The 186,619-nt window shown below is 61.8% G+C and carries 173 protein-coding genes and 10 pseudogenes; 72 read left to right on the top strand and 111 right to left on the bottom strand.

Translation table 11 applies throughout. The annotated features are described in order from the left end of the window. Together HHL24_RS13600 and HHL24_RS43970 are read left to right on the top strand one after the other, a co-directional pair. On the top strand, window positions 1-332 hold a 332-nt coding region (locus HHL24_RS13600), incomplete at its 5' end, for an electron transfer flavoprotein subunit alpha/FixB family protein (protein WP_206002846.1). 428 nt (window positions 333-760) lie between these two features. Further along, window positions 761-862, top strand: a pseudogene (locus tag HHL24_RS43970) (LysR family transcriptional regulator); the annotation flags it as partial. 146 nt (window positions 863-1,008) lie between these two features. Here HHL24_RS43970 and HHL24_RS13590 read toward each other — a convergent pair. The 6 genes and pseudogenes from HHL24_RS13590 to HHL24_RS13570 all read right to left on the bottom strand — a co-directional run bounded on the left by HHL24_RS13590 (window position 1,009) and on the right by HHL24_RS13570 (window position 6,473). Beyond that, window positions 1,009-1,335, bottom strand: a complete 327-nt coding sequence (locus tag HHL24_RS13590) for a DUF4148 domain-containing protein (RefSeq protein WP_169485971.1) — start codon at window positions 1,333-1,335, stop codon at window positions 1,009-1,011. Window positions 1,336-1,555: 220 nt separating this feature from the next. Continuing rightward, window positions 1,556-2,647 carry a DmpA family aminopeptidase gene (locus HHL24_RS13585; protein ID WP_169485970.1) on the bottom strand — a complete coding sequence of 364 codons (1,092 nt, stop codon included), beginning with the start codon at window positions 2,645-2,647 and terminating at the stop codon, window positions 1,556-1,558. Between the two features lie 135 nt (window positions 2,648-2,782). After that, entirely contained in the window at window positions 2,783-3,883 is a 1,101-nt protein-coding gene (locus HHL24_RS13580) for a polyamine ABC transporter substrate-binding protein (RefSeq protein WP_169485969.1), read from the bottom strand. Window positions 3,884-3,931: 48 nt separating this feature from the next. Continuing rightward, on the bottom strand, window positions 3,932-5,059 hold the full coding sequence (locus HHL24_RS13575) for a DmpA family aminopeptidase (protein ID WP_169485968.1): 1,128 nt from the start codon (window positions 5,057-5,059) through the stop codon (window positions 3,932-3,934). 332 nt (window positions 5,060-5,391) lie between these two features. After that, window positions 5,392-5,490 (bottom strand): annotated as a pseudogene (locus HHL24_RS43620) (IS6 family transposase); the annotation flags it as partial. Then, window positions 5,466-6,473: a GlxA family transcriptional regulator gene (locus tag HHL24_RS13570; protein WP_169485967.1), complete on the bottom strand. Its 1,008-nt coding sequence runs from the start codon at window positions 6,471-6,473 to the stop codon at window positions 5,466-5,468. The pseudogene HHL24_RS43620 and the gene HHL24_RS13570, both read right to left, overlap by 25 nt. Before the next feature lie 339 nt (window positions 6,474-6,812). Between HHL24_RS13570 and HHL24_RS13565 the strand changes: the two genes are divergently transcribed. The 5 genes from HHL24_RS13565 to HHL24_RS13545 all read left to right on the top strand — a co-directional run bounded on the left by HHL24_RS13565 (window position 6,813) and on the right by HHL24_RS13545 (window position 11,487). Continuing rightward, window positions 6,813-7,766, top strand: coding sequence for a choline ABC transporter substrate-binding protein (locus HHL24_RS13565; RefSeq protein WP_169485966.1), 954 nt, complete (start codon window positions 6,813-6,815; stop codon window positions 7,764-7,766). A gap of 145 nt (window positions 7,767-7,911) precedes the next feature. Then, window positions 7,912-8,841: a BKACE family enzyme gene (locus HHL24_RS13560; protein WP_169485965.1), complete on the top strand. Its 930-nt coding sequence runs from the start codon at window positions 7,912-7,914 to the stop codon at window positions 8,839-8,841. A 76-nt stretch (window positions 8,842-8,917) separates the two neighbouring features. Next, window positions 8,918-9,883: an L-carnitine dehydrogenase gene (locus tag HHL24_RS13555; protein ID WP_169485964.1), complete on the top strand. Its 966-nt coding sequence runs from the start codon at window positions 8,918-8,920 to the stop codon at window positions 9,881-9,883. A 106-nt stretch (window positions 9,884-9,989) separates the two neighbouring features. Then, the gene (locus HHL24_RS13550) at window positions 9,990-10,508 is read left to right on the top strand and encodes a thioesterase family protein (protein ID WP_169485963.1); all 519 of its coding nucleotides are present in this window, start codon (window positions 9,990-9,992) and stop codon (window positions 10,506-10,508) included. After that, window positions 10,501-11,487, top strand: coding sequence for an alpha/beta hydrolase (locus tag HHL24_RS13545; RefSeq protein ID WP_169485987.1), 987 nt, complete (start codon window positions 10,501-10,503; stop codon window positions 11,485-11,487). Before HHL24_RS13550 ends, HHL24_RS13545 begins: the two co-directional genes overlap by 8 nt. On the opposite strand, the gene HHL24_RS13540 is transcribed toward HHL24_RS13545, so the two are convergent. After that, entirely contained in the window at window positions 11,452-12,294 is an 843-nt protein-coding gene (locus HHL24_RS13540) for an alpha/beta hydrolase (protein WP_169485962.1), read from the bottom strand. The genes HHL24_RS13545 and HHL24_RS13540 overlap by 36 nt on opposite strands. A 222-nt stretch (window positions 12,295-12,516) precedes the next feature. After that, window positions 12,517-13,293 (bottom strand): NAD(P)H-dependent oxidoreductase, encoded by a 777-nt coding sequence (locus HHL24_RS13535; protein WP_169485961.1) that lies wholly within the window; start codon window positions 13,291-13,293, stop codon window positions 12,517-12,519. Between the two features lie 71 nt (window positions 13,294-13,364). Here HHL24_RS13535 and HHL24_RS13530 point away from each other — a divergent pair, with 71 nt between their 5' ends. Next, a complete protein-coding gene (locus HHL24_RS13530) occupies window positions 13,365-14,279 on the top strand; it encodes a LysR family transcriptional regulator (protein ID WP_169485960.1) in 915 nt (304 codons plus the stop codon). 49 nt (window positions 14,280-14,328) lie between these two features. On the opposite strand, the gene HHL24_RS13525 is transcribed toward HHL24_RS13530, so the two are convergent. Then, on the bottom strand, window positions 14,329-15,210 hold the full coding sequence (locus HHL24_RS13525) for an aldo/keto reductase family oxidoreductase (RefSeq protein ID WP_169485959.1): 882 nt from the start codon (window positions 15,208-15,210) through the stop codon (window positions 14,329-14,331). Between the two features lie 106 nt (window positions 15,211-15,316). Here HHL24_RS13525 and HHL24_RS13520 point away from each other — a divergent pair, with 106 nt between their 5' ends. Beyond that, entirely contained in the window at window positions 15,317-16,243 is a 927-nt protein-coding gene (locus tag HHL24_RS13520; protein WP_169485958.1) for a LysR family transcriptional regulator, read from the top strand. Between the two features lie 97 nt (window positions 16,244-16,340). Here the strand turns inward: HHL24_RS13520 and HHL24_RS13515 are convergent, their stop codons facing one another. Both HHL24_RS13515 and HHL24_RS13510 read right to left on the bottom strand, forming a co-directional pair. Next, entirely contained in the window at window positions 16,341-17,501 is a 1,161-nt protein-coding gene (locus HHL24_RS13515) for a porin (RefSeq protein WP_169485957.1), read from the bottom strand. Window positions 17,502-17,712: 211 nt separating this feature from the next. Next, complete coding sequence (locus HHL24_RS13510) at window positions 17,713-17,949, bottom strand: hypothetical protein (RefSeq protein ID WP_169485956.1); 237 nt, start codon at window positions 17,947-17,949, stop codon at window positions 17,713-17,715. A gap of 82 nt (window positions 17,950-18,031) precedes the next feature. Between HHL24_RS13510 and HHL24_RS13505 the strand changes: the two genes are divergently transcribed. After that, the gene (locus tag HHL24_RS13505; protein ID WP_169485955.1) at window positions 18,032-19,249 is read left to right on the top strand and encodes a sensor histidine kinase; all 1,218 of its coding nucleotides are present in this window, start codon (window positions 18,032-18,034) and stop codon (window positions 19,247-19,249) included. Window positions 19,250-19,304: 55 nt separating this feature from the next. Beyond that, window positions 19,305-19,793: a GNAT family N-acetyltransferase gene (locus tag HHL24_RS13500; protein ID WP_169485954.1), complete on the top strand. Its 489-nt coding sequence runs from the start codon at window positions 19,305-19,307 to the stop codon at window positions 19,791-19,793. A gap of 78 nt (window positions 19,794-19,871) precedes the next feature. Here HHL24_RS13500 and HHL24_RS13495 read toward each other — a convergent pair whose 3' ends face one another. Together HHL24_RS13495 and HHL24_RS13490 are read right to left on the bottom strand one after the other, a co-directional pair. Next, window positions 19,872-20,267: a hypothetical protein gene (locus HHL24_RS13495; protein ID WP_230417435.1), complete on the bottom strand. Its 396-nt coding sequence runs from the start codon at window positions 20,265-20,267 to the stop codon at window positions 19,872-19,874. Continuing rightward, entirely contained in the window at window positions 20,264-21,211 is a 948-nt protein-coding gene (locus HHL24_RS13490) for a hypothetical protein (protein ID WP_169485953.1), read from the bottom strand. Before HHL24_RS13490 ends, HHL24_RS13495 begins: the two co-directional genes overlap by 4 nt. 692 nt (window positions 21,212-21,903) lie before the next feature. Here HHL24_RS13490 and HHL24_RS13485 point away from each other — a divergent pair. Beyond that, the gene (locus HHL24_RS13485; RefSeq protein ID WP_169485952.1) at window positions 21,904-22,284 is read left to right on the top strand and encodes a DUF2917 domain-containing protein; all 381 of its coding nucleotides are present in this window, start codon (window positions 21,904-21,906) and stop codon (window positions 22,282-22,284) included. A 255-nt stretch (window positions 22,285-22,539) separates the two neighbouring features. Here HHL24_RS13485 and HHL24_RS13480 read toward each other — a convergent pair whose 3' ends face one another. The 8 genes from HHL24_RS13480 to HHL24_RS13445 form a co-directional block, all read right to left on the bottom strand. Next, window positions 22,540-23,112 (bottom strand): hypothetical protein, encoded by a 573-nt coding sequence (locus HHL24_RS13480; protein ID WP_169485951.1) that lies wholly within the window; start codon window positions 23,110-23,112, stop codon window positions 22,540-22,542. A gap of 568 nt (window positions 23,113-23,680) precedes the next feature. Then, entirely contained in the window at window positions 23,681-24,883 is a 1,203-nt protein-coding gene (gene pcaF, locus HHL24_RS13475; RefSeq protein ID WP_169485950.1) for a 3-oxoadipyl-CoA thiolase, read from the bottom strand. Window positions 24,884-25,344: 461 nt separating this feature from the next. Continuing rightward, on the bottom strand, window positions 25,345-26,325 hold the full coding sequence (denD, locus tag HHL24_RS13470; RefSeq protein ID WP_169485949.1) for a D-erythronate dehydrogenase: 981 nt from the start codon (window positions 26,323-26,325) through the stop codon (window positions 25,345-25,347). 28 nt (window positions 26,326-26,353) lie between these two features. After that, window positions 26,354-27,142: a 2-oxo-tetronate isomerase gene (gene otnI, locus HHL24_RS13465; RefSeq protein ID WP_169485948.1), complete on the bottom strand. Its 789-nt coding sequence runs from the start codon at window positions 27,140-27,142 to the stop codon at window positions 26,354-26,356. Window positions 27,143-27,339: 197 nt separating this feature from the next. Then, on the bottom strand, window positions 27,340-28,002 hold the full coding sequence (otnC, locus tag HHL24_RS13460; protein ID WP_169485947.1) for a 3-oxo-tetronate 4-phosphate decarboxylase: 663 nt from the start codon (window positions 28,000-28,002) through the stop codon (window positions 27,340-27,342). Next, a complete protein-coding gene (gene otnK / locus HHL24_RS13455; protein WP_169485946.1) occupies window positions 27,999-29,309 on the bottom strand; it encodes a 3-oxo-tetronate kinase in 1,311 nt (436 codons plus the stop codon). Before otnK ends, otnC begins: the two co-directional genes overlap by 4 nt. Before the next feature lie 14 nt (window positions 29,310-29,323). Further along, window positions 29,324-30,214, bottom strand: a complete 891-nt coding sequence (ltnD, locus tag HHL24_RS13450; RefSeq protein WP_169485945.1) for an L-threonate dehydrogenase — start codon at window positions 30,212-30,214, stop codon at window positions 29,324-29,326. Between the two features lie 79 nt (window positions 30,215-30,293). Continuing rightward, a complete protein-coding gene (locus HHL24_RS13445) occupies window positions 30,294-30,998 on the bottom strand; it encodes a FadR/GntR family transcriptional regulator (RefSeq protein ID WP_169485944.1) in 705 nt (234 codons plus the stop codon). 203 nt (window positions 30,999-31,201) lie between these two features. On the opposite strand from HHL24_RS13445, the gene HHL24_RS13440 reads away from it, so the two are divergent. Next, entirely contained in the window at window positions 31,202-32,026 is an 825-nt protein-coding gene (locus tag HHL24_RS13440) for an IclR family transcriptional regulator (RefSeq protein WP_169485943.1), read from the top strand. A gap of 64 nt (window positions 32,027-32,090) precedes the next feature. On the opposite strand, the pseudogene HHL24_RS13435 reads toward HHL24_RS13440, so the two are convergent. Both HHL24_RS13435 and HHL24_RS13430 read right to left on the bottom strand, forming a co-directional pair. After that, a pseudogene (locus HHL24_RS13435) lies at window positions 32,091-32,222 on the bottom strand (MFS transporter); the annotation flags it as partial. An 84-nt stretch (window positions 32,223-32,306) separates the two neighbouring features. Beyond that, window positions 32,307-33,497, bottom strand: coding sequence for a M20 aminoacylase family protein (locus tag HHL24_RS13430; RefSeq protein ID WP_169485942.1), 1,191 nt, complete (start codon window positions 33,495-33,497; stop codon window positions 32,307-32,309). 130 nt (window positions 33,498-33,627) lie between these two features. On the opposite strand from HHL24_RS13430, the gene HHL24_RS13425 reads away from it, so the two are divergent. Continuing rightward, window positions 33,628-34,536 (top strand): LysR family transcriptional regulator, encoded by a 909-nt coding sequence (locus HHL24_RS13425; RefSeq protein WP_169485941.1) that lies wholly within the window; start codon window positions 33,628-33,630, stop codon window positions 34,534-34,536. Between the two features lie 6 nt (window positions 34,537-34,542). On the opposite strand, the gene phnN is transcribed toward HHL24_RS13425, so the two are convergent. From phnN to phnF, 3 genes are read right to left on the bottom strand one after another with little or no spacing between them, the layout of a single operon-like run. Further along, window positions 34,543-35,106 (bottom strand): phosphonate metabolism protein/1,5-bisphosphokinase (PRPP-forming) PhnN, encoded by a 564-nt coding sequence (gene phnN / locus HHL24_RS13420; RefSeq protein ID WP_169485940.1) that lies wholly within the window; start codon window positions 35,104-35,106, stop codon window positions 34,543-34,545. A 2-nt stretch (window positions 35,107-35,108) separates the two neighbouring features. Continuing rightward, the gene (locus HHL24_RS13415; RefSeq protein ID WP_169485939.1) at window positions 35,109-35,855 is read right to left on the bottom strand and encodes a DUF1045 domain-containing protein; all 747 of its coding nucleotides are present in this window, start codon (window positions 35,853-35,855) and stop codon (window positions 35,109-35,111) included. Further along, on the bottom strand, window positions 35,852-36,610 hold the full coding sequence (phnF, locus tag HHL24_RS13410) for a phosphonate metabolism transcriptional regulator PhnF (RefSeq protein ID WP_169485938.1): 759 nt from the start codon (window positions 36,608-36,610) through the stop codon (window positions 35,852-35,854). Before phnF ends, HHL24_RS13415 begins: the two co-directional genes overlap by 4 nt. Before the next feature lie 181 nt (window positions 36,611-36,791). Here phnF and phnG point away from each other — a divergent pair, with 181 nt between their 5' ends. The 7 genes from phnG to HHL24_RS13375 all read left to right on the top strand — a co-directional run bounded on the left by phnG (window position 36,792) and on the right by HHL24_RS13375 (window position 42,787). Further along, window positions 36,792-37,277, top strand: coding sequence for a phosphonate C-P lyase system protein PhnG (gene phnG / locus HHL24_RS13405; protein WP_169485937.1), 486 nt, complete (start codon window positions 36,792-36,794; stop codon window positions 37,275-37,277). Continuing rightward, the gene (gene phnH / locus HHL24_RS13400) at window positions 37,277-37,912 is read left to right on the top strand and encodes a phosphonate C-P lyase system protein PhnH (protein ID WP_169485936.1); all 636 of its coding nucleotides are present in this window, start codon (window positions 37,277-37,279) and stop codon (window positions 37,910-37,912) included. Before phnG ends, phnH begins: the two co-directional genes overlap by 1 nt. Further along, window positions 37,912-39,069: a carbon-phosphorus lyase complex subunit PhnI gene (locus tag HHL24_RS13395; RefSeq protein WP_169485935.1), complete on the top strand. Its 1,158-nt coding sequence runs from the start codon at window positions 37,912-37,914 to the stop codon at window positions 39,067-39,069. Before phnH ends, HHL24_RS13395 begins: the two co-directional genes overlap by 1 nt. Next, window positions 39,066-39,989 carry an alpha-D-ribose 1-methylphosphonate 5-phosphate C-P-lyase PhnJ gene (locus HHL24_RS13390; protein ID WP_169485934.1) on the top strand — a complete coding sequence of 308 codons (924 nt, stop codon included), beginning with the start codon at window positions 39,066-39,068 and terminating at the stop codon, window positions 39,987-39,989. Before HHL24_RS13395 ends, HHL24_RS13390 begins: the two co-directional genes overlap by 4 nt. Continuing rightward, complete coding sequence (gene phnK / locus HHL24_RS13385) at window positions 39,986-40,756, top strand: phosphonate C-P lyase system protein PhnK (protein WP_169485933.1); 771 nt, start codon at window positions 39,986-39,988, stop codon at window positions 40,754-40,756. The genes HHL24_RS13390 and phnK overlap by 4 nt, the downstream gene beginning before the upstream one ends. A gap of 8 nt (window positions 40,757-40,764) precedes the next feature. After that, on the top strand, window positions 40,765-41,532 hold the full coding sequence (gene phnL / locus HHL24_RS13380) for a phosphonate C-P lyase system protein PhnL (protein WP_169485932.1): 768 nt from the start codon (window positions 40,765-40,767) through the stop codon (window positions 41,530-41,532). Between the two features lie 121 nt (window positions 41,533-41,653). Beyond that, window positions 41,654-42,787: an alpha-D-ribose 1-methylphosphonate 5-triphosphate diphosphatase gene (locus HHL24_RS13375; RefSeq protein ID WP_169485931.1), complete on the top strand. Its 1,134-nt coding sequence runs from the start codon at window positions 41,654-41,656 to the stop codon at window positions 42,785-42,787. Between the two features lie 9 nt (window positions 42,788-42,796). On the opposite strand, the gene HHL24_RS13370 is transcribed toward HHL24_RS13375, so the two are convergent. The 7 genes from HHL24_RS13370 to HHL24_RS43615 form a co-directional block, all read right to left on the bottom strand. Further along, entirely contained in the window at window positions 42,797-43,087 is a 291-nt protein-coding gene (locus HHL24_RS13370; RefSeq protein ID WP_169485930.1) for a hypothetical protein, read from the bottom strand. Window positions 43,088-43,296: 209 nt separating this feature from the next. Further along, complete coding sequence (locus tag HHL24_RS13365; protein ID WP_169485985.1) at window positions 43,297-43,716, bottom strand: lytic transglycosylase domain-containing protein; 420 nt, start codon at window positions 43,714-43,716, stop codon at window positions 43,297-43,299. A 100-nt stretch (window positions 43,717-43,816) separates the two neighbouring features. Further along, window positions 43,817-44,167 (bottom strand): hypothetical protein, encoded by a 351-nt coding sequence (locus HHL24_RS13360; RefSeq protein WP_169485929.1) that lies wholly within the window; start codon window positions 44,165-44,167, stop codon window positions 43,817-43,819. Window positions 44,168-44,181: 14 nt separating this feature from the next. Then, complete coding sequence (locus HHL24_RS13355; protein ID WP_230417434.1) at window positions 44,182-44,490, bottom strand: hypothetical protein; 309 nt, start codon at window positions 44,488-44,490, stop codon at window positions 44,182-44,184. Between the two features lie 382 nt (window positions 44,491-44,872). Beyond that, complete coding sequence (locus tag HHL24_RS13350) at window positions 44,873-46,678, bottom strand: GGDEF domain-containing protein (protein ID WP_169485928.1); 1,806 nt, start codon at window positions 46,676-46,678, stop codon at window positions 44,873-44,875. After that, on the bottom strand, window positions 46,678-47,811 hold the full coding sequence (locus HHL24_RS13345; protein WP_407947500.1) for an extracellular solute-binding protein: 1,134 nt from the start codon (window positions 47,809-47,811) through the stop codon (window positions 46,678-46,680). Before HHL24_RS13345 ends, HHL24_RS13350 begins: the two co-directional genes overlap by 1 nt. Window positions 47,812-47,882: 71 nt before the next feature. Continuing rightward, window positions 47,883-48,053: a hypothetical protein gene (locus HHL24_RS43615; RefSeq protein WP_206002845.1), complete on the bottom strand. Its 171-nt coding sequence runs from the start codon at window positions 48,051-48,053 to the stop codon at window positions 47,883-47,885. Window positions 48,054-48,514: 461 nt separating this feature from the next. On the opposite strand from HHL24_RS43615, the gene HHL24_RS13340 reads away from it, so the two are divergent. Together HHL24_RS13340 and HHL24_RS13335 are read left to right on the top strand one after the other, a co-directional pair. After that, window positions 48,515-49,297 (top strand): ABC transporter substrate-binding protein, encoded by a 783-nt coding sequence (locus HHL24_RS13340; protein WP_169485926.1) that lies wholly within the window; start codon window positions 48,515-48,517, stop codon window positions 49,295-49,297. A gap of 313 nt (window positions 49,298-49,610) precedes the next feature. Further along, entirely contained in the window at window positions 49,611-50,726 is a 1,116-nt protein-coding gene (locus tag HHL24_RS13335; RefSeq protein ID WP_169485925.1) for a succinylglutamate desuccinylase/aspartoacylase family protein, read from the top strand. Window positions 50,727-50,905: 179 nt separating this feature from the next. Here the strand turns inward: HHL24_RS13335 and HHL24_RS13330 are convergent, their stop codons facing one another. Continuing rightward, entirely contained in the window at window positions 50,906-51,712 is an 807-nt protein-coding gene (locus HHL24_RS13330; protein WP_169485924.1) for a MetQ/NlpA family ABC transporter substrate-binding protein, read from the bottom strand. Window positions 51,713-52,010: 298 nt separating this feature from the next. On the opposite strand from HHL24_RS13330, the gene HHL24_RS13325 reads away from it, so the two are divergent. From HHL24_RS13325 to HHL24_RS13310, 4 genes are all read left to right on the top strand, one after another. After that, complete coding sequence (locus tag HHL24_RS13325; RefSeq protein WP_169485923.1) at window positions 52,011-53,171, top strand: porin; 1,161 nt, start codon at window positions 52,011-52,013, stop codon at window positions 53,169-53,171. A gap of 203 nt (window positions 53,172-53,374) precedes the next feature. Next, window positions 53,375-53,764, top strand: coding sequence for a DUF6232 family protein (locus HHL24_RS13320; protein WP_169485922.1), 390 nt, complete (start codon window positions 53,375-53,377; stop codon window positions 53,762-53,764). A 146-nt stretch (window positions 53,765-53,910) separates the two neighbouring features. Next, window positions 53,911-54,255 (top strand): hypothetical protein, encoded by a 345-nt coding sequence (locus tag HHL24_RS13315; protein ID WP_169485921.1) that lies wholly within the window; start codon window positions 53,911-53,913, stop codon window positions 54,253-54,255. A gap of 262 nt (window positions 54,256-54,517) precedes the next feature. After that, a complete protein-coding gene (locus tag HHL24_RS13310; protein WP_169485920.1) occupies window positions 54,518-55,609 on the top strand; it encodes a hypothetical protein in 1,092 nt (363 codons plus the stop codon). An 89-nt stretch (window positions 55,610-55,698) separates the two neighbouring features. Here HHL24_RS13310 and HHL24_RS13305 read toward each other — a convergent pair whose 3' ends face one another. Further along, window positions 55,699-58,152, bottom strand: coding sequence for a glycogen/starch/alpha-glucan phosphorylase (locus tag HHL24_RS13305; RefSeq protein ID WP_169485919.1), 2,454 nt, complete (start codon window positions 58,150-58,152; stop codon window positions 55,699-55,701). A gap of 257 nt (window positions 58,153-58,409) precedes the next feature. Between HHL24_RS13305 and HHL24_RS13300 the strand changes: the two genes are divergently transcribed. Further along, the gene (locus HHL24_RS13300) at window positions 58,410-58,601 is read left to right on the top strand and encodes a hypothetical protein (protein WP_169485918.1); all 192 of its coding nucleotides are present in this window, start codon (window positions 58,410-58,412) and stop codon (window positions 58,599-58,601) included. A gap of 287 nt (window positions 58,602-58,888) precedes the next feature. Then, window positions 58,889-60,256 carry an MFS transporter gene (locus HHL24_RS13295; protein ID WP_206002850.1) on the top strand — a complete coding sequence of 456 codons (1,368 nt, stop codon included), beginning with the start codon at window positions 58,889-58,891 and terminating at the stop codon, window positions 60,254-60,256. 128 nt (window positions 60,257-60,384) lie between these two features. Here the strand turns inward: HHL24_RS13295 and ltaE are convergent, their stop codons facing one another. The 3 genes from ltaE to HHL24_RS13280 all read right to left on the bottom strand — a co-directional run bounded on the left by ltaE (window position 60,385) and on the right by HHL24_RS13280 (window position 62,809). Then, a complete protein-coding gene (gene ltaE, locus HHL24_RS13290; RefSeq protein ID WP_169485916.1) occupies window positions 60,385-61,392 on the bottom strand; it encodes a low-specificity L-threonine aldolase in 1,008 nt (335 codons plus the stop codon). 162 nt (window positions 61,393-61,554) lie between these two features. Continuing rightward, window positions 61,555-62,328: a peptidoglycan DD-metalloendopeptidase family protein gene (locus HHL24_RS13285; RefSeq protein WP_169485915.1), complete on the bottom strand. Its 774-nt coding sequence runs from the start codon at window positions 62,326-62,328 to the stop codon at window positions 61,555-61,557. Window positions 62,329-62,497: 169 nt separating this feature from the next. Then, window positions 62,498-62,809, bottom strand: coding sequence for a cupin domain-containing protein (locus tag HHL24_RS13280; RefSeq protein WP_169485914.1), 312 nt, complete (start codon window positions 62,807-62,809; stop codon window positions 62,498-62,500). Window positions 62,810-63,058: 249 nt separating this feature from the next. Between HHL24_RS13280 and HHL24_RS13275 the strand changes: the two genes are divergently transcribed. After that, the gene (locus tag HHL24_RS13275) at window positions 63,059-63,379 is read left to right on the top strand and encodes a hypothetical protein (protein ID WP_054041885.1); all 321 of its coding nucleotides are present in this window, start codon (window positions 63,059-63,061) and stop codon (window positions 63,377-63,379) included. A gap of 168 nt (window positions 63,380-63,547) precedes the next feature. Then, window positions 63,548-64,324 carry a DUF2968 domain-containing protein gene (locus HHL24_RS13270; RefSeq protein WP_169485913.1) on the top strand — a complete coding sequence of 259 codons (777 nt, stop codon included), beginning with the start codon at window positions 63,548-63,550 and terminating at the stop codon, window positions 64,322-64,324. A 134-nt stretch (window positions 64,325-64,458) separates the two neighbouring features. Here HHL24_RS13270 and HHL24_RS13265 read toward each other — a convergent pair whose 3' ends face one another. The 7 genes from HHL24_RS13265 to HHL24_RS13235 form a co-directional block, all read right to left on the bottom strand. Next, the gene (locus HHL24_RS13265) at window positions 64,459-64,776 is read right to left on the bottom strand and encodes a DUF4148 domain-containing protein (protein ID WP_169485912.1); all 318 of its coding nucleotides are present in this window, start codon (window positions 64,774-64,776) and stop codon (window positions 64,459-64,461) included. 265 nt (window positions 64,777-65,041) lie between these two features. Further along, window positions 65,042-66,451, bottom strand: coding sequence for an NADP-dependent phosphogluconate dehydrogenase (gene gndA / locus HHL24_RS13260; RefSeq protein WP_169485911.1), 1,410 nt, complete (start codon window positions 66,449-66,451; stop codon window positions 65,042-65,044). 252 nt (window positions 66,452-66,703) lie between these two features. After that, window positions 66,704-67,354, bottom strand: a complete 651-nt coding sequence (locus HHL24_RS13255; RefSeq protein WP_169485910.1) for a DUF938 domain-containing protein — start codon at window positions 67,352-67,354, stop codon at window positions 66,704-66,706. Window positions 67,355-67,366: 12 nt separating this feature from the next. Then, the gene (locus HHL24_RS13250; protein WP_169485909.1) at window positions 67,367-67,972 is read right to left on the bottom strand and encodes a pyridoxamine 5'-phosphate oxidase family protein; all 606 of its coding nucleotides are present in this window, start codon (window positions 67,970-67,972) and stop codon (window positions 67,367-67,369) included. 113 nt (window positions 67,973-68,085) lie between these two features. Further along, window positions 68,086-68,955, bottom strand: coding sequence for an NAD-dependent protein deacetylase (locus HHL24_RS13245; RefSeq protein ID WP_169485908.1), 870 nt, complete (start codon window positions 68,953-68,955; stop codon window positions 68,086-68,088). 50 nt (window positions 68,956-69,005) lie between these two features. Continuing rightward, on the bottom strand, window positions 69,006-69,227 hold the full coding sequence (locus HHL24_RS13240; RefSeq protein ID WP_169485907.1) for an oxidoreductase-like domain-containing protein: 222 nt from the start codon (window positions 69,225-69,227) through the stop codon (window positions 69,006-69,008). Window positions 69,228-69,378: 151 nt separating this feature from the next. Continuing rightward, window positions 69,379-70,143 (bottom strand): SDR family oxidoreductase, encoded by a 765-nt coding sequence (locus HHL24_RS13235; protein WP_169485906.1) that lies wholly within the window; start codon window positions 70,141-70,143, stop codon window positions 69,379-69,381. Between the two features lie 238 nt (window positions 70,144-70,381). Here HHL24_RS13235 and HHL24_RS13230 point away from each other — a divergent pair, with 238 nt between their 5' ends. Then, window positions 70,382-71,239, top strand: coding sequence for a polysaccharide deacetylase family protein (locus tag HHL24_RS13230; RefSeq protein ID WP_169485905.1), 858 nt, complete (start codon window positions 70,382-70,384; stop codon window positions 71,237-71,239). Between the two features lie 62 nt (window positions 71,240-71,301). Here HHL24_RS13230 and HHL24_RS13225 read toward each other — a convergent pair whose 3' ends face one another. Both HHL24_RS13225 and HHL24_RS13220 read right to left on the bottom strand, forming a co-directional pair. Then, window positions 71,302-72,714, bottom strand: a complete 1,413-nt coding sequence (locus HHL24_RS13225) for a DUF2252 domain-containing protein (RefSeq protein ID WP_169485904.1) — start codon at window positions 72,712-72,714, stop codon at window positions 71,302-71,304. 156 nt (window positions 72,715-72,870) lie between these two features. Continuing rightward, window positions 72,871-73,884 (bottom strand): hypothetical protein, encoded by a 1,014-nt coding sequence (locus HHL24_RS13220; RefSeq protein WP_169485903.1) that lies wholly within the window; start codon window positions 73,882-73,884, stop codon window positions 72,871-72,873. 444 nt (window positions 73,885-74,328) lie between these two features. Here HHL24_RS13220 and HHL24_RS13215 point away from each other — a divergent pair, with 444 nt between their 5' ends. Both HHL24_RS13215 and HHL24_RS13210 read left to right on the top strand, forming a co-directional pair. Further along, entirely contained in the window at window positions 74,329-75,012 is a 684-nt protein-coding gene (locus HHL24_RS13215; RefSeq protein WP_169485983.1) for a Pr6Pr family membrane protein, read from the top strand. A 209-nt stretch (window positions 75,013-75,221) separates the two neighbouring features. Further along, entirely contained in the window at window positions 75,222-75,497 is a 276-nt protein-coding gene (locus HHL24_RS13210; protein ID WP_169485902.1) for a CsbD family protein, read from the top strand. A 233-nt stretch (window positions 75,498-75,730) separates the two neighbouring features. Here the strand turns inward: HHL24_RS13210 and HHL24_RS13205 are convergent, their stop codons facing one another. The 3 genes from HHL24_RS13205 to HHL24_RS13195 form a co-directional block, all read right to left on the bottom strand. Then, on the bottom strand, window positions 75,731-75,949 hold the full coding sequence (locus HHL24_RS13205) for a hypothetical protein (RefSeq protein WP_169485901.1): 219 nt from the start codon (window positions 75,947-75,949) through the stop codon (window positions 75,731-75,733). A gap of 220 nt (window positions 75,950-76,169) precedes the next feature. Next, window positions 76,170-77,651 (bottom strand): monocarboxylate uptake permease MctP, encoded by a 1,482-nt coding sequence (gene mctP, locus HHL24_RS13200; protein ID WP_169485900.1) that lies wholly within the window; start codon window positions 77,649-77,651, stop codon window positions 76,170-76,172. After that, window positions 77,648-77,845, bottom strand: coding sequence for a DUF3311 domain-containing protein (locus HHL24_RS13195; protein WP_169485899.1), 198 nt, complete (start codon window positions 77,843-77,845; stop codon window positions 77,648-77,650). The genes mctP and HHL24_RS13195 overlap by 4 nt, the downstream gene beginning before the upstream one ends. Before the next feature lie 483 nt (window positions 77,846-78,328). Here HHL24_RS13195 and HHL24_RS13190 point away from each other — a divergent pair, with 483 nt between their 5' ends. The 3 genes from HHL24_RS13190 (at window position 78,329) to HHL24_RS13180 (ending at window position 81,027) form a co-directional block, all read left to right on the top strand. Then, window positions 78,329-79,744, top strand: coding sequence for a cache domain-containing protein (locus HHL24_RS13190; RefSeq protein ID WP_169485898.1), 1,416 nt, complete (start codon window positions 78,329-78,331; stop codon window positions 79,742-79,744). After that, the gene (locus tag HHL24_RS13185) at window positions 79,741-80,388 is read left to right on the top strand and encodes a response regulator (RefSeq protein ID WP_169485897.1); all 648 of its coding nucleotides are present in this window, start codon (window positions 79,741-79,743) and stop codon (window positions 80,386-80,388) included. The genes HHL24_RS13190 and HHL24_RS13185 overlap by 4 nt, the downstream gene beginning before the upstream one ends. A 96-nt stretch (window positions 80,389-80,484) precedes the next feature. After that, window positions 80,485-81,027: a hypothetical protein gene (locus HHL24_RS13180; protein WP_169485896.1), complete on the top strand. Its 543-nt coding sequence runs from the start codon at window positions 80,485-80,487 to the stop codon at window positions 81,025-81,027. Between the two features lie 31 nt (window positions 81,028-81,058). On the opposite strand, the gene HHL24_RS13175 is transcribed toward HHL24_RS13180, so the two are convergent. The 11 genes and pseudogenes from HHL24_RS13175 to HHL24_RS13125 all read right to left on the bottom strand — a co-directional run bounded on the left by HHL24_RS13175 (window position 81,059) and on the right by HHL24_RS13125 (window position 93,242). Further along, a complete protein-coding gene (locus HHL24_RS13175) occupies window positions 81,059-82,297 on the bottom strand; it encodes an HlyD family secretion protein (protein ID WP_169485895.1) in 1,239 nt (412 codons plus the stop codon). Continuing rightward, window positions 82,298-83,830 (bottom strand): efflux transporter outer membrane subunit, encoded by a 1,533-nt coding sequence (locus HHL24_RS13170; protein WP_230417433.1) that lies wholly within the window; start codon window positions 83,828-83,830, stop codon window positions 82,298-82,300. Between the two features lie 134 nt (window positions 83,831-83,964). Beyond that, window positions 83,965-84,861 (bottom strand): annotated as a pseudogene (locus tag HHL24_RS13165) (glycosyltransferase family 2 protein); the annotation flags it as partial. 10 nt (window positions 84,862-84,871) lie between these two features. Further along, complete coding sequence (locus tag HHL24_RS13160; RefSeq protein WP_169485892.1) at window positions 84,872-86,488, bottom strand: DHA2 family efflux MFS transporter permease subunit; 1,617 nt, start codon at window positions 86,486-86,488, stop codon at window positions 84,872-84,874. Beyond that, window positions 86,485-87,825: a glycosyltransferase gene (locus HHL24_RS13155; RefSeq protein WP_169485891.1), complete on the bottom strand. Its 1,341-nt coding sequence runs from the start codon at window positions 87,823-87,825 to the stop codon at window positions 86,485-86,487. The genes HHL24_RS13160 and HHL24_RS13155 overlap by 4 nt, the downstream gene beginning before the upstream one ends. A gap of 9 nt (window positions 87,826-87,834) precedes the next feature. Continuing rightward, window positions 87,835-88,404, bottom strand: coding sequence for a methyltransferase family protein (locus HHL24_RS13150; RefSeq protein WP_169485890.1), 570 nt, complete (start codon window positions 88,402-88,404; stop codon window positions 87,835-87,837). A gap of 137 nt (window positions 88,405-88,541) precedes the next feature. Then, window positions 88,542-89,381 (bottom strand): annotated as a pseudogene (locus HHL24_RS13145) (alpha/beta fold hydrolase); the annotation flags it as partial. Window positions 89,382-89,860: 479 nt separating this feature from the next. Continuing rightward, the gene (gene cls, locus HHL24_RS13140) at window positions 89,861-91,123 is read right to left on the bottom strand and encodes a cardiolipin synthase (protein ID WP_169485888.1); all 1,263 of its coding nucleotides are present in this window, start codon (window positions 91,121-91,123) and stop codon (window positions 89,861-89,863) included. A 283-nt stretch (window positions 91,124-91,406) separates the two neighbouring features. Beyond that, window positions 91,407-91,892, bottom strand: a complete 486-nt coding sequence (locus tag HHL24_RS13135) for a hypothetical protein (RefSeq protein ID WP_169485887.1) — start codon at window positions 91,890-91,892, stop codon at window positions 91,407-91,409. Between the two features lie 22 nt (window positions 91,893-91,914). Continuing rightward, window positions 91,915-92,724, bottom strand: a complete 810-nt coding sequence (locus HHL24_RS13130; RefSeq protein WP_169485886.1) for an H-NS family nucleoid-associated regulatory protein — start codon at window positions 92,722-92,724, stop codon at window positions 91,915-91,917. 179 nt (window positions 92,725-92,903) lie between these two features. Continuing rightward, window positions 92,904-93,242, bottom strand: a complete 339-nt coding sequence (locus HHL24_RS13125) for a hypothetical protein (RefSeq protein WP_169485885.1) — start codon at window positions 93,240-93,242, stop codon at window positions 92,904-92,906. A 303-nt stretch (window positions 93,243-93,545) separates the two neighbouring features. Between HHL24_RS13125 and HHL24_RS13120 the strand changes: the two genes are divergently transcribed. After that, window positions 93,546-93,782 carry a hypothetical protein gene (locus HHL24_RS13120; RefSeq protein WP_169485884.1) on the top strand — a complete coding sequence of 79 codons (237 nt, stop codon included), beginning with the start codon at window positions 93,546-93,548 and terminating at the stop codon, window positions 93,780-93,782. 10 nt (window positions 93,783-93,792) lie between these two features. On the opposite strand, the gene HHL24_RS13115 is transcribed toward HHL24_RS13120, so the two are convergent. After that, window positions 93,793-94,866, bottom strand: coding sequence for a DUF6765 family protein (locus HHL24_RS13115; RefSeq protein WP_169485883.1), 1,074 nt, complete (start codon window positions 94,864-94,866; stop codon window positions 93,793-93,795). Between the two features lie 135 nt (window positions 94,867-95,001). Beyond that, entirely contained in the window at window positions 95,002-95,820 is an 819-nt protein-coding gene (locus HHL24_RS13110; protein WP_329606634.1) for a MipA/OmpV family protein, read from the bottom strand. Window positions 95,821-95,948: 128 nt separating this feature from the next. On the opposite strand from HHL24_RS13110, the gene HHL24_RS13105 reads away from it, so the two are divergent. After that, window positions 95,949-96,179: a DUF2964 family protein gene (locus tag HHL24_RS13105; RefSeq protein ID WP_169485882.1), complete on the top strand. Its 231-nt coding sequence runs from the start codon at window positions 95,949-95,951 to the stop codon at window positions 96,177-96,179. A 184-nt stretch (window positions 96,180-96,363) separates the two neighbouring features. Here the strand turns inward: HHL24_RS13105 and HHL24_RS13100 are convergent, their stop codons facing one another. After that, window positions 96,364-96,711 carry an FKBP-type peptidyl-prolyl cis-trans isomerase gene (locus HHL24_RS13100; protein WP_087753251.1) on the bottom strand — a complete coding sequence of 116 codons (348 nt, stop codon included), beginning with the start codon at window positions 96,709-96,711 and terminating at the stop codon, window positions 96,364-96,366. Between the two features lie 270 nt (window positions 96,712-96,981). Between HHL24_RS13100 and HHL24_RS13095 the strand changes: the two genes are divergently transcribed. Continuing rightward, complete coding sequence (locus tag HHL24_RS13095; RefSeq protein ID WP_169485880.1) at window positions 96,982-98,271, top strand: NRAMP family divalent metal transporter; 1,290 nt, start codon at window positions 96,982-96,984, stop codon at window positions 98,269-98,271. 14 nt (window positions 98,272-98,285) lie between these two features. Here the strand turns inward: HHL24_RS13095 and HHL24_RS13090 are convergent, their stop codons facing one another. Continuing rightward, the gene (locus HHL24_RS13090; RefSeq protein WP_329606632.1) at window positions 98,286-98,816 is read right to left on the bottom strand and encodes a MarR family winged helix-turn-helix transcriptional regulator; all 531 of its coding nucleotides are present in this window, start codon (window positions 98,814-98,816) and stop codon (window positions 98,286-98,288) included. A gap of 183 nt (window positions 98,817-98,999) precedes the next feature. Between HHL24_RS13090 and HHL24_RS13085 the strand changes: the two genes are divergently transcribed. Continuing rightward, complete coding sequence (locus HHL24_RS13085; protein ID WP_169485879.1) at window positions 99,000-100,571, top strand: sulfatase-like hydrolase/transferase; 1,572 nt, start codon at window positions 99,000-99,002, stop codon at window positions 100,569-100,571. A gap of 149 nt (window positions 100,572-100,720) precedes the next feature. Further along, window positions 100,721-102,055 (top strand): MFS transporter, encoded by a 1,335-nt coding sequence (locus tag HHL24_RS13080; protein WP_169485878.1) that lies wholly within the window; start codon window positions 100,721-100,723, stop codon window positions 102,053-102,055. Window positions 102,056-102,075: 20 nt separating this feature from the next. Here the strand turns inward: HHL24_RS13080 and HHL24_RS13075 are convergent, their stop codons facing one another. Beyond that, window positions 102,076-102,942, bottom strand: coding sequence for a carbon-nitrogen hydrolase family protein (locus HHL24_RS13075; RefSeq protein WP_169485877.1), 867 nt, complete (start codon window positions 102,940-102,942; stop codon window positions 102,076-102,078). A gap of 299 nt (window positions 102,943-103,241) precedes the next feature. Here HHL24_RS13075 and HHL24_RS44560 point away from each other — a divergent pair, with 299 nt between their 5' ends. Together HHL24_RS44560 and HHL24_RS13065 are read left to right on the top strand one after the other, a co-directional pair. Continuing rightward, the gene (locus HHL24_RS44560; protein WP_169485876.1) at window positions 103,242-105,245 is read left to right on the top strand and encodes a hypothetical protein; all 2,004 of its coding nucleotides are present in this window, start codon (window positions 103,242-103,244) and stop codon (window positions 105,243-105,245) included. A gap of 1,042 nt (window positions 105,246-106,287) precedes the next feature. Then, window positions 106,288-106,434: pseudogene (locus HHL24_RS13065) on the top strand (SDR family oxidoreductase); the annotation flags it as partial. Window positions 106,435-106,472: 38 nt separating this feature from the next. Here HHL24_RS13065 and HHL24_RS13060 read toward each other — a convergent pair. Then, window positions 106,473-107,459, bottom strand: coding sequence for a zinc-dependent alcohol dehydrogenase family protein (locus tag HHL24_RS13060; RefSeq protein ID WP_169485875.1), 987 nt, complete (start codon window positions 107,457-107,459; stop codon window positions 106,473-106,475). Window positions 107,460-107,915: 456 nt separating this feature from the next. On the opposite strand from HHL24_RS13060, the gene HHL24_RS13055 reads away from it, so the two are divergent. After that, window positions 107,916-109,304 (top strand): FAD-binding oxidoreductase, encoded by a 1,389-nt coding sequence (locus tag HHL24_RS13055; RefSeq protein ID WP_169485874.1) that lies wholly within the window; start codon window positions 107,916-107,918, stop codon window positions 109,302-109,304. A gap of 192 nt (window positions 109,305-109,496) precedes the next feature. After that, a complete protein-coding gene (locus HHL24_RS13050) occupies window positions 109,497-110,087 on the top strand; it encodes a BPSL1445 family SYLF domain-containing lipoprotein (protein ID WP_169485873.1) in 591 nt (196 codons plus the stop codon). 237 nt (window positions 110,088-110,324) lie between these two features. Here HHL24_RS13050 and HHL24_RS13045 read toward each other — a convergent pair whose 3' ends face one another. Continuing rightward, a complete protein-coding gene (locus HHL24_RS13045; RefSeq protein WP_169485872.1) occupies window positions 110,325-111,884 on the bottom strand; it encodes a methyl-accepting chemotaxis protein in 1,560 nt (519 codons plus the stop codon). Between the two features lie 185 nt (window positions 111,885-112,069). Further along, complete coding sequence (locus HHL24_RS13040; protein WP_169485980.1) at window positions 112,070-112,609, bottom strand: YbaK/EbsC family protein; 540 nt, start codon at window positions 112,607-112,609, stop codon at window positions 112,070-112,072. Between the two features lie 198 nt (window positions 112,610-112,807). On the opposite strand from HHL24_RS13040, the gene HHL24_RS13035 reads away from it, so the two are divergent. After that, entirely contained in the window at window positions 112,808-114,133 is a 1,326-nt protein-coding gene (locus HHL24_RS13035; RefSeq protein WP_169485871.1) for a YihY/virulence factor BrkB family protein, read from the top strand. 499 nt (window positions 114,134-114,632) lie between these two features. Then, window positions 114,633-115,799, top strand: a complete 1,167-nt coding sequence (locus HHL24_RS13030; RefSeq protein ID WP_169485870.1) for a porin — start codon at window positions 114,633-114,635, stop codon at window positions 115,797-115,799. Window positions 115,800-116,086: 287 nt separating this feature from the next. On the opposite strand, the gene HHL24_RS13025 is transcribed toward HHL24_RS13030, so the two are convergent. From HHL24_RS13025 to pdxR, 7 genes are all read right to left on the bottom strand, one after another. Then, on the bottom strand, window positions 116,087-116,959 hold the full coding sequence (locus tag HHL24_RS13025; RefSeq protein ID WP_169485869.1) for a proteasome-type protease: 873 nt from the start codon (window positions 116,957-116,959) through the stop codon (window positions 116,087-116,089). 191 nt (window positions 116,960-117,150) lie between these two features. Next, complete coding sequence (locus tag HHL24_RS13020) at window positions 117,151-117,978, bottom strand: transglutaminase family protein (RefSeq protein ID WP_169485868.1); 828 nt, start codon at window positions 117,976-117,978, stop codon at window positions 117,151-117,153. A 13-nt stretch (window positions 117,979-117,991) separates the two neighbouring features. Next, window positions 117,992-118,942 carry an alpha-E domain-containing protein gene (locus tag HHL24_RS13015; protein WP_169485867.1) on the bottom strand — a complete coding sequence of 317 codons (951 nt, stop codon included), beginning with the start codon at window positions 118,940-118,942 and terminating at the stop codon, window positions 117,992-117,994. 200 nt (window positions 118,943-119,142) lie between these two features. Beyond that, window positions 119,143-120,552 carry a circularly permuted type 2 ATP-grasp protein gene (locus tag HHL24_RS13010; protein WP_169485979.1) on the bottom strand — a complete coding sequence of 470 codons (1,410 nt, stop codon included), beginning with the start codon at window positions 120,550-120,552 and terminating at the stop codon, window positions 119,143-119,145. Window positions 120,553-121,025: 473 nt separating this feature from the next. Next, complete coding sequence (locus tag HHL24_RS13005) at window positions 121,026-121,478, bottom strand: HU family DNA-binding protein (protein WP_007177969.1); 453 nt, start codon at window positions 121,476-121,478, stop codon at window positions 121,026-121,028. 466 nt (window positions 121,479-121,944) lie between these two features. Continuing rightward, window positions 121,945-122,100 (bottom strand): hypothetical protein, encoded by a 156-nt coding sequence (locus HHL24_RS13000; RefSeq protein ID WP_169485866.1) that lies wholly within the window; start codon window positions 122,098-122,100, stop codon window positions 121,945-121,947. Between the two features lie 9 nt (window positions 122,101-122,109). Next, a complete protein-coding gene (gene pdxR, locus HHL24_RS12995) occupies window positions 122,110-123,588 on the bottom strand; it encodes a MocR-like pyridoxine biosynthesis transcription factor PdxR (protein WP_169485865.1) in 1,479 nt (492 codons plus the stop codon). A gap of 106 nt (window positions 123,589-123,694) precedes the next feature. Between pdxR and HHL24_RS43610 the strand changes: the two are divergent. After that, window positions 123,695-123,808, top strand: a pseudogene (locus tag HHL24_RS43610) (carboxymuconolactone decarboxylase family protein); the annotation flags it as partial. A gap of 258 nt (window positions 123,809-124,066) precedes the next feature. Here HHL24_RS43610 and HHL24_RS12990 read toward each other — a convergent pair. Next, a complete protein-coding gene (locus HHL24_RS12990; protein ID WP_169485978.1) occupies window positions 124,067-125,608 on the bottom strand; it encodes a peptide MFS transporter in 1,542 nt (513 codons plus the stop codon). 1,029 nt (window positions 125,609-126,637) lie between these two features. On the opposite strand from HHL24_RS12990, the gene HHL24_RS12985 reads away from it, so the two are divergent. From HHL24_RS12985 to HHL24_RS12955, 7 genes are all read left to right on the top strand, one after another. Then, window positions 126,638-127,210, top strand: coding sequence for a cupin domain-containing protein (locus HHL24_RS12985; RefSeq protein ID WP_169485864.1), 573 nt, complete (start codon window positions 126,638-126,640; stop codon window positions 127,208-127,210). 181 nt (window positions 127,211-127,391) lie between these two features. Next, window positions 127,392-129,008, top strand: coding sequence for a peptide ABC transporter substrate-binding protein (locus tag HHL24_RS12980; RefSeq protein ID WP_169485863.1), 1,617 nt, complete (start codon window positions 127,392-127,394; stop codon window positions 129,006-129,008). Window positions 129,009-129,024: 16 nt separating this feature from the next. Then, window positions 129,025-129,963, top strand: coding sequence for an ABC transporter permease subunit (locus tag HHL24_RS12975; protein ID WP_169485862.1), 939 nt, complete (start codon window positions 129,025-129,027; stop codon window positions 129,961-129,963). Between the two features lie 3 nt (window positions 129,964-129,966). Then, window positions 129,967-130,881: an ABC transporter permease gene (locus tag HHL24_RS12970; protein ID WP_169485861.1), complete on the top strand. Its 915-nt coding sequence runs from the start codon at window positions 129,967-129,969 to the stop codon at window positions 130,879-130,881. A gap of 1 nt (window position 130,882) precedes the next feature. Further along, window positions 130,883-131,878 (top strand): ABC transporter ATP-binding protein, encoded by a 996-nt coding sequence (locus HHL24_RS12965; RefSeq protein ID WP_169485860.1) that lies wholly within the window; start codon window positions 130,883-130,885, stop codon window positions 131,876-131,878. Further along, the gene (locus HHL24_RS12960; RefSeq protein WP_230417432.1) at window positions 131,875-132,933 is read left to right on the top strand and encodes an ABC transporter ATP-binding protein; all 1,059 of its coding nucleotides are present in this window, start codon (window positions 131,875-131,877) and stop codon (window positions 132,931-132,933) included. Before HHL24_RS12965 ends, HHL24_RS12960 begins: the two co-directional genes overlap by 4 nt. Before the next feature lie 229 nt (window positions 132,934-133,162). Next, window positions 133,163-134,752, top strand: a complete 1,590-nt coding sequence (locus HHL24_RS12955) for an OprD family outer membrane porin (protein ID WP_169485859.1) — start codon at window positions 133,163-133,165, stop codon at window positions 134,750-134,752. A gap of 168 nt (window positions 134,753-134,920) precedes the next feature. On the opposite strand, the gene HHL24_RS12950 is transcribed toward HHL24_RS12955, so the two are convergent. Continuing rightward, window positions 134,921-135,799 (bottom strand): IclR family transcriptional regulator, encoded by an 879-nt coding sequence (locus HHL24_RS12950; protein WP_169485858.1) that lies wholly within the window; start codon window positions 135,797-135,799, stop codon window positions 134,921-134,923. Between the two features lie 303 nt (window positions 135,800-136,102). Between HHL24_RS12950 and HHL24_RS12945 the strand changes: the two genes are divergently transcribed. From HHL24_RS12945 to HHL24_RS12915, 7 genes are all read left to right on the top strand, one after another. After that, window positions 136,103-137,194: an ABC transporter ATP-binding protein gene (locus HHL24_RS12945; RefSeq protein WP_169485857.1), complete on the top strand. Its 1,092-nt coding sequence runs from the start codon at window positions 136,103-136,105 to the stop codon at window positions 137,192-137,194. Continuing rightward, window positions 137,187-138,101, top strand: a complete 915-nt coding sequence (locus HHL24_RS12940; RefSeq protein ID WP_169485856.1) for an ABC transporter permease — start codon at window positions 137,187-137,189, stop codon at window positions 138,099-138,101. Before HHL24_RS12945 ends, HHL24_RS12940 begins: the two co-directional genes overlap by 8 nt. Before the next feature lie 63 nt (window positions 138,102-138,164). Further along, window positions 138,165-138,959, top strand: a complete 795-nt coding sequence (locus HHL24_RS12935) for an ABC transporter permease (RefSeq protein ID WP_169485855.1) — start codon at window positions 138,165-138,167, stop codon at window positions 138,957-138,959. A 23-nt stretch (window positions 138,960-138,982) separates the two neighbouring features. Then, on the top strand, window positions 138,983-139,420 hold the full coding sequence (locus HHL24_RS12930; protein ID WP_169485976.1) for a (2Fe-2S)-binding protein: 438 nt from the start codon (window positions 138,983-138,985) through the stop codon (window positions 139,418-139,420). Further along, entirely contained in the window at window positions 139,417-140,850 is a 1,434-nt protein-coding gene (locus tag HHL24_RS12925; protein ID WP_169485854.1) for an FAD/NAD(P)-dependent oxidoreductase, read from the top strand. The genes HHL24_RS12930 and HHL24_RS12925 overlap by 4 nt, the downstream gene beginning before the upstream one ends. Continuing rightward, complete coding sequence (locus HHL24_RS12920) at window positions 140,843-141,970, top strand: NAD(P)/FAD-dependent oxidoreductase (protein WP_169485853.1); 1,128 nt, start codon at window positions 140,843-140,845, stop codon at window positions 141,968-141,970. Before HHL24_RS12925 ends, HHL24_RS12920 begins: the two co-directional genes overlap by 8 nt. A gap of 89 nt (window positions 141,971-142,059) precedes the next feature. Continuing rightward, the gene (locus HHL24_RS12915; protein ID WP_169485852.1) at window positions 142,060-143,106 is read left to right on the top strand and encodes an ABC transporter substrate-binding protein; all 1,047 of its coding nucleotides are present in this window, start codon (window positions 142,060-142,062) and stop codon (window positions 143,104-143,106) included. Between the two features lie 121 nt (window positions 143,107-143,227). On the opposite strand, the gene HHL24_RS12910 is transcribed toward HHL24_RS12915, so the two are convergent. The 5 genes from HHL24_RS12910 to HHL24_RS12890 form a co-directional block, all read right to left on the bottom strand. Further along, window positions 143,228-143,527 carry a hypothetical protein gene (locus tag HHL24_RS12910; RefSeq protein WP_169485851.1) on the bottom strand — a complete coding sequence of 100 codons (300 nt, stop codon included), beginning with the start codon at window positions 143,525-143,527 and terminating at the stop codon, window positions 143,228-143,230. A 59-nt stretch (window positions 143,528-143,586) separates the two neighbouring features. Beyond that, the gene (gene panE / locus HHL24_RS12905) at window positions 143,587-144,522 is read right to left on the bottom strand and encodes a 2-dehydropantoate 2-reductase (protein WP_169485850.1); all 936 of its coding nucleotides are present in this window, start codon (window positions 144,520-144,522) and stop codon (window positions 143,587-143,589) included. Between the two features lie 344 nt (window positions 144,523-144,866). After that, the gene (locus HHL24_RS12900; RefSeq protein WP_169485849.1) at window positions 144,867-145,832 is read right to left on the bottom strand and encodes a nucleoside hydrolase; all 966 of its coding nucleotides are present in this window, start codon (window positions 145,830-145,832) and stop codon (window positions 144,867-144,869) included. Further along, window positions 145,829-146,218: a cytidine deaminase gene (locus HHL24_RS12895; RefSeq protein WP_169485848.1), complete on the bottom strand. Its 390-nt coding sequence runs from the start codon at window positions 146,216-146,218 to the stop codon at window positions 145,829-145,831. The genes HHL24_RS12900 and HHL24_RS12895 overlap by 4 nt, the downstream gene beginning before the upstream one ends. Before the next feature lie 15 nt (window positions 146,219-146,233). Beyond that, window positions 146,234-147,511: a NupC/NupG family nucleoside CNT transporter gene (locus HHL24_RS12890; protein WP_169485847.1), complete on the bottom strand. Its 1,278-nt coding sequence runs from the start codon at window positions 147,509-147,511 to the stop codon at window positions 146,234-146,236. Window positions 147,512-147,766: 255 nt separating this feature from the next. Here HHL24_RS12890 and gltS point away from each other — a divergent pair, with 255 nt between their 5' ends. After that, entirely contained in the window at window positions 147,767-148,993 is a 1,227-nt protein-coding gene (gene gltS, locus HHL24_RS12885) for a sodium/glutamate symporter (RefSeq protein WP_169485846.1), read from the top strand. Here gltS and HHL24_RS12880 read toward each other — a convergent pair. The 6 genes from HHL24_RS12880 to HHL24_RS12855 form a co-directional block, all read right to left on the bottom strand. Beyond that, entirely contained in the window at window positions 148,959-150,425 is a 1,467-nt protein-coding gene (locus HHL24_RS12880) for an efflux transporter outer membrane subunit (protein ID WP_169485845.1), read from the bottom strand. The two genes, gltS and HHL24_RS12880, sit on opposite strands and share 35 nt — an antisense overlap. Before the next feature lie 10 nt (window positions 150,426-150,435). Further along, complete coding sequence (locus HHL24_RS12875) at window positions 150,436-152,016, bottom strand: DHA2 family efflux MFS transporter permease subunit (RefSeq protein ID WP_169485844.1); 1,581 nt, start codon at window positions 152,014-152,016, stop codon at window positions 150,436-150,438. 7 nt (window positions 152,017-152,023) lie between these two features. After that, on the bottom strand, window positions 152,024-153,124 hold the full coding sequence (locus tag HHL24_RS12870; protein WP_206002842.1) for an HlyD family secretion protein: 1,101 nt from the start codon (window positions 153,122-153,124) through the stop codon (window positions 152,024-152,026). A gap of 88 nt (window positions 153,125-153,212) precedes the next feature. Further along, window positions 153,213-153,635, bottom strand: coding sequence for a MarR family winged helix-turn-helix transcriptional regulator (locus HHL24_RS12865; RefSeq protein ID WP_169485843.1), 423 nt, complete (start codon window positions 153,633-153,635; stop codon window positions 153,213-153,215). A gap of 81 nt (window positions 153,636-153,716) precedes the next feature. Continuing rightward, complete coding sequence (locus tag HHL24_RS12860; RefSeq protein WP_169485842.1) at window positions 153,717-154,139, bottom strand: MarR family winged helix-turn-helix transcriptional regulator; 423 nt, start codon at window positions 154,137-154,139, stop codon at window positions 153,717-153,719. A gap of 465 nt (window positions 154,140-154,604) precedes the next feature. Continuing rightward, window positions 154,605-156,359 carry a ShlB/FhaC/HecB family hemolysin secretion/activation protein gene (locus HHL24_RS12855; protein ID WP_169485841.1) on the bottom strand — a complete coding sequence of 585 codons (1,755 nt, stop codon included), beginning with the start codon at window positions 156,357-156,359 and terminating at the stop codon, window positions 154,605-154,607. A 487-nt stretch (window positions 156,360-156,846) separates the two neighbouring features. On the opposite strand from HHL24_RS12855, the gene HHL24_RS12850 reads away from it, so the two are divergent. Both HHL24_RS12850 and HHL24_RS12845 read left to right on the top strand, forming a co-directional pair. Continuing rightward, window positions 156,847-157,182, top strand: a complete 336-nt coding sequence (locus tag HHL24_RS12850) for a helix-turn-helix domain-containing protein (protein WP_169485840.1) — start codon at window positions 156,847-156,849, stop codon at window positions 157,180-157,182. Window positions 157,183-157,300: 118 nt separating this feature from the next. Then, entirely contained in the window at window positions 157,301-157,663 is a 363-nt protein-coding gene (locus HHL24_RS12845) for a SymE family type I addiction module toxin (protein WP_169485839.1), read from the top strand. Between the two features lie 353 nt (window positions 157,664-158,016). Here HHL24_RS12845 and HHL24_RS12840 read toward each other — a convergent pair whose 3' ends face one another. The 16 genes and pseudogenes from HHL24_RS12840 to HHL24_RS12775 form a co-directional block, all read right to left on the bottom strand. Then, window positions 158,017-158,649: a hypothetical protein gene (locus HHL24_RS12840; RefSeq protein ID WP_169485838.1), complete on the bottom strand. Its 633-nt coding sequence runs from the start codon at window positions 158,647-158,649 to the stop codon at window positions 158,017-158,019. Then, window positions 158,649-158,918, bottom strand: a complete 270-nt coding sequence (locus HHL24_RS12835; protein WP_169485818.1) for a hypothetical protein — start codon at window positions 158,916-158,918, stop codon at window positions 158,649-158,651. The genes HHL24_RS12840 and HHL24_RS12835 overlap by 1 nt, the downstream gene beginning before the upstream one ends. Before the next feature lie 5 nt (window positions 158,919-158,923). After that, on the bottom strand, window positions 158,924-159,427 hold the full coding sequence (locus tag HHL24_RS12830; RefSeq protein WP_169485837.1) for a hypothetical protein: 504 nt from the start codon (window positions 159,425-159,427) through the stop codon (window positions 158,924-158,926). Further along, on the bottom strand, window positions 159,424-159,696 hold the full coding sequence (locus HHL24_RS12825) for a hypothetical protein (RefSeq protein ID WP_169485836.1): 273 nt from the start codon (window positions 159,694-159,696) through the stop codon (window positions 159,424-159,426). Before HHL24_RS12825 ends, HHL24_RS12830 begins: the two co-directional genes overlap by 4 nt. After that, complete coding sequence (locus tag HHL24_RS12820; protein WP_169485835.1) at window positions 159,693-160,028, bottom strand: hypothetical protein; 336 nt, start codon at window positions 160,026-160,028, stop codon at window positions 159,693-159,695. The genes HHL24_RS12825 and HHL24_RS12820 overlap by 4 nt, the downstream gene beginning before the upstream one ends. 71 nt (window positions 160,029-160,099) lie before the next feature. Beyond that, window positions 160,100-160,351, bottom strand: coding sequence for a hypothetical protein (locus HHL24_RS43940; RefSeq protein WP_230417445.1), 252 nt, complete (start codon window positions 160,349-160,351; stop codon window positions 160,100-160,102). Window positions 160,352-160,396: 45 nt separating this feature from the next. Then, window positions 160,397-160,666, bottom strand: a pseudogene (locus tag HHL24_RS44770) (hemagglutinin repeat-containing protein); the annotation flags it as partial. Further along, a pseudogene (locus HHL24_RS12815) lies at window positions 160,638-161,864 on the bottom strand (two-partner secretion domain-containing protein); the annotation flags it as partial. The pseudogenes HHL24_RS44770 and HHL24_RS12815, both read right to left, overlap by 29 nt. 309 nt (window positions 161,865-162,173) lie before the next feature. Further along, window positions 162,174-163,256, bottom strand: a complete 1,083-nt coding sequence (locus HHL24_RS12810; protein WP_169485834.1) for a formimidoylglutamase — start codon at window positions 163,254-163,256, stop codon at window positions 162,174-162,176. Then, window positions 163,253-164,029 carry an amino acid ABC transporter ATP-binding protein gene (locus HHL24_RS12805; RefSeq protein ID WP_169485833.1) on the bottom strand — a complete coding sequence of 259 codons (777 nt, stop codon included), beginning with the start codon at window positions 164,027-164,029 and terminating at the stop codon, window positions 163,253-163,255. Before HHL24_RS12805 ends, HHL24_RS12810 begins: the two co-directional genes overlap by 4 nt. Beyond that, window positions 164,026-164,694, bottom strand: coding sequence for an amino acid ABC transporter permease (locus HHL24_RS12800; RefSeq protein WP_169485832.1), 669 nt, complete (start codon window positions 164,692-164,694; stop codon window positions 164,026-164,028). The genes HHL24_RS12805 and HHL24_RS12800 overlap by 4 nt, the downstream gene beginning before the upstream one ends. Before the next feature lie 17 nt (window positions 164,695-164,711). After that, complete coding sequence (locus HHL24_RS12795; protein ID WP_169485831.1) at window positions 164,712-165,467, bottom strand: transporter substrate-binding domain-containing protein; 756 nt, start codon at window positions 165,465-165,467, stop codon at window positions 164,712-164,714. Window positions 165,468-165,549: 82 nt separating this feature from the next. Continuing rightward, window positions 165,550-166,299, bottom strand: coding sequence for an IclR family transcriptional regulator (locus HHL24_RS12790; protein WP_169485830.1), 750 nt, complete (start codon window positions 166,297-166,299; stop codon window positions 165,550-165,552). A gap of 213 nt (window positions 166,300-166,512) precedes the next feature. Beyond that, the gene (locus tag HHL24_RS12785; RefSeq protein WP_169485829.1) at window positions 166,513-167,403 is read right to left on the bottom strand and encodes a transglutaminase family protein; all 891 of its coding nucleotides are present in this window, start codon (window positions 167,401-167,403) and stop codon (window positions 166,513-166,515) included. Further along, window positions 167,400-170,078, bottom strand: coding sequence for a circularly permuted type 2 ATP-grasp protein (locus HHL24_RS12780; RefSeq protein WP_169485828.1), 2,679 nt, complete (start codon window positions 170,076-170,078; stop codon window positions 167,400-167,402). Before HHL24_RS12780 ends, HHL24_RS12785 begins: the two co-directional genes overlap by 4 nt. A gap of 47 nt (window positions 170,079-170,125) precedes the next feature. Then, window positions 170,126-173,608, bottom strand: coding sequence for a transglutaminase family protein (locus HHL24_RS12775; protein WP_169485827.1), 3,483 nt, complete (start codon window positions 173,606-173,608; stop codon window positions 170,126-170,128). A gap of 390 nt (window positions 173,609-173,998) precedes the next feature. Here HHL24_RS12775 and HHL24_RS12770 point away from each other — a divergent pair, with 390 nt between their 5' ends. Continuing rightward, window positions 173,999-175,216: a zinc-binding metallopeptidase family protein gene (locus HHL24_RS12770; RefSeq protein ID WP_230417431.1), complete on the top strand. Its 1,218-nt coding sequence runs from the start codon at window positions 173,999-174,001 to the stop codon at window positions 175,214-175,216. 59 nt (window positions 175,217-175,275) lie between these two features. On the opposite strand, the gene HHL24_RS12765 is transcribed toward HHL24_RS12770, so the two are convergent. The 3 genes from HHL24_RS12765 to phaP all read right to left on the bottom strand — a co-directional run bounded on the left by HHL24_RS12765 (window position 175,276) and on the right by phaP (window position 178,067). Next, window positions 175,276-176,553, bottom strand: coding sequence for a DUF3443 domain-containing protein (locus tag HHL24_RS12765; RefSeq protein WP_169485826.1), 1,278 nt, complete (start codon window positions 176,551-176,553; stop codon window positions 175,276-175,278). A gap of 11 nt (window positions 176,554-176,564) precedes the next feature. Then, window positions 176,565-177,014 carry a DUF2844 domain-containing protein gene (locus tag HHL24_RS12760; protein WP_169485974.1) on the bottom strand — a complete coding sequence of 150 codons (450 nt, stop codon included), beginning with the start codon at window positions 177,012-177,014 and terminating at the stop codon, window positions 176,565-176,567. A 627-nt stretch (window positions 177,015-177,641) separates the two neighbouring features. After that, the gene (gene phaP, locus HHL24_RS12755) at window positions 177,642-178,067 is read right to left on the bottom strand and encodes a phasin family protein (RefSeq protein ID WP_169485825.1); all 426 of its coding nucleotides are present in this window, start codon (window positions 178,065-178,067) and stop codon (window positions 177,642-177,644) included. A gap of 353 nt (window positions 178,068-178,420) precedes the next feature. Here phaP and HHL24_RS12750 point away from each other — a divergent pair, with 353 nt between their 5' ends. Both HHL24_RS12750 and HHL24_RS12745 read left to right on the top strand, forming a co-directional pair. After that, window positions 178,421-178,879 carry a tetratricopeptide repeat protein gene (locus HHL24_RS12750; RefSeq protein ID WP_169485824.1) on the top strand — a complete coding sequence of 153 codons (459 nt, stop codon included), beginning with the start codon at window positions 178,421-178,423 and terminating at the stop codon, window positions 178,877-178,879. Window positions 178,880-179,416: 537 nt separating this feature from the next. Beyond that, window positions 179,417-180,187, top strand: coding sequence for a DUF4410 domain-containing protein (locus HHL24_RS12745; RefSeq protein ID WP_169485823.1), 771 nt, complete (start codon window positions 179,417-179,419; stop codon window positions 180,185-180,187). 113 nt (window positions 180,188-180,300) lie between these two features. Here the strand turns inward: HHL24_RS12745 and HHL24_RS12740 are convergent, their stop codons facing one another. Further along, a complete protein-coding gene (locus HHL24_RS12740; protein ID WP_169485822.1) occupies window positions 180,301-181,398 on the bottom strand; it encodes an NADH:flavin oxidoreductase/NADH oxidase in 1,098 nt (365 codons plus the stop codon). 87 nt (window positions 181,399-181,485) lie between these two features. Here HHL24_RS12740 and HHL24_RS12735 point away from each other — a divergent pair, with 87 nt between their 5' ends. Next, window positions 181,486-181,815, top strand: a complete 330-nt coding sequence (locus HHL24_RS12735) for an ArsR/SmtB family transcription factor (RefSeq protein WP_169485973.1) — start codon at window positions 181,486-181,488, stop codon at window positions 181,813-181,815. Window positions 181,816-182,034: 219 nt separating this feature from the next. On the opposite strand, the gene HHL24_RS12730 is transcribed toward HHL24_RS12735, so the two are convergent. Next, window positions 182,035-183,390: an MFS transporter gene (locus HHL24_RS12730; protein ID WP_329606630.1), complete on the bottom strand. Its 1,356-nt coding sequence runs from the start codon at window positions 183,388-183,390 to the stop codon at window positions 182,035-182,037. Window positions 183,391-183,736: 346 nt separating this feature from the next. Here HHL24_RS12730 and HHL24_RS12725 point away from each other — a divergent pair, with 346 nt between their 5' ends. Both HHL24_RS12725 and HHL24_RS12720 read left to right on the top strand, forming a co-directional pair. Beyond that, window positions 183,737-185,317: a sensor histidine kinase gene (locus HHL24_RS12725; RefSeq protein WP_169485820.1), complete on the top strand. Its 1,581-nt coding sequence runs from the start codon at window positions 183,737-183,739 to the stop codon at window positions 185,315-185,317. Continuing rightward, a pseudogene (locus tag HHL24_RS12720) lies at window positions 185,302-186,318 on the top strand (sigma-54-dependent transcriptional regulator); the annotation flags it as partial. The gene HHL24_RS12725 and the pseudogene HHL24_RS12720, both read left to right, overlap by 16 nt. Before the next feature lie 3 nt (window positions 186,319-186,321). Here HHL24_RS12720 and HHL24_RS12715 read toward each other — a convergent pair. Then, window positions 186,322-186,619 (bottom strand): transposase (locus HHL24_RS12715; RefSeq protein WP_206002839.1); only part of this gene is annotated, 298 nt, incomplete at its 5' end.

Below are 186,619 nucleotides of genomic sequence, written 5' to 3'. Positions count from 1 at the left end.
GCCGCGGTCTGGGCAACGGCGAGAACTACACGAGGGTTCTGGAGCCGCTGGCCGACAAGCTGAACGCAGCGCTAGGCGCATCGCGCGCAGCCGTCGATGCGGGTTTCGTGCCGAACGACTATCAGGTCGGCCAGACCGGCAAGATCGTCGCGCCGCAGTTGTACATCGCGGTCGGCATTTCGGGTGCGATCCAGCATCTGGCCGGTATGAAAGACTCGAAGGTGATCGTCGCGATCAACAAGGACGCGGAAGCGCCGATTTTCAGCGTCGCCGATTACGGTCTGGTGGGCGATCTGTTCGCGCTCGCGCCGGAACTGGCAGAAGCGCTGTAAAGACACAAACATCCGTCGCCGCAACGCAGCCCTATCACCGAACCGTTCTTCCAGCCGTATCGGTCCGGTATCAGGGCGTGCAGTCAACGTCAGCGAGTAAATCAGTCAACCTGACGGCGGCGGACTTCAACTCCGGTATGACTCGTTTTCGAATCGCCGTCATGTCCGGAGCCAGTTCCACTGCCCCGCAATTGAGCGTCATCAATGTACGCGACTGCCCAACCATCAACGGGAGTGCTATCCCGTACGCGTTTCGCTGGTACTCGCCGACCGCCATGCACACCCCGGAATGCCGGAGATCATCGAATGCCGTGTCGAGATTCTTCCGGACAGCGCCAGCCTGGTCGCCGGCGGCCTCAAGCAGCGCGGCAACGAGCGGCTCACGCTCAGACTCCGGCAACGCGCACAAGTAGGCGCGGCCGACCGGACGCCGCACGTTGACGACGTTTCGGCGCCGTCAGGGGATTTTGCCGAGTCCGGCGGTGAAGCTGTTGGAGCAACTCCGGCAGTTGACTGCCATACAGCGCTAAGCGCCTGCGTAAAACTAAGAGCGCCCACGCCCTCTTTCAACGCTCAATTGCACAGCGGCCCTGCTTTCACATCGATGTGAAAGCAGGGCCGCTGTGCAACGATGCGGATCAAACGGGTGCGAGACAATCGCTCGCACCGTCGCCTGTTAATGGCCGAAGTTGGCGACCGGAGCCGAGTAAGAGCTCGGCGTCGTTTCGGTGCGGCTGCCTGCTTGTGACGACCCGTTCGTTGCCATTCCATAACCGGTGGTTTGAGCGGTGCCGTTTTGTGCCGCGACGCGCGCCTCGGCTGCCTGAATGTTCGCCGGGTAATCGTCGACATTCGCCGTCGCCGGGTTGTAGCCGGCTTTTTCCAGCTGGACCAGCTCAGCGCGCACCTGGGCGCGGGTCACCGGCTGGTAGGATTGGGCAAACGCAGCGAGCGGCGCAGTGATGAGAGCGGCGATAACAACAGCTTCGATCAGGGATTTCATGACGACAACCTCCAGAGTTTGTTTTTTGGCGTACTGCAAACCTGTTTGTTTGCAGTCGATAGAGATAGTGTAGGAGCCAGCGGATATAGGGTAAACCCCTAACACATGAATTCACTGTTGCTAGAATCGGCACAATCGCCACGGAAGGTTATTGAAAGGTCGGCGATGCAATGCACGCGGTGCGGTGTCAGCCACGAACACGCTGGGCTGCACTAACGGGCTAGATACTGGGTGTCCAGCGATGCTTTCTCATAACGCTCAGCATTTGGTCCAACGGAATCGCATGCGCAGTACGCCCTTGAAACCCCGTCATCGTTTCGGCGGCGAATAGCGAATTGAGAATAGCTTCTTCAACGGCTTCGGCCGCAGCCCGAAAGAGCTGGCTCATACAAAAAGGGGCAAGTGTCTCGACCGTCCATGCGGGTTGGTCTAGCGTAAGGTGGTTCGCTGTCGAAAAGGCGAGGTAAATATCACCGCTTGAATTTGCGCCTATGCCCCCCGCTTTGGCTAAGCCAACGGTTGCACGTTTGGCTAAGCGCTGACATTGTATGGGGAGCAACGGGGCATCGGTTGCCAGCACAACAATGATTGAGCCTGAATCTGCCGCCGCCCGTTCCGGGGATGGGACAACATCTACGCCCAGTTCGCGGCCCACTGGCACACCGCCGACGCACAGCAATTCTCGCGCACCGTAGTTCGTCTGCACCAGGGCCCCTACTGTATACCCGCGAGGCGTAACCCGCGATGCGGTGCCCGTGCCGCCCTTAAACTCGTGGCACACCATACCTGTACCCCCGCCCACATTTCCCTCCGCGATCGGACCGCTGGCCGCGCTTGAGAGCGCTTCGAACGCCATCGCCTTCGTTACAGGCATGCTGTCAATATCGCTGATAAAACCATCCCACGTTTCTGCGACGACTGGCAAATGAACGACGAGGGGCTGCTCGAGACTACGCTCGGCGCTCTTGCTATGAGTGATTGCATGTTCGCAGACAGCATCTCTCACTGTACCGACCGAATATGTGTTTGTTATACAAATTGGGGCCGAGACTAGTCCCTGTTCGTCTATCCAGAGTGTTCCCGTCATTTCGCCATAACCATTGAAGGAATGAACGCCTGCGAACACGGAGTCTCGATAGATCGCTGATCGAGGCCAAATTGCTGTCACGCCAGTGTGCGCAATGGAAGGGGTGTCCCGATTCAAAGTGGAATAGCCTACCAGGACACCCGCAACATCGGTAATAGCATTCCACCGACCGGTAGGCAGCGTCCCGGTAATGATTCCCAACTCGCGCGATCTTGCTCGATTCATACATGCTCCGTTTGACATGGTCGCAGGACTGAGTCATGCGTTGATAAATTGGCTAGAAGAAAGCTTGCTGCTCGGCCCCGACGATCCGATTGTTCAGTTCCGCCCAGGGCCAATACAGCCGATACGCTAAACGGGTCAGCGCCCCGCCTTTAGTTGCGTCCACAACCTGTTTTCAAGGCGCATGATCTCCGCCGGCAAAGGCAAGGACAGCGTCAACGATTTCATCCTGTCCGCCTCAGGGTAGACCGCATCGTTCTTAAGAATCTCCGCCTTCACATAAGTGCGCGCGGCGGCGTTAGCGTTCGGATAGAAAACCTGATTGGTAATCGCGGCGCTCACTTTAGGCTGAAGGATGTAGTTGATCCATTGCATCGCGGCTTCCGGGTGAGGCGCATCTTTGGGAACACCCATCAAATCGAACCACAGCACGCCATCGCCTTTCGGAATGACATAGCGAAGCTCGTACGAGCGGTGCGCCTCCTCTGCACGCCGTTTGGCGATGCCGACGTCGCCTGACCACGCCAGCGCGATGCAAACATCGTTATTGGCCAGGTCGTTGATGTAGCCGGAAGAATTGAACTGGGTGATGTACGGACGAATCGTCTTGAATAGCTGATATACCGCCTGATAGTCAGCAGGGTTGGTGCTATTGGGATCCTTATGCAGGTAGATCAGTCCAACTGAGAAGGTATCCTCCGGCGAGTCGAGTACGGAGACACCGCAGGATTTAAGTTTGGATAAATATTGCGGATTAAACAGCAACTCCCAACTATCGTAAGGTGCGTCCTTGCCGAGTATTTGCGTCACTTTCGTGGCGTTGTAGCCAATGCCGTCCGTGCCCCATGACCATGGCACCGTGTATTGATTGCCTGGGTCGGCCGAGGCAAGCATTTTCATGAGCTCGGGATCCAGATTGGCGAGATTGGGAATCTTGCTCTTGTCAAGTTTCCGATAGACGCCCGCCTGGATCTGTTTGGCAGCATAGGCAGACGACGGCACCACTACGTCGTAGCCCGATGAACCGCTTAGGAGCTTGGCCTGCAAGGTGTCGTCGCCGTCGTAGACGTCGTAGCGCGTGTGAATACCCGTTTCCTTTTCGAACCCCGACACGGTGTCGTCGGCGATATTGTCCGACCAGTTATAAACATTCAGTTCTTCTGCTTTGGCATGATTGGCGCTCATAGCCATCACGCCCAATGTTGCGAGAATTCCTGTGATGAGACAGCGGGGAGACATAGTGGCCTTCCGATTTGAAAGAAGAGTCGTGTGTAAGTGGGAAACGGGTCAGTCGGCAACACGATGCGCGGCTGGATGTGCGTCGCGGCGCCAGCCGACTTGCTCCAGTGCCTTCAGCAGTCGCGTGGCGCCGAGCGCGTGGACGTGAACGCCTTGTCCCTCCATATCGTCGGCCGCGAACAGCGCGTTAAGAATCGCTTCTTCAACTGCTTCTGCGGCCGCGACGAATAGCGGAGAAATGAAATCACCGCTGACGGCACGCAGGCTCATGAGAGGCTCGCCCGGCGTGCTGTAATCCGCCGGCGGGATGCCGCGGTTGCCTACCGAGAACGCGACGAAGATGTCGCCGCTCGCATACTCGGTGCCGCCGCCCACGCGCGCCAGCCCGATGCTCGCGCGTCGCGCCAGCTGCTCGCACTGGTGAGGGAGCAGCGGCGCGTCGGTGGCCAGCGTCACCACGATCGACCCCATCCCCGGGACGCCCGCCTGTCGTGCCTCGAACGGCGACGGCACCTCCCGCAGCACGTCACCGACGGGGTAGCCGGCCACGCGAAGCGCTTCGCGGCGGCCGTAGTTGGCCTGGACCAACGCGCCAACGGTCCAGCCGCCCTCACGCGGTTCCAGTCTGCGTGAGCTCGTTCCGATGCCACCTTTGAATTCATGGCAGATCATGCCGGTACCACCGCCGACCGATCCCTCGGCGACCGGTCCGCTCGTCGCCTGCGCCTGCGCCTCGTGAACGTGCACCGCGGTGACATGCTGTCCCCATATGTCGTTCAGTACCCCATCGAAAGTTTCCAGCACGACAGGCATGCACCAGTACTGGCTACCGCCGACCGATGTGCGCTCGGCGGCGACGAGCGCATCGCGGACTACGCCGACGCTATGCGTGTTCGTGTAAGCGATGGGCGTGGACAGCAGACCGGACTCGCGTATCCATTCCAGGCCGGTCGCGTCGCCGTTTCCGTTGAGTACGTGACAGCCGGTGAAACATGGCTCGAACCGGGCGATGCCGGGGCGCGGCTCGATGATCGTCACGCCGGTTCGAATCGAAACTTCTGCCCGGTTCTCGACCAGTGTTCGATGACCGACTCTGACGCCTTGCACGTCGGTAATGCCGTTGAACGGACCGGGCGTGCCGTGACCGATTCGAACACCGATATCTCTGATACCCATACCCTTTTCTCCTGTGTCGCTGCGAGCAAGCCCGTCGGCATGTCTGCGTTGGGGTACTGCGATACTAGGGTGCGGGGCTGCGGATGAAAATCAGACCGAAGGGCTAGAACAACGGTGCGATCTAACCTTTAAGGGGTAGTTGGGAGATATCGGCAGACAGCTTGAAGTCTCAGACGCGGCGTTCCATCAACGGCTTGGACGACTGGCTGAAAAGCTGGTACGACGCCCGCAATCGCTTTTGATAATTAGTTTCATCATTTATTCTGGCCGCATGAGGGCCATGTCGCGATAAGACAGGCTGCGCGAGCAAGTCGAAATATGATTAGGCTTGCTTATATAACTGGCGAATAGAACTGCGCGGCAACCGTTCGATCGACGCCGCCGTCATTCATCTGCCCCTTGCGGATCATGTGCATGAGTTCGACGCCTGCGTAGCCTCGCTTGATGACAGCCCGGCGGCGCCATTTCTGCCGCCCATCACCTGCCGGTCGCCTCTCGGACTCACGCCGAACCGCGCGCGATACGTCCGCGAAAAATGCGAAGGCGACTCGAATCCGCATGCAACGCAAATCGATGTGATCGACATGTCGGTCTGTTGCAGCAACTCGCGCGCACGGGTGAGGCGTAGTTGCAGATAGAAATGCGTCGGCGTGTCCTTCAGCGACGCGCAGAACAGCCGCTCCAACTGCCGCCGCGTCACGCTGATCTCCTCTGCGAGTTGGTCGGGCGTCAGCGGCTCTTCCATATGCTGTTCCATTGCGCCGATTACCTGAATCAGCTTGCGGTTGTGCACGCCGTAACGCGCCGCGATTTCCATGCGCTGATGGTCCGAACGCTGGCGGATCCGGCTCACGACAAACTGTTCCGAGACCGCCGAAGCCAACGCTGCGCCGTGCTTGCGGCCGATCAGGTCGAGCATCATGTCGATCGACGCCGTGCCGCCCGCACACGTGATGCGCCGCGCGCCGATTTCGAACAGCTCCTGACTTGCATTCAGCGAGGCATAGCGCTCGCGAAACGCCGACAACGCTTCCCAATGTACGGTCACGCTATCCGAGCCACCGAGGAGCCCGGCTTCCGCGAGGATGAAGCTGCCCGTATCGATGCCGCCGAGCGTCGCACCGGCACGCTCGAGCCGCTTCAGGCAATCGCCCAGCACGCGCGTATAGCAGGCGAGCGGCTCGAAGCCCGCGACGACGAACACCGTCTGCGTCTCACGGACATCGGCGATTGCCGTATCTGCGTTGATCGAAATACCGTTGCTGGCCGCGACCGGCGCGCCGTCGAGACTCAGAATGCGCCAGCGGTAGAGACCGCCGCGAAAGCGGTTCGCCACGCGCAACGGCTCGACCGCCGACATGAAGCCGATCGCCGAAAAACCCGGCAGCAGCAGGAACGACATATCTTCGGGCATCTTGCGCAGACTCGATCAGGAACACAAACCGCAAGCGGATGCGGGATTCCGGCCGAGCGTAGCAAGCAGCGCGTGAGCCGGCAAGGCGCACCAAAATTCACCACGCAAATTGATGCTGCACTGCAATGACGAACGATGCTGGTTTTCCCTCGTTGTCGCGTGGAAGCAAGAATGGGTCGCTGCCGGTCGCTTTGGCAGGAATATGGGGCATTAACGTTACGTCAATCGTGCAGTTCAAGCATTACTAAAGCCATATCGCGCAGGTCCGGGGGCCGCCCTGTTGTTCTCGTCGCGGCCGTGTCGAAACACGCTGTTTAACGTGTCAGAAGGGGGAACGTCATGAAGTCACGCGTCAAAGCCTTGCTTGCCCATCTTGCCTGTCTGGCGGCCGTCGCCGCTGCGTCGCCGGTACTCGCACAAGATCCCTCCGCCTGCCGCGCGGTGCATTTTGCCGACATCGGCTGGACCGACATCACGTCGACCACCGCGCTCGCCTCGACCGTATTCGAAGGGCTCGGCTATCAGCCTGTTACGACAGTCGCCTCGGTGCCGATATCGTTCGCCGGCCTGAAGAGCAAACAGCTCGACGTGTCGCTCGGTTACTGGTGGCCCGTGCAAGAGAAGGCGATTACACCGTTCGTCGATTCGAAATCGATTCAGGTGCTGCAACCGCCTAACATGACTGGCGCTAAAGCCACCTTCGCCGTGCCGAGTTACGAATACGACGCCGGGCTCAAGACTTTCGCCGACATTGCAAAACACCGCGATCAGCTCGACGGCAAGATCTATGGCATCGAACCTGGCAGCAGTGCGAACGCGGCGATTCAGAAAATGATCGCCAACAATCAGTTCGGCCTCGGCGGCTTCAAGCTGATTGAATCGAGTGAAGCGGGCATGCTGGTGTCGGTGGATCGCGCGATTCGCGAGAAAAAATGGGTGGTGTTTCTCGGCTGGGAACCGCATCCGATGAATATCCAGATCGATATGAAATACCTCACCGGCAGTGATGGCGTATTCGGTCCGAATGATGGCGAAGCACGCGTTTATACGCTGACGTCCCCCGACTTTCTGACGCGTTGCCCGAACGCGGGCAAGCTCGTGAGCAATCTGCGCTTTTCGACGCAACTGGAGAACGTGGTGATGCAGTCGGTGATGAACAAGGAGAAACCCACCGATGCCGCCAAAGCGTATCTGAAGAAGAACCCGCAAGTACTGGATGCGTGGCTCGCTGGGGTGAAGACCTATGACGGTAAAGACGGTTTGCCGGCGGTGAAGGCCTATCTCGGACTTTAACGCGGTCAGCTTTGACGCGGTCAGCTTTGACGCGGTCGGCTTCGACGCGGTCAGCTTTAACGCGGTCGGCTTCGACCCAAGGCTTTGACCCAGTCCGACCTGCATCCATCGAGTTGCGCATCTCAATCCACAGGAACTAGCAAGCATGAATCATGAAGTCATCGTGACCTGCGCGGTCACCGGCGCGGGCGATACGGTCGGCAGGCATCCGGCCATTCCCGTCACGCCGAAGCAGATCGCCGAAGCCGCTATCGAAGCCGCGAAAGCCGGCGCCACCGTTGCGCATTGTCACGTCCGCGATCCGAAGACCGGCCGCGGCAGCCGCGATCCGCAGCTGTATCGCGAGGTCGTTGACCGGATCCGCTCGTCCGGTACAGACGTCATCATCAATCTGACGGCGGGCATGGGCGGCGATCTCGAGATCGGTCCCGGCGAAGATCCCATGCGCTTCGGCGCGGGAACTGACCTCGTGGGCGGCTTGACGCGGCTCGCGCACGTCGAGGAACTGCTACCGGAAATCTGCACACTCGATTGCGGCACGCTCAATTTCGGCGACGGCGACTACATCTATGTGTCGACACCCGCGCAATTGCGCGCCGGCGCGCAGCGTATCCAGGAACTCGGCGTGAAGCCGGAACTGGAGATTTTCGATACCGGGCATCTGTGGTTCGCGAAGCAATTGCTCAAGGAAGGCTTGCTCGACGCGCCGCCGCTGTTTCAGATCTGCCTCGGCATTCCATGGGGTGCTCCAGCCGATACCACGACGATGAAAGCGATGGCCGACAACCTGCCGCCTGGCGCGCAATGGGCCGGTTTCGGCATCGGTCGCATGCAGATGCCGATGGTCGCGCAGGCGATGCTCCTCGGTGGCCACGTGCGTGTCGGCCTCGAAGACAACATCTGGCTCGACAAAGGTGTGCACGCAACGAACGGCACGCTGGTGCAACGCGCGGTTGAGATCATCGAACGGCTCGGCGGGCGGGCGCTGACACCCGCCGAAGGCCGCCGCAAGCTCGGCTTGCCCGCGCGTGGCGAGCGGCAATTGGAGCGGCGTGTGGCGGGACAGTACGCGTGACTATGTTGCGTATCCGTTGCGCTTGATGCAGCGCGCTTCGGGACTTGAGAACTCACAGGCAAAGGAAACATCAGCAATGGCAGTGATCGTCGATATCAAAACATTTGCGGCAATCGGCGCGGGCGTGATCGGCAGCGGCTGGGTGGCGCGCGCGCTTGCGCATGGGCTCGACGTCGTCGCGTGGGACCCTGCTCCCGGCGCGGAGAAACAGCTACGCGAGAACATCGCAAATGCGTGGCCGGCTTTGGAGCGCGTCGGTCTCGCCGAGGGCGCAACGCCCGACAGGTTGCGTTTCGTCGATACGATTGAAGCCTGTGTCGAACAGGCGGATTTCATTCAGGAGAGCGCGCCCGAACGCGAAGCATTGAAGCTCGCCTTGCACGAGCAGATCAGTCGTGCGGCAAAGCCGGATGCGATCATTGCTTCGTCCACTTCCGGCCTGCTGCCGAGCGATTTCTACGCACGGGCGGTGAATCCGCAGCGTTGCATCGTCGGGCACCCGTTCAACCCGGTGTATCTCCTGCCGCTCGTCGAAGTGCTCGGCGGCGAACATACCGCACCGGCAACCATCGACGCCGCGATGCAGGTTTATCGTTCGCTGTCGATGCGGCCGCTTCTCGTGCGTAAGGAAGTACCCGGTTTTATTGCCGACCGTTTGCTCGAAGCCTTGTGGCGCGAGGCGCTGCATCTGGTCAACGAAGGCGTGGCGACCACGGGCGAAATCGACGACGCAATCCGCTTCGGCGCCGGCATCCGCTGGTCGTTCATGGGCACGTTCCTGACTTACACGCTGGCGGGCGGTGATGCAGGTATGCGCCACTTCATGCAGCAGTTTGGACCAGCATTGGCGCTGCCGTGGACTAAACTGGTAGCGCCGCAGTTAACTGACGAATTGATCGATCGGGTGGTGGACGGGACATCTGAACAGGTCGGGCCGCGCTCGATCAAGCAGCTTGAACGCTATCGGGATGATTGCATTACGAGTGTGCTGGCGGCGATTGGGGAAGCCAAGGCGCGGCATGGATTGCTTCCCGCGGAGTGATACCGCTGTGATGCCGCTGTGCGCTGGCGGGCAGCACCGCTGCATGGGCCCAGTGCGTTCCCGCAGCGGCCGATGCAGCTCATACTGATCAAGGAGATGATTGCATATGCCGGACCACGCTTCGCTGCCCTGCTATCGCGATACCGTGCGCGCTGAATGGGTCGATTACAACGGCCACTTGCGCGACGCGTTCTACATGCTGATTTTTAGTTTCGCGACTGATGTGCTGATTGACGTCATCGGGCTGCCTGATTCGGTGCGTAAAGAACGTGGCCGCTCGATCTATACGCTCGAAGCGCACATCAACTACCTGCATGAAATCAAGGAAGGCGTGCAGGTCCGCGTCGATATGCGCGTGCTTGGGCGTGACGCGAAGCGGCTGCATCTTTACCTCGAGATGTTTGCTGATGATGGCGTCGAACCGGTGGCCGCAGGCGAACAGATGCTGCTGCACGTCGATACAGGCGGACCGCGCGCTGTTGCCTTCGACCCCGATGTCGAGGCGCGCGTTCGGACATTGGCGCAAGCGCATACTGTGTTGCCGGCGGCCAGGTTTGCGGGTCGCGTGATCGGATTGCCTGTCAAGACACCACGTAATGGGAGCGAGGGGAGTGAGCATGCTTGAACCGGAGATCGCCGCGTTCATCGAGCGAACCGCTGCCATCTATGCGGGGCATTCGACTTCATTGCCGCCGAGCGAGCAGCGCGCGATTTACGAGCGCTATGCGGCTGCACTCACGCCGCCTTTACCCGCCAATGTGATAGCCGAAGACGCTGTGTTTCGGGCGAACGCCGGGCATCTGATCAGGTTACGGCTTTATCGGAATCGTGAAAAGGCGAGCGGGACAGCCGGAAGCACCGTCCTTTACTTTCACGGTGGCGGCTTCGTGCTCGGCTCACTAGAGAGTCATCAGATCGTGACGGCGCGTATTGCTGCGGACACCGGCCTCGACGTGATTGCGGTCGATTACCGGCTTGCGCCTGAACACCGCGCGCCAGCCGCGCATGACGATTGTCTGGAGGTCACGCTCGCGGCATTGGACGGCCGGTTGCCGTTTGATTCGCTAGCGGAAAGTACGCTGCAATTGGCGGGTGACAGTGCCGGCGCCAGTCTCGCTGCCAGCGTCGCTATGCGGCTGCGTGATGACGGTGTTCAGGGCATATGCGGACTCGCGTTGGTCTATCCGATGCTCCGCACCGAGCCACAAATGCCTGCACGCGAAAGCGAAGCACACGCGCCGATGCTGACGCTTGCTGATGTATATGCATTTCGCGATCTCTATTGGGGCGAACCCGGGAGCGAACGCGCGCCCTATCCTGCGTGGACGATACCGCTCGATGCGGCGCGCTTCGAGGGTTTGCCGCCCACGCTTGCCATCGGTGTTGAACACGATCCGTTACGGGACGACGCGAGGGTGTTTGTCGAACGCGTTAATGCGGCCGGCGGACACGCCCAGTTATGGATTGGAACCGGGCTCGTGCATGGGTGCTGGCGTGCGCTCGAATCGAGTCCTGGCGTACAGGCGTTGCATCACGCTGTCTGCCAGTTTCTAGCATCAATCGATGCATCACGTCTGCGCCGCGCCCCCACTCCGCTTGAATGAACTGGCAAAAAATAGCACCTGGTATTGCACCGCATTCGACCAATACTTCCACGTATGCCCGCCAGGCCGCTCCGCGTAATCATGCGGCACCCCCAGCTCGACAAGCCGTGCATGCAGCGTCCGGTTCGACTGAACAAGTGAATCGTTCACCCCGCAATCGATCGTCAGCGCAATATGCGCATTCCCCAAACTACGGGCATTCTCAACAATCGCCTCGTTGTTCCAGAAGTCGGCGTGACGAGTCGGATCCCCAAACACCTGATCGATCCCGGGCTCATCCTCGCACCCGCGCGGATCGACCGCGCCGCTAATACTGCCCGCAGCGCCGAATTCGTCCGGCCGGTCCAGCGCGATATGCAACGCCCCGAACCCGCCCATGCTCAACCCCGTAATCGCGCGCGCCTCGCGCGTCGCAATCGTGCGGAAATGCGTGTCAATATAGCCGACGACTTCTGTGCCTACATAGGTTTCGTAACGGCTGCGCGGGTCGACTGGGCTGTCGATATACCAGCTCTCATGTCCGCCGTCCGGCATGACGAGGATCACGTGATAGCGGTCGGCGAGTTTACCGATATGCGAATTTGCGGTCCAGTCGGTGTAGTCGCCGCCTGAGCCGTGCAGCAGGTAGACGACGGGGAAGCGATCGGCCGCTTTGCCGTGCGTGTATTGGTCAGGCAGCACCACAGTCGCCTCGAACGACTTATGCATGGCTGCGCTGGGAATAGTGACGACCCTGGACTGAAACGCCCAGACCGGATTCGTGAACAGCAGCGTCAGAATGAGCCAGAACACACGGTTCATTTTCATAGTTTGTCGCTCTCCCCCTTTCTATGTGTTCGAAGAACACTGTCTGGCATCTGGCGGCAAAATTCTGACAACGACTCTAGCAACGGCGACTTACAACCAAATTTCAGCGAAACATACGGTCTCGTCAGCTTGGCGCCGCTCCAAGGGGGAACCGGACCGGCCCAAACCAAACGTCTATTCAACGGTTACACCCGGCACGTGAATGCAGGGGCGGTACCGCGTCTATTCAATATGCGCTGAAAAGCCGACCTGATCCGGAGCAAGATCGGGTCGCAATGTGAGTTCCGGAATGTCGTACGCCCCGGCGTTCTGAGGGCGAAACGGTATCGGCGCAGTCTTCCACAGGTCATCGAGACGCTGTCCGAGCGCGTCACGGACCTCTGAAAATCTCGCTTCGTCGATTCGGCTCGTCCGATGGATAACGAACGGTGGCAACACGTCGAAGCCGGGGTAATACAGAACCCCATGCTGAATGGGGAACAACACGTCGTCGATCGGCCCGTTGATACCCCGTGGGCTGTAATGAGACTCCCATCCTCCTGTTGTAACGATCAGCATGGCCCGCTTGCCTGCCATGGCGCCTTCTCCGTAGCGGTCACCCCAGCGCGCGTCGGAGTGCTCTCCGATCCCATACGCGAAGCCATAGGCATAGACGCGTTCCACCCAGCCTTTCAGGATCGCAGGCATCGAAAACCACCACAGCGGAAACTGCAAAATCACGGCATCCGCCCACCTCAGCTTCTCCTGTTCGAGTGCGATGTCCTGACTTTGCCGGCCATCCTTAAAAGCACGCTTTGAGTCGAGAGAGGGATTGAAACGCGCGCCGGTTTGCCTATCCAGGCTGTCGTTTGCATCGAGCGATGCTTTCCAGTTCATCGCATACAGATCGGATACCTGGACGACATGCCCGGCATCCTCGAGACGCTTTACCGAAAAGTCTTTAAGGGACCCGTTCAATGACCGGGGTTCGGGGTGCGCATAGACGAGAAGAACATTCATGACCTTGACCTCCATTACCAGAAAGGGACACGATAGGTCTCCGTCCGGTATATTGGAAATGAATTACCAATATGTCAGGTATTACCATGAATAATCTCAGAAGACTGGACCTCAATCTGCTGGTGACACTCGACGTCCTGCTGTCGGAGCACAACGTGACCCGTGCCGCGGAACGCTTGAACTTCTCTCAACCGTCGGTGAGCGTGCATCTTGCCAAGCTGCGGGATATCTTTGGTGACCCCTTGTTGCTGCCGGGACCACGCGGCATGCGCCCCACCGCAAGGGCCGAAGAATTGCGCGAACCTTTGCGCCAGGCACTCGACGCACTTGAGCACGCGGTGGCGCCGGCCAGTCCATTTAATCCGGCCGAAGCGAGTCATACGTGGCGCGTGGCCGCAACCGACTATGCCGAATCGACAATCCTGCTGCCCGCCCTGGCCAGTTTGCGCGCGGCGGCGCCCGGCACCCGGCTCGCAATCGTCGAAGCTGCGCCACCACGCATTGCGAAGCAAGCGGAACAAGGCGACATCGATCTGGCATTCCATACCCGCGAAGGCGCGCCGCCCGGATTGCGCGGGCGGGTGCTTTTCAAGGAGCGATATGTGCTGGTAGGGCGCGCAGATCACCCACGCCTGAAGCGACGGCCAACGCTCGCGCAGTTCTGCAAACTGGAACACGTGATCGTCTCGCCGGATGGCGGTGGATTTAGCGGCGTCACGGATGACGCGTTGGCTGCGGTCGGTCTCACGCGCAGAGTTGTGCTCTCGGTCCCGCACTTCCTGTTCATGATGTCAGTCCTCGCGAACACAGACCTCGTGGCGATGCTGCCTTCGCGGTTGGTACGCGGCAATAGCGCGCTCAGGGTCGTCGAGGCGCCGGTTGAAGTACCGGGTTACGAAATGGCGATGCTCTGGCATGAACGCTCTCATCGCGACCCGGCACATCAATGGCTGCGGGAATGCATCACGGATGCGGTGGCGACGTGAACACGCGCGAAAGTGCCGAGGCCCAACTCGACACTCACGCTATACGTGGTCACGCCTCCCCATTCCCTGCGCCAATCGCATCCAGTTCAGCGCGCACCTCGTCGGTCAAGCTCAAACGTGCTGCCTGCATGTTTTCACGCAGATGCCCAAGCGACGAAGTGCCCGGAATCAGCAGAATGTTAGAGGCACGATGCAGGAGCCAGGCGAGCGCCACCTGCATCGGCGTCGCGCCGATCGTTTGCGCGACCGTGGACAGCGCTGACGACTGGATCGGTGTGAATCCGCCAAGCGGGAAGAACGGTACATAAGCGATCCCCTTCCCCGCCAGTTCATCGACCAGCGCATCATCTTCCCGGTGAACCAGGTTGTAGTGATTCTGTACGCAGACGATCTCCGCGATGCCTTGTGCCTCGGCGACCTGTGCCGCGGTCACGTTGCTCAAGCCGATATGGCGAACCAGTCCTCGCTGTTGAAGTTCAGCAAGCGCCACGACCTGCTTTTCAATCGACCCTTCGGCGGGTGCATGCACGCTGCCCATGATTCGCATATTGACGACGTCGAGTGCGTCGACACCGAGATTGCGCAGGTTGTCGTGAACGCCACGCTCGATGTCTTCCGGTTCGAGCGCCGGCAGCCACGAGCCATCGTTGCCACGAACCGCGCCAACCTTGGTGACGATCACGAGGTCGTCCGGATAAGGATGCAGTGCTTCGCGAATCAGCTGGTTGGTGATGTGGGGCCCGTAGAAGTCGCTCGTATCGATGTGATTGACACCCGACGCCACCGCTTCGCGCAGTACGGCAATCGCTGCGTCACGATCTTTCGGCGGCCCGAATACGCCGGGTCCGGCCAGTTGCATGGCGCCATAGCCCATGCGCTGCACGGCGTGGCCCGCCAGCGGAAATGTGTCCACGGAGGTGAAGTCCGACATAGCGCGCTCCTTGATGTGAGGTATTGAGAGGCAGTATGACGGGGATTGCGTTGTTCGATAATCCAGCCTAAATTGCACGGGTTGTTAAACATTTTGAACAACGGCCATGGAATTCAACGATCTTGCCGCATTCGTTTCGGTCGCTCGCGCCGGCGGCTTTCGTGACGCCGCGCGCATCAGCGGCGTCTCCGCCTCCAGCCTGAGCATTGCGGTACGCCGTCTCGAGTCGAAGCTCGGTTTGCGCCTGCTCAACCGAACCACGCGCAGCGTGGCCCCGACCGAAGCTGGACTGCGACTGATCGAAAAGCTGACGCCATTGTTCAGCGAGATGGAAGCCGCGCTGGATGTCTTGAACCGGTTCAGGGACAAGCCGAGCGGCACACTCAAACTCAACGTCCCGTCGAGCGCCGCGCGCATCGTGTTGCCGACCGTCATCCCCCAGTTCCTGAAGGCCTATCCCGACATACGCGTGGAAGTTGTGGTGGAGGATGGCTTCGTCGATGTGCTGTCAATCGGCTGCGACGCGGGCATTCGCTATGACGAGCGGCTTGAACAGGACATGATCGCGATTCCAATCGGGCCACGTGTGCAGCGTTTTGCTACGGCCGCGGCGCCGGAGTATCTCGACACGCATGGCAGACCCGAGCATCCGCGCGACCTGCTCTCTCATGCGTGTTTGCGTGGTCAATTTGCCGGCGGCGCCACGCCGACCTGGTATTTCGAACGTGACGGCGAGGCGATCCAGTTGAATCCGTCGGGACCGCTCCTCGTCAGGCCCGGCGCGGCAATCGACCTTGCAGTCAGTACCGCTGTCGCAGGAGTGGGAGTGATTCACCTTTTTGAGGACATGCTGCGCCCGCATCTCGATAGCGGCGCGTTGGAGCCGATCCTGGAGCCGTGGTGGCAGCGCTTTTCGGGGCCGTTTCTTTACTATCCGGGCCGTCGTCATTTGCCGGCACCGTTGCGCGTATTTGTCGATTTCCTGAAGGCGGGTGGTCAGGCGGATACGCCGGTCGTTTCTAGTGGATCGTAGCAGGCGAAGACCAACGTACTCGTGAAACCGTCGGTGTCGACGGATGCCTGCCAAAGTGCAGGCATCCGTCATTACGGCTCTGGTAACGCGTGGCCGATCAGAATGCGTGACGCATCCCCACGGTGACTGCCACTTGCGAGTCCGACGACGAAGGTGAAAGCGTGTTGATCATGGCATGCGAGAGCACCGAGTCTGCAGGCGCACCGTGCACGTTCTGATAGACGCCTTCAAGATAGAAGTCCGTGCGCTTGCTGATCGAATAATCGGTCTGGAGCATCGCCGTATTCCATCCCGGCGACGAACCGTTATAGGCGCCATGCGTGTAGGTATACGCGCCCGATACGCTCAATGCAGGTGTGATCGCATACTTTACGTTCGCTTCGTAGTTGTCGAGGCGCAGCGAGCCACTCAGGGTTCCAGCGGAAGAGTCGTTCGCACCGAGGTAAGTGCCGGTTCCGAAGGAGAAGACACCCGACGCGTTGTCCATCTGCGTATGGCTCCAGACGAGGCCAAACGTAGCCGGTCCGAAGGTGTAGTTACCGCCAAGCGACCAGATACGCTGGCGTTGTGCCAGGAAGTTAGCGCTGGTATCGCCCGTGGTAATGGCACCGCCTGCGCCGCCTGCGTTGTTGAATTGCAGGTAGCCGGCGGCGAGATTGACAGGCCCTTGCGTATAGGAGACGCCGAAGCCATATGAACGGTTGTCCGCGAAACTGCCTGCCTTGTTGCTGAACGCATACATCGTTTCGAACGTGACGCCGCTGAACGTCGGGCTCGCGTACTTGACCATATTGTTGAGAACGACTGAATCCGCAGCAAGGTTGTCGTTTTCAAACGGATGCGCAGCCATGTTGCCGCCCCACGTGTTGGACCCCGCCGTGAGCGGACCGACCAGGTCGTTCATCACATCAAACTGGCGGCCGAACGTCACGGTGCCGTATGGATCGCTTTGCAATCCGACCCACGCCTGAGAGCCGAAACCATCGCCGGAGAAAGCCTGCGCGCCGTTATTCAGAAGGAATCCCTGCTCCAGTTTGAAGACCGCATGCAAGCCACCACCGAGATCCTCCGTACCCTTGAGGCCGAATACCGTGTTTTGCGTCGAGCTGGTCACTTCCTGCCAGTTGCTATGTCCGCCCTGATTGTTCGTGTAGATCAATCCGGTATCGATAAGACCATAGAGGGTCACGCTGCTTTGCGCGTGCGCCGACATAGCAAAGGCGCCGGAAAGCGCGACCACGAATAAAGACTTTTTCATACTTGTTGGCTCCGTGAATTGGCGGTGATTATGTGTTCAGTTGTTTGCATTCAATACCCATTGGCAGGCGTGTTGGCCGCCAACAAGACCTGCGAACGGACCGGCAACGCATTCGCGCGCCGGCTCCACGTGAACTGCGAAAACGTGCAATATTGTTTGCTGATTATTGCGTGTAGCGTGCTTGCAATGACTTGCCAATGGCGCATGCTGACTACAGGATGGTTTTCAATTGAGTTGCGCAGGCGCGTCTTGCGAGCGCCGCCGAAAATAAAGAGTGCGATGATATGACGCCTGATATAAATAGCGCGTCAAAAATAAGTTGGCGTTGCGCCAAAATAACAATGCCGGCGACGCCGTTACTGCCACCCGCTCGAACGGAAAAGATTGCCGGACACGAAGCCGCCTGAACAGCAACATCAACAGCCGCCTGGCTGAATATCATTGTCATCGGCCCGGCTTATCCAAGAGGTGATCCACGATCAGTAATTGCGGCGATAATGAGGCAGAAACTTCACCTCGATGCAGCCAATATGACCGAACCAGCCCCTAGCCCGCTGCGCAAATTTGCCGATTTCATTCGCGAGCAGCAGGCTCGCCTGACCGCGCAATGGATGAAAGCCGTTTTCGGCGATGTCGACCTCTTCGAAGCGGACAAGCTCACCTATCAGCAGCTCGCCGATCATCTGCCGGAAATTCTCGAAGGATTATGCCTGGCACTCGACGTCGAAGATCTCGAACGCGTCGAGCCGGCGATCGAACGCAATGCGAGAAAACACGGCATGGTCCGCTGGCGTCAGGGCTACCGGATTGAGGAACTCGTGCGCGAGCTCGATCTGTTTCATCAGGTGCTCGCCGACGCGCTAGAAGAATTCGCTGGTCAGGACAGCACATTCACGCGCCGCCACGAAGGCCGGGCGCGGCGCCTCGTCGCCGAAACACTCAGCATGGTCACGCTCACGTCGATCAAGGAGGTGGTCAGCGAACGGGACCGCAAGATCGATGAGTACACCGGCAGACTCGAGCGCGCCAATCACGAACTGACGCTCAAGCAGCGGCTGGTCAGCGATCTTTACGAGTCACGCATGCAGATCACCCGCAGCGTGGTCCACGATCTGCGCAATTTTCTGAACGCGTTTTCGATTGCGCTGCAACTGATCGGACGGGCGCCTTCAAAGGCCGATACCGCGCTGAAGCTGGCCAACCGGCAGGCCGCCGACATGAAACAACTCGTCGACCAGATGGTCGAGTACTCCGTCGTGCTCGGCGACGACACGCCACTCGCACGGGAACAGGTTGAGCTGCACGCGCTTTACGATGAACTCGTCACCGCTTCGCGTCCGGCAATCGAGTCCAAAGGACTGACGTTACACGCAACGTTCGATCCGGCGCTATCCACGGTCACGTCCAATCGTCTGAAAATTAAGCAGATTGCCGTCAACCTGCTTTCCAACGCGACAAAGTACACGAAGTCCGGCGAGATCGAACTTGTCTTCGCAACGGCCGGCACGGAACACTGGTCGATTCGCGTGTCGGATACCGGCGTGGGCATTGCGCCTTCGGATGTGAACCGGGTATTCGACGAATTCGAACGCGCTGCGGGCGAAGATATTCCCGGCACAGGACTCGGTCTCGCGATCGTCAAGGAGCTTTGCCGTGTGTTGCACGGTCAGATCAATTTTGCGTCACGCGAAGGCATTGGGACCACGTTCGAAATCCGGTTCCCGTTGGTGCTGCCTGAAACCGAATAAACGTTCCGTCGGCAACTGACGCCAGAACCGCTCGTGAGGCGATGGAGACCTGTGCATGGTAGAAATTTATCCCGCTCGATTTCCCGAACAGCTTGAAGTTGTGCGGGCGATATTCCGCGAGTATGCCGAAAGCCTGGGCATCGATCTGAGCTTCCAGAATTTCGAGTCGGAACTCGCGGAGTTGCCTGGCAAGTTTGCGGCGCCCGGGGGGCGCGTTCTTCTTGCTCAAAACAATGAGGAAGTGGTGGGTTGTGTTGCGATGCGTCCTTTGGATGAATCGACGTGTGAAATGAAGCGACTTTATATCCGCCCATCCGGGCGTGGCCAACAGGTCGGCAGGCAGTTGGCAACGCTGATTTGTCGAATAGCGCAGGAGGCGGGATACACGCGCATTCGTCTCGACACGCTTCCCGACATACAGGCCGCACAACAGCTTTATGCGTCGCTTGGTTTCGAGCCGATCCCCGCTTACGTCTTTAATCCCATCGCGGGCACGATTTTTCTGGAGCGCGATCTGACGCGCCCGGAAAATCAGGCCACGTAGTCACGCAGCGCCGCGTTCATGCTTCTTTGGAAGAGTGCCTTTGACAAGCGCGAATGGCCGCTCCGGCCATTCGCGCGCCTACCCCGCCCTGTCGTTCCTGCTGGTCGGCAAACATTCACTCATTGCGCCGCCGCGGGCGCTCAGTCCCCGCACCACGACCTCGGACGATTTGCCATCACGTCTCGCCAATTCGGCGAGGTCGAGCAACGCTGCGTATTTCGCCGAGCAGTCCTGTTGGGGTTCAATCGCTCGGTGCACGGCATGCGTTTCAGTGTTCGTGATGCCCTCGCCCGCTGCAATCGCGACACCTGCAACAACGACCATCGTTGCCAACGCGCCTAGCTTGCATAACGCCAGTGTACGTATCGCGTTGAAACATAACCGGATCGCCTGCGCACGTCCCTGCCCGCTCATCCGCGGCCGACCGATGTGGCCGGCCTCATCGCCGGTTCTGACTCGCACGTTTTCATTCATGACCAGTGCGCCGGCACCCAGACATTGCCCACCCAATGCCCCGGCACCCATACGACAGGGCGCGGCGCAGGCGCCACATAGACAACGCGCGGAGCGACATACACGGCAGGCGGCGGGGGCGGCGGCGGTACGTAGACAACCGGAGGCGGCGGCACATACACAACCGGCGGCGGTACGACGACAACCGGCTTCGCTGCAACCACTACCGTCGTGCTGCCCGTCGTGACAACGCCGGTAGTCGTGACCGTCCCGCTTGTCGTCACCGTGTTGCCATGTGTGCCCGTCGTGCTCGTCGATGTCGTGACGACGCCCGGCGCAACACGCGTGGCCGTGCCGGAGTGATTGACGGTCCCGCCATCGGACCCGGTCACCGTGCCCGAACGTGAACACGAATTGCCCGCGCAATTTGTCGATGCCGAGTGGTTGACCGTGTTGCCGTTCGAGCCGGTAATCGACCCGGACGACGAATACTGGCCAGGCGCAGTTTTGGTCACATCGCCGGAGGTGGTGGCTGTTTTGCCGTCCGGTCCGGTGAGGGTGCCGGTATGTGAACAGGTGCCGCCCGCACAGTTGGTGTCGCCTGCATGCTGGACCTGGTTGCCGTAGCGTCCCGTCGCCGTGCCTGAATTCGAGAACTGCCCGGGAGCGTTACGCGTCACCGTGCCGGTGTTGGTCGCCATGCCGCCATAGGGGCCGGCCACGCCGCCAGCGTGCGAACAACTGCCGCCGCCACACGAACCGTAACGCGCGCCGTTGTAGGTGCCGCGCGAGGTGTACGCGGTGCCATGCTGCGACCAGGCGAAAGCCGAAGCGCTACCGAGCGCGAGTACGGCGACGGTTGCAGTGAGCGCGAGCTTGCGCACCGCACTGCGTACGGATGCGGCGGTCGTCACGGAAGCAGCGGAAGCGGCGGCGGCAGGGACGACGAACGAACAGTTTTCCACGGTATGTCCTTCTTGATTTCGGGCCACTTCTGCGCACTGCGGCGTGGCGACAAACGGACTATAGAAGGACGTCTGGTTTTAATCAGCAGCGAAGATATGTCACCCTGTTTCACCGCGACAGAACCCCGCTGGACAAGGGTTTGCGGGCGATTCGAACGGGCCGTGACATAGGTCGACATAAATTCGTTACGACGATCAGTTTTACGAACCGTGTCGAGACTATCCAGCGCCGATCCTCGCCTGCGCCGGCAATCATGACGGGGTGGTCTCGCTGGATGCGCACATCTATGCCAACTGGCGGCATTGCCTGAGAGAGCAACGGTACCGGCAACGCGACCCGACGCAAGCGTTACGCATTGCGAAGCGCACTCGCCGTGCAAATTCGCCGCTGCCTGGCGGCAAGCCAGATGCATCGACTCTGCGCGCCTCGCGTTGTCGCTTGAATCCATTGCGATTTTTTTATTGACAAGACCTGCGGCAAAACGGCACACTCATTCGCATGTTGACGCACACCTCCATCGCCTTCGCGATTAAAAACCCAACAATGCATGCCACGATCGGCAGGCATTTGGGAGCATGTGCGCGTTAGCAGTCTGAATCTGCAAAACAAAACCCAAAGGCCCCGCCGGTAACGGAAGGGGCCTTTTGTTTTATGGGTGCCTCCGTCCGCCGGCTCGATGACGGAGAGCAAGATGGATCAGGCAAGCCCGCAGTGCATGGACGACGACTCAAGTCTGTCTGCTTATCAACAGGACGAGCGTCTGCCGAAGGTAGTGCTACATTTTTCCGTAGTGCCAGGCGCAACGCTGACATGGCGTGTCGACGCCGACAGCACGCTATGCGCGCACGGCGCGCGCCTATGGCTCACGCGCGTCAACTCGCCTTACGATCACTGGCTCGAACCGGGCAACGCGTTCCGGCTGCAACGCGGCGAACGCGTGTGGCTCAGCACGGATAGCGAACGCACCGCGCGCGCGTCGTTGAGTTGCACGCTGCCCGCCAGACGCCGTCTCGTCAGGCGTTGGCTGGGGCGGCTCGCATGGTTGGGCCTGGGGGCGCCGGCGACTCGGTAGCGTGCCCTGTCGTGACTCGATGGTCGAGCTTTCGTACCGCGGAAAAGCAAACACCCCTGCGATGAGGGGTGTTTGTCGATCCGCCATGCAGGCTCCGAGGAGCCAGGCATACCGCGTTGCGCGGCGGCTTGATGGTGCCTGAATGCGGGTTGCCTAAATGCCGGTTGCTTAAATGCGAGCTGCCTAAATGCGAGCTGCTTAAACGTGGGCTACTTGAGCGTGCGCCTCTTACTGGCGTGGCATTGAGTGCGCAACTTATTGCGGCGTCACCTGCACGGCGGCTGCCGAAACGAATACTGCGTGGATCGTATCGCCGATCTTGACGCCCTTCAGATCGACGTCCGGTCCGACTTCAAGCGTTTGCGTCTGATACGCGCCGCGCAGCGTGACGAGGCGCTTCTTGTGATCGATCTTCTGCACGGTGGCGAGCACTTCGATCTGACGCGCGGATTCAAAGCCACCCGAAGCCGGGGCATATACCTGCGTGTCGACGCGCGCACGAATGCCCTTGTCTGCGCCGGTGACCTTGTCGGCCTTCACCAGCAACGCATTCTTGTACAGCACATCCACCCGATCGCCGATCTTCAGTTGATCGAAGCCGGCGACTTGCTGGCTCACCAGCACGACCACCGCGTTGCCGCCCGGCCCTTTGAGCGTGAGGGTGCGGCTGCCCGGATCGATACCGACGATCTCCGCTTTCACATGCACCGGTTGCACCGCACTGACAATGCCCTGCGCGGCACTGGCCATCGCATCTTGCGCCCACACCGGTTGCGCTGCGGCGAAAGCCGCCACCATCAACGCTGCTCCAATCGTCGCTGCCTTCATTTACGCTCTCCTCGAGAATTTGTTCGGTCTGGCGTTACGGCGATCTGAAACCGCAGGATGCCGCGCAGGATGCCGATTAACGCCAGGAATAAATACAGTTTCAGGAATTCACTTATTAATGCGGGGTGCGGCGCAACGATTGTACATGCCTTACAAGAAGCTACGATTGTTTATGTTGTGATTTTCAAATCAACGGGCGACATGATGCGAAATGCCGCGGCGGGTCGTCACAGCGGTATCTTGCCGGTTGACAGCACTGCTTTAATCTTTTCGTCCATCGCTATACGGCGACACTACGCGATATGCACACGGCATTAAATACATACTGCATGACGAGCTAATGGCCAATCACTTTTTATTGATGGCATTCGCCACAATGCGATCGAAATCAATGATTTACATCGATTAAACACACATTCAATAGCCGGTGAGCCAATAGGCTGCGCATAAATAAAACAGCCCCGTCGCCTGAGCGAAGGGGCTGTTCATGATGCTGTCACAGGAACGCTATATGCCGCGCATCACGTCTAATGACGCCGTGACGCTTTCCTGCACAAGCGCCAAACCATCACACACGTTCGATAGCGATCGCGATGCCTTGACCGACGCCGATACACATCGTGCACAGTGCAAAACGGCCTTGCGTGCGGTGCAGTTGATACATCGCGGTCGTGACCAGACGCGCGCCGCTCATGCCGAGCGGGTGGCCGAGCGCGATCGCGCCGCCGTTCGGATTCACGCGCGCATCGTCATCCGCGACGCCGAGCGCGCGCAGCACAGCAAGACCTTGCGAGGCGAATGCTTCGTTCAGTTCGATCACGTCGAACTGGTCGATGGTCATGTTCAGGCGAGCCAGCAACTTCTGCGTGGCGGGTGCCGGGCCGATGCCCATCACACGCGGCGCGACACCTGCCGTTGCGATACCCAGCACGCGAGCACGCGGCGTGAGGCCGAAGCGTTTCGCGGTTTCTTCGTTGGCAAGCAGCAAAGCCGCTGCACCGTCGTTCACGCCCGAAGCATTGCCTGCCGTGACCGTGCCGTCCGGGTGCACCACGCCCTTCAGTTTGGCCAGCGTTTCAAGGCTGGTTTCACGCGGGTGTTCGTCTTGCAACACGGTGATCGGATCGCCCTTCTTCTGCGCGATCGTCACGCCGACGATTTCCTGCGCGAGCGTGCCGTCGCGTTGCGCGCGTGCCGCTTTCTGCTGACTGCGCAGCGCAAAAGCGTCCTGATCGGCGCGGCTGATCTTGTAGTCGGTGGCGACGTTTTCGCCGGTCTCCGGCATCGAATCGACACCGTACAGCTTCTTCGTCAATGGATTGACGAAACGCCAGCCGATCGTAGTGTCATAGATTTCGGCCTGGCGCGAAAACGCGCTAGTGGCCTTGCCCGTTACGAACGGCGCGCGGCTCATGCTTTCGACACCGCCGGCCACCATCAGCGCGGCCTCACCCGACTTGATCGCGCGCGCGGCGATGCCGACGGCGTCCATGCCCGAGCCGCACAGGCGGTTCACCGTGGAGCCCGGCACGTCTAGCGGCAAACCGGCCAGCAACAGCGACATGCGCGCGACGTTGCGGTTGTCTTCACCGGCCTGGTTCGCGCAGCCGTAGATCACGTCGTCGATCGCGTTCCAGTCGACGCCTTTATTGCGCTCCATCAGCGCTTTGAGCGGCACCGCGCCCAGATCGTCGGCGCGAACCGACGACAACGAGCCCGCATAGCGGCCGATGGGGGTGCGAATCGCGTCGCACAGGAATGCTTCGGTCATGTGATGTCTCCAGTTGGTGTGCTGCGTGCGCTGTGCCGCTAGCGGATACTCGTTAGTGGCGCCGGCCGCTTGCGCATGGCGCGAGCCAGATGCTCCGCAGCATCGACCCGGCGAGTGCAATGGGAAACGGCCGCGTGGCAGCCGTCGCGTCAATTCAGCTTAGCGCAGGATGGTGAACGATGGGCCTGGAATTGCGGCCATTTGTTCTATAAACGAACACACGGTCATATATCGAACAACTAGACACGATAATAGGCGCGTGGCCGAAACCATGTCAAGCGAAGCCAACTCCGGACCAGGGAATACGTGCAGGCCGGCGGCCCTGTTGCATAGCGATGTCAACGATCTGAAGATTGGCGCACTCGTGCCGGCAGACGTGCTTTTACGCTTGGCGCGACAAGGCTTTGGACCGTTCTGCCAGCCATGATGTCCTTGAAACGTCTGTCCCGGCACGCGCGCTATCAGCGGATCTGAATCCGCTCGTCGGCGATATAGCTGCGAATCACATCGGCGAAGCTGCGCTCGCCGGCCAACCCGAGCCGTTCGGCACGCGAGGAGTCCCACTGCCCCGGCCAGCTGCCGACAATCTTCTCCACCCGCGCATCCGGCGCCCACACGATCCGCCTTGCAGTCTCTTCGCCGGCCACCTCGCGCAGCGCCGCCACCATCTCGTCGACGCTCACCGAAATCCCCGGCAGATTCAGCACGCGCTGGTTGCCGAGTGCAGCGGAATCGAGCTCGAGTCCGGCGATCAGGCTTTCGATCGCCTTGCGCGGCGACAGCAGCCACAGGCGCGTCGTGCCCGCTACCGGGCACACCGCGGTTTCGCCGTTCAATGGCTCGCGAATGATGCCGCTCGCGAACGACGACGCCGCCGCATTCGGCTTGCCCGGCCGCACGCTAATGGTGGGCAGCCGCAACACCCGGCCGTCGACGAAACCGCGCCGCGTGTAATCGTTGAGCAACAACTCTGCGATCGCCTTCTGCGCGCCATACGACGATTGCGGATTCAGCGCGGTGTCGTTTTGCACGATCTTGGGTAGATCGCCGCCATACACGGCCACTGAACTCGTGAACACTACCCGCGGCGTGTGCCCACGCTGCCGGCAGGTTTCCAGCAGCAAGCGCGACGCGTCCAGATTGATGCGCATGCCGAGATCGAAATCCGCCTCGGCCTGCCCGCTTACGATCGCGGCAAGATGGAAGATCGCTGCGGTCCTGTCGTCGATCGCGCTGTCGAGCACGCTGCGCTCGGCGATGTCGCCCACTTCCGTACGCACGCGGCTGTCGCCGAAATCGCTTCCATGCACCACGTCGAGCAGCACCAGTTCGGTAATCGCTTGCGGCTTGCCGTGCGCATCCTTCACCGTACCGCGCGCCAACAGTTCGCGCGCGAGACGCTGGCCAAGAAAGCCCGCACCGCCGGTAATCAGTACTTTCATGATGTGCTTTGTCCTTGCTTTATCACTATTAGCGAGCGGCGTTCAGATACGGCTTGAGCCAGCCGAGTCCCGCCGATGTGCCGGCCCGTGGCCGGTATTCGCAACCGATGTAGCCGTCATAGCCCAGCGTGTCGATCAGATCGAACAGATACGGATAATTCAATTCGCCGATATCGGGCTCGTGGCGTTCCGGCACACCCGCAACCTGAATGTGGCCGATGCCTGCCATGTCGCGTTTGAGCTTCGCTGCAAGGTCGCCTTCGACGATCTGGCAGTGATAGCAGTCGAACTGCACCTTGAGATTCGGCGCACCCACTTCCGCGCAAATCGCCTGCGCGTCGTCCTGGCGGTTCAGAAAGAAGCCCGGCATATCGCGCGTATTGATCGGCTCGATCACGACGGTGATGCCCTCCTCTAACGCGGCCTTGGCGGCATAAGCGAGATTTTTCAGGTACACCTCGCGATGCTTCGCCCGCGGCTGATCTGCACCGATCAAGCCCGCCATGACATGCAGTTTGCGATTGCCGAGCACGCGCGTGTAATCAAGCGCGGTTTCGATGCTGCGGCGAAATTCGTCTTCGCGGCCCGGCAGCGAAGCGATGCCGCGTTCGCCCGCGGCCCAGTCGCCGGGTGGCGCATTGAAGAGCGCCTGGGTCAGACCGTGCGCTTCGAGCCGTGCCTTGATTTCCCCGGCACGGAAATCGTAGGGGAACAGAAACTCCACTGCCTTGAAGCCGTCTTTTGCCGCAGCGGCGAAACGGTCGAGGAACGCGTGTTCGTTGTACATCATGGTCAGGTTGGCGGCGAAGCGAGGCATGGCGGCAACTCCTTGGAAACAGTCCGGTTCAGCGCGCGCGAGCCGCAATGAGTGAATGCATGCTCCGCGGGCGAGATTTCGATCTCACGATCGATGGGTCTGCCTCCTTGGGACAAGCCACCATCGCGTCGATCACCTGCATGTCAGTACCTATCTGCCAGCGTGGCAGCGCCACCCGGCTTTGCTTTTGTCGGCGTCTACCAGCGTGCGCCAAACACCCTCCGAAGTTCGTCAAGCGCCGCATCGTCGAGTGGCGCGGGCCGCGGGTTCGTCATCAGCCACAGACGCGCGGTCTCTTCGAGTTCTTCGAGCACATACGACGCCTGCGCCACTGAGCGCTCCCACACCACCGGGCCAAGGCGCTCGAGCAAAACCGCGCGGACGGTGCCTGCCAGCGCGGCGATCTGCTCGGCCACATGCGGGTCGCCGGGTCGTTTGTAACGAATCAGGGGGACGTGGCCCACTTTCATCACGTAGTAAGGCGTAATCGGCGGCAGAACATCGTCGTCGCTCCACACGCCGGCGAGCGTCAATGCAACCAGATGCGTCGAATGCGTGTGGACGATGCCGCGCGCCTCGCCGTTGCGTGCATAGATGCCCCGATGCAGCGCCAGCGTTTTCGACGGCTTGCCGCCGGACACCGCGTTGCCGTCAAAATCGACCTTGGCGATATCAGCCGGATCGAGCCGGCCGAGGCAGGCATCGGTCGGCGTGATCAGCCAGCCGTCGTCGAGGCGGGCGCTGATATTGCCCGCGCTGCCCACCGTATAGCCGCGTTGATAGAGACTCGCACCGGTCACGCAGATTTCTTCGCGGACTCGTGCTTCGTTCGTCGTATGAAGTGCAGGCGTGGCGGTCATTGCGCGGCTCCATCCAGGTGACGCAGTGCCTTTTCGAAAAAGTCGATCGTGCCGAAGTTGCCGGATTTCAACGCGAGCGCGAGCGGCTCGGCGTCCGTCGTTGCGGTGGCGGGCACGCCCGGATCGATCTGCGCGCCGATCCGCAACGTACGCACGTCGAGCGCCTGCACCACGGCCCCCGAGGTTTCACCGCCCGCCACCACGAACTTGCGCACACCGCGCTCGCGCAAACCGCGTGCGATCGACGCCAGCGTGGATTCGACCAGGTGCCCCGCTTTGTTGACGCCGAGCTGGTGTTGCACGGCTTTGACTTCGTCGGGCGTGGCAGTGGCATAGATCAACACGGGTTCGCCTTTATCCAGGCACTGCTGCGCAAAGGCCAGCGCCTGCTCGACAACCGGCTCGCCACGCGCCGCCGCAAGCGGATCGATGCGGAACGCAGGCCGCGTTTCTCGCCAGGCCGCCACTTGCGCGTTGGTCGCTTTCGAGGCACTGCCGGCCAGCACCGCCGAGAATCCTTCGGCACGCGGCAATTGCGCGGCATCGTTACTTTCCGCGAGCAAGCCGGCGCGGCGAAAGTTGGCGGGCAGCCCTAGCGCTACGCCGGAGCCCCCCGTGATCAGCGTGAGATCGGCACATGCCTCGCCGAGTATGCATAGATCCGTGTCCGATACGGCATCGGCGATCGCCATTCGCACGCCGTCGCCGCGTAATGCATCAAAGGATTCGCGTACGCTCGACACGCCTTTTGCCACTGTGTCGTAACGCACCAGGCCGACTTTCGATTCAGTCTGTCGCTGAAGTACGCGTACGAGGTTTGCATCGCGCATCGGCGTCAGCGGATGGTTTTCCATGCCCGATTCGTTCAACAACGTATCGCCGACGAACAGATACCCGCGATAGATCGTGCGGCCGTTCTCAGGAAACGCCGGGCAGGCAATCGTAAAGGCCGTTGCTCCAACTCCAGCGGACAATGCATCGAGCAAGGCATCCGTGACTGGGCCGATGTTACCGGCGTCGTTCGAATCGAACGTCGAACAGTATTTGAAAAAGAACTGGCGGCATCCTTGCGCGCGCAGCCAGTCGAGCGCGGCGAGCGATTGCGCGACTGCATCGACGGCGGAAATCGTGCGTGATTTCAGCGCGACGACTAACGCATCGGCTTCAACCGCATCATTCGAAGCCGGCACGCCGATGGTCTGCACCGTGCGCATGCCGCCGCGCACCAGCATGTTGGCGAGATCGGTGGCGCCGGTGAAATCGTCGGCGATGCAGCCGAGCAGCGCGCGTCCTGACGGAGTGGTCATGGCCGGCTCCGCGCTTATTTCACCGCCGGCAAGTCAATGCCGGGGAAAATCTTGATCACCGCGGAATCGTCCTCGCCGCCATACCCCGCGGTCGACGCCATCATGAACATCTGATGCGCCGCCGCCGACAAGGGCAAGGGAAATTTCGAGCCGCGCGCGGTATCGAGCACCAGACCGAGATCCTTGACGAAGATATCGACCGCCGAGAGGGGCGTGTAATCGCCGCTCAGAATATGCGGCACGCGGTTCTCGAACATCCACGAATTGCCCGCGCTATGCGTGATGACCTCATACAGCGCATCAGGATCGACGCCTTCGCGCAAACCGAGCGCCATCGCCTCGGCGGCCGCGGCGATATGCACGCCGGCCAGCAACTGATTGATGATCTTCACCTTCGAACCCGCGCCGTGCGCCGAGCCCAGCCGATAAACCTTGCCGGCCATCGCAGCCAGCACGTCCTCGCAGGCGGCATAGGCGGTGTCCGGGCCCGACGTCATCATCGTCATTTCGCCGGACGCGGCACGCACCGCGCCACCGGACACCGGCGCGTCGAGCATCTGCAAACCGGCCGCTTCGATACGCTTGCCAAGTTCGATCGCGAAGTCCGGCGCCACGGTTGCGCTTGCAATCACCACGCTGCCTGGATTCATTGCGGCGACCGCGCCTTGCGCGCCGAATAGCACCGTTTCGGTTTGGGCGGCATTCACGACCAGCGTGACGACCACCTCGCATTGCGCGCCAAGCTCGGCAGGCGATGCACAGCCGACGCCGCCTGCCGCAACGAACGCTTGCAGGATCTCCCTGCGCAGATCGCACGCGTGGACCTGAAAGCCCGCGCGCAGCAGCGAGCGCGCGACGCCCATGCCCATCGCCCCGAGACCGATAACGCCGACTTTTCTGGACATACCTGACCTCTACATTGGTTAGCCACAAGCGCCCCGATGGAGCCCCACCTCACCCCAACCCGGGCCGGCTCAGTTCAGCTCAGCAAATACCCGCTTCCGCGAGCCGCCGTGCCGCATTGTTCATATGCGTGCTCGCCGCGTCACGCGCCGCCATCGGATCGCCCGCCCGGATCGCCGCGACGATGGCCGCATGCTCTTCGCGCACCTGACGTGAGAAATCATCGCGCAGCGCTTCGTTGCGGCGCGTGACCACGGTGCCGGCTTCGAGGTACTGATTCAGGAAGATGAGCGTCTTGAGGAAATACGGATTGCCGGTTGCCGCGGCGATTGCGCGGTGGAACGCGACATCTTCGGCGACGCCGTTCTCGCCTTCGGCCACGGCTTCGTCGATTTTCGCGAGGGCGGTGTCGATCGACATCATGTCCGCGTCGCTGCGGCGCATGGCGGCTTCCGAGGCAACTTCCGCCTCGATCGCCCGCCGCAGCGCGAGGATTTGCAGCACCGAGCCCGCTTCAACCGCTTCCGCGTAATCGATGCGCAACGGCCGGATCGCACCGTGTGCGGCGATGAACACGCCACTACCCTGGCGCGGCTCGACCACGCCTTCGTTCTTCAACCGCGAAATCGCCTCACGGATCACCGTGCGGCTCACGCCGAACTGCTGCGCCAACACCGCCTCGGTCGGCAGCTTCCCGACGCGCGCGAAGGTCCCTTTGTCAATCTGCTTGAGCAACTGCTGCGCGACGGTATCGCTCAGCGCGCGCACAGGAATCTTGTCGAACATGGATGCCTCGATGCATGTTGTCGGGTCATCATACAAATTTCAGACGCCGGCGGCATCCATGCAAACCCTGAGCTTTTCGAGCAAAAGTGGGCAAAGTTGGCGAAACAGAAGGCTTAAGCTATCGTCACGCCTTTGCGCCGCATCGCGCCGGCTGAACCGCGCGAGCGCAGTGCGCCCTTCTTCGAACGCATCTCTCAAGGTCCATGAGCAAAGCCCTGCCGCCGTCTTCTGCCGTTCCTGCGAGCGCCGAACCGGCCTCGGACAAACCGGGCGACTCGTATGTGCAGTCGTTCGCGCGAGGCCTCTCGGTCATCCGCGCGTTCAATGCCGCCCACCCCGAACAGACGCTCACCGACGTTGCCACCGCCACCGGCCTGACACGCGCCGGCGCACGCCGGATTCTGCTGACGTTACAGACACTCGGCTATGTCGAGGCCGAAGGCCGCCTGTTCCGCCTCACGCCAAAGATTCTCGACCTCGGTTTCGCGTATCTGACCTCGATGCCGTTCTGGAATCTCGCCGAACCGGTGATGGAAAATCTGTCGGCGCAGGTTCACGAGAGTTGCTCGGCGGCGGTGCTCGATCGCACCGAAATCGTCTACGTGCTGCGCGTGCCGACGCACAAGATCATGACCATCAACCTGTCGATCGGCAGCCGCTTGCCGGCGTATTGCACGTCGATGGGCCGTGTGCTGCTGGCCGCGCTCGACGACGAAACGCTCGAAGCGACCTTGAATTCGGCGCCGCTCTACGCGCACACGCCGCGCACGGTGACCGACAAGGAAGAGCTGAAAAAGCTGATCGCGCAGGTGCGCCGCCAGGGATGGGCAATCGTCGACCAGGAGCTGGAAGGCGGTCTGATTTCGTTGTCCGCGCCGATTCGCAATCGCCAGGGGCGCGTGATCGCGGCGATGAATATCAGCGGCAACGCTCAGCGCAATTCGGCCAAGCAGATGGTGAAGGCGTTTCTGGAGCCTTTGCAGCAGGCCGCGCAGACAGTCTCGGAGATGGTGGCGCGGCGCGGTTGATTACATGCGGTTGTCCGCGGGCGGGTGATTGAACGCACGCAATCGCACGCAGATAGGCGAAGTAAAGACGCGCCAGCACGATCAGCAGCGGCGCGGCGGGACCGATCTGCGCATACGTCGGCGCAATCGCGACCAGGCCGGTGCTCGCCGCCGGCAGCATGATGGTCAGGTTGAGCGCCGCCTTGCGGCCCTCACGGCCCTTGCGGCGCTGCGAACTCAATGCCCGCTCATCGGCTCGTCATGAGCATCTGAGGCGCCTCATTGGCTTCTTGTTGCCCCCTCATTGCCCCAGATACCGCTCCACCAGCCGCGTCCAGAATGCCGCGCCGACCGGCAGATTGCGATCGTTGAAGTCGTAATGCGGGTTGTGCACCATGCAGCCGTCTTCGCCCGCACCGTTACCGATCCGCAGAAACGTGCCGGGGCGTTTCTGCAGCATGAAGGCGAAATCTTCGCTGCCCATCAGGATGTCGGTCTGCTCGACCACTTTGTCGTTGCCGACCAGTTCGCGCGCCACCTGCACCGCGAAGTCCGTTTCGGCATCCGAATTGATCACCACCGGATAGCCTTCGATGTACTCCACCACCGCCTTGCCGCCATAGCTCGCGGCCTGGCTTTCGGCGAGTTCGGTAATGCGCTTTTTCAGCAATGCGCGCACTTCGGGGCTGAACGAACGCACGCTCAATTCCAGCCTCGCGCTGCTGGAAATCACATTGTTCGCGGTGCCCGCATGCATCGAACCGACCGTCACCACCGCCGGCTGCGACGGGTCGACGTTACGCGCGACGATCGTCTGCAACGCCATCACGATGCTCGCAGCCACCACCACCGGATCCACTGTCAGATGCGGACGCGCCGCATGACCGCCGACGCCTTCGATTGTGATGATCGCCTTGTCGCCCGCCGACATGAACGGCCCCTTGCGGAACAGCATCACCCCGGGCTCCTCGCCCGGATGATTGTGCAGACCGAACACGGCGTCGCACGGGAAGCGCTCGAACAGGCCGTCGTTGATCATCTTCATCGCACCGCTGTCGATGCCGCTTTCTTCGGCCGGCTGGAAGTACAGATGCACGGTGCCCGAGAAATTGCGCGTCGCGCCAAGGTGCTGCGCGGCGCCGAGCAGCATCGTCGTGTGGCCGTCGTGGCCGCACGCGTGCATCTTGCCGTGCGTACCGCTCGCATACGGCAGACCGGTTTGTTCGATGATCGGCAGCGCGTCCATGTCAGCGCGAATACCGATACTGCGCGTGCCGTCGCCCACCTTCAGCGTGCCCACCACACCAGTTTGACCGACCCCGCGCGTGACCTGCCAGCCCCATTGCTCGAGCTTCTCGGCCACCAGCGCGCCGGTTTGCACCTCTTCGTAGGCAAGCTCCGGGTGGTGATGGATGTGATGGCGGATCTCGCGCAGGCTGTCGGCGGCAGGCACCAGGTCGGACACTTCAGTAAAACGCGCGGCTTCGCTCATCTATCGCTCCATGGGAAATCAGGCCGCATAACGCGGCAAATAGGCAAGCACTATAGCCACGCCATTTTGTTCGAATAAGATGCTGTTTTTTTCACCCCGATTAACAAGCTTTATATACGGGATTACCCCAATGAAGCTGCAACAGCTGCAAGCGTTCGTCGCCGCCGCCCATCACCGCAGTCTGCGCGCCGCCGCGCGCGAGCTCGGCGTGACGCAACCGGCCGTCACGCATACGATCCGCGAGTTGGAGAGCGCGCTGAATGCCGAGCTGATGGTGCGCAGCGTGCGCGGCATCGAGTTGACCGCGTGCGGGCTGGCGCTGTTACCGCGCGCGGAACAGTTGCTAGGCGATATGCGCCGCACGGTCGAAGCGGTCGAACAGGTGAAGGGGGAACTGGCCGGCAAGGTGAGCGTGGGCACGATGCCGTCGATCGCGTTGACTGCTCTGCCGCACGCGGTTTCGAAGTTTCGCCGCGCGATGCCGCTGGTGAATCTGCATCTGGAAGAAGTCACGATTCCGGATGCCGTCGCGCGTTTGCGTAACGGCGCGCTCGATATGGCGGCGATCCATCATGTGCAGGCGCTCGACAGCGACCTGGTGCAAGCGCCGCTCTACTCGACGCAGTTTGTCATTGCGATGCGTGCCGGGCATCCACCGGCGAACGTCACGCGTCTGCACGAATTGCTCGACGCCGAGTGGATCGTGACGGTGGGCGCCGATCACTTTCCGCATAGCGTGATGATGGCGATGTTCAACGCGCACGGCTTGCCCGTGCCAAAGCGGCTGCTGCGAGCGCCGTCGTCGTTCGCGGTGACGCTCGGGCTGGTGTCGCAAACGGATGTGATCGGCTGCTTTACGCGGCCGTTGGCGCAGATGGTCGCGCCGCTGGGCATCCGCATCGCGCAGATTGAAGAGGTGCTCCCAAGTTACGATCTCAGCATCATCTCGCGGCGTGATCTGTTGCCCACGCCGGCGGTGCTGCAGTTTGTGTCGTGCTTGCAGGAAGCCACCAAAGAGCGGATGGCGGTGACTGGGTAGTCGAGCCTATCGAACGTCGGGAATGTCGGCTTCCGCCTGCAAAAACGCAATCAGCTCGTGCCCCGCATCTTCCAGCGCCCCGGAGTTATCGATCGTCGTGCACCGAAGCCCCTCCGGCAGCGAAAACGGTGCCCGTCGTGCAAGCCTGGCCGCGACCTGTTCCGCCGACTCACGCGCCCGCGCGCCGAGCCGGGCTTCGAGAATATGGGGCGCTGCGTCCACATGCACGACTTCCGTGTGCGGATAGCGCGCCAACGTATGCTGCAAATGCTGACGTGACCCATTGACGACGACCGTGCATCCACGTGCAAGCCAGGCATCGAGCTCGATACCGATGCCATAACGCAGTGAGTGGCTCGACCACTCGAGCGCGAACAGACCGAGCACCGAACGCGCCGCGAATTCTTCGACGCTCAACGCAACATGCTCTTCACCGTTGCCGCTCGGCCGCGTGATGTAGCGATGCGCAAACAGAATCGGCTCGCCCATCAGGCGGCGGCGCGCAAAAGCCAGCAATGAATCCTTGCCCGCGCCGGACGGCCCCATTACATAGATCAAACGACCTGCCATTGTTATTTCACCTCGTCGGTCTGGAACGGCACACGTTGCCACAGGACAAACGGCTCGCCGGGCGCGGGTTCGACAAAGAGCGCCGCATGATCGATAGCGAGCGGCCCGAGCGCGGGCGTTTTCGCCTGCCACCAGGCAACCAGCGTCGCGCGCTCTCCGGCATCGGCGAGAGAACTGGATAGCGTCATGTGAAAACGGAATTCGTCGAACACGTACGGATAACCCCATTCGATCAGCAATGCACGTTGCCGTTCGCTCAACGGCGCGGCGAGACGGCGTGCGAGATCGGCCGCGGACGGTCTCGCACGCAGTGCATCGAGGGAGCGCAAGGCACTTGCGGCAACGGCGCCAATGTTCGCTTCACCGCTTTGATCCGCGGGACGCAGCGCGACGAAATCGCCGAGCGTCGCGGCTTCGACCGACAACGCGAATGCGCTTTGCGTCTGTGCCCATTGACGCGTCGCTTCCAGCACGTCCTGTTGAGTGATGCCTTCAGCGAGACGAAACGGCGCGACCAGCGTGCCGTGCCAACCATAGCGGCGCGGTGCTTCGGTTAGATCCGCGAGCGGACGCGTCAGGCGTTCCGGTTGTGGCGACGCACATCGCTCGCCGCGTTCCGCATCACGCCCTAACCACGCCGAACCCGCCTGCCACCACACCGACTCGCGCGACGGCGCGTAATAGACCGCGAAACGTGCGTCGTTGCGCCATTCGACCTGAGCGCCGATGCTCCCCACCACGGCGCTCATACTTCGTGCTCCACCAGCAACTGCACACGGTCCGCCGCAAAATGCGTGAAGCCGTATTTAATCGGTGTGCCTTCCAGATCGACGTCGACGTTTTCGACCCACAACACCGGCTGCTGGCGGTTGATATTCAAACGCCGCGCCACTTCCGGCTCCGGCAACACGCTGCCGATACGGCTCCACTTACGCAGATAATCGGTTACGCCCAATTCGGCCATCGCCTTGGTCACGCCGCCGGTACGCTCCAGCACCTCCGGGAAGTCCGGAAAACGCGCGGCCGGATACCAGTTGCGCGCGAACGTGAGCGGCACGCCATCCGATTCGTGCAGCGTCTCGATCCGGTAGACCAATGCGCCCGCCCGCAGGCTGAGCGCCTTCGCGACATTCGGCTCGGCCTTCACGCGCGCGGCCGACAACATCGTGCCCGCCGCAGCATGATGCTGCTGGCGCAAGTTTTCTGTAAACCGCGTGCGCCGGCCGATCGTATAGTCGATCGCGCCGGGCTGCACGAACGTGCCGCGTCCCTGCTCGACGCTGACGAGACCCAATGCGGCAAGACCGAGCATGGCCCGGCGCACGGTATGCCGGTTCACGTCGAAGCGCTTGGCCAGTTCACCCTCGCTCGGCAACCGGCCTTCTTCGCCGAAGCCGCTCGCGGCGATTTCCGCCGCCAGAATCTGCTCGATCTGCCGCCAGACGGCAACGCCCGCGCCGCGTTCGAGCAGCGTGCCCGACGTCGCGTTGTCGTTCGATGTCATGGTGCTGTCATTCCCCTGGGTTCAAATATTCGCTATGCCATGCATTGTAGTGCGCAAGCCGTGATGAAAATGTGAAACGGCGGCGATGCGCGACAACGCCCGACAAGCATACCCCTAAACGTCTAGACGTTTAGATGAATAGATGGTCAAATGTCCATTCGCTGGATCAACAGGAATTTCGATGAGTGCCACTTCCGTCTCGCCTTCCTCCGCCATGCGGCGCGCATGGATGGCCGTGCTGGCCCGCACGCCGCGCGCCGATCTCGAAGCCGCACTAGATCGCGCGCTGCAAGGCGTCCCGCCCCCTGCTTACGACTGGCTGCGGCCACCCGAAATCGGCCTCGCGATGGTGCGCGGCCGCGTCGGTGGCAGCGGCGACCCGTTCAATCTCGGTGAAGCCACCGTCACGCGCGCCACGTTGCGGCTGCGCGCCTCGGGTGACGCAACGGCAGCCGTCGGCGTTGCGTGTCATCTGGGCCGCGACCGCCGCCGCGCCGAACTGGCGGCGCTGGCCGATGCACTGCTGCAAATGCCCGAGCATCACGCTGCCTTGCATCAGCAATTGATCGGGCCGCTTGCCGCACGGCAAGCCGCTGAACGCGCGGAGCGCCGGCAGGATGCGGCGGCGACACGCGTCGAATTCTTCACGATGGTCAGAGGCGACTGATGGAAAACTCGCAGATTGCATTGTCTAGTTCGTTGTCCACTTCATTGTCCACACTAACGCCCGGTTTCGCAGACCCGGTCCACGACACCCAGGCGGTATTCCGCACCTTGCTCGACGCGTTGTCGCGTCCCGGCACGGTGGGCGTCGTCGAAAAAGGTTTGCCGGAGGTGCGGGCCACTCACGCCGCGCTCGCCGCATTCGCCACGCTGCTGACGCTGTGCGACTACGCCACGCCCGTATGGCTCGCACAAGCCGATACGGCGCTGGCGTCGGCACTGCGATTTCACACCGGCGCGCCGCTCGTCGACGAACCAGGACTTGCCGCTTTCGCCTATATCCACGACGCAAGCGCAATGCCGGCGCTGGAAAGCTTTGCACTCGGCGCCGCGGAATCGCCGGAGCAATCGGTGACGTTGCTGATCCGCGTCGAAGCGTTGACAGGAGGCGCACCGGTCGTGCTGAGCGGCCCCGGCATCCAGCACACGGCGACCATCGCGCCAATCGGCCTGCCCGAGCATTTCTGGCGCGAACGCGCTGCCCTCGCGCCGCTCTTCCCGTGCGGCATCGATTGTTATCTCGTCTGCGGCAGCACGTTGATCGGCCTGCCGCGCACAACTCAAGCGAAGGTGAACTGATGTACGTTGCCGTCAAGGGTGGAGAACGCGCGATCGAAGCGTCGTGGCGTCTGCTCGACAAGGCACGCCGCGGCGATACGCGGCTGGCCGAACTCAGCGTCGCGCAGATTCGCGAGCAATTGCGTCTCGCCGTCGCGCGAGTGATGACCGAAGGTTCGGTCTACGACGAAGAACTCGCCGCGCTCGCAATCAAACAGGCCGCAGGCGATCTGGTCGAAGCGATCTTTCTGTTGCGTGCATACCGCACCACGTTGCCGCGTTTCGGTTACACGCAGGCGATCGACACGGAAGACATGCAAGTGGCGCGCCGCATTTCGGCGACGTTCAAGGACGTGCCCGGTGGCCAGTTGCTCGGCGCGACTTACGATTACACGCAGCGTCTGCTGGATTTCGCATTGCTCGCCGAAGGCGATGCGGGAATCGATGCGGCCGCAACCCCGGCTTCCAATCAAGCCGCTCAGGCCGCAGCAGAGGCCATGCCGCGCGTGGTCTCACTGCTCGACAAGGAAGGCCTGATCGAACAGGAACGCCCCACGCCGGAAGCGCCGGAACCCGGCGACCTTTCGCGCGAGCCGCTCGCATTTCCTGCGAGCCGCGCCACGCGTTTGCAGAATCTCGCTCGCGGCGACGAAGGCTTCCTGCTCGCCATGGGCTACGCCACACAACGCGGCTACGCGCATTCGCATCCGTTTGCCGGCGAGATCCGCTTCGGCACGATCGCCGTCGAAATGGAGCTCGACGAGTTGGGTGAGGCGGTCGAAATCGGCGACATCGATATCACCGAATGCCAGATGATCAACCAGTTCGCCGGCAGCGGCGACGTGCCGCCCACTTTCACGCAAGGCTATGGCCTCGCGTTCGGACATGCGGAACGCAAAGCGATGGCAATGGCACTGGTGGATCGCGCGTTACGCGCTGAGGAGCTCGGCGAAACGCTCGGCTCGCCGACCCAGGACATCGAATTCATGCTCTCGCACAGCGATAACGTCGAAGCGTCCGGCTTCGTTCAGCATCTGAAATTGCCTCACTACGTCGACTTCCAGTCCGAACTCGAACTCGTGCGACGCCTGCGGGCGCAACACGGCGCAGCGGGTAAAAATCAGGGCGAAGATCAAGACAAGGATCAGGATCACGATCAGCAGGAGCAAGCCGCATGAACGCGCCGGTCACATCTCTCACCACTGCGTCGTACGACAGCGCCGCGGACGGTTACAACTTCGCCTACCTCGACGAACAGACCAAGCGCATGCTGCGCCGCGCGTTGCTCAAGGCGGTCGCCGTGCCAGGCTATCAGGTGCCGTTCGGCTCGCGGGAAATGCCGTTGCCGTATGGCTGGGGCACAGGCGGCATTCAGGTAACCGCGGCGATCATCGGCAAGCACGATACGCTGAAGGTTATCGATCAGGGCTCCGACGAAACCACCAACGCGGTCAACATCCGCCGCTTCTTCGCGCGCACCACGGGCGTGGCGACCACGCGCCGCACGACCGAAGCGACGATCATCCAGACACGCCACCGGATTCCCGAAGCGCCGCTCACCGATAAGCAGATTCTGGTCTACCAGGTGCCGATGCCCGAACCGCTATACAAGCTGGAACCGCGCGCGACCGAATGCAAGAAGTTGCACGCACTGGCCGATTACGGGTTGATCAGTGTGAAACTGTACGAGGACATCGTCCATCACGGCAGCATCGCCACCACGTACGACTACCCCGTGATCGTCAACCACCGCTATCTGAGCTCACCGTCGCCGATTCCGAAGTTCGACAATCCGAAGATGCATATGAACCCCGCGCTGCAATTGTTCGGCGCGGGCCGCGAACGGCGCATTCACGCAATCCCGCCGTACACCCCCGTGCGCAGTCTCGACTTTGACGATCATCCGTTCGAAGTGCAGAAGTGGCAGCATGCGTGTGCGCTGTGCGGATCGACGGAAAGCTTCCTCGACGAAATGATCGTCGACGACGCCGGCAAGCGCATGTTCGTTTGCTCGGATAGCGATTACTGCCACGAACGCCGCGGCGATCAGGACCTCGAGCTGCCGTCATACGAAGCGCGCCAAGGAGAAACCGCATGACGCCGCTGCTGAGCGCCCGTTCGCTCACCAAACAATTTGGCGGCCGCAACGGCTGCAGGAACGTCAGCTTCGATCTGTATCCGGGCGAAGTGCTGTGCATCGTCGGCGAATCCGGCTCGGGCAAAACCACGCTGTTAAATGCGCTCGCCCTGAAAACCGAAACCGATAGCGGCTCGCTCCATTACACGGCCACGCATGGCGAAAAGCTCGATCTGCTTGCCTTGTCCGAACCGCGCCGGCGTCTATTGATGCGCACCGAGTGGGGCTTCGTGCAGCAGAATCCGCGCGACGGCCTGCGCAGTGGCGTCTCCGCCGGTGCGAATATCGGCGAGCCGTTGATGGCCGTCGGTGCCCGCCACTATGGCGATATCCGCCACACGGCAACACAGTGGATGGAGCGCGTCGAACTCGACGCCACACGCATCGACGAATTTCCGGCGGCGTTTTCCGGCGGCATGCAGCAGCGTTTGCAGATCGCGCGTAATCTCGTCACTGGTCCGCGGCTTGTCTTCATGGACGAACCGACCGCCGGTCTCGACGTATCGGTACAGGCGCGCCTACTCGATTTGCTGCGCACGCTGACATCCACGCTGCATCTGTCGGTGCTGATCGTGACGCACGATATCGGCGTGGCGCGCCTGCTGGCACATCGCTTGATGGTCATGCAAGGCGGTGAAGTGGTCGAGGCCGGTCTGACGGACCAGGTACTCGACGATCCGCAGCATCCGTACACGCAAACGCTGGTTTCCTCGGTTCTGCCGGTTTGAGGCTCACAATGCGATCCATTGAAACAAGCAAGGAATCACACGCCGCTGAACGCGCGTTTATCGAGAACAACGCACTGATGCTGCGCGCGGTCGGTATCGGTAAGACCTTCACGCTGCACGGCCAGGGTGGCGTGCAGATCGAAGCGCTCGCGGGCGTGTCGCTCGATGTCGAACGCGGCGAGTGTGTCGTGCTGGTCGGGCCTTCAGGTGCTGGCAAGAGTACGCTGCTGCGCTGTTTGTACGGCAATTATCTGGCCAGTACGGGCTCCATTGCAATTCGCGACGCCGCGGCGGATGACGGGCAGCCGGTGTCGATCACCGGCGCTGAGCCGCACGACGTGCTGCGTCTGCGCCGCGGCGTGGTCGGCTACGTCAGCCAGTTTCTGCGCGTGATTCCGCGTGTGCCGACGCTCACGCTCGTCGCCGAACCGCTGTTGTCGCGCGGCGTGGCGGAAGATGAAGCCCGAGCGCGTGCTGCTGCCCTGCTGGCGCGGTTGAACGTGCCCGAGCGTCTGTGGTCGCTCGCGCCCGCCACCTTCTCCGGCGGCGAACAGCAACGCGTGAACATCGCCCGCGGCTTGATCGCCGGACATCCGCTACTGCTGCTCGACGAGCCCACGGCCTCGCTCGACGCGGAGAACCGCGACGTGGTCGCCGATCTGATTGTCGAAGCCCGCGAGCGTGGCGCGGCGATCGTCGGCATCTTTCACGACGAAGATACCCGCAACAAGGTTGCCACGCGCCGCCTCGAACTCCAGCCGCCGCTACGGCACTAGCTGACACGAAACGGCACTAAACTGAACCACTAAGCTGAAACACTGGGTGCGAAGCACTGAATCGAAAGACTGAATCGAAACACTGCGTTGCACCACCCAAGACAGACTACGGAGCAAGTCGATGTTGATCAGGAACGCTCGCATCGTGACGCGAGATGAAGTATTTACCGGCGTGCTACGCATCGAAGACGGCGTGATTCGCGACGTCGAGCGTGGCACGACCTCGGCGCGCGAAGCGGAAGATTGGGACGGCGACTATCTGTTGCCGGGTTTGATCGAACTGCACACGGACAACCTCGAGAAGCATCTGGCGCCGCGTCCGGGCGTGCAATGGAATACTGATGCCGCCTTCGTGATCCACGACGCGCAAGTGGCGGCGGCCGGCATTACCACGGTGTTCGATGCGCTCGCGATCGGTTCGCGCTCGAACGTAGGGCTGCGCGGCCGCGATCTGCAAACGCAGTGCGCCGAATCGCTCACGCGGTTCTCCGAGCGCAAGCTGCTGCGCGCCGAACACTTTCTGCATCTGCGCTGCGAAATCGCCACCGCCGACGTGGTCGAGGTGTTCGATTCGTTGTGCGCGCATCCGTTGCTGCGGCTCGCCTCGGTGATGGATCACACCCCCGGCCAGCGCCAATGGCACGATCGAGAACAATGGCGCCGCTTCCAGGAGCGCAACGGCAAGCTGACTGACGAACACGTGGCTACCGCGTTGGCCGAACTGTCCGTCGAACAGGAACGGTACGCCGACGCGCACCGCCGCGAGATCGTGGCACGCTGCAACCGGCTCGGCATTCCGGTGGCGAGCCATGATGACACGCTGATCGAGCACGTCGAACAGGCCAAGGCCGAAGGCATCGTGCTGGCGGAATTTCCGACCACCCGCATCGCCGCCGAGACGGCACGCGAGCACGGCATTTCGACCATCATGGGGGCGCCGAATATCGTGCGCGGCGGCTCGCATTCCGGCAACGTGTCGGCGCTCGAACTGGCGAAGGCGGACTTGCTGGATATCCTGTCCTCGGATTACGTGCCGTCCAGTCTAATGACGGCAGTGTTCGAACTCGTCGGCAAGGCCGGCTGGAGCCTGCCGCGCGCCATGGCGACGGTCTCCGCCGAACCGGCCCGCACAGCGGGCTTGCATGACCGCGGGGCGATCGAAGCGGGTTTGCGCGCGGACTTCGTGCGCGTCACGATGCTCGACACGTTGCCGGTGCCGCGCGCGACGTATCGCGCCGGCGTGCGGATCGTCTGACGATTGTGGTCAGGCCTCGCTGGTTGCGGGCAGCAGCGGTTCCACCGCGGCCCAGCGCGTCCAGCGGGGCGTCTGGTCGGGTGCCTCGACCCGCAGGGTGCGCGAGCCGTCATCGAAAACGAGGGATTCGATATTGAATGCGCTCCCCTCTTCAATACCGGCATCGCGCACGTGACCGGATTGGTAGATGAAACTGAGGTTGCCTTCGCGCAACAAGTCGAGATAAACGGCGAAGTCTGTTGTAGATGAGCGTGTGGCCCAGCGATTCAGGAGCGTGGCGGCGATTTCGGCGTCGTACATTCTGCACCTCTGTGGACATGTGCCGTATCCCGACTATAGCTCAAAAGTCAGGTTCGTGCTGCAGCGCACCATTGCCTGCTGACTACACCCCTTTCTATGACTGCTCGCGCTCCAAACCGTCATTCTCCGACACGATGCAGCATGCGTGAAATCGAGGCCGTCCGAGGCCTCATGGTAACCACTCGACGCTGCGTTTTCGTCACTAGCGGTTAGCGACTAGCGACCAGCGGGGCGGACGGCAACTGCCCCCACGCGACCAGCACTCGCTGAATGCCTAGGGCATAGGCATCGCGCTGCTTCGGTGATTCCGAGTGGTACGCACCGATCGCGCGCCAGGTATTGCCGTGTTTGACCATCTTCTGCTTCAGCAGCCAGGCGGCCACGTAGACGTTCACACACGGATCGGTTAACGCACGATGCGGCACCCCCTCTCGCGCGAGATCGCCGAAATGAATCGAATTGATCTGCAACTGACCGACGTCGATCGAACCATTCGCGTTCTGATGTATCGCGCCCGGGTCCCCCTTCGATTCGTACCATGCGACGGCGCGCAATACCCAAGGATTGACGCCCTGGTAGGCTGCGGCCTCATTGAAGCAATCGTCGGCCGCGTGTGCCGCACCGGACATCGACAGCCACGCCAGTGCAAAACAGAAGATTTTCAAGGACACGATTCATCCTTCCGCTTGATCGCGATAAAAATTGGGGGACTGCAGAAAGCCGGCCGAATTACTTGACCAGGGCCTGATCGATCTGCCGTTGCACAGAGTCGAGGTACGCATGCGAAGCATCGGACACGACGAGGCGGACAGCCGGCATCGGCGCGCCCTTGTGCTCCTGCATCTGCATCGGCACATGTGACTTCTTTCGATGCAGCGCCGGCTTCACCGGCAAGTCATCATCACTGCCGCTCGACGGCGGCAGCATCGCGAGCGATGGCAAAGGCGGATAAACCTTGTCCGCAGCCGCGGGGAGCGTGGCGGAAAGCGCGCCGGCCGACTGCAGATCCGCTCCCGGCTGGCCCGCAAAGGCAGGTGCGGCGAGCAGCGTGGCCATCGTCAGTAAGGTGATTCGAAGCATCGCGATGGCCTCCTTCATTGAACCGTCCTGATCGAGACGCTATACGGCTGACCAAGACCAGCGGTTCGATTTTCGAAGCTCACCTTCGACATGCGTTGCGCAGGCACGCCCTTCCATACCGCCTGGTTCAGGTACGCGAAATCCTGACCCAGCGCGGTGACCAGCACGACCGTGGACTGCTGCTGCGCGGCGGCCAATGCGCCTGCCTTGGTCAGTACGGCGGTGAGTTGCGGATCATGCGCCCCAAGCGCATCCGGCGGAATCTCGAAGCTGATGACTTCGTTAGGCACCTTGTCCGTACGCGCGGCATTCTGCGCAGGCATCTGCGCGCATCCGGCCAATGCGAGAACGGCTACCAAAAACCACACCTGTCGCTTCACACCCGTCTCCAGTCAGTTCCGTTGCTATAGAGATGTTTTCGGCAGGCCCGCAGAAAAAGTTGATAGGCGGAAAACACGCCCGCGAAAATCAAAAAGAGTTGCCTCAAGATCGGCGCAAACGATTGCTTCGGCGCTCGATGAAGCGCCGAACGAGGCAAAGTTGCCTCGCGTTTTGGGTGGATTATTTGTATGAGGATTACGAAACTGGCGACGCCTCGGTACGGGGTCCGGCAGGTCAAGCGCGTGTGAGCCAGGCTTGCGGGCGCAACGGAGGGGGCACGCCCATGGCCATCAGTAAGCGCGCGCGTGCAAGGCTATCGGCGCTTCAGGCCGTCGGCTCCGCCTCACGGCCTTCCGTTGCCCCTTCGCTCGCCTGCGCCTGCTCCTGTTCCAGCTTCCGAGCCTCGATCACATCCTGATAGCGCAGATACCCGCACCGTCCACCGGATTTGGCGGCATACATCGCCGCGTCGGCGTTGAGCAGCAGCTCCTCTGCCGTGGCGCTATCGTCCGGAAACTGGCTGATGCCGATGCTCGCGCCCACCGTCATGCTTTGTCCGTCAATCAGCAATTCTTCGTTCAGCGCGCCCATGATCCTCAAGGCAATCCCCGGTGCGGCCTCGGCGCAGCGCGGTCCCTCGATCAACACGATGAACTCGTCACCGCCGAGCCGCGCAGCAACATCCGCCGTGCAGAGCACCTGCTTCAGCCGGTGCGCCACCGCCGCGAGCACCTTGTCCCCAATCGAGTGGCCGAACTGGTCGTTGATCTGCTTGAAGCGGTCGAGGTCGACGAACAGCACGGCGAGCCCTTCTCCACGTCGCGTCGCTTCCTCGATCGCCGCCTCGAGTTTCTGCATGAACAACATACGGTTTGGCAGGCCAGTCAGCCCGTCGTGTGTGGCGAGATGCACGAGCTCACGTTGCTTGTTATGCAGCACATCCATTTGCGACTTGATTTCCCGGCGCAGGCGATCGAAGCAACGCGCCAGTATGCCGATCTCGTCGGTACGTTTGAGGGGCAGCGTTTCCATCGCGTGCTCGGCGAACAGATGGGTCGCTGCGTACGCGAGGAGGTGCAAAGGCTTGGTCAGGGCACGTGCAAACAGAATCGCCAGGAACAGCGCCAACACGCTGAAAATCAACACCATGCGAATGATTCTGTCACCCAGCTGCGTGGCGCCGGACAATACATTCTCGAGCGGCTTGCCGAGGCCGAGCACGATAAAGCGGTTGCCCTCGGACGCGCCGAACGGCCTGCGCACGAAGGCCAGCACCTGACCGGCCGCCTGCCGCGGCCGCACGAGACCATTCAGCAAAACTTCACTCTCTGACTGATCGAACAACGGCCTGGTGGCGGAAAAGCTGTCCTGCATCAGAACCCGGCGCCCCCTGTCGAAGCCGAACGTTTTCGAGGCATCCGGATGGACCAGGAAATCGCCCCATTCGTTGGCGAGATAGACCTGATAGTCGCTCGGCAAATCGCTCTGCAAACGGTTGAGCAGCCGGGCCAGATCGATATCGATGATAACGACGCCCACCACTGCCCCACTCGCGTCCGCCACAGGTGTGCCGAGCCGCAGCGTCGGTTTGCCCTCGGCGGCATGCGCACCGTACTCGTGATTCACCGAGATTGGCGAGGTGTAAATACGCCCAGGCGCGAACGCCAGTGTGTCGAATACATACGCGAACTGACCTTTTTCCTGCAAGCTGTTCCCCTCGACCCGCACCAGGCCGTCCGCATCACGGTCGAAACGGATCAGTTCGAGTCCGTGGTGCTTGCGGGTAATCAGACGGATTTGCAGGTACTCGGAGTGGTGAACCATGAAGCTGGCATACACCTGCGCCAGCTGTTCGCGCGGCGCATTCGCGCCAATGCCGTTGTCGCTGCGCAGGACGTCCACCGAAGACGGCAAGCTCGCGAGCACCAGCGCTTCTGCGCCGACATCGTCTATCGCCACGGAAAAGCGCTGGCCCAGCAGTTCCGTCGAAGTCAGCAGGCTGCGTTCGGCTTCGTTCACCAGCATCGTTCGGTTGGCGCGATACGCGTAAAAACCGGTCGCGCCGGACGCGAGCACGCCAATGCACGCTAGCAGAATCGATAACTTGAATGTCAAGCCGGGGCGCATCATCAAAATCGCTCCGACCTGTCACCGGAAACAATTCTGTTCCACAGTTCCTCGCGCCGCTGAATATCTTCCACCGGGCCGATCCAGACGATGTGCGCTTTGTCGCTGTTTTCCGCCGGCGCCGTCAACGTGTTGGCGAGCCCCTGACGTTGCGTCAACAACGCACTGACGTCCGGTTCGAGCATGTAGTTGATCCACGCTAGCGCGAGCGGGCGATCCTTGGCGGCACGCGTCATCGACCAGCAGTCCAGCCAGGCGAGCGCCCCTTCGTCGGGAATCACGTACCCGACATCAGCGCCGGCGCGGCGCAACGATTCAACCTGCTGAGTGCCATAGTTACCGAACATCAAGGCAACTTTATGCTGGGTGAAGAACGCGGTCGCTTCTTCCGGCAGTGTGTAATAGGTCAGCAGGTTTCGGCGCAGATCGACGAGCTTGTGAGCGATCACGCGCATCTGCGTGGCATCGAGCTGAAAGGGATGGGGATATCCCAGCGCCAGCGCGGTGAACGAGAAATTATGCTGGGCGCTATTGAAGTCCAGAACCTTGCCGCGGTAACGCGGGTTCCACAATTCGCGCATCGAGCGCGGCGCAACAGCGATCTGCTTGCGGTCATAGATCAGCCCCATCGACGAATACGTGAATGGAATGGCGTACACATTGCCTGCCGAGGTCAGCCCTTTAATCGACGACAGCGCCCGAAATCGCGGCAACTGTTTTTTCGTATTCGGCAAACTGGCCAGATCGAGTGGCGCCAGCAGATTCGCGCGGGTATAGCGCTCGATTTCAGCGGTATTCGCCGCGAGCACATCGAACTGCGGCGTACCCTGGGCATGCATTTGCGCCCATAACGCCTCGTCGGAATCGACCAACGTGACTTCGACCTTCGCGTTGTAGCGCGCTTCGAAAGTCTTGACGACATCGGCGTCCGCATAACCGGGCCATGCCAGTACGCGCAGAACTTTGTCGGCGGCCGCGGCGGGTGCAGACAACAAAAGGCTACAGCAGAAAGCGGCGTTTATCAGCAGTGTCAAAAAACGGGAAAACCCGCAGCAGCGCAGCGAATTCGCGCGTGCCGCGGCGACTGCAATTCTGCGCCGCAGCGATGGTTTGAAACAGAGCATTTCATCTGCCATCGAAATCGTGTGCATATACAACACCGCTTAGCAGAAGGCCATTAAGACGAACGCAAACAGACGCGCGATGTTTAACCGCGGACGTCGTGCTCGATGACTTTGTTCAGACAGATACCGTTACGCTCGCACGCTGCGAAGGCATGCAGAGCGTTAATAATAGCGCCAGGCAATGCATTTTTGGTTCCCGGCCCGTCCCAATCGATAAAAACAACCGTCAGGCGTGATTTAACAAATTCGCTCATCTGTATTTAACGGCCGTTCATGCGAAATCTTTAACTCATGGGCAGCCAATTGAAACAATCGAGATCGTCGTAATAATCCGTAATAGCCAGTGGTAAATAACGCTATTCCCAATTCTGGTTTTGCCGGTGCAACGCATCTTGCGAAGTACCCGCGCAAAGCTCCGCCATTAGCCAACTTCTTTACTACCTCGTTACAAGGCAACAAGCGGCGCACCGAGGCAATGCAATATGCATGGCGGCGGCGTCGAATCCCCCACCACATTCAGGCTTCAAAAGCTATTGCCGTCCGCCATCCGGTGTTTCACTAGCTACCCAATTTTTTTGAACTGATAAGCTTGGCGCGCGCTGCTGGCCGCCCCGGCCGGCAGCTTCAACCCAAGCCTGGTCGTGAGTCGCGCCAGGCGTCCCGCAGCGGCACAACCGCATACGGGAGTATTTGAACTACACCGAGGAGTAAAACAGTGAAAAAACTGCTAGCGGCTTTGACGGTTGCTCTGCTTGCTACCGTCTCGATTGGCGCACACGCTAAAGATTGGTCGACTATCCGTTTCGGCGTTGACGCCAGCTACCCCCCGTTTGAGTCGAAGGGCTCGGACGGCAAGCTCGCGGGCTTTGACATCGACCTCGGCAATGAAATCTGCGCGCGCCTGAAGGCCAAGTGCGTGTGGATCGAAAACGACTTCGACGGCATGATCCCGGCTCTGAAGGCGAAGAAGTTCGACGGCGTGCTGTCGTCGATGTCCATGACGCCGCAACGCGCTGAACAGATCGCCTTCTCGTCGAAGCTGTTCAACACGCCGACACGCCTCGTCACGAAGAAGGGTTCGGGCATCCTGCCGACCGCCGATTCGCTGAAGGGCAAGGCGGTTGGCGTCGAGCAAGGCACGATCCAGGAAACCTACGCGAAGACGTACTGGGAACCGAAGGGCGCGAAGGTCGTGCCGTATCAGAACCAGGATCAGGTCTACGCAGACTTGCTGTCGGGTCGTCTTGACGCATCGCTGCAAGACGCGGTTGAAGCTGAAATCGGCTTCCTGAAGACGCCGCGCGGCGCGGGCTATGAGTTCGCGGGCAAGGATATTGTCGACGAGAAGATCCTCGGCAACGGCGCAGGCATCGGCATGCGCAAGGAAGACACCGATCTGAAGGCGAAGGTCGACAAGGCAATCGCCGACATCATCAAGGACGGTACGTACAAGAAGCTCGAGAAGAAGTACTTCGACTTCGACGTGTACGGCAGCTAAGCCAGCCACGCGCGTCTAACGACGCGCTTGCCGGCTTGCAAGGAACGGGCTCCGCACCATACGGAGCCCGTTTCGTTTGCGAAAGCCGCTTTGCCGCGCCGCCCAGGCTGCGATCGGACCGGACAAGGCAGCCCGCGTGCCGCGGGCGATCCGCACGACGCCGCATAAGACCACACGTCGCGTCATATCGGCTAAGATCGTGCGATAGAGGCGCTGTGAACCAGCCCGCAGATAACCGATCTTGAAGTACCCTTTCCCCCTGTAATCAACGACATAGCGCGGCACGCCCTACTTGCCCGCGGATTTGAAAACCATGCAAACCCAAACCCATCCGCTGATTGCCCCGACGCTCGGCACCGCCCGTAATCTGACGAGTTTTCACTATGGTCCCGGCGGCGGGCAGAAGATTTACATCCAGTCGTCGCTGCATGCCGACGAGTTGCCCGGCATGCTGGTCTCGTGGGCGTTGCGCCGCAAACTCGCGGCGCTGGAAGCCGCCGGCAAGGTGCGCGGCGAAGTCGTGATCGTGCCGGTGGCCAATCCGATCGGCCTGAATCAGCACTTTCTCGGCCATTTGACGGGTCGCTTCGAGACCAACAGCGCGCAGAACTTCAACCGTAATTTCTACGAGCTGTCGGCGCTGATTCAACCTGGCATCGAAGCGCGGCTGACCGACAACATCGACGCTAATCGCACGGCAATCCGCGCGGCAATGCGCGAAGCGCTCAACGAGCAAAATCCGCAAACCGAACTCGAATCGCAACGACTGGCGCTGCAAAAGCTTTCGTATGACGCCGATGTCGTCCTCGATCTGCACTGCGACTGGGAAGCCGCGATGCACCTGTACACGAATCCGGACCTGTGGCCGGAAGTCGAGCCGCTCGCCTGCTATCTGGACGCCAAGGCGTCGCTGCTGGCGCTGAATTCGGTGGGCAATCCGTTCGACGAAATCCACAGCTTCTGCTGGTCGGATCTGCGCGGCCGTTACGGCGACCGTTTCCCGATTCCGAACGGCTCGATCTCGGTCACGATCGAACTGCGCGGTCAACGCGAAGTGTCGTACGAGTACGCCGAGCGCGACGCCCAGGCGATCATCGAATACCTGACCAAGCGTGGTGTGATCGACGGCACACCGGCGCCGGTGCCGGCGCTCGAATTCGCCGCCACGCCTTTGGCCGGCGCCGAGCCGATCGTCGCGCCGATCAGCGGTGTGCTCGTGTATCGCTGCGAAGTCGGTACATGGGTCGATGTCGGCCACGAGATCGCCGATATCGTCGATCCGTTGACCGATCGTGTCGTGACGCTGAAGAGCACCGTAGCCGGCGTGCTGTACGCGCGGCATTTGACGCGCTTCGCGACGGCCGGGCTGGAATTCGCGCGCATTGCCGGTGCGAAGGCGTTCAGAAGCGGATCGTTGTTGAGCAACTAAGGCCCATTTGAGCAACACTGCAGCGCGCTTCCCGGTATTTGCCAGTGGAAGCTATGCCTGCCTGCAAAGCAGATCGTCCGCTATTTCAGCGGGCGATCTGCGTTTACGCGCCTGTTTTGAAAGAACGGCTTGCTCAAAGGCGGCTGGCATGCCGCTTATAAAGCCGCTCAGAAAGCCGCTCAGAAAGCCGGAATGATCGCGCCTTTGAACTGCGTGTCGATGTACTTGCGCACTTCATCCGATTCGTACGCCGCGACCAGCTTCCTGACCCACGGCTTGTCGCGATCCTGCGCACGCACGGCGATCAGATTCGCGTACGGACCTTTGAGGTCTTCGATCGCGATCGCGTCTTTCGTCGGCTGCAGGCCGGCCTTCACTGCGTAGTCCGTGTTGATCGACGCGGCGTCGAGGTCGTCGAGCGAGCGCGGCAGTTGCGCGGCGTCGAGTTCCACTAGCTTGATCTTCTTCGGATTCTCGGCGACGTCGAGCGGCGTAGCGTTGACGCCGTTAGTGCCGACGCCCGGCTTCAGCTTGATCACGCCGTACTTCTGCAACAGCAGCAGCGCACGATTGCCATTCGACGGATCGTTCTGAATGCCGACCTTCGCGCCTTCCGGCAAGTCCTTCAGCGACTTGAGCTTCTTCGAATAGAAGCCCATCGGCGAAACGTAGGTCAGGCCGACGTTGACGATCTTGTAGCCACGCTGCTTGATCTGGCTATCGAGAAACGGCTGGTGCTGGAAACCGTTGGCGTCGAGATCGCCGGAATCGAGTGCCGCGTTCGGCTGCACATAGTCGTTGAACTCGATGACCTTCACATTCAGCCCTTCACGCGCCGCAACCTTGGTCACGACCGACCATATCTGCGCGTCCGGGCCGCTCATGGTGCCGATCTTGAGTTGTTTGTCGTCCGCATGCGCAAACGTTGCCGTCAGCGAAACGGCGGCGATGGCGAGCAGATTCTGAAGGATTTTCCGGCGTTGCATGCGTTTCCCCGCGAGTGATTTGATTGATAGGCGCAGATCGTCGCATGCAGCCGCGGCGCCAGAAAACCAATCGTTTTTCACACGCATATATGCACGATCTGGAAAAAGCTTATGAGCGGGGTGCCTTGTGTGATTTCAACTCGCAACGCTATGTGAGTGTCGCGCCAGCACGACAGATTACAAAAATAAGCAAAGCTGTCACATACCTTACTCTGCGTTCCCTTAAATTTCGGGCCATCGCACGACCTTGCCAAAGAGCACGGCGTCGCGATCGCTTAATTTTTAATCGGAGAAAGTCTTGAACAAGAAAGTATTGACCGCCGCTACTCTCGCCGTCTTCGCCAGTGCCGCCCACGCGCAAAGCAGCGTCACGCTGTATGGCCTGATCGATGCCGGTATCAGCTACGTGAACAACTCGAAGACCACTGCCGGTCACGACAACCTCTTCAAGTACGACGACGGCGTTGCTCAAGGCAGCCGTTGGGGTCTGCGCGGCACCGAAGACCTCGGTGGCGGCCTGAAGGCGTTGTTCGTGTTGGAAAACGGCTTTAACAGCGGCAACGGCACGCTTGGCCAGGGCGGCGCGCTGTTCGGCCGTCAAGCGTATGTCGGTCTGTCGCAGAACAACGTCGGCTCGCTGACGTTCGGTCGCCAGTACTCGTTTTCGACGGATTACCTGGGCGGCAACTACTCGACGGGTGGCCAAACCGTCGCGGGTAACTACGCTTACCACATCAACGACGTCGACCAGTTGACGTCGAGCCGTATCAACAACGCAGTCAAGTTCAGCAGCGCGAACTTCGCGGGCCTGACCTTCGGCGCGATGTACGGTTTCTCGAACCAGGCTGGCGCATTCGCCGGCGCACCGGCAACCGGCACGACCGCAGCACCGGTCGCAGGTTCGTCGCGTGCCTACAGCTTTGGCGCGAACTACGCGAACGGCCCGTTCGGCGTCGGCGCAGCGTACACGGACATCCGTTACCCGAGCCAGGCTACCCCGGCGTTCTCGACGGCCATCGCCAACGTGTCGACCGGCAACGTCCGCGATCTGCGCACGTTCGGCGTCGGCGGCCGTTACTCGATCGGCGCGGCTACGCTGTGGGCGTTGTACACGAACACGCACTTCCAGCCAATCTCGGGCAGCTCGACGACGTTTGCAGCCTACGAAGCGGGTGCGAAGTACGCGTTCACGCCGGCACTGACGGCTGGCGCGGGCTACACGTACATGCACCTGAGCGACGCCAACACGGGCCACTGGAACCAGGCGGACCTGAGCATCGACTACGCACTGAGCAAGCGCACGGACGTGTACGCACTGGGTATCTACCAGATCGCGGCGGGTCAGGTCGGCAAGGCGAATCTGTCGGCACAGATCGGTTCGAGCACGAGCTACTTCAATACGTCGGGCACCGCGGACAACCAACTGGCATTCCGCGTCGGTATCCGTCACAAGTTCTAAACGGGTCTTGCGTTGGCCGAGGAGCGCGAGTTCCTTGCCGTCCTGAGGTTCTGGAAAACGCCCTGCGGGGCGTTTTTCTTTTGGGGCATCGGTTTTTCAGACGCCTGCGTTGATGTAGAGATGTCTTGCGAAGCCCGGCCACTTCCAGCGCTGCCGCTGCATCTGGTACGCTGCGCCCTTTGCTACCGCTTGCATTGGACTCGATGGAAAACCCCTTCAATGACCGCGGCGTGTCGGTCACGCGTAATGCACTCTCGTCGGCCGGCCAGGTCTTTCCGCTGCGCGACATCGTCGACGTGCAGGTCGTCACCGTGCAGAAGAATAAGGTCCTGCCACGCACGATCTCGCTGCTTGGACTCGTTGGCGCTATTGTCGGCGGGATATTGCGCTCGCCGGTCGGCCTGGTGTGCGGCACGATGCTGATCGTGGTCGGGTGGCTCACGTGGGCGACTCAGGACATCACGCACCGTTTGATGGTGCAGACCGCGAATGGCGCGCGTGAAGCGCTCATGAGCACCGACCGCGAGTTCGTCGAGCGCGTCGCCGCGGCCGTGCACGAGGCGAAGGCAGCCCCTGCGGCGCCCAAGGCTTGAGCGGTCGCCGTCCGCAAAACGCCAGGCATTGCGCGTTAACACAAATTTAATTCGCAACGCGGCAGCTTTTGCGCGTCGTTGAGACACGCGCCGCTAGAGTGGTTGGGTGTCAACAACGCGCGCCGCCTCGCCGGATCGGCGCAACCATGATGCTCACGTCCGTAGCAACGTCTGAAATCTCTGTCCCGCGCGCCTCGCGCTCACCCAGTATTCACCGCCGCACGCATGTCGTCGTCCCGCTCGTCATCATCGACGTCACCGTGCCTGGCACTTCGTCAGCAAATGGACGGCGCGCGTTGCATACCGCCCTCGGAGACGATCTGCGTCTCTACGTCGTTACCGTCGACCAACAACACGAACGCGTGACCTTTCGTGTCGAAGTCACCTCGCGCTCGCTCGACGACGTGATCGGCCTGCTGACGGCTACCCTCGACCGCGCCACGCTCGGTCGCGCGCAAGTTACCGTGATCCGCCGTCCGCGCAACTATTGACATAGATCAATGCTTGCACGGGCAACTTGCTAGCCGCCGTAAATCTTTACACATCTTTGCAATTGCCCGCGGGTGGCCGTGTAGAGTCGCCGCTCCTCTTATCGCGTGTTCCCTCCCGCAGGCCCCCGCAAGCGTCCCGGTTTTCCCGCCCACGCCGCGGCAATCCAGTGAGATTGCCGCCAGTGCTGTCCAAGCTGTCCAATCCGCAGCTCACGATGCATCGCCTTCGCCAGGGACCCGCCTTTTTACAAAGCGTGATCCTATGTTCCTGTCGTCTCTCGATGCCGCGCGCCGGCATGCTGGTCATCATTTTCGTCGTTCAAGCGCAGCGGCGCTGGTCGCAACCGGCGCGCTGGTCGCGCTGACCGGCTGCTCCACCACCTTCCCCACCCCCACGCCGCCGGCCCCCAATGCCGCGCTGATCAACGGCGGCAACGATGGCCTGCTGATTCCGCTGCACGTGGAGCGTGCCGACGAAGATCACGCACGCCTCGGCCTGCCGGTCCAGCTCGACGGCAAGCCGCTGTACATGGCGCTCGACACGGGGACGCAAGGCACACGGGTGTTGAAATCGGTGCTGCCGGGTTCGAACTATGCAAGCGTCGGCGGCGTGACGTCGTTGTCATTCGCGAACGGCGTGGAGATTCTCGGCTCGGCGGTCAAGGTGCCGTTCAGCGTGGCCGGCACCACGCCAACGCCGATCGCCGCGCAAGCGGTGGACGTCGTGCGCTGCCTGCCGAACGCGCGGAAGTGCGTCGGAATGGACGGTTACACCGGTGAATTCGGCTGGGCGTTTTCCGGCATCGTCGGCGTCGGCGCTGCGCAGCCGGACGACAACAGCTACACGCAACCGCTGCGCGCCCTGCCCGGCAACATCGGTCAACGCTATCTGGTGCACTCGAACTTCGCGAAGCCGTACATGGTGTTGAGCCCATCGAGCGCCATCACGAAGGACTACACGATGGTGCCGATGACGGTGTCGAAAGACGGCACGGCGCAATGGCCGCGAGGCTGCGTGAATGTGGGCGGCAAGATGACCTTCTGCGCGCCGCTGGTGTTCGCAACCGGCAGCACCGGAATGATCCGCATTGAAACGGACAAAGCGCCCAACTGGACCGGTGACGGCGATGTCGGCAATGTGCTCGAGCAGGGCAACTATGAGACGGCGATCGGCAGCGGACCGTGGGTCCACCGTTACGAGACCGCGCAGGTCACGATCGTCAAGGCGAAGCCGGACGCTAACCGCATCGTGGTCGGCTTAATGGCGATGCAGAATATCGACGTGCTGTTCGATTTCCCGCGCGGCCAGCTCGGTTTGCATGCAGCGAAAGAGAGCGAACGATTCGCGCCGTGATGTTCAACGATCGATAAGAAGAAGGCCGTGCGAAATTAAACGCACGGCCTTCTTCATTTGAGCCAACGCCACAAACAAACGCGCCCGCGTCACTCCATATTGAGCGGATTCACGTGCCAGATATCGCGCGCATATTCGCCAATCGTGCGGTCCGACGAAAACTGCCCCATGCCCGCGACGTTCTCGATCGCGCTCTCGGCCCACGCGCGCTTGTCGACAAAACGCGCGTCCACCTCGTCCTGCGCTTTCGCAAACGCGGCGAAATCGGCGAGCACCATATAGTGATCGCCCCAATCCACCAACGTGTGGAAGATGTCCGAGAAGCGCAGCGGATCGTCCGGCGAAAAGAAGCCCGTGCGAATCTGGTCCAACGCCATGCGCAGTTCGGGATTCTCCTCGTACACCTGCCGCGGCCGGTAGCCGGTGGCGCGCAGGCTGTCCACTTCGTCAGCGGTATGGCCGAAGATAAAAATGTTCTCGCGCCCCACTGCGTCGCAGATCTCGATGTTGGCGCCGTCCATCGTGCCGATCGTCAATGCGCCGTTCAGCGCGAGTTTCATGTTGCCGGTGCCTGACGCTTCGGTGCCGGCCATTGAAATCTGCTCGGACAGATCGGCCGCCGGAATGATCAATTCGGCCACGCTCACGCCGTAGTTCGGCACGAATACCACTTTGAGGCGGTCGCCGATCAACGGATCGTGATTGACTTTCTCGCTGACGTCGCCGATCAGCTTGATGATCGTCTTCGCCATGCGATACGCGGACGCGGCCTTGCCGGCGAACAACACCACGCGCGGCACCCAATCGCGCTCCGGATTCGCGCGAATCTGGTTATAGCGCACGATCACGTGCAGCACGTTCAGCAACTGCCGCTTGTATTCGTGTATGCGCTTGACCTGAAGATCGAATAACGCATCGGGATCGAAATGCAGTTTGGTGTGATGCGCGAGCCGCTGCACGAGCCGCAGTTTGTTCTGCCGCTTCGCTTCACGGAAAGCGTCGATGAACGCGCTGTCGTTGCGCAGACTGCGCAGTTGCTCCAACTCAAACAGATTGCTGCGCCAATGCTTGCCGATCTGCAAATCGATCAGCGAGGACAGCGATGGACTCGCCTGCGCCAGCCAGCGCCGCGGCGTGATGCCGTTGGTGACGTTGGTGAAACGGTCCGGATAGATGCGCGCGAAGTCGGCGAAAATATCGCGCGTCATCAATTGCGAATGCAGCTTTGATACGCCATTCACCTTGTGGCTCGCGACGATCGCCAGATACGCCATCCGTACACGCCGCTGGCCATATTCGTCGACCAGTGAAATGCGGCGGATCATCTCTGCGTCATGTCCCGATTGCTCGCTGACATGCTTGAGAAACCCGGCGTTGATCTCGAAGATGATCTCCAGATGCCGCGGCAGTAAACGCGCGAGCGTCTCGACGTCCCACGTTTCGAGCGCTTCGGGCATCAGGGTGTGGTTCGTGTACGAGAATATCTTCGTGACGTGATGCCACGCCTTGTCCCACGGCAGGTGATGGACATCCACCAGCAAACGCATCAGCTCCGGAATCGCCAGCACCGGGTGCGTGTCGTTCAGATGCACCGCTACCTTTTCGGAGAAGCGCCCAAACGTGCTGTGCGTGCGCTGATAGCGGCGAATCAGATCCTGCATGGTCGCCGAGACGAAGAAGTATTCCTGCCGCAGCCGCAGTTCGCGGCCGGCCGGCGTGGAGTCGTCCGGATACAGCAGGCGCGAGACGTTCTCCGACATGTTCTTCGTATCGACCGCGTTGCGGTAGTCGCCACGATTGAACGCGCCGAGATCGAGTTCTTCGGTAGCGCGCGCCGACCATAGGCGCAGCGTATTGGTCGCGTCCGTCGCATAACCCGGAATGACGGTGTCATACGCGGTTGCGTTCACATGCTCGGTGTCGATCCACTCGACATGTTCGCCGCGCTGCACCGTGCGCCCGCCGAAGTGCACCATGTACTTGATCTCGGGCCGCGGAAACTCCCACGGATTGCCCGCGCGCAGCCAGTAGTCCGGCGCTTCGACCTGCTCGCCGTCGACGATCTCCTGACGGAACATGCCGTATTCATAACGAATACCGTAGCCGAAGCCCGGAATGCGGAGCGTCGCCATCGAATCGAGAAAACAGGCAGCGAGCCGCCCGAGGCCGCCGTTGCCAAGGGCCGCGTCCGGCTCGATATTGACCAGCGTCTCCATATCGACGCCAAGACCCGCGAGCGCTTCCTTCATCTGATCGTGGATGCCGAGCGCGAGCAACGCGTTCGTAAACGTGCGGCCGATCAGGAATTCCATCGACAGGTAGTAGACGCGTTTGACGTCCTGTTCGTACTGCAGGCGCGTGGTCTTCATCCAGCGCGCGACCAGCCGGTCGCGCACAGCGAGCGCCGCGGCGTGCAGCCAGTCATGCGGGTGAGCGGTGACGGCGTCCTTGCCGACGCCGTACATCATGCGATTGGAAATTGAGCGCCGTAGCGCGTCGACGGTACTGTTGAGCTGGTCGAATTCCAGATCGACGGCTGTCATCGAAGCCTCCGGGGAAAAAACGACGCGACATACGCGAACCGCATAGATGACGGACGAGAGGCGCGTGCCGGTCAGGCGGGTTAACAAACAGAGTACGACATTTTACGGCCCGCGGACATCGGCGAGCGCGAGCGGGGACTTACGCACATGCCATGCCCGCCGAGATACGGCGCTTCACGGGTTTTGCGCACGTACGCGGTGCAGGCGGCCTGTGTGCGGCACTGCACGCGTGCATCGGCCCGCAAAACAGGCAAACGATGGCGAGCGGTGAAAGCCGCCTGCAGGGGAGACGCAGCACGATTATTTTTTCGACGTGTGATTTGCTGATGAATGCGTTCGCCGGTTCGATGCGTGGTCAAATCGGCGCGGCTCGTCTGCTGAAGGGTTATGCCGACGTGGCAGGTGACAACGCGGCACCGAGCCGATTTGAAGACGCTTCACGGACTTGACCGTTAGTTGCATTATTAACGCCCGAAAAAGCGCGTTGCCCTGCCGACCGCCCAGCACGATTTCCATGTCTCTGTAACAATCGCTCCATTCGCCGCGCGAGCCGCCCTGATCGCTGGACTCAGGCCCCGCGTGCTTCTCTCCACACAACCCTGCCGCTCGCGCGCCGCTGTCCCTCCGACGCGTCCGGCGCTGCGGCATGCATAACCCGACGAGCCACGCCTTGTCCGACAAACCCAGCGCCACCCGTGGTGCCACGCTCGACCAGACCTTGCCAGCGGACGGTCCGATGACCGCCGCCAACCGCCGCGCGATGGCCGCGATCATGCTCGCGGTCGCGCTCGCCACGCTCGATACCGCGATCGCCAACACTGCTCTGCCCGCCATCGCCGCGGATCTACACGCCGCGCCCGCGGCGTCGGTGTGGATCATCAATGCCTACCAGCTCGCGATGGTCGCGACCCTGCTGCCGCTCGCGGCGCTCGGCGACATCATCGGGCATCGCAGGATTTATATCGGCGGCATTGCGCTGTTCACGCTGGCGTCGCTAGCGTGCTCGCTCGCTTCGACGCTGCCGATGCTGGCCGCCGCGCGCGTGCTGCAAGGTCTCGGCGCGAGCGCGATCATGAGCGTCAACACTGCGCTGATCCGCTATCTGTATCCACCGCATCGGCTCGGACGAGGCCTCGGCACGAACGCATTGATCGTCGGCGTGTCGTTCGCGGTCGGGCCGACGGTAGCGTCGCTGATTCTGTCCGTTGCCGCATGGCCGTGGCTGTTCGCGGTCAACGTGCCGCTCGGTCTGCTGGCGCTGGCCTTCGCGTGGCCTGCGCTGCCGCACACCGAGCGCGGCAAACACAACTTCGACCCGATTGCCGCGCTCCTCAACGTGATCACCTTCGCCGCGCTGATCTTCGCGCTCGGCGAAGCGGCCCAGCGCGCCTCGACGCAACTGGTGCTAAGTGCGGCCGCGATCGCCGTGGTGTTCGGCGTGTTGCTGATTCGCCGTGAAGCCGGTCACCCCGCGCCGATGCTGCCGGTCGATCTGTTCAAGCGGCCGGTGTTTGCGTTGTCGGCGGTGACCGCGGTGTGCTCCTTTGCCGCGCAAGGGTTAGCGTTCGTGTCGCTGCCTTTCTACTTCGAGGATGTGCTGCATCGCAGCCAGGTCGAAACCGGCTTTCTGATGACGCCGTGGCCCGTGGTGGTCGCGTTGGCCGCGCCGCTGGCGGGCAGTCTGTCCGACCGCTATCCGCCGGGCTTGCTCGGTGCGATCGGGCTGGCAGTGATGTCGGCGGGGATGGCATCGCTGGCGTTGCTGCCGGTGCACCCGCATGTGCTCGACATTGGCATCCGCATGGCGATTTGCGGCGCGGGCTTCGGCTTCTTCCAGTCGCCCAACCTGAAGGCATTGATGGCGAGCGCGCCGCCCGAACGCAGCGGCGGCGCCAGCGGCATCGTCGCGACTGCCCGGCTGCTCGGGCAGACCACCGGCGCTGCGCTGGTTGCGCTGAGCTTCGGCATCGCCGGACGGCATGGACCGACACTCGCGCTCAGCGCCGGCGCCTTCTTTGCCGGCGCGGCGAGCCTCGCGAGCGGACTGCGGCTGTTCGCGCCGTCGCACCGCGCGGGCGTGCACGCGAAAGCGTCGGCGGAATAAACGAAGCGGGCTCACTGCTGTGGCAGTGCGCCCGCTTTTCATTCCGCTTTTTGATCTCAGCGCGTCGACCCCGACCTTTCAACGCGGGCCGTTCGATCCAGACTTCTCAACACCGCTGTTCCGATCGATCACTGCGCGGCGAAATACCCCTTCACGGCGGCGATAAACGTGTCGATATCCGCACGCGACACATCCTTATGCGTGACAAAGCGCGACGCGTAGAGCATCTGCGTGAGAATGCCGCGCTCCTTGAGCCACGCTTCGAGCGGCGCGCAATGCTGCTGCGGAAATTGCGCGAACACCATATTGGTCGCGATCGACTGCACCTTGACCTGGTCGATCGCTTCCAGACCGGCCGCCAGATGCGCGGCGTGCGCGTGATCGTCGGCGAGACGCTCGACGTTGTGATCCAGCGCGTACAGGCAAGCCGCCGCCAGCACGCCGGCCTGACGCATCCCGCCGCCCAGCACCTTGCGCCAGCGATGGGCCACATCAATCAGCGCCTGGCTGCCGACCAATACCGAGCCGACCGGCGCGCCCAGGCCTTTCGAAAAACAGATCGAGACCGAATCGAACGGTTCGCACAGCGCCGCGACCGGCTTGCCCGATGCGACCGCCGCGTTGTAGACCCGCGCGCCGTCAAGGTGAACCGACAACCCGCGCTGACGCGCCAACTGCACCGCCTCGTCGACGTAACCCGCCGGCAGCACCTTGCCGCCGATGGTGTTTTCCAACGCCAGCAGCCGCGTGCGTGCGAAGTGGTTGTCGATCGGCTTGATCGCGGCGGCGATCTTCTCGAGCGGGATCGAACCGTCGGCGGCATTCTCGAGCGGTTGCGGCTGGATGCTGCCGAGCACTGCGGCGCCGCCGCCTTCGTACTTATAGGTGTGCGCCAACTGGCCAACGATGTATTCGTCGCCGCGCGCGCAATGCGCCATCAACGCCGCCAGATTACTTTGCGTGCCGCTCGGGAAGAACAGGCCCGCTTCCTTGCCGGCGCGCTCCGCGACCGTTGCTTGCAGACGCAGCACGGTTGGGTCGTCGCCCCAGACGTCGTCGCCTACTTCGGCGGCCGACATCGCCGCGAGCATGGCCGGGGTCGGGCGGGTTACGGTGTCGCTGCGCAAATCAATCATGGTAAGAGCCTTGTGTGTCCCTGTTTGTGTCAATGCATGACAGCTTGAGACAACCGGCCCGCGCACCGCTTCATCTGTTTGGATGAACGGCCGCGGCTCCGGCTGTTGAGCCACACAGTGTATTCAATTAACGCGGCGCTGAAAACCGCGCTAAAAAGCAGCTCACCCACCCGACTTCGGCAGCCACGCAAGCGGATCGACCGGCTGACCGTTCTGGCGCACTTCGAACTGGATCGACGCCACACCCCGGCTATCCACACCGACTTCGCCAATGGTTTGCCCTTGCGCGACCGCGTCGCCTTCCTTGACCAGCAGCGTGCTGTTCTGCCCGTAAGCGGTAATCAGCGAGTCGTCGTGCTTGATGATGATGAGCGGACCGTACGCTTCGATCCCCGTGCCCGCGTAAACCACCCGGCCGGTAGCGGCCGCCTTGACCGGATCGCCCGGATGGCCGCCGATCACGATGCCGTTCGACCTGCCCGGCGCAAAGGCTTTCAGCACAGGGCCACGCAACGGCCACAGCAGCACGCCTTGCTGCGGAACGCCGGCCGCGCCGGTCGCGCCAGGCGTAGTGGCCGAACCATTCGGACCGGCAACATTGACCGGCGGTGTCACCACACTACCCGACGCCATTGGCGGCGCCACCCGCAGCACCTGGCCCGGATTGACGGCCGAATTCGACGCGAGGCCGTTCCACGCCGCAATCTCCTGCGGCTTACGGCCGTAGGCCGACGCAATGCCCGCCAGCGTGTCGCCCGGATTGGCGCGGTAGTAACCGGCCGGCACCGGGACCGTGCCAAGGGTAGTCGGGTGGGACGGCGCGCTGCTGTAGAACGGCGTGCTTTCCCACGGCATCGTCGTGCAGCCGCTGAACATCACGCCGAGTGTCGCCGCGATCAGCAACCGGGTCGCCGTGCATTGCCATTGTCTTGTCATGTGATTTTCCTCGACACTTTGATTCAATCGGATTCAATCAGCCCCAAGCATTTGCCGTGCCGCTCGGTGCGGGCGCACGGCACCTATCCATTATGCCGCCGTGCGCGCCGCAAGCGCTTCAGCGCAGGCGTGGGCATATACGTGAGCGGGGAACCGTCAGACATTGCCGTCAGACACTGCCCTCGGCCTCGACCACCAGAATGCGCGCCGCGCCGATCGGATGCGCGACATGTTCGGTGCCCACCGACGCGTAGAACACATCGCCCGTTTCCAGAATCGCCGACTGTTCGACACCGCCTTCGCGATACCGCATCTCCACGCGTCCGTCGAGCACGGCGAACACTTCCTCGCCGTCGTTGACATGCCACTTATATGGCTGATCGGTCCAATGCAGGCGCGTCGTAATGCCGCCCATGTTGGCGATATCGAGCGCGCCCCATGGACGCGTCGCGGTGAAGCTCTTGCTGCGAATGATCTTCATGGTGAATAGCGGGTTGAGAAACGCGACACGTCGACGCGCTATCCGTGCCGCATACCGGACCACCCGGCCAGCGCGGACCGCACGTTTCTACTGGCCCCATTATAAGTGTCGCGGCAGGCACGACTGCCGGCACATGGCCGCACGTCAGCATTCGTGTGACTATTGAAACCTTTCAGCCCTCGCCTATACTCAGTCTTGCTGCCGCCACGCGCCATACGCAAAAAGCCTTAAACCTGCGAGGAGTTGGGGATGAACAAAGCCACCTTTCTGGCCGTGCAACTCAACGTCGACGATGTTGCGGCGTCGCCCGGTTTGGTCGAGTTGCTGAACACGCATCTGGTTTTCGCGGCAGACGTGGCCGAAGCCGCTGACGCGCTGGTCCAGCTGGCCAGCATCGCGGGATTGTCGAGCGGCGTCGAAGCCAGCGTCGAAATTCCGGCTCTAGCAATCGAACGGCTGCGCGAGGCGCTCGACAATCTCAGCGGTTACGACGAATCCTGGTTGCTTGCCCTGGAACCAAGCCGCGCGTTGTTCGACGAAATAGGCCGCCGGCACCGCACCCTGCATTAAAGCCGCGCTCGCGGGAAACGCATCCGCACTGCCGCGCACCCCGGCGCTCATCGCCTCGCGCCGCCGGTCCGCCACTTTTCGCTCACCGTTCGAACCGCCAGATTGCCCGGCATGCTTGACCGTCGGCGTGGTCTGAAGGTTTCGGGCGAGTCAACCGGAGGAACCGCCGTGAAAAGTCTCCTGAACCGCCGTAGCGTGCTGGCAGGCCCATCGCATCTCGTGCAGGTCGCGCGAGAGAACACCGCCGATCCCGTAGCGCCCGACGACAGCGAGGAAGCGGCGTTGGCCGCGGCCACCGGCGTCGCGCCCGCTGCTGCCGCCGCCGCTGCTGATACACCCGCCGCCGCCCCAGCCGCTGAGCCGGCGCGGCCGGTGACGACGTTGCGGCCGGTGCCGGTGGTGCCCTCGCAGGTCAGCGCGCGCGGCGTGCAGATGGCCGACACCGCCGAAATCGAATGGCTCGCCGAAGAAGAAGCGCTGACGCCGTTCCGCGTGTTCCGCAGCTTCGCCTATTCAGTGAGCCTGCTGTTCCACGCGAAGGAACTGGCGTACTACGTCGCGCTGTATCAGGACGGCTCGCTGTGGCGCGCGCTCAAAGCCGCCGACCTCGAAGCCGCGGAAACAGCCTTCCATCACTTCGAGGAACAGGCGACGCGGCTCTCGGAGGGCGAAACGCGCCGCGCGCAACTCGAGGCGCAAAACGAACAGCTTGCGCGCATGATCGCGCGCTCCGAGGCGCAGGCCGAACGGCTGCGCACGGATCTGCAACGGCGCGGCGCGCAGGAACAGACCGTGTCGAACCGGCAGCATCAGGTGCGCAAGGAGGTGTCGCAACTGGAAGCACAGCGCGTGGCCGCGCAGGCGCATTTGAACAAGGCGCATCGGCAGATTCACCAGCTCAATCTCACCAGCAACGAAGGGATTCCACATTTGCCGAACCGTTGATACGCGCTTTGAAATCGATCTGACGGCAAGGCAGAGCCGTAAACGACAAAACGCCGCCCGGCAATCCGGTCGGCGTTTTCTTTATTACCCGCCGCCTGTTAGCAAGGCGGCGTTTCCACCAGCTTCGGCGCGAATTAGTTGCCGAAGTACACCGAGTTACGGTCGTTGCTGCTCACCGGACGGCCGGCTTGCGAGCTGCCTGCGATCGGTGCGCCGTAGCCGCTGTTCACAGCTTGAGCCGTGCCGTTCTGTGCATCGACACGTGCCTGTGCGGCTTGCAGGTTAGCCGGGTAGTCGACGTGATCGCCAATCGGGTTGTAACCAGCCTTTTCGAGTTGCACCAGTTGAGCGCGGACTTCAGCGCGCGTAACCGGCTGGTTCGATTGTGCGAACGAAGCAACAGGAGCAACCAGAGCGGCGGCGACGACAACTGCAGAGATAAGAGTCTTCATGATGTAAACCTCCAGAACTTGTAGTTAATTCGCTTTGGGCTCGTTGTCCCGTAGCGCTTAAATAGAAGTTTAGGAGCGTTGACATCTAGGGGAAACCCCTAAAACAACGAAACTCTATTTCGATTTTCGCAATAGTAGACAGATCGGCGTATCGGCACACAATCTGTCAGGTAGCTTTCGACAATAATTATCCGTCTCGATTTCAATCGGTAACGCAGCCCGGCGCGCCCTACGGCAAGCGCGCGCCGGGTCACGATTCAAACGTTTAGCTCCAGTTCGCGTGGAAGCTGCCCGGCTTATCGATGCGTTCGAACGTATGCGCGCCGAAGAAATCGCGCTGCGCCTGCACCAGGTTCGCCGGCAGGCGTTCTGAACGATACGCGTCGAAATACGCCACGGCCGACGCAAATGCCGGCACAGGCACGCCCGCATTGATGGCGGCAATCACGACCTCACGCAATGCCGATTGGTAGTTCTTCGCGATGTCACGGAAGTACGGATCGAGCAGCAGATTGGCGATCGCCTTGTCTTTCGTATAGGCGTCCGTGATCTTCTGCAGGAAGCGGGCGCGGATGATACAGCCGGCGCGGAAAATTTTCGCGATCGTGCCGTAATCCAGATCCCACTTGTACTCTTCCGAGGCCGCCCGCAATTGCGCGAAACCTTGCGCGTACGAAATCACCTTGCTGAAGTACAGCGCGCGGCGCACCGACTCGATAAACGCGTCACGCTCGACGCCAAGCGGCTTCGCCGTTGGCCCTTCCAGCACCTTGCTCGCCGCCACGCGTTGCGTCTTCAGCGACGACAACACACGCGCGAACACGGCTTCCGTAATCAGCGGCAGCGGTGCGCCGAGGTCGAGCGCGTTCTGGCTGGTCCACTTGCCCGTGCCCTTCTGCGCTGCGCGATCGAGGATCACGTCGACCAGGTCCTTGCCGGTTTCCTCGTCTTTCTTGCCGAAAATCTTCGAGGTGATTTCGATCAGGTAGCTGTCCAGTTCGCCCTGATTCCATTCGGTGTAGACCTTGCCCAACTCTTCGTTCGACAGGCCGACGACCTGCTTGAGCACCGCGTAGCTCTCGGCGATCAGTTGCATGTCGCCGTATTCGATGCCGTTGTGCACCATCTTCACGAAGTGGCCCGCGCCGTCCGGCCCCATGTACGCAACGCACGGCTCGCCGTCCGGCGCCTTGGCGGCGATTTCGGTGAGGATCGGAGCAACCAGATCGTAGGCGTCGCGCTGGCCGCCAGGCATGATCGACGGGCCTTTCAGTGCACCCTCTTCGCCGCCCGACACGCCCGTGCCGATGAAATGCAGGCCGGCTTTTGCCAGTTCCTGATTGCGGCGGATGGTGTCGGTGAAATGCGTATTGCCACCGTCGATCAGGATGTCGCCCTTGTCCAGCAGCGGCTTGAGTTGCGCGATGGTGGCGTCGGTCGGCTCGCCTGCCTTGACCATCAGCAGAATGCGGCGCGGTTTTTCCAGCGACTCCACGAACTCTTCCAGAGTGAAGGCCGGCACCAGCTTCTTGTCCGGATATTCGGCGATGAGTTCGTCGGTTTTCTCGCGGCTGCGGTTGTACACCGACACCGCATGGCCGCGGCTTTCGATGTTGAGCGCCAGATTGCGGCCCATGACCGCCAGCCCCACCACGCCGATTGCCTGTTTGCCCATGTGAATTCTCCAGAGTCCAAAAAATGTCGAGACGCCGCGCCGGAAAGAACGTCGGCGGGACGTCGAGGGTGAAAGGATAAAAGAAATGCCGGCTTGCCGCTCGTTGGCGCGCATTGGCACTCATCGAGCGGGCATTCCACTGCGTGCGGGCCTTGCGAGATACTTTATGCGGCGCCTGGTGATGCGCTCTATGACGCACCGCATCACGCACCGCACGACGCCACTCAGGCACCGCGCGTAAACGAACGTCTGTCAGACCCGCGCCGCGTCCAGGCGTTTCCTGAAAACCAGACTGAAATTGTTGGCCGGCATCGCGATCGGCTCGTCGCACACGAGTCCGACCGATGCGCCCAACGCTACCACGGCTTCCATGTCGCGCACGCCCCACGCGGGGTCGCGGCTGCGCAATTGCTGATCGAACGCATCGTTGCTCGGTGAGGTTTGCGCGCCGCCGCGTTTGTATGGGCCGTACAGATACAGTACACCGCCGTCGGCGAGTCGGCGGCTCGCGCCGGCAAACAGCGCTTGCGTCGCGCTCCACGGCGAGATGTGAATCATGTTGATACAGACTACGGCGTCGAGCTGATCGAGCTTATCCAGCGTTTGCATGCCCCAATCCGGCTGATGCACGTCGAGGGCGAGCGGCGCGCGCACATTCGCCAGCCCTTCGTGCGCGATCCACGCCGCAATGGACGCACGCGCATCCGCATCGAGATCGCTCGGTTGCCAGTCAAGCCCAGGCAACGCGCCGGCGAAGCAGACAGCGTGCTGTCCGGTACCGCTCGCGATTTCCAGCACGCGGCCGGTGGCGGGCAGCACCTCGCGCAACACAGCAAGGATCGGTTCGCGATTGCGTTCGGCGGACGGCGAGCGTTGCCGCAGCGCCGGATGGGAATCAGTCATGTTCACTTTGTTTCAATACAGGGCCGTGCGCACGCGTTCGGCGAGTTCATGGTCATAGGTCACGGCATCGAAACTCGCGCCGTTGATGCGCCGATGGATCTCGCCCGCACTCGGCAGGCGCGAACGTTCGACATGATGCGCCGGGTCCCACAGTTTCGAGCGCACCAGCGCCTTCGAGCAATGAAAGTACACCGCGTCGACGTCGATCAGCAGCACGGTGCGCGGCAGTTTACCTTCGACGGCAAAACTGTCCAGCATTTCCGGATCGTTGGAAATGCGGCCGCGGCCGTTCACGCGCAAACTTTCGCCGACGCCCGGAATGATGAACAGCAGCGCCAGATGCGGCTCGGCGATGATATTGCGCAGACTGTCGATGCGATTGTTGCCGATGCGATCCGGCAGCGCGAGCGTGCGTTCGTCGATCACACGCACGAAGCCCGGCGCGTCGCCGCGCGGTGAACAGTCGAGGCCTTCGGGACCGGCGGTAGCGAGCACGACGAAGGGCGCGACTTCGATAAACGCGCGATAGTCTTCGTTGACGTAGGGAATCTCTTTGCGCACTGCGCGCTCATGCGGCTGACCGTAGATTGCTTCGAGCTGTTCCATCGTCGTCAACATCGGCGTTCCTTTTACGTGGCGGTTGCTTTTCGTGAAAGCGGCGCTGCCTGGAATGGGTTGGGACTGGGATTATCGGTGATTTACACGGGCCGCGCGCGACACGGGCGGCGTGCTCAGTCCAGCGCCAGACGGCCCGCGAGCGCGGTCAGCGTATCGGCACAGGGTGCGGCGATTTTCAGCGAGAGCAGCGCATCGGCGCGCGTGCGTCCCAGATTGATCGCGACGATCGGCTTGCCCTGCTTCTGTGCCCACACGCAGAAACGGTAGCCCGAATAGACCATCAGCGACGAGCCGACCACCAGCACTGCGTCCGCCGCGTCGAGCGCATGCGAAGCCGCTTCGACACGTTCGCGCGGCACGCTTTCGCCGAAGAACACTACCGAAGGCTTCAGCAAACCGCCGCAGTTCGTGCACGCCGGAATGCGGAACGATTCGAGATCGTGCCACTCCAGATGCGCATCGCCGTCGGCGGCCGTTTCGGCGGTGACGTTCAGCAACGCGGGATTGTCGGCTTCGAGCGTCCGCTGGATCGACGCGCGCGAATGCTGCATTCCGCAGTCCAGACAGGTCACCCCGTCGATGCCGCCATGCAGTTCGATCACCTCGCGGCTGCCCGCCCGCTGATGCAAACCATCGACGTTCTGCGTGACGAGCGTCGGCACATGGCCCGCTGCCTCGAGCCGCGCCAATGCGGTATGCGCGGCATTCGGCTGCGCGTCGGCCACCACCGGCCAGCCGACCATGCTGCGTGCCCAATAGCGCTGGCGCATCGCGGCCGTACCGAGAAATTCCTGCAGCGTGATCGGCGGCGAACGCTTCCATGCGCCGTTGTCGTCGCGATAGCCTGGAATGCCGGAGTCGGTGCTGATGCCCGCGCCGGTCAGCACGAACAGACGCGGATAACGCTGCACGAAGGTATGCAGGTCGTCCAGCGTGTGCGATTCGGTGAAGGGTTCGATGTGCGCGGGCTGAGGGTCGGTCATGACGGGGATAGAGTATGGCGGCGGCCTTGGCGTAAAACCTGAAACGCCGTTCAGCGGCGCGTGGCCGATTTGTTCTGCCGCGCGTGCGCCGTTCGCGCCGTTCGCGCCGCCTGCCGCGCTTGCCACTCGGCGAGCGCTGACTGATAGCGCTCGAGCGCCTCATCGTAGAGGTCGAAGACACACGGGTTGCAGCCACTATGACAACAATCGTCGAGGTCGGGCTGCACGGGCGGCACCGGCTGCGGGTCGTCCTTGGGTGTGGCTCGGGGCACGGCGAATCGCTTTTTCGAAAGGCGGGAAGCGCTCAGTATAAGTTGATCTCCCGCGATGCGTGCGGCGGCGGCTCGACCTGAACCCGCGCCTTCAATTCATGCCCCGTGCGCTTCCCTTCAACCCGCGCACGCGGCGAACGCTGCGCCGCGCTCAGCCCCTGCCAACGAACGGCATCTTGCTCGCCATGATGGTCATGAACTGCACATTCGCCGACAGCGGCAATTCCGCCATATGCAGCACCGCGTCGGCGACGTGCTGCACATCCATCAAAGGCTCGACCGCGATTTCGCCGTTCGCCTGCGGCACGCCGCGCGCCATCCGCTCGGCCATCTCCGTCACTGCATTGCCGATGTCGATCTGCCCGCACACGATGTCGTATTTGCGGCCGTCGAGCGACACCGCTTTCGTGATGCCGGTAATCGCATGTTTGGTCGCCGTGTAGGCGATGCTGTTCGGCCGCGGCGCATGCGCGGAAATCGAGCCATTGTTGATGATGCGGCCGCCCCGCGGCGTCTGCGTTTTCATCAGACCGAAGGCGGCACGCGTACAGAGAAACACGCCGGTGAGATTGGTGTCGACCACCGAGCGCCATTCGTCGATATCGAGTTCGTCGATATCCACGGGCGAGCCATTGCGGCCCGCGTTATTGAACAGCACGTCGAGCCGGCCTCGCCGCGCGCGGATCGTGTCGAACAGCGCGGCGACGCTGTCGGCGTCCGTCACGTCGCAGGCCACGGCGAGCGCGTCGCCACCCAGTTGCTGCGCTTCTTCGACCACGGCGTCGAGCGGCGCCTGGCGACGGCCGGCAAGTACGACGCTATAGCCGTGTTCCAGCATCTTGAGCGCACAGGCCCGGCCGATGCCGCTGCCCGCGCCGGTCACCAGCGCCACTTTCTTGATTCCAGTTCCTGTCACAGCGCGTCTCCTGCTCCGTTTCTTTGGCCTTAGCACCATACAACAGCGGATCGCCCATCACAAATGCAACGTCGCGGCCGCCTCCAGGCATGGCGTCTTTCAGCGTGCTTTCATTACTTATCGTTACCTTCCGCAACCGCGGCGAGCGGCGCATCAATGGTATCGTTTGCTGTTGCGCTTCACGCGCGCAATTCAAGGCCTTCCCAGGACGGAGGAAGGAAGACAGGAAGCACGCTTTATGAACGAACTCTTCACGCCGCCGCAAGGCGGTGAGGCCGGTGCGCAGCGCCGCTGGCCGCGCACCGGCTATCCCGCGATGCTTACGGCCACCGCCGCCTGGCACGTATTCGTTCTGGCCGGATGGCTGCTGGCGCCCGCCGCGTGGCCGTGGTGGCTGGCCGCAATCTTCGCGAATCACGCTATTTTCACGGTGGCCGGCCTGTTGCCGCGCACCTCGCTGCTCGGCCCGAACTGGACGCGCCTTCCCGCTGGCGAGCACAACGCAGACGCAATCGCACTGACCATCGACGACGGACCCGATCCGGTTGTCACACCGCAAGTGCTCGATCTGCTCGACGCGTTCGACGTGCGCGCCACCTTCTTCTGTATCGGCGCGAAAGCGCAACGCTACCCGGCGCTCACACGCGAAATCGTCGCTCGCGGCCATGCACTGGAAAACCATTCGCAGGTTCATGCGCACACGTTTTCGCTCACGTTTCCGCGCGCACTCACGCGCGAGATCGACGCGGCGCAGCGCACTTTCGAGGCATTGAGCGGCGAGCGGCCGATGTTCTTCCGTGCCCCGGCGGGCTTGCGCAACATCTTTCTCGAGCCGGTGCTGGGCAAACTCGATTTGCGGCTCGCGGCGTGGACGCGGCGCGGCTACGACACCCGGGAGCGCGATCCGCACGTGGTTGCGCGCCGGCTGCTCGACGGTCTTGCCCCGCGCGACATTCTCCTGCTGCACGACGGCAATGCCGCCCTCACTATCGAGGGCAAACCGCTGATACTCGCCGTGCTGCCGCGGGTGATCGACGCGGCCCGCCGGCAGCACTTGCGCTTCGTTACGCTGCGTGAAGCACGTATCGACGGCTGAACCGAGCGCCGTTGCCCCGAGGCTTGGCCGCCGGTACGCGGCCAGCCACGCAGACACCGCTGTCACACGCGAAAATCCGCCGCCATGTCTTCGTCTGTGCGCGCCTCGAGCTCGCCGCTGCGGCAGGCCTTCAGGAACGCGTCGTAATCGCGCTCCACCTGGTCCGCGTAGCTGGTGGAATAGGCGGTGAGCGCTTCCGCGAACTGATCTCCGCGGCCGATATACGCGCTGAGCTCGATCGCCTGGCCACTCGCCTTGGCATGCGCGCGCGCCATGATCCAGCCGCAAAGTTTCGCGTAACCTTCCAGCAGGTCGGTGTCGAACAACTCGATGTTCGCCGACAGTTTCATGTCGCGCAGTTGCCGGAAGTAGAAATGGCGCCCTAGCGGCCCGGTCGCCCAGCCGAGGAAGATGTCGCTCGCGGCCTGCAACACACGTTGCCCTCGCACGACGCGTTCGCCTTCGTGCTTGATGGCCGGCGACTTGTAGTGCTGCGCAATCACCGACGGCCGCGCTTCCTTGATTTGCAGGAACAGCGGCTTGTCCATGTGATCGACGCTCAACACGACCATACAGCGCGTACCGACGCTGCCGACGCCCACCACTTTGAACACGATGTCCTGCACGGTGAAATGACTCAGCAACTCACGCCGATCGTGTGACATCGTCTTCAGATACTCGCCCCACATGCGTTCCAGCAACTTGCGCCAGTTGGCGTCCCGGATTGCTTCGGTCTCTTCCGGCGCGAGCAGCGTGTTCGCGCCCAACACGTGGAACAGGGCTGGCGGCGCATCGCGGATTTTCCAGTGGTCGCCGTCGCGCTCGGCCATTTTCTCCAGCAGGTTTTCGTGCGTACGGCTCGCGGCCTTCTCCATGCCGCGCCGCACGGTGCGGCGACGTTCGGGAGTCAGCGCGGTTTCAGCCATCCGGTCGAAGGTGATTCGGTCGTACCAGAGTTCGAGCGCCCCACATTGCGCGTACTGCGCCATGCGGTCCCGGTATTCGGTGACGGCGGTCATCACCAGATGCTCGGCCGTGCCGCGACTCAAACGCATGTGGCGCGCGGCGACCACGAGGCTCGCGGTCAGCCGCTTCAGGTCCCATTCGAAAGGACCGATCGCGACTTCGTCGAAGTCGTTCAGATCGAATACGAGTTGGCGCTCCGGCGTTGCGAATCCGCCGAAATTCATCAGATGGCCGTCGCCGCAAATCGGCATGGTGAGGCGGGTGTCGGGAATCTGGCTCAGGTCGTGCGCCTGAATGATCGCGGTGCCGCGAAAGAACGTGAATGGCGATACAGACATGCGCCCGTAGCGCAGCGGCACAAGCTTCTCGACCCGCCCCTCGCTGCTTTGCTTAAGCAACTCGATCGGGTTGCGATGCAATTCGCCTACCGTACGATGGCTCGAACGTTTCGAGTGCTCACGGGCGGCACGGCCACGAGCCTCCCGTTCGGCGATGGTGCTGGCTTTCATGCTCTTCTCCGGTTTTTGTGTGAATCTTTACTATCGGTTCTAGAAGACTGCCTCTGCTGGCACGGTAAAACGGATTTCAAGTGAAACGGTTTGCGGGCATTCCGTATCGAATGGCAATGCCGACATCTACATCGAACTACGCAGTTGCGCGAGCCATCACCAACGGTAGCCGACACCGCCGAAAATCACATCTGAATCACGATCATAGCGTGTCACGATACGATTCCATTCGATCCGCGCATCCCAGTGATCAGTCAAACGATACGAGCCGGCGATCGTGACGAGGCCGGAAAACTTCCCGGCGCCCGGTCCCGGCGACTCGCTATTTTCGTTTTCGTTGATCGCATAGTAAGCGCCTAGCCCGAGCCCGAGCGATACCTTGTCATTGAGGAAGGCACGCGTCGCCCACAGTTGGCTGGTCAAGCCGTCGCGGCGCGCCACCTTGCTGCTGCCCTCGTGAAGATAGCCGACCGTTACGTCGAGGTATTTCGCGAGGCCGCGGCGGTACTCGATCGCGCCGCCCAGCGCGCTCGGCGAGCTGGTTGAATTGACGATGGTCTCGCCGAGGTACACCGCCACTTCGTTGTTGGTCACCTTGTGCGTGCTGCCGCTCGCCCAGTCGCGTGGACCGGGTGTGCCCGGGGCATCGAGCTGATAGCCGACGCCGAACATCACGCTTGTCGCATCCGGCCCGCGTTGCACATGCACACGATTCAACTGCAGCTGTGTGATCCACCGGCTCGATGCGTAGTACGCCGCACGCACGCTATATACGACGCCCCAGCCGTGAGTGTCCGAATAACTTCCGCCTTGCACGGCGGTGGTGGTGTCGAAGTAGCGGTATGGACCGACGCCCGCCTGCAGAACGAATTGCGGACTTCCCACAGGAATGCGGCCCCATAGCTGGATCATCTGGCCGTCGCGATGATGGTCCGGAATGTGTCCTTCATTGAGCCACGTGAAGCTCGCGGCAAAGTATTGCCCGAGCCCTTCCTGATAGTTGAATGCCCACGTGTAGGTGTTCGTGCTGCCCGCGCGCGAGCCGCCGCCGAATAGGGAAAACTCCTGAGCGTAACCCACGTTGGATATGCACAGAAGTCCGAGACCGGCAATGCAGGAGCTCGCCTGGATTGCCAGCCCGCGGCTCACAGAAAAATTCAGATTCCGCATGCTCCTTGCATCTCTCCGGATGAGTCGATTTCAATGCCGGCATTCATGATCCGACGAGAAGCCGAATGGCGGCGTTGAGCGCCGGAATTAGCTGTCTTTACAAATTGTTTGCCATGCTAGCAGACCGCTCGGTAAAAATGTTACGACATGCATTTTGAATAGTCCGGCCACGTAGCGACGTCCTCAATCATCTACTTCGCGAATGCCCACAATTGGTTGCGGATGCAACGACCGGCCATGGTTCAGAAAAAATTGAGTTCAGCTATTCCCGAGGTCATTGGGCGTTTTCAGCCGGTTGGTGTTTCACGTAGCACGCCGTAGCTTTTTTATCGGGCAGGGAGTGGGTCCGGATCGGCTTCGGCTTCGGCTTCGGCTTCGGCTTCGGTTTGCGCGAATTTGTCGCGCTTGCTGCAAAGCGAATGCGGTGTGTATAAAATCGGTCACATGCGCCCTGCCCCTCCTCAGCAGCATGAGCCCGAGCTTCCGCTCCATGCGCCCAGTGTCTCGTCCGTGACGCTGGCGGCAATCATTGCCGTCATCGCGTGGATTTCCATCGTCGCACAAGCCGATCTGACGATCGACCGCACGCTTGCGCGCGGGCTCGGCGTGCTCGACGGGATTGCGCGGATGAGCAGTTATCTCACCAATCTGACGGTATTGGCTTGCGCGGTCTGTTTTACGTGCGTCGCGCTACGCGGCCGCAGTTCGGCGATCGTGCGTTTTTTCCGGCAGCCTACCGTGGTGACCGCCGTCGTTGTCTATATGGTTTTTGTGGGGATCGCTTATAACCTGCTTCTGCGGGGGTTGTGGTCGCCCACGGCCTACCGGCTGCTGCTCAATGAATCGATGCACAGCGTTTTGCCTATGCTGGCGGCGCTTTACTGGGTGTTGTTCGTGCCGCGGTTTCATCTGCGGTTGCGGCATTGCTTACTGTGGCTGGTCTATCCCGTTGCGTATCTCGCCATTACCTTCTGGCGCGGGAGCTCGTCGGATTTTTATCCCTATCCCTTCATCAACGTCGATGTGCTCGGAGTCAGACATGTTGTCGTCAATTCTGCCCTGTTGTTTGGCGGGTTCTTGATGTTGATGGCAGTGTTTGTTGGGATTAATTTTCGGCGTAGACGCTGATCGTTTTGTTTGTTCTGGCTCTCCCGGATTTTTCCCTGGTGCTGATTGCCGGCGGCGTGAGCCGCAATTTGTTTCCCGTTGCTCGGGCGCGCTTCTTGCGCCCCGTCTGTTGTATGCAAGCTGCAAGTAGGCGCGGCCTGCGTAAACCTCGGTGTGGCGACGTTGCATGGCAACGGCTCACACGTAAATATGACAATGGGAGCAAACGTATGGACACCAACTCAGCAGAAGGCGCAGTCAAGGAAGTCGCAGGGAAGGTTCAAAGCGCCGTCGGCGACGTGCTCGGTGATACAGGCACTCAACTGGCCGGGAAGGCCAAAGAGCTCAGCGGCAAAGCTCAACAACTCTGCGCGAGTACCACCAGTCTGGTTCGGGATACCACCGTTGAAAGCCCTTTCACTACCATCGCTGTCGTCGCTCTCGCCGGCTTCATCGCGGGTGCCCTCTGGTCGCACGGGGCGTCGGGTCGCGACTATCGGGCATAAACTTCGGCGTATTTGATCGTCGGGCGATTGCCGTTGGCAATCGCCCAGTTCCGCTTGGGCTTCGCTCTTTGGGCACCGGCTTGTCGACACTCTTCTATCGACGCTCATGCTGCGATATCTGGCGCTTCGCGCTCGAGCCATTGCAGCAGCGCCGGCAAATGTGAACGGATACCGTTGATGTTGAACGTCCCAAGTCGAAGCTTGCCCGCGGCGTGTCCTCCCCAGAAGGCAACCTATTCTGCCGCCGTGTCGCACCACTCCATTGCCCATGATTTGGCGCACGAAATAGCATCCGCTTCGTTCGAAAAGGTGTCGATGTCGCCCGAATCGTGCGATTGGAAATGTTCGTTCTTTCGGGGCACGCGGGTGATCTTGGCCCGGGCGTAGTAGGCGCCATCTTCCGCATGGCGTGCTCGGCAATCGATGTGGAAGTGCTTGTAGTCGAATTGCATCACTTTTCCCTATAAACGCGCTGCACGCATCGCTCATTCATAGCATCGCCCATGCCCGGTCAGTTTTTTGTTGTTCGCCTACGGCGTTGGAATTGCCTGCGTAGTTGGCTGCGCGGGATCTGTTGCCCGTTCGCCGGCCAGGCCACGAAACGCAAAAAAACAAAAGCCGGCGCAGCAGAGTAATCAACACCCCACAGCGTCGGCCATGCGGACATCACCCTCAAACAGCAGCCACAACCCTTCGCGGCGACAAAACCGAAACAACAAAACTAACCACAATATTGGCGGCCAACGCGATCAACCCGATATAAATCGGATAAACCGCATCGCCAAGATGCAAAGCGAACACCGGCTTGAGCCCTTGCGAAATAGCCAACCCCGTTCCGATCACGATCCCGACAAGCCACCCAAGAAACAAGCCCGGCGTGTTCAACCGCCGCGTATACAACGAAAACACGATAGCCGGGAAAATCTGCAAAATCCAAACCCCGCCTAGCAACTGCAAATCAATTGCATACTGTGTCGGCAAAAACACAATAAACAACAGCGCGCCGAACTTCACAACCAGCGAAACGATCTTCGCCGTCGAAGCCTCAGCCGCAGGCGTGATATTCGGCGAGACAAGCGGACGCCACAAATTCCGCGTGAACAGATTGGCCGCGCCAATCGACATGATCGCGGCAGGCACCAATGCGCTGATCGCAATCGCCGCGGCCGCAAAGCCGACAAACCACGACGGGAACAGCGTGTTGAACAGCGCCGGCACCATGTCGGAGGCCGACTTCACATGCACGCCGGCCGCAATCGCCATATAGCCGAGCAACGCAATCAGTCCCAGCAACAACGTATACGCCGGCAGGAAAATCGCATTCTTGCGCACTGTGTTCGCCGACGAGGACGACAACACCGCCGTCATCGTATGCGGATACATGAACGCCGCGAGTGCCGAACCCAAAGCAAGCGACGCATAAGCAGTAAACTGCGTCGGCTTCAGAATGATCCCGGTCGCGCCACCCTTGGCTTTGAAATACGTATCGGCCGCATCGAACACATGCGCGTAGCCGCCGAGCTTCGCCGGGATCAGCCAGATCGCCGCGATCACGACGATGTAGATCATGATGTCCTTCACGAACGCGATCATCGCCGGCGCCCGCAGGCCGCTTGCATACGTGTACAGCGCAAGAATCACAAAGGCGACGATCAGCGGCATTTCGCCGGTCACGCCAAGCCCTTTGATCACGACCTGCATGCCCACCAGTTGCAGCGCGATATACGGCATGGTCGCGATAATACCGGTCAACGCAATCGCAGCCGGGAACCACTTGCCGCCGTATTCGCCCTGCACATAGTCCGCTGCCGTGATGTGATCCTTCGCCTTCGCGATCTTCCACAGCTTCGGCATCACCGCGAACACGAACGGATAGACAATGATCGTGTACGGCAGCGCAAAGAAACCATACGCGCCCACCGAATACACCAGCGCGGGCACCGCAATCACGGTATAGGCGGTATAGAAGTCCCCGCCTACGAGGAACCACGAAATCACCGTGCCGAACTGGCGACCGCCGAGGCCCCACTCGTGCAATTGCGTCATGTCGCCCCGCTTCCAACGCGCGGCAAAAAAGCCGATCACGGTAACGAGAACAAAGAATGCGATAAAGACGGTCATCGCGACCGGGTTCACAGGATTGACGTCGCTCATTTGACACCTCGGTACACAACGTAGATGAGTAGCGAGGTCAACGGAACCCACAAGAACTGATACCAGTAGAAGAACGGAAAGCCGGCGAACGAGGGACGCGTGTCGTTATAGAACGGCAACCACAACAACGCGATGTACGGAATCAGCAAGATGAGCCACAGCCATGAACGGCCGGAGGATTGGGAGGTCTCCACGAACTTCTCCTAAGTCTATTATTGAAACCACGCGCCATGACTCGTGGCCGGGCACGCGGAAAACCGGTTACCTGATATTAGACGGCAAAACCGGAATTTTCTTTTTGCGCGGCACCAGAGTGCGACGGCTGATACAACCTGACGGATCGAACGTTCATACGAATGAGCCACGACCTCACTGCGGGTCGTGCCCCGGGTCGCGCGGACGCCCACGCGCGGCAACGGCAAGCGCCCTCACCCCGCGACAGCACGCAAACTGGCCTTGAAACCGGGTTCATGTGTCTCCTGCCTGATTATAAAAATGCCGGGCCGGCCTGAGTGCCACAACAACGTGCCACAACCATGTGCGCCGCAACAACGCGCGCCAGAAGGCGCAGTACGCTGCGGGGATGTAGTATTCGCCTTCGTGAGCGTCCTTACAAGCGCGCAACTACGTAAGCCGGCTACGTAATACTACGTAGCTAATCGGCCGTCCTCTCTACGATGAAACTCAAAGCAAAGATTGTCCTGCTGGCGATCGTGCCCTTTCTGGCGGCTATCGCCAGCATTGAAATCGGTGTACGCCGGGAAGCCACGGCACTCGCCGAAACGCAGCACGCGACCACCCAGGCCGCGTACATGGCCAGCAAGGAAATCGAACTCAAACACTACGTCGAACTCGCGACCACAGCGATCGCCCCGCTCTACGATGCCGGCCGCGACAACGCGCGCGACGACGCGATGCTGCGCACCCGCGCGCTCGACGTTCTCGAGAAAATGGATTTCGGCAAGGACGGCTACTTCTTCGTCTACGACGTGCACGGCCGCTCGCTGATGCATCCGCGCGAGCCCGACCTCGTCGGACGTGACCTATGGGCGCTGCGCGATCCGCAAGGCACGCCGACGATCCAGCAACTGCTCGCCGCGGCCTCGCGCGGTGGTGGCTATGTGCGTTATGTGTGGCATCGTCCGTCGACTGGCAAGCTCGCGTCGAAATTGGGCTACGTGGTGCCGCTCGAACGCTGGGGCTGGATGATCGGCACCGGCATCTATCTCGACGATGTCGACGCCACACTCGCGCAAATCGATCAGGGCGCGGCGGCTAACATCGATCGCACGATGCAGTGGATCGACGGCATCGCCGTGGCCGGGCTCTTCGTGATCGCATTGTGTGCATTAGTGCTCAACGTCACCGAATACCGCAGTGCTGACGCAAAACTGAAGCGGCTTGCGCAGCAGGTGGTCGAATCGCAGGAAAACGAACGGGCGCGCCTGTCGCGCGAATTGCACGACGGCATCAGCCAGATGATGGTCTCTGTGAAGCTGCTGCTCGAATCGGCGTTGGCGCGCTTCGAACGCAGTGATGTGCGCGTGCCCGCAGCGGAAGCCGCGCTATCGACCAGCCTCGTGCGGCTCGGCGATACGTTGCGCGAGGTGCGCCGCATTTCTCACGCACTGCGTCCGTCAATGCTCGATGACCTCGGCGTAGCGGCCGCACTGGAGCAGCTTACGCGCGAGTTGAGCGACGAGTCCGGTATCCAGATCGGTTTCACGCAGATCGCACACACGCATGCGGTATCTTTGCCGGAAGCGGTGAATACGGCGCTGTTCCGCATCGCCCAGGAAGCGCTGACGAATATCGTGCGGCACGCACGCGCGTCCAGCGCGGCACTATCGCTGGAGGTATCGAGCGACGCGGTCACGCTGACAATCTCGGACAACGGGTGCGGTTTCGACGTGGCGCACGCACTCATCAGTCCACACGCGGGCGTGGGTCTGCGCAATATGCGCGAGCGGCTGGACGCCCTGGGCGGCAAGCTGTCGCTGAGCTCGCAAGCCGGCCATACGATCGTGACCGCGCGCGTGCCAATGGTTGCGTCTGCCCTTCAGTCGCGGGCCTTGCAGGAAACCTCACTATGAACGACATGTCACTCGCCGTCGCACGTTTGATCCTGATCGACGACCACCCGCTTGTCCGCGACGGTTTGCGCGCCCGGCTCGAAGCTGTGCGCAACATCGAAATCGTCGGCGAAGCGGGCAATGCGCAGGAAGCGCTCGCGCTCGCCGCCAGTCAGGAACCTCACCTGGTGCTGATGGATGTCGGCATGAACGGGATGAACGGCATCGCGCTAGCCAGCATGTTTCATGATCGCTTCCCGGCGATTCGCGTGCTGATGCTGTCCATGCACGACAACCTCGAGTACGTGACCCAGGCGGTGCGCGCGGGGGCCAGCGGTTATGTACTGAAGGACTCGCCCGCCACCGAAATCATTCAGGCGATCGGCGCGGTGCTGGAAGGCAAGACGTTTTTCAGTCCGGGGCTGGGCGCGCGATTGATTCAGGCATCGGCAACGCAATCGCCCATCGAACGGCTCACGCCGCGCGAGCGCGATATTCTCGATGCGCTCGCGGAAGGTCTTTCGAGCAAGCAGATTGCTCAACGCAACGACCTGTCGGTGCGCACAGTGGAGACGCATCGGCTGAATCTGAAGCGCAAGCTCGATATCGAAGGTCAGGCCGAATTGATCAAGTTCGCCGTCGAGAATCGTCGCAAGAGCCGGTGAGGTCCGGAGCCACCGCTGCATAGTCTCCACCAAGTAGCCGAGAATCGAAACCGTCGATCCGTCTGCCCCACGCTCAGAATCCGGGAGCCCAAGACGATGAAACGCCTGACCCAACAGCGCCTGGCGAGTCTGCTGATCTGCATGGCCGCAACGCATGCCCAGGCGCAAGCGCAACGCGTCAATCGCGGCCACGACCCGTTCTTTCAGATATCCGAAGCGATCAGCGAATGCCCGGTGCCCTTAGGTCCCCTTGAGACCGAGCAGGAGTGGCTCGACGACAGTCATTACCGGATCGAGCGCGGCAATAGCTGCTGGGTGGAAGGTCGTTGCCGTCTGTCGAATGCGTACCTCTACGACGCGGAAATCGCCGACGCCGTCCAGCGGCGTCTCACCAATATCAACTACGCCACGCACTGGCGCGAGCAGTCGACACTGTGGCTCACACTGCAACGCCGCTTCATTTACGTGCAAGGCTGTGTCGCGCCGGGCTTCGACAAACAGACGTTCCTCGCAGAACTCGCGAAAACCGCGGACGTCGATCGCGTGATCGACGACACCACAGCCAACCCGCACGCGGCGTCACTCCCCTATAAAACGCTTGCAGACCCGGACAAGGCCGTGATCGATCCGGGCAACTAGCCACAATGTCCCAGTGGCGCAGAACGTTGATCTAGTCTGTAGCACCAGCACGGTCACTGTTGTCCCGAATGATTTGCGCGATCAACGCATCGGCGTCGCGTGAGACGTTATCGTGGACGCGAGTACTTTGGGTGGCCGCCGCCGTGTCGTTGCCGATCAGATGGCCGCTACGCACATGCGTATCCACCGACACCTGCATCGACAGACCGAGCCGCAACGGATGCGCCGCGAGTTCGGCCGGGTCGAGCGAAATCACGATCGGCACGCGCTGCACCACCTTGATCCAGTTACCGGCCGCATTCTGCGAGGGCAGCATCGAAAACGCACTGCCCGTGCCTGCCGAAAAGCCCTCCACGTGCCCCTGATACACCACTTGCGAGCCGTACACATCCGACACGATGCGCACCGCCTGCCCCACGCGCATGCTGCGAATCTGGCCTTCCTTGAAGTTCGCCTCGACCCACAGGCGCTCGAGCGGAATGATCGACATGAGTGCGAGTCCCGGCCCGACCTGCTGGCCGATCTGCACCGAACGCTGTCCGACCGTGCCGTCGACGGGAGAAACGACGGTGGTGCGCTGCAGATTCCGGTAAGCGAGCCGCAATTGCGCGGCGGCTTGCAGCACCGGCGGGCTGGCTTCGACCGGAAATTTCCCGCCGAGCGCGCGGGCGGCGTCGAGTTGGACTTGCGCCGAGGCGAGGTTCGCTTGCGCGACTGCCACTGCTTCGCGGGCGCGCGCCAATTCTTCCGGCGACACCACTTCCACCGACGCATGATCGCGCGCCGCCAGCGCACGTTGCGCCAACGCGAGTTCGGCGCGGCGCGCGTCGATCGATTGGACGTAGAGCTTGCGCGAGATCGTCGCGTTTGCGACTTGTCGCACGGCGAGCGTCAGTTGCGCTTTGGCCTGCGCAAACGCGGCGGCCGCTTCGGCGTCGTCGAGCTTGACGAGCGGTTGTCCCGCTCGCACCTGCCGCGTGTTGTCCACCAGAATATCGGTGACGGTGCCGGGTATTTGCGCCGCGATCTGCACGATGTTGCCCGCCACGTAGGCGTCGTCTGTCTCTTCGTAGAAGCGCGCGCTCAAACCCCAATACGTCAGCCACGCCACGCCGGCGAGCGTTACCACGCCGAAGAAAACGGCAAAACGGCGCCGGCGCGCCGCCCGTTTTGCATCGTGCGCGTCGCCCGTTATGCCTGCCTCGTTCGCCGGGTTTGCCTGCTGCTGCGTCCAGCCGGCGGCATGCTGTGCCTGTTTATCGTTGTGCATTCAATCGAAGTGCGTATCCGTGATGCGTGCGTGAGAGGGAAAGGTCGGCTGATAGTGAGAGATCGGCGCGCCGGCCATCTTGCGTACGTCGAAGCCGCCACCGAGCGCGCCAACCAGCGCGACCTGCAGCATTCTGCGGCGACCCTGCAAATCGACTTGCTGCGAGCGTTCGTCGAGTAAAGACAGGTCCGCTAGCGTCACGTCCTTCTGCATGCCGATACCGCGACGATGCCGCTCCTCGGCGATCGCGACGATGCGTGAGGCCGCTTCCACCGCGCGAGTCTGCTCGGTAGCGAGCGTATCGACCGTACGCAAGGAAGTCAGCTGGCGTGCGACCTCGCCGAGCGCCTCGTCGACGGTCTTGTTGTAGAGGTTGATCGCGGCGTCGACGTTGGCGTAATCGCCGCCGAGTTGCGCGCGCAAGCGGGTTCGGTCGAAAACCGGTAAGGAGATCGCCGGGCCTACCGAGCCGGTCAGCGCCGCACGCGAGAAAAGCGCGGCGGGCGTCAACGCTGTCAGCCCGGCAAAGGCCACCAGGTTCACGTCGGGATAGAACTGCGCCCGCGTGGCGTCGATGTTGGCGAGCGCGGCTTCGGCCCGCAAACGCGCGGCCACGATGTCGGGCCGGCGGCCCAGCAGGTCCACCGGCAATTGCGCAGGCATCGGCGCATCGGCAGCCGCAGCCAGTTGCGGACGCTGCAGCGACAAACCCCGCTCCGCGCCGCGCCCCGTCATTACGCCGATCTGCAACTCGGTCAGTTTGATGCGCTCGTCGTTGAGCGCCTGCTGCGAAGCGAGCCGGCTTCGCTTGAGTGTGGCATCGGCCGAGTCGTACGCGTTATCGATGCCGCGCGCACCACGCTCGCGCAACACCGCATCGACGCTATCCGCGGCCTGTTGCTTTTGCAGCAGAATGTCCTGCATCGCAAAGGCGCGGTCGAGCTCACAGTAAAGCGTCACGAGCGCAACCGTCAACGTGAGCTGCGCCTGCTCCGCGTCGATTCGTGCCGCGTCGCGCGTGGACAGCAGGCTGCCCGTCAGCGCGGCATTCTTGCCCCACAAGTCGAGTTGGTAGCTCAAGCCGGCGAACAACGCAGCCGGCGAAACCACCGGATCGTTGAACAACCGCACCGGAACCTGCTGGCCGCCGACGGATACGTTGGCCACGTCGTCCGGCTGCGGCAAGCGGGCCTTGCTCACCGTCGCGCCCGCCGTGCCGGTGAGGCCGGTGAGCGACGCAAACTGTTCGAGTTGCGCCTGGGCGGCGCCCACCCTCGCCTTGGCGATCTGCAGATCGGGATTGTTCTGCAACGCTTCGGCGGTAAGTTCATCCAGTTGCGGATCGCGATAGCGCTTGACCCAATCGGGCGCGGGCCATACGCCGTTCGCGCCTGGTCCGATGGTCTGGAGAAGCGCATCGGCGGATGGCTTGAGCGGCTTGACGTTTGCGTGCAGACCCGAATCGCTCACGCAACCCGTCAGTGCTGCTGCAATCAGCAACAACGGCAAGGCGCGTGGCATAGGAAATTGCATAGACCGCCTCATGAGTGCCAGGTACGAGGCATTGCGCGCTCTCCTGCCACCTGCGCATTCATCTCAGCAAGCCTCGCCGGGTTAGCCGCATTAGCCGCCTTGGCGGTCTTAGCCACTTTGGCCGCGAATCGCGGACGCGTCCGCTCGAGCGGGCCCATTCGCCCGAAGAACCCATCGAATAGGCCCAGCGCAATCGCCTTGAGCTTCGCCAGCTTGTCTTTTTCCAGCAGCACGATCTGCACGATTTGCCAGAGCGTCAGCACGTTCGGCACGATCGCCACCGGCAATCGTAGTCCGTATTGCAGCGCCAGCTGCATCGCGTTTCGCGCGCTGTAATAGCGGCGGAAACCGGGGTGATTCATCGTCGTCAATTCCAAAGAACCCAGTTTGTGACGGCGCCGCGAGCCAATCCGATGCAGCAGTACGAGCGACGGCACGACATACACGGGCACATTGCGCAGCAGCGCGCGCAAGCAGTATTCGGTATCGACGTGGTCGATAAAAAGCGCCTCGTCGAAGCGGCCGAGCCGCGCGAACGCCTCGCGCGAAATCACACAACCGGACGAAATCAGAAAGGCGCAGCGTTGCAGCGCCGCGTCGGCACGGATGGACAGTCTTTCGACCGCCAAGCCGCTCGTCGCGAGCTCGGGCAAGAAGCGCTGGTCGTTTTCATCGAAGATCCGCGGCCCGGCCAAAAACGCCCGGCCGCTCATCGACGCGCACCGCTCGCGCATCACCGTGAAGTAGCTGGCCGGCGCCTCGGAATCCTGATCGAACAGCGCGACCGCATCCACGCCTTCGTCGAACAGCGCACTCAAACCGCAATTGAAGGCGCCGGCAATGCCGTTGCGATTACCGTGATGCAGCAACGCGACGCCCGCCTCGCCCAGCATCATCGCGGCGCGCGCGTCCGGTAATGGCGAGTTGTCGACCACCAGCAAGCGATCGCACGCCGAACGCATCGCCACCGCGCGCGCGAGCTGCTCCTCACTCGGATGAAACAGAATGATCAATGCGCCCAGGATCGTCATTGGAAGCTCCTCAGTGACCTAAAGTCATCGTCGCGCCGCGCTTCGGACGCGTGAGCCACATCATCGCGGCGAGCACGAGGCAGGTGATGCTTGCCATGCAGAACATGTCGCCGGTCGCCATCATGTAGGCCTGTTGCTGCACGACGTGATGCAAAGTGGTGAGTTCGCGCGCGCCGTCGATACCCATGCCATGCAGACCCTGAACAAAGCGCTGCGTGTTGCCGGACGATTTCGTCACCGACTGCGCGACGACGTCGTAGTGATACAGCGCGCGGTTATCCCATAACGTGACGCTCATTGCCGTGCCGAACGCCGCCGATAGCGTGCGCAAGAAATTCGACAGGCTGGAGGCCGCGGCGAGCTTGTCGTCGGACACGCGCGAAAGCGTCGCCGCGGTCAACGGAATGAAGAAGCACGGCAAGCCGATGCCCTGGATCAGACCCGGCGTGATGATCTGCGTGAAGGTCATGGTCAACGTGAAGTGCGCGTCCCACCACAACACGGCAGCGAACACCAGAAAGCCGAAAGTCGCGAGCACACGCGCGTCGAAACGGGCCGCAAAAATGCCGACCAGAATGGAAAATACCAGCGCGAGCACGCCAAGCGGCGCGGTGGCGAGTCCGGCCTGGTACGCGGTATAGCCCATCACGGCCTGCAACCAGAGCGGAAAGATCACGCCGACCACCGAGAAGGCCATCATGCCGAGCGAAATGATCAGCACGCAGAAGGAAAACGTGCGGTCGCGGAACAGGCTCAGATCGATCACCGGATGCCGTTCGCCCGCCTCCCAGATCAACAGCGACACGATCGCCAACCCGGCGATGATCGCAAGGGTCAGAATCAAGGGCGAATCGAACCAGCCGCGGTCATGACCGAGATCGAGCACCGTCTGCAGGGAGCCGACGCCGACGACCAGCAAAAGGATGCCAGGCAGATCGATCGGCGCCGCCTTGCCGGCGGCTGCGTCGGGGCGCAGCAGCGTCATGCACACCGCGAACGAGAAGATGCCGATCGGCAGATTGATCAGGAAAATCCACGGCCACGAAAAATTGTCGATGATCCAGCCGCCAACCACTGGACCGAAAATGGGCGCGAGCAACACCGTCATCGCCCACAGTGCGAGTGCCACAACCCGCTTATCCGGCGGAAAGGTACGCAGCAGGATAGTTTGGGAAAGCGGCACCATCGGCCCGGAAAAGAGCCCCTGCAATGCCCGGCATACCACCAGAAGGTGGAAGTCGCCGGCCACGCCGCATAGCAGCGATGTCAAAGTGAAGAGGATCACAGCTCCAAGGAACAGCCGCGTTTCGCCGAGCCGCCGCGAGAGCCAGCCCGTCAAGGGCACGGCGATGGCCGCGGCCACCGAGTACGAGCTGATCACCCACGTGCCCTGACTGTTGGACACGCCGAGGCCGCCGGAAATAGCCGGTACCGCGACGTTCGTTACCGTCGAATCCAGGACTTCGATGAACGTCGCCAGCGACAGCGCGAACGTCAGCAAGGCGAGCTGCGCGCCGCGCATGCGGGGTAGTACGCTGCGCTCACCGGCAGAATCCGGGCCGTGGCCGACGCCATGCACCGCGTCGGCCGACGCGGCGTGCTTCGGCAACGGCGTGGCGGCGCTCATACGCTGTGCCCGCTGGCTGCCAACGCAGGCAAAGACGTGCGGCCGACGGTTTGCGTGCGCACGCCGGTCCGCATGAAACCTTCGATATAGCGTGCGGCTGCGTCGCAGCCGTCCGGCGACGCCGCAAGCCGGTCCTGCACCCGTCCGCATTGCGTTGCGATCGACGGGCTGCCAAGCACATGCCTCAATGCACGCGCAAGCGCCCGCGGTTGCAACGGCCTGTCGAGCCGAACGCCGCAACCGCTCACGACGATGCGTTGCGCGTTATCGAACTGATCGTGCGCGAATGGCGTCACCACTTGCGGAATGCCGGCGGCATACGCAAGCGCCGCCGTGCCGATGCCGCCGTGATGCACCAGCGCCCGGCAGCGCGGCAACAGCGTCTGCAGCGGCACGTAACGCCGCTTGAGCAGCACGCCCTGCGCGTCTGCACGCCTATCCGCCTGGGCGGCGAGCGTTTCGGTTGGAGGCGCATCCGGCGTCAAAAGAATGCCGCGCAGCCCGCCTTCCGTCAGCGCCGCGCTCACGGCATTCGCATAGCGATCCTGATCGATCAAGGTCGAGCCAGCGGTGAAAACCACGGGTCGCTCGCCCGCTGCGAGAAAAGCGTCAAGTTGCGGATCGGCTGCGCGCACGCTCGTGTCGTTGAACAGCGGAAAACCGCTGAGACAGCGCGGCGCCGGCCAATCCGGCTGAGCTTGCGCGAACCATTCGGGAAAGAGACACAGCACGCCGTCGGTCGAATGCAGCCACTCGCCGAAAATGCGCCGCGCCGGTGCGAGCGCCAGTTCCGCACGCAACGCATTCAATGCGGGGCCACAGACCTTGTCGAGCGCCTGTCGCTCGATCAGCCGCAGCAGCGCCGCTTTTACAGCCAGCGGCATGCCGCGCGGAATCGTCAGGCGCGGGTGTGTCGGCGGCGCATGCGCGGAGAGCAGGGTCGACGGCGACACCTGCACCGACACGAACGGCACGCGATACAGCTCCTGCATCAACCGTGCGGAAAAGGCCCACAACGTGCCGACCAGCACGGTGTCGTTATCGGTCAACGCAGCCAGCGTGTCGAAATGCGGTCGCAGCGTCGGCGCAATTACCGCCCATAGCGTTCGGAACGACGTACGCGGATGCCATAGCGCCGGGTTCGCCATGGCCGCCTCATATTCGGCGGCAGTGCCGATCGGCACGAATGCGAAACCCTGGCGCGAGACAGCCTCCGCGAATGGCGGATGGGTACAGAAGACGATCTCGTGGCCGCGCGCAGCCAACGCCGCGCCGATTCCGAGCAAAGGATGCACGTCGCCCGCCGAGCCGATCGCGGTGATGATGACTTTCGTCATTCAGGTCGCTCAGAAAAGACCGGGAATCAGCGCGGCGACGTCGCGACGATACTGCGAATACGCACGACCGAAGTGACCGGTCAGCCAGCTCTCCTCGACCCGAACCTTGTACGCCAGCGACGCGAAAATCAGCACTAGTCCAGCCACGCCACGCCATTGCGCGCCGATCAACACGGCGCCCAGAAGCGCCAGCAGGCAGCCGGTATAGATCGGATGACGAACCAGTCCATAAGGCCCGCTGCGCACCAGCTCGTGCCCTTCCTTCAGCGTGACCGACACGCTCCAGTTGGTGCCGAGATGCAGCCGCGCCCACACGGAAAACGCCAGGCCAGCCAGGAGCACGGCGAGGCCGGCAAGTTGCAGCGGCCCGATCGCATGCGGATCAACGGACAACGCCGCTGTGTTGAAGTCCGGCAGCACGATCAACGCGCCACCACCCATCAACGGAATCGACTGCAACGTGCGCGATAAAGACGCCTCCTTGCGCGCGGTCTCCTTGACGCGGTTCGACGTCGCGACCCAATACAGCAGCCACAGCGCCCACGGTACGACAATGGCGATGCTCTGAGCGATATTCACGGTAATTCGACCTGTTGGAACGAGTGATCGGCGGTGGCCTGCAACGCGACGTTCGCGACGTTTGCTATGGCGGATTGCTGCACCGGCATGATGGGCGAGCGTGCGGCGAACGCGTCGAAGCAGTCGAGCGCACGGCCCGCCGCCTGCACCCGCGCGGCGCCGAAGTAATCGAAAATCGCCGTCCGAACCTGGCGCAGCGCGGACCGCCCTTCGAGATCGAGGAAATGCCCCGCCTGCTCGATCGTGAGAAACTCCGCGCGCTTCAGATGCGCGCTGAGCGAGCGCGCGTCTTCAGGCGTGGTGTAGTCGTCGAACTCGCCGTTGAGGAATTTCAATCCGCAATCGATGTTGCGAAACTCGTGCAGATAGTCCTCGGGACGGATGGCCAGAATCTGGTCGACGTGAAAGGCCACCTGGTCCTGCTCATCGCGTGGCAGCGTAGAGAGGTAGCGGTAGTTGTAGAGCTTCATGATGCGCGGCAGGTGCCGGCCAACGGTATCGTTGAGCAACTGCGCGGCCTTCAGATTTTCGCCGGCGGCGATGTGGTCGCGTGCCGCGGTCACGTATGCGGTCATCGCCTCGTTGAGCCGCGGCGAGAACGACGCAATCACCGCGCGCCTCACGCTGGTGCGCGCCCGCGAAAGCGCAAGCAGCGACGCCACCCCGCCCCACGATACCGACAACAGGAAGCTCGGCTCGAATAAGCCTATTAGATGCAGCAGAATGTCGACTTCATCGTCTTTTGTAAGAACGAAGTCGCACGCGTTATGCGCTTTCGATTGACCCGCATAAGGTAAATCGAAACAAATTGGGTTATAGCGTTCGCCGAGATATTTGATTGTCTGTCCGAACGACGCCGTGGTGGCCAGCGCGCCGTTGATCAGAATGACACTCTCGAAGGCCGGATCGAATACGTGACGTTCAACGTAGACTTTCAGGCCCGCCGGTAGCGGAACAAGGAGTTTTTCGATGGGCATGGCGTATTCGCATGCACTTGCGCAAAGCAAATGCGTACCGATACCGCGCCCGCACTCGCGGACGCCTTGCGGCCGTACTACCGGGGATCAGGCCCATGCGACTTGCCTTTGCGTACATTTACGCCGGCAAATCCGATCCGCGACGACCGCTGCTGCACCGAAAACATGGTTCACTCGACGTGATACCTGCCTGCTCTCCCTGGTGCGCGCCTGAACTCAGACCCGCTTCAATCGAGCGTTCGATGCCTCGTAATATATTTATATGTAATTGCGCAAACGTTGCTTCAATCTCTGCACCATGCCATTTGCTGACGCCAGTCTGCCCGCACTGCGTGAAGACTTGATGTCAATGTACGATGACGGAATGCTTTTTAACATGTTTCAAAAATAAAAGCTAAAAAAATCATTGTGCATATGTTCGAAATTGGCAGGGAAAATGTTATTGAAAGGAAACAGCATCGCGTTGCGCAGTCATTGCATCACAGCTGCGTATCCAGCAGCGACGCGAACTTTTCAATCAGCTTCTCAGAGAGCGGCCGTCGCAGCCACGCGTCGAGCGTGATCTGGTGCGACTGCCTGATGTCGTCCGCGAAGGTTGCGGTTTGTTGTTGCGCGAAGTCGCGGTCGTAGATGTTCAGGTTCGCTTCGTCGTTGAGCTTGAACGAGCGGCTATCGAAATTGGTGGAGCCGACGGAGACCAGGTACTCGTCTACCACCAGCAACTTGCAATGAAACATGGTCGGCTGATACTCGAACATCTCGACACCCGCTCGCAGCAAATCGCCCCAACAGGCACGCGACGCTTCACGCACGGTATGGGTGTCGATACGTTTTCCGGGCGTGATGATCTGTACTTTCACGCCGCGCTTAGCTGCCTCGACGATCGCATTGATCGTCAGCTTGTCCGGTACAAAATAGGCACTCGCCAGATGAATGGAGTGGGTCGCCGCGGTGATCGCCATCAGATACATCAACTGCATGTCGTCGCTGCCGCCCGAAGGCGAGCTGCTGAACATATGCGCGTGGCCGTCACCGACGGCTTCGACTTGCGGAAAGTAGTCAGCCCCATGCAGCACATTGCCGGTCGCTTTAACCCAGTTGTCCATGAACACGGCCTGCATGTGGCCAACCACAGGGCCGGCCACACGAAAATGGGTATCGCGCCAATGCTTTTCGTCCTGCGCGTGGCCGGTCCACTCCGGCGCAATGCCCACGCCGCCAGTAAAACCGATATGCCCGTCAATCACCAGCAGCTTGCGGTGAGTGCGATCGTTCATCCGCCCGAGACCGGTCCAGTGCGGCTTGTGATACTGGATGACTTCCGCGCCCGCATCGTGCAGCATGTTCAGATAACGCTTGTCCATTCTCGACGAGCCCACCCAATCAAGCAGTACATGCACGGCGACGCCTTCGCGTGCTTTGTCCGCCAGTGCGCGAGCGATCTGCTCGCCAATGTCGCCGGACCAGTAGATGAAAGTTTCGAACGTGATGGTTTTACGTGCGGAACGGATGCCTTCGAGCATCGACGGAAAAATATGTTCGCCGTTCAGCAACATCTCGAAGCGGTTTCCAGAAACTACAGGCGGTCCGAGCAGTAGACCCATCGAACGGAGAAACTGCGGGTCGTCGCTTGCATAAAGCCGTTCAATCTTGTGTTCAATCTTTTTCTCGCCACTCGACAGATTGGCAATCACCAATACGATGACGAGCGTGACAAAGGCGGTAATTGGAATCGTCAGCATGCGTGGCCTCGATGCTAATCGGCAGGACGCGCCGGGTAGGCGCCCTGCGCCCCGCGGTTTGCGGTTTGGTGGGCACGCCCGGACCTTAAGCCCCGGCTTTCACTACCTGAGCAGGACGCATTGCGCGTGCCCGTTGTCGGGACCGCGTTTTGCTGCGCGGCGTGCCGATCGACTGGGAAGCAGCATCGGAGAGCCGAAACGCTGCGCCAGGCGAGCGTTTGGGCGTTAGGACAGAACCGGAAAGAGAGGCGGCGGCACCCAACGGCAACATCCGCCAGGAAGATTAACGGACCAACGAGAAAGCTTCCCGGCTCGCAATTTCACCCGCGCCATACACGCCGACCACCGTATAGTCCGACGCGACACATTCGAACGTCGAGGCCTGAAACGTGATGACAAAATGGCGCTGTACAGGACCGGGCGAAGTGACGGCCGAAATCTCGGCGGCCAGCGACGAATTCATGACTTCGTGAACCGAGTACCCACTGAGCCCTTGCGACGCAAGTGGATGGATCTCGAGATCGACATCGCCAGGCGGCCCGAGCCGATGAAACACGACGTCGGGAAACAGTACCGTGCAAAATGGATCGTCGTCGGAATCGAACGGTCCGAACCGTTCGAAGTCGGATTCAGCAATTGGATAGGCCAGAATCACCCGGCCGCCGCTGGCGACAATGAATGGTTCGGCGGCGTCGGCTGCCGGATGAGGAACAGAGTCCAGCAGGACGACATGGTCCTCCTGCTGGGGTACTTCGAGCGTGCTGGTCATCTACTTCGCGACTCCGTTGCGCTCACGCGCCGGCTTGCACCGTCGAGGTTAGTGGCGCCGCGGCAGCGCTTGTTGCGGCGGCTTTGCCTTTGCTACCCGTCTTGCGGCCCGGCGCTTTCCTGGCCGCTGCGGTTTTCTTCACAGCAGTCTTCTTCGCCCCGGCTTTCTTCGCTGCGGGCTTGGCCGCGCTTTTCTTTGCTGCAGCCTTTTTAGTCGCCGTGCCCTTCTTCGCGGCCGTTTTGGACGCGACTGCCTTTTTCGCCGTTACTACTTTTTTGGCAGCGAGATGGTTGGTCGCCGCAGCGCTATCGATCAGAAATTTGGTTCGGTCTTTGACCGTTGCGAGCCAAGCCGGTGCCGGACCGCGTCCGCTCCAGGTGGCGCCGGTTTTCGGATCGAGGTACTTGGGCGGCTGCGCGCCTTTGGGCTGGCCTTTGCTTCCGGCTTTGGCGTGAGTGACCACTGCCTTTGCCGCGGACTTCAATTCGCTAGCACCTTCAATCAGGAATTGAGTCCGGTCTTTCACGGCGGCAATCCAGGCCGGTGCACGCCCGTGGCCAGTCCAGGTCGCGCCGGTTTTATTATCGCGGTACTTCGGAATCGACTTGCCTGCACCGGCGGCTTTTGCGTTGCCACTCGCAGCACGCCCATTCAAGGCGTGCGCGGCGCGTCTCGCCTTTGCCTTTGCTTCGATATCTTCGGTAGTCAGGCCGTGCTTGAGCATCAATTCGCGAATCTGGTCGACCGCGACTTGTGCTTTCCTGGCAATAAGGACGTCAGCTTGCGCCTGGAGCTTCTTAAGCTTTGCTTGGATTTGCTCTAACGTGGGCATTTGATTGCTCCTTATGTGGTAATCGATCAAACTATGCCATGAATAGCGCCAGAAAGGCAGATCTATGCAACTATAAAGACAACAGGCTTACACGGGAATGCATCCAGTGGAGTACGAACCTTTCGCGTCCACTACCCGATTGCCACATTCTTTAACCTTTCTGATTGCTGGCCCGCCGCTTAAGTCGGAGTAAAAACGACGACCTGGCGGTCGGCGATATACCTCACGCTGCGCATGAACCGGTACTGTTGATCGTCGGCAGTTATCCGGTTAAGTCCCAACTGTGTCAATGCCAGCATCTCGTCGGCCTGAAAAGCGGCCACTACGCCGTGATCCGTCAAATCCTCCAGAGCGCCGGACGGATTGCCGACATAAACACTGCGCACCTGCGTGCCGATCCGCATCAGAACCACGCTTTGTCCTTCGTCGAGCGCCAGTTCGAGATAGCCGGCAAGCGTTCGTAATGAATCCGGCGTGCAAGCCTGAGCCTGATAGATCGCAGCGTTCGATGGCGTCATTTCTGTTTCCCCGTCACCCACGTCAAGAGAAGCCGGCCGCCGTGCAATGCGGCAATAGTCGCTTCTACTATAGGCAAGCATCCGGAGATTCAAAGGTCGGCAGTTCATTTTTTTAGCCGGTAACCCTGCGTTACCAATCTCGCAACGCTGTTTCACCTGTGTCCCGACTGTCCTTCTACACTCCGAATCGTAGTCAGAAGCAAAGCAGTGGCACGAATGGCATGAACGCGGCCGCTGGGGCGGCTATTGAAATGGCGCGCAAAAGCGCCACTTTCGGAACACTCAATATCAGGGTACTTTCAGATGAATGCTGGTTTTATCAAGGCCGCCCTCACGGCGGTTGCACTGACTTCGGCCGCAGTCGGCACGGCGAACGCGGCCGGCTGTATGAAAGGCGCAGTTGTGGGCGGGGTCGCCGGTCACTATGCCGGGCATCATGCGGTTGTAGGCGCGGTGGGCGGCTGTCTGGTGGGCCGACATATGGCCAGGAAAGAAGCGGAAGAGCGGGCCGCGCAACGTCAGCAAGTGAGGGAGCAATAGCCCGAACTGTTCACGCGATCCGCAGTCCGCACGCCGGCAAAATCTCCTGCGTAATTACGAAACGGTGCTCTTTGACGGCGTCGTGAAAGCGCCGGTAATCACTTTTCTCAAAGACATCGCTCCACCGGGGGCGATCCCCGCTGTCGTCGTCGGACTGCAAACCGGTGGCTTTGTATTTCCAGGAGCCGAGCCCCTTGGGCACATAATCCGGAATCGACTCTGACAGGCCTGGAATGGCATTGGTTTTCACCGCTTCGCAAATGGTCTGCAGGCGCTTGGTGTCATCCAGATTCCGATTGGTGTCGAGAAGCTTGGTGAGTGCGGCTTTTACATCTTCCGGCAGACCCGGCTGGCATTCAAAATCCTCCCTCCCCGCGACATAGGCGCGCACCGCGCGGCAAGTCATCTCGGCAGCCTGTATGAACTCCGGCAGATTGTGCCTTTTGATGCGTACATTTCTGCCGTCGATGTAATGCCATTTCGCCCACGGCTGGTCGGGATAGTGCAAGGCGGCGCCGTGACCGACGGGCAGTGCAAGCGTCAGCACATCTTCCTCGACGTGCTGGACCAGATGGCGCGTGGCGCGGGTGAGACGGGCAAACCAGCCCTCCCGCGTGCAATCTTCCGCCTCGAGCATATGAACGCGGTTCGTCGGGCTTTCGATACCGGCGAAACCCTGATGGGCCCATGTATCGACGTACGCGTGAAGCGTCACGCCCAGGCGGTGCAATGCCGTGTCGTTGCCCCGCTGCCGGATCGCCCGGCGAACCACCTCGCGAGCCACAGCGCTATCCGGGCGGCACACCGCCTTCTCTTCAAGCGTCTCCCCCTCACCGGCGGGCAAAAAATGAAATGGCGTCCACACCAGACGGTTCTGGTCGTCTTCCGTGTTGGTATAGTCAAAAAGCTTGTGCGCGGTGGCAAAACGCTCGAAAGTCTCGCCGCCGGAAAAACGCAGTATTCCTGAAGTGGTCGCGTCGTCGACATACTGGCAGGCATGTGCCACCGTGAGCGCCTCAGCAGGCGCCATCCCGCCAGTACGGGCGACGATATAGATCACCCCGTAGTGAAAGTCGATGTTCATGGCAAACGCTCCTGACGCGCGACGAATGACGGCTAGATCTTCCGGAATGCGCAAAGCGCGCCGCTGCAATATCGCCGCACGCGCAGAAGGTAAACGACCGAGTGCAGCAGGACTTTAAAAAAGACGCCGCTGCTTTTAGCGGAACGCATACGCCACGCCGACCCCATACGTGATCTGATTGCGCGTGCCGCGCTGCGTGACGATCGGACTGTCTGCGGCCGATCCCGTCAATCTCTGATAGTAAATCATCGCTCCGCCGAACCAGTTCCTGTTGAACTGATAGATCGCGGCGCCCCAGCTGGTGATCTGTTCCAGCCCGCCAGACGGACTGAATGCGGGCAGACCGCTGCGCCCGGCGTCTTCCGCGGTCACGCCGTAGTAGGTTTGATTGAAGCCCTGGCTGACCCAGCCGGCGCCCAGCCCTGCCCCGAGAAAGACGCGCGGCGACACCGGCGCCCACGCACTGCCGTTGACCGAAACGCGTGCGCCGGTATAAACGGCGCCCGCATTCGTCAAGACCGTGACGGAACCGCGCAGACGATACGGAAAACTACCGGCATGCTCATACTCGTAGCCGACATAGCCGCCACCCTCGACGGTGGTATCGACCTCGTGAATCTGCGAGACGACGGGGTCGTCGACATGCTTGCGTCCCAATCGCAGAGCGACGGCAGGGCCCCACTGGAAACCCGTTACGCCGCCGAAGTCGAATTGCGCATACGGTCCATACCATTCCAGCAGATGTCCTCCGCTGGTCACATAACGCAGGCCTGGCACGACACCCACCATGCGATCTTTACCGCCCGCGTAATCGGTGGCGGAGCCGACTCCGCCGCCAATCATATTAGGTAGTGAGTTCGGCAGATCGATCCCCGTCGCCCAGGCCACGTGAGTTGCGCTGCCGAATAGCGCCGCGACAACCAGATGCTGAATTTTCAGGTTTGTTGTTTGCACAGTCTGGCGGCTCATATATGCTTTGTGTAATTGGAAAACCAGCGGCAATGCGAAACTGCATGTCTTATCGCATTGTCTCTCATTCGAATCTTCGGCCCACTCGAAGGCGGGTGGAAAAGGATACTGCAATGAAACTCAATGAGTGGAGAGAGGGTGCAAGTCCGGAGCGGCGTAGCCTGATACGTAGCAAAGTTCACGTATTGCTGGCCGCTATCGGTACGCTTTCTTCTGTAGTCGGGATCGGCGTGGCCATCAACGGCGGCCTTGAATTCAATCGTACCAAAGTCTTCGTCGGCGTCGGCATTATCGTCGTTTCCACTATTGTGTATGTGTCGATGTTATTCACGCCAGCCGAGTAAGACCAGAACTTGTCTTCTTTTAGAAAATCCAGGCGATCGACTATACGTCAGGCTCGATCATCGCGCGAGCATCTCGATGCTTCATCGCGGATGGATTTCAGTGGGCAAATGCAGTGCCCTGAAAAAGAAAAACCCCGCTTCGATCTCCGGAGCGGGGTTCAGTCTAAGTGCGTTTCGCGCCGTATTACTTGACGATACCCACGAGTTCGACTTCAAACGTCAGGTCGCTATTCGGCGGGATCACGCCGACACCGCGATCGCCATAGGCCGTGGCCGCGGGGCAGGTCAGCTTGGCTTTGCCGCCGACCTTCATCTTTTGCACGCCTTGCGTCCAGCACGGAATCACGCGATTGAGCGGGAAGGTTGCCGGGCCGCCATGCTTCGCCGAGCTATCGAACTCGGTGCCGTTGGCGAGCGTACCGCGATAGTTGACCTTCACGACGTCGTCGGCGGCGGGCTGGGCACCCGTGCCCTGCGTAAGGTGTTCAACGATTACGCCGGAAGGCAGCTTTTCAGTGGTGGAAGCGGCCATCGCAGTGGAAGAAAGAACAGCCGCGGCGACCAAAGCAACGATAGATTTCAAAGCGAGTCTCCAGGTGGGTAGTGCGCGTCATTGTAGCGGATGACATATTGCATGCCGCCGCTCAGCGACGCAAACGATCCTGGAGGCAATGGAAATTGAGCGGCAAGGCCCGTGGCACAGAGAATGCTAACTGGTTGACCAGCGGCGTGTACCGCCGCCGCACGCGAGCACATGCGCTACGTAGACGACCCGACATGGTTCCCCTTACAGGCGGATACGATGACCACTGAAAATCTTGAACCGGAACTTGTCGTTGAAGACGTCGCCGAACGCTCCTGGATGAAGCGGTTAGGCCCCGGGCTGATTACTGGCGCCGCGGACGACGACCCGAGCGGCATCGCCACGTATTCGCAGGCCGGCGCGCAATTTGGTTTCGGACTGTTATGGACGTTGTTGGTCACCTACCCGCTGATGGTGTCGATACAGCTGGTCAGCGCGCGCATGGGACGGGTGACGGGCAGCGGACTCGCAACCAATTTGCGCCGCCACTACCCTGCTCCGCTGTTGTATCTCGCGGTACTGATTCTGCTCGCGGCCAACACCATCAATATCGCGGCCGATCTCGCGGCAATGGGCGCCGCCGCCAAACTGGTGATCGGCGGCCCGGTTCAACTCTATGTCGCGTTATTCGGCACAGTGTCCCTGCTGATGCAGGTATTCATTCCATACGAACGTTACGCGAGCGTTCTGAAATGGCTGACGCTTGCGTTGTTCGCCTACGTCGCCATCATCTTCGTGATTCCGATCGATTGGAAAGCGGTCGGCCTGAGTATCGTGAAGCCGCCGATCCAATTCTCCGGCGACTACCTGACCACCGTGGTTGCGGTGCTCGGGACGACGATCAGCCCATATCTCTTCTTCTGGCAGGCGTCGCAGGAAGTCGAGGAGATCCGCTCGAAACCGGCGGAGCAAGCGCTCTTGCGCGCGCCGATACAAGCGTCCGCCCAACTGAAGCGAATCAACATAGACACGTGGGTCGGCATGGCCGTTTCGAACAGCGTGGCGTTTTTTATCATGCTCACGGCCGCCGCCACGCTGCACGTGCACCACATCGAAGTAAAAACCACCGCCGATGCCGCCAGTGCGCTCAAGCCGATCGCCGGCAACCTGGCGTTTGCGCTGTTCAGTCTCGGCATCATCGGCACGGGTTTGCTGGCATTGCCGGTGCTGGCAGGTTCGGCCGCTTATGCGGCAGCGGGCACGATGAAATGGCGCAACAGCCTGGCGTTACAGGTGAATCTGGCCAAGCAGTTCTATGCCGTGATCGCCGTCGCGATTGTCGGCGGTATTGCGCTCACGTTCATGCGGCTCGACCCGATCAAAGCGCTGTATTGGAGCGCGGTTATCAACGGCGTCGCGGCCGTGCCGATCATGGCGCTGGTGATGGTGATGGCGGCCAGCCCCAAGGTCATGGGCCAGTTCGCTGTGACCGGCTGGTTGCGCTGGCTTGGCTGGCTCGCCACCGCCGCAATGGGGCTGGCGGCCGTCGGCATGTTCTGGCCGACGTGATGAAGCGAGTGGGCTTATTCGACGTCTTCGCTGAGTAACGGCATCGGCCCGCTTCTGGCGATCTCGCGTTGCGTCAGTTGCGCGGCTTGCTGCTCCATCCGCTTGAGCAGGCCGTCGAGTAAATGCGCTTCTTCATCACTCAGGCAGGCCGCGAACTCAGTGTTATAGCGTTGCCCGCTTACGCGTGCCTGTTCATAGGCGATGCGGCCAGCTTCGGTGAGCGCGAGCACGGCCACCCGCTTGTTCTCCGGCAGGCGCGTCTTCGCAATCAAACCCTTCTTCACCATATTGGCGACGCAGCGGCTCGCCACCACCATGTCGAGCGCGGCCATTTCGGCGAGTTGCGTGAGGCTCGCGTCCGGGTACTTGCCGACGAACGCGAGAATGCGCCAGTCGCGCCGGCTAATGCCAAGTTCGCGCCGGAACATCAGACCGACGCCCTGAGTCGCCACACGCGCCAGGTTGTGAAGCCTGTAGAGCAGAAATTCGTCTATGTGCTGGGGATGCTTCAGCACGGGTAGCGATTGAGGGTCGGTCGCAGGCACGGTGAGCGTACATCTAGTAAGGGATTGCCGGCCATTATGACGCGCTTTGGTGGCGACGGCCCCAGCGCATTGTGCGTCTGCACATATATTTGATTAGGTCAATCGTCAGTTTCGTTTCTAGCATCGAAGCCTCTCCCCGGTTTCTCCTACTTCAGGCCGCAAGGCCACAGACGGTGCTTATAGATGGCGGACACCCGCAACGTTCTCTTCATCATGTGCGACCAGCTGCGCCGCGATCATCTCGGCTGCTACGGACATCCCTACCTTAAAACCCGTCATATCGACGCGCTGGCCGCGCGCGGCGTGCGTTTCGACAATGCCTTCGTCAGCTCCGGCGTGTGCGGTCCGTCGCGCATGTCGTATTACACCGGCCGGACGATGAGCAGTCACGGTGCCAACTGGAACCGCGTGCCGCTCTCGATCGGTGAAATGACGCTCGGCGAATACCTGCGCCTGAATGGCCGCTCGCTCGCGCTGGCCGGCAAGACGCACGTGATGGCCGACGGCAACGGCATGCAGCGGCTCGACATCGCGCGTCAAAGTCCGCTCGGGCAGCGCCTCTCAACCGGTTCTTTCGATGAGCTCGACCGCTATGACGGTCACCACGAACCCGGCAAGGAGAGCGGCTATCCGGCCTTTTTGCGCGAACACGGCTACGTCAGCGATAAACCGTGGAGCGACTTCGCGATCAGTGTGGAAGACGACAGCGGCGCGGTGCAATCCGGCTGGAAAATGCGCAACGTGCGCTGGCCGGCGCGGGTGGCCGAGCCGCATTCCGAAACGGCTTACATGACGAATCAGGCGATCCGCTATATCGAGCAGCAAGGCGACACGCCGTGGGCATTGCATTTGTCGTACGTAAAGCCGCATTGGCCCTATGTCGCGCCGCGTCCCTATCACAACCTGTATTCGCTCGATCAATGCCTGCCGCTCGCGCGCAAGGCCGCCGAACTCGACAATGCGCACCCGGTTGTTGCCGCGTATCGCACTCAGGAAGAGTGCGTTAATTTCGCGCGTGAAGAAGTGTCGAACACCGTGCGGCCGGTCTATCAAGGCTTGATCCAGCAGATCGATGATCACCTCGGCCAACTGTGGGACACGCTCGATCGGCTCGGCCGCTGGCAAGACACCTTGATCGTGTTCACCGCCGACCACGGTGACTTCCTCGGCGATCATTGGCTCGGCGAGAAGGAACTGTTCTACGACACCGTGCAGCGCGTGCCGATGATCGTCTACGATCCGTCGACGCGTGCCGACGTCACCCGCGGCAGTGCCGAAGCGCGCTTCGTGTCGGGCATCGACGTGGTGCCGACCGTGCTCGACGCGCTCGGCCTGCCGGCCCATGAAGAGCGTATCGAAGGACATTCGGTGCTCGCGCTCACGCGCGGCGAAACGGAGCGCGCCGAAGGCTGGCGCGATTACGTGGTCTCCGAACTCGACTATAGCTTCCGCGGCGCGCGTCTCGCACTGGAACGCAAGCCCGACGAATGCCGCGGCTGGATGGTGCGTGATACGCGCTGGAAATACATACACTGGCAGGGCTATCGCCCGCAACTCTTCGATCTGGCGAACGATCCGGACGAATACGTCGATCTCGGCGCCGATGCGAGTCACGCCATCATCCACGCGCAAATGCATGCGAAGCTCGCCGACTGGTACGGCTCATTGAAACAGCGCGTCACGATCGATAACCCGACTGTCGAAAGCAAGACCGACACGCACAAAGACTGGGGGGTCTTTTTCGGCGAGTGGTAGTACAGGCAACTGGCGCTAACGACGCGAATGCGGCCTCGATGAGAGACTCAAGCAGAGCCTCAAGCAGAGCCTCAAGCAGAGATTGACGCTGCGCCTCACAAAACCATCATATGCGTCCGGCCCAACGTGCCGGGCCGCCAGGAGACACCATGCAGCGCTCGCCAGCCCTTACGCCCGACGACGCGATTTATCGCAAGATCGCGCGGCGCATCGTGCCGTTTCTGTTCATCTGCTACGTGGTCAATTTCATCGACCGCGTCAACATCGGCTTTGCAAAGCTGCAGTTCCTGCAGGATCTGAAACTCGACGACGCCGTGTTCGGTTTCGCGGCGGGGATGTTCTTCGTCGGCTACCTGGTGTTCGAGTTGCCGAGCAATCTGCTGCTGGATCGTATCGGCGTGCGCAAGACGCTCCTGAGGATTATGGTGCTGTGGGGTGGTTTGACGGTGCTGCTGATGTTCGTCAGGAGCGCGAGCATGCTGTATCTGCTGCGCTTTCTGCTGGGCGCTGCCGAAGCCGGCTTTTTTCCCGGCATCATTCTTTACCTGACGTATTGGTTTCCCGATCGGCAACGTGGACGCATCACGAGTCTGTTCATCATGGCCGTGCCGTTGGCAGGCATCATCGGCGGCCCGCTGTCGGGCTGGATCATGGTGCATTTCCACGACATGCTCGGCTTGCATGGCTGGCAGTGGCTGTTCCTGATCGAAGGCGTCCCGGCCATCGTGCTCGGCGTTATGGCGATGCTCTATCTGGACGATCGTCCGCTGCACGCAAAATGGCTGAACGACGCAGAAAAGGCCCACGTCACCGCTGCGCTTGAAGCGGATCGAAAACAGCGCGGCACACACCACGCGCCGCCCGCGCGACTCTCCGATGTGTTGCGCAACCCGCGGATCTATCTGCTGTCGGCGATCTATTTCTGCGTGTTCATGGGACTCAATGCGGTCGGCTTCTGGATTCCGACGCTGCTGCGGCACGTCGGCGTGCAACAGATCGCCAATATCGGCTGGTTGAGCGGTGCGATTTCGGTTTGCACAGCCATCGGTATCGTGGTGATCGGACGCAGCTCGGATCGTCACGCCGAACGGCGCTGGCATGTGGCGGGCTGCGGCTTCGCGGTGGCCGGCAGTTTTCTGCTGCTGCCGCTCGCCGCGCATAGCGTTCCCTTCACCGTTACCCTGCTGGTGGTTGCGTCGACCTGCATCTACGCGACTCTGAGCATTTTCTGGACGATCCCCACCGCCTATCTGGATGGCGGCGCCGCTGCGGCCGGTATCGCGACGATTACCGCGATCGGCGCGATTGGCGGCGCGGTAAGCCCTTCGTTGGTCGGGATGCTGAAGGCCGAAACCGGCAGCGTCTACGCTGGCTTTGCGGTTATCGCGGTGCTCCTGATCGTGGGCATGGTTGCGCTGCTGTGGGCCGTGCCCGCGCCAAAACGCAAAGGGATCAGCGCGGGGCAGCCAGTTGCGCTGAAGTAAGCACTTGTGCGTGCCGTTGGTTAATCCAGACGACGCACCACGTAACCACCCGCCGTTTCATCGCCGTACGCCTTGAAGTCCGTGAGCACCGTCTCGCGCTCACGGACATCGGCGAGCACGGCGGGATCGAGTAGCGCAGTGATCACTTCTTCCCGTTCGCGGCTCGCTTCCTCTATCACGTCGCCATAAGGGCCCCAGATCGCGCTCGCACCACACGTTTCCCAGCCGCCTGTGGTGCCGACGTGATTCGACAGCAAGACGTACAGGGTGTTGTCGAAAGCACGCGCCGGAAACCAGATGCGTGACTGGTGATAGCCCGTCTTCAGGCTGAAGAGCGCGCTCACCAGATACGCGTGCGCGCCGTTCACTGCGGCGCTGCGCGCATGCTCCGGAAAGCCGGAGTCGTAGCACACGCCGAGCGCAAGCCGCCATCCCTCAATCTCCAGCATGCAGCCTTGCGTGCCCGGCTGGTAAATCTTCGTCTCGCTGCTGTAGAGATGCTGCTTGTGATACGGCTCGATCAGCTCGCCGGAACGGTTGAACACCAGCGAAGAAATATGAAGGCCGCCCAAGCCGCCTACGCCACGTGTTGCCGCACCGACGATCACGGCGATCTCGCGCTGGCGGCAAACTTCCCGAATCGGCGCGAGCCGCGCATCGTGATCTTCGAAGGCGTATTTTGCGGGGTCGCCGGCAATCAGGCCAGGCTCATAGCCGCTCAGGAATTTCTCGGGAAAAACCACCAGTTTCGCGCCGCGGTCGGCGGCAACGCAAGTCAGCTCGACTGTTTTGGCAATGTTTGCCGTGACGTCGCCGCAAACCGGTTGCGCTTGCGCTGCTGCAATTCGCAATGGCGATTGCGGTAGCGGGGCCTGTTTGTTATTCAACGCGAACTCCGTTATGAATGGATTGTTGCGATATGCCCGCTGGGACCTGGCTTTGGCGTTTTAGATGGCGAGCGAGGCTTCGGCATTTAATCATGGACGGCACTCTATCAGGCGGACGCCGTTTGCGTTTCCGCGGATCGCGTCGAGCGGATGCTTGCCGAGCTTCAGAAGGCAGGTGATTGAAGTGACGCAGTGGGGGGCCGGGGTAGCGGTGGGTTGTTTTGGTTGGGAAGATGCGAGAGGTTGCTGCGAGTCATCCCATCGACGGGATTGCCTTCGGGTTGAAGGCAAATCGGTCGATGGGATTTTTTACTTTCTGGATTATCGCGCGTTGGTTTTTTTGTTTTTTTCTGTTTCTGTTTTGCGCGGGATTGGCGGACCTGACGGTGAGCGGACGGTCGACTGTCCGCTCGTGTGATCGCGGCCGGGACATCAGCGCGGGAAGCCGTTTGCCGGCTGCCGCGCGCAGAGGATCGCCCGCTGCGTCAGTGGCCGTGGCCACCGCCGTAACCGCCGCCATGGCCGCCGCCGCTACCGAAGCCACCACCGAAGCCGCCGCCGTGGCCCTGGCCGCTGCCGCCTTTGCCGCTGCCGCCTTTGCCACCGTCGCCTTTGCCACCGTCGCCTTTGCCACCGTCGCCATGGCCGCCATCGCCGTGACCGCCGTCGCCGCGACCGCCAGCTCCATGGCCACCGTCACCGTGGCCGCCATCGCCATGGCCGCCGTCGCCGCGACCGCCAGCGCCATGGCCACCGTCACCGTGGCCACCATCCCCGTGACCACCGTCACCATGGCCGCCATCGCCGTGGCCACCGTCACCGTGGCCACCATCCCCGTGACCACCGTCACCATGGCCGCCATCGCCGTGGCCACCGTCGCCGCGACCACCAGCGCCGTGACCACCAGCGCCATGGCCACCGTCACCATGACCGCCATCACCGTGGCCGCCATCGCCGTGACCACCGTCACCATGACCGCCATCGCCATGACCGCCATCGCCGTGACCACCATCACCATGGCCACCGTCGCCGTGACCGCCATCGCCGTGACCGCCATCGCCGTGGCCGCCATCGCCATGACCGCCATCGCCGCGGCCACCGTCACCATGACCGCCATCGCCATGACCGCCATCGCCTTGGCCACCGTCACCATGACCGCCATCACCGTGGCCGCCATCGCCATGACCTCCGTCGCCGTGACCGCCGTCACCATGACCGCCGTCGCCATGACCGCCATCGCCGTGGCCACCGTCACCGTGGCCGCCATCACCATGGCCACCATCACCATGACCGCCATCGCCATGACCACCATCGCCATGACCGCCATCGCCGTGGCCGCCATCGCCATGACCGGCGTCGCCGTGACCGCCATCGCCGTGACCGCCGTCGCCGTGGCCGCCATCACCATGACCACCATCGCCGTGACCACCATCGCCGTGACCGCCATCACCATGACCACCATCGCCGTGACCGCCATCACCGTGACCGCCATCACCGTGACCACCGTCACCATGGCCGCCGTCGCCGTGGCCGCCATCGCCATGGCCACCGTCACCATGGCCGCCGTCGCCGTGGCCGCCATCGCCATGACCGCCGTCGCCGTGACCGCCATCGCCGTGGCCGCCATCGCCGTGACCGCTATCGCCATGACCGCCATCGCCGTGGCCGCCATCGCCATGACCGGCGTCGCCGTGACCGCCATCGCCGTGGCCGCCATCACCATGACCACCATCGCCGTGACCGCCATCACCATGGCCACTATCGCCGTGACCGCCATCGCCGTGGCCACCATCACCGTGACCGCCATCACCGTGACCACCGTCGCCATGACCGCCATCACCGTGACCACCGTCGCCATCACCGTGACCACCGTCGCCATGACCGCCATCACCGTGACCACCGTCGCCATCACCGTGACCACCGTCGCCATGACCGCCATCACCGTGACCACCGTCGCCATGACCGCCATCACCATGGCCACCATCGCCATGACCGCCATCGCCGTGGCCACCGTCACCATGACCATGACCATGGTGGCCATGGCCGCCGTGATGCCCACCGTTACTACCGCCGTCACCATTGCCGCCCGACCCGCCATCACCGCCGTCGCCACTGCCACCTGTCCCACCACTGCCTGTTCCGCCACTACCCGTCCCACCGCTGCCAGTCCCGCCACTACCCGTCCCACCGCTACCCGTCCCACCGCTACCCGCCCCACCACTACCCGCCCCACCACTACCCGCCCCACCACTACCCGCCCCACCCTTCCCCCCACTACCGCTCCCCGCACTGCCAGTGCCTAATCCCGCCGCGACCGACCCGGGCGACGAAGTTCCGCTGCCATTGCTGTTCTGTGAGCCCGAAGACGACGTCGACCCGAGACCTGCGGCCGCTGCCACTCCAACTCCCCCGGATGCCCGCGATCCACCGTCCTGCTGCTTGCAGCCAGACGCGTCGAATGGCGCACAAGGCATCGGCAACGCTTGCGCAACCATCAGTTGCGTCGAATTTACCGACGGCGCCGCAGGTGTCGCCGCATTCGTTTGAGCACCCGCCATCGCAGCATAAAGACTGACAGCAACCGCCAATACCGCTCTGCTTGTCCCCAACCCTCGCGCATCCCCGGTTTGCTTTTTCATTTCATTCTCCTAAACATATATTTCGAAAGACAGATCCAGATAACGAGTGAATCCCTGTTCGCTGTTAAAAATGAAACTTCGAAGCCCGGTCGACATTGCCGCGTACCACACGAAAACTGCGTGACACCCGGCATCTCTCCCGCGGAAAATCCCGATCCGGTTTCACCTGGTCTGGGATAAACGACTCACTGTGCGCGAACAAATCCTTGAGAGAACACAGCAGGGCCTGATGGACGTTGAAGTTATGCGGAGCGCCGTCTGGTGACCGTGCGGTAGCCCACGCAATGCGATATTGATGGTCTGTTTCCGATCAATTGCGTTGCGCAACTGTCAAGGATCGTTAATTGCCGCCCCTCTGAACCGCTGGAAATTTTTGCTTTTAGATATGCAGTCCAAACTATTATTTTTTTATTGGACGCATGGATCTCTTCATCAGATGAATCGAACCACCGCAGGCGAACCTGTTCTCTACAGGAAGTAGTTCCCACGGAAAGGAATAGACCGTAACGCGAACAAACGTTTCGTATAAGTGCTTGTCCGAACACAAAAAAGAATTTGCAAAAGCGGGAGTGCGGGCAATCACACAGACAGTGCAAAAATCAGACGCGAGGCACGCTCCGTTACGCACATCGACCGCCGTCTCTGCATGAGCGCCGTCTTTACCCGTGCGCCATCCCACTAAGCGAGCGAGAAAACCGAATCGGGGGTGCGCCTGATCGCCAGTTCGACACCGGTGCGGCGCGTCACGACGCCTGAAGAGTTCGCCGACGCCGTGCTGTTCTTCCTGTCACCGTGGGCGCGCGCGGTCACCGGTCAGAATCTGATCGTGGACGGCGGCCTCGTAAAGGGCTAATCCAACGGTGCGCAGCAACGCTGCATTCAGCGTTCCGCTCAATTCACCTCGACCACAATTTTGCCTCGCGCGCTAGCGTCGGCCAGCGCGTCATAAGCAAGCTCCGTAGAGCGCAGATCAAAGCGCCGTGCGTCGAGGCGGGGCGCGAGTCTGTTTTCTTCAGCGAGCCGCGCTGCCACACGCAGCATCTCGCCGTGATGCGCGCGGCCTTCGCCGGAAAGCAACGCATGCAGCGTGAACACGCCCGAGTAAGTAGCTTCGCGAAACGACAGCGGCGCTAGCGCATGCGTGCCCCATCCGAGCGCGCTGACCACGTGGCCGAAATGCTTCACGGCGGTAAACGATGCGTCGAGCGTCGCCCCGCCGACCGTATCGACGACCAGGTCAAAACCCGCGCCATCGGTCGCAGACTGGACATATTGCGCAACCGGCTGCGCACGGTAATCGATCGCTGTAGCACCGAGCGCCTCCACCACGCTGCGATCGCGCTCGCTGACAGTCGCAAAGACCTTCGCACCGAGCGCGAGCGCCAACTGCACTGAGACGTATCCGACACCGCCCGCGCCGCCATGCACGAGCACCGTTTGCCCTGCCTGCAAATGCGCGCGATCGACAATGCCCGAGTACGCCGTGATGAAAGCAAGCGGCAGCGCAGCGGCTTCGCGCATCGAGAGATTGGACGGTTTCAAGGCCAGCAGGTCCGCATCGACAGATGCGTATTGCGCCAGCGAACCTTGCAGGCCGCCCACGCCACCCGTCATTCCATACACCTGATCGCCCGCCTTGAACCCGTCGACACCCTCGCCCACGGCCTCGACGACGCCCGCCATGTCGATGCCCAATACCGCCGGCAACGGATGTTTCGCGTGCCCGGCGGCGCCGGCGCGAATCTTGGTGTCGAGCGGATTCAGGCCGCTCGCGGCGATTCGCACCAGCACCTCACCGCGCGCAGGCTCGGGGCGCGGCAGTTCGGTAAGTTCGAGCGGGCCGTCGTGATGCTTGAGAACGAGAGCTTGCATGGACATGACGCTTCCTCGGGGATTGATGGTGAACGAGTCGATACGGGCATAATCCTCCGTGCGAAACAGCATGTAAATCGACACTTCCGCACGGCACGCGCATCAGCCGGCGCGGCGCCACGCCGCGAAAATGCGCCTTTCGGCCACAAAAGTGTCGCCACGCAGCCACCACCGCAGCGCACAACCAACACTTCTTCGCGCCATCTTTTCCCGAAGCGTTTCCATCATCCACCGCATCGCCGCGGTTCTTCATTCCCGCCGCAACGCGCGGACACTTGCCGCGCGCGCTTTCGCGCGGCGTCGATGACAGACGCGGGTTTACCTTCGTTTGACTTGTGGAAACCGGGCCGTTTACTGGACGCAAATTGAACCGGTACAGACGCTTTTAATTAAGTTTGCTTAGCAGAATGCTTAGCTGAATGGTGTCCCGAGAGCGTCTCCCACTTTGTCTGGAGGTGTGTCATGGTTAGCGTGTCCAGCAGCGCCGCTGAAGAACTCAAAGCCGCGATCCGAGGCGACCTGTTGCTGCCCGGCGACGCGGGCTTCGACGAGGCCCGCAGCATCTGGAATGCAATGATCGACCGGCATCCCACGATGATCCTGCGCTGCGCCGGCGTGGCCGACGTGCGCCGCGGCGTAGCATTCGCTCGCGACAACGGTCTGCCGCTGGCGGTGCACAGCGGCGGCCATAACATCGCCGGCACCGCGCTGTGCGACGACGGCCTCGTGATCGATCTGTCGCCGATGAAATCGGTAGCGATCGATCCGGTAGCGCGACGCGCGTATGTCGAGCCTGGCGCTACGCTCGGCGATTTCGACCACGAAGCGCAAGCGTTCGGGCTCGCTACGCCGCTCGGCATCAACTCGACCACCGGCGTAGCAGGTCTGACGCTCGGTGGCGGGTTCGGCTGGCTGAGCCGCAGATACGGCATGACCGTCGACAATCTGATTTCAGCGGATGTGGTCACCGCCGACGGCGAACTGCTGCACGCGAGCGCCGACTCACACCAAGATTTGTTCTGGGCGATTCGCGGCGGTGGCGGCAATTTCGGCGTCGTGACGCGCTTCGAGTTCGCGCTGCATCCGGTAGGGCCGCTCGTATACGGCGGCCTCGTCGTACTGCCGCTCGATCAGGCGAAGAATGCCCTGCTCCAGTACCGCGCGGCTGCAGAACACATGCCGGAGGAGTTGAGCGTATGGGCCGTTTTGCGGCTTGCGCCACCGCTGCCGTTCCTGCCGCCCGAGGCGCACGGCAAGCCGGTCATCGTATTCGCGATGTGCTACTCGGGCCCCATCGAAAACGGACCGTCCGTGGTGGAGGCCGTACGCGGCTTCGGCACGCCGGTCGGCGAACATCTTGGGCCGATGCCATACGCCATGTGGCAACAGGCCTTCGATCCGCTGCTTACGCCGGGCGCTCGTAACTACTGGAAATCACACAACCTCGACGGAATATCGGACGGTCTCATCGACGCACTGCTCGATGCGATCGGCAAGCTGCCGTCGCCGCAATGTGAAATCTTTTTCGGGCAGATCGGCGCCCAGACGAGCCGGGTGCCGGTTGATGCCACGGCCTATTCGAGCCGCGACACGCAGTACGCGATGAACGTGCACGGCCGTTGGGACGACGCGAGCGATGACGAGCGCTGCATTGGCTGGGCCCGCGCTTTCTTCGACGCAGCGGCACCGTTCGCGCTAGGCAGCGTGTACGTCAATTTCATGACGCAGGAGGAAGGCGGCCGGGTGGCCGACGCGTATGGACCTAACTATGAGCGTCTCGTCGCCGTGAAGAACCGCTACGACCCGCACAACCTGTTCCGCCACAATCAGAATATCCGCCCGGCGGCGTAGGGATCCTAGGGGAAGCGGCGTTGAACGCCGTGAATCCCCTCGCGAACGTCAGCGCAACGAGACAGTCTGATACGCAGGCCGTGGCGTCAGGCACGCTAAATGCTGGTTAGCAGATATACGGACGTGCCGGCTTCACGGCACGCACCGTTAAAAAAGAAAACGCAACCTTCATCACGCACTCGGAGAACAATCATGCGCAGACGACAATTCATCATGACCACGAGCGCCGCTCTGGCTACGGCAGGTCTTGGCCTCGCCGGCTGCACGACCACGTCGCCATCCTCGAGCGCGTCGCCTTCGGCGAACGCCGGCAAGCGCGACACGATCAACGCCGGCGTCGATTCCACCATGTCACGTCTCTACGCGAACGTCACCGGCTCGCGTGAACTGGTCGCCAAGGCGCGCGGCGTGCTCGTGTTCCCGTCGGTGATTTCGGCGGGCTTCTGGGTTGGCGGGCAATACGGCGAAGGCGCGTTACGCGTGGCTGGACGTACGACGGGCTACTACAGCACCGTCGCGGGCTCGTTCGGTTTGCAGATCGGCGCGCAGTCCAAGGCGCTCATCTTCCTGTTCATGACGCAAGAAGCGCTCGACAAATTCCTCGGCAGCCAGGGCTGGGCAGCAGGCGCCGATGCCACGGTCGCCGTGCTGAAGGTGGGCGCGAACGGCGCGGTCGATACCTCGACCGCCACGAGCCCGGTCGAAGCTTTTGTTCTGACCAACGGCGGCCTGATGGCCGGCCTGTCACTCGAAGGCACCAAGGTCTCACGCCTGATCATCTGAGCAAGCGCACTCACCAGGCACAGGCAGGCACAATCGGGCCCAGTCACGCAGTCGCGCAACCGGCTGCGTGACGCAGCCTTCTCGCGGCGTCACCCGCGCCACCGCTACGGCACTGCCGGCCTCGCAGTTCAGACTGACCGCACCGCTGTAAAATTCACCCGTTTTGCAATCCTGCCTGGCATCTGCGCCGTCTTAGACACTGCGCCGTCTTAGACGCAATGAGCACGGCTGGCTCGATCAGTGCCCTTCCGGCAGCGTGAACACCGCAATCGCCGCCGCCAGTTGCCCGGTCTGCGCCTTCAGCACATCGGCCGAGGCGCTCGCTTCTTCCACTAGCGCCGCGTTCTGCTGGGTCGTCTGGTCCATGCTCGCCACCGCGATGTTGACCTGCTCAATACCCGAGCTTTGCTCGACCGAGGCCGCGCTGATCTCGCCCATAATGTCAGTCACGCGGCGCACGGCGTGCACCACTTCCTGCATCGTTTCACCGGCGCGGCCCACGTACTGCGAGCCGCCTTCAATCTGCGCCGCCGACTCTTCGATCAAGGTCTTGATCTCCTTGGCGGCCGCCGCGCTGCGCTGCGCGAGGCTGCGCACTTCGCCCGCCACCACCGCGAAGCCGCGCCCTTCTTCACCGGCGCGCGCCGCTTCGACGGCCGCGTTCAAGGCGAGAATGTTGGTCTGAAATGCGATCCCCTCGATCACACCGATGATGTCGCCGATCCGGTGCGACGACTGCGAGATCCCGCGCATCGTCTCGACCACCTGGCCGACCACTTCGCCACCACGCGCCGCCGTCTCCGACGCGTTGTGCGCAAGCTGACTGGCCTGCTTCGCGTTGTCGGCGTTCTGTTTCACGGTCGCGGTGATCTGTTCCATGCTGGAAGCGGTTTCGCCGAGCGCGGTCGCCTGCTGTTCGGTGCGGCGCGACAGGTCCGCGTTGCCGGCGGCGATCTCGTTGGATACCGTCGAGATCAGCGTTGCGCCGCTGCGAATCTGCGTGATCGCTTGCGCGAGTCGATGCTGCATGCGCTGCATCGCGGCGAGCAGGCTGACGTCGTCGCCGGCTTTCGTCTCGACCACCACATCGAGGTCGCCATCGGCGATACGGGAAGCGATCTGCGCCGCGTAAGCCGGTTCGCCGCCGAGTTGCCGCAAGATGCTGCGCAGGATCACGCCGATCACGAGCCCCACCACCAGACACAGAATCAGCGCCGCGCCGACGTACTGCACCAGGGTCGTGTAAAACGCGGCGTCAATATCGTCGGTGAACACACCGGTGACAATCGTCCAGTCCCACGGCTTGTAGAGCCGCACGTAGTTGATCTTCGGCGCCATCTGATCGGAGCCCGGCTTCAGAAACTGCAGGTGAATGAAGCCTTCGCCTTCCCGCTCGGCGAGATCGGAGCCGTCCTTGAACACGTGGCGGCCTTTCGGATCCGTGAAGCCGCTCATGTCCTTGCCTTCGAGGTCGGCCCGCACGCCGTGCATCAGCACTGTTGCATGCGCGTCCTCGATCACGAGGTAGCCGCCGGCGCCGTCGTAGCGCATCGCGCGCAGGTCGGCCATGGCCGTGCGTTGCGCGTCGGCAAGCGACATCGTGCCGGCTGCGGCGAGGCCGTTATAACGATCCAGCACGCTGTACGCGACGCTCACGACGCTTTTCAGTTCGGCCTGACGGTCGGCGATCATCGTATCGCGCGTTTTGAAAGCGCCCCATAGGCCGATCGCCAGAATTCCCATGCACATTACCGCTAGCGCGAGCCAAAGCCGCGCTTTCAGGCGAAAGCGTTCCATCTCCGTATCCCTTTGTACTTGTAGCCGGCGCCGCGCGGGCGGGCGCCGAAACAATCCATGTCAATCTTCGGAATAACGGCGGAACGGGGGAAAACTTCAGCGTTTGTTTTATACCTTCGTGCGTTGGCCTACGGGGCTGACCTTGATTTGTTCTGCTTGCCTGGGCGGCGACTGCGCCCAATTCTTCATTCGGCCGCCAGCGTAAGCGAAGCAACCTCACAGCGTGGCCACTGCTGCAGCACCGCGGGCGCCAATAGCAACTTGGCCGCCCGCACCCCTGCCCCCATCACGATCCGTGTACGCTCCATGACCGCGGCGTCGACGAGAATGCGCCAGTCTGCCGGCAAGCCGAAAGCAGTAATTCCGCCGAACTCCATCCCGCTATGCTCCACGGCGGCCTCCCGCTTGGCGAACGAAAGGCGCTGTGCGCCCAATGTCGCCTTCACCGCGCCATTGATGTCGAGGCGCAGCGAACCCAGCGAGACCAGCGCCGCGTAATGCTCGGCACCCTCCTTCTTGTAGCGGATCACGATCGTGTTGGCGCAGTCCTCAAGGCCAAAGCCGTAGCGCGCGCTGAATTCGGCGGTGTCCGAAGCGTCGTCGCTGACGGCAAATACGCTCACGCCCTGGGCCGGCAGATTCTCGACGACATGCGCTGGCAAATGCGCGCTCAATTGTTCCGCGGGAATGAGATCCAACTGCTTGACGAGTTCGTGCGAGTGCATAGCGATAAAAGTGTGAAGGTCCGTCGGCATTCTACCGGCACAGGTGCTTGCGGCGTATCGCGCGCACGTGCATGCAGCGCTTGTTATAGTGACAGGCACAAGGTTTGCGAAAGGTTTCGATGCGAAGGCTGCGTCGAGGCCACCTCAACGGCACGCACACGGCGCATCCGGCGCCAGTATCCCATTGAGAAAACGACCATGGACATCGACACGCTTTCCGCCGAGAACCTTCAGTTGGTGGCCCGCAAGCAGGCCAATTGGGCAATCGGCGCATTCAAACAGTTTGCCGAGGACCGCTGCGCGGCCATGGCCGCCAGCATCGCCTTCTATGCGGCCTTCTCACTCGCGCCCACGCTGGTCATGGTGATCGCCGTGGCCGGCTGGTTCTTCGGCGCCGCAGCCGCGCGCGGTGAGCTGTTCACCCACATTCACGGCCTGCTCGGCGACCAGGCCGCCGCGGGCGTGCAGACCATCGTCGAGAACGCCCATCACAGCGGCAGCGCTGGTGGCATCGCGGCCATCATTTCATTCACGCTGCTGGCGATCGGCGCCTCAGCCACCTTCTCATCCCTTAATAGCGCACTCAATCTGGTGTGGCCGTATACCGGGCCGCGCTCGTCGAGCGTGATCGCCCTCGTGCGCGTGCGCCTGATTTCGTTCGGCCTGGTGCTCGGCGTCGCGTTCCTGCTGATCGTCTCGCTGGTGCTCGATACGGTCATCACGTTCATCGGCAAGTGGCTGTGGGGCAACTCGCCATATGTGGTGATCGGCAATCTGCTGCAACTCGGCGTCGGCTTGCTGGTGCTGGCCTTCGCCTTTGCCGGCCTGCTGAAGTTTCTGCCGGACGCCAAGGTGCAGTGGCGCGATGCGTTCGTCGGTGGGATCGTCGCCGCCGTGCTGTTCTCGGCGGGCAAGAAGCTGTTCGCGCTCTACATCGCGCACGCCGGCATGGCGAGCTCGTTCGGCGCAGCCGGCTCGCTGGCCGTGCTGATGATGTGGCTGTACTTCTCGGCCGCCGTGCTCCTGCTCGGCGCGGAGTTTTCGGCGGCGCGCGGGCGCATGCACGATCCGCGCGGCGGATGGGGCATGCAGGAAGACTCGCCGCCCGGCAGCCGCGCGAAGCTCGCTTCGGTGCTCGCGGCATCGACGAGATCGGCCGATTCGCTGCCTCGCGTGGAAGATCGTGAAACCCGTGCCGCCGGGTTTGCGCCCGCGTCCGGAGCGCCAGAAGCGGCTGCTCTTGCCGCGACCGCTTCAGCGTCGGCTTTACGACGAGTGCAAGCGCGAAACAAGACTTCAGCGCGGGCGACCGCAGTCAAGATCGGCCGCACCGTCGTCCTTGCGGAAGCGCAGGCGACACGCGTCGCCGCCGTCTCGCTGGTCCAGGCGGGCCGCACGGCCGTCGCGGCCGATCGCTATGTCAGACGGCATCCGTGGAGTTCGGTGCTGTTCGCGGCGGCGGCTGGACTGGCGGCCGCGACCGTGGCGCGCCGCAACGGGGACGCCAACGGCCGTCGCGAGTGACGCGTGACGCGTGATGCGGTTGCGCCTCACGCTGATACGGCAGGTCACGCTGACACGGCAGGAAAAGACTGCCCGTTGCGAGGACCACAACCGCGGAGCGCAACGGCACATCCCGGCAACAGGTTGTAACCGCGGCGGTTGCGCCTGCTCACAAGGCATAAATTCTGTCTAGCGCGCCCGTCAAGCGCGACGCGGCTCCGCTTTTATATGGACGCTGCAGAACGAGCACGACATCTAGACGACTAAATTACGGAAACCATTCAAACAAGTGTCTAAATCGCGGGCAGCGGCGCCTTCACTATCAACAAAACAACAATAATGCGTAGTCAACGATTCAATATTGCGGAAATAGCAATAATCGTTAAGGGCTTTAAATACAAGGCTTTGCGTCGTTTGTCACTTTTTAGAGACACTCTTTTTTTTCCAGTTCTTGCCTGTTGAGGCAGTGAGCTATTCTCCTTTCCGCAACAACAAACTAATCATCTGCGTGGAGAAATGGATGAAACGAATCGCCCTGTCTACCCTCTCGCTGGCGCTGCTCGGCGTCACCGGCGTAGCACATGCTCAAAGCAGCGTGACCCTTTACGGCCTGATCGATGAGTCGGTCCAGTACGTTCACAACACGACGAACACCGCTGGCGGCCCGAACAAGAATCTGGTTGCAATGTACGCCGGCAACCTGCAAGGCGATCGTTTTGGCCTGAAAGGCACGGAAGACCTCGGCGGTGGCCTGAAGGCAATCTTCCAGTTGGAAAACGGCTTTGACGTGAACAGCGGCAAGCTGGGTCAAGGCAACCGTATGTTCGGTCGTCAAGCCTACGTCGGCCTGACGGGCGATCAGTGGGGTACGTTCACGCTGGGTCGTCAGTACGACCCGGTGGTCGACCTGGTTCAGCCGGTGACGGGTGACAACTACTTCGGATCCACCTTCGCAACGCCGGGCGACGTCGACAACAACGACAACTCCTCGCGCACGAACAACGCCGTCAAGTACACCTCGCCGGTGTGGGGCGGCTTCCAGTTCGAAGGCATGTACGCTCTGGGCGGCGTGGCTGGCACGACGGGTTCGGGTCAAACGTGGTCGGGCGCTGCAACGTTCGCAACGGGTCCGTTCACGGTCGCTGCAGGCTACTTCCTCGCCGACAACTCCAACACGACGGGTCTGCGCACGACTTGGACCAGCACGTCGGACGGCACGTTTGACGGCCAGGTCAACTCGGTCTACCAAACGGCGAAGTCGATCGGCATCGCTCAGGTCGCAGGCCAATACGTCGCAGGCCCGTTCACGGTCAACCTGCGCTACAGCAATGCGCAATACAAGCCGGATGCAAATTCGGGCTTCGGTTCGACCGAGAAGTTCAACGTCGGTGGCGTGTACCTTGGCTACCAGGCAACGCCGGCAATGCTGGTGGGCGTGGGCTACATCTACACGAAGGGCACGGGCGACACGAGCGCAACGTATAACCAGGTTTCCCTGGGCGGCGACTACAACCTGTCGAAGCGCACGGACATCTACCTGGTCGGCGCATGGCAACACGCAAGCGGCGAACAACGCAATTCGAGCGGCGGCCTGGTCGCTGCCGGTGCATCGATCGGTTCGTACGGCTACAACTCGGCTTCCAACTCGCAAGAAATGGTTAGCCTGGGCATCCGCCACAAGTTCTAATCGAATTTGACGGACTGCTGTAGTAACACGCAGTTGAAAGACCAGCCACGGCGATAAGCCTGTGGCTGGTTTTTTTTCGCCCCTTGGTTTTTGGCGCTCGCGGCGAGAACAGGGCCGTCCGAGTCACACCGCGCGCCGCGGATAGACGGACAATCGCGCATGCACTGCGCGTCCATCGTGATCAACTCAACGGGTGACGTAAAAGAAAAGGCCGTCAGCAAGCCCTTAACAGGCTCGTGACGACCTTGGTGTGATGCTGCCGGCCCGTCGGATCTACGCTGAACTGCCTAGCGCCGCTGGCCCTTGCCCTTCTCCGCCTGCGCCAACGTCTGCGCCGGCTTCGCATCGAGTTCATGCTCCACGCCGTCCGCCCCCACCGGCGCGCGATGCAGCACCAGTGCACGCTCGCGTTGCTGCAGCGGCACATTGGGCGAATCCTGCCAGTCCGGATCAGGAATCTCGCCGAACACCTGGCGCAGCCGCTCGCCCCAGGTACGGTGAATCATCTCGAAGTACGTGTTGTCGTGGTCGATCGAAACGAAACGCGTGACGCGCAGCGAGTCTTTTTCGTAGACCAGCAGATCCAACGGCAGCCCGACCGAAAGATTCGAACGCAGCGTCGAATCCATCGAAATCAGCGCGCACTTGGCGGCTTCGTCGAGCGGCGTGGACGGTGTCAGCACGCGATCGATGATCGGCTTGCCGTACTTGGCCTCGCCGATCTGGAAATACGGGTTCACGGCCGATGCTTCGATGAAATTGCCCGCGGAGTAGATCATGAACAGGCGCGGCCGGTTGCCCGCAATCTGCCCGCCGAGAATGAAGCTGCAATTGAAGTCGACGCCGAATTCCTGCAGCGCCTCGGCTTCGCGCTGATGCACACTGCGCACCGCGCGCCCGATCACGCGCGCTGCGTCGGCCATGGTAGGGGCGCTCCAGAGCGTGGGCTGCGCGAGATCGGTGGGCTCGGACAGCTCGTGCAACACCGCTTGCGTGAGCGACAGATTGCCGGCGCCCAGCAGCACGAGCATGCGCTCGCCCGGCTGCTCGAACACCGACATCTTGCGTGCGGTGCTGATGTGATCGACGCCCGCATTGGTACGCGTGTCCGAAAGGAACACGAGCCCTTCGTCGACGGACATCGCTACACAGTAAGTCATAAGGAAAGGTACCCGCAAAAAACGACAGAACAGCGCTATTGTAATGCGGCGCGCATGTGCCTCTACCGCGTATTACGGCCGCTGCGTGGGAAAACTGAACGGCTATGCGGGGCGGCGCTCGCTGGGGCGCATTCCAGCGGCCTTTCTGCAGCCGCCCGTCAAGCGCGCCGCCAAACAGCAGCCTTTCGCCACTATTGCGGCAGCTGCGCGCTAACCGTGACGGACACCTTCAGTTGCTCCTCCAGCCCGCCGATGCGCCGGCCGCGTACCGGCGCGGCGGCTTCATAATCGCGCGCCACGGCGAGCCGGCAGTAGATCTCGCTGGCAAACGCGGCGTGCGTGACGTCGATGGAAATCCAGCCACGGCCGTTCAGCCACACGTCCACCCATGCGTGGCTCGCCCCGTGCTCTCCCCCAATGGGCCTTCCTTCGGGGCCGACATTGCCGGGTTCGATGTAGCCGCTCACGTAACGTGCCGGGATGCCGCGCGCGCGGCAGCAGGCCAGCATCAGGTGCGCGTGGTCCTGGCACACGCCGTTGCCGAGCGCGAGCGCCTGGGCGGCCGTGCTGGTGACTTCGGTGATGCCGGGGTTGTACTTCACGCGCTGCAGGATCTGCTCGGACAACTCGATCAGATTGCTTGAGCTCGCGAGGCTCGGCACCGATCCGGCCAGCTCGCGGATCGCTGCGTCGGCCTCCGTGAGACGCGTTGAGCAGGTGAAATGCTCAAGCGGAATCGGGCCGACGGCGTCGGGTAACTGGCCATCGATCAGCGGAATCGTGTCCACTTCGCCCGCAACATGCAGACGAATCTCGCTATGCGGCTTGTTGATGACGAGCGTATGCAGCACATTGCCGTAGGCGTCGAAGGTGGCGTCGAGCTTGCCGGGCGCATCAATGCTCCAGCGCCGCACTACCTGCGAGGCGCCGCTTGCCGGCGTCAGACGCAGTTGCTGGATCGAATAATGGACAGTCGCTTCGTAGCGGTAGGACGTGTCGTGGCGGATTGTCAGGTACATAAAAATAACTCCGTCAGGCGACTGGCAGCATCAGATAGGTACGCGCAACCAGATTGCCGAGCTCGAACACGCGAGCAAGGAACTGCGTCAGATAGGCGTGCAGGCCGGCTTCGAAAATCTGCCGGATGTCGGAGTACACCAGCTCGGCGCGCAGCTTGCCGGCAAACCGTTCGCACTGGTTCGAGCCGGAAGTGCGCAGCATCGCCAGATTGACGCAGACGCCTTCGAGCGAAGCGAGCAGCGAGCGCGGCATCTGCTGGTTCAGGATCATCAATTCAACCACCCGCGCCGGCGTGACGACATCGCGATACACCTTGCGATAAATCTCCAGTGCCGATACCGAACTGAGAATCGAAGTCCAGTAGTAGAAGTCTTCGAGCTGACGCGCGGCATCGCGTGAATTCGGTTCGACGTCGGCAAAACGCACGTCGAGAATCCGCGCGGTGTTGTCAGCGCGTTCGAGGAACGTGCCGAGCTGCGTGAAGAAGAACGCGTCGTCCTGCAGCGCGGTGCCGATCGTCACGCCGCGCGACAGGTGCGAGCGGAACTTCACCCACTCGAACAATGCCCCCGGATTGCTCGCGGCTTGACCGGACAACTTGCGCTCGTTGAACTCGAGCCAGGTGTCGTTGATGGTCTCCCACCATTCGGTCGTCAGCGTGCCGCGCACAGCGCGGGCGTTTTCGCGCGCGGCCTGCAAACACGAATGAATACTCGACGGATTGGTCGCATCGGCCACCATGAAATCGAGCACATGTTCGCGGGTCGGTTCGTCGTAGCGTTGAGCGAAGGCAGATTCGAGTTCGGAGATGCGCAGCACCGAACGTTGCGCGCGCGCCTCCTGTTCGGGCGTCTGCGGCAACAGCAAGGCCTTCAGGTTGATATCGAGCATGCGGGCGGTATTCTCCGCGCGCTCCATGTAGCGGGCCATCCAGAAGAGGTGATCGGCGGTTCGGCTTAGCATGACGGCGTTCCGTATCTGATGACGCGACCTTTGCAAAAGTAAAAGGTCCGCGCTGGTTATCCGTGTGCGCCGGCGACAGTCTGACTTATCTGCCGGCGCGTTAGGTTGCGGGCGCGGTTGCCTGCATGGCTACAGGAGTTGCTGCATGAGCTGTGACCTGAGCCACCGCAGCAACCGCAGCAACCGCATTGGCAACCGCGTCAGTCGACCATCCACGTATCTTTAGTCCCGCCTCCCTGCGACGAATTGACGACGAGCGAACCCTCCTGCAACGCCACGCGCGTGAGACCGCCGGCACACATTGTCACGGTCTTGCCGGACAGCACGAAGGGCCGCAAGTCGATATGGCGTGGCGCGACGCCCGCTTCGACAAAGGTCGGACATGCTGAGAGCGCCAGCGTGGGCTGCGCGATATAACCCGCGGGCCGCGCAATCAGGCGCTCGCGGAACGATTCGATTTCGGCTTTCGTCGACGCCGGCCCCACCAGCATCCCGTAGCCGCCCGCGCCGTGCACTTCCTTCACCACCAGCTCGGCCAGATGCGCGAGCGTGTATGCGAGATCGTCGGGCTTGCGGCACTGGAATGTGGGTACGTTATTGAGGATCGGCTTCTCGCCAAGGTAAAACTCGATCATTTCCGGCACGTACGGGTAGATCGATTTGTCGTCGGCGATGCCGGTGCCCATGGCGTTCGCAAGCGCGACACGTCCGGCGCGATACGCGGTCAACAGACCCGGCACGCCCAGCGCCGAATCGTTGCGGAAGGCGAGCGGATCGAGAAAATCGTCGTCGACGCGGCGGTAGATGACGTCGACGCGCTTCGGCCCCTGCGTGGTGCGCATGAACACATAGTTGTCGTCGACGAAGAGATCCTTGCCTTCCACCAGTTCGACGCCCATCTGCTGCGCGAGGAAGGTGTGCTCGAAATACGCGGAGTTGTACATGCCCGGCGTGAGCACCACCACGACCGGATCGTCGACGCCTTCGGGCGCCACCGAGCGCAGTGTGTCGAGCAGCAGATCGGGATAGTGCGCGACCGGCGCGATGCGGTTCTGCACGAACAGCTCAGGGAAAAGCCGCATCATCATCTTGCGGTTCTCCAGCATATAGGACACGCCCGACGGCACCCGCAGGTTGTCTTCGAGCACGTAGAAGTCGCCCTCGTCGCCCGCGCGCACCACGTCGACCCCAGCGATATGCGCGTAAACACCGAGCGGCACATTCACGCCCTGCATTTCAGGCCGGTATTGCGCGTTGGTATAGACCTGTTCGGCCGGCACGATCCCGGCACGCACGATATTGCGATCGTGATAGACGTCGTGGATAAACAGATTGAGCGCCTGCACCCGCTGGCGCAAACCGGCCTCCAGCGTCTGCCATTCGCTGCGCGGAATGATGCGCGGAATCAGATCGAAGGGAATCAGCCGCTCGGTGCCGGACAAATCGCCGTTCACCGCGAAGGTGATGCCGACCCGGCGGAACAGCAGGTCGGCTTCCGCACGCTTACGTGCGATCGCCTCGTTGCCCTGCTCCACCAGCCACCGCTCAAAGCGCGCGTAGTGTGGCCGCACGGAATCGTCATAATGACGCATCTCGTCATAGCATCGCATGTCACGCCCCGCTCTTGTTGTCGGATAGAAGGCGAATGCGCTGCGCATTCGGTGTTCGACACTCATTCAAGCAAGCGTTATGCCATTGAGCTTTTCGCGTGCAAAACACGCCGCATGCACGCGAACAGCGCATCCCGACCGGCATGGCCTCGCTGCCATCGTACTGCTGCGGCCCATGATGCGCTAGTACGGTGCAAAGGGGCACCGTGGCGGGCGGCGGCGGCCATTGCAAAACCGGGCGCGAGCCTCCATCGGAGCGACGCCGAACTCGCGCCAGGTTCGCGGCGCGTTTCCGGCAAACTCGCAAAACACCGGGACCGAGCATAAAAAAATCCCCGTGGATTTGCATCCACGGGGATTCGGACAACTCGCACTGCGGGTCGGCTCAAACGTTAACTACGGCAAAAGCGTACGGTTAAAAACGCACCGCTAAAAAGCCACGCTCAAAAACCGCGGTAACGCATGAAGCACGATCAGCCTGCTGCTGCGTCTTTCAGCTTCTTCAGCGGACGTGCCTTGATGCGCACGCTAGCCGGCTTGGCCGGGAACCAACGCTCTTCGCCCGAGAACGGGTCTTTGCCGAAGCGCTTCTTCTTCGCCGGCACAGCTTGCACGACGATCTTCAGAAGACCCGACAGCGTGAATTCGCCAGCGCCCTTCTTGTGCACAGCGCCGAGGATCGTGTCTTCGAGCGCGGCCAGCACGGCCTTGGCGGTCTTCGGTTCCACAGCGGCGCGTTCAGCGACGTGTGCAGCCAGCGAGGCCTTCGTGAAGGTGTCCTTGATCGGCGACGGAGCGCTGGACGCCTTCACGGCGACCTTCTTAGCTGCGACGGCTTTCTTCGCAGGGACTTTCTTTGCAGCAACCTTCTTGGTCGGTACCGGGGCAGCAGCCTTCTTGGCCACCTTTTTTGCGGAAGTCGGCATGTTTCTCCTACCTGTAGTGGTCAGTGAATTGCACGAAGCGCACACGGTATGTGCACGCTTCAACGCCGGATTCTACAAGCGCTAATACGATTTGCGCGACTCTTTTGTGTATAACAGCGAAGGTTTGTTGCGCGGCGCAGACTGCGCAACACATTTTGATCCTTGTTTTAGCGGGTAAACGTGCGTCTGCGTGCTTCAAAGAGGTCTGCAACACCAACACGTAACGTGCGTTACAAGTCATTTCGACGCATGAATAGAGGCACTTTCGACGCCAGGCGATAGCCGGCGGATGGCGACTCGATGGCCAAATCGCGACTCGCCCACGCGCTCGCCATGCCGATTCATACAGCGGAAAAAACACGCCCCCTGCAGCGAAAGTCACTGCAAGGGGCGGCTAACGTTGTTCTGCGACAGAAAATCGCAGGCCATTTCAAGGCGCGATCATGGCCGGCGGACGTGCTTCAGATCATGCTCGCTCTTTCACGTGGGCCCAGTACGCGTCTTCGTCGCGCGCCATACCGAGCTCGCCGTTGCGACAGGCGATCGCCAGCGCCAGATTGGCCTCGGGTAACTCCGCATTGGCCGCGCGTATCAGCCATGCCGGCATATTATTCGTGTGCACTTCGGTTCGTCAGCGCGCGAGGCGCGGCAGGATGCCGGCGAGCTTGGTAAGCGCCGCCTCGATATGTTCGACGGCGATGCTGCCGTAGCCAAACATCAAGCCGGGCTGCGGCTTCGCGCGCTGATAAAACGGCGCGAGCCCATACAAACCGATCGACGCTTCACGCGCGGCGCTCACCAGCGCCTCCTCGGTCAACGGCGCCTTCAGCCGCGTTGCCATATGGATGCCGGCGGTCGGCACGATCGGTTCGAACCAGGGCGCGAGATCGCCTTGCAGATGCTCCAGCAGCATCGCGCGGCGCGCCGCATAGGTCTTGTGCATGCGCCGCAGATGCTTGGCGAAGTCGCCGTTGAGCATGAAGGTCGCGAGCGCGGTTTGTGTGAGGGTGCAGCCGTGACAGTCGGCGATCTGCCTCGCCTTTAAGAGCGGTCCATTGAGGGAGGACGGCGGCACCACGTAGCCGACCCGCAGCTCCGGGAATATCGTTTTCGAGAACGTGCCCACGTAAGCGACGAGACCGGCGCGGTCGAGACTTTTCAGCGGCTCCATCGGCCGGCCTTCGAAACGGTACTCGCAGTCGTAGTCGTCTTCGATGATCACCGCGCCGCGTTTCTGCGCCCACTCGAGCAATTCGACGCGCCGCTCCAGACTCATCGGCATGCCGAGCGGGAACTGATGCGAAGGCGTCACGTAGACGAGCCGCGCCTTGTCCGGGAGCTTGCTCACGATCAGGCCTTCGTTGTCCACCGGCACCGGCACCACGCGTGCGCCCGTCGCCGTGAAGCACGCCTGGACCGGCGGGTAGCCGGGGTCTTCAAGCGCCGCGATTTCGCCGGGCCGCAATGTGATTCGCGCGATCAGATCGAGTGCATGCTGGGCGCCTTGCGTGACGATTACGTCGTCCCAGTTGCTCGTAACCGCGCGGTTGAACGCCAGGTAGCGCGAAATCGCAAGGCGCAATTCCTGCTCGCCGGCCGGGTCGCGATAGGTGCCTGGACCGCGCGCTTGCACACGTAAGGCGTGGTTCACGCAACGGCGCCAGACGTCGAAGGGAAACAGCGATTTGTCGGTCGCGCCGCCGACGAAATCGTGCGGCGAGGCCACCGTGGGCCGCGGCAACGGCAAGCTCTCAGGCATCTGCTCCCACAGCGGCTGGGCACGCGCCGCGGCTTTCTGCTTCGCCTTCGCCCGCTCGCGCGCCGACTCGGCGGCCAGTGCATGCGACGAGCGCTCCACCGGCAAACGCTCCAGACCATCGGCGACGAAGGTGCCCGAGCCGGCGCGGGCGCTCAGATAGCCTTCAGAGAGGAGCCGTTCAAACACGTCGAGCGTGGTCTTGCGCGAGACGCCCAATTGCGTGGCGAGATCGCGCGTGGAAGGCAACTGCGTGCCGCCGGCGAGGCGCCCTTCGAGTATGCCGGCACGCAACTGCCGGTAGATCTGTCCGGACAGATCGTGTCGCCCTTCTACCGTGATATGGATCTCCATCCGAGTGGTTACCTCAAATATCCAGGAAATGGTTATTCCGAAAGACCAGTGCCAACCGTAAGCTTACCTCCGTCGCCGCCATCGGAGCGGACACTTACGATAAGGGGAGGCGGTGAAGCCGCATTTCACCGAGCAGGAGATTAGCGACCTGGCGTTGCTGATCATTGCGATCAACGGCTGGAACCGAATTGCGGTTTCGTTCCGGAAAATGCCGGAGTAAATGCGCGGAGTAAATGCGCGGAGTAAATACGATTACGCGCAAGCGAGCGCAGTGCTGCGCAGCGCATAAAACGCAAAATGGCGCGCCCGTGTAATACGAGGCGCGCCATTTTTGTTGCGCTGCCGGGAGTGGCAGACGCATGGTGTCGAACCGCCGGCGCGTACTTTCTTGCGACCGGCCAGTGCTTTCGTGTGAACTGCGCGTACTTCCTGTGGCCGCTGAGCGGCGCTGTGGCGCCGCTATGCACGTCGCAGCAGATTACTCCGTCACCACGCCATTCAGAGCAGCCGCTTGCCGCGCGTTGTCACGCGCTTCGTCGCTGCAACGCTGATGTTCGCGCGACAGCTTGCGCATCAGCGGCAACAGCAGCACCGCCACCAGCGCGCCCACCGCCGCGAGCCAGCCCAGACCCGTAAACAGCTTGGTATACAGCGGCAGCGATTCGAGCGGATCCATATCGCCCGCCGGCATCTGCGCGAAGTTCGCGACCACGCTGCCCAGGTATTGCGACACACCGGTCGCCACGAAGTAAGCGCCCATCATGAAGCCGCTCATCCGCGCCGGCACGTAGCGCGCGATCATCGCGAGACCCAGCCCGCTCACCAGCAATTCGCCGAGCGAATACAAGCCGTAGCCACCGACCATGAACCACGACGACACGCGTCCGTTCACCGCGTAGTTGCCGCTCGCCGCGTACACGAAGAAGCCGGCCGCCACCACCGCGAAGCCGAACGCGTACTTGACGGCCACCGGCACGTCCTTGCCGCTCTTTGCGAGCTTCGTATAGAGCAGCGCGAGCACTGGGCTCAGCAACATGATCCAGATCGGATTGAGCGCCTGGAACTGCGCGGCGCTCCACGTGAACAGCGTCTCGCCGAACAGCATGAAGCGCGGATCGACGTTGCGCAGCGCGAACAGCGTGAGCGACGTCGACATCTGCACGTAGAACACGAAAAACAGGATCACCTGCGCGGTCAGGATCAGCGCGGCAACGAGGCCCGAGCGCTCCGAGCGTTCGCACTTCATCAGCATATAGCCGAAGATCGCCAGAATCGCGACGCCCGCCGTGTACACGCAGGCCACCGCAATCGCCTTGTGCTGCAGCACGAACATCGTTACCGTGCCGAGCACGATACCGCCCAGCGCGACCGCGCCGACACGCTTCCAGCGGATCGGTTCGGCGTCCGGCGTGGAGCCGATATGCGCGAGCGTGCGGAACATGATGAAGTAGTTCAGCACCGACAGCAGCATGCCTGCGCAGCAGACCGCGAATGCCGTGTGCCAGCCCCAATGGTCCTTGATCCACGGTGTCGCGAGCATCGACGCCGTCGAGCCGATATTGACCGCCATGTAGTAGATCGTGAATGCGCTGTCGATGCGTGCGTCGTCGCCTTCATAGATGCGGCGCACGAGATTCGCGGCATTCGCCTTGAAAAGCCCGTTGCCCACCACGATCACGCCGAGCGACGCGTACATGTAGCTCAATTGCTCGTTGGGCAGCGCCAGCATGAAATAGCCGGCCGCCAGCACGCCGGCGCCGAAGATCATCGTGCGGCGCGCGCCGAGAATCTTGTCGCCGATCCAGCCGCCGATCGACGGCGATGCGTACACCAGCGCCGTGAACGCGCCCCACGTGAGGGTGGCGTGGCTGTCGGTGAAGTTTAGCTTGTCGATCATGAATAGGACCAGCAGCGCTGCCATCCCGTAGTAGCCAAAGCGCTCCCACATCTCGATCAGAAAGACCGTCGAGAACGAACGGGTCTGCGAGACCGGTGCGCCGGCGGGATTGGACGAATTCATCATGTACCTCGTGTTCTTACGGTTGCGGCGGCGCGTAGGCTGGCCACGCGACGCGAAAAACTGGATCTGGAAAAACGGTCAGCGGACCATGCGCGACGCGACGCAGGCATTGGGCAATGCCTGCGCGTAGTCAGTGGCGCGCTCATCTACACGTTCATCTGGAAAACTGAGCTGCGCGCTCGTCTGCAAACTGAGCTGCAAACTGAGGCGCCAAGACCAGCAGAAAAACCAGGGGATGGGATAGAGGTCCGCCACGCGGTACGCCCCGCAGGAAGTCCCCCGCCCCGAAGGAAGTCCCCTTGGGGGATTGAGGGACGCTGCGCCACATTGGGCTCGGGCTCCGGCAGGCGGAACGGGCTCAATGATAAAGCATCGCGGGAAACGGGGGTCCGGCGGCCGGCGACCCGGAGGCCGACGAACAGGCAAGCGGCAGATGGCGGCCGCGCCGGGCGGCGGGCGCTAGGCCCGCGGCAGGAAAAATCGGCAGTGATAGTCATGTCCTCATGCCGGCGAGCGTTGGGATGGAACGTGCCGGACAACGCTCCGCCGCGCAGGATCGCTGCGCGCGGAATGAAAAACAGCGGTCGACGTCGCGTGTGATGCGAACAGGTGTGCCTACCGCCAAGCGGGGCTGATTCTGCAAATATAAGCATGGTTCGTCACTCAGGGAATTCACTGATACCAAGCCAATTACCGGTTCTTACAAGCAGGACACCTTCGTTGCGAAGTCGCATTTGACTGAAAATAGTCTTTGATGTCATGCCTTTAACGCCTCCTGATACTCAACCTGCATCAATGCGGGCAGCCTTCTGCATACCGCAGGCTTTACCGCATTCGCTTTCAATTTCTCGTCGATTACCGGTCAAAACGGCTGGCCCGGATTTCGGTTCTGGCAACATAGAGCGTTGTCTCGAAAATGCGGCCCCTTGCACGACCGGGCGCTGAACGGCCCGCCACCCCGGCCTGGACCGCAATCAAACCATATTTACTTATATCAAACAAATTTTGACGGGCTAATTTCCTCCTGCTATGGTCACGACAATTCAAAAGAACAACCCGGCATTCGAACTCGGCAGCAAGATCCGCGCGCTGCGGCAACGGCTCAAGCGCACGCTGGATGACACGGCAACAGCGGCGGGTATTTCCAAGCCGTTTTTGTCGCAAGTCGAACGCGGGCTGGCGTCACCGTCCATTACTTCGCTGGCCGGGATTGCCCAGGCACTCGGGGTGACGGTGCAGTATTTCGTCGACACACCTAGCGAAGAACGCTCTGTGTGCCGTGGCGATCAGTTGAAGTTTTTCGGTTTTGCGGACTCGGCCAATCTGTTTGCACGGTTGACCAATCTGACGGGCGGCCGTCAGCTCGAAGCGATCCTCGTAAGGATGCCGCCCGGGCAGAAACGCTCCGAAGTGACCACGCATGCCGGGGAAGAGTTTGTTTATGTGATCGACGGCGAAGTGTCGTTGACGCTGGAAGGCAAGACGTTCGTGTTGCATGCGGGAGACAGCGCGCATTACGAATCGACGGTGCCGCACAGCTGGGTGAATACCGCACGCAAAGAGTCGGTAGTCGTCTGGGTGGGCACACCGAGACTGTTCTAAAAGGCAGGCACCTTTTCCGGTTGATCCGGCCAGGGTTTGCCTGCATTACCAAATGTAAGGAATCCTGCATGTCGCGCAATCAACACGGGCAACAAGGGCCGCCCCGGCCCGAGCACCGCAGATAACCGGGCGCCTTAGCGCCAGCGCGTTCTTCTCTCGACCTTTCCTGCGATCTCAACCGATGAAAACCCCGTTCGTCTACGCGACGGCGCTGGCCGCGCTCGTCCTTACGTTTCAGCCCTCTGCCTTCGCCGTCACGGTGCCTGCGGGCATCACGCTCGCCGCCAGCCAGGAACTCACCCGCCAGGTGCCGGCCGAAACCGAATCGCTCGACCCCGCGCATATTGAATCGTGGACCGGCGACACGATCGCGCTTGACATGTTCGAAGGCCTGACGCGTATCGACGCGGCCGGCGCGGTCGTGCCAGGCGTCGCGCAATCGTGGACGCGCACCGGGCCGGATACGTGGGTTTTCAAGCTGCGCCACGACGCGCGCTGGAGCAATGGCCAGCCGGTCACCGCCGCTGACTTCGTCTATTCATGGCAACGCGTGCTCGATCCGAAGACGGGCTCGAAATACACGGTGCTGGTCGAATTCGTGAAGAATGCCAAGGCGATTCTCGCCGGCAAGGCACCGCTGACGAGTCTCGCCGCGCGCGCCATCGATCCGTACACGCTCGAAGTCACAACCGAAGTGCCCGCCGCCTTCTTCCCGCAACTCACCGCCATGCCGGCCATGGCACCGGTCAACCGCGCGACCGTTACCAAATTCGGTGGCGACTGGACCCGACCGGGCAACTTCGTCGGTAACGGCCCGTATGTGCTGACCGACTGGCAGCCGAGCAATCGCCTCGTGGCGACCAAAAGCAGCACGTACTGGAATGCCAGCAAGGTCGTGATCACGAAAGTGACCTATCTGCCGATCGAAAACGACGAAACGGCGATGCGCATGTATCAGGCCGGCCAGTTCGACTACACGTATTCGATTCCGTCGGGCATCTACACGCAGGTGAGCAAACAGTTCGGCTCCGAGCTGAAAACCGGCCTGCAGATCGCCACTTACTACTACAGCCTGAACAACGAAGACCCCGCATTCAAGGACAAACGCGTGCGCCAGGCGCTGGCGATGGTGCTGGACCGCGACCTGCTGACCAAGCGTCTGACGGCTGACGGCGAGGTGCCGATGTACGGCCTGATCGCCAAGGGCACGGAAGGCGCTAACGTCTTCACGCCTGACTGGGCAAGCTGGCCGATGGCCAGGCGCGTCGATTACGCGCGCAACCTGCTGAAAGCCGCAGGTTATTCGGACGCGAAGCCGCTGACGTTCACGCTCACCTACAACACCAACGACCTGCACAAGAAGGTCGCGCTGTTTGCCACGTCGGAATGGCGCACCAAGCTCGGCGTGACCGCCAAGCTCGAGAACGTCGAACAAAAGGTCCTGTTCAAGCAACGCCACGACGGCAAGGTACAGGCCTCGCGCGACGGCTGGTTTGTCGACTACAACGACGCCAACTCGTTTTTCGATCTGATCCGCTGCAACAGCGTGCAGAACGATCAGCGCTACTGCAACCCGCAAGTCGACAAGCTGGTCGATGAAGGCAATCAGCAGCTCGACGACGCGAAGCGCACCGCCCTGCTCTCGCAGGCGCACGAGCTGGCGATGAACGACTACCCCGTGGTATCGCTCTTCCAGTACTCGGCGGACCGGCTGGTCAAGTCGTATGTGGGCGGCTACACGTCGACCAATTACGTCGACCAGCGCGCCACGCAAGACATGTATCTGATCAAGCACTAAGCGCGGGAGCACCGTCATGCTGGCTTATACGCTGCGCCGCACGCTCTGGGCGATCCCGACGATTCTCGCCGTGATCACCGCGTGCTATCTGCTGCTGCACCTCACCCCCGGCGGGCCGTTCGACACCGAGAAGCACCTGTCGGCGGCCGTGCTCGCGAACCTCAACGCCAAGTATCACCTCGACGAGCCGCTGTGGCTGCAGTACCTCCATTACCTCGGCGCGCTGCTGCACGGCGATCTCGGTCCGTCGTTCCGCTACGCCGACTGGTCGGTCAACGATCTGGTGTGGAAGGCATTGCCGGTGAGTCTCGGCGTAGGCGGCGTATCGGTGCCGATCGCGGTCGTGATCGGCGTCACGCTCGGCACGCTGGCCGCTGTGCGGCGCGACCGTTTCATCGATCACCTGGTGATGGTGCTCGGCAATATCGGCAACGTGGTGCCACCGTTCGTGCTGGGTCCGGTGCTGGTGTGGATCTTCGCGATCCTGCTGAAGACCTCCGAAGGCCAAGGCTGGCTGCCGGCCGGCGGCTGGGGCGAAGGCGAGTGGCGCTATCGCGTGCTGCCGATCGTGCTGCTCACCATCATCAACGTCGCTGCGATCGCTCGCGTGATGCGCGGCAGCATGATCGAAGTGCTGTCGGGCAACTTCATCCGCACCGCACGCGCCAAAGGCCTGCCGGGACGCACGATCGTGTTGCGCCATGCGTTGAAGCCGGCGCTGATGCCGGTGGTGTCGCTGCTGGGCTCGATCTGCATCTCGTCGATCACGGCGGCGGTGGTCACCGAATCGGTGTTCGCGCTGCCCGGCCTCGGCCAACTGGTCGTCAACGGCGCGATCAACCGCGACTACACCCTCGTGCTCGGCCTCGTCGTGCTGACCACCGCGGTCGCCGTCCTGTTCAATCTGCTGGTCGATCTGGCGTACGCCTGGCTCGATCCGCGCATCCGGTACTGATCCATGCCCCGCTCAATTCAACCGACTGCCGCGGCGCTCGATCCGCTCGCGGCCATCGCAAGGGCGCCGCGTTCGCGCGGGCCGCTCGCCACCGCCGCGCTACGCTTCGTGCGCAATCGCGCGGCGTTTTCCGGTTTCGTCGTCTTGCTGCTGATCGTGATTGCCTGCGTGGCCGGTCCGTGGTTCCTGCCGAACAATCCGATCGACAGCGACTGGAGTGCGATCAGCCTCGCGCCGACGCTCGCGAACATGCACTGGTTCGGCACCGACGAACTCGGCCGCGACCTGCTCGCGCGCACGCTGCAAGGCGGACGCGTGTCGCTGGAAGTGGGTCTGCTCGGCACGCTCGTGTCGGGGCTGATCGGCGTGGCGTATGGCGCCACCGCCGGCTATCTGGGCGGCCGCGTCGATGCGGTGATGATGCGCATCGTCGACATGATGTACGCGATCCCCTACATGCTGATCGCGATCCTGATGATGACGATGTTCGGTCGCGCGTTCTATCTGGTCGTGCTGACGATCAGCGCGTTCTCGTGGCTCGACATGGCGCGCGTGGTGCGCGGCCAGACGCTGTCGCTGCGCTCGCGCGAATTCATCGACGCCGCCCGAGCAATCGGCGTCAGTTCGCCTTCGATCATCGCGCGCCACATCGTGCCGAATCTGCTCGGCGTCGTGGTGGTGTATGCCAGCGTGACGGTGCCCAACATCGTGTTGACCGAATCCGTGCTGTCGTTCCTCGGCCTCGGCGTGCAGGAACCCATGACGAGCTGGGGCGTGCTGATTCAGGACGGCGCGCAGAAGCTCGAATCGATGCCGTGGCTGCTGCTGTGCCCGACGGTGATGCTGTGCGTCACCTTGTATTGCGTGAATTTCGTCGGCGACGGCCTGCGCGACGCATTCGATCCGAAGGACCGCTGACATGCCGCTACTCGAAGTCAAAGACCTGAGCGTGCGCTTCACGCGCCGCGAGGGCGCACCTGTGGACGCGGTGCAGCGCGTATCGTTTTCGCTCGAAGCGGGCCGCACGCTCGGCATCGTCGGTGAATCGGGCTCGGGCAAAAGCCAGACCGTGATGGCGTTGCTCGGCCTGCTGGCCGGCAACGGCAAGGTGTCGGGCGCCGCGACCTATCGCGGCGAAAACCTGCTGACGATGAACGAAGCCGCGTTGAACAGGATTCGCGGCGACCGTATCGGCATGATCTTTCAGGACCCGATGACCTCGCTCAACCCGTTCCTGACGATCGAACGGCAGATGACCGAGACGCTGCAACTGCATCGCAAGATGTCGCGCCGCGAAGCGCGCCGCCGCGCCATCGAAACGCTCGAAACAGTGCGCATTCCCGATGCCGCGCGGCGCATCAACATGTATCCGCACGAGTTCTCCGGCGGCATGCGGCAACGCGTGATGATCGCGATGGCCCTGCTCTCCGAGCCGGAAATCCTGATCGCCGACGAGCCGACCACCGCGCTCGACGTGACCGTGCAGGCGCAAATCATCGAATTGCTGCGCGAACTGAACCGCGAACGCGGCACCGCGATCATTCTGATCACGCACGACATGGGCGTCGTGGCCGGGTTGTGCGACGACGTGATGGTGATGTACGCCGGCCAGACCGTCGAACAGGCGAACGCCGCCACGCTGTTCGCCGCGCCCACTCATCCGTACACGATCGGTCTGCTGAACGCGCTGCCGCGCCTGACCGACGACGATGACCGTCCGCTGCAAACCATTCCTGGCAACCCGCCATTGCCCGGCGAAGTCGGCGAGGGTTGCGCATTCGCGCCGCGCTGCACGTATTGCAGCGATCGGTGCCGCGAGTCGCGGCCTGCGCTTACGGCGTCGCCGACGGCTGTCGACGCGTTGCGCGCATGCCACCGGCCGGTGCGGGAAATCATGGAGGTACAACACGTATGAACACCACTTCCATTGCAAGCCAAGGCCAGCGTCAAGGTCAAGGTCAAGGTCAAGGTCAAGGCCCGGCAACGCTGTTGTCGGTCGACAATCTCAAGGTGCAATTCGGCGTGCCGCGCGGCGGTTTTCCGTGGTCCGGCAAAGCGACGCTGCGCGCGGTGGACGGCGTGTCGTTCAGCGTGCGGCGCGGCGAAACCGTGGGCCTCGTCGGCGAATCGGGTTGTGGCAAGTCCACGCTCGCGCGCGCGATCATCGGCCTCGCGCCGGTGGCGAGCGGCAGCGTGCGCTGGCTCGACAAGGAAACCGTGCTGCCGGACGCGCGCCGCGATACCTCGCGTTTGCGCCGTGACGTGCAGGTGATTTTCCAGGACCCGCTCGCCTCGCTCGATCCGCGCATGACGATCGAACAGATCGTCGCCGAACCCTTGCTCACGCATGGCCAGGACATTGCCCGCACCGACGTGCAGCGGCGCGTTCTGACCATGCTTGAACGCGTAGGCCTCAACGCGCAGCATCTGCGCCGCTATCCGCATGAGTTTTCCGGCGGCCAGTGTCAGCGTGTCGGGATTGCGCGCGCGCTGATCGGTGAACCGCAACTGGTGATCTGCGACGAGCCGGTGTCGGCGCTCGACGTCTCGATCCAGGCGCAAATCGTCAACCTGTTGCGCGATCTGCAGCGCGAGTTGTCGCTGTCGCTGCTGTTTGTCGCGCACGATCTCGCGGTCGTCAAGGCGATCAGCCACCGCGTGCTGGTGATGTATCTGGGTCGTGTGATGGAGTTCGGCGACAAGCGCGACGTATATGGCACGCCGCGTCATCCGTACACCCGCGCGTTGCTATCGGCGGTGCCGGTGCCCGATCCGGTGGTTGAACGCGCACGCCGTCATCTGCTGTTGCGCGGCGAGATTGCGTCGCCGCTCAGTCCACCCTCCGGTTGCGCGTTTCGCACGCGCTGCCCGGATGCGATCGAGGCCTGCGCCAGCGAGATTCCGCAGCCTGTCACGCACGGTGCGAGCGCGACGCGCGTTGCGTGCATTCGCGTGAGCGACGCCCCGTAGGAAGTTCTCTTGGGGGATGCTTCAAAGGAAGTGTCCTTGGGGCACGCCCCATAGGAAGCCCCCTTGGGGGCACTGAAGAAAACAGTCTGAAAACTTAAAACCGTATTCCCTGGCGCGGCGGGCCGTCGCGCTGTTGGATTCGTTCGTCCTGTCATCAGCGGGACGAGCGATAAACGTGGACTGGCTAACCGTCAGCCAAAGACTCACCAAAATAACAGAGACGTACACCATGAAAGATAGCCGAACAAAAAAGCGGTCAAAAAAAACCAGTGCAGCCACCTTCTTTTACTGCGCATTCACGCTGCCCGCGCTAACCCTCAGCGCGAGTGCCTATGCCGATGACGTCGCATTGGAGCCCACCTCCGATACGACGAAAACTCAAACGCTCGCGCAAACGTTGTCGTCTCCTACGCAACGGTCGCAAGCTTCGTCTACGTCGCAAGCTCCGCAATCCAACACATCCGGCAAGCGCAGAGCGGACCAGGGTGGCCAGGTGCGCAACGATCAACCCGACACGACAAACGCCGTCGTCAACGCGGAAGCCAACCAGACGGTCACGCCGCCCACACCACCGTCGAGCCAGGCGGCGAGCAAGGGCTTCATCTCCGATAGTCATCTGAACCTGCAGTTCCGCAACTACGCCGACTACTTCCAGGCCCCCACCGCGATCTATCGCCACGCGTGGGTTCAGGGCGCGCAAGCGAACTATGAATCGGGCTTCACGCAAGGTCTGGTGGGTTTCGGCTTCGACGCGTCACTGTTCGCCGCACTCAAACTCGACGGCGGCAACGGCGCCGGCAACATGGTGCACGTGGGCAAGGACGGCGGCGGCTCGCAACAACTCGCGTGGGCTTACCCAGGCATGTATGACATCAAGGGGCGCATTTCGGAAACGGTCGTGAAGTACGGCCTGCAGACCGTCACCAACCCGTTCCTCGAACCGCATGACAACCGCGCGTTGCCGCCGACTTTCCTCGGTGTGTCGATGGTCAGCAACGACCTCGTTCACACGACGCTGGAGGCCGGCAGTTTCACCAAAGTCGACGCACGCGGGCACACGAATCTGACCAATCTGACCACTTCGTATGGCGGCACGCGCATCGACCGCCTGACCTACGCGGGCGGTACATGGCACTACGCCAGGAACGGCGAAGTGGCGCTGTATGTCGACCAGGCGGACGACGTCTGGCGTCAGTACTACGGCTCGGTGGCGCAGTCGTTCGGCGACCCGACCACGATCAAGTGGAGCGGTCTCGCGAATATCTATTCGACGCACGATACCGGCGCATCGCGGCAGGGGCACATCAACAGCAACGCGTACAGCCTCTCGGTCTCGGCACAGCACGGCCCGCATGCGCTGCTGCTCGGCTACCAGCAGGTGCTCGGCGACCAGTTCTTCGACTACGTCAACGAGACTAACGGTATCTACCTAACCAACTCGATGGACGTCGACTACAACGCGCCGCATGAGCAGTCGCTGCAATTGCGCTATACGTTCGACGGCAAATACGCCGGCGTGCCGGGGCTCAAGGCAATGTTCTGGGGCGAGTATGGCTGGGGTGCGGACGCGTCGGCGGGTGCCGCAGACAATGCTTCGGCATCGGCGCCGCTGCATAACCTGTACTGGAAGAATGGCGAACCGGTGCACGGCCACCATCATGAGTTCGGCTTCATTCCGAGCTATACGCTGCAAAGCGGCCGCTTCAAGGACACGAAGGTCACGTTCATCGCGATGTGGCACAACGCTTCGCGCTATTACTCCGATGGCAACAATATGGAGTATCGGTTGGTGGTGAATGTGCCGGTGAAGGTGTTCTAAAGCGGGCGGGTTTCCAGGCCCTGTGCATAGACGCATAACAGCGTTGTTATCGTCCCCTACAACGCCGGGGCCTCGATTCTCGGTCAACCGTGGCGTCCTACGTTGACTATCCCGTTGCAGTCCACGTTGTTCACCACGACGTGACGCCTTTTTCCCTGTTTCGCGCACTTATCCCACGATCCGCTCCGTCGTCATAGCCCGCGACAAGCCATGCATCGGCCGGCGCAACGCAACATCGAAAGGATTGGTCTGCGGGCCGATCGCATCGGCCTGGCGGCGCAGCAATTCGACCACCATCGGCAGACGATCGTCGCCGAGACGCGCTGCCAACGTGCCGACGCTCAGCGCCGCCACCGCCACTCCGGTGCGATCCAGAATCGGCACGGCCACGCCCGCCATGCCGTCGAGTACCCCGCTATTGCGGCCCGCGTAACCGAGTTGGCGCACGCGTTCGATTTCGGTGCGCAAATACACTTCGTCGAGCACGCCATAGCCGCGAATCCGCGGCACATTAAAACGAATGATCTCTTCACGCTCCGCTTCCGGCAGGAACGCGAGAATCGCCAGGCTCCCCTGACCGACACCCAATGCCACGCGCCCGCCGATATCGCCAGTAAACGAGCGAATCGGAAACGGCCCTTCGCAGATGTCGAGACACACCGCGTCGAAGCTGCTTTTAACCAGCAGGAAAATCGTGTCGCCGAGACTCGCGCACAGTCGCAGCAACGCGGGACGGCACAGCGTACGCATGCCGCTCGGATTGCCGGCCTGCGCGGCGAGCGCAAAGAAATCGACACTCAGCCGATACAGCTTCGAATTTTCGTCCTGTTCGACGATGCCTTCCGCGATCAGCGCATGAAGAATGCGGTGCACCGTGCCTTGCGTCAGACCCACCGCTTTCGCGAGACGCGTGACGCGGCCGCCGTCGGGTTGCGCTTCGGATAACGCGCGGATCACAGCGAAGGCGCGCTCCAGCATCCCAGGGCCAGGCGTATTGCCCGTTTCGGCCAGTGCGGAATCGGCATCTCGTTTGGCGGCAGCTTTCATCTCCAGCGCTCCAAATTATTTCATTGATCGGAATACTATAGAGGGTTTTATCCCTGAATGGAATATTACCCGCACGCCCGTTCCATTCGTGTTGCGCTCTGATTTATAGGGATTTTCCGGACATCATGCAGTGGAACAGTTTGCCCACGATCTACTGATTGCCTTCCATTCATCGGAATTTTTTTTAATCTTATACCGGCAAACGGAATTTGAAATTGACGCCATGCAATTTGGCTGGATAGAGTCGGCCCCATCGAGGCATTAGCCAATTGAACCAGTGTCGACCCATCCAAAGGCCAGATCATGTCGTTCCTCACACTCACGGACGTAGCGAAATCGTTCGGCGATCTGCAGGCAGTCGCCGACGTGAACCTGTCGGTTGAAAAAGGCGAGTTCGTTTCGCTGCTCGGGCCGTCCGGCTGCGGCAAGACCACCACGTTGCAGATGATCGCGGGCTTTGTCGAAACGACGCGCGGGCGCATCACGCTCGACGGCCGCGACATCACGCACATGAAGCCGAACAAGCGCGGCCTCGGCATCGTGTTCCAGAGCTACGCGCTGTTTCCGCACATGAGCGTCGCTGACAACGTCGGCTTCGGCCTGGAGATGCGCAACATCGACAAGGCGGAGCGCAAGGAGCGCGTGCGCGACGCGCTGGCGCTGGTGCGGCTCGATACGCTCGCGCACCGCTTTCCGCGCGAGTTGTCCGGCGGTCAGCGGCAGCGTGTGGCGATCGCCCGCGCGATCGTGATCGCGCCGCCCGTGCTGCTGCTCGACGAACCGATGTCGAACCTCGACGCCAAGCTGCGCGAAGACATGCAGTTCGAACTGCGCGCCATCCAACGCAAGATCGGCACGACCACCATCATGGTCACGCACGACCAGTCGGAAGCGCTGTCCATCAGCGACCGCGTAGTGGTAATGGAAGCCGGCCGCATTACGCAGATCGACACGCCATACGAAGCGTACGAACGACCTGAAAACAGATTCGTCTCGCAGTTCATCGGTAAGGCGAACATGCTGGCGGGCACCGTGGTCTCACGCGACGGCGACGCGATCCGCATCGACCTCGGACACGACCTTGCCGAGACCGGCCACACCGCGCAACTGCCGGCGCGCGAACGTGTGATCAGCGTCGGCGACGCGGTCACGTTGTGCATTCGTCCGGAAAAGCTGCGCCTGTGCGCGCCGAACGCGGGCCGTCTGCCGGCCACCGTGACGAGCCGCTTCTTCCTTGGCAGCCAATGGCTATACCGCGTGGACAGCCGGCTCGGTGAAGTGCTGGTGTGCTGTCAGAACGAAGGCACCGAGCCCCTGCCGGAAGGCGCGGCGGTCGGTGTCGACTGGAACAGCGAGGCGATCCGCTTCATTCAACGGGATGCGCGTCATGGCTAGTACGCTGCCCGCTTCGAACAACAACAGCATGAAGACCGGCAATGCGCGCCGCGCGCCATGGCACGCGTTCTTGCCGTTGTGGCTGATGTGCGCGCCGGCTTTCCTGCTGTTTGCGACGCTCGTGCTGGTGCCACTCGTGATGACGCTGGTGCTGACCTTCTACCGCTTCGATCCGTCGAGCGGCCCGCTCGCCGCACTCCAATTCGGCAACTATGCGGAAGTACTGAAATCGTCGTATTTCCACACGATCTTCCTGCGCACTTTCGGCATCGCCTTTCTGACCACCCTGCTGTGCATCGTGATCGGCACGCCCGAAGCCTACGTGCTGTCGCGCATGCGCGATCCGTATCGCTCGATGTTCCTGCTGATCATTCTCGCGCCGCTGCTGGTCTCAGTCGTGGTGCGCGCGTTCGGCTGGAGCATGCTGCTCAACAGCAACGGCCTCGTGAATCAGACGTTCGGTCTTGTCGGGCTGGGACCGTACAAGCTCGAATACACCACCTTCGCCATCGTCATTGCACTGGTGCACGTGATGTTGCCGTTCATGGTGATTCCGGTATGGACCGCGTTGCAGAAGCTCGACCCGCAAACGGAAAATGCCGCGCTTTCGCTGATGGCGTCGCCCGCCACGACCTTGCGCCGCATCGTGTTGCCGCAACTCACGCCGGGCATTCTGTCGGGCAGCCTGATGGTGTTCGGCCTGTCGGCGAGCGCCTTCGCGATTCCCGGCCTACTCGGTGGACGACGCCTGAAAGTCGCCGCCACCGCAGTCTATGACGAATTCCTCGGCTCGCTGAACTGGCCACTCGGCGCGACGATCGCGCTCCTGCTGCTGGTCGCGAATCTGATCGTGATGCTCACTTACTACCGGGTTCTGGAACGCAAGTACGCCAGAAGCCTCGGTTAATGCATCGGCTAATGCATTGGCTCATTAATCAGCTCACTCATCAGCTCACTAAGTAAGATCATCATGAGAAAAAACGGCCCTATCGCGCTGATTTTCCACACGCTCGTCATTGCGTTCGTGCTCGCGCCGCTCGTGATCGTCGTACTGGTCGCCTTCACGCCCGACGAAACGCTCACGCTGCCCACGCACGGCGTATCGCTGCGCTGGTTCCGCGCCATCCTCGACTACCCGGACTTCATCTCGGCGTTCTTCAACAGCCTGAAGCTGGCGTTTGCCTCCGCGACACTGTCATTGATCGTCGCATTGCCTGCGGCTCTCGCGATCGGCCGTGCCCGCTTTCCGGGCCGAGGCTTCCTCAACGGCTTACTGCTGTCGCCGTTGGTGATTCCCGGGCTCGTGCTCGGCATCGCGCTGCTGCGCTTCTTCGCGCTAATCGGCGCAACCGGTTCGTTCGCGTGGCTCGTGCTCGCGCACATGATCATCATCACGCCGTTCGTGATGCGGCTCGTGCTGGCCTCGGTCAGCGGTTTCGACCGCAGCGTCGAACATGCCGCGCATTCGCTCGGCGCCGACGCGTGGACGACGTTTCGCCGCATCACCTTCCCGATGATTCTGCCGGGCATTACCGGCGGCTGGTTGCTCGCGTTCATCAACAGTTTTGACGAACTGACGATGTCGATCTTCGTCACTTCGCCGCAAACCGTCACGCTGCCGGTTCGCATGTACATGTACGCGACCGAATCGATCGATCCAATGATGGCCTCCGTCTCCGCGCTGGTGATCTTTATCACGGCAGGCGCGATGCTGCTGCTCGATCGCGTGTATGGGCTCAACCGGATTCTGATCGGCCAGCACTGATGTCTTCTACTGCCCTCTCTCACATGCTGTCGAATTTGCCGTCTTCCGAACCCGCCGCGCCGAAGCGCGATGCGCAATTCGTTCGCCTCGCGGAGACGCAGCGTGAACCACTCAGCTTTTTTATCGATGGCTACGAAGTCACCGCGTTGCAAGGCGATACGCTGCTGACCGCCGTATTGATGCAACAACGTCGCGTGCGCGAAAGCGAATTCAGCGGCGCGCCGCGTGCCGGCTTCTGCCTGATCGGCGCCTGCCAGGACTGCTGGATGCGTAGCGAAGAGGGGTTGCGATTGCGCGCGTGTTCGACACTGGTGACGCAAGGCATGCGCGTGGTCACGCGGCTTGCTGAGGCTGCTTCTGTTGCTCTCCCTGCTGCTTCTGCGGCGACTACTGCTATCCCTGCTGCCGCAGCGGCGACCGTTGCTGCCTCTGCTGCGACTAGCAACGGAGACACGCCATGAGCAACGAACACGCCGTGGTTATCATCGGTGCGGGACCGGCGGGCGTGCGCGCCGCCGAAACGCTGGTCGCGGCCCGCATCAAGCCCATCGTGCTGGACGAAAACGCCCGCTGGGGCGGTCAGATCTATCGTCAGCCGCCCGTGAACGGCGCATTCCAGCGCACGAAGAAAACGCTCTACGGTTTCGAAGCGCACAAGGCCGACGCGTTGCATACGACGATGGCCGCGCTGCTTCCACATCTCGACTATCGCCCCGACACACTGGCTTGGGCTTGTGCACCGGGCCGCCTCGATACGCTGCACGCGGGACGCGAAATCAACGTGCCGTTTTCGCATCTGATCATCGCGAGCGGCGCCACTGATCGCGTGCTGCCGGTGCCGGGCTGGACGCTACCCGGCGTCTACACGCTGGGCGCGGCGCAGGTCGCTCTGAAGGCGCAGGGCTGTGCGATTGGTCAGCGCGTGGTGCTCGCAGGCACGGGGCCGCTGCTCTATCTCGTGGCCTATCAGTACGTGAAAGCCGGTGCACAGGTGGTGGCTGTGCTCGACACGAGTCCGCTATCGCAGCAGATTGCCGCGACGCCGAAACTCGCGCGGCAACCTGGTACGTTTGCCAAAGGACTCTATTACGTCGGCTGGCTGACCCTGCGCGGTGTGCGAATCGAACGCGATGTGAATCTGATCGGCATTCGGGGTGAGCACGGCGTGAGTGCAATTGAATGGCGTTCTTCAACCGACAGCCCGAAGACCGAAACCCTCGCGTGCGACGCCGTCGGCATCAGCTTCGGGCTGAAGCCTGAAACCCAACTCGCCGATCTCGCCGGGTGCCGCTTCCGTTTCGATGCCCACAATCGTTGCTGGCTACCCGAACTCGACGCCGCCGGCCGCAGCTCCGTGCGCGGCATCTATCTGGCGGGCGATGGCGCGGGCATCGCCGGCGCCGACGCTGCCGAACTCGCCGGCCGCCGCACTGCGCTGGCGCTACTCGACGACCTTGGGATGGCGCATCCACGTGGCCTTGGCATGCGCGATGCAGCGTCCCTCGACCGCAGCCTGGAACGTATCGCTGTGTTTCGCCAGGGTATCGAAGCGGCCTTCGCGCCGCCCGCAAAATGCGCGGCGCATTGGCCCGACGACATGACCGTGTGCCGCTGCGAAGAAATCGATGCGGGCACCTTGCGGCGCTGCATCCGCGGTGGTGAAGCGAACGAGATCAATCGCCTGAAGGCCCTCACTCGCGTCGGCATGGGCCGTTGCCAGGGACGCATGTGTGGAGAAGCGGCACTGACGCTGCTTGCGGAAGAAACCGGCAAACCGCTCGAAGCCGTAGGTCGCTTGCGCAGCCAGGCGCCTGTCAAACCAATTCCGCTATCGCCCGCCATGTATGCCGATGACGTCGCCGAGATTCCCGAGGAGGCGCGCGATGAGTGACACCTTGCACTACGACGTCGCGATTGCGGGCGGCGGCCTGGTCGGCTCGTCGGCAGCGTTGGCGCTCGCGCGGCGCGGCTTGCGCGTGGGCCTGTTCGAGCGGCGCTATTGCGGCGCACAGGCAAGCGGCGTGAACTACGGTGGCGTGCGCGTCCAGGGACGGCCGGTCGAACAGATGCCGCTCGCCATGCGCGCACGGCGCATCTGGGATCGCTTGCCGGAGCTGATCGGCATCGACGGTGAATTCACCGTGTCGGGACATTTGCGGCTTGCACGCAGCGAAGCCGATATTGCCGCGCTCGAAGCATGGGCGGATATGGCGCGCGGCCACGGACTGCAAGCGCAGTTGATCAGCGGCGCCACGTTCCGGCAACGCTATCCATGGCTGGGCGCCGCTGCGATCGGCGGCTCGCTTTGTGCAACCGATGGTCATGCCAATCCGCGTCTGGTGTCGCCCGCATTCGCCCGTGCCGCGCGAGCCGCCGGTGCGGACGTGCGCGAGCAAACCGAGCTCACCGAGATCCATCACGACGGCACGCGCTTCCAGTTACGCGCAGGCGAGACGCGCATCAGCGCCGACTGGTTGATCAATTCCGCCGGCGCATGGGCGAATACGGTTGCCGGTTACTTCGGCGAAACCGCGCCGATGAAACCGATCTACCCGAACATGTGGGTCACCGAGCCAATGCCGCACTTCATCACGCACAACCTTGGCGTGTACGGCGGCGGCCTCTACGCCCGCCAAGTGGCGCGTGGCAATTGCGTGATCGGCGGCGGGCGCGGACATGGCGATGGCGAATACGGTCAACCGTCGACGGAAACCACCCGCGCCGTCATGCGCGATGCGTGCGCCCTGCTGCCCGCGTTGCGCGAGGCGCTGCTGATCCGAACATGGAGCGGCGTGGAAGGCGAAACGCCCGACAGCAATCCGATCATCGGTGCAAGCCGCACCGTACCGCGTCTGTTGCATGCGTTCGGTTTTTCGGGCGGCGGGTTTTTGCTGGCGCCGGGCGTCGGCGAAGTACTCGCGGATCTCGTGATCGACGGCGCCACGATCACACCGCTCGACGCCTTTTCGATCGATCGCTTTGCTGCTGTTACTGCGCCATCCGTCGCCTAGTTATCGCCAGGTTATCGCTTATCGCTTATCGCTTTGTTATCGCTCAGTCATCGCCTCGTTATCGTTTAGTGAAACTCAGGAGCCTCCCAATGAAACTGTTCAAGACGATCGCGGCGCTGGCCGCATTGTGCGCATTCGGCGCGGCCGCGCCGGCATGGTCGGAGACCAAGACCATTTACATCGGCATGAACGGCGGTCCGATGGAAAAGGCCTATACGAGCCAGGTCCTGCCCGACTTCGAGAAAGCCAACAATGTCAAAGTGGTCGTGGTGCCTGGCACCTCGTCGGACATTCTCGCCAAGCTGCTCGCCAACAAGGCCAATCCGCAAATCCACGTGGTGTTTCTCGACGACGGCGTGATGGCGCGCGCGGTCAGCATGGGCGTGTGCAAGAAACTCGACGACTCGCCGGTGCTCAAGGAGCTCTACCCGTTCGCGCGCATGAAGGACGACATGGGCGCGGGCGTGCAGCTCGGCATGACCGGCATCGCTTACAACAAGAAACTGTTCGCTGAAAAAGGCTGGGCGCCGCCGACTTCGTGGATGGACTTTGCCGATCCGAAGTACAAGGGCAAGGTGGTGTTCCAGTCCGCTTCGAGCAGCACCTTCGGCCTGCACGGCTTTCTGGCGATCAACCGTTTGATGGGTGGCAGCGAGCAGAACGTCGAACCGGGCTTCACGAAATGGGCGAGCACGGTCGGCCCGAACGTCGTGGAATACGTGCCGAATTCGGCGAAAATTTCCGAAATGGTCCAGACCGGCGAAGCAGGCTTGTTTCCGTTGACGCCGACTGCCGTGGGCGATCTGCAGGACAAGGGCATTCCGGTCGGCTATGTGAACCCGAAGGAAGGTCCCGTGTTGCTGCTGGTCGATCTGTGCGTGGTCAACAACAGCCCCGATCCGCAATTGGCGCAGAAACTCGCGCAGTTCCTGCTGTCCGCGCCGGCTCAGACAAAAGCCGCCGAAGCCGGCAAGCAGATTCCAACCAACCGTCTCGCGAAGATGACGCCGCCGATGCAGCAAAGCCTGGGCAATGTCGACGATCTGGTGAAGAAGGTGACCGTGGTGGATTGGGACACGATCAATGCGCATCGCGCGCAGTGGGATACGCGCTGGAACAGGCAGATCGAGCGTTAAGCAGCGCTGGCGCATTTGCCGGCGTGCCGGCAATCGGCGCGGCCGCGCCGCGCTTCTCCGCATTAAAAAAAAGCGCGCCTTGCTTGCTCCAAGGCGCGCTTTTTCATTCGAGGGCCGTGCGTCAGAAGATCACCGAAATAGCCACGCCCAGCCAGATTGACACGACGCCGGCAAGAAACATGTGCCGCGCAATACGGATGCGGGCGTCGCTGGTTTCCGGTTCGACGGGACTGGTCGCCATCCACGGCACGAGGCCGAGGCAGCCGAAGCCGATCATCGCAAACACGAAGACAAAGACGTCGGACGCTCGCCATTTCGTCTGATCGTACAAGCCCCAGTAGCCGAGAAAAACGATGCCGATCGAGAAGATCGTCGCCGAAGCGGCACTGAGCGCGGGTACGGATCCGGTTGGACTCGGCATGCTTCATCTCCGAAACGTTAGGCTGCTGTGGCCGTCTCCATCACCCGCGCTCCGGTCATTCAGGACGTACGGGTCTGCCTCGCTTCATACGTCTTCAGATGACTATAGGCGATACGCAGCAGCGACAAGCCGTGCTCGCCCTTCTGCGCATCGCCGCCACGCGAGATCAGATCGCCGAGAATGTGATCCGCCTCGGTATGCGAGTGATTTTCGACGTCGCGCAACATCGAAGCCGTAAGCGGCGACGGCGTAAAGAGCGTTTGGGTGGCCCGAGCGTCGAAATCCGGGCCCATCGTAAAGCTGTTGTGCTCCGCGACGCCACGGCACTCGCCGAGCAGGTTTTCGATGATGCTCTTGCCATCCGGCGCAGCCAGAATATCGCCGACCGAACCGCGCATCAAGCACGTGCCGGCCGCCAGTGTGGCCAGGAACACCCACTTTTCCCACATGCGCAGCAGGATGTTGTCGCTGACCGCGGTGTCGAAATTGGCGCCGGCCATCGCGTCCGCGATCGTCTGGACGCGCTCGGACGTGCCGCCGTCCAACTCGCCAAAGGTGATCGCGTGCGTTTCGTTCAGATGCATGATGTGCTGCTCGGGGCTGAGCGTCGCGGCGATCACGCATTGACCGCCCAGTACGCGTGACGCACCGAATTTTTCCTTGAGCACGTCGATATGGCGCATGCCGTTGAGCATCGGCAGAATCAGCGTCGATTCGCCGACTAGCGGTGCGAACGAATCGATCGCGTCGTCGAGACTGTAGGCTTTGCAGCTGAGCAGCACCAGATCGAACGGCTCCGCGCCGACACCCGCGAGAATCGTCCTGACGTCGCGCACCGTGAGATTGCCGCGCGCGCTGTTAATGACGAGACCATCACGCGCGAGTTTTTCCGCGCGGCCGGGGCGCACGAGGAAGGTCACGTCCTGGCCCGCCGCTGCGAGACGTCCGCCGAAGTAGCCGCCCACGGCGCCCGCCCCTACTACTAGAATTCGCATCTTTTGCCTCTTGATAGATTTGGGTCACACACGCCGGGTCGATAAGCAAAGGCTTCGAGGACCGCGTACGCAGCACGTCTGCAGAAATGTAGCAAAGATTGACGATGCGCATCGGCCACAATGGCGGGCTGGTTTGCTGCAACGCACCGCGGCTGCACCGTTTCCGCGGTATTTTTTTACGTCAGATCAATCGCTGCGCCGCCGGCCGTCCATTACGCCCCAGCCGGCATAAAAAGGGCACTGATTTAACTGCACCCAAAAAGTTGGACACTGACGCAAGCTTTGAGGTGCAGTTCAGAAAGAGGGCCTCCCTGAACACGCGGCGGCAGCGTGACAAGATCATCCTACAGCGTGCCGCAGAGGGTGCGCTCGTAAAGCGCGAGCATCCCGGGCACATCCACGTCCAGACAGACTTTGCTCTCGGGCCGGGTGTCCCAGTCTGGCGCGGGCATAGGCATCGTAGAAGGCTTCTGGATGGTTTGGCCCACCGCGATACCGTCCGTCAGCACACGCACGGGGCCGTTGCGGGTCGTATAAAGATGCGGCGCCAGCACATAGGCGACCGCCGACGAGTCGTGCACGTAAATACCCGTGAGTTGCGCGCTTTGCTCATGAAAGGCCTCGTAGTGCCGCGACACGTCCCACACGAACCGCCCTGCTGCACCGCCGCGATCGCGCAGCGACGCCAGATAGTCCCGGCTCATGATGGTGCGCTGCGTAACGTCGAGCCCGACGACCGCAACCGGCCACGGCGCGCCGAACACCATGTCAGCGGCATGGGGGTCACCGAGGATGTTCGCTTCGGCAGCGGGGGTCACGTTGCCGAGCACGCCGTCCGTGCCGAACGCGCCGCCCATGATGACCACCTGCTTGACGAGCGAGGCGATCTGCGGATCGTCGGCCAACGCCAATGCCAGGTTCGTGAGCGGACCGACGGCGATCAACGTGACTTCTCCGGGATGGGCGCGCACCGTGTCGATGATAAAGCGGTGTGCGGGGCGTGCGTCGAGCGCCGCTTCAACACCGGCTTCGATCGCGATGTTGCCAAGGCCGTTATCGCCGTGAATCCAGGCGAGCGGCTCGGGTGCTGCGCGCTTGAGCGGTGCAGCGGCGCCCTGTGCCACCGGCACGCCCGGCGCGAACCGCCCGGCCAGGAAACGCGCATTGCGCGTGGTGGTCTCGATCGTGGCATTGCCGAAAACGCTCGTCAGACCGAGCAATTCAATGTCCGGATGCAGCGCCTGGAAAACGAGCGCCATCGCATCGTCCACACCGGGATCGGTGTCGTAGATAACCTTGTGCTTGCTCATAGATAAAACGCGTCCGGCAATTGTTCACGCGCGGTGGTGTCGCGAGTAGCGCCATGCAGATTGCCGAGGCGAATCGGCAATTCGGGGCCGCCCAGTTCGATGATCACCTGGCGGCACGCGCCGCACGGTGCGATTGGTCCATCCGTATCGCCGATCACGGCAAGCGCGGCGAACTGGTCGCGCTGATAGCCCGCGGCAATGGCGCTGAAAAACGCCGTACGTTCAGCGCAATTGCACAGTCCATACGATGCATTCTCGACGTTGCAGCCTTCGAATACTGTGCCATCTTTAGTCAGCAGCGCGGCGCCGACCTTGAACTTCGAATAAGGCGCATAGGCCTTGTCTCTCGCGACACCCGCGCGTTCCAGCAGTTGTTCCATGTTCATGCAACGATCCTCAATTCAATTCAGCGTCAGGAACATGCCCGCAATCGTGGCGCTCATCAGGTTCGAGAGCGTCGCGGCAAGCACGACGCGCAGGCCATAGCGCGCGACTTCGGCGCGGCGTTCCGGCGCGACGGCGCTGAAGCCGCCCGTCAGCACCGCGATCGACGCAAAGTTCGCGAAGCCACATAGCGCAAACGACAGGATAGCAATGGTACGCGGATCGAGTGCCTGCAGACCGGCCGCGCTCACGCTTGCGGCGTCTTTCAGATACGGCGACAGCGACGCATAGGCGACGAACTCGTTGAGAATCATCTTCTGGCCGAGGAAATTGCCGGCGATGGCGGCTTCGTTCCATGGCACACCGATCAGATACGCGAGCGGCGCGAACACCGTGCCAAGCACCGACTGCATCGACAGTTGCGGATGGCCGAACCACCCGCCTATGCCGCCGACAATGCCGTTGAGCAACGCGATCAGGCCGACGAACGCGATCAGCATCGCGCCGACCATCACGGCGATTTTCAGGCCCACGGTCGCGCCGGAACTCGCGGCTTCAATCACATTCGCAGGACGTTTCTCGTCGAAGCTCAGGTGCTCGAGATGAACGCGGCTCGGTTCGGTGGTCGGATGAATGATCTTGGCGAACAGCAAGCCGCCCGGCACCGCCATGAACGACGCAGCCAGTAGATATTCAATCCGCACACCCAGGCCCGCATAACCCGCCAGCACCGACCCGGCAACCGCCGCCATGCCGCTCGACATCACCGCAAACAGTTCGGCGCCGGTCATGTCGCGCGTAAACGGTTTGACCACGGCCGGCATTTCGCTTTGGCCGAGGAAGATCGTCGTGACAGCTGAGAACGACTCGAGCTTGGATACACCGAGCAGCTTCTGGAATATCGTGCCGAGCACGATCACGATCCAGCGCATCACGCCGATGTAGTACAGCACGGAGATCAACGCGGTCACGAAGATGATGACCGGCAGCACCCGCACGGCAAAGACGAAGCCCCCGTCGCCGAACACCTGAAACATCTTCGATTGCACCAGGCCGCCGAACAGAAACTCAATGCCCGCGTTGCCATAGCCGAGTACGTGATTGACGCCTGACGCAGCCGCCGCGAGGACCGTCTTGCCGATCGGCACGAAGAGAATGAAGGCGCCGATACCGATCTGCGCGAGCAGCGCCGCAATTACAGTCCGTAAGCGAATGGCACGGCGGTTGGTCGAAAAGATGAAAGCGATAAGCAGCAGTGCGGCAATCCCGAGAATGTTTCGTGCGATCAGTGCCATGTCTCTTGGTGTTCTTGTGAAAGTGGCAATGATGCTAATCGAAACCGATGCTGGAGAAAACTTTAAATATGGTCTTACTCCGGTATTGACGGCCAAACGCTCCGCGACAGTTCGCCTCGCGGCAATCGTTGTTGGATCAACTCCGTTCAGGTACTCTCACGCCACCGGTGTTTCTCGCTCGCTCCTTAGCCGCTCCACACGCCGTCAGACGCCTCGTAACGCTGTGACCATCAATCATGCTCAGTGAGGTCGCCTATGAACGTCGGTATCTATGGAACACTCGTCACGGCTTCACTGGTTCTGCTGCTGGGGAACCGCCTAGTCGGATGGATCCCCCTGCTGCGCAGCTATACGATTCCCGAACCCGTCGCCGGCGGACTCCTCGTGGCGATCGTATTGCTGGTCGTGCGCATGACGAGTCAGATCGAAGTACGCTTCGATACAGCGCTGCAAACGCCGCTGATGCTCGCCTTCTTCGCGACCATCGGCCTCAACGCCAACCTCGCCAGCCTCAAGTCAGGCGGCCCGCTATTGCTGCGTTTTCTCGGCCTCGTGATCGGCCTGCTGATACTGCAGAATGCAGTGGGCATCGCGCTCACTTATGTATTGGGCATTGATCCGTTGTACGGATTGCTGGTGGGTTCGATCACGTTGTCCGGCGGTCATGGCACCGGCGCGGCATGGAGCAAAGTGTTCGCCGAACACCATGGGCTTCAGTCCGCCACGGAGGCCGCGATCGCCTGCGCGACTTTCGGCCTCGTGATGGGCGGCATTCTCGGTGGCCCGGTGGCGCGCGTGCTGATGCGGCAAGTGGCCAGGAAGGACGTCGCGCACGCAGAAAACCACGCGGAGAACGATGCCGACAGCTCCGCCGAACCGCCGCTCGCCTTCGAAAAACCGAAGGCGGAACAAGCCACCACGCCGGCCGCCTTCATCGAGACGCTAGCGCTGATCGCGATCAGCCTCGCGGCCGGCGACGCGCTCGCACAAGTATTGGCCGGCACGGCGATCGAACTGCCGACTTTTGTCTGCGTGCTTTTCGTCGGCGTGGTGCTAAGCAATGTACTCGGGCTCGCGGGCAAGCCCGTTATCGATCACGCCGTCGCCCTGCTCGGCAACGTGAGCCTCGCGCTATTCCTCGCCATGGCGCTGATGACGCTCAAGCTCTGGGACCTGGCTTCGCTAGCGCTGCCGGTCGTTTCGATTCTCGTTGCGCAAACCGTTTTGATGGCGCTCTATGCGATCTTCGTCACGTTCCGCGTGATGGGCCGCAACTATGATGCTGTCGTGCTCGCATCCGGTCATTGCGGTTTCGGTCTCGGCGCCACGCCTACGGCCATCGCCAACATGCAAGCCGTCACGGCCCGCTTCGGCCATTCGCACCTCGCCTTTCTGGTCGTGCCGATGGTGGGCGCCTTCTTTATCGACATTGCCAACGCGATTGTCATCAAGGGCTATCTGGCGTTGCCGATCTTTCATTAACCGATGCGGCCGTGACTGTTTCAGGGACATCCCAGCCGCCGCCGAGCGAGCGGTACAGCGCCACCGCTGCAAGCGCATGCTCGCGTTTGGCCTGATTCAACGATTCCGCATCGCGCAGATACGCCTCCTGCGCGGCGAGCACATCGAGAAAGTCCGTCGCACCGCCCTTGTAGAGCTCACTCGACAGATGCAGCGCATGATCCGATGCATCGAGCGCACCGCCCAGGCGTTGCACCTGCACCGCGCCATTCACCAGGTCGCTGCGGTTGTCCTCGATTTCCTTGAGCGCCTGCAACATGGTCTGCTGCAGGCCGAGCTGCGACTCGCGCATCCGGCTTTCGCTCGCGTCGATGTTCGCGGTGATGCGGCCGGCGTTGAAGATCGGACTCGTGGCGTTCAATGCAGCGCTGAAGAGGTTATCGGTCAGCGTCGGCAAGCCAAGGTACGACGAAGCCAGCAAGCCATCGGCGAGATTGAGCCTGAACTGCGGATAGCGCTGCGCTTTTGATACACCTACTTCCGCCGCGCGCTGTTCGACCGTGGCGTAGGCGTTGCGCACGTCGGGCCGCTGCAACAGCGCGTCGGACGGCAACGTCTGCGGCACGCTTTGCGCGGGCACCGGAATGTCGCGAGCTTGATGTGCATCAGCCAGCAACAAGCCGTCGACGCTCTCTGGCGTGCGCCCCGAATACACCGCGATCAGACTCAGTTGATGTTGCACGGTCGACTGCACGCGCGGGATCTGCGCCTGCAAATCCTTTAACTGGTTCTGTGCCCGTGCGACGTCGAGTTGCGTCGACAGTCCGTAATGCAAACGTTCCTGCGTGAGTTTCAAGGCGCGGGCGCGGATCTGTTCGTTGTCGCTGAGAATCTGTAATTCCGATTGCGCCCAGCGCAGATCGATATACGCCGCCGCTGTGTTCGCCGCGAGTGCCAGACGCAGTTGATTCAAGGCCGCCTGCCGACCGGACACTTGCGCCTGCGCTGCGAGAACAGCGAGACGTTCGCCGCCGAAAACGTCAGGCGTCCAGCTCGCCGTCACGCCAACGCCGGCCTGACGCACATAGCCGAGCGGTGGCGGCGTGTTCTGCCGGGAGTCGGATGCGGTCGCGCTAGCGTTCAACTCCGGCAGCAATGCCGCGCGATTTTGCGTCGCAAGATCCTGCGCCTGCTTGACGCGTTCCACCGCGGCCTGCACGTCGAGATTGCGGGTCAGCACCGACTCCACCAGCTGATGCATGACAGGGTCGCCGAATTGCGCCCACCACGTATCGGCGCTTACGCTGTCTTGAGGCGCATCGACACTCCACGCGGTCGGCGCGACTGTCTGAACCGTATGCTGCAGGTCCGCATGCGTTTCAGGTTGCACCGCACATGCCGCGAGCGTCAGCAGCGCCGCGCTCGCCAGTAGTTTGATAACGATGGGTTTCATGCTGAATTCCTCAATGAGCATCGGGCGGCGGTGCGGTGTTGCCAAAGGGGCGCGAGAACAGCACGCTCAGCAAACCGACGACAAAACAGAGCGACAACGCAAAAAACGTGTCGGAGAACGTGAGTACGAGTGCTTCGCGCATCAGCAGCGCATGCAACTCGCCGAGGCCTGCGTTGGCCGCATTCAGCGCGTCGCCGCCGACAGCCGCGAAGTGCGCGCTTTGCTGCTGCAAAATCGATTCGACCACCGGGCGCCCCGCGCTCAAGTGTTCATCGAGCCGCTCGTAATGGAGATTCAACCGATCGTTGAGCATCGTGCTGCTCACTGCAATGCCAATAGCACCGCCCAGATTGCGCATCAGATTGAACAGGCCGCTTGCCGAGCGCAGCCGCGAAGGCGGCAAGGAGCCGAGCGCCATCGTGACAATAGGCGGAATGCAGAACTGCTGGCCGATGCCGCGCAACGCCTGCGGTATCAGCAGTTCCTTCCAGCCCCACTCACTGGTCAACGGCACATAGAGATAGCACCCGACACCGAACAGAATGAGTCCGAACACCATCAACCAGCGCATATCGATGAAACGAGCCAGCGTCGAATATGCCACCAGCGCGAGCAACTGGAAACAGCCGACCGACAGCAGCGCCAAGCCGATCTGCAACGAATCGAAGCCCCGTACGCGCGACAGAAACACCGGCGTCAAAAACACCGTGCAGAAAATGCCGATCCCGGTGATGAAAGACAACAAACTGCCGATGCCGAAGTTGCGAACCGCCAACGCGCGCAAATCGACAATCGGTTCTTTCGCGGTAAACGCATGTACAAGGAACAGGAAACCACATATCGCCGACACCCATGTACACAGAACGATCACGTCGTCGCCGAACCAGTTCTTGCGCGGGCCTTCTTCCAGCACATATTCGAGGCAGCCGAGAAAGCCGGACATCAGCAGGATGCCGAGGTAGTCGCCTTTTTTCAGCAAGGAAAGATCGACCTCGTCGATATGGACGTATTTCGGCACCAACAGCGTGACGGCGACTCCAGGCACGAGGTTCAGATAAAACAGCCAATGCCAGGACCATTGCGCCGTGATCCAGCCACCTATCACCGGACCGATGGTCGGCGCGAGCGTGGCCAGCGCACCGATGGTGGTGGACGCAATCAGCCGTTGTTTGCCGGGGAACAGCACAAATGCCGTGGTGAAAACGGTCGGAATCATCGCCGCGCCGAGCGCACCCTGCAGACCGCGAAACAGGATCATCGAGTTGATGTCCCATGCGAGGCCGCACAGCATGCTGGTGATCGTGAAACCGAGTGCGGAAAACGCGAACAGCCAGCGCGTGGAAAACACTCGCGTGAGCCAGCCCGACATCGGAATGACGAGAATTTCGGCGATCAGATAGGACGTCTGAACCCACGAGAGTTCGTCCTGGCTCGCAGACAAACCACCGCCGATGTCTTTGAGCGAGGACGCAACGATCTGGATATCGAGCGTCGCCATGAAAAAGCCGAGACACATCAGGGCGAACGCGAGGAACTTGGTGCGCGTCGGCTGGTCGGCGGGATTGGCGAAATGGGCGGGAGCTTGAGCCATGATCGGTTTATCCCTGGGCCGGCGCATTGCCAGCGCCGACATGTACCTTCACCGTCGCCGAGAGCCCGGGTCGCAGCACGCCCTGCATGTCCTTCGGCACCTCGAGACGCACACGCACCGGCACGCGCTGCACGATCTTCGTGAAGTTGCCGGTGGCGTTCTCCGCCGGCAGCACACTGAAGGTCGCGCCGGTCGCGGGCGCAAGACTCTCAACCACGCCGTGAATCCGTTTGCTCGACGCGTCGAGATCGACGTCGACACCGTCGCCAACCTGCATCTTCTTCAACTGGTCTTCCTTGAAGTTGGCGTCGATCCACAGTCCGCTCGACGGCACCACGGTCAGCAGCGAAACACCGGTGTTCGCCAGCAGGCCGACGCGCGCGGTGCGATTGCCGACGTAACCGTCGATCGGCGAGCGGATCGTGGTGTACTCCACATTCAAGGCCGCGACCCGTTGCGCCGCCTGCGCGGTGGCGATGCGCGCCTCGGCGTCGCCGATCTGGGCGTCGAGCACGGCGATCTGCCGTTGCGCCGCGATCAAAGCCGCGCTGCTGCGATCGACCGCGGCATGCGCCTTGGTCAGATCGGCGTCCGCGCGTTCCACGACCTGGCTCGATACCGCATCGTCCTTCACCAGTTCGCGATAACGCGTCTGATCGGCGGCGCTGCGCGTCAACTCGGCGCCGGACGCGCGGACCTCGGCGGCCTGCTCGTTGATGGTGGCCAACTGCAAGGACTTCTTCGCCTGCAACTCGGTGACGGCGGCCTGTGCGCTCTCAACTTCCGCGCTGGCCTGCGCGAGACGAGCGTCGTAATCGCGCGCATCAAGCCGGATCAACACCTGATTCGCATGCACGAACTGGTTGTCGCGCACCAACACATCAGTGACGAAGCCGTTCACCTTCGGCGACATCACCGTCACATCGCCGCCGACGTAGGCATCGTCCGTCGTTTCGACAAAGCGGCCGACGAAGAACCAGTACGACGCGGCAAGCGCCAGCACAGCGAGCACCGTGATGATCGCGAGCAGCATCCACGGAATGCGCCGTGCCGGTTTGGCGGCGTTTGCCACGCTGGGCGGTGCAATAGTCGAGGGTGTAGTGGACATGATGTTCGTATGTGCGTATGCACTCGTTAAGCTAAAAAAACGGCGCGTTGTATTGCGCCGGGCTTGGCCCGCTCCGCGCGGGCCTGATTCAAATGGGATTGCTTGTGATGGCAAACAACTCGGAACGCAATGCCGCCGCGCGCTGCTCGCCGAAGCGATCCTCGAATTCGCCTTGCGCCGCATACCAATGCTTGCGCCCTGCTTGCAAACGCTCTTCGCCGGCTGCCGTCAGTCCAATCGACAATGCCCGCGCGTCCGTCCCGAGTGTCTCGCTCGAGATCAGTCCGTTGCGCCGCAGCGGCTGGATCGTGCGGACCAGCGTGGTGCGCTGCATGCGCATCGCTTCGGCCATTTGCCTCATGGTCATCGGACCGGTGCGCTTCAGGCGCCCCATCACCGAAAACTGCGTGATGGTAAGGCCGACATTTCCAAGGTGGCGATCGTAAAGCTGCGACACATAGCGTGCGGCCTGGCGGATCGCAAAGCAGTCGTCGTCGAAGAGCCCATCCATCGCTGCGCTTCCTTTTTCGTAAGTGCGTATGCACACAATTAAACGTACTAAGACTCGTCGGAACGAGCTCATACGCTTTGTCTACCCGGTGATGCTGAAGAGCTCGGAGCGCAGCGCCTTGGCCCGTGCGTGGCCGAACTTTTCCTCGAACTCGTCCTGCGCCGCTCGCCATGCGATGGCCGCCTGATCGAAGGTGGTTTCGCCCTTCTCCGTGAGACTGAACAGAAACGTGCGGCCGTCATGCTCCGCCGATTCGGCGACCACGAGCCCGTCACGCTGCAACGGCTTCATGGCGCGGACCAGCGTGGTGCGCTCCATGACCATGGAGTCCGCCAGGTCGACCATTGGCAGGTTCGGCGTGCGCGCGAGCTTGGCGAGAATCGTGAACTGCGCAGCCGTCAGCCCTACCTGGCCGAGATGGCGCTCGTAGATTTGCGTGACGTGCCGCGCCGCCTGGCGCAGCGCGAAACAGTTGCATTCGTCGTAGGAGAGAGGACGGGTCATGTTCGGTAGTGTATGTGTGCATACGCACATAGTCAAGTCCATTCTCGCCTAGCAGAGTTGCGGCGAAACTTCTTTCCGACGTCGCACAGGCAGAACCGGAAGCAAAAGAAGCGGACACAGAAACAGCGCCGGACAAAGCTGCGACGTGCAACCGGGAACGCATGAGGACTGCCGCGGCTGCACGCGCGCAAGCCGATGCGCGGCAGACGGCGGTGCAGCACTAACAAGAAGTAGCAGCCGCCACGCTGCAATGAAGAAGGCGCGATCAATCGCGGCGTCAGATTGCCGACAAAGTACCCTCAAGCTTGGGCATGCACCAGGCTTTGGCGTTTAAGGGCCATTACACAAGAGGACGCACCGCAATCCGAACTGCCGGTGACAGGAATGTCTGGTTCACGCCTGCTAGATTCCGGTAGTAGGTGTTCGTGTTATGGGCGCGGCACAATCCGTTGCTCCGCCGCGCGCTTAGAACTGCGCGGTCATCTGAAAGCCGACCGTCACGCGGGCGGTCGGAAAGCCTGCGGGTTTGTAGATGGGCGTCCCCGCGAACAGGTCATACGAGAACCCGGCGTACTTCGCCGGAACACTGCCCCGAATGCCGATCACCGCACCCGCGAGTTGTGTCCCCGCCAGATACGCCGTGTTCGGGCCGAACACGCGCCCGTAGTCGATCCCAGCGTATAGCGTCTGTCCCGTCTGGAAGGCCGGCCATTGCAGTTCATTGCGCCAGTAAAAGCCTTTCTCCGCGGCGAGCATCGTTTCACCTTCGAAGCCGCGCACCGTGTAGCGACTGCCGATGGTCAGGTCGTCCAGGTAGAACAGCGTGTCGTTGGTGAACTGCACGTGAACGGTCGTCACGTATCGGAAGGTCTGTTGCGCGATGGCAAACGGCACCGACAAGTTCGCGTCGAGCACGGCCATGTGGTAGCGGTACGTGGGGCCGACTGGATTCGGGTCAGCCGTCGCGCCGAGGCCGCCGATGCCCTGGCGATACGCGAGCGTGCCGTCAAACTGCGATGTGCCAAAGTAATGACGATCGGTCAAACCGGCTTCGATGAATGTGTTGTTGCGCCTCTGCTGCGGTATGTCCGTGTCGTCAATGAAGCTCTCGCCGAAGCGCTTCGAAAGCTGGAACTCCACGCCGAACACGTCGCTCTGGCTGCGGCTCAGTACGCGCGCGAGCCTGAGCGCTGCTGTCTGCGAGTTGCCACTGGACACGAACGTCTGGTTCACGCCCGCGATCTGCTGGTAATAGGTGTTCGTGTTGCCCGATAGTGTCGCGGTCCAGTAACCCCAGGGCACTGAATAGGAACCGTTGAACCCGTGCGAGCCGAGCGACTTGTTGCCGAAAGACAGGTCCTGATTTGCGCCGACTGTGAACACGTCGTTCAGGCCGAGCGGGTTGTCGATGCCGAGGCTCACGTTGCCCTGCCATTTGCCGGTCGCGTCCGTCCCGGAGTTATCCACGGATGCAACGAAGGTCCAAGGCTTCGAGCGCTTCACTGATATGACGACGTCGCTTTCACCGGGTGTGTCGGTCGGCTCGATCTTCATGTCCACGTCCTGCGACGCGACACGCTTCATCTGTTCGAGACCCTGCTCAAGGTCACGCAGGTCCAGCAGGTCGCCGTCTCGGGCCGGGAATGCGGATTTCCATGTGCCGCGTGTGTCGGGATCGGCGAAGCGGATTTGGTGCACAACGCCGGGAACGAGAGCGAATGCGAGCGTGCCTTTCGATAGGTCCTGCTCGGGCAGCAGGACGCGCGTCGTTACATAGCCACGCGAAAGAATCGCCTGCTGCAGACCCTTCGTCAGCGTGTCGATACCGGCCTGGCCGATGCACTGGCCCCTGTAGTGGTCGAGCCATTCGCGTGCGAATGCGAACGGGTCCTGTGATAGGGCCGAGGCTCCCCTGCTGCGCAAGGTATCGGGCAGCTTCGTGGGGACATCGAGCGCGAACGCACCGATATGGAAGCACGGCGTTTCGACCGGCAGCAGCGGGAAACCTTCGAATGTCGGAAGGGTCGAGCGCACTGCGGGCGCTTGCACGATTGCGTCGCGTTGCTGTGCATCGCGTTGCCGCTGGATCTGCTGGTTCTGCTCCGCGTTGGCACGCGCGGCTGCCGCTTCGTCGGCAGGCGTCGGCGCATGCTGCGCGTTAGACGCGAGCGATACCAAGGCTGTGAGCGGCAGCACCGCCAGCCTTTTTCTGACTTTCATCGTTACTCACTCCAAACCGGTGCTTTACTCGACTCGCTTTAGCTGAATCTGATAATCAGGCTCCCCATTTCGCTTCTGACGAGTTTGAGTGTCGAGATGCCGCTGTTACACACCTATTGTTCTGCGCGGCCCAAAGCACAAGTTTGCCAGTGGGGTACTCGGCTCTTGTCAAAGTTTGTCGCAAAGGTGAGGCCTATCCTCCCATCGAGCTTGTGCGCGGTTGCCTGGTTATCCATATCATCTGCACGCTCACTTTGATCTTGTCGGCGCGTCACCTTACGTCTCGCGAATAGCCGCACCATTTACGATTTCCGTCTTGATTGGCAGCGCCCGCTTACCTAACGCAAGGCGTTATCCGTTCGTTTGTCAAAAAACTTCAATGCCCTTCCTAGGCCGCATCTTGCCGCCTTATAATGTTTTTTCCGCAAGCGTCCGAGGATCGTTGGGCAATATGCTCATGGCATCCGCAATACTTTGATTCATGCTCATGAACTTCCCCACATTTCTTTTTAAGGTGCGCAAATCACGTGGCTTTACCCAGCAAGAATTGGCCGAAGCCGCAACGGTACACGTCAATCAAGTCCGTCGATATGAAGCAGGGTCTGCGCAGCCGACTTTAGAAGCCTTGACACGTCTGGCGCAGACACTCCATGTCAGTCTGGATGAACTGGTGTTTGGCGATAACGAGCGCGGTCCGTCCGACGACTTGCGTCTGCAGTTCGAGGCGGTTAGCCAAATGCCCGATGAAGACCGCCATATCGTCAGGGCGCTGCTCGATGGAATGATTTTGAGGCACCGCGCCAGGCAGATCATTAGCGGCTAGCAAAGGTTGCTATAAACGTAGAAACAGTAGGAGAAGTGATGTAAACGAAGCGCGGGCGATGAGTGCTACCAACACTCACCGCCCGCTGACCACCACCAACTCACCAAAGGAGTTGACTATGGCTAATGCCAATCATAAACCACGGCGCGCCTGTGCCGGACAAACCACGCGCATTTCCGTTGCGCTTGAGGAAACGCCTTACACAGACAGTCAGCAGGAGAAACGTATAGGCGTTGCCTTTCCGTGGATGCGGGTCACCGATGCGTTGCTCGAACAAGCGGGCTTCCTGCCTGGACAGCATGTTATGTTCAGCGTCGATCACCGGTTCGGCCACATCACCATCACCCCGGATTATGACTACAGAGTCGCCAGCAGGTACATGACTGAGTCAGAAACTGAGGCCATGCTGCAACGACGCGGCAAACGCAACTGCACAACCCACAAACAACAAACCCGGCAGGCGCCGGGTTTGTTGCTTTAACGGAAGAAGATGTTTTTGAGTATCACGTACGCTATGAAACCCATAATGGCCGTGAAGGCAAGCATCCCCACTATCTTCTGGCCTCTTGTTTTAGGCGTTGAGCCAGAAATGCCAACCATAGTTACCACCCCATTCTTGTCTTGCCTTGGTCACGGCTGTACCCACCGCCGGTGCCGCCAATACTCGTCGCTGCCCACTGGATATTCTGCCCAGCACTTCACCGCAAGCCATGCCGCCGTCGTCAATTTGTCCTGTTCGGCCTGGTCGCCGTTCGCCTGCTTCGCTATTGCGCTCTTTTCACCCGGATGTAGTTGTCGGTTGTAGCGAACAGGAAGCGACGGTAGAGATAACGGTTACTCTACTGCCGGTTTGTTCGCACTACCGTTGTTGACGCGAACCAGTTCGAAGTCTGCCGATCCGCCATTTTTATAGGCTAGGAAGAGGTGATATTCACCGGGTTTTATTTCAAACGGCTTCTCTTTGAAGATGAGATTGTTTGACTTCGATACCATTGGGAAGCTGTCGAAGATAAGGAACGGCTCATTGGACATCATGCCCGTTAGCCCACACCTCACGTAAGTGCCATTACTACCTTCGGGCTTCTTGCGCGTGTTCGAGGTTTCGCACACGCGTGGCGTGATTGTGTCGAACTGTTTGCCGTCTTTCCTGTATAGACGAAACAGCGGGAGATTATTTCCGGCAGCATCACCACGGATGACTGATACCGTCGATACATTCCAGTTTCGGCCTTTGGCACTCGCCACTTGATAGGTTCCATAAAATTGCTCCAAGCTTTCCGCTGCCTGACCTTTTAGTCCCTGATTTTCATCTGCAAGATCCGGGGCAAGTACGGAGCACGCACCAACAAGTGGGAAGAGAAGCGCAGCAAGGTATCGGATTTTCATGGGTTCTTTTCTCAAAGTAAATATTTCTAGCAGTTGTTGAAATAATCTGTACTTCCCGGCCACAACCGGCATCCTTGCCATCAAGACTGGTCCTGCTCGTTGTCCCTCGCTTCGTAGCTTTTTCGGGCTTTCTTGTAGCTGTTGTCAAACGGTTTGATCCCGAGCGTATGCGCCCGCGATGCGTAGGACCCCAACGCCATTAGTACGAGGCCACAAAGCAAGAGCCCAAACCACAGCCAGGACGATTCCATAAATTTCGTGGGCAGCACGATCAAGAGTGCGCCGACCACAAAGAAGGCGGTGCGGAGCCAGCGCGAGAAATTCCCATCTTCGATTAATCTAATTTTCATCACTCTCACTTATTGACCAGACTGTTGATTTTGGAGTTGATCGACTTTTCGAAGTCACCGACCGTCTTCGAATCTGGCAGCATATTTCCCGCTTGCGCAATTGCCGGACCAATCAGCGGATATCTGTCGCCAGCGTAGTAGCCTGCTAAGCCAATAAGTGTGCCTTCGGTAAGGTATTGCCCGATGTTCGGTGCGAGCGCTTGCTGTAGACCACCAAACGCAAACGACGCTGCGCCAGTCGCGAACGAGAACGTAGCAGCCGGCCCCGAGATATAAGGCTTGTCGGCTGTGTATGAAGCAATCGCCGCCGCTGTGGCACTGGCGACTCCAAGCTGCGCTGACGCCGTCCCAGCCGCGTCAGCAAGTTGCTGCTGCGTTGGCATCTGCGCCGATCCGTTTGTCACACCACAATTGCCCTTCGGACAGATAGTACCCGCCGTGTTCATCGCAATGCCTGACGATCCAGTCGTCGGTTGGACCGGCGACGGCGTGTATGTCGTTCTACTCATTTCACTTCATCCTGTTTATCGTCTTCGGTCTTGTAGCTCTCGCGTGCCTTCTTGTAGCTGTTATCGAAGGGTTTGATATTTAGCAATTTGGCCCGACTGGTCATTCCACCGACAAGCACTGACAAAAAGCCGACTAACAAGAAAACTCTCGCCCAAAGGACCGGGAGTTCAAATTCAAGTGCGATAAAGGCAAGTTCTATTCCAATAACGATTAGCGTCAAGCGAAGCCATGAAGCTAGGTTGCCGTTGTCGATGAATCTGATCTTCATTTTTTCCCCTTGGAAGTTTGCGGCCCGAAAATGCCATCTATCTTTTCTTGCACGTTCGTAGCCACGCCACTACCGCTTACTTGATTCACCAACTCATTCACGGCAGGGGTCAACACGGGCGATGCCGCTGATATGTAGTTCGATGCAATAGACGTAGAACCATTAAAAAGGTACTGCCCGGTATTCGGCTTAGCCAATTGCCCAACCGCATCTGCGGCGATTCCTATGATTGTTCCGCCGTATGCAATACCCTCACAGACTACTGAGCAAGGTGTTATCGACGCACCCGCTGCCGCAAGTGACGATACACGTCCGGCGTTAGTCGAAACCATCCCCGCTCCATCTGCCGTTGTGTTACGCATAAAGTCCGCGTCGCTCTTGTCGAACTTGGTAAACGGTCCCGTTAGCTGAGTTCGATCTTCCCTTCCGGCTTCTTGCCGTCGGCAAGCTCGCCCAACGCCGTCCTGGCCGCACCGTAGGAATCGTACGCGCCACTCGCTGCTGCCATGCCATGGAGCGTTGCCGCGCGATCATCCTGGCTGTGGCTCGCCGCATGTGCCTGGTTTACGGTGTTGGACACCGCGTCAATCACCGGGGCCTTGATCGCAAGGGTAAAGCCGCTCTGTTTGACCTCGTGCGTCTCGTCGTGGTGCATCGTATCGACGGCAGAATCAATCGTGACATTCGCCCCGGTGCCCGTGACATTCTGTGCGGCGACCAGATCACTACCCGTTACATGCAGGTCCTTGCCTGCGGTGATGTTCAGACTGCCATCGAGCGACCCGACCGTGCTGCCGGTGTTCGTTACCTGCGTGGTACTGGCCGTGTCGGTCTGCGTCTTGCTGCCCACCGAAATGCCGATCCCCCCGCCCGTGCCGAGGCCAGACTCGTGTTTCTGGTAGTAGCTCGATGTGCTCTGCGTCTCCTGCGAGGTCGCGATGTTCTCCGGTCTGTGCCAGGCTGCCGTCACTGTTCACGCCTGCGCCAAGCGTGCCCGTCGATGCGATGCTGGCAGCATTGACCGTCGTGTTGTGCTGCGCCGCGAGCACGCCGCTGTTCGCAAGCGCGCCCGACGTGCCCACCGTGACGTTCTGCTGCGCGTAGGTCGTCCCGCTGCTATCGATGCCGTCACGCGCGGACAGGTCGAGGTTTCCACTCGCATTGGTCTGTCCGGCGAGCACCAGCTTGCCCTGCGTGGTCAGCGTCAGGTCGCCTGACTGCGCGGCCAGCACACCTTTGGTGGAGACACCTACACCGTTCTCCGTGCCAACCAGAACGATACGGTTCGCATACATGCCACCGAGCTGGCTTACGTCGATGGAGACCCCGGGCGCCGGACCGTCACCTGCAATGGGCGTCGCATTGAGCGAGTCGTGATTGATGCTGTTCGCACCCGCCACGACATTCAGGTTCTTCGCATAGATCGCGGCGTTCGCCTGTACCGCACGTGAGAGCAGGTCAACCTGATCGGTATCGCCCGCATTCAGCCCCGCACCCTGGATGCTGATGTTGCCACCCGTCACGTTGAAGCCCGAGAGCGAGCCATCCGGTGCGAAGTTCGGCGTGCCCGTCGTCAGGATCGCGCGTGAGGTGTTGATGAAGCCGCCACCGTTCACGCTGATGCCCGAACCGTTCGCAATCACTACCTCGGCCCGCTGGCCCGCGACTTCAAGATGGCCGTTGATCTGGCTTGCCGCGCTGCTGTTGACCTGGTTGACGATGACTCGCGCAGACTGACCGGGGCCGAAGTTCGGGTTGCCGTTAATCATGCCCGCCTGCTGGGTCTGCACGATCGTCGGCGAGTTGTTCAGTATGGCGCCTTTGTTCTGCACATCGAACTGGCCGTACGTGTTCATCGAGACGCCAGCGCCGGATGGCCGGTTGATGTTCACTTGCGGCAAACCGTTCTGTGTCTGGACGACAGACGGCGCATGCGCGCCACCCGGAACAATCTGTGCGCGTGACCATGAGGGGAACGCACCGACTAGCGCAAGTGCGGCGAACGCGATCTGCCGCAGTGCGAATAGCGCTGGGTGGCTGGCCGAATTATCGCCGTTGCAAACCGTGGTCTGGCCGGTCTCCTTTCCCGTTGCCGCAGCGGTTTCCTCGACGGCAATCAGCATTCCTCTCAGTCGGCTGTAAACCAGCCTGTGCGTCTTCCGATTCATTCTTTTTGCTTTGATTACGGATAAAAAATAAGCCGCAAAAATATCGGAAAACGATTAAAGATTCGTCAATAGTTGTCATTGGATGCAACTATGCAACAATTTCTATCAAATAAGACTCGTCCTATCGAGTGCTTCAAGGATATAAAGTAGCCGAGGTAGGCGCAGAACCCGGCGCAGGACATGTCCAGGAAAACAAAGAACCGTACAACGTGAACGCGCAGCTGAAATAGAAAATGGCTCGCCGGAATAACCCGGCGAGCCATTTTTTTGTGCTGCCTGCGCGATGCAGTGCAGCGCGATCAGCAACACTCAGAGCAACCGATACGCCAGCCTCGCGGCCACCCTCGCCGTGCGCTTGTCCTGATCAAGCGACGGGTTGTACTCCGCAATATCCGCCGCGCGCAGCTTGCCCGATGCACGCACGCGCTGCACCATCGCTTCGACTACCGACAAGGGCACGCCCAACGCAGCAGGCGCCGACACACCCGGCGCGGTGGCGGCCGGGAGCACGTCGAGATCGATGGTCAAGTACACGTCGTCGGTTGAATCCAGCAACTGCTGGAGATCGTCCAGACGCTGCGGCAATTGCGATTCCTGCATGTCGATGTCGAGCAGGTAGCGCACGCCGAGCTCCTCTGCATGCGCGAACAGCGAAGCGGTGTTGCCCAGATCGCTGATACCAAAGCAGGTGTAGTTGAACGGCACACCTCGTTCGGCGCAATCGCTCGCGATCTGATCGAACGGCGTGCCCGAATTAGCGGGCCGCTTCTGGCGCAGATCGAAGTGGGCGTCGAAGTTGATGATGAGCAGCTTGCGGGTTGCAGTTGTCGACGTGACTGTCGAACTCGCACTTGCACCAACATCCGCTGCCGCAGCCGTTGAAGTTGCCGACGTGATCGCGGCACCCGCATCCATGCCCGCGGCCCCCACCACGCGATCCTGATGCAAGCGCAAACCGCTATACGTCCCCCACGCAACCTCATGACCGCCGCCAAACACCAATGGCCGGCCGCCGCTCGCGAGCACATCGCTCACCACGCTCGCGAGTTCCGCCTGCGCGCCTTCGAGGTCGCCGTCGTCGCACACGACATCGCCCGCATCGGCAAATACCGCCATCGACGTTTTCGCCGGCAGACCGGCCAGCGCTCGACGCAGCTCTTTCGGCGCATGTGCCGCGCCGATACGCCCTTGATTGCGCCGCACGCCTTCGTCGGAACCAAAGCCGATGATCACCGGCGCGTCGCTTTCAGAGCACGGCGCGCCACGAACACCATCCTCAGGCTGCAGCGCGCCGCCGAACGGCACTACCTGATTGAAAACACGCCGGGTATCGCCGGGTTCACCATCGTCAGAACGGCCGCTCCACACCTTGTCATCGAATGGAACTCTCATGCGCGCGACAACACCGCCTGCAGGAAGGCCCGCGTGCGCGGCTGCGACGGTGCCGAGAAAATCTCGGCTGGCGGTCCGGCCTCGACGATCACGCCGCCGTCCATCACCACCACCACGTCGGCGACTTCCTTCGCGAAACCCATTTCGTGCGTGACGACGACCATCGTCATGCCCTCGCTCGCGAGCAGTTTCATCACTTGCAGCACTTCGCCGACCAGTTCGGGATCGAGCGCAGAAGTGGGCTCGTCGAACAACATCACGCGCGGTTGCATCGCCAACGCGCGAGCAATGGCAACGCGTTGCTTCTGACCGCCCGACAAACTCGCCGGCATCCCATGCGCCTTATGGGCGAGCCCGACTTTTTCCAGCAACGCGATGGCCGCCGCTTCGGCTTCGGCCTTACTGGCGCCGCGCAACATCCGCGGACCGACCGTGATGTTATGCAGCACCGACAGATGCGGAAACAGATTAAACGACTGAAACACCATGCCCACTTCAGTGCGCAGCGCATTCAGCGAGCGCTCCTTGAGCATCGCCCCCTGATCCACCAACCGATGCCCGCAGATATCGATCGTGCCGCCTTCAGCCTGTTCAAGCCCGTTGCAGCAACGCAGGAAAGTACTTTTCCCGGAGCCGCTCGGTCCGATCACGACCACCACCTGCTGTGGCTGGATATCGAAGTCGATACCGTTAAGCACGGTATGCGAACCGAACGATTTGGTCAGCCCACGAATGCTGACGATAGGTTCATCCACTTTGGCTACGGTATTCATTGCACCATCCCTCCTGCACGCAAGTGGCGCTCCACACGATGCAGCGCGTAATTGGTCACCTGCGTCAACACCAGATACACCAGCGCGATAGCCAGATACACTTCCAGCGAACGGTACGACACGCTGATAATCTTCTGACCTTCGTGCATCAGATCATCGATCGTCAGCAACGACACCAGCGCCGAGTTCTTGATCAACGCGATGAACTCGTTGCCAAGCGGCGGGATCATCCGCACGATCGCCTGCGGCAGAATGATCGCGCGCATCGCCTGACCCGACGACATGCCGATCGAACGCGCCGCTTCCATCTGCCCGCGATCCACCGATTGAATCGCCCCGCGCACGATCTCCGATACGTAGGCCGCGGAATACAGGCCGAGCCCAAGCATCCCGCACACGAAAGCCGGCAACAGAATGCCGAATTGCGGCAACCCGAAGAACAGCAGGAAAAGTTGCACGAGCAACGGCGTGCCGCGGAAGAACGTGAGGTACGCGGTACACAAGCCATACACGATGCGCCGCTTCGGCGTGAGCCGGCCGATACCGATCAGCAAGCCCAGCACGCAACTCAGCGCGAGCGACGCGGCGGTCACTTCGACCGTCACCAACGCGCCATGCATGATGTCCGGAAAACCGGCAATCACCGGTGAAAAATCGAGTTCCATTGTCTCTGCTCAGCCAGTTATTGCGCGGTGGCGCCGAACCACTTCTTGACGATCGCCGCGTACGTGCCGTCCGCCTTGATCTTCGCCAGCGCTGTGTTGAATGCGGCCTTCAGTTGCGGTTCGTCCTTGCGCACAGCGATGCCGTAGGCTTCGGTCGTCAGCGGCTTCTCGAGCACGTGGAAGCCGCCGCGCGTCTTCGCAAACTGATAGGCAGCGGGCTTACCGGTCACCGCGGCATCGGCGCGGCCGATACCCACCAGGTCGAACATTTCCTGATTCTTCTCGACTTCGACGCGGTTGATTTGCGGGAAGTTGTCACGCAGGAAATTGACCGACTTCGTGCCCACCTGGACCGAGACTTTCTTGCCGTTCAGGTCGGCCACGGATTTGATCGGCGAACCGTCTTTCACCAGTACGACGAGGCCGCCCGCGTAATACGAGTCGGTGAAGTCGATCACTTTCGCGCGTTCGTCCGTGATATAGATGCCGGAAATCGCCGCGTCAAAACGATGCGCGATCAAGCCCGGCACCAAGCCTTTGAAGTCGATATCGGTCCATTGCACGCGTTTGCCCATGGCTTTCGCGAGCGCATTCATCATGTCGACGTCGAAGCCGGCGCGTGCGCCGTTTTCGGTGAATTCCATCGGCGGGAAAGTCGCGTCGGTGGCCACGTTCAGCACATCCGGCGTTTGTGCGGACGCCGCACCGGAAAAGCCGGCAAACGTCACCGCAAACGTGACACATGCGAGGGACAACAGTCGATTCAGTTTCATGGGAGGGCTCCTTGTGATTCGTTCAGTTCGTTCAGTTCGTTCAGTATCCAGATCGAATGCGGCCGCGAGCGGCCTTGCCCGATCAATCGGTTTGCATATGCTCGGAAATAGCGCGGGCCGTGCGTAGCGTCCCGTCGATGAATTGGCTTTCGCGGCCGATGGCGCGCGTGGACGGCGCCATCAGCGTGATCGACGCGCTGCTCCCGGCGCCGCGCACGCTACGATGAAAGATCGGGGCGCTCACACCCCACACGCCCGGATCGACTTCGCTGTCGCTGACGGCATAGCCCTGAGCGCGAATCTGTTCGAGTTCGGCTTCGATCGCGGCACGGCCGACCGGGTCGTTGTCGAACACGCTATCGAGCACTTCGGTGCGCGCCTTGTCGGCCATGAATGCCAGCAGCGATTTCGCCGAAGCACCGGCTTTCAGCGGCACGGCGCGCCCTTTTTCGAACGAGCAGCGCAATGAGTGCTGGCTGTCGACCATTTCCAGGCACATCACCTGATGCTTGACCGCAACCACCAGCCCGATGCTTTCCTGCGACGCGCGCGCCAGTTGCTGCATTTCACTGCGACTCGCTTCGACGAGCAGCGAATTCACGTCGAAACCAAGCGCAAGTTGCAGACTGATCGGACCCGGTGCGTAATGGCCGGCATTTTCCGCGACGAAACCCCAACGCTTGAGCAAGGCGATCTGCCGGTACAAGGTGCTTTGCGCGAGACCGGTGACGGCGAGCAGGTCCTTGACCGACATGGCCTTGCCATGACTGGCGAGTGCCGCCAGCACCAGCAGCACCCGTTCAGCCCCTGTCACACTCTGTTCCGCGTTCACGATGAAAACTACCCACAATGAATAACGGAATCAGAATGCCAGAACATTCTCGGATTTCAAAAAATGGATTCCCGGCGAATGGGAATGAATGGAGAGGGTTTTCCCCAAAAGCGGGATAAAAGGCGTGCCGCGGCAGACGCTTGGTACGTCGAGCGAATTCGTCTAACCAGAAAGCGGCTTGTTGAAGGGGGTAAAACGGGAAAATCGGCGGGGTTAAAGCGCGAGCACCGTCACACCCACTTCCACCCGATGCGCCCCGCCCCCCAGAATCATCCCGCGCAGCAAGGACACGTCGCTGTAATCACGGCCGATCGCGAGCGTCACGTGGTCCATATCCGCGAGCACGTCATTGGTGGGGTCGAGATCGATCCAGCCACTCTGCGGGCAATAGACGGACACCCACGCATGCGATGCATCAGCACCGATCAAACGTGGCTGCCCAGGCGGCGGATCGTTGCGCAGATAACCGCTCACGTAGCGCGCCGGCAACCCCAGCGAGCGCAAACAGCCGATCATCACCTGCGCGAAGTCCTGGCAGACCCCGCTCTTCAATTCGAAAGCGCGCTCGGCGGGCGTGTCGAACATCGTCGCCGAAGGTTTGTAGGCGAAGTCTTCGTGAATCCGGTGCATCAGATCGATCGCCCCCGCCACGATCGGCATGCCGGGAGGAAAGCTCGGCAACGCATAAGCGCGCAGCGAGGGCCGCGGCACGATGTTCGGCGACGCAAAGCAGAATTCCACCTCGGGCCGGAACTCGCCGCCGACCCAAAAACGCAACGCATCCGCCACGTCTTCCCATTCAGGCGTCTCATCGGGGTCGAGGTCGGTCCAGCGCGGCATGAGCGCCACCGTGGTTTCACTAACGAGTTGCAAGCGCTCGTGCGGTGCGTCCAACGCGAAATACAGCACGTCGTTGCCGAATGCATCCATCCGGCTAGTCTGATACGACGGCTCCGGTTCGATCTTTTCGCTGTGCGAGACCACACGCTGCCACGCACAGGCGATCGGCCGGATCGTCGCGAGATGCTGGGCGGTCTCCACATACGTGGAGTAGTGGTACGTCGTGCGATGTGAGACGGACAACACGGTCGGCGCGTTCTTCATGACCACACCTGCGATGCCACCGTACTGGCATGACTGAAATAGCGCGCGCTGATCTCATGCGCCGCCGCGCCGACATAGCCGCCGATCTGATCGCACACCGCAATCAGGTCGGCGTATGAATCATTTTCGTCGACTGCGCACAGCGATTCGAGCGTCGGTAACGAAGCGGCAGGCGGCATCAATTCCGCAAACGGACGATGCCGCATGCTGCCCGCAGCCACGGCAATCTCGTCGAGCTTTTTGCGCAGGCGCTCATAGACACCGTAGATGCCGCGCGGATTAGTCGGCTCGATCACCAGCAGGTCGAGCAAAGCCGGCACTTCGAAACGGCCCGGATACAGCGAGCGATACGTCAGCGTGCTGTCGAACAGTTGCAGCAGCAGATCGAACCCGGCCGGTGTCGCGAGTTGGCCGTTATCAGCGACCACGCGCAGGAGGGACGTCATCGCCGACACGCGTTCGATATGCCGTCCGACGAATAGCAGGCGCCACGCTTCGTCGCGTGTCATACGGTCGCCTTGCGCGCCGCTGATCGCCGACAACTGTACCGACAAGCGTTCGAGCGCGTTCATCAGCGTCACGCGGTCATAACGGTCGTAGCGCTCACTGCGCTCAGCGCGGCCGCGACCATTCGCGCTGCCCTGCGATGAACCATTACCGCCGCTACCACCGTTGCCATTGCCGTTGCCGTTCAAACCCGCGGCCGGCATCAAGGTCTGTAATGCATCGCGGAAATCGTTGCGCGCCGCGAGAATCGTACGCCAGTGATCGTTCGACAAGCGCCCGCGCACTTCGCCGTTTGAACGCGCCTGGCAATTGAGGTTTTGACCGATGCTCGCAGCGCCGGTGTTCTCGCCCAGATTCGCGACCAGCGCGCGCTCGAATGCCTGCGGCGAGTGCGGCGAGAACATATCGCCGGATTGCACGAGACCGCAATGCATGGCGAGCTCGACCAGCGTCGGGAACATCGCGTCGGCGTCGTTGCCTTCCAGCGAGCCGAGAATCAGGCGCAATAGACGCACATTGTTTTCGGCGCGCTCGCCATAACGTCCGGCCCAGAACAGATTTTCGGCCGCGCGACTCGAGACGGTGCGATGCTTGCGCGCGAGGTCGGCGGGTTGCATCGGCGAAGGCAGCAGCGTGAAGGTCGACGTCGGCTGACTCGACAGCACCCATGTGTCGACGCTACTGCCGCCGTACTGCATCGACACAGTTGCCTGGCGCTCGGCGGCCATCCGCGTGAAGCCGCCTGGCATCACATGCCAGCCCCCGTTGAAGTCGGCAATCGCATAGACGCGCAGCACCGACGGACGGCGGCCAATGGTGCCGTCCTCGTAACGCGGCGTGCAGGAAAAGCGCTGCGGCTGCTGGATCGTATAGGCGTCGGGCATCGCTTCGATGCGTTCACGCCACGTCGAAAGCCGCTGCCTGCCGTGTTCGATCCCGGGCGGCGCATCGCGTGGCGCGACTGGCCACGTCGGCACAATGAACGCCTCATCCAGACGCGCGAACGCGTGCGTGCGCGCCGCCTTTTCGCCGCACCACCAGGTCGCCACGCTCGGCAGCACGAGGTCTTCGTCAAGCAAAACCTCGGCGATGCCCGGCAGAAAGCCATGCAGCGCCGGCGATTCGACAAAGCCCGAACCCGGCACATTCGACACGATCACATTGCCCGCGCGCATCACCTGCAACAGGCCCGGCACGCCGATGCTCGAATCCGCGCGCAGTTCGACCGGATCGCAGAAAGCATCGTCCAGACGCCGCAACACGACGTGCACACGTTCGAGGCCGGCGAGCGTTTTCAAATACAGCATGTCGTCACGCACCGTCAGGTCCTTGCCTTCGACCAGCGTGACGCCGAGATACCGCGCCAGAAACACGTGCTCGAAGTAAGTCTCGCTAAAGGGTCCGGGCGTGAGCAACGCGATATGCGGCGAACCATCGGCCCCCGAACTGTCGTGTTCCATCGTGACCTGCGCGGCCTGCGCGAGCGTCGCGATCAATTGCGAATAGGTCGGTGCGAGGCGGCTCACATGCATCGTGCGGAACGGATCGGCGAACAGTGTCGACACGATCAACCGGTTTTCCAGCGCATAACCGAGGCCGGATGGCGCCTCGGTGCGATGCGCCATGACGGTCCATTGACCACCGGGCGTACGCGCCAGATCGACGGCAACCACCTGCAGATATTGCCCGCCAGGCGGCGTGAAGCCCTTCACGGAGCGCAGATAACCCGGATGCCCGAACACCAGCGCGGGCGGCAACTGCCCACGCTCGAGCAAGGTCTGCGGCCCATAAATATCGGCGACGATCGCATTGAGCAGATGCGCGCGCTGCGTCACGCCACGCTCGATATGCGCCCACTCGGCCTCGCTGATCAGGAACGGCAGCAGGTCGAGCGCCCACGGCCGCGGCTCGCCGTTATCCGCGTAGACGTTGTAACTGATGTCGTTATCGCGGATCTGCCGCGCGACCGAAGCGTAGTGATCCTCCAATCGCGCGATGCCGTCTTCGCCGAGCCGCTCGAAGAATTGCCGCCACGGTTCGCGCAACGCGCCTGAGGCGTCGCGTAACTCGTCCCAGTGTCCTTCGTAAGCCGGCAGCAGCCGCAATAAGGACGAAGCGTCCGCGCGGGCAGCGGACGTTTCGAAGGGAAAAGTCGATTGAAAGGCCAAGGTCGTGTCGTTCTTAAAGGTGTGCTGCCGGTTTTCAGTCTACCAGGTTACCAGTAGCGCAGGTCCAACGTGAACGGAAACTCGAGGCTGCGCTGCGGCCTCTCGACCGTGAGCGGCCCCGGCGTATGACCGATTGCCAGGAAGCGCGCGCGCCGCCGGCTTTCCGCCTCGTAGGCGTTGACCGGGAAGGTCTGATAGTTGCGCCCCCCCGGATGAGCGACATGATACTGGCATCCGCCGACCGAGCGGCCCGTCCATGTATCGACCAGGTCGAAGGTGAGCGGCGCATCCACGCCGATGGTCGGATGCAGCGCCGACGGTTGCGACCAGGCGCGAAAGCGCACGCCGGCCACATATTCGCTGACACGGCCCGTCGGTTGCAATGGCACCGGCACGCCGTTCACCGTCACCACATGACGGTTGTCGTTCAAACCGAGCGCGCGCACTTCGAGCCTTTCGACCGACGAATCCACGTAGCGCACCGTGCCACCCGGTGAGCCCTCCTCGCCCATCACGTGCCAGGGTTCGAGCGCGTTGCGGATGGTCAGCGAGACGCCGTTCACGGTGGTCGCGCCGACCAGCGGGAAGCGGAATTCGAAGTGCGGCGCGAACCAGCTGCTCTCGAAGGCGAAGCCTGCCTGATTGAGTTCGCCCAGCACGTCGTCGAAATCCATCTTCGCGAACGTGCCGAGCAGGAAGCGGTCATGCAGTTCCGTGCCCCAGCGCGTGAGCCGCTGCGTATACGGCGTGTGCCAGAAGCGCGCCACCAGCGCGCGCAGCAGCAACTGCTGCACGAGACTCATGCGCGCATGCGGCGGCATTTCGAAGCCGCGCAACTCGAGCAGACCGAGGCGGCCGGTCGGACCATCGGGCGAATAGAGTTTGTCGATGCAAAACTCGGCACGGTGCGTGTTGCCCGTCACATCGATCAGGATATTGCGCAACGAGCGGTCGATCATCCATGCCGGCAGATTCGCGCTGTCGCGGCCGCCGAGCAGATCGATCTGCCGCTGCAACTCGCGGAACGCCACCTCCAACTCATACACCTGGTCATTGCGTGCCTCGTCGACGCGCGGCGCCTGACTCGTCGGCCCGATAAAAAGTCCGGAAAACAGATACGACAGCGACGGATGGTTGTGCCAATAGGCGATCAGACTCGCGAGCAGATCGGGGCGGCGCAGGAACGGACTATCAGCAGGCGTCGCGCCGCCGAGCACGAAGTGATTGCCGCCGCCGGTCCCCGTATGCCGGCCGTCGGTCATGAACTTCTCGCTGCTCAGATAGCTCTCGGCTGCGGACTGATACAGGTACTCGGTGTTGTCGACCAGTTGCTCCCAGCTCGAAGCCGGATGAATGTTCACCTCGATCACACCCGGGTCCGGCGTCACCTGCAGGACCTTCAGGCGCGCATCGCGCGGCGGCGGATAGCCTTCGAGCACCACCTTCATCTGCAATTCGGCCGCCGTCGCTTCAACCGCCGCGAGCAGGTCGAGATAGTCGTCGAGTTCGGTGAGCGGCGGCATGAACACATGCAGCAGCGAGCGGCCGCTGCCGAACGCTTCGGTTTCTGCCTTCGGACCGGCGGCACGTTTCGGGTCGCGCGCTTCGACGCAAATCGCCGTGCGCAGTGTTTCCTTCGACGACTGCCCGCGCGCCGGCGCCTGGTCATCCCCCGGCTGAGGCGCAAAGGCCAGTACGCCGCTGCCCGCCATGCCGCTCAGCAAATCCGCCGCCGAGGACGACAACGCCGCCGCATGCCGCGCATCGGCGGCGCTCAAGGCGCGGCGGGACTCACCGTCGCCGTCGTATTGCATGCGCAATTGCGCGGCCGGGCGCAACGGCACGGGCGGCGCGAACGGATCGTGTGCGTGCTGATACGGATAGTCGGTCTTCGACACCCACGGCAGCGAATCGAGTGGCAAGCGATAACCCATCGGCGAGTCGCCGGGAATCAGGAACATGCGCTCGTCGCGGAAGAACCAGCGGCCGCTGACCCACTTCGGCGCCTCGTTCGGCACGTCGCGTTCGCGCGCGAGCGGCAAGACAAAACCAGTCGCGCCGCCCAACCCTGCATCGAACACGCGCCGCAACCGCACGCGCTCCAGTTCGTCGTCCAGACGCGCGTCGAGCGGATCGACGTTGACCGGCAGGCGGCGCTCGCGCCACAGGTAGTACCAGACGTCTTCGAAACCGGGCTGGATGCAGTCCTTGTCCAGCCCCAGCTTGCTCGTCAGATGAGAAAGGAAACGTTGCGCGTCGCCGGCTGTGTAGGTGCCCGGCTCGCGTTCATCGGCGAAGAGTTCCGGATCTTGCCAGCACGGCTCGCCATCGGCGCGCCAGTAGAGCGACATCGCCCAGCGCGGCAACTGTTCGCCCGGGTACCACTTGCCCTGGCCGATATGCAGAAAGCCATTCGCGCCGTAGCGCGAACGCAGCTTGTCCATCAGCGCGACCGCGTAGCCGCGTTTGGTGGGGCCGAGCGCGTCGGTGTTCCATTCGGCGGCGTCGCGATCGCGCACCGACACGAAGGTCGGCTCGCCGCCCATCGTCAGGCGCACGTCCATCTCGGTCAGGCGCTGGTCGACCTGCTCGCCCATTTTTAGCACGTCGTTCCACACCGCTTCGCTGAACGGCTTGGTGACGCGTGGCGTCTCCAGTACCCGTTCAATCGACATGGTGTGCTCGAACTCGACTTCGGATTCATCGACCGCGCCTGAGATCGGCGCCGCGCTGCCGGGTTCGGGCGTGCAGGCGACCGGGATATGCCCCTCCCCGGCGAGCAGGCCGGAGGTCGGATCGAGGCCGATCCAGCCCGCCCCCGGCAGGTACACCTCGCACCATGCGTGCAGATCGGTGAAGTCGACTTCGGTGCCGCTCGGGCCGTCGATGGATTTGACGTCGGGCGCGAGTTGCAGCAGGTAGCCGGAGACAAAGCGCGCCGCCAGCCCCAGCTGCCGGAGCGTCTCAACCAGCAGCCAACCCGAATCGCGGCACGAGCCCGCGGCGCTCACGAGCGTTTCCTCCGGCGTCTGCACGCCGGGCTCCATGCGGATCAGATAGCGGATCTCGCGTTGCAGCCGCTGATTCAGTGCGACGAGGAAGTCGGCGGTCACGGTCGGCGTGAGGTCGATACTCGCGACGAACTCCGCGAAGCGCGGCGTCATGGGCCGCTTGACGCGGTACGGCGCGAGTTCCAGTGCGAGGCTAGGCGCATACTCGAACGGAAACTGTTCCGCCGATGGTTCCAGAAAGAAGTCGAATGGGTTATAGACGGCCATCTCGGCGACCAGATCCACGGTCACCTTGAATTCGCGGGTCTTCTCGGGAAACACCAGACGCGCCTGATAGTTGGCGAACGCGTCCTGCTGCCAGTTGATGAAGTGTTCGGCCGGTTCGACCCGCATCGAATAAGACAGAATCGGGGTCCGGCAATGCGGCGCAGGCCTGAGACGCACGACCTGGGGCGACAGCGCAACCAGCCTGTCGTAGCGGTAATGTGTGACATGATTCAACGCGACGCGTATGGACACTCCGGACTCCTGGACAAAGGATGGCAACCCGCCAAAAAGCAAGCTTCATGCCGTTGATCGAAAAACCGCGCGAACTGCCTGTACCGCCCGGATTACTGCCCGCTGCGAAGTTTGCCGCGTCTGCCGACCGTCCGGTCGATCGATCAGTGCGCCTTTCCACCGCCTTTTCGGCTGCCGCGCACCAAAGCGGCGCAGCGCCGATGCACGATCATGCACGTAATGTGCGTTAAACCAGTGACGTCTGGCAAATGCGGCATGAAGATTGCGCGTCGTCTTCGCTCTTGCAGGCGCTTGAGAATACTCGGGATGCCCGGCGGCCGGCGTACGGACTGCCGACAAAACGCCCCGCCTGCCGCTCCATGACTGCAATCCACCACCCGGGCTCGATCAATGAAAACCTTCCACTGCAATCGCTGCTCGCATCTTGTGTTCTATGAAAACGTTCGCTGCGAACGGTGCGAAGCATTGCTCGGATATGTGCCTGAACTGGCCGAAATCAGCGCCTTCGAAGAAGCCGAAGAAGGACGCTGGCGCAGCCTGCATCCGCGTGCCGAGGGCGCGCTGTTCCGGCAGTGCCACAACTACGCGGTTGAAAACGTCTGCAACTGGATGATCCCCGCCGACTCGCCCGACGTGCTCTGCCGCGCCTGCCAGCTCACCCTCACGATTCCGAATCTGAGCGCGCCGGACAACCGGCTCTACTGGTACCGGCTGGAGATGGCGAAGCGGCGTCTGCTGTACACACTGGCCGCGCTCGGCCTCGACGTTCCGTCGCGCCAGGCCGATCCCGAGCATGGGCTGGCATTCGAATTCCTCGAGGACGGCGGCGATGGTTCGCCGGTCATGACCGGCCACGACAACGGCCTCATCACGCTGAACATCGCCGAAGCCGACGACGCCTACCGCGAAAAAGTGCGCGCCGCGATGGGCGAGCCCTACCGCACCCTGCTCGGCCATTTCCGCCACGAGACGGGCCACTACTACTTCAGGCAGCTGGTGGAGAACAACCCGCGCTGGCTCGAGCCCTACCGCAAGCTGTTCGGCGACGAGCGCGCGGACTACGGTGAGGCGCTGAAGACCTACTACCGTGACGGCGCGCCGGCGGACTGGCAGACGTCCTTTATCAGCGCGTACGCCACGATGCATCCCTGGGAAGATTGGGCCGAGACGTGGGCGCACTACATGCTGATCGTCGACGTGCTGGATACGTCGACCTCGTATGGCGTCGCCTTGTTGCCCGACGACCCGAGCGAGCCGACGCTGACCGACCGCACGCCCGTGGAAGACGCGAGCTTCGAGAATCTGATGAAGCGCTGGTTCCCGCTCACATATGCGTTGAACAGCTTGAACCGCAGTCTCGGCATGCCCGACGGGTATCCATTCACGCTGGCCTCGCCGGTGGTGGACAAGCTGCGTTTCGTGCATCGGGTGATTGCGGCGGTCGGCGATAAAACGCAACCGCGCGAAGCGGCGACGCCGGCGGGTGAAGCCGCAACGGTGCAGGCGCCGTTGCAGACGGCGCAGGCCACCGCGCCCCAAGTGCCGTTGCAGACGGCACAGGCTGCCGCCAAAGCAACACCCGCCAAGCGGGCCGCACGCCGGCGTTAGTTTTGGGGTGCAGTTCAGGCAGCCGGTTTTCTCCCATCGCAGCCAACCCCGGCTATCGCTCAATACGCGACGTAAGGCCCCGTACCGCCGGGCGTCGCCTGCTGCTCGACAGCGGCGTACACGTTACGGCCGTAGAAGAACGGCAGACCCCAGTCGAAAATCGACGACGTCACAAAAGCCGGTCCCGCCAGCAGCGGCAACGCCGAATCGCCGCTGTACGTCTGCGAGATCGTCGTGGCATTGCCGACGCTGAAGTTCACCGCGCTCGTCGTGCCGTTCACCCCCTGGATCATTGCACTCAACGACTGGGTCGACACCGGGCAGTAGTACGCGCTATTGGGGCTCGCGCATGCCGGCAAAGCATTGGTCTGGAAGAACAGGCCAGTCGAGCCGCTATCCAGAATACTGCTCGAATACGTCGTGCCGTTCTGCACTGTCGTAAAGGTGCCATTCGACGGACTCACGCCGATCACCTGCGCGCTGCCCAGCGAATTGTTGGTCTGCGTACCGATGCCGAACACCAGTTGCCCGGTGACCGACTGCGCGCCGCCCGACACCATCGGCAGGCTCAGCATGGAACCGTTGTTGTCGGTGGTGAAGTACGGAACCGGATTGGCGACCTGCAGCGCCTCGGCAAGCGGAATCGACGTGCATGCCGTGCCGTTGCAACCGTAATACGTGCCGGCCACCGCCTGTTGCACACAATTCGCGCCGCAGTCGTGCTTGAACACGCCGATGCCCAGAATGCCATTGGCCTGCAACGTACCCGGCGTGTTACGCGACGCGCCGACGCTCGCGCAATCGGACGGCACCGATGCGTAGTTCGGGTCGATCACCTGGATCGGCAGCGAGGCCGCTTTCTCACCGGCGATCTGCAGGTCGGCGAGCTTCACCGAGCCCCATGTGTAGCCATCGAAGAATTGCATGCATTCGGCCACCAGATTGCCCGAGCCGTCCTTCTGTTGCGGCAGCGTCATCGAGGCGGGCAATTGCGAAGCGAAGACGCGCACGCCCCACGACCCGGTATCCACCAGGATGTGATCGATGGTTTGACACTGGCTGGTGCCGGGTGCGCAAATCGTGATGCTGACGAACGGCATGTTCGGCACATTGCTCACGCCGGAGTCGACCGTCACGCGCACTGCGTTGGCGGCCACGACTTGCGGCGAAGGCGAAGTATTGGTGACAGTGGGACCGGCCGCAAGGCTCGTCGTGCTGCTGGAATTCGCTGATGAGCCGGAACCGCTGGAGCCACCGCCGCCACCGCCGCAGGCACCGACGAGCAACGCGAGCAGCGCCGCGCACAACAAGGTAACGAACGAAGACGTATGACGCATGATCCGCTCCGTTATTGAATGACGCCGACATCGACGCCCGCGGGCACCGCTTGCGGCAGATAGGCATAGCCGGCAAACGCGCGCAGATGCCCGCCGGAGTAGACGACCAGATCGCTGTTGGACACTGCCAGCGGCGTGCCACGGCGCGTTGCGGTAGCGGCGACGTATTGGTCGAACGAGTTGCCCAGCATGGATTTCAGATCCGGCAACGTCGGACCTTGCCACGCGACACCGAAGACGATGCCGTTGGGCGCGACGTACTCCCGCACCAGCGTGCCGGACGGCATCGTAATCAGGTGTACCGAATACGCGCTTTGCGTAGTGGCCGTATGAGCAACTGCGTGAAGGCGCATCTGATCGCCGTCGACAGTGCTGACGTTCTGGCCGAGCGTAGCGTGCGCGGCAAACGACAGCGCGCAGCTTGCCCCGAGCATTGCGCGAGCAATGCTTATAGAGAGCATCGGTTTCAAGAGATTTCCTTCGAGGTGAAACGCTCGTGACCGGCGGGTAAGCCGATCACGAGCGGGAATCCAGGGGCGCACTCCTGACCGGTGGTGCCGGTACTGCATTCACACCGGTTGGGTTGCGTGAATGCGTCTACGGAGTGGCGGCGCGAAACTTTAGCCATCGCGACGGGGCGCGGCAATCGTTTGCGGGACGATTTAAACCTTATACGAGCGTGGCGCCGTTCGAACCTGTTTGATATTTGAGGACGGGATCACCAAGGGGCGGTGCTTCGGCGCATATTTTTCCGATGCTGCCTGTTTAAAGCGAACACACGCAGAAGTTAACGGGGCTGCAGCAGAAAAATATCAATGCGTGTCGCATGCGGCGAGCGATGTAAGCACGCGCTGAATAAATCACGTCTACCGGCCTATTTCATCTGATAAATGCGGCACGTACAGACTGCTTTTGTGTGAAGAGAAAATTGCGCTATGAGCACGATTCGAGGCGACAAAAAAAATGCCGCGGATAACTTGATTGTCATCCGCGGCACCGGGTGCTTCATTGCGACGTCCTGCTAGTTCATCGCGACTTCTGCGAGCCGCGCCGAATCCGGATCAAGCGATTCGACGCGGCCGCGTCCGTTACTTTTTCTGCTGCTGCAAGAGCGATTTGAGCTCCTGCACATTTTCTTCTACGCGTTTTGCGATCACCGCATAGGACTCGGCCTGCGTCTGATACGCGGCTTGCGCCAACTGCTGCATATCGGCGAGCGATTTATGCAGGCTTTGCTGGATCAGCTCGGCGGCTTTCGCCGGAGGCGCAGCGCCGCCGGCCGACAACTGCCCCGTGAGCGACTGCAATTCGCCCAGCGTGGCACGCAACATCTCGGTCTGTTTCTGCGCGAGCGACTGCATGCCCTGGAATGCGGTCTGATTCGCCTGAACCAGTGCTTCCACGTCCTTGCGTCGCGCTTCCATGATGGCGGGTACGTCGAAGCCTGGAAGCTTGAACTGCTCCAGCATTTTGGTGAAATCGCCAAACGGATTGGCGGCGTCAGGTTGGCTCATGCGAAATCCTCCTTAACGATTGAATACTCGCCGGCGGTGCATCGCCGCGATGGGTTTCTTCGACCTATGCACCCGTGGCGTCGCGTGCGCCGCAGCTCCCGCAAAGGATTGCTGCATCTGGGGTCGGACGGCACATTGCTGCAATCATGCGCCATCCGGCAACATTGCGCCAGCGGGCACACCCTGGCGTCGACCGTCTCCTTGCCGGAACGTTTTGCGGGTTCGGCCACGAGACATGCAAGGTTCGGTAAGTTACAAGACGGCTTCAGTAACCCGACGAAACGGTATGTCGACTATCGTTGCCGATGTGCTGGCGTACTGTTGCGCCGGCGCTGTCTCGATGGGAGGACATCATGAAAAAAGGATGGATGAGCGCGGCACTGGCCGCCGTTTTAACCGTGGCCGCGACCGGCGCGCTGGCACAGGAAGCGGCAGCGCCGCCGCCTGCATCGGCTGAAGCGCACGGGGAGCCGCATCGCGGCGACGGCCCGCCTGGGTCGCATGGACCGCATGGACCGATGGGTCCCGGTTTCGCGGTGGTCAACGATCTGGAACAGTTGCGCCGCCTCTATGCAATGAGCGGGCGTGAAGGCGAGATCGTAGCCGTGTATCACGAGGTGTTGAACAAGACGCAAGATCCGATGCTGCGCCACTACGTGTACGACGCGCTGGCCCGCGAGCAGTTAAAGCCGGCCAATACTGACCAGGCCATTGCTACGCTGCGCACCAGTCTGTCGGAAGACCTCGTCGCGGCGAACAAGCCGCCGCGCGGTATGCCGGCGGGGCTGCCACCGCCTGCGCAGCCGCAGTAAAGCGCGGCGGACTACGCCAGCGGATCAACACATGTTCGAACGCCGCGCGGTGCGTTGTCCGGCGCGCTGTGTTAGCTTTCGCACATAGCCGCCTCACTGCCACTTTTCATCTTCCCTCAGGTGATTACGATGAGAGCACTGCAACGCTAGTGCCTGGTGACCAATGCGCTATCCGCTGAATATGGCCGTCGCCGCCGCCCTTCTCGTCTTGGTTCTTTTCTGCATCATCAAGCTCGCCTTGAGTTGATGCCCCTGCCGTCGCTTTCACCCCATGCCGAACCCACCCCGCAGTTGCATGTTTCGCCGTGACACAGCGCGAAATAATTGTTGAATGGAGTTTGGGAAGTGGCTCACTCATACTTCGTTTCGCTGCCGGTGCGTACGAAAAAGACGCATGAGATCAAGGGTGCTGTATGTGAAATGCGCGTGAAGATGCGCGTGCGAATGCGCTCCCGATGATCAACGATCCCACGGTTGCCCGATCATCGGAAGATGCGTTCGAACATAACGGCACCGCGTGCCGACGACAGGATGAACATGTTGACTTCAGTGAGTTTCCTCAAAAAGAATGCCGCTCGTTTTGCATGCGTCGCAATGGTCTGCGGCAGCGCGCTCCTGACCGGCTGCGCCGGCGGCAGCATCAACAACGCGACCCAGACCAGCGCAGAGCCGCAAGTGCGCCCGGACAACATTTATGTCTACACCTTCGACAGCAATCCGGATCAGGTGAAACTGGACAACGGCGGCATGCTGCAGAAATTGAAATCGCACCTGGATGGTTCGTCCGCCGCGGAAAAACAATCTGCCGATGCGATCGCCGTGCGTGAGCAAGTCGCCAACGAAATCGTGCATCAATTGCAATCGATGGGGCTGCGCGCGATTCGCTCGGACATCCCCGCTCCTGCCGACCAGAACGTCCTGCTCGTGCAAGGCAGTTTCGACACGATCGACGCGGGTAATCGCCGCCGCCGCGTGCTGATTGGCCTCGGCGCCGGCAAGAGCGAGGTAAGCAGCTCCGTGCAGATTCTGTACAAACCAGCAGGCGGCACCGCGCGGCTGGTGCAAAGTTTCAATGCCACCGGCGACAGCGGCAAAGCACCTGGCATGGCCGAGACAGCCGGCGTGGGCGCCGCAGCCGGGAGCATCGCGACCTCAGCGGCCGTTGGCGGTGGCTTGCACGCCGTATCCGAAACCAAGAAGGCCGGTGTTTCTGCGGATGCGAAGCGTCTGGCCGACGCGGTGGCAAAGCAGGTGGCGCAGATCGGCGTAAGCGGAGGCTGGCTCTCGACAGAGCACGTCAAAGGATAAGCAACCCGCAGCCGGCTTGACCTGTAAATAGCGCGCGGCAGAGTGAATGGAATTCACACTCTGCCGCGCGCTTTTTTACGCCTTCACAGCCTTCGCGCAGCGCAGCGTAGCGTTCAAGCGACGGCGTAACGTTCGAGCCAATGCGCGTACGGCGCCGGCAGCGTCCACGACGGACGTTCGATACCCAGCTTGCGCGCGGCATGGTACGGCCAGTGCGGATCGGCCAGATGCGCGCGGCCGACCATTACCAGGTCCAACTGCTCGTTCTTGACGGAGCGGTCGGCCAGTTCCGGCGTATCGATGCCCCATGCCGACGACACGGCGATACCGGCCTCGCGGCGCACCCGCTCAGCGATCGGCGCGAGAAACGCCGGCGCCCACGGAATGGCCGCCTTCGGCGTGGAGAAGCCCACGCTGACGCTCAGCATATCCAGCCCTTCGCGCTTGAAATTCTTCGCCAGTTCGATCGATTCGGCGAGTGTTTCCTCGTCGCGTCCGTCGTACTCGATCACGCCGAAACGCGCCGTCAACGGCAGATGCTCAGGCCATACCTTGCGCACCGCGGCCAAGGTTTCCAGCAGGAAACGGCTGCGGTTTTCGAGGCTGCCGCCGTACGCGTCGTCGCGTTGATTGGAGTGCGTCGAGAAAAAGCTTTGGCCGAGGTAGCCGTGCGCGAAGTGCAGTTCAAGCCATTCGAAACCCGCATCCAGGGCCCGCTTGGCGGCGGCGACGAAATCTTCACGGACGCGGGCGATGTCGTCGAGCGTCATCGCTTTCGGTACCTTCGGCAGGCCGCCGCCGAACGCGATCGCCGACGGCGCGATGGTCTGCCAGCCGCGCGGATCGTTGTCGGCGATATGGTCGTCGCCTTCCCACGGTCGGTTGGCGCTGGCTTTGCGGCCCGCGTGGCCGATCTGAATGCCCGGCACGGCGCCCGCTGCCTTGATCGACGCGACCACCGGCGCGAAAGCCTGTGCCTGCTCGTCGGTCCAGATGCCTGCGCAACCGGGCGTGATGCGGCCTTCGGGCGACACCGCCGTCGCCTCGACGATCACCAGCCCCGCGCCGCCACGCGCCAGACCGGCGAGATGCACGCGGTGCCAGTCGTTGATCAGGCCGTCTTCAGCCGTGTACTGGCACATCGGCGGAATGGCGATACGGTTGCGCAAGGAAATATTCTTGAGCTTGTAAGGCTGGAATAATGCTGACATCGGGCTACACTCCTGTGAACATGCTTGTACGTTAGTTCGACAAACATCGAACTACGGAGTATGGCAGAAACCTTTATCATCTGCACAATGCGCACACATACCCATCCAGCCGCTGAGGACTTTACGCTCGGGCGGCTCTTCCATGCTCTTAGCGACCCGGTGCGCCTCGAGATCGTCCGTCGGCTTTCAACGGTCGACGAGGCCACCTGCGGCGACCTCGACGGCGGCCGCCCCAAGTCGAGCGTCTCCCATCACTTTCGGATCCTGCGTGAAGCGGGGCTGGTGCGCACACGCGTTGCCGGCACCGTGCATCAGAATTCGCTGCGGCGTGCCGAGTTGGACGCCCGGTTTCCGGGCTTGATGGAGGCGATCGTCAAACAGATCGTCAATGAACCGGCGTTGAGTGAACCGGCGTGATAGTCGATTGAAGGTCGATTGAAGATCGACTGAGGCGAGCGCTTCGGCGGAATTGGCGCTGTCGTCGACGACAAGTACACGCGGCATTTCGTGCAATATCCCAAGCTCCCCGGCCGCTCCACCTTTTGGAAGCAGACGGTGTTCGGGGCATAGGTGGCAACTTGCGGTAACAGCATGATCGTCCAGCAAGCTTCGCACCCCGGGCCGTCAGGAAGCGCCTCAGGAAACCGACGGCGCCGCCTCCACGGCATCGCGCGTCGCACTGCTTCCGGCCGCGCAGGCGTGCCTGAGTGACGCCCCGAAGCACAGCCATAACACCAGCGATCCGGTCGACACCGCGCCAAGCGCGATGAACGCAGCGGGATAGCCAAAGCGATGTGCTAGGATCCCGCCCAAGGCCGGGCTCAATGCCGCGCCGACACCCTGCACCGTCATCACGACGCCTTGTCCCACGTTGACGCGTCCGGTTCCCCCGAGCAAACGGACAACCAGCGCCGGCACGGCGACACTTTGCAACCCCGCGCCGATGCCATCGAGCGCTTGCACCGGCCAGACACCCCACGCATGGATCACCGATGCAGCAATCAGGCCGCGCGTCGGCAACGCCAGGAAAGTCACAAGGATCACCCACCAATAGCCGCGCCAACGAATCAGCCGGTTCGCCAGCATCGCCGCCGCGACCATCACCAGTTGCGCGATAACAATGGTTTCCGCAGTGAACGCGCTGGGCTCGCCCTGATGCGCGGCGACGATCGCCAGCCCGTAGAGCGGCAGCATGGCGGCGTTGCCGAGATGGAACAGCCCTAGCGCCGCGGCGAGCAGCAGCAGGGGGCGGGATTGCAATAAAACCCGCAGACCGCCCGGCGGTGCTTCGGCAGCAGCGGATTTGCGGGGCTTGGCGGCGGGCTTGGCGGCGGGCTTTGTGTCGGGCTTTGTGTCGGACTTGGCGCCGGACGTCGCACCCGCACCCGCGCCCACATCGGCATCGGCATCCGCACCCGCACTGGCGCCCCGCGCGATTTCGTGATCAATTGCGTCGCCCGGGATCAGGCACACCGCCACGATGGACAGCACGCCGAAGAGCGCGCTCAAGGCGAATACCGCGCCGAAACCGTAATGCCATCCCAGCCAGCCGGACAACGCCGCCGCGACGACGTTGCCGCCGTGATTGGCCACCTGGTTGCGACCGAACTGCCGGTCGAAACCCTGCTGCCTGACCATGCCCAAGGTGATGCCGGCAAGCGCCGGTCCGATCGCCGCGCCGGTAATCGCGGTCGCGACCTGCGAGGCGGCAACCATCCAGTAGCCGTGCGACATCCACAGCAAGCCAGAAGCGAGCACCGTCATCACGCCCGCGATCACGACCAGGCTGCGCTTGTGCCGCGTTGCGTCGACCAGCGCGCCGGCCGGCGAAGTCGCGAGCATGCCGGCAATCCCGCCGATCGTCATGACCGTGCCGATCTGGTCGGCGCCCCAGCCTCGCGCCTGCAGGAACACGCCGAGAAACGGCCCGATGCCCGCCTGCACATCGGCCACGAAAAAATTCAGTGCTTCGAGCGCGCGCTTAGCATTCACGATGCACGACCGCTGCGGCGGATCCATCACGCGCTACGCACCGCACACGTCTACAGCGAATCGAACAAACAGGCTTCGTCATGACGATGACCTCACAGGCAAAGTGCCGGGGTGGCGGCAAGCCTTACGCAACTCATATGCCATTGGCGCGCTTCGCGCCGGGTGCGAGCCGCACCATCCGGAAATCGAGAACTGGTGTCGATTTCATGGACAGCCGCTGTCCAACGACAGGACATGGACATGGCATCCGCCCGGCACCCGGCACCCGGCACCCGGCACTCGGCACTCGGCACTCGGCAGGCCGGGATTTTGCTACCCTTTAGCTCCACTCCTTCCCGCCGCCTCCATGTCCGCAACGCCCCGACGCTTTTCGTTCGCCAGTCAGCTAGTCGTCTTCTGGCTGCTGGTCGCGGTCATGTGCGCGTTGCTGATCGGCCTCGTCTGGTTCATGGCGCAAGCCAATATCGGGCGCCAGATCGGGCTAGCGCGCCAGCAGGGCCTCGCCGGCTGCGAGACGATCGGCTCGCGCTATGACATGTCGATCGACCGCGCGCCGGAGTCGCAACCGGCGCCGTCCACGAACCCGCCGACGAGCTCGCCGACGAATCCGCCAACCATTGCGCCAACCCGTCCACCAGCCACGCCGCAGACGACGGCCGCCACGCCGAACACCGACCTGATGCACGCGATCCTCGATGTCGTGCTGGCGCAGATGGACGGCGTCGAAGGCGGCTTCTGGCGGCCGGCGGGCGCGGCCCGTGGCACGTTCGACGCCTACGCGTTTCCGACCTATCAAGGCAGTGGCATCAAGCGCGACATCCCCGATGCGGAGACGCCGCTGATCCTGCGCACGCTGCGCGCCGCGACCGCGAGGCGCGCAGCGGCATCCGAATTCGTCGAAGGTCAGCAGGACGCCGTGATCGTGACCGCCTGTCCGGTGCCGCATCGCGAGGGGCTCTTTGCGTGGACACTCTCGCGCGTGCATCCTCCGCTCGGGCCCTCCGGCAAGGCGCTCGTCACGACCCTGGCAGTGCTGCTGGCGGTGATCGTCGGCATTGCGATTGCGCTCGGCGTCCTGCTGCGCCGCTGGCGGACCAATCTGGCGCGCGTCGAAGCGAACCTGAGCCAACCCGCCGATTCGTTCACGCCGATCGCGCCGACCGGCGAGCCGGATCTCGACAAGATTGTCCATGCGTTCAACGCATACGGGGCGCGCGCCATGTCGCTGCAGCAACAAGCCGGCGAACTGCATACGCAACTGGCGGCTGCGGAACGCTTCGCGGCGATTGGCCGCTTCGCCGCGCAATTGGCCCATGAGATCCGTAACCCGATCGGCGCGATGCGGCTCAAAGCGGAAAACGCCCTGAACGGCGATGCAGAACGCCAGCAGCGCGCCCTCGGCGCGATCCTCGAACAGATTCAGCGGGTGGAAAGACAACTCTCGGGACTGCTCGCGTTGACCCAACCCGTGCGCGTCGATGCCCACGCCGTTGCGTTGCGCGCATGGCTGGCCGATCGCATCGAATGGCACCGCGATGCGGCCGCGCGCGCCGGCGTCAGCCTGGAACTCGACATCGCCAGCGGCCTTCCCGAGCGCGCCGCGTTCGACGCCGAGCAACTGGCGCGCGCGATCGATAATCTGATCCTCAATGCATTGCGGCACACGCCATCCGGCGGCCACGTGACGCTGCGCGCGGCGCACTCCGCCGCGACGCTGCGCATCGAAGTCGCCGATACCGGTAAAGGCGTGGCAAGCGCCGAACGCGAGCGTATTTTCGAACCGTTCGTGACCGGCCACGCGTCCGGTTCGGGGCTCGGCCTTGCCGTGGTGCGGGAAATCGCTGCCGCTCACGGCGGCAGCGCCTTTTATGAAGCGCGCGAGCGCGGCGCATGTTTTGTGATCGAGATCCCATGGCGCACATCCTGATTGTCGACGACGACGACGCCTTCCGTGAAAGCCTTGCCGAAACGCTGGGCGACCTCGGCCATGCAATCGCCCAGGCGGGCAACGGCCACGACGCGCTCGCGTTGCTGAGCGGCAATACACGCATCGATTGCATGTTCCTCGACTTCAGAATGCCGGACTTAAGCGGCATCGAGGTGCTCGAACGCTTGCGCGCGATACCGGCGCGCGAAGCGCTGCCGGTCGTCGTGCTGACCGCCTTCGCCACCAGCGACAACACCATTCACGCGATGCGCCTCGGTGCCTTCGAGCATCTGACCAAACCGGTCGGGCGCGACGCGATTGCGTCCTTGCTCGCCAAAATCGACGCATCGAATCGCGGCTCATCGAGCTCGTCGAGTCCGGCATTGGCCGCGTCGAACGAAGAACCCGCCGACGCCGACACGCTTCGCCTGCTGGGCAACAGCCTGGCGCTGCGCGAAGCGCAAAAGCAGATCGGCCGGGCCGCCGCCACCGATTCGACGGTGCTGATCACGGGCGAAACCGGCACCGGCAAGGAGGTGGCCGCACGCGTGTTGCACGATGCTTCGCGGCGCCGGCAGGCGCCGTTTGTGGCGATCAATTGCGCGGCGATTCCCGCCGAACTTCTGGAGAGCGAACTATTCGGTCACGCGAAGGGCGCATTCACCGGCGCGGTGGCGCAACGTGCCGGACGCATTGTCGACGCGAACGGCGGCACGCTGTTCCTCGACGAAATCGGCGATCTGCCCTTGCCGATGCAGGCCAAGCTGCTGCGGGTGATTCAGGAGCGCACGCTCACGCCGGTCGGCAGCAACGCGAACGTACCGATCGACGTGCGCCTCGTGGCCGCGACGCACCGCGACCTCGCGGCGGAAGTGGCCGCACGCACGTTCCGTGAAGACCTGTTCTACCGGCTCAACGTGATCCCGATTCACTTGCCGCCGTTACGCGATCGCCCCGACGACATCCTCACGCTCGCGGTTCACTTTCTCGCGGCCGCCGCCCATCTAGTGTTCCGTCCCAGAAATAACTTTGCATAGCCGGGCCACTTTCTGGAGAATGGAATCGGCTGTCGCGGTCCATACGAACGGACGCTTGTGCTGGTTGTACTGCTCGGTATAACGCTCGATGCTGGCGATGAGCTGGCGCACGTTTCTGAATGACCCGCGACGGATCGCCTGTTGCGTAATCAGGCCAAACCAGCGTTCAACCTGATTCAGCCAGCTCGAGTAGGTCGGCGTGAAATGCATGTGGTAACGCGTATGCCTGGCGAGCCACGCCCTGACCCTCGGATGCTTGTGTGTC

The sequence above is a fragment of the Paraburkholderia polaris genome, assembly GCF_012927345.1.
Taxonomy (GTDB): domain Bacteria; phylum Pseudomonadota; class Gammaproteobacteria; order Burkholderiales; family Burkholderiaceae; genus Paraburkholderia; species Paraburkholderia polaris.
Note: the sequence above shows the minus strand (reverse complement) of the source record. Positions and strands in the feature narration are given on the sequence as shown.

What these genes read in the sequence shown, in the direction of transcription:
- HHL24_RS13590 (WP_169485971.1), bottom strand. Translation starts at nt 1,335, where the DNA reads ATGAAATCCCTGATCGAAGCTGTTGTTATCGCCGCTCTCATCACTGCG.
- HHL24_RS13585 (WP_169485970.1), bottom strand. Translation starts at nt 2,647, where the DNA reads ATGAATCGAGCAAGATCGCGCGAGTTGGGAATCATTACCGGGACGCTG.
- HHL24_RS13580 (WP_169485969.1), bottom strand. Translation starts at nt 3,883, where the DNA reads ATGTCTCCCCGCTGTCTCATCACAGGAATTCTCGCAACATTGGGCGTG.
- HHL24_RS13575 (WP_169485968.1), bottom strand. Translation starts at nt 5,059, where the DNA reads ATGGGTATCAGAGATATCGGTGTTCGAATCGGTCACGGCACGCCCGGT.
- HHL24_RS13570 (WP_169485967.1), bottom strand. Translation starts at nt 6,473, where the DNA reads ATGCCCGAAGATATGTCGTTCCTGCTGCTGCCGGGTTTTTCGGCGATC.
- HHL24_RS13565 (WP_169485966.1), top strand. Translation starts at nt 6,813, where the DNA reads ATGAAGTCACGCGTCAAAGCCTTGCTTGCCCATCTTGCCTGTCTGGCG.
- HHL24_RS13560 (WP_169485965.1), top strand. Translation starts at nt 7,912, where the DNA reads ATGAATCATGAAGTCATCGTGACCTGCGCGGTCACCGGCGCGGGCGAT.
- HHL24_RS13555 (WP_169485964.1), top strand. Translation starts at nt 8,918, where the DNA reads ATGGCAGTGATCGTCGATATCAAAACATTTGCGGCAATCGGCGCGGGC.
- HHL24_RS13550 (WP_169485963.1), top strand. Translation starts at nt 9,990, where the DNA reads ATGCCGGACCACGCTTCGCTGCCCTGCTATCGCGATACCGTGCGCGCT.
- HHL24_RS13545 (WP_169485987.1), top strand. Translation starts at nt 10,501, where the DNA reads ATGCTTGAACCGGAGATCGCCGCGTTCATCGAGCGAACCGCTGCCATC.
- HHL24_RS13540 (WP_169485962.1), bottom strand. Translation starts at nt 12,294, where the DNA reads ATGAAAATGAACCGTGTGTTCTGGCTCATTCTGACGCTGCTGTTCACG.
- HHL24_RS13535 (WP_169485961.1), bottom strand. Translation starts at nt 13,293, where the DNA reads ATGAATGTTCTTCTCGTCTATGCGCACCCCGAACCCCGGTCATTGAAC.
- HHL24_RS13530 (WP_169485960.1), top strand. Translation starts at nt 13,365, where the DNA reads ATGTCAGGTATTACCATGAATAATCTCAGAAGACTGGACCTCAATCTG.
- HHL24_RS13525 (WP_169485959.1), bottom strand. Translation starts at nt 15,210, where the DNA reads ATGTCGGACTTCACCTCCGTGGACACATTTCCGCTGGCGGGCCACGCC.
- HHL24_RS13520 (WP_169485958.1), top strand. Translation starts at nt 15,317, where the DNA reads ATGGAATTCAACGATCTTGCCGCATTCGTTTCGGTCGCTCGCGCCGGC.
- HHL24_RS13515 (WP_169485957.1), bottom strand. Translation starts at nt 17,501, where the DNA reads ATGAAAAAGTCTTTATTCGTGGTCGCGCTTTCCGGCGCCTTTGCTATG.
- HHL24_RS13510 (WP_169485956.1), bottom strand. Translation starts at nt 17,949, where the DNA reads ATGACAATGATATTCAGCCAGGCGGCTGTTGATGTTGCTGTTCAGGCG.
- HHL24_RS13505 (WP_169485955.1), top strand. Translation starts at nt 18,032, where the DNA reads ATGACCGAACCAGCCCCTAGCCCGCTGCGCAAATTTGCCGATTTCATT.
- HHL24_RS13500 (WP_169485954.1), top strand. Translation starts at nt 19,305, where the DNA reads ATGGTAGAAATTTATCCCGCTCGATTTCCCGAACAGCTTGAAGTTGTG.
- HHL24_RS13495 (WP_230417435.1), bottom strand. Translation starts at nt 20,267, where the DNA reads ATGAATGAAAACGTGCGAGTCAGAACCGGCGATGAGGCCGGCCACATC.
- HHL24_RS13485 (WP_169485952.1), top strand. Translation starts at nt 21,904, where the DNA reads ATGGATCAGGCAAGCCCGCAGTGCATGGACGACGACTCAAGTCTGTCT.
- HHL24_RS13480 (WP_169485951.1), bottom strand. Translation starts at nt 23,112, where the DNA reads ATGAAGGCAGCGACGATTGGAGCAGCGTTGATGGTGGCGGCTTTCGCC.
- pcaF (WP_169485950.1), bottom strand. Translation starts at nt 24,883, where the DNA reads ATGACCGAAGCATTCCTGTGCGACGCGATTCGCACCCCCATCGGCCGC.
- denD (WP_169485949.1), bottom strand. Translation starts at nt 26,325, where the DNA reads ATGAAAGTACTGATTACCGGCGGTGCGGGCTTTCTTGGCCAGCGTCTC.
- otnI (WP_169485948.1), bottom strand. Translation starts at nt 27,142, where the DNA reads ATGCCTCGCTTCGCCGCCAACCTGACCATGATGTACAACGAACACGCG.
- otnC (WP_169485947.1), bottom strand. Translation starts at nt 28,002, where the DNA reads ATGACCGCCACGCCTGCACTTCATACGACGAACGAAGCACGAGTCCGC.
- otnK (WP_169485946.1), bottom strand. Translation starts at nt 29,309, where the DNA reads ATGACCACTCCGTCAGGACGCGCGCTGCTCGGCTGCATCGCCGACGAT.
- ltnD (WP_169485945.1), bottom strand. Translation starts at nt 30,214, where the DNA reads ATGTCCAGAAAAGTCGGCGTTATCGGTCTCGGGGCGATGGGCATGGGC.
- HHL24_RS13445 (WP_169485944.1), bottom strand. Translation starts at nt 30,998, where the DNA reads ATGTTCGACAAGATTCCTGTGCGCGCGCTGAGCGATACCGTCGCGCAG.
- HHL24_RS13440 (WP_169485943.1), top strand. Translation starts at nt 31,202, where the DNA reads ATGAGCAAAGCCCTGCCGCCGTCTTCTGCCGTTCCTGCGAGCGCCGAA.
- HHL24_RS13430 (WP_169485942.1), bottom strand. Translation starts at nt 33,497, where the DNA reads ATGAGCGAAGCCGCGCGTTTTACTGAAGTGTCCGACCTGGTGCCTGCC.
- HHL24_RS13425 (WP_169485941.1), top strand. Translation starts at nt 33,628, where the DNA reads ATGAAGCTGCAACAGCTGCAAGCGTTCGTCGCCGCCGCCCATCACCGC.
- phnN (WP_169485940.1), bottom strand. Translation starts at nt 35,106, where the DNA reads ATGGCAGGTCGTTTGATCTATGTAATGGGGCCGTCCGGCGCGGGCAAG.
- HHL24_RS13415 (WP_169485939.1), bottom strand. Translation starts at nt 35,855, where the DNA reads ATGAGCGCCGTGGTGGGGAGCATCGGCGCTCAGGTCGAATGGCGCAAC.
- phnF (WP_169485938.1), bottom strand. Translation starts at nt 36,610, where the DNA reads ATGACATCGAACGACAACGCGACGTCGGGCACGCTGCTCGAACGCGGC.
- phnG (WP_169485937.1), top strand. Translation starts at nt 36,792, where the DNA reads ATGAGTGCCACTTCCGTCTCGCCTTCCTCCGCCATGCGGCGCGCATGG.
- phnH (WP_169485936.1), top strand. Translation starts at nt 37,277, where the DNA reads ATGGAAAACTCGCAGATTGCATTGTCTAGTTCGTTGTCCACTTCATTG.
- HHL24_RS13395 (WP_169485935.1), top strand. Translation starts at nt 37,912, where the DNA reads ATGTACGTTGCCGTCAAGGGTGGAGAACGCGCGATCGAAGCGTCGTGG.
- HHL24_RS13390 (WP_169485934.1), top strand. Translation starts at nt 39,066, where the DNA reads ATGAACGCGCCGGTCACATCTCTCACCACTGCGTCGTACGACAGCGCC.
- phnK (WP_169485933.1), top strand. Translation starts at nt 39,986, where the DNA reads ATGACGCCGCTGCTGAGCGCCCGTTCGCTCACCAAACAATTTGGCGGC.
- phnL (WP_169485932.1), top strand. Translation starts at nt 40,765, where the DNA reads ATGCGATCCATTGAAACAAGCAAGGAATCACACGCCGCTGAACGCGCG.
- HHL24_RS13375 (WP_169485931.1), top strand. Translation starts at nt 41,654, where the DNA reads ATGTTGATCAGGAACGCTCGCATCGTGACGCGAGATGAAGTATTTACC.
- HHL24_RS13370 (WP_169485930.1), bottom strand. Translation starts at nt 43,087, where the DNA reads ATGTACGACGCCGAAATCGCCGCCACGCTCCTGAATCGCTGGGCCACA.
- HHL24_RS13365 (WP_169485985.1), bottom strand. Translation starts at nt 43,716, where the DNA reads ATGTCCGGTGCGGCACACGCGGCCGACGATTGCTTCAATGAGGCCGCA.
- HHL24_RS13360 (WP_169485929.1), bottom strand. Translation starts at nt 44,167, where the DNA reads ATGCTTCGAATCACCTTACTGACGATGGCCACGCTGCTCGCCGCACCT.
- HHL24_RS13355 (WP_230417434.1), bottom strand. Translation starts at nt 44,490, where the DNA reads ATGCCTGCGCAGAATGCCGCGCGTACGGACAAGGTGCCTAACGAAGTC.
- HHL24_RS13350 (WP_169485928.1), bottom strand. Translation starts at nt 46,678, where the DNA reads ATGATGCGCCCCGGCTTGACATTCAAGTTATCGATTCTGCTAGCGTGC.
- HHL24_RS13345 (WP_407947500.1), bottom strand. Translation starts at nt 47,811, where the DNA reads ATGGCAGATGAAATGCTCTGTTTCAAACCATCGCTGCGGCGCAGAATT.
- HHL24_RS43615 (WP_206002845.1), bottom strand. Translation starts at nt 48,053, where the DNA reads ATGAGCGAATTTGTTAAATCACGCCTGACGGTTGTTTTTATCGATTGG.
- HHL24_RS13335 (WP_169485925.1), top strand. Translation starts at nt 49,611, where the DNA reads ATGCAAACCCAAACCCATCCGCTGATTGCCCCGACGCTCGGCACCGCC.
- HHL24_RS13330 (WP_169485924.1), bottom strand. Translation starts at nt 51,712, where the DNA reads ATGCAACGCCGGAAAATCCTTCAGAATCTGCTCGCCATCGCCGCCGTT.
- HHL24_RS13320 (WP_169485922.1), top strand. Translation starts at nt 53,375, where the DNA reads ATGGAAAACCCCTTCAATGACCGCGGCGTGTCGGTCACGCGTAATGCA.
- HHL24_RS13315 (WP_169485921.1), top strand. Translation starts at nt 53,911, where the DNA reads ATGATGCTCACGTCCGTAGCAACGTCTGAAATCTCTGTCCCGCGCGCC.
- HHL24_RS13310 (WP_169485920.1), top strand. Translation starts at nt 54,518, where the DNA reads ATGTTCCTGTCGTCTCTCGATGCCGCGCGCCGGCATGCTGGTCATCAT.
- HHL24_RS13305 (WP_169485919.1), bottom strand. Translation starts at nt 58,152, where the DNA reads ATGACAGCCGTCGATCTGGAATTCGACCAGCTCAACAGTACCGTCGAC.
- HHL24_RS13300 (WP_169485918.1), top strand. Translation starts at nt 58,410, where the DNA reads ATGGCGAGCGGTGAAAGCCGCCTGCAGGGGAGACGCAGCACGATTATT.
- HHL24_RS13295 (WP_206002850.1), top strand. Translation starts at nt 58,889, where the DNA reads ATGACCGCCGCCAACCGCCGCGCGATGGCCGCGATCATGCTCGCGGTC.
- ltaE (WP_169485916.1), bottom strand. Translation starts at nt 61,392, where the DNA reads ATGATTGATTTGCGCAGCGACACCGTAACCCGCCCGACCCCGGCCATG.
- HHL24_RS13285 (WP_169485915.1), bottom strand. Translation starts at nt 62,328, where the DNA reads ATGACAAGACAATGGCAATGCACGGCGACCCGGTTGCTGATCGCGGCG.
- HHL24_RS13280 (WP_169485914.1), bottom strand. Translation starts at nt 62,809, where the DNA reads ATGAAGATCATTCGCAGCAAGAGCTTCACCGCGACGCGTCCATGGGGC.
- HHL24_RS13275 (WP_054041885.1), top strand. Translation starts at nt 63,059, where the DNA reads ATGAACAAAGCCACCTTTCTGGCCGTGCAACTCAACGTCGACGATGTT.
- HHL24_RS13265 (WP_169485912.1), bottom strand. Translation starts at nt 64,776, where the DNA reads ATGAAGACTCTTATCTCTGCAGTTGTCGTCGCCGCCGCTCTGGTTGCT.
- gndA (WP_169485911.1), bottom strand. Translation starts at nt 66,451, where the DNA reads ATGGGCAAACAGGCAATCGGCGTGGTGGGGCTGGCGGTCATGGGCCGC.
- HHL24_RS13255 (WP_169485910.1), bottom strand. Translation starts at nt 67,354, where the DNA reads ATGACTGATTCCCATCCGGCGCTGCGGCAACGCTCGCCGTCCGCCGAA.
- HHL24_RS13250 (WP_169485909.1), bottom strand. Translation starts at nt 67,972, where the DNA reads ATGTTGACGACGATGGAACAGCTCGAAGCAATCTACGGTCAGCCGCAT.
- HHL24_RS13245 (WP_169485908.1), bottom strand. Translation starts at nt 68,955, where the DNA reads ATGACCGACCCTCAGCCCGCGCACATCGAACCCTTCACCGAATCGCAC.
- HHL24_RS13230 (WP_169485905.1), top strand. Translation starts at nt 70,382, where the DNA reads ATGAACGAACTCTTCACGCCGCCGCAAGGCGGTGAGGCCGGTGCGCAG.
- HHL24_RS13225 (WP_169485904.1), bottom strand. Translation starts at nt 72,714, where the DNA reads ATGAAAGCCAGCACCATCGCCGAACGGGAGGCTCGTGGCCGTGCCGCC.
- HHL24_RS13220 (WP_169485903.1), bottom strand. Translation starts at nt 73,884, where the DNA reads ATGCGGAATCTGAATTTTTCTGTGAGCCGCGGGCTGGCAATCCAGGCG.
- HHL24_RS13215 (WP_169485983.1), top strand. Translation starts at nt 74,329, where the DNA reads ATGCGCCCTGCCCCTCCTCAGCAGCATGAGCCCGAGCTTCCGCTCCAT.
- HHL24_RS13210 (WP_169485902.1), top strand. Translation starts at nt 75,222, where the DNA reads ATGGACACCAACTCAGCAGAAGGCGCAGTCAAGGAAGTCGCAGGGAAG.
- HHL24_RS13205 (WP_169485901.1), bottom strand. Translation starts at nt 75,949, where the DNA reads ATGCAATTCGACTACAAGCACTTCCACATCGATTGCCGAGCACGCCAT.
- mctP (WP_169485900.1), bottom strand. Translation starts at nt 77,651, where the DNA reads ATGAGCGACGTCAATCCTGTGAACCCGGTCGCGATGACCGTCTTTATC.
- HHL24_RS13190 (WP_169485898.1), top strand. Translation starts at nt 78,329, where the DNA reads ATGAAACTCAAAGCAAAGATTGTCCTGCTGGCGATCGTGCCCTTTCTG.
- HHL24_RS13185 (WP_169485897.1), top strand. Translation starts at nt 79,741, where the DNA reads ATGAACGACATGTCACTCGCCGTCGCACGTTTGATCCTGATCGACGAC.
- HHL24_RS13180 (WP_169485896.1), top strand. Translation starts at nt 80,485, where the DNA reads ATGAAACGCCTGACCCAACAGCGCCTGGCGAGTCTGCTGATCTGCATG.
- HHL24_RS13175 (WP_169485895.1), bottom strand. Translation starts at nt 82,297, where the DNA reads ATGCACAACGATAAACAGGCACAGCATGCCGCCGGCTGGACGCAGCAG.
- HHL24_RS13170 (WP_230417433.1), bottom strand. Translation starts at nt 83,830, where the DNA reads ATGCAATTTCCTATGCCACGCGCCTTGCCGTTGTTGCTGATTGCAGCA.
- HHL24_RS13160 (WP_169485892.1), bottom strand. Translation starts at nt 86,488, where the DNA reads ATGAGCGCCGCCACGCCGTTGCCGAAGCACGCCGCGTCGGCCGACGCG.
- HHL24_RS13155 (WP_169485891.1), bottom strand. Translation starts at nt 87,825, where the DNA reads ATGACGAAAGTCATCATCACCGCGATCGGCTCGGCGGGCGACGTGCAT.
- cls (WP_169485888.1), bottom strand. Translation starts at nt 91,123, where the DNA reads ATGCTGACGATTCCAATTACCGCCTTTGTCACGCTCGTCATCGTATTG.
- HHL24_RS13135 (WP_169485887.1), bottom strand. Translation starts at nt 91,892, where the DNA reads ATGACCAGCACGCTCGAAGTACCCCAGCAGGAGGACCATGTCGTCCTG.
- HHL24_RS13130 (WP_169485886.1), bottom strand. Translation starts at nt 92,724, where the DNA reads ATGCCCACGTTAGAGCAAATCCAAGCAAAGCTTAAGAAGCTCCAGGCG.
- HHL24_RS13125 (WP_169485885.1), bottom strand. Translation starts at nt 93,242, where the DNA reads ATGACGCCATCGAACGCTGCGATCTATCAGGCTCAGGCTTGCACGCCG.
- HHL24_RS13120 (WP_169485884.1), top strand. Translation starts at nt 93,546, where the DNA reads ATGAATGCTGGTTTTATCAAGGCCGCCCTCACGGCGGTTGCACTGACT.
- HHL24_RS13115 (WP_169485883.1), bottom strand. Translation starts at nt 94,866, where the DNA reads ATGAACATCGACTTTCACTACGGGGTGATCTATATCGTCGCCCGTACT.
- HHL24_RS13105 (WP_169485882.1), top strand. Translation starts at nt 95,949, where the DNA reads ATGAAACTCAATGAGTGGAGAGAGGGTGCAAGTCCGGAGCGGCGTAGC.
- HHL24_RS13100 (WP_087753251.1), bottom strand. Translation starts at nt 96,711, where the DNA reads ATGGCCGCTTCCACCACTGAAAAGCTGCCTTCCGGCGTAATCGTTGAA.
- HHL24_RS13095 (WP_169485880.1), top strand. Translation starts at nt 96,982, where the DNA reads ATGACCACTGAAAATCTTGAACCGGAACTTGTCGTTGAAGACGTCGCC.
- HHL24_RS13085 (WP_169485879.1), top strand. Translation starts at nt 99,000, where the DNA reads ATGGCGGACACCCGCAACGTTCTCTTCATCATGTGCGACCAGCTGCGC.
- HHL24_RS13080 (WP_169485878.1), top strand. Translation starts at nt 100,721, where the DNA reads ATGCAGCGCTCGCCAGCCCTTACGCCCGACGACGCGATTTATCGCAAG.
- HHL24_RS44560 (WP_169485876.1), top strand. Translation starts at nt 103,242, where the DNA reads ATGGGATTTTTTACTTTCTGGATTATCGCGCGTTGGTTTTTTTGTTTT.
- HHL24_RS13060 (WP_169485875.1), bottom strand. Translation starts at nt 107,459, where the DNA reads ATGTCCATGCAAGCTCTCGTTCTCAAGCATCACGACGGCCCGCTCGAA.
- HHL24_RS13055 (WP_169485874.1), top strand. Translation starts at nt 107,916, where the DNA reads ATGGTTAGCGTGTCCAGCAGCGCCGCTGAAGAACTCAAAGCCGCGATC.
- HHL24_RS13050 (WP_169485873.1), top strand. Translation starts at nt 109,497, where the DNA reads ATGCGCAGACGACAATTCATCATGACCACGAGCGCCGCTCTGGCTACG.
- HHL24_RS13045 (WP_169485872.1), bottom strand. Translation starts at nt 111,884, where the DNA reads ATGGAACGCTTTCGCCTGAAAGCGCGGCTTTGGCTCGCGCTAGCGGTA.
- HHL24_RS13040 (WP_169485980.1), bottom strand. Translation starts at nt 112,609, where the DNA reads ATGCACTCGCACGAACTCGTCAAGCAGTTGGATCTCATTCCCGCGGAA.
- HHL24_RS13035 (WP_169485871.1), top strand. Translation starts at nt 112,808, where the DNA reads ATGGACATCGACACGCTTTCCGCCGAGAACCTTCAGTTGGTGGCCCGC.
- HHL24_RS13030 (WP_169485870.1), top strand. Translation starts at nt 114,633, where the DNA reads ATGAAACGAATCGCCCTGTCTACCCTCTCGCTGGCGCTGCTCGGCGTC.
- HHL24_RS13025 (WP_169485869.1), bottom strand. Translation starts at nt 116,959, where the DNA reads ATGACTTACTGTGTAGCGATGTCCGTCGACGAAGGGCTCGTGTTCCTT.
- HHL24_RS13020 (WP_169485868.1), bottom strand. Translation starts at nt 117,978, where the DNA reads ATGTACCTGACAATCCGCCACGACACGTCCTACCGCTACGAAGCGACT.
- HHL24_RS13015 (WP_169485867.1), bottom strand. Translation starts at nt 118,942, where the DNA reads ATGCTAAGCCGAACCGCCGATCACCTCTTCTGGATGGCCCGCTACATG.
- HHL24_RS13010 (WP_169485979.1), bottom strand. Translation starts at nt 120,552, where the DNA reads ATGCGATGCTATGACGAGATGCGTCATTATGACGATTCCGTGCGGCCA.
- HHL24_RS13005 (WP_007177969.1), bottom strand. Translation starts at nt 121,478, where the DNA reads ATGCCGACTTCCGCAAAAAAGGTGGCCAAGAAGGCTGCTGCCCCGGTA.
- pdxR (WP_169485865.1), bottom strand. Translation starts at nt 123,588, where the DNA reads ATGGAGATCCATATCACGGTAGAAGGGCGACACGATCTGTCCGGACAG.
- HHL24_RS12990 (WP_169485978.1), bottom strand. Translation starts at nt 125,608, where the DNA reads ATGAATTCGTCCAATCCCGCCGGCGCACCGGTCTCGCAGACCCGTTCG.
- HHL24_RS12985 (WP_169485864.1), top strand. Translation starts at nt 126,638, where the DNA reads ATGGTCACGACAATTCAAAAGAACAACCCGGCATTCGAACTCGGCAGC.
- HHL24_RS12980 (WP_169485863.1), top strand. Translation starts at nt 127,392, where the DNA reads ATGAAAACCCCGTTCGTCTACGCGACGGCGCTGGCCGCGCTCGTCCTT.
- HHL24_RS12975 (WP_169485862.1), top strand. Translation starts at nt 129,025, where the DNA reads ATGCTGGCTTATACGCTGCGCCGCACGCTCTGGGCGATCCCGACGATT.
- HHL24_RS12970 (WP_169485861.1), top strand. Translation starts at nt 129,967, where the DNA reads ATGCCCCGCTCAATTCAACCGACTGCCGCGGCGCTCGATCCGCTCGCG.
- HHL24_RS12965 (WP_169485860.1), top strand. Translation starts at nt 130,883, where the DNA reads ATGCCGCTACTCGAAGTCAAAGACCTGAGCGTGCGCTTCACGCGCCGC.
- HHL24_RS12960 (WP_230417432.1), top strand. Translation starts at nt 131,875, where the DNA reads ATGAACACCACTTCCATTGCAAGCCAAGGCCAGCGTCAAGGTCAAGGT.
- HHL24_RS12955 (WP_169485859.1), top strand. Translation starts at nt 133,163, where the DNA reads ATGAAAGATAGCCGAACAAAAAAGCGGTCAAAAAAAACCAGTGCAGCC.
- HHL24_RS12950 (WP_169485858.1), bottom strand. Translation starts at nt 135,799, where the DNA reads ATGAAAGCTGCCGCCAAACGAGATGCCGATTCCGCACTGGCCGAAACG.
- HHL24_RS12945 (WP_169485857.1), top strand. Translation starts at nt 136,103, where the DNA reads ATGTCGTTCCTCACACTCACGGACGTAGCGAAATCGTTCGGCGATCTG.
- HHL24_RS12940 (WP_169485856.1), top strand. Translation starts at nt 137,187, where the DNA reads ATGGCTAGTACGCTGCCCGCTTCGAACAACAACAGCATGAAGACCGGC.
- HHL24_RS12935 (WP_169485855.1), top strand. Translation starts at nt 138,165, where the DNA reads ATGAGAAAAAACGGCCCTATCGCGCTGATTTTCCACACGCTCGTCATT.
- HHL24_RS12930 (WP_169485976.1), top strand. Translation starts at nt 138,983, where the DNA reads ATGCTGTCGAATTTGCCGTCTTCCGAACCCGCCGCGCCGAAGCGCGAT.
- HHL24_RS12925 (WP_169485854.1), top strand. Translation starts at nt 139,417, where the DNA reads ATGAGCAACGAACACGCCGTGGTTATCATCGGTGCGGGACCGGCGGGC.
- HHL24_RS12920 (WP_169485853.1), top strand. Translation starts at nt 140,843, where the DNA reads ATGAGTGACACCTTGCACTACGACGTCGCGATTGCGGGCGGCGGCCTG.
- HHL24_RS12915 (WP_169485852.1), top strand. Translation starts at nt 142,060, where the DNA reads ATGAAACTGTTCAAGACGATCGCGGCGCTGGCCGCATTGTGCGCATTC.
- HHL24_RS12910 (WP_169485851.1), bottom strand. Translation starts at nt 143,527, where the DNA reads ATGCCGAGTCCAACCGGATCCGTACCCGCGCTCAGTGCCGCTTCGGCG.
- panE (WP_169485850.1), bottom strand. Translation starts at nt 144,522, where the DNA reads ATGCGAATTCTAGTAGTAGGGGCGGGCGCCGTGGGCGGCTACTTCGGC.
- HHL24_RS12900 (WP_169485849.1), bottom strand. Translation starts at nt 145,832, where the DNA reads ATGAGCAAGCACAAGGTTATCTACGACACCGATCCCGGTGTGGACGAT.
- HHL24_RS12895 (WP_169485848.1), bottom strand. Translation starts at nt 146,218, where the DNA reads ATGAACATGGAACAACTGCTGGAACGCGCGGGTGTCGCGAGAGACAAG.
- HHL24_RS12890 (WP_169485847.1), bottom strand. Translation starts at nt 147,511, where the DNA reads ATGGCACTGATCGCACGAAACATTCTCGGGATTGCCGCACTGCTGCTT.
- gltS (WP_169485846.1), top strand. Translation starts at nt 147,767, where the DNA reads ATGAACGTCGGTATCTATGGAACACTCGTCACGGCTTCACTGGTTCTG.
- HHL24_RS12880 (WP_169485845.1), bottom strand. Translation starts at nt 150,425, where the DNA reads ATGAAACCCATCGTTATCAAACTACTGGCGAGCGCGGCGCTGCTGACG.
- HHL24_RS12875 (WP_169485844.1), bottom strand. Translation starts at nt 152,016, where the DNA reads ATGGCTCAAGCTCCCGCCCATTTCGCCAATCCCGCCGACCAGCCGACG.
- HHL24_RS12870 (WP_206002842.1), bottom strand. Translation starts at nt 153,124, where the DNA reads ATGTCCACTACACCCTCGACTATTGCACCGCCCAGCGTGGCAAACGCC.
- HHL24_RS12865 (WP_169485843.1), bottom strand. Translation starts at nt 153,635, where the DNA reads ATGGATGGGCTCTTCGACGACGACTGCTTTGCGATCCGCCAGGCCGCA.
- HHL24_RS12860 (WP_169485842.1), bottom strand. Translation starts at nt 154,139, where the DNA reads ATGACCCGTCCTCTCTCCTACGACGAATGCAACTGTTTCGCGCTGCGC.
- HHL24_RS12855 (WP_169485841.1), bottom strand. Translation starts at nt 156,359, where the DNA reads ATGAAAGTCAGAAAAAGGCTGGCGGTGCTGCCGCTCACAGCCTTGGTA.
- HHL24_RS12850 (WP_169485840.1), top strand. Translation starts at nt 156,847, where the DNA reads ATGAACTTCCCCACATTTCTTTTTAAGGTGCGCAAATCACGTGGCTTT.
- HHL24_RS12845 (WP_169485839.1), top strand. Translation starts at nt 157,301, where the DNA reads ATGGCTAATGCCAATCATAAACCACGGCGCGCCTGTGCCGGACAAACC.
- HHL24_RS12840 (WP_169485838.1), bottom strand. Translation starts at nt 158,649, where the DNA reads ATGGCAAGGATGCCGGTTGTGGCCGGGAAGTACAGATTATTTCAACAA.
- HHL24_RS12835 (WP_169485818.1), bottom strand. Translation starts at nt 158,918, where the DNA reads ATGAAAATTAGATTAATCGAAGATGGGAATTTCTCGCGCTGGCTCCGC.
- HHL24_RS12830 (WP_169485837.1), bottom strand. Translation starts at nt 159,427, where the DNA reads ATGAGTAGAACGACATACACGCCGTCGCCGGTCCAACCGACGACTGGA.
- HHL24_RS12825 (WP_169485836.1), bottom strand. Translation starts at nt 159,696, where the DNA reads ATGAAGATCAGATTCATCGACAACGGCAACCTAGCTTCATGGCTTCGC.
- HHL24_RS12820 (WP_169485835.1), bottom strand. Translation starts at nt 160,028, where the DNA reads ATGGTTTCGACTAACGCCGGACGTGTATCGTCACTTGCGGCAGCGGGT.
- HHL24_RS43940 (WP_230417445.1), bottom strand. Translation starts at nt 160,351, where the DNA reads ATGCACCACGACGAGACGCACGAGGTCAAACAGAGCGGCTTTACCCTT.
- HHL24_RS12810 (WP_169485834.1), bottom strand. Translation starts at nt 163,256, where the DNA reads ATGAGAGTTCCATTCGATGACAAGGTGTGGAGCGGCCGTTCTGACGAT.
- HHL24_RS12805 (WP_169485833.1), bottom strand. Translation starts at nt 164,029, where the DNA reads ATGAATACCGTAGCCAAAGTGGATGAACCTATCGTCAGCATTCGTGGG.
- HHL24_RS12800 (WP_169485832.1), bottom strand. Translation starts at nt 164,694, where the DNA reads ATGGAACTCGATTTTTCACCGGTGATTGCCGGTTTTCCGGACATCATG.
- HHL24_RS12795 (WP_169485831.1), bottom strand. Translation starts at nt 165,467, where the DNA reads ATGAAACTGAATCGACTGTTGTCCCTCGCATGTGTCACGTTTGCGGTG.
- HHL24_RS12785 (WP_169485829.1), bottom strand. Translation starts at nt 167,403, where the DNA reads ATGAAGAACGCGCCGACCGTGTTGTCCGTCTCACATCGCACGACGTAC.
- HHL24_RS12770 (WP_230417431.1), top strand. Translation starts at nt 173,999, where the DNA reads ATGAAAACCTTCCACTGCAATCGCTGCTCGCATCTTGTGTTCTATGAA.
- HHL24_RS12765 (WP_169485826.1), bottom strand. Translation starts at nt 176,553, where the DNA reads ATGCGTCATACGTCTTCGTTCGTTACCTTGTTGTGCGCGGCGCTGCTC.
- HHL24_RS12760 (WP_169485974.1), bottom strand. Translation starts at nt 177,014, where the DNA reads ATGCTCTCTATAAGCATTGCTCGCGCAATGCTCGGGGCAAGCTGCGCG.
- phaP (WP_169485825.1), bottom strand. Translation starts at nt 178,067, where the DNA reads ATGAGCCAACCTGACGCCGCCAATCCGTTTGGCGATTTCACCAAAATG.
- HHL24_RS12750 (WP_169485824.1), top strand. Translation starts at nt 178,421, where the DNA reads ATGAAAAAAGGATGGATGAGCGCGGCACTGGCCGCCGTTTTAACCGTG.
- HHL24_RS12745 (WP_169485823.1), top strand. Translation starts at nt 179,417, where the DNA reads ATGTTGACTTCAGTGAGTTTCCTCAAAAAGAATGCCGCTCGTTTTGCA.
- HHL24_RS12740 (WP_169485822.1), bottom strand. Translation starts at nt 181,398, where the DNA reads ATGTCAGCATTATTCCAGCCTTACAAGCTCAAGAATATTTCCTTGCGC.
- HHL24_RS12735 (WP_169485973.1), top strand. Translation starts at nt 181,486, where the DNA reads ATGCGCACACATACCCATCCAGCCGCTGAGGACTTTACGCTCGGGCGG.
- HHL24_RS12725 (WP_169485820.1), top strand. Translation starts at nt 183,737, where the DNA reads ATGTCCGCAACGCCCCGACGCTTTTCGTTCGCCAGTCAGCTAGTCGTC.